This window comes from Devosia sp. LjRoot3 (genome assembly GCF_964252865.1).
In the GTDB taxonomy this organism is placed as follows: domain Bacteria; phylum Pseudomonadota; class Alphaproteobacteria; order Rhizobiales; family Devosiaceae; genus Devosia.
On the sequence record NZ_CAXUPK020000003.1, the window covers coordinates 113858 to 337218 of the forward strand.

At 62.1% G+C, this 223361-nt stretch carries 224 protein-coding genes and 1 tRNA gene (2 of these 225 running past the window's edge); 126 read left to right on the forward strand and 99 right to left on the reverse strand.

Annotation, left to right across the window (positions count from 1 at the left end; translation table 11 throughout):
- The 3 genes from ACSQ2A_RS11540 to ACSQ2A_RS11550 all read right to left on the reverse strand — a co-directional run.
- On the reverse strand, positions 1–111 hold the start of the coding sequence (locus ACSQ2A_RS11540) for a hypothetical protein (RefSeq protein ID WP_436072360.1). The gene continues 291 nt to the left of window position 1, outside the view; only the first 111 of its 402 coding nucleotides appear in the window; the start codon lies at positions 109–111; its stop codon lies off the left edge, out of view.
- Entirely contained in the window at positions 108–1322 is a 1215-nt protein-coding gene (locus tag ACSQ2A_RS11545; protein ID WP_436072361.1) for a YeeE/YedE family protein, read from the reverse strand. Before ACSQ2A_RS11545 ends, ACSQ2A_RS11540 begins: the two co-directional genes overlap by 4 nt.
- Before the next feature lie 91 nt (positions 1323–1413).
- On the reverse strand, positions 1414–2319 hold the full coding sequence (locus ACSQ2A_RS11550; protein ID WP_436072362.1) for a sulfurtransferase: 906 nt from the start codon (positions 2317–2319) through the stop codon (positions 1414–1416).
- Between the two features lie 250 nt (positions 2320–2569).
- Between ACSQ2A_RS11550 and ACSQ2A_RS11555 the strand changes: the two genes are divergently transcribed.
- A complete protein-coding gene (locus ACSQ2A_RS11555) occupies positions 2570–3925 on the forward strand; it encodes a hypothetical protein (protein WP_436072363.1) in 1356 nt (451 codons plus the stop codon).
- A 12-nt stretch (positions 3926–3937) separates the two neighbouring features.
- Here ACSQ2A_RS11555 and ettA read toward each other — a convergent pair whose 3' ends face one another.
- The 8 genes from ettA to ACSQ2A_RS11595 all read right to left on the reverse strand — a co-directional run bounded on the left by ettA (position 3938) and on the right by ACSQ2A_RS11595 (position 14188).
- Positions 3938–5593 (reverse strand): energy-dependent translational throttle protein EttA, encoded by a 1656-nt coding sequence (ettA, locus tag ACSQ2A_RS11560; protein ID WP_295411458.1) that lies wholly within the window; start codon positions 5591–5593, stop codon positions 3938–3940.
- A gap of 96 nt (positions 5594–5689) precedes the next feature.
- The gene (locus ACSQ2A_RS11565) at positions 5690–7861 is read right to left on the reverse strand and encodes an FdhF/YdeP family oxidoreductase (RefSeq protein ID WP_436072364.1); all 2172 of its coding nucleotides are present in this window, start codon (positions 7859–7861) and stop codon (positions 5690–5692) included.
- Between the two features lie 69 nt (positions 7862–7930).
- On the reverse strand, positions 7931–8866 hold the full coding sequence (gene ppk2, locus ACSQ2A_RS11570; protein WP_295411456.1) for a polyphosphate kinase 2: 936 nt from the start codon (positions 8864–8866) through the stop codon (positions 7931–7933).
- 60 nt (positions 8867–8926) lie between these two features.
- The gene (locus ACSQ2A_RS11575; RefSeq protein ID WP_436072365.1) at positions 8927–9742 is read right to left on the reverse strand and encodes an ABC transporter permease; all 816 of its coding nucleotides are present in this window, start codon (positions 9740–9742) and stop codon (positions 8927–8929) included.
- The gene (locus tag ACSQ2A_RS11580; RefSeq protein ID WP_436072366.1) at positions 9739–10530 is read right to left on the reverse strand and encodes an ABC transporter ATP-binding protein; all 792 of its coding nucleotides are present in this window, start codon (positions 10528–10530) and stop codon (positions 9739–9741) included. Before ACSQ2A_RS11580 ends, ACSQ2A_RS11575 begins: the two co-directional genes overlap by 4 nt.
- 137 nt (positions 10531–10667) lie before the next feature.
- The gene (locus ACSQ2A_RS11585; protein WP_436072367.1) at positions 10668–11687 is read right to left on the reverse strand and encodes an ABC transporter substrate-binding protein; all 1020 of its coding nucleotides are present in this window, start codon (positions 11685–11687) and stop codon (positions 10668–10670) included.
- Between the two features lie 175 nt (positions 11688–11862).
- Entirely contained in the window at positions 11863–12678 is an 816-nt protein-coding gene (locus ACSQ2A_RS11590; protein WP_436072368.1) for a hypothetical protein, read from the reverse strand.
- Between the two features lie 349 nt (positions 12679–13027).
- A complete protein-coding gene (locus ACSQ2A_RS11595; protein WP_436072369.1) occupies positions 13028–14188 on the reverse strand; it encodes a hypothetical protein in 1161 nt (386 codons plus the stop codon).
- Between the two features lie 198 nt (positions 14189–14386).
- Between ACSQ2A_RS11595 and ACSQ2A_RS11600 the strand changes: the two genes are divergently transcribed.
- Positions 14387–15025, forward strand: coding sequence for a helix-turn-helix domain-containing protein (locus tag ACSQ2A_RS11600; RefSeq protein ID WP_436072370.1), 639 nt, complete (start codon positions 14387–14389; stop codon positions 15023–15025).
- Positions 15026–15124: 99 nt separating this feature from the next.
- Here the strand turns inward: ACSQ2A_RS11600 and ACSQ2A_RS11605 are convergent, their stop codons facing one another.
- From ACSQ2A_RS11605 to ACSQ2A_RS11615, 3 genes are all read right to left on the reverse strand, one after another.
- A complete protein-coding gene (locus ACSQ2A_RS11605) occupies positions 15125–15451 on the reverse strand; it encodes a hypothetical protein (protein WP_436072371.1) in 327 nt (108 codons plus the stop codon).
- 140 nt (positions 15452–15591) lie between these two features.
- Entirely contained in the window at positions 15592–16518 is a 927-nt protein-coding gene (locus ACSQ2A_RS11610) for a response regulator (RefSeq protein ID WP_436072372.1), read from the reverse strand.
- Positions 16505–19879: a hybrid sensor histidine kinase/response regulator gene (locus ACSQ2A_RS11615; protein ID WP_436072824.1), complete on the reverse strand. Its 3375-nt coding sequence runs from the start codon at positions 19877–19879 to the stop codon at positions 16505–16507. Before ACSQ2A_RS11615 ends, ACSQ2A_RS11610 begins: the two co-directional genes overlap by 14 nt.
- A 238-nt stretch (positions 19880–20117) precedes the next feature.
- On the opposite strand from ACSQ2A_RS11615, the gene urtA reads away from it, so the two are divergent.
- The 5 genes from urtA to urtE all read left to right on the forward strand — a co-directional run bounded on the left by urtA (position 20118) and on the right by urtE (position 25929).
- On the forward strand, positions 20118–21425 hold the full coding sequence (gene urtA / locus ACSQ2A_RS11620) for an urea ABC transporter substrate-binding protein (protein WP_436072373.1): 1308 nt from the start codon (positions 20118–20120) through the stop codon (positions 21423–21425).
- Positions 21426–21502: 77 nt separating this feature from the next.
- Positions 21503–23116: an urea ABC transporter permease subunit UrtB gene (urtB, locus tag ACSQ2A_RS11625; protein ID WP_436072374.1), complete on the forward strand. Its 1614-nt coding sequence runs from the start codon at positions 21503–21505 to the stop codon at positions 23114–23116.
- A gap of 157 nt (positions 23117–23273) precedes the next feature.
- Complete coding sequence (gene urtC, locus ACSQ2A_RS11630) at positions 23274–24473, forward strand: urea ABC transporter permease subunit UrtC (RefSeq protein WP_436072375.1); 1200 nt, start codon at positions 23274–23276, stop codon at positions 24471–24473.
- Positions 24474–24478: 5 nt separating this feature from the next.
- Positions 24479–25228 carry an urea ABC transporter ATP-binding protein UrtD gene (gene urtD / locus ACSQ2A_RS11635; protein WP_436072376.1) on the forward strand — a complete coding sequence of 250 codons (750 nt, stop codon included), beginning with the start codon at positions 24479–24481 and terminating at the stop codon, positions 25226–25228.
- Positions 25225–25929, forward strand: coding sequence for an urea ABC transporter ATP-binding subunit UrtE (gene urtE, locus ACSQ2A_RS11640; RefSeq protein ID WP_436072377.1), 705 nt, complete (start codon positions 25225–25227; stop codon positions 25927–25929). Before urtD ends, urtE begins: the two co-directional genes overlap by 4 nt.
- 54 nt (positions 25930–25983) lie before the next feature.
- On the opposite strand, the gene ACSQ2A_RS11645 is transcribed toward urtE, so the two are convergent.
- A complete protein-coding gene (locus ACSQ2A_RS11645) occupies positions 25984–26313 on the reverse strand; it encodes a hypothetical protein (RefSeq protein WP_295411442.1) in 330 nt (109 codons plus the stop codon).
- Between the two features lie 77 nt (positions 26314–26390).
- Between ACSQ2A_RS11645 and ACSQ2A_RS11650 the strand changes: the two genes are divergently transcribed.
- The 16 genes from ACSQ2A_RS11650 (at position 26391) to ACSQ2A_RS11725 (ending at position 37669) form a co-directional block, all read left to right on the forward strand.
- Complete coding sequence (locus tag ACSQ2A_RS11650; RefSeq protein WP_436072378.1) at positions 26391–27245, forward strand: urease accessory protein UreD; 855 nt, start codon at positions 26391–26393, stop codon at positions 27243–27245.
- A 10-nt stretch (positions 27246–27255) separates the two neighbouring features.
- Positions 27256–27558, forward strand: a complete 303-nt coding sequence (locus tag ACSQ2A_RS11655) for an urease subunit gamma (RefSeq protein ID WP_436072379.1) — start codon at positions 27256–27258, stop codon at positions 27556–27558.
- Between the two features lie 11 nt (positions 27559–27569).
- Positions 27570–28148: a HupE/UreJ family protein gene (locus ACSQ2A_RS11660; RefSeq protein WP_436072380.1), complete on the forward strand. Its 579-nt coding sequence runs from the start codon at positions 27570–27572 to the stop codon at positions 28146–28148.
- 7 nt (positions 28149–28155) lie between these two features.
- A complete protein-coding gene (locus tag ACSQ2A_RS11665; RefSeq protein ID WP_436072381.1) occupies positions 28156–28461 on the forward strand; it encodes an urease subunit beta in 306 nt (101 codons plus the stop codon).
- 102 nt (positions 28462–28563) lie between these two features.
- Positions 28564–28983: a hypothetical protein gene (locus ACSQ2A_RS11670; RefSeq protein ID WP_436072382.1), complete on the forward strand. Its 420-nt coding sequence runs from the start codon at positions 28564–28566 to the stop codon at positions 28981–28983.
- A 114-nt stretch (positions 28984–29097) separates the two neighbouring features.
- Positions 29098–30807, forward strand: a complete 1710-nt coding sequence (gene ureC, locus ACSQ2A_RS11675) for an urease subunit alpha (RefSeq protein WP_436072383.1) — start codon at positions 29098–29100, stop codon at positions 30805–30807.
- Positions 30807–31940 (forward strand): methyltransferase, encoded by a 1134-nt coding sequence (locus tag ACSQ2A_RS11680; RefSeq protein ID WP_436072384.1) that lies wholly within the window; start codon positions 30807–30809, stop codon positions 31938–31940. The genes ureC and ACSQ2A_RS11680 overlap by 1 nt, the downstream gene beginning before the upstream one ends.
- A 61-nt stretch (positions 31941–32001) precedes the next feature.
- A complete protein-coding gene (locus tag ACSQ2A_RS11685; protein ID WP_436072385.1) occupies positions 32002–32841 on the forward strand; it encodes an SDR family NAD(P)-dependent oxidoreductase in 840 nt (279 codons plus the stop codon).
- A 102-nt stretch (positions 32842–32943) separates the two neighbouring features.
- Positions 32944–33375 carry an MliC family protein gene (locus ACSQ2A_RS11690; protein WP_436072386.1) on the forward strand — a complete coding sequence of 144 codons (432 nt, stop codon included), beginning with the start codon at positions 32944–32946 and terminating at the stop codon, positions 33373–33375.
- A gap of 6 nt (positions 33376–33381) precedes the next feature.
- On the forward strand, positions 33382–33969 hold the full coding sequence (locus tag ACSQ2A_RS11695) for a hypothetical protein (RefSeq protein ID WP_295411433.1): 588 nt from the start codon (positions 33382–33384) through the stop codon (positions 33967–33969).
- Between the two features lie 20 nt (positions 33970–33989).
- Positions 33990–34463 carry an urease accessory protein UreE gene (locus tag ACSQ2A_RS11700; protein ID WP_436072387.1) on the forward strand — a complete coding sequence of 158 codons (474 nt, stop codon included), beginning with the start codon at positions 33990–33992 and terminating at the stop codon, positions 34461–34463.
- Positions 34460–35116: an urease accessory protein UreF gene (locus ACSQ2A_RS11705; RefSeq protein WP_436072388.1), complete on the forward strand. Its 657-nt coding sequence runs from the start codon at positions 34460–34462 to the stop codon at positions 35114–35116. Before ACSQ2A_RS11700 ends, ACSQ2A_RS11705 begins: the two co-directional genes overlap by 4 nt.
- Entirely contained in the window at positions 35113–35544 is a 432-nt protein-coding gene (locus ACSQ2A_RS11710; protein WP_295411430.1) for a DUF3995 domain-containing protein, read from the forward strand. The genes ACSQ2A_RS11705 and ACSQ2A_RS11710 overlap by 4 nt, the downstream gene beginning before the upstream one ends.
- Before the next feature lie 15 nt (positions 35545–35559).
- On the forward strand, positions 35560–36192 hold the full coding sequence (gene ureG, locus ACSQ2A_RS11715) for an urease accessory protein UreG (RefSeq protein WP_436072389.1): 633 nt from the start codon (positions 35560–35562) through the stop codon (positions 36190–36192).
- A gap of 5 nt (positions 36193–36197) precedes the next feature.
- The gene (locus ACSQ2A_RS11720) at positions 36198–36662 is read left to right on the forward strand and encodes a GNAT family N-acetyltransferase (protein WP_436072390.1); all 465 of its coding nucleotides are present in this window, start codon (positions 36198–36200) and stop codon (positions 36660–36662) included.
- A 152-nt stretch (positions 36663–36814) separates the two neighbouring features.
- Entirely contained in the window at positions 36815–37669 is an 855-nt protein-coding gene (locus tag ACSQ2A_RS11725; protein WP_436072391.1) for an alpha/beta fold hydrolase, read from the forward strand.
- 38 nt (positions 37670–37707) lie between these two features.
- Here the strand turns inward: ACSQ2A_RS11725 and ACSQ2A_RS11730 are convergent, their stop codons facing one another.
- From ACSQ2A_RS11730 to ACSQ2A_RS11770, 9 genes are all read right to left on the reverse strand, one after another.
- Positions 37708–38436 (reverse strand): metallophosphoesterase, encoded by a 729-nt coding sequence (locus tag ACSQ2A_RS11730; RefSeq protein WP_436072392.1) that lies wholly within the window; start codon positions 38434–38436, stop codon positions 37708–37710.
- The gene (gene glgX, locus ACSQ2A_RS11735) at positions 38433–40442 is read right to left on the reverse strand and encodes a glycogen debranching protein GlgX (protein ID WP_436072393.1); all 2010 of its coding nucleotides are present in this window, start codon (positions 40440–40442) and stop codon (positions 38433–38435) included. Before glgX ends, ACSQ2A_RS11730 begins: the two co-directional genes overlap by 4 nt.
- A 10-nt stretch (positions 40443–40452) precedes the next feature.
- The gene (locus ACSQ2A_RS11740; protein WP_436072394.1) at positions 40453–42084 is read right to left on the reverse strand and encodes an alpha-D-glucose phosphate-specific phosphoglucomutase; all 1632 of its coding nucleotides are present in this window, start codon (positions 42082–42084) and stop codon (positions 40453–40455) included.
- Entirely contained in the window at positions 42065–43525 is a 1461-nt protein-coding gene (gene glgA, locus ACSQ2A_RS11745) for a glycogen synthase GlgA (RefSeq protein WP_436072825.1), read from the reverse strand. Before glgA ends, ACSQ2A_RS11740 begins: the two co-directional genes overlap by 20 nt.
- Entirely contained in the window at positions 43525–44796 is a 1272-nt protein-coding gene (gene glgC / locus ACSQ2A_RS11750) for a glucose-1-phosphate adenylyltransferase (protein WP_436072395.1), read from the reverse strand. Before glgC ends, glgA begins: the two co-directional genes overlap by 1 nt.
- 55 nt (positions 44797–44851) lie before the next feature.
- Entirely contained in the window at positions 44852–47041 is a 2190-nt protein-coding gene (gene glgB, locus ACSQ2A_RS11755) for a 1,4-alpha-glucan branching protein GlgB (RefSeq protein ID WP_436072396.1), read from the reverse strand.
- Between the two features lie 99 nt (positions 47042–47140).
- Positions 47141–49612, reverse strand: coding sequence for a glycogen/starch/alpha-glucan phosphorylase (locus ACSQ2A_RS11760; RefSeq protein WP_436072397.1), 2472 nt, complete (start codon positions 49610–49612; stop codon positions 47141–47143).
- Between the two features lie 94 nt (positions 49613–49706).
- Positions 49707–51560, reverse strand: coding sequence for a monovalent cation:proton antiporter-2 (CPA2) family protein (locus ACSQ2A_RS11765; RefSeq protein WP_436072398.1), 1854 nt, complete (start codon positions 51558–51560; stop codon positions 49707–49709).
- A 100-nt stretch (positions 51561–51660) separates the two neighbouring features.
- The gene (locus ACSQ2A_RS11770; RefSeq protein ID WP_436072399.1) at positions 51661–52911 is read right to left on the reverse strand and encodes an AI-2E family transporter; all 1251 of its coding nucleotides are present in this window, start codon (positions 52909–52911) and stop codon (positions 51661–51663) included.
- Positions 52912–53051: 140 nt separating this feature from the next.
- On the opposite strand from ACSQ2A_RS11770, the gene ACSQ2A_RS11775 reads away from it, so the two are divergent.
- Complete coding sequence (locus ACSQ2A_RS11775) at positions 53052–53993, forward strand: nucleoside hydrolase (RefSeq protein WP_436072400.1); 942 nt, start codon at positions 53052–53054, stop codon at positions 53991–53993.
- Between the two features lie 196 nt (positions 53994–54189).
- Here ACSQ2A_RS11775 and ACSQ2A_RS11780 read toward each other — a convergent pair whose 3' ends face one another.
- Positions 54190–55773 carry an ABC-F family ATP-binding cassette domain-containing protein gene (locus tag ACSQ2A_RS11780; protein ID WP_436072401.1) on the reverse strand — a complete coding sequence of 528 codons (1584 nt, stop codon included), beginning with the start codon at positions 55771–55773 and terminating at the stop codon, positions 54190–54192.
- Positions 55774–55957: 184 nt separating this feature from the next.
- Here ACSQ2A_RS11780 and ACSQ2A_RS11785 point away from each other — a divergent pair, with 184 nt between their 5' ends.
- The gene (locus ACSQ2A_RS11785) at positions 55958–56569 is read left to right on the forward strand and encodes a LysE family translocator (RefSeq protein WP_436072402.1); all 612 of its coding nucleotides are present in this window, start codon (positions 55958–55960) and stop codon (positions 56567–56569) included.
- 34 nt (positions 56570–56603) lie between these two features.
- Positions 56604–56810: a hypothetical protein gene (locus ACSQ2A_RS11790; protein WP_436072403.1), complete on the forward strand. Its 207-nt coding sequence runs from the start codon at positions 56604–56606 to the stop codon at positions 56808–56810.
- On the opposite strand, the gene ACSQ2A_RS11795 is transcribed toward ACSQ2A_RS11790, so the two are convergent.
- Entirely contained in the window at positions 56807–57343 is a 537-nt protein-coding gene (locus tag ACSQ2A_RS11795) for a DUF2087 domain-containing protein (RefSeq protein WP_436072404.1), read from the reverse strand. The two genes, ACSQ2A_RS11790 and ACSQ2A_RS11795, sit on opposite strands and share 4 nt — an antisense overlap.
- Before the next feature lie 313 nt (positions 57344–57656).
- Between ACSQ2A_RS11795 and ACSQ2A_RS11800 the strand changes: the two genes are divergently transcribed.
- The 7 genes from ACSQ2A_RS11800 to ACSQ2A_RS11830 all read left to right on the forward strand — a co-directional run bounded on the left by ACSQ2A_RS11800 (position 57657) and on the right by ACSQ2A_RS11830 (position 65249).
- Positions 57657–58691 carry a LacI family DNA-binding transcriptional regulator gene (locus tag ACSQ2A_RS11800; protein WP_436072405.1) on the forward strand — a complete coding sequence of 345 codons (1035 nt, stop codon included), beginning with the start codon at positions 57657–57659 and terminating at the stop codon, positions 58689–58691.
- Positions 58688–60301 carry an FAD-dependent oxidoreductase gene (locus ACSQ2A_RS11805; RefSeq protein WP_436072406.1) on the forward strand — a complete coding sequence of 538 codons (1614 nt, stop codon included), beginning with the start codon at positions 58688–58690 and terminating at the stop codon, positions 60299–60301. Before ACSQ2A_RS11800 ends, ACSQ2A_RS11805 begins: the two co-directional genes overlap by 4 nt.
- 28 nt (positions 60302–60329) lie before the next feature.
- Positions 60330–61598, forward strand: coding sequence for an ABC transporter substrate-binding protein (locus ACSQ2A_RS11810; RefSeq protein ID WP_436072407.1), 1269 nt, complete (start codon positions 60330–60332; stop codon positions 61596–61598).
- A gap of 176 nt (positions 61599–61774) precedes the next feature.
- Entirely contained in the window at positions 61775–62692 is a 918-nt protein-coding gene (locus ACSQ2A_RS11815; protein WP_436072408.1) for a carbohydrate ABC transporter permease, read from the forward strand.
- Positions 62682–63524, forward strand: coding sequence for a carbohydrate ABC transporter permease (locus ACSQ2A_RS11820; RefSeq protein WP_436072409.1), 843 nt, complete (start codon positions 62682–62684; stop codon positions 63522–63524). The genes ACSQ2A_RS11815 and ACSQ2A_RS11820 overlap by 11 nt, the downstream gene beginning before the upstream one ends.
- Before the next feature lie 4 nt (positions 63525–63528).
- Entirely contained in the window at positions 63529–64572 is a 1044-nt protein-coding gene (locus ACSQ2A_RS11825; protein WP_436072410.1) for an ABC transporter ATP-binding protein, read from the forward strand.
- Positions 64572–65249, forward strand: a complete 678-nt coding sequence (locus ACSQ2A_RS11830) for a hypothetical protein (protein WP_436072411.1) — start codon at positions 64572–64574, stop codon at positions 65247–65249. The genes ACSQ2A_RS11825 and ACSQ2A_RS11830 overlap by 1 nt, the downstream gene beginning before the upstream one ends.
- A 20-nt stretch (positions 65250–65269) precedes the next feature.
- Here ACSQ2A_RS11830 and ACSQ2A_RS11835 read toward each other — a convergent pair whose 3' ends face one another.
- On the reverse strand, positions 65270–65497 hold the full coding sequence (locus ACSQ2A_RS11835; RefSeq protein ID WP_436072412.1) for a hypothetical protein: 228 nt from the start codon (positions 65495–65497) through the stop codon (positions 65270–65272).
- 291 nt (positions 65498–65788) lie between these two features.
- Between ACSQ2A_RS11835 and ACSQ2A_RS11840 the strand changes: the two genes are divergently transcribed.
- Together ACSQ2A_RS11840 and ACSQ2A_RS11845 are read left to right on the forward strand one after the other, a co-directional pair.
- Positions 65789–70084 (forward strand): fibronectin type III domain-containing protein, encoded by a 4296-nt coding sequence (locus ACSQ2A_RS11840; protein ID WP_436072413.1) that lies wholly within the window; start codon positions 65789–65791, stop codon positions 70082–70084.
- Positions 70085–70311: 227 nt separating this feature from the next.
- Positions 70312–71241: a helix-turn-helix domain-containing protein gene (locus ACSQ2A_RS11845; RefSeq protein ID WP_436072414.1), complete on the forward strand. Its 930-nt coding sequence runs from the start codon at positions 70312–70314 to the stop codon at positions 71239–71241.
- A gap of 110 nt (positions 71242–71351) precedes the next feature.
- Here the strand turns inward: ACSQ2A_RS11845 and ACSQ2A_RS11850 are convergent, their stop codons facing one another.
- From ACSQ2A_RS11850 to ACSQ2A_RS11860, 3 genes are all read right to left on the reverse strand, one after another.
- Entirely contained in the window at positions 71352–71861 is a 510-nt protein-coding gene (locus tag ACSQ2A_RS11850) for a hypothetical protein (protein WP_436072415.1), read from the reverse strand.
- 233 nt (positions 71862–72094) lie between these two features.
- Positions 72095–72170, reverse strand: a tRNA-Ile gene (locus tag ACSQ2A_RS11855).
- Between the two features lie 209 nt (positions 72171–72379).
- On the reverse strand, positions 72380–73210 hold the full coding sequence (locus ACSQ2A_RS11860) for a DeoR/GlpR family DNA-binding transcription regulator (RefSeq protein WP_436072416.1): 831 nt from the start codon (positions 73208–73210) through the stop codon (positions 72380–72382).
- A gap of 338 nt (positions 73211–73548) precedes the next feature.
- Here ACSQ2A_RS11860 and ACSQ2A_RS11865 point away from each other — a divergent pair, with 338 nt between their 5' ends.
- The 14 genes from ACSQ2A_RS11865 (at position 73549) to rpsU (ending at position 87831) form a co-directional block, all read left to right on the forward strand.
- Complete coding sequence (locus tag ACSQ2A_RS11865) at positions 73549–74301, forward strand: transketolase (RefSeq protein ID WP_295412602.1); 753 nt, start codon at positions 73549–73551, stop codon at positions 74299–74301.
- On the forward strand, positions 74301–75260 hold the full coding sequence (locus ACSQ2A_RS11870) for a transketolase family protein (RefSeq protein ID WP_436072417.1): 960 nt from the start codon (positions 74301–74303) through the stop codon (positions 75258–75260). The genes ACSQ2A_RS11865 and ACSQ2A_RS11870 overlap by 1 nt, the downstream gene beginning before the upstream one ends.
- Positions 75257–76750: an FGGY family carbohydrate kinase gene (locus tag ACSQ2A_RS11875; protein WP_436072418.1), complete on the forward strand. Its 1494-nt coding sequence runs from the start codon at positions 75257–75259 to the stop codon at positions 76748–76750. Before ACSQ2A_RS11870 ends, ACSQ2A_RS11875 begins: the two co-directional genes overlap by 4 nt.
- Positions 76747–77739, forward strand: coding sequence for a sugar phosphate isomerase/epimerase family protein (locus tag ACSQ2A_RS11880; protein WP_436072419.1), 993 nt, complete (start codon positions 76747–76749; stop codon positions 77737–77739). Before ACSQ2A_RS11875 ends, ACSQ2A_RS11880 begins: the two co-directional genes overlap by 4 nt.
- Positions 77736–78641, forward strand: coding sequence for a nucleoside hydrolase (locus tag ACSQ2A_RS11885; RefSeq protein ID WP_436072420.1), 906 nt, complete (start codon positions 77736–77738; stop codon positions 78639–78641). The genes ACSQ2A_RS11880 and ACSQ2A_RS11885 overlap by 4 nt, the downstream gene beginning before the upstream one ends.
- A gap of 211 nt (positions 78642–78852) precedes the next feature.
- Positions 78853–79608 carry an IclR family transcriptional regulator gene (locus ACSQ2A_RS11890; protein ID WP_436072421.1) on the forward strand — a complete coding sequence of 252 codons (756 nt, stop codon included), beginning with the start codon at positions 78853–78855 and terminating at the stop codon, positions 79606–79608.
- A 274-nt stretch (positions 79609–79882) separates the two neighbouring features.
- Positions 79883–80905 (forward strand): PstS family phosphate ABC transporter substrate-binding protein, encoded by a 1023-nt coding sequence (locus tag ACSQ2A_RS11895; protein WP_295412369.1) that lies wholly within the window; start codon positions 79883–79885, stop codon positions 80903–80905.
- Positions 80906–80974: 69 nt separating this feature from the next.
- Complete coding sequence (gene pstC, locus ACSQ2A_RS11900; RefSeq protein WP_295412371.1) at positions 80975–82348, forward strand: phosphate ABC transporter permease subunit PstC; 1374 nt, start codon at positions 80975–80977, stop codon at positions 82346–82348.
- A 1-nt stretch (position 82349) separates the two neighbouring features.
- Positions 82350–83717, forward strand: coding sequence for a phosphate ABC transporter permease PstA (gene pstA, locus ACSQ2A_RS11905; protein ID WP_295412373.1), 1368 nt, complete (start codon positions 82350–82352; stop codon positions 83715–83717).
- Between the two features lie 65 nt (positions 83718–83782).
- Positions 83783–84565 carry a phosphate ABC transporter ATP-binding protein PstB gene (pstB, locus tag ACSQ2A_RS11910; RefSeq protein WP_295412375.1) on the forward strand — a complete coding sequence of 261 codons (783 nt, stop codon included), beginning with the start codon at positions 83783–83785 and terminating at the stop codon, positions 84563–84565.
- Between the two features lie 23 nt (positions 84566–84588).
- Positions 84589–85299, forward strand: a complete 711-nt coding sequence (gene phoU / locus ACSQ2A_RS11915; protein ID WP_295412377.1) for a phosphate signaling complex protein PhoU — start codon at positions 84589–84591, stop codon at positions 85297–85299.
- A gap of 123 nt (positions 85300–85422) precedes the next feature.
- Positions 85423–86124 carry a phosphate regulon transcriptional regulator PhoB gene (gene phoB / locus ACSQ2A_RS11920; protein ID WP_035087338.1) on the forward strand — a complete coding sequence of 234 codons (702 nt, stop codon included), beginning with the start codon at positions 85423–85425 and terminating at the stop codon, positions 86122–86124.
- Positions 86125–86424: 300 nt separating this feature from the next.
- On the forward strand, positions 86425–87351 hold the full coding sequence (locus ACSQ2A_RS11925) for an MYG1 family protein (RefSeq protein ID WP_436072422.1): 927 nt from the start codon (positions 86425–86427) through the stop codon (positions 87349–87351).
- Between the two features lie 207 nt (positions 87352–87558).
- Positions 87559–87831 carry a 30S ribosomal protein S21 gene (gene rpsU / locus ACSQ2A_RS11930; RefSeq protein ID WP_295412382.1) on the forward strand — a complete coding sequence of 91 codons (273 nt, stop codon included), beginning with the start codon at positions 87559–87561 and terminating at the stop codon, positions 87829–87831.
- A 64-nt stretch (positions 87832–87895) separates the two neighbouring features.
- Here the strand turns inward: rpsU and ACSQ2A_RS11935 are convergent, their stop codons facing one another.
- From ACSQ2A_RS11935 to ACSQ2A_RS11955, 5 genes are all read right to left on the reverse strand, one after another.
- Positions 87896–88147, reverse strand: coding sequence for a hypothetical protein (locus tag ACSQ2A_RS11935; protein ID WP_295412383.1), 252 nt, complete (start codon positions 88145–88147; stop codon positions 87896–87898).
- A gap of 161 nt (positions 88148–88308) precedes the next feature.
- Positions 88309–88563 carry a hypothetical protein gene (locus tag ACSQ2A_RS11940; RefSeq protein ID WP_156385665.1) on the reverse strand — a complete coding sequence of 85 codons (255 nt, stop codon included), beginning with the start codon at positions 88561–88563 and terminating at the stop codon, positions 88309–88311.
- A 151-nt stretch (positions 88564–88714) separates the two neighbouring features.
- Positions 88715–88921, reverse strand: coding sequence for a cold-shock protein (locus tag ACSQ2A_RS11945; protein WP_291416791.1), 207 nt, complete (start codon positions 88919–88921; stop codon positions 88715–88717).
- A gap of 223 nt (positions 88922–89144) precedes the next feature.
- Complete coding sequence (locus tag ACSQ2A_RS11950; protein ID WP_436072423.1) at positions 89145–89594, reverse strand: YaiI/YqxD family protein; 450 nt, start codon at positions 89592–89594, stop codon at positions 89145–89147.
- A gap of 2 nt (positions 89595–89596) precedes the next feature.
- Complete coding sequence (locus ACSQ2A_RS11955; protein WP_295412389.1) at positions 89597–91222, reverse strand: MFS transporter; 1626 nt, start codon at positions 91220–91222, stop codon at positions 89597–89599.
- Positions 91223–91685: 463 nt separating this feature from the next.
- On the opposite strand from ACSQ2A_RS11955, the gene ACSQ2A_RS11960 reads away from it, so the two are divergent.
- On the forward strand, positions 91686–92183 hold the full coding sequence (locus tag ACSQ2A_RS11960) for a DMT family transporter (RefSeq protein ID WP_295412391.1): 498 nt from the start codon (positions 91686–91688) through the stop codon (positions 92181–92183).
- A complete protein-coding gene (locus ACSQ2A_RS11965; RefSeq protein WP_295412392.1) occupies positions 92180–92602 on the forward strand; it encodes a DMT family transporter in 423 nt (140 codons plus the stop codon). The genes ACSQ2A_RS11960 and ACSQ2A_RS11965 overlap by 4 nt, the downstream gene beginning before the upstream one ends.
- 61 nt (positions 92603–92663) lie before the next feature.
- On the opposite strand, the gene ACSQ2A_RS11970 is transcribed toward ACSQ2A_RS11965, so the two are convergent.
- Positions 92664–94103, reverse strand: a complete 1440-nt coding sequence (locus tag ACSQ2A_RS11970; protein ID WP_436072424.1) for an aldehyde dehydrogenase family protein — start codon at positions 94101–94103, stop codon at positions 92664–92666.
- 54 nt (positions 94104–94157) lie between these two features.
- Positions 94158–95309, reverse strand: coding sequence for a fumarylacetoacetate hydrolase family protein (locus tag ACSQ2A_RS11975; RefSeq protein WP_436072425.1), 1152 nt, complete (start codon positions 95307–95309; stop codon positions 94158–94160).
- A gap of 259 nt (positions 95310–95568) precedes the next feature.
- Here ACSQ2A_RS11975 and ACSQ2A_RS11980 point away from each other — a divergent pair, with 259 nt between their 5' ends.
- A complete protein-coding gene (locus tag ACSQ2A_RS11980) occupies positions 95569–96285 on the forward strand; it encodes an SIMPL domain-containing protein (protein ID WP_436072426.1) in 717 nt (238 codons plus the stop codon).
- A 182-nt stretch (positions 96286–96467) separates the two neighbouring features.
- Here ACSQ2A_RS11980 and ACSQ2A_RS11985 read toward each other — a convergent pair whose 3' ends face one another.
- Both ACSQ2A_RS11985 and ACSQ2A_RS11990 read right to left on the reverse strand, forming a co-directional pair.
- On the reverse strand, positions 96468–97298 hold the full coding sequence (locus tag ACSQ2A_RS11985; protein WP_436072427.1) for a sulfite exporter TauE/SafE family protein: 831 nt from the start codon (positions 97296–97298) through the stop codon (positions 96468–96470).
- Between the two features lie 2 nt (positions 97299–97300).
- Positions 97301–97720, reverse strand: coding sequence for a secondary thiamine-phosphate synthase enzyme YjbQ (locus ACSQ2A_RS11990; protein WP_295412399.1), 420 nt, complete (start codon positions 97718–97720; stop codon positions 97301–97303).
- A 256-nt stretch (positions 97721–97976) separates the two neighbouring features.
- On the opposite strand from ACSQ2A_RS11990, the gene ACSQ2A_RS11995 reads away from it, so the two are divergent.
- The 5 genes from ACSQ2A_RS11995 (at position 97977) to ACSQ2A_RS12015 (ending at position 103415) form a co-directional block, all read left to right on the forward strand.
- Positions 97977–100232: an OmpA family protein gene (locus ACSQ2A_RS11995; protein ID WP_436072428.1), complete on the forward strand. Its 2256-nt coding sequence runs from the start codon at positions 97977–97979 to the stop codon at positions 100230–100232.
- Positions 100233–100360: 128 nt separating this feature from the next.
- The gene (locus ACSQ2A_RS12000; RefSeq protein WP_436072429.1) at positions 100361–100876 is read left to right on the forward strand and encodes a TIGR00645 family protein; all 516 of its coding nucleotides are present in this window, start codon (positions 100361–100363) and stop codon (positions 100874–100876) included.
- A 136-nt stretch (positions 100877–101012) separates the two neighbouring features.
- Entirely contained in the window at positions 101013–101414 is a 402-nt protein-coding gene (locus ACSQ2A_RS12005; protein WP_295412404.1) for a hypothetical protein, read from the forward strand.
- A gap of 168 nt (positions 101415–101582) precedes the next feature.
- A complete protein-coding gene (locus ACSQ2A_RS12010; RefSeq protein WP_436072430.1) occupies positions 101583–102275 on the forward strand; it encodes a tellurite resistance TerB family protein in 693 nt (230 codons plus the stop codon).
- 99 nt (positions 102276–102374) lie between these two features.
- Complete coding sequence (locus ACSQ2A_RS12015) at positions 102375–103415, forward strand: Atu2307/SP_0267 family LLM class monooxygenase (protein WP_436072431.1); 1041 nt, start codon at positions 102375–102377, stop codon at positions 103413–103415.
- A gap of 41 nt (positions 103416–103456) precedes the next feature.
- Here ACSQ2A_RS12015 and queF read toward each other — a convergent pair whose 3' ends face one another.
- The 7 genes from queF to ACSQ2A_RS12050 form a co-directional block, all read right to left on the reverse strand.
- Positions 103457–103909, reverse strand: coding sequence for a preQ(1) synthase (gene queF, locus ACSQ2A_RS12020; RefSeq protein ID WP_436072432.1), 453 nt, complete (start codon positions 103907–103909; stop codon positions 103457–103459).
- A 3-nt stretch (positions 103910–103912) separates the two neighbouring features.
- Positions 103913–104134, reverse strand: a complete 222-nt coding sequence (locus ACSQ2A_RS12025) for a hypothetical protein (RefSeq protein ID WP_291416758.1) — start codon at positions 104132–104134, stop codon at positions 103913–103915.
- A 70-nt stretch (positions 104135–104204) separates the two neighbouring features.
- Positions 104205–104498, reverse strand: a complete 294-nt coding sequence (locus ACSQ2A_RS12030) for an HlyU family transcriptional regulator (RefSeq protein ID WP_295412411.1) — start codon at positions 104496–104498, stop codon at positions 104205–104207.
- 11 nt (positions 104499–104509) lie between these two features.
- Complete coding sequence (locus tag ACSQ2A_RS12035; protein WP_436072433.1) at positions 104510–104797, reverse strand: DUF2442 domain-containing protein; 288 nt, start codon at positions 104795–104797, stop codon at positions 104510–104512.
- A 10-nt stretch (positions 104798–104807) separates the two neighbouring features.
- The gene (gene rpoD, locus ACSQ2A_RS12040) at positions 104808–106865 is read right to left on the reverse strand and encodes an RNA polymerase sigma factor RpoD (RefSeq protein ID WP_436072434.1); all 2058 of its coding nucleotides are present in this window, start codon (positions 106863–106865) and stop codon (positions 104808–104810) included.
- Positions 106866–107053: 188 nt separating this feature from the next.
- Positions 107054–108991 carry a DNA primase gene (dnaG, locus tag ACSQ2A_RS12045; RefSeq protein ID WP_436072435.1) on the reverse strand — a complete coding sequence of 646 codons (1938 nt, stop codon included), beginning with the start codon at positions 108989–108991 and terminating at the stop codon, positions 107054–107056.
- A 77-nt stretch (positions 108992–109068) separates the two neighbouring features.
- Positions 109069–109602, reverse strand: a complete 534-nt coding sequence (locus ACSQ2A_RS12050) for a carboxypeptidase regulatory-like domain-containing protein (RefSeq protein ID WP_436072436.1) — start codon at positions 109600–109602, stop codon at positions 109069–109071.
- Positions 109603–109766: 164 nt separating this feature from the next.
- On the opposite strand from ACSQ2A_RS12050, the gene ACSQ2A_RS12055 reads away from it, so the two are divergent.
- The gene (locus ACSQ2A_RS12055) at positions 109767–110159 is read left to right on the forward strand and encodes a hypothetical protein (RefSeq protein WP_436072437.1); all 393 of its coding nucleotides are present in this window, start codon (positions 109767–109769) and stop codon (positions 110157–110159) included.
- A 3-nt stretch (positions 110160–110162) separates the two neighbouring features.
- On the opposite strand, the gene ACSQ2A_RS12060 is transcribed toward ACSQ2A_RS12055, so the two are convergent.
- Positions 110163–110723: an HdeD family acid-resistance protein gene (locus ACSQ2A_RS12060; protein ID WP_436072438.1), complete on the reverse strand. Its 561-nt coding sequence runs from the start codon at positions 110721–110723 to the stop codon at positions 110163–110165.
- 186 nt (positions 110724–110909) lie between these two features.
- Here ACSQ2A_RS12060 and ACSQ2A_RS12065 point away from each other — a divergent pair, with 186 nt between their 5' ends.
- Entirely contained in the window at positions 110910–112100 is a 1191-nt protein-coding gene (locus tag ACSQ2A_RS12065; RefSeq protein WP_436072439.1) for an MFS transporter, read from the forward strand.
- 104 nt (positions 112101–112204) lie between these two features.
- Positions 112205–113353: a diguanylate cyclase domain-containing protein gene (locus tag ACSQ2A_RS12070; RefSeq protein ID WP_436072440.1), complete on the forward strand. Its 1149-nt coding sequence runs from the start codon at positions 112205–112207 to the stop codon at positions 113351–113353.
- 3 nt (positions 113354–113356) lie between these two features.
- Here the strand turns inward: ACSQ2A_RS12070 and ACSQ2A_RS12075 are convergent, their stop codons facing one another.
- On the reverse strand, positions 113357–113815 hold the full coding sequence (locus ACSQ2A_RS12075) for a GatB/YqeY domain-containing protein (protein WP_436072441.1): 459 nt from the start codon (positions 113813–113815) through the stop codon (positions 113357–113359).
- Between the two features lie 186 nt (positions 113816–114001).
- On the opposite strand from ACSQ2A_RS12075, the gene carA reads away from it, so the two are divergent.
- From carA to ACSQ2A_RS12090, 3 genes are read left to right on the forward strand one after another with little or no spacing between them, the layout of a single operon-like run.
- Positions 114002–115207 (forward strand): glutamine-hydrolyzing carbamoyl-phosphate synthase small subunit, encoded by a 1206-nt coding sequence (gene carA / locus ACSQ2A_RS12080; protein ID WP_436072442.1) that lies wholly within the window; start codon positions 114002–114004, stop codon positions 115205–115207.
- On the forward strand, positions 115208–115924 hold the full coding sequence (locus ACSQ2A_RS12085) for an AzlC family ABC transporter permease (protein ID WP_436072443.1): 717 nt from the start codon (positions 115208–115210) through the stop codon (positions 115922–115924). It begins immediately after the preceding gene.
- Positions 115921–116235, forward strand: a complete 315-nt coding sequence (locus ACSQ2A_RS12090; protein WP_295412431.1) for an AzlD family protein — start codon at positions 115921–115923, stop codon at positions 116233–116235. Before ACSQ2A_RS12085 ends, ACSQ2A_RS12090 begins: the two co-directional genes overlap by 4 nt.
- On the opposite strand, the gene ACSQ2A_RS12095 is transcribed toward ACSQ2A_RS12090, so the two are convergent.
- Positions 116232–117767 (reverse strand): glycosyltransferase family 32 protein, encoded by a 1536-nt coding sequence (locus ACSQ2A_RS12095; protein ID WP_436072444.1) that lies wholly within the window; start codon positions 117765–117767, stop codon positions 116232–116234. The genes ACSQ2A_RS12090 and ACSQ2A_RS12095 overlap by 4 nt on opposite strands.
- A gap of 56 nt (positions 117768–117823) precedes the next feature.
- On the reverse strand, positions 117824–118741 hold the full coding sequence (ypfJ, locus tag ACSQ2A_RS12100; protein ID WP_436072445.1) for a KPN_02809 family neutral zinc metallopeptidase: 918 nt from the start codon (positions 118739–118741) through the stop codon (positions 117824–117826).
- Between the two features lie 340 nt (positions 118742–119081).
- Between ypfJ and ACSQ2A_RS12105 the strand changes: the two genes are divergently transcribed.
- From ACSQ2A_RS12105 to ACSQ2A_RS12115, 3 genes are all read left to right on the forward strand, one after another.
- On the forward strand, positions 119082–120998 hold the full coding sequence (locus tag ACSQ2A_RS12105) for a bifunctional 2',3'-cyclic-nucleotide 2'-phosphodiesterase/3'-nucleotidase (RefSeq protein ID WP_436072446.1): 1917 nt from the start codon (positions 119082–119084) through the stop codon (positions 120996–120998).
- A 65-nt stretch (positions 120999–121063) separates the two neighbouring features.
- The gene (locus ACSQ2A_RS12110; RefSeq protein ID WP_436072447.1) at positions 121064–122050 is read left to right on the forward strand and encodes a ribonuclease T2 family protein; all 987 of its coding nucleotides are present in this window, start codon (positions 121064–121066) and stop codon (positions 122048–122050) included.
- Between the two features lie 7 nt (positions 122051–122057).
- Positions 122058–122564 (forward strand): N-acetyltransferase family protein, encoded by a 507-nt coding sequence (locus ACSQ2A_RS12115; RefSeq protein ID WP_436072448.1) that lies wholly within the window; start codon positions 122058–122060, stop codon positions 122562–122564.
- Here ACSQ2A_RS12115 and ACSQ2A_RS12120 read toward each other — a convergent pair whose 3' ends face one another.
- Positions 122565–123008: a MarR family winged helix-turn-helix transcriptional regulator gene (locus tag ACSQ2A_RS12120; protein WP_436072449.1), complete on the reverse strand. Its 444-nt coding sequence runs from the start codon at positions 123006–123008 to the stop codon at positions 122565–122567.
- Between the two features lie 115 nt (positions 123009–123123).
- On the opposite strand from ACSQ2A_RS12120, the gene ACSQ2A_RS12125 reads away from it, so the two are divergent.
- The gene (locus ACSQ2A_RS12125; RefSeq protein ID WP_436072450.1) at positions 123124–123573 is read left to right on the forward strand and encodes an organic hydroperoxide resistance protein; all 450 of its coding nucleotides are present in this window, start codon (positions 123124–123126) and stop codon (positions 123571–123573) included.
- 33 nt (positions 123574–123606) lie between these two features.
- Here the strand turns inward: ACSQ2A_RS12125 and ACSQ2A_RS12130 are convergent, their stop codons facing one another.
- Positions 123607–124827 carry an MFS transporter gene (locus tag ACSQ2A_RS12130; RefSeq protein ID WP_436072451.1) on the reverse strand — a complete coding sequence of 407 codons (1221 nt, stop codon included), beginning with the start codon at positions 124825–124827 and terminating at the stop codon, positions 123607–123609.
- A 232-nt stretch (positions 124828–125059) separates the two neighbouring features.
- Between ACSQ2A_RS12130 and ACSQ2A_RS12135 the strand changes: the two genes are divergently transcribed.
- Genes ACSQ2A_RS12135 through ACSQ2A_RS12145 form a run of 3 tightly spaced genes read left to right on the forward strand, consistent with a single transcriptional unit; the run spans position 125060 to position 127801 of the window.
- Entirely contained in the window at positions 125060–125803 is a 744-nt protein-coding gene (locus tag ACSQ2A_RS12135) for an ABC transporter ATP-binding protein (RefSeq protein ID WP_436072452.1), read from the forward strand.
- On the forward strand, positions 125800–127332 hold the full coding sequence (locus ACSQ2A_RS12140; RefSeq protein WP_436072453.1) for a permease: 1533 nt from the start codon (positions 125800–125802) through the stop codon (positions 127330–127332). Before ACSQ2A_RS12135 ends, ACSQ2A_RS12140 begins: the two co-directional genes overlap by 4 nt.
- Before the next feature lies 1 nt (position 127333).
- Positions 127334–127801: an N-acetyltransferase family protein gene (locus ACSQ2A_RS12145; RefSeq protein WP_436072454.1), complete on the forward strand. Its 468-nt coding sequence runs from the start codon at positions 127334–127336 to the stop codon at positions 127799–127801.
- On the opposite strand, the gene ACSQ2A_RS12150 is transcribed toward ACSQ2A_RS12145, so the two are convergent.
- The 3 genes from ACSQ2A_RS12150 to motA form a co-directional block, all read right to left on the reverse strand.
- Entirely contained in the window at positions 127798–127971 is a 174-nt protein-coding gene (locus ACSQ2A_RS12150) for a DUF1328 family protein (RefSeq protein WP_295412447.1), read from the reverse strand. The two genes, ACSQ2A_RS12145 and ACSQ2A_RS12150, sit on opposite strands and share 4 nt — an antisense overlap.
- 65 nt (positions 127972–128036) lie before the next feature.
- Entirely contained in the window at positions 128037–128957 is a 921-nt protein-coding gene (locus ACSQ2A_RS12155; protein ID WP_295412449.1) for a flagellar motor protein MotB, read from the reverse strand.
- 72 nt (positions 128958–129029) lie between these two features.
- Positions 129030–129893: a flagellar motor stator protein MotA gene (motA, locus tag ACSQ2A_RS12160; protein ID WP_295412451.1), complete on the reverse strand. Its 864-nt coding sequence runs from the start codon at positions 129891–129893 to the stop codon at positions 129030–129032.
- 188 nt (positions 129894–130081) lie between these two features.
- Between motA and ACSQ2A_RS12165 the strand changes: the two genes are divergently transcribed.
- Positions 130082–130513, forward strand: a complete 432-nt coding sequence (locus tag ACSQ2A_RS12165) for a hypothetical protein (protein WP_436072455.1) — start codon at positions 130082–130084, stop codon at positions 130511–130513.
- A 108-nt stretch (positions 130514–130621) separates the two neighbouring features.
- Positions 130622–131725: a THUMP domain-containing class I SAM-dependent RNA methyltransferase gene (locus ACSQ2A_RS12170; protein ID WP_436072456.1), complete on the forward strand. Its 1104-nt coding sequence runs from the start codon at positions 130622–130624 to the stop codon at positions 131723–131725.
- Between the two features lie 55 nt (positions 131726–131780).
- On the opposite strand, the gene ACSQ2A_RS12175 is transcribed toward ACSQ2A_RS12170, so the two are convergent.
- Together ACSQ2A_RS12175 and ACSQ2A_RS12180 are read right to left on the reverse strand one after the other, a co-directional pair.
- Positions 131781–131927 (reverse strand): hypothetical protein, encoded by a 147-nt coding sequence (locus ACSQ2A_RS12175; RefSeq protein ID WP_295412455.1) that lies wholly within the window; start codon positions 131925–131927, stop codon positions 131781–131783.
- A 115-nt stretch (positions 131928–132042) separates the two neighbouring features.
- Positions 132043–133020, reverse strand: a complete 978-nt coding sequence (locus ACSQ2A_RS12180) for a magnesium transporter CorA family protein (RefSeq protein WP_436072457.1) — start codon at positions 133018–133020, stop codon at positions 132043–132045.
- Between the two features lie 499 nt (positions 133021–133519).
- Between ACSQ2A_RS12180 and ACSQ2A_RS12185 the strand changes: the two genes are divergently transcribed.
- The 3 genes from ACSQ2A_RS12185 to catB all read left to right on the forward strand — a co-directional run bounded on the left by ACSQ2A_RS12185 (position 133520) and on the right by catB (position 138264).
- Positions 133520–133852: a hypothetical protein gene (locus tag ACSQ2A_RS12185; RefSeq protein ID WP_436072458.1), complete on the forward strand. Its 333-nt coding sequence runs from the start codon at positions 133520–133522 to the stop codon at positions 133850–133852.
- 201 nt (positions 133853–134053) lie between these two features.
- Positions 134054–137365 carry a carbamoyl-phosphate synthase large subunit gene (gene carB, locus ACSQ2A_RS12190; RefSeq protein WP_436072459.1) on the forward strand — a complete coding sequence of 1104 codons (3312 nt, stop codon included), beginning with the start codon at positions 134054–134056 and terminating at the stop codon, positions 137363–137365.
- A gap of 275 nt (positions 137366–137640) precedes the next feature.
- Positions 137641–138264, forward strand: coding sequence for a type B chloramphenicol O-acetyltransferase (gene catB / locus ACSQ2A_RS12195; protein ID WP_436072460.1), 624 nt, complete (start codon positions 137641–137643; stop codon positions 138262–138264).
- A gap of 36 nt (positions 138265–138300) precedes the next feature.
- On the opposite strand, the gene ltaE is transcribed toward catB, so the two are convergent.
- Both ltaE and ACSQ2A_RS12205 read right to left on the reverse strand, forming a co-directional pair.
- Complete coding sequence (gene ltaE, locus ACSQ2A_RS12200; RefSeq protein ID WP_295412465.1) at positions 138301–139320, reverse strand: low-specificity L-threonine aldolase; 1020 nt, start codon at positions 139318–139320, stop codon at positions 138301–138303.
- Between the two features lie 51 nt (positions 139321–139371).
- Complete coding sequence (locus ACSQ2A_RS12205; RefSeq protein ID WP_295412467.1) at positions 139372–140349, reverse strand: class I SAM-dependent DNA methyltransferase; 978 nt, start codon at positions 140347–140349, stop codon at positions 139372–139374.
- Between the two features lie 509 nt (positions 140350–140858).
- On the opposite strand from ACSQ2A_RS12205, the gene ACSQ2A_RS12210 reads away from it, so the two are divergent.
- The gene (locus ACSQ2A_RS12210; RefSeq protein WP_035080396.1) at positions 140859–141068 is read left to right on the forward strand and encodes a cold-shock protein; all 210 of its coding nucleotides are present in this window, start codon (positions 140859–140861) and stop codon (positions 141066–141068) included.
- A 65-nt stretch (positions 141069–141133) separates the two neighbouring features.
- On the opposite strand, the gene ACSQ2A_RS12215 is transcribed toward ACSQ2A_RS12210, so the two are convergent.
- Complete coding sequence (locus tag ACSQ2A_RS12215; protein ID WP_436072461.1) at positions 141134–142285, reverse strand: PQQ-dependent sugar dehydrogenase; 1152 nt, start codon at positions 142283–142285, stop codon at positions 141134–141136.
- Between the two features lie 301 nt (positions 142286–142586).
- On the opposite strand from ACSQ2A_RS12215, the gene greA reads away from it, so the two are divergent.
- The 6 genes from greA to ACSQ2A_RS12245 all read left to right on the forward strand — a co-directional run bounded on the left by greA (position 142587) and on the right by ACSQ2A_RS12245 (position 149375).
- The gene (gene greA / locus ACSQ2A_RS12220) at positions 142587–143060 is read left to right on the forward strand and encodes a transcription elongation factor GreA (protein WP_295412470.1); all 474 of its coding nucleotides are present in this window, start codon (positions 142587–142589) and stop codon (positions 143058–143060) included.
- A gap of 157 nt (positions 143061–143217) precedes the next feature.
- Positions 143218–144168 carry a thioredoxin-disulfide reductase gene (gene trxB, locus ACSQ2A_RS12225; RefSeq protein ID WP_436072462.1) on the forward strand — a complete coding sequence of 317 codons (951 nt, stop codon included), beginning with the start codon at positions 143218–143220 and terminating at the stop codon, positions 144166–144168.
- A gap of 117 nt (positions 144169–144285) precedes the next feature.
- The gene (locus ACSQ2A_RS12230) at positions 144286–145179 is read left to right on the forward strand and encodes a LysR family transcriptional regulator (protein ID WP_295412474.1); all 894 of its coding nucleotides are present in this window, start codon (positions 144286–144288) and stop codon (positions 145177–145179) included.
- Between the two features lie 315 nt (positions 145180–145494).
- Positions 145495–146202, forward strand: a complete 708-nt coding sequence (locus ACSQ2A_RS12235; RefSeq protein ID WP_436072463.1) for an HAD family hydrolase — start codon at positions 145495–145497, stop codon at positions 146200–146202.
- A gap of 32 nt (positions 146203–146234) precedes the next feature.
- Positions 146235–146717 (forward strand): hypothetical protein, encoded by a 483-nt coding sequence (locus tag ACSQ2A_RS12240; RefSeq protein WP_436072464.1) that lies wholly within the window; start codon positions 146235–146237, stop codon positions 146715–146717.
- Positions 146718–148250: 1533 nt separating this feature from the next.
- A complete protein-coding gene (locus ACSQ2A_RS12245) occupies positions 148251–149375 on the forward strand; it encodes a hypothetical protein (RefSeq protein ID WP_436072465.1) in 1125 nt (374 codons plus the stop codon).
- Positions 149376–149509: 134 nt separating this feature from the next.
- Here ACSQ2A_RS12245 and ACSQ2A_RS12250 read toward each other — a convergent pair whose 3' ends face one another.
- Together ACSQ2A_RS12250 and ACSQ2A_RS12255 are read right to left on the reverse strand one after the other, a co-directional pair.
- Positions 149510–150712, reverse strand: a complete 1203-nt coding sequence (locus ACSQ2A_RS12250) for a pyridoxal phosphate-dependent aminotransferase (protein ID WP_436072466.1) — start codon at positions 150710–150712, stop codon at positions 149510–149512.
- Between the two features lie 55 nt (positions 150713–150767).
- Entirely contained in the window at positions 150768–151835 is a 1068-nt protein-coding gene (locus ACSQ2A_RS12255) for a LacI family DNA-binding transcriptional regulator (protein ID WP_436072467.1), read from the reverse strand.
- A 154-nt stretch (positions 151836–151989) separates the two neighbouring features.
- On the opposite strand from ACSQ2A_RS12255, the gene ACSQ2A_RS12260 reads away from it, so the two are divergent.
- Positions 151990–152184: a hypothetical protein gene (locus ACSQ2A_RS12260; protein WP_295412486.1), complete on the forward strand. Its 195-nt coding sequence runs from the start codon at positions 151990–151992 to the stop codon at positions 152182–152184.
- A 143-nt stretch (positions 152185–152327) separates the two neighbouring features.
- On the forward strand, positions 152328–152579 hold the full coding sequence (locus tag ACSQ2A_RS12265; RefSeq protein WP_436072468.1) for a hypothetical protein: 252 nt from the start codon (positions 152328–152330) through the stop codon (positions 152577–152579).
- Between the two features lie 106 nt (positions 152580–152685).
- Here ACSQ2A_RS12265 and ACSQ2A_RS12270 read toward each other — a convergent pair whose 3' ends face one another.
- Positions 152686–153105: a DUF4864 domain-containing protein gene (locus ACSQ2A_RS12270; protein WP_436072469.1), complete on the reverse strand. Its 420-nt coding sequence runs from the start codon at positions 153103–153105 to the stop codon at positions 152686–152688.
- Between the two features lie 258 nt (positions 153106–153363).
- Here ACSQ2A_RS12270 and ACSQ2A_RS12275 point away from each other — a divergent pair, with 258 nt between their 5' ends.
- A complete protein-coding gene (locus ACSQ2A_RS12275; protein ID WP_295412490.1) occupies positions 153364–153792 on the forward strand; it encodes a CBS domain-containing protein in 429 nt (142 codons plus the stop codon).
- 78 nt (positions 153793–153870) lie between these two features.
- On the opposite strand, the gene ACSQ2A_RS12280 is transcribed toward ACSQ2A_RS12275, so the two are convergent.
- The 4 genes from ACSQ2A_RS12280 to ACSQ2A_RS12295 form a co-directional block, all read right to left on the reverse strand.
- Positions 153871–154443: an SH3 domain-containing protein gene (locus tag ACSQ2A_RS12280; protein ID WP_436072470.1), complete on the reverse strand. Its 573-nt coding sequence runs from the start codon at positions 154441–154443 to the stop codon at positions 153871–153873.
- A 110-nt stretch (positions 154444–154553) separates the two neighbouring features.
- Positions 154554–155225, reverse strand: coding sequence for an SH3 domain-containing protein (locus tag ACSQ2A_RS12285; RefSeq protein WP_295412493.1), 672 nt, complete (start codon positions 155223–155225; stop codon positions 154554–154556).
- A 230-nt stretch (positions 155226–155455) separates the two neighbouring features.
- Entirely contained in the window at positions 155456–155848 is a 393-nt protein-coding gene (locus ACSQ2A_RS12290) for an acyl-CoA thioesterase (protein WP_295412495.1), read from the reverse strand.
- Complete coding sequence (locus ACSQ2A_RS12295; protein WP_291416647.1) at positions 155845–156441, reverse strand: thymidine kinase; 597 nt, start codon at positions 156439–156441, stop codon at positions 155845–155847. The genes ACSQ2A_RS12290 and ACSQ2A_RS12295 overlap by 4 nt, the downstream gene beginning before the upstream one ends.
- Before the next feature lie 304 nt (positions 156442–156745).
- On the opposite strand from ACSQ2A_RS12295, the gene ACSQ2A_RS12300 reads away from it, so the two are divergent.
- The gene (locus ACSQ2A_RS12300; RefSeq protein WP_295412499.1) at positions 156746–157129 is read left to right on the forward strand and encodes a hypothetical protein; all 384 of its coding nucleotides are present in this window, start codon (positions 156746–156748) and stop codon (positions 157127–157129) included.
- Positions 157130–157276: 147 nt separating this feature from the next.
- On the opposite strand, the gene ACSQ2A_RS12305 is transcribed toward ACSQ2A_RS12300, so the two are convergent.
- The 3 genes from ACSQ2A_RS12305 to ACSQ2A_RS12315 form a co-directional block, all read right to left on the reverse strand.
- A complete protein-coding gene (locus tag ACSQ2A_RS12305; protein ID WP_436072471.1) occupies positions 157277–158182 on the reverse strand; it encodes a DMT family transporter in 906 nt (301 codons plus the stop codon).
- A gap of 111 nt (positions 158183–158293) precedes the next feature.
- Positions 158294–159514 carry an aminotransferase class V-fold PLP-dependent enzyme gene (locus tag ACSQ2A_RS12310; RefSeq protein ID WP_436072472.1) on the reverse strand — a complete coding sequence of 407 codons (1221 nt, stop codon included), beginning with the start codon at positions 159512–159514 and terminating at the stop codon, positions 158294–158296.
- A 161-nt stretch (positions 159515–159675) separates the two neighbouring features.
- Positions 159676–160281 (reverse strand): Spy/CpxP family protein refolding chaperone, encoded by a 606-nt coding sequence (locus ACSQ2A_RS12315; RefSeq protein WP_436072473.1) that lies wholly within the window; start codon positions 160279–160281, stop codon positions 159676–159678.
- A 226-nt stretch (positions 160282–160507) separates the two neighbouring features.
- On the opposite strand from ACSQ2A_RS12315, the gene ACSQ2A_RS12320 reads away from it, so the two are divergent.
- Positions 160508–160909, forward strand: coding sequence for a hypothetical protein (locus tag ACSQ2A_RS12320; protein WP_295412506.1), 402 nt, complete (start codon positions 160508–160510; stop codon positions 160907–160909).
- Between the two features lie 54 nt (positions 160910–160963).
- Here the strand turns inward: ACSQ2A_RS12320 and ACSQ2A_RS12325 are convergent, their stop codons facing one another.
- The 4 genes from ACSQ2A_RS12325 to ACSQ2A_RS12340 all read right to left on the reverse strand — a co-directional run bounded on the left by ACSQ2A_RS12325 (position 160964) and on the right by ACSQ2A_RS12340 (position 165162).
- Positions 160964–161443 carry a hypothetical protein gene (locus tag ACSQ2A_RS12325; RefSeq protein WP_436072474.1) on the reverse strand — a complete coding sequence of 160 codons (480 nt, stop codon included), beginning with the start codon at positions 161441–161443 and terminating at the stop codon, positions 160964–160966.
- Positions 161443–163569, reverse strand: a complete 2127-nt coding sequence (locus ACSQ2A_RS12330) for an autotransporter domain-containing protein (protein WP_436072475.1) — start codon at positions 163567–163569, stop codon at positions 161443–161445. The genes ACSQ2A_RS12325 and ACSQ2A_RS12330 overlap by 1 nt, the downstream gene beginning before the upstream one ends.
- A gap of 130 nt (positions 163570–163699) precedes the next feature.
- Positions 163700–164674, reverse strand: a complete 975-nt coding sequence (locus ACSQ2A_RS12335) for an AraC family transcriptional regulator (protein WP_295412511.1) — start codon at positions 164672–164674, stop codon at positions 163700–163702.
- Between the two features lie 188 nt (positions 164675–164862).
- Positions 164863–165162 (reverse strand): PRC-barrel domain-containing protein, encoded by a 300-nt coding sequence (locus ACSQ2A_RS12340; protein ID WP_295412513.1) that lies wholly within the window; start codon positions 165160–165162, stop codon positions 164863–164865.
- Between the two features lie 244 nt (positions 165163–165406).
- Here ACSQ2A_RS12340 and ACSQ2A_RS12345 point away from each other — a divergent pair, with 244 nt between their 5' ends.
- The 5 genes from ACSQ2A_RS12345 (at position 165407) to uvrB (ending at position 171475) form a co-directional block, all read left to right on the forward strand.
- Positions 165407–165745 (forward strand): PadR family transcriptional regulator, encoded by a 339-nt coding sequence (locus ACSQ2A_RS12345; protein WP_295412515.1) that lies wholly within the window; start codon positions 165407–165409, stop codon positions 165743–165745.
- Positions 165738–166385 carry a hypothetical protein gene (locus ACSQ2A_RS12350; RefSeq protein WP_436072476.1) on the forward strand — a complete coding sequence of 216 codons (648 nt, stop codon included), beginning with the start codon at positions 165738–165740 and terminating at the stop codon, positions 166383–166385. Before ACSQ2A_RS12345 ends, ACSQ2A_RS12350 begins: the two co-directional genes overlap by 8 nt.
- Positions 166382–167254 carry a hypothetical protein gene (locus ACSQ2A_RS12355; RefSeq protein WP_436072477.1) on the forward strand — a complete coding sequence of 291 codons (873 nt, stop codon included), beginning with the start codon at positions 166382–166384 and terminating at the stop codon, positions 167252–167254. The genes ACSQ2A_RS12350 and ACSQ2A_RS12355 overlap by 4 nt, the downstream gene beginning before the upstream one ends.
- Positions 167255–167355: 101 nt before the next feature.
- On the forward strand, positions 167356–168741 hold the full coding sequence (locus ACSQ2A_RS12360; RefSeq protein ID WP_436072478.1) for an HD-GYP domain-containing protein: 1386 nt from the start codon (positions 167356–167358) through the stop codon (positions 168739–168741).
- Positions 168742–169099: 358 nt separating this feature from the next.
- On the forward strand, positions 169100–171475 hold the full coding sequence (gene uvrB, locus ACSQ2A_RS12365; RefSeq protein WP_436072826.1) for an excinuclease ABC subunit UvrB: 2376 nt from the start codon (positions 169100–169102) through the stop codon (positions 171473–171475).
- 382 nt (positions 171476–171857) lie between these two features.
- Here the strand turns inward: uvrB and ACSQ2A_RS12370 are convergent, their stop codons facing one another.
- The 3 genes from ACSQ2A_RS12370 to ACSQ2A_RS12380 all read right to left on the reverse strand — a co-directional run bounded on the left by ACSQ2A_RS12370 (position 171858) and on the right by ACSQ2A_RS12380 (position 175008).
- Positions 171858–173957 carry a DUF4238 domain-containing protein gene (locus ACSQ2A_RS12370; protein WP_436072479.1) on the reverse strand — a complete coding sequence of 700 codons (2100 nt, stop codon included), beginning with the start codon at positions 173955–173957 and terminating at the stop codon, positions 171858–171860.
- A gap of 95 nt (positions 173958–174052) precedes the next feature.
- On the reverse strand, positions 174053–174529 hold the full coding sequence (locus ACSQ2A_RS12375; RefSeq protein WP_436072480.1) for a hypothetical protein: 477 nt from the start codon (positions 174527–174529) through the stop codon (positions 174053–174055).
- A 2-nt stretch (positions 174530–174531) separates the two neighbouring features.
- Complete coding sequence (locus tag ACSQ2A_RS12380) at positions 174532–175008, reverse strand: hypothetical protein (RefSeq protein ID WP_436072481.1); 477 nt, start codon at positions 175006–175008, stop codon at positions 174532–174534.
- 472 nt (positions 175009–175480) lie between these two features.
- Between ACSQ2A_RS12380 and ACSQ2A_RS12385 the strand changes: the two genes are divergently transcribed.
- From ACSQ2A_RS12385 to ACSQ2A_RS12400, 4 genes are all read left to right on the forward strand, one after another.
- Positions 175481–175933: a DUF1236 domain-containing protein gene (locus ACSQ2A_RS12385; protein ID WP_436072482.1), complete on the forward strand. Its 453-nt coding sequence runs from the start codon at positions 175481–175483 to the stop codon at positions 175931–175933.
- Positions 175934–176043: 110 nt separating this feature from the next.
- Complete coding sequence (locus ACSQ2A_RS12390; RefSeq protein ID WP_436072483.1) at positions 176044–176322, forward strand: hypothetical protein; 279 nt, start codon at positions 176044–176046, stop codon at positions 176320–176322.
- A gap of 85 nt (positions 176323–176407) precedes the next feature.
- Positions 176408–176698, forward strand: coding sequence for an SH3 domain-containing protein (locus tag ACSQ2A_RS12395; RefSeq protein ID WP_436072484.1), 291 nt, complete (start codon positions 176408–176410; stop codon positions 176696–176698).
- Between the two features lie 8 nt (positions 176699–176706).
- Positions 176707–177879: an aminotransferase class V-fold PLP-dependent enzyme gene (locus tag ACSQ2A_RS12400; protein WP_436072485.1), complete on the forward strand. Its 1173-nt coding sequence runs from the start codon at positions 176707–176709 to the stop codon at positions 177877–177879.
- A 141-nt stretch (positions 177880–178020) separates the two neighbouring features.
- On the opposite strand, the gene hemH is transcribed toward ACSQ2A_RS12400, so the two are convergent.
- The 3 genes from hemH to ACSQ2A_RS12415 form a co-directional block, all read right to left on the reverse strand.
- A complete protein-coding gene (hemH, locus tag ACSQ2A_RS12405; RefSeq protein ID WP_436072486.1) occupies positions 178021–179043 on the reverse strand; it encodes a ferrochelatase in 1023 nt (340 codons plus the stop codon).
- A 116-nt stretch (positions 179044–179159) separates the two neighbouring features.
- Positions 179160–180833, reverse strand: coding sequence for a DUF1007 family protein (locus ACSQ2A_RS12410; protein WP_436072487.1), 1674 nt, complete (start codon positions 180831–180833; stop codon positions 179160–179162).
- A gap of 12 nt (positions 180834–180845) precedes the next feature.
- Positions 180846–181742, reverse strand: a complete 897-nt coding sequence (locus tag ACSQ2A_RS12415; protein ID WP_295412537.1) for a LysR family transcriptional regulator — start codon at positions 181740–181742, stop codon at positions 180846–180848.
- Between the two features lie 319 nt (positions 181743–182061).
- On the opposite strand from ACSQ2A_RS12415, the gene ACSQ2A_RS12420 reads away from it, so the two are divergent.
- The 4 genes from ACSQ2A_RS12420 (at position 182062) to ACSQ2A_RS12435 (ending at position 183733) form a co-directional block, all read left to right on the forward strand.
- Positions 182062–182484, forward strand: a complete 423-nt coding sequence (locus ACSQ2A_RS12420; RefSeq protein WP_436072488.1) for a MarR family winged helix-turn-helix transcriptional regulator — start codon at positions 182062–182064, stop codon at positions 182482–182484.
- Positions 182485–182630: 146 nt separating this feature from the next.
- Positions 182631–183095 carry an SH3 domain-containing protein gene (locus ACSQ2A_RS12425; protein WP_436072489.1) on the forward strand — a complete coding sequence of 155 codons (465 nt, stop codon included), beginning with the start codon at positions 182631–182633 and terminating at the stop codon, positions 183093–183095.
- Between the two features lie 108 nt (positions 183096–183203).
- On the forward strand, positions 183204–183452 hold the full coding sequence (locus ACSQ2A_RS12430) for a BrnT family toxin (RefSeq protein WP_436072490.1): 249 nt from the start codon (positions 183204–183206) through the stop codon (positions 183450–183452).
- On the forward strand, positions 183449–183733 hold the full coding sequence (locus ACSQ2A_RS12435) for a BrnA antitoxin family protein (RefSeq protein WP_436072491.1): 285 nt from the start codon (positions 183449–183451) through the stop codon (positions 183731–183733). The genes ACSQ2A_RS12430 and ACSQ2A_RS12435 overlap by 4 nt, the downstream gene beginning before the upstream one ends.
- 3 nt (positions 183734–183736) lie before the next feature.
- Here the strand turns inward: ACSQ2A_RS12435 and ACSQ2A_RS12440 are convergent, their stop codons facing one another.
- From ACSQ2A_RS12440 to ACSQ2A_RS12450, 3 genes are all read right to left on the reverse strand, one after another.
- Positions 183737–184171: a hypothetical protein gene (locus ACSQ2A_RS12440; protein ID WP_436072492.1), complete on the reverse strand. Its 435-nt coding sequence runs from the start codon at positions 184169–184171 to the stop codon at positions 183737–183739.
- A gap of 63 nt (positions 184172–184234) precedes the next feature.
- On the reverse strand, positions 184235–185152 hold the full coding sequence (locus tag ACSQ2A_RS12445) for a DMT family transporter (protein WP_436072493.1): 918 nt from the start codon (positions 185150–185152) through the stop codon (positions 184235–184237).
- Positions 185153–185274: 122 nt separating this feature from the next.
- Positions 185275–185583: a hypothetical protein gene (locus tag ACSQ2A_RS12450; protein ID WP_436072494.1), complete on the reverse strand. Its 309-nt coding sequence runs from the start codon at positions 185581–185583 to the stop codon at positions 185275–185277.
- Between the two features lie 204 nt (positions 185584–185787).
- On the opposite strand from ACSQ2A_RS12450, the gene ACSQ2A_RS12455 reads away from it, so the two are divergent.
- From ACSQ2A_RS12455 to ACSQ2A_RS12505, 11 genes are all read left to right on the forward strand, one after another.
- Positions 185788–186573, forward strand: a complete 786-nt coding sequence (locus tag ACSQ2A_RS12455) for an SDR family oxidoreductase (protein WP_436072495.1) — start codon at positions 185788–185790, stop codon at positions 186571–186573.
- A complete protein-coding gene (gene uvrC, locus ACSQ2A_RS12460) occupies positions 186570–188462 on the forward strand; it encodes an excinuclease ABC subunit UvrC (RefSeq protein ID WP_436072496.1) in 1893 nt (630 codons plus the stop codon). Before ACSQ2A_RS12455 ends, uvrC begins: the two co-directional genes overlap by 4 nt.
- 144 nt (positions 188463–188606) lie before the next feature.
- On the forward strand, positions 188607–188972 hold the full coding sequence (locus ACSQ2A_RS12465) for a YciI family protein (RefSeq protein ID WP_436072497.1): 366 nt from the start codon (positions 188607–188609) through the stop codon (positions 188970–188972).
- An 82-nt stretch (positions 188973–189054) separates the two neighbouring features.
- Positions 189055–189558, forward strand: coding sequence for a pyridoxamine 5'-phosphate oxidase family protein (locus ACSQ2A_RS12470; RefSeq protein ID WP_295412552.1), 504 nt, complete (start codon positions 189055–189057; stop codon positions 189556–189558).
- Positions 189559–189659: 101 nt separating this feature from the next.
- The gene (locus ACSQ2A_RS12475) at positions 189660–190661 is read left to right on the forward strand and encodes an ABC transporter ATP-binding protein (RefSeq protein WP_436072498.1); all 1002 of its coding nucleotides are present in this window, start codon (positions 189660–189662) and stop codon (positions 190659–190661) included.
- Complete coding sequence (locus tag ACSQ2A_RS12480) at positions 190658–191455, forward strand: ABC transporter permease (protein WP_436072499.1); 798 nt, start codon at positions 190658–190660, stop codon at positions 191453–191455. The genes ACSQ2A_RS12475 and ACSQ2A_RS12480 overlap by 4 nt, the downstream gene beginning before the upstream one ends.
- Before the next feature lies 1 nt (position 191456).
- Positions 191457–192257 (forward strand): ABC transporter permease, encoded by an 801-nt coding sequence (locus tag ACSQ2A_RS12485; protein ID WP_436072500.1) that lies wholly within the window; start codon positions 191457–191459, stop codon positions 192255–192257.
- Positions 192258–192542: 285 nt separating this feature from the next.
- Positions 192543–193616: a 3-deoxy-7-phosphoheptulonate synthase gene (locus ACSQ2A_RS12490; RefSeq protein ID WP_436072501.1), complete on the forward strand. Its 1074-nt coding sequence runs from the start codon at positions 192543–192545 to the stop codon at positions 193614–193616.
- Positions 193617–193732: 116 nt separating this feature from the next.
- Positions 193733–194302, forward strand: a complete 570-nt coding sequence (gene pgsA, locus ACSQ2A_RS12495; RefSeq protein ID WP_436072502.1) for a CDP-diacylglycerol--glycerol-3-phosphate 3-phosphatidyltransferase — start codon at positions 193733–193735, stop codon at positions 194300–194302.
- Positions 194299–194550 carry a MoaD/ThiS family protein gene (locus ACSQ2A_RS12500; protein WP_436072503.1) on the forward strand — a complete coding sequence of 84 codons (252 nt, stop codon included), beginning with the start codon at positions 194299–194301 and terminating at the stop codon, positions 194548–194550. Before pgsA ends, ACSQ2A_RS12500 begins: the two co-directional genes overlap by 4 nt.
- Positions 194551–194666: 116 nt before the next feature.
- A complete protein-coding gene (locus tag ACSQ2A_RS12505) occupies positions 194667–195113 on the forward strand; it encodes a molybdenum cofactor biosynthesis protein MoaE (RefSeq protein ID WP_436072504.1) in 447 nt (148 codons plus the stop codon).
- A 180-nt stretch (positions 195114–195293) separates the two neighbouring features.
- Here ACSQ2A_RS12505 and ACSQ2A_RS12510 read toward each other — a convergent pair whose 3' ends face one another.
- A complete protein-coding gene (locus ACSQ2A_RS12510; RefSeq protein WP_436072505.1) occupies positions 195294–196184 on the reverse strand; it encodes a branched-chain amino acid aminotransferase in 891 nt (296 codons plus the stop codon).
- Positions 196185–196319: 135 nt separating this feature from the next.
- On the opposite strand from ACSQ2A_RS12510, the gene ACSQ2A_RS12515 reads away from it, so the two are divergent.
- Positions 196320–196838 (forward strand): MarR family winged helix-turn-helix transcriptional regulator, encoded by a 519-nt coding sequence (locus ACSQ2A_RS12515; protein WP_436072506.1) that lies wholly within the window; start codon positions 196320–196322, stop codon positions 196836–196838.
- Positions 196839–197069: 231 nt separating this feature from the next.
- On the opposite strand, the gene ACSQ2A_RS12520 is transcribed toward ACSQ2A_RS12515, so the two are convergent.
- The 6 genes from ACSQ2A_RS12520 to ACSQ2A_RS12545 form a co-directional block, all read right to left on the reverse strand.
- The gene (locus tag ACSQ2A_RS12520; RefSeq protein ID WP_436072507.1) at positions 197070–197279 is read right to left on the reverse strand and encodes a hypothetical protein; all 210 of its coding nucleotides are present in this window, start codon (positions 197277–197279) and stop codon (positions 197070–197072) included.
- Between the two features lie 358 nt (positions 197280–197637).
- A complete protein-coding gene (gene proC, locus ACSQ2A_RS12525; RefSeq protein WP_436072508.1) occupies positions 197638–198459 on the reverse strand; it encodes a pyrroline-5-carboxylate reductase in 822 nt (273 codons plus the stop codon).
- Entirely contained in the window at positions 198459–198959 is a 501-nt protein-coding gene (locus ACSQ2A_RS12530) for a YbjN domain-containing protein (protein WP_295412566.1), read from the reverse strand. The genes proC and ACSQ2A_RS12530 overlap by 1 nt, the downstream gene beginning before the upstream one ends.
- Before the next feature lie 218 nt (positions 198960–199177).
- A complete protein-coding gene (locus tag ACSQ2A_RS12535; RefSeq protein ID WP_436072509.1) occupies positions 199178–199900 on the reverse strand; it encodes a metallophosphoesterase family protein in 723 nt (240 codons plus the stop codon).
- Between the two features lie 3 nt (positions 199901–199903).
- Complete coding sequence (locus tag ACSQ2A_RS12540) at positions 199904–200155, reverse strand: accessory factor UbiK family protein (RefSeq protein WP_295412569.1); 252 nt, start codon at positions 200153–200155, stop codon at positions 199904–199906.
- 93 nt (positions 200156–200248) lie between these two features.
- The gene (locus ACSQ2A_RS12545; protein ID WP_436072510.1) at positions 200249–201217 is read right to left on the reverse strand and encodes an iron-siderophore ABC transporter substrate-binding protein; all 969 of its coding nucleotides are present in this window, start codon (positions 201215–201217) and stop codon (positions 200249–200251) included.
- Between ACSQ2A_RS12545 and ACSQ2A_RS12550 the strand changes: the two genes are divergently transcribed.
- The gene (locus ACSQ2A_RS12550) at positions 201216–201449 is read left to right on the forward strand and encodes a hypothetical protein (RefSeq protein WP_436072511.1); all 234 of its coding nucleotides are present in this window, start codon (positions 201216–201218) and stop codon (positions 201447–201449) included. The genes ACSQ2A_RS12545 and ACSQ2A_RS12550 overlap by 2 nt on opposite strands.
- Positions 201450–201462: 13 nt before the next feature.
- Positions 201463–202134 (forward strand): outer membrane protein, encoded by a 672-nt coding sequence (locus ACSQ2A_RS12555; RefSeq protein ID WP_436072512.1) that lies wholly within the window; start codon positions 201463–201465, stop codon positions 202132–202134.
- Positions 202135–202255: 121 nt separating this feature from the next.
- Here the strand turns inward: ACSQ2A_RS12555 and ACSQ2A_RS12560 are convergent, their stop codons facing one another.
- The 3 genes from ACSQ2A_RS12560 to ACSQ2A_RS12570 all read right to left on the reverse strand — a co-directional run bounded on the left by ACSQ2A_RS12560 (position 202256) and on the right by ACSQ2A_RS12570 (position 204945).
- Entirely contained in the window at positions 202256–203266 is a 1011-nt protein-coding gene (locus ACSQ2A_RS12560) for an ABC transporter substrate-binding protein (protein WP_436072513.1), read from the reverse strand.
- A 17-nt stretch (positions 203267–203283) separates the two neighbouring features.
- Positions 203284–204147 (reverse strand): ABC transporter permease, encoded by an 864-nt coding sequence (locus ACSQ2A_RS12565; protein WP_436072514.1) that lies wholly within the window; start codon positions 204145–204147, stop codon positions 203284–203286.
- 234 nt (positions 204148–204381) lie between these two features.
- On the reverse strand, positions 204382–204945 hold the full coding sequence (locus tag ACSQ2A_RS12570; RefSeq protein ID WP_436072515.1) for a dihydrofolate reductase family protein: 564 nt from the start codon (positions 204943–204945) through the stop codon (positions 204382–204384).
- Between the two features lie 136 nt (positions 204946–205081).
- Here ACSQ2A_RS12570 and ACSQ2A_RS12575 point away from each other — a divergent pair, with 136 nt between their 5' ends.
- The 10 genes from ACSQ2A_RS12575 (at position 205082) to pth (ending at position 213339) form a co-directional block, all read left to right on the forward strand.
- Entirely contained in the window at positions 205082–205411 is a 330-nt protein-coding gene (locus ACSQ2A_RS12575; RefSeq protein ID WP_436072516.1) for a hypothetical protein, read from the forward strand.
- A gap of 281 nt (positions 205412–205692) precedes the next feature.
- On the forward strand, positions 205693–206517 hold the full coding sequence (gene lgt, locus ACSQ2A_RS12580) for a prolipoprotein diacylglyceryl transferase (RefSeq protein WP_436072517.1): 825 nt from the start codon (positions 205693–205695) through the stop codon (positions 206515–206517).
- A gap of 12 nt (positions 206518–206529) precedes the next feature.
- Positions 206530–207609, forward strand: coding sequence for a class I SAM-dependent methyltransferase (locus tag ACSQ2A_RS12585; RefSeq protein WP_436072518.1), 1080 nt, complete (start codon positions 206530–206532; stop codon positions 207607–207609).
- Entirely contained in the window at positions 207606–208367 is a 762-nt protein-coding gene (gene pgeF, locus ACSQ2A_RS12590) for a peptidoglycan editing factor PgeF (protein ID WP_436072519.1), read from the forward strand. Before ACSQ2A_RS12585 ends, pgeF begins: the two co-directional genes overlap by 4 nt.
- Before the next feature lie 119 nt (positions 208368–208486).
- Entirely contained in the window at positions 208487–209419 is a 933-nt protein-coding gene (locus ACSQ2A_RS12595) for a ribose-phosphate pyrophosphokinase (protein ID WP_295412587.1), read from the forward strand.
- Positions 209420–209552: 133 nt separating this feature from the next.
- A complete protein-coding gene (locus tag ACSQ2A_RS12600; RefSeq protein ID WP_436072520.1) occupies positions 209553–209996 on the forward strand; it encodes a YciI family protein in 444 nt (147 codons plus the stop codon).
- A gap of 5 nt (positions 209997–210001) precedes the next feature.
- Positions 210002–210355, forward strand: a complete 354-nt coding sequence (locus tag ACSQ2A_RS12605; RefSeq protein ID WP_436072521.1) for a YciI family protein — start codon at positions 210002–210004, stop codon at positions 210353–210355.
- Entirely contained in the window at positions 210352–211587 is a 1236-nt protein-coding gene (locus ACSQ2A_RS12610; RefSeq protein WP_436072522.1) for an RNA polymerase sigma factor, read from the forward strand. The genes ACSQ2A_RS12605 and ACSQ2A_RS12610 overlap by 4 nt, the downstream gene beginning before the upstream one ends.
- A gap of 259 nt (positions 211588–211846) precedes the next feature.
- Positions 211847–212467 carry a 50S ribosomal protein L25/general stress protein Ctc gene (locus tag ACSQ2A_RS12615; protein WP_295412594.1) on the forward strand — a complete coding sequence of 207 codons (621 nt, stop codon included), beginning with the start codon at positions 211847–211849 and terminating at the stop codon, positions 212465–212467.
- Positions 212468–212640: 173 nt separating this feature from the next.
- A complete protein-coding gene (gene pth / locus ACSQ2A_RS12620) occupies positions 212641–213339 on the forward strand; it encodes an aminoacyl-tRNA hydrolase (protein ID WP_436072523.1) in 699 nt (232 codons plus the stop codon).
- Positions 213340–213524: 185 nt separating this feature from the next.
- Here pth and ACSQ2A_RS12625 read toward each other — a convergent pair whose 3' ends face one another.
- The 5 genes from ACSQ2A_RS12625 to ACSQ2A_RS12645 form a co-directional block, all read right to left on the reverse strand.
- A complete protein-coding gene (locus ACSQ2A_RS12625) occupies positions 213525–214892 on the reverse strand; it encodes an alpha-glucosidase/alpha-galactosidase (RefSeq protein WP_436072524.1) in 1368 nt (455 codons plus the stop codon).
- Positions 214893–214912: 20 nt separating this feature from the next.
- Positions 214913–216577, reverse strand: a complete 1665-nt coding sequence (locus ACSQ2A_RS12630; protein ID WP_436072525.1) for an ABC transporter ATP-binding protein — start codon at positions 216575–216577, stop codon at positions 214913–214915.
- A gap of 10 nt (positions 216578–216587) precedes the next feature.
- Positions 216588–217775 (reverse strand): ABC transporter permease, encoded by a 1188-nt coding sequence (locus tag ACSQ2A_RS12635; protein ID WP_295412599.1) that lies wholly within the window; start codon positions 217773–217775, stop codon positions 216588–216590.
- Positions 217772–218782: an ABC transporter permease gene (locus ACSQ2A_RS12640; protein WP_436072526.1), complete on the reverse strand. Its 1011-nt coding sequence runs from the start codon at positions 218780–218782 to the stop codon at positions 217772–217774. The genes ACSQ2A_RS12635 and ACSQ2A_RS12640 overlap by 4 nt, the downstream gene beginning before the upstream one ends.
- A gap of 178 nt (positions 218783–218960) precedes the next feature.
- Positions 218961–220988, reverse strand: a complete 2028-nt coding sequence (locus tag ACSQ2A_RS12645) for an ABC transporter substrate-binding protein (RefSeq protein ID WP_295409613.1) — start codon at positions 220986–220988, stop codon at positions 218961–218963.
- 215 nt (positions 220989–221203) lie between these two features.
- Here ACSQ2A_RS12645 and ACSQ2A_RS12650 point away from each other — a divergent pair, with 215 nt between their 5' ends.
- A complete protein-coding gene (locus tag ACSQ2A_RS12650) occupies positions 221204–222124 on the forward strand; it encodes a helix-turn-helix domain-containing protein (protein WP_436072527.1) in 921 nt (306 codons plus the stop codon).
- Between the two features lie 81 nt (positions 222125–222205).
- On the opposite strand, the gene ACSQ2A_RS12655 is transcribed toward ACSQ2A_RS12650, so the two are convergent.
- Positions 222206–223012 carry a helix-turn-helix domain-containing protein gene (locus ACSQ2A_RS12655; protein ID WP_436072528.1) on the reverse strand — a complete coding sequence of 269 codons (807 nt, stop codon included), beginning with the start codon at positions 223010–223012 and terminating at the stop codon, positions 222206–222208.
- A gap of 85 nt (positions 223013–223097) precedes the next feature.
- Between ACSQ2A_RS12655 and ACSQ2A_RS12660 the strand changes: the two genes are divergently transcribed.
- Positions 223098–223361, forward strand: the 5' portion of a protein-coding gene (locus ACSQ2A_RS12660) for a phytanoyl-CoA dioxygenase family protein (RefSeq protein WP_436072529.1). Its footprint extends 555 nt past the window's final position; the window shows 264 of its 819 coding nt (coding positions 1–264); the start codon lies at positions 223098–223100; its stop codon lies off the right edge, out of view.

The following is a 223361-nucleotide window of genomic DNA, read 5'->3' on the forward strand; positions in this document are numbered from 1 at the left end:
AGTCTGAGCCGTCGGGCGCGGCGGCACAGGATTGGTCACATGGTCATAGGCGATAGCGGCAGTGGTGACCGCGAGTGCGGCGCCGAAAAGAAGAGTGTTGCGAGCGCTCATTTCTTGGCGAACCCATCAAGACCGAAGAAGGGACGCAGCCAGACGCCCACGAAAGAGCCGACAAAGGCGGCGGCGAACCAGAGCCAGCCATGGAGGCTCCCGGTGGCAATGCCAGAGAACAGCGCCCCGATATTGCAGCCGAAAGACAGGCGCGCGCCATAACCCATGAGCAGGCCGCCGACGACGGCCGCCAGCAGCGAGCCGAGCGGCAGCGCGGCCTTGGGCGCGAACTTGCCCGCAATTGCTGCGGCCAAAGCCGCGCCGAGCACGAGACCGAAATCCATCACCGAGACCGTATCGGCCAGCACGCTGGAATTCAGCGCCTGAGCCTGGGCCGGCCAGGTCCAGAACTCCCAGCTCGCCACCGGAATGCCGACCGCCGAAGCGATCTTGGCGCCCCAGAGACCAAAGCCATAGGTGATCGACCAGGGATGGCCCGCGAGCAGCAGCGTCGCGATGTTGAGAAGGGCAAGCACCAGCCCTGCCCCAACCAGCGGCCAGGGACCATAGAGAATCCAGGTCCAGCCCTGCCGCGCCGGAGCCGGTTCAGGTTCGATAGTGCCGTGCACGCGCTTTTCGATCACCGCCGTGATCAGCGCCACGATAGCGAGACCAGCAATGGTTGCCGCGATAGCAAAGCCGACGCCAAGTTCAGCGCCGAGGCTGATGGCCGGCAAAGCGGGCTGCAACAGCCAGAACGGCAGATGCGCCGTGCCGATAACAGCGCCGATGATGAAAAACACCAGCGTGACGAGCATGCGCGCGGAACCACCGCCGACGGTAAACAGCGTACCCGAACCACAGCCACCGCCCAATTGCATGCCGAGACCAAAGATGGCCGCACCCAGCAGAACCGAAACCCCGACTGGCGCCATGGCGCCGACCATGGCCTGACCGCCAATGTTGCCGGCGGCCACCAGCGGGATCATGGCGAGCGCCGCAACGCCGATCGTCAGCATCTGCGCCCGCATGCCGCGGCCGCGCTTTTCGACCACCATGCGCTTCCAGCCGCCCGTAAAGCCGAACGAGCCGTGGTAAAGCGCCACGCCCAGACCACCGCCGATTAGAAACAGCGTGCCCTGGCGCAAGTCGACCTGCCAGGTGATGAAAGCAAAGCCGGCCAGCAGCATGACGGCAGCAACGAAAAGCGGCGCCCTATCCGCCACGGCGGGCGGCAGGAATTTTGGCGCGGGTGCGGAAATATCGCTCATGATTCTCAAAATGCAGATGTTCTAAAAGGTTTGGATGCTGCAGCCTCGCGGCGCAACATCCAATCCAGATCAGTGATGAAGAGGCGCGATCTTACTGGATCGGGCGGGCCGGATCGGCAGCCCATTCAGCCATCGAGCCGTCATACATGGCTGTGTTCTTGTTGCCGCCGACTTCGTGCAGGGCGAACCAGGCGATCGAAGCCCAGTGGCCGGTATTGCAGAAGACGATGTTCTTTTCGCCTTCGGCCAGACCCGCCCCCTGCGCCAGCGCGGCAACGGTTTCGGGCAGCGCGAAGCTGGCATATTCGGCGCTGTAGAACTTCGAGTGCGGAATGTTCACGGCGCCAGGGATGGTGCCTTCAATGCGAACGACGGGGCTCTTGGACTGGCCGAGGAACTGCTCTTCCGGACGGCCGTCGACGAGCTTGGTGCCGGCGGCGAGTGCCGCTTCGACGTCGGGCGTCGTGGCGCGCAGTTCGGGGCGGACATTGACCGGGAACTCGGCCGCAGCCGGAACGGCCGCTTCGGCAACGCGCTCACCGCCAACGGCGTCATACTGGCGCCAGCCGCCATCGAGGATCGAAACGGCATCGTGGCCGAGATACTTGAAGGTCCAGTAGACGCGGGTCGCGCCACCGAATTCAGAGGAATCCGTGCCCCACGGCACGATGACGACATGGTCGTCAGCATCGACGCCAAGGCTGCTGATCAGTGCTGCGATCTGCTCGGTCGGCGGGATCTGGCCCGGCACGCCATCGACCTCGGTACGCCAGCCGGCGCTGGCATAGGGAGCCACGGCGGCATTGGCGATAAAGGGCAGATCGCCGAGTTCGGTCTCGTCGACCTTGTCGCGGATATCGATGACGGCGATGTTCTCGTCACCGGCATGCGCCTTGAGCCATTCGGCCGTCACGAGCGGCGTAACATCTGCCGCAAAGGCAAAAACGGGAGCCGCAACGACAAAAGCAGCGGCGGCGGCAAACGATGCGAGACGCATGGCAATCCTCCAATGAAATATGGAGAGAAATCTATACGGGATAGGTAGAGAAATCGAAGCGCAGCGGCCCAAATTGACAAAGGGTGGGGAAAAAGAACGATCACAGGCCGGCTAGCAAGAGAACAATATTCCCACGCATCCGATCGCCCATACCCTCGCTGCCGCAGCAAATGGGAACAGAAGGCGCTAGCCTGCCAGTCAGCAAGCCTTAAGGGTGAGGGCAAACGTGGACTGGTTCTCAGAGAAATTTATGGAAGATTGCGTTGCTGAAGCACCGGAGCGTTTTCTGGGGCGCCCTCTCACTCTTCGAAAGCAGCAACCGAGAATAGCAGGGTTCATTCCTGACTTGATATTCGAAGATCATCTCGGCCGCACCGTTATCGTTGAAGTTCAACAGCATGCGATGGATCGAAACCATCTATACAAATGCTTGGAGTATCGGGACTCTCTGACCACCAACGGCCAAACAGCATCTGTCGTTCTCGTGTGCGAAAAAATGCCCGAGAGATATGAACAGATAGCAAAAACGCACGGCGTAGAAGTTATCGCAGTGTCTCGGGAAAACATTGTTCAGACAGCAGTTTTGGGCTGCCCGCGTTCATTATCAAAACACCTTCTGAAGAAGGAGGACTACGCTACGTTCGTAGCCGAAAAAGAAGCGGTTCGGCCCTATGCATGGGGACAATACGACAATCTCACAGACGTCTATCTCTACACCATCAGTGAGTTATCGCGTTGCGGGCTGCTGCAGAAATACCGAAGTAACCACCAAATGCATGAGATACTGTCGACCGTTGAAGGCCTCTTTTCGCAAGCTCCGCTCGAACTAGCCAATCCAATCGGCTGGAACATCGACAATTTACTCAAGAAGCCAGACGGTTGGATTCCGCCTCACCAAGAGGGTATTCAGCGAATACGGCGTCCACAGGCAGTTTTTGACGTATTCGTCACGGGCAAGGACAACCTCAGCGTTCGCTGGCAGCCCGTTTCTCCCCGTCCATTTGACCAAGTGGCTTTTGACTGGGTTAGGTGGCCATCAGACCAGGGGTATGCGTACGAGCGACCCGAAAACGAGCTGGTATTCATACACGACATCTATCGGATAGAGGTCGACCCAGATCGCCTGCTGCATAGAGATGACGGAGACGAGACAGCAGCGGTCGGTTCGATGATGCTAGGCCTAATTTTCTCGATGCTACAACAGCTCCGAGTAACCCTATCACCAATGGTAGACTGTGAATTCAGAACAGAGTTCCGCCTAAAGCTCGGGGAGAGGCTGTCGGCTGACCTATGGGATACCCGCCGCCAGATAACGGGATGGCGCATCGTAAGCGCGGAAACGTTGCGCATGGAGGAAGCACAGGAACGCCTTGCCGACTTTGAGTCAAACAATAAGGGCTTCGCGATTAGCGCAATGCTTTCCGCACTAGAAAGCATTCTAGGCAAGAGAGACAGGAGGCTCTCGTTGGCTTCCGCGATTGCCAAGGAAATGCGATCGAGGGGTATCAAAGTGAAGGCGCCAACTATTGGCGCCTTACTGAGTGATTTGACCAAAGCCCGAGATGTCAGACTGACTCCCTACTTGAAGCGGATGGAAGCGCCATAGGCGCTCCCAATCTTATCGCGTCAGCGGCTTGTAGGTCGCGCGCTTCGGATTGACGGCATCGGCGCCGAGACGACGGACCTTGTCGGCCTCGTAATCCTGGAAGTTGCCTTCGAACCATTCGACATGGCTGTCGCCTTCGAAGGCGAGCATGTGGGTCGCCAGACGATCGAGGAACATACGATCGTGGCTGATGATCACGGCGCAGCCGGCGAATTCCTCCAGCGCTTCTTCGAGCGCCGCGAGGGTTTCGGTGTCGAGGTCGTTGGTCGGTTCGTCGAGGAGCAGCACGTTGGCGCCGCTCTTCAGCATCTTGGCGAGGTGCACGCGATTGCGCTGGCCGCCCGAGAGATTGCCGACCTTCTGCTGCTGATCGCCACCCTTGAAGTTGAAGGTGGAGGTATAGGCGCGCGAGTTCATTTCGCGCTTGCCCAGAAGCAGGACTTCGTCGCCGCCGGAAATTTCTTCCCACACGGTCTTGTTCGGGTTGAGGGCATCGCGGCTCTGGTCGACATAACCGAGGTGCACGCTTTCAGCGACGGTGATCGAGCCACCATCGGGCTGTTCCTGACCTGTCAGCATCTTGAAGAGCGTGGTCTTGCCCGCGCCGTTCGGGCCGATAATGCCCACAATGCCGCCCGGGGGCAGCTTGAACGAAAGGTTGTCGATCAGGAGGCGATCGCCGAACGATTTTGAGAGGCCTTCAACGTCAATGACGTTGTGGCCGAGGCGTTCGCCGGGCGGAATGATGATCTGCGCGGTGTGCGACTGGGTACGGGCGTCGTTGATCTTGACCAGTTCGTCATAGGCCTTGAGACGAGCTTTGGACTTGGACTGGCGCGCCTGCGGGCTCTGGCCCATCCATTCGCGTTCGCGTTCCAGCACCTTGGCGCGCGCTGCGTCTTCGCTCTTTTCCTGCGCAAAGCGCTTGGCCTTGGCATCGAGGTAAGCGGAATAATTGCCTTCATAGGGCACGCCGCGGCCACGATCGAGCTCGAGAATCCAGCCCGTGACATTGTCGAGGAAGTAGCGGTCGTGGGTGATGATCAGCACCGCGCCTTCGAATTCGCGCAGGTGCCGTTCGAGCCAAGCCGTGGTTTCGGCGTCGAGATGGTTGGTCGGTTCGTCGAGAAGCAGCAGGTCGGGTTTGGAGAGCAGCAGCGCGCAAAGCGCGACGCGACGCTTTTCACCGCCCGAAAGATTGTTGACGTCGGCATCGCCCGGAGGGCAGCCGAGCGCTTCCATTGCGACTTCCACCTGCGATTCCAGATCCCACAGGTTCTGGCTGTCGATGATGTCCTGGAGCTTGGACGCCTCGTCGGCGGTCTCGTCGGAATATTCCATCATCAACTCGTTGTAACGGTCGACGATGTCCTTCTTTTCCTTGACGCCGGTCATGACGTTGCCGAGCACGTTCAGCGCCGGATCGAGCTGTGGCTCCTGGGCAAGGTAGCCGACCTTGGCGCCATCGGCAGCCCAGGCTTCGCCGGTGAATTCGGTATCGATGCCGGCCATGATTTTCAGCAGCGTCGACTTGCCCGAGCCGTTCGGGCCTAGAATGCCGATCTTGGCATCGGGGTAGAAGGAGAGATGGATATTATCCAGCACCTTCTTGCCGCCAGCATAGGCCTTCGACATTCCGTGCATGTGATAAATAAACTGGCGCGCCATGGGCGAAGACCTCTTCAAGGGGTTTTCGGGAGTTGGCGCCTATGTAGGCCATGCAAGAGGTTCGGGCAACGGGGGCAAAGCCGTCGCCCAGAGGAACTATGCCGCAGCTACTTCCACAGGGACCGATTTGAACGCGGGCGTCTTGCTTCGCGGATCGACTTCGGTGCCGATCAGCACATTGGCCTCCGGGTAATAGGCGAGCACGGAGCCGGGCGGGAGATCGAAGCTGGTCGCGATCCCCTCCATTTCACCCACGGAAGAACGCACGCGTACTTTTTGCCCTTCGGCCAGCCCGCGCTCAGCCATATCTGCCATGCTCAGAAAGACCGAATAGCGCCCCGCCTTGCCGCGGTAGCTGTCCGTCTCTTCGTAGATGATGGAGTTGAATTGCCCCTCGCTGCGCACCGAGGCGAGCATCAGCTTGCCTTTTTCGAGCTTGGGAATTGGCGTGACGACGAAATGCGCCTTGCCGTCCAGCGTGCCGAATTCGGGCACATGCAGCACGCGATTGCGGATATGGAATTCGCGCTTGGCGACGTCGATATCTGCCAGTTCCTCCATCCCCGGCACAATGGCGGCAATGGCGTCGCGCAGTTTTGCGTGGCCGGAAAAGGCGTCGAAATCGATCGGAGAATCCGGCAGGACACGCTTGCCGATCTGGCCGAGGATCCAGCTTTCGGGTCGCACGGTGCTGATGCGGTCGATGCCGCCATCGGAAAGCCGCACGAAGTTGAACATCGACTCCTGGGTCGTCGGCTCCCATTCTTCGTCACGCGCCGTGACGGGGAGAATGAGCACTTCGCCATCGCCGAGGCCATGCACATGGCCCTGGTTGAGCGTCGTGGTCAGGAAGAGCTTGAAGCCGATGGCGCCCATGGCGCGGCTGGAAAAGGCTGTGTCCGGCGTCGCGGCCCACAGATTGCCGCCCATGATGACGGCGGCGTCGACTTCTCCGGCCTCGGCCCGCTTGAGGCAGGCCATGGTGTCGAGGCCTTTTTCTTCGGGGAAGCTGACGCCAAATACGTCTTCCATGCGCTTGAGCACATCGCGCGCTAGCACGGGCTTGACCCCGATGGTGCCGATGCCCTGCACGTTGGAATGGCCACGCAGCGGTAGGAGGCCGGAGAACCGCTTGCCAATCATGCCACGCAGCAGCGCCAGGTTGGCTATAGCCTCCACATTGGTCGTGCCATGGACATGGTGCGTCATGCCCATGCCCCAGGCAAAGACCGCATGCTGCGAGCGACCATAGGCGGCAGCAACGCGCGAAATCTCCTCGCGCGACAGGCCGCAGGCCTCGGTGACTTCATCCCAGCCAAGCGTATCAATGTCGTTACGGAAGGCATCGAAGTCGGCGCCATAGGCAGCGATGAAGGCGCGGTCTTCGGTCCCCTGCTCCAGTACGGCCTTGGCGAGGCCCTTGAACAGCGCAATATCCGAGCCGATCCGCGGCTGCAGGTAGTCCGAGGCGATATCGCTGCCGCCCTTGAGCATTGAGAGCGGCGATTTCGGCACGGCGAATTTGACCAGCCCCGGCTCCTTCGCCGGATTGATGACGATCACCTGCCCGCCCCGCTCGCGACAGTTCTTCAGCATATGGATGAAGCGCGGGTGGTTGGATGATGGGTTGGCGCCGATGACGAAGATCAGGTCGGCTCCGGTCAGGTCTTCGAGTTCAACAGTAGCCGTGCCCTTGCCGATCGTGGTGGCCAAGCCCTCGCTCGTCGCCTGGTGGCAATAGTAGGAGCAGTTGTTGACGTTGTTGGTGCCATAGGCCCGCGCCAGGAGCTGGAACAGAAACCCTGCCTCATTGGACGAGCGCCCAGAGGAATAAAAGAACGTCCGCTTGGGATCGGTTTCGGCCAAACGGTGCGCTGCATGATCGAGTGCAGCATCCCAATCAAGCGGCTCGAAGCGATCCGAACCGGCGCGACGGAAAAGCGGCGTGCCAAGGCGGCCAAGCCGCTCCATTTCTCGCCCCGAGAGTTCGGAAAGTTCGGCAATGGTGTGCTCGAAAATCGGCTCGGGAATCGGCGGCTGGATATCGGTCGATTGCGCCTGCACCGACTTGTTGCAGACCGAGGGGAACTCATCGAGTTCATTGGTCATGCCGCCATGCTGCCCACCCATGCCATAGGCACAGGCCTTGCAGGTATTTTTCGCCGTCAGCGCCTTGGCGGCCTTGCCCACGCCCATCTTGCCGATGGTGGACAGGGTATAGAGAACTTTCTTGGGGCCGCCGCCCACGACGTTACTGGTATCGGCCAAGGCCAAACTCCGACTTGCTGCGCCGCCATTGTCGGCTCATGACGCGGCGCAGGCAAGCCTAGAAGGCGGTCAGTAGATCGCCTTCACATACATCTCCTGCGGCACCGGCCCGCGGTGGTAATCGGGGTGACGGATGCGCTCGGGCAGAACAATGTCCGGCTTGGGCACTTCGTCATAGGGAATGGCTTCCAGGAGATGCGCGATGCAATTGAGGCGCGCGCGCTTCTTGTCATCGGCCTGCACCACCCACCAGGGCGAATCCGTGGTGTGGGTCCGCGCCAGCATGTCTTCCTTGGCCTTGGTGTAGTCTTCCCAATGGCGACGGGATTCCATGTCCATGGGAGAGAGCTTCCACTGCTTCAGCGGGTCCTGAATGCGCATGCGGAAGCGGAATTCCTGCTCTTCATTGGTGATGGAAAACCAGAATTTGATGAGGATGATGCCCGAGCGGATCAGCATCTTTTCGAACTCGGGAACGGTACGGAAGAACTCTTCCAGCTCGTCCGGCGAGCAGAACCCCATGACGCGCTCGACGCCAGCGCGGTTGTACCAGGAGCGGTCGAACAGCACCATCTCGCCGGCTGCCGGCAGGTGCGGGACATAACGCTGGAAGTACCACTGGGTCTTTTCGCGGTCAGACGGCGCGGGCAGCGCAACGACGCGGCAGACGCGCGGATTAAGCCGCTGGGTAATGCGCTTGATCGCCCCGCCCTTGCCGGCGGAATCACGGCCTTCAAAAATGACCGCAACCTTCAGTTTGTTATGAACAATCCAGTCCTGTAGCCGCACCAGCTCGTGCTGTAGACGGAACAGCTCGCGGAAGTAGACATTGCGGTCGATCGACTTGCGCCCTGCCCGCTCGCCCTCTTCAGCCAGCGCCTCGAGCTGATCGTCCTCGAACTGCAGCTCGAGCTCTTCGTCAAAACTGTCGGTAATCTCTTCGCGAATGCGGTTCAGTTCCGCCTCGAATTGTTCGAAGCGCGCGTTTTGGTCGAAGTCGTTCACTTGAGAGCCCTCCGGATGCGGCACCATTGGCCACACCAGGATTGCACTTTTGTGACAGTCCTAGTTGGCCATTGTTGAACGATGCGCCCAGCCGGTCATGCGCTTTTCGACCCAGGCCATCAGGGCATACATGGCGATGCCTTCAACGGCGAGCATCAGCAGCCCGGCAAAGACCAGCGGCACGTTAAAATTGGATTGGGCCGAGGCCATCATGTTGCCGAGGCCGGAATTGGAAGCCACCGTTTCGCTGACCACGGAGCCGACAAAGGCCAGCGTGATCGCCACTTTCAGCGAGCCGAAGAAATAGGGCATCGAGCGCGGAATGCCGACCTTGAGCATGATGTCCATCTTCTTGGCCCCAAGGGCGCGGAGCACGTCCTCGGTTTCGGGTTCGATGGTTGCAAGGCCTGTCGCGACGTTCACGACGATGGGGAAGAAGGAAATCAGGAATGCCGTCAGCACGGCGGGCACGGTGCCGATGCCGAACCAGATGACGAGGATCGGCACCAGCGCCACCTTCGGGATGGCATTGAAGCCGACCATGATCGGATAGAGACCGGCATAGATGGTCCTGGACCAGCCGATGAAGAGACCGATACCAAGACCTGCCACCACGGCAATCATGAAGCCGAGCACGGTGGTGTAGAGCGTCTGGAGCGAGTTCTTCCAGATGGGCGACCAGTATTGAATGATCGCCTCAAACACCCGCGTCGGCGTCGGCAAAATCGTATGTGGTAGACCGGAAATACGGACGCCCACTTCCCAGATGGCAAAGAGGCCGATGGTGTAAAGAAACGGCGCCAGCCGCACCCAATCGACCTTGAAAGCCGGCTTTGGCGGCACGGCAACCGGCGTTGGCGTATCGAGCGTCGTCATGCTGCAGCCCTCGCGGTGGCGATTTCCCCGTGCAGCTTCTGCACCATTTCGTTGAAGGCCGGCTCGTAGAGCAGTTCGAGTTGCCGCGGCCGTTCGAACGGCACCACGCGCTCGGAAATCACCCTGCCCGGCCGCGCCGACATCACCACGACCTTATCGGCGAGAAATACGCTTTCGCGCAGATCGTGGGTGACGAGAACGATAGTGACATCCTGGCTCGCATGCAGGTCGCGGATGACGCACCAGAGTTCTTCGCGGGTAAAGGCGTCGAGCGCACCAAAAGGCTCGTCGAGCATCAGCAATTCGGGTTCATGGATCAGCGCGCGACAAAGATTGGCGCGCTGCTGCATGCCGCCGGAAAGCTGCCACGGAAACTTTTCGCCAAAGCCTTTCAGTCCAACTGTCTCCAGCAGCTTCTCGGCCTTGGCCACATATTCAACCTTGTGGCTGCGCAGGCGATGCCGGTGCCGTTCTACGATTTCGAGAGGCAGGAGAATGTTTTCGAGCGTTGTCCGCCAGGGCAGCATGGTCGGGTTTTGAAAGGCCATGCCAACGATGGAAACGGGCTTGGTGACCTGTTGATTGGCGACGATGACAGCGCCTGTCTGCGGAATATGCAGTCCCGTCGTCAGCTTCATCAGCGTGGACTTGCCGCAACCCGAAGGACCAACCACGGCGACGAATTCACCGCGATTGATTTTCAGATTGAGCCCGCTCACGGCCAGTGTGCCGCTCGGCCCGCCATAGCGCATGTCGACATTTTCAATGGAGACCAGCGGCAAAGCCATGTCGCACCCCTGAAAGTGGGAGGGTCCGCCCCGAGCCATCCCCGTTCCCTCGAAAGAACGGCCCGGAGCGGAAGTACCCGGGCGTCCCTTCCGCCCGGGAATTCAGCCAATCTCCCAAGGAGATTGGCGATTGTGCACTAGGGCAGCATGCGCTCTGCCGCCGGGGCCAGGTACTGCGCGTCGAAGACATCGGAAGCCGTAACGTTACCCTTGAGGCCCATCGAGATCTTCAGCGTTTCGATGGAGGCAGCCAGACGCGCCTCATCGATGCCGCCAAAGCCGTTCTCGATCACGTATGGGGTCTTGATGTTCATCTCATTTGCCATGGTCAGGCGCTCGGTCTCGGTGTCGATATTGAGCGTCTCATTGCGAGCGAGAACGGCGGCAGCGCCTGCGGCCGGATCGCTGACGGCATCAGCAAAGCCCTTGGCCAGGGCGCGCAGGAAACCCTTCACCGCCTCGGGGTTTTCATCGGCAAAAGCCTCGTTGACCATGATGGCATTGCCATAAAGGTTCAGACCGTGATCAGCGAAGAGAATGGTGGCGATGTCGTCGTCCGGCACGCCATTGGCCTTGAGATTGAGGATCACCGAAAAGGCAAAGCCGAAGACACCATCGACATCGCCGGAAGCCAGCATGGGCTCGCGCACCGGGAAACCGATGGATTCAAGCGTGATTGCCGAGGTGTCGATCCCGGAGACTTCCACGAAAGCCGGCCACTGGGCGAAGGCGCCATCCGGTGGCGGCGCGCCGAGCTTCTTGCCTTCAAGCGATTTCGGATCGTCGGTGATCCCCAGAGACTTGCGGCCGATGACCGAGAACACCGGCTTGTCATAGACCATCATGATGGCCTTGACCGGCTGGGTATTGTCTTCGTCGAGGAATTTGATCAGCGAATTGATGTCGCCAAAACCAAACTGGTAGGTGCCGGTCGCAACGCGCGGGATCGCCTCCACCGAGCCATTGCCGGTGTCGATCGTGACGTTGAGCCCCTCTTCGGCGAAATAGCCCTTGTCCTGAGCGAGCAGGAAACCGGCCGCAGGACCTTCGAAGCGCCAGTCGAGGGTGAGCTTGATATCTGTCTGCGCCATGGCCGGTGCGGCAAGGGCCAACGAACCCAGCAGGATGGCGGCAGTGAAATGCCTGCGATTGAGCATGAATGACGTCCCCAAATGAAATTGCGACATCAAGACAAGCTCAGCATTTTCGGGGGCGCAAGCAAAAACTGATTACAAAGAGGTCATTTTTGCATGCCGCCTAAATTATAGGCGACATGCTGAGATATTGGGTTCAAGACTTGCTCAATCCGGAAGCAAGCCGGGCTTTCGGCCCTCAGTAGACAAAGACCGTCAGCTGATTGCCGCGCTGCTGTACGGCGAATACGCGGTTCGAATTGTAGGAAGACCGTTCGACCGAAGCGCTCAGCAGGCGGTCATTGTTGATCGCCGAACGCAGCGAATTGCCGAGGCCGGAATTGGTCAGCGCAGCGGCGAGCCAAGTTTGCATCTCCGGGCACATATCGACACGACGGATTTCGACATTGCTGGCGCGCTGCCACGAACCGCCAATCTGCGTGCCCTGGATCAGTCGCTCCACCTCACGCGGGCTGGTGCCGGCACAGACTGGCACACTGCCGCCATTGGACGCCGACAAGCTCGGAGCAATACCGCCGTTTCCGACGCCTCCTCCGCCATTTCCGGGATTGCCGCCATTGCCGGGCGCTCCGCCGCCACCGATGTTCACACCGATATTAGCGAGGCTACCGCCGCCGACGGTCGCGCCAACGCCGACGGTGCCGTTAAGCAGGCCGACATTTGCACCAAGCAGGTTTCCACCGCCCACAGTTGCGCCAGCTGTGGCGCCGCCGCCCAGCAGATTCGCATTGGCGTTCAAGGCGCTGCCACCGCCACTGCCGACGGTTGCATTGGCAATGCTCGAACTGCCGCCGACTTGCGCATCGAGCAACTGCCCCTCGCCACCGAGACCGACATTGACCAGACCCGAGTTCGAGGCATCTCCCGAACCCAACGTGACCAGAGCCTCTTCGCCACTTCCGCCAATGATACCAAGCAAGTTCTGCGCCTGAGCGGGCGCCGAAACACTCGCGATAAAGACCAGAGGCAGAAACGAAAGAACTGTTCTTTTCATAACTCATCTCCATCTTCGCGACCAATTGCCGCACAGAAGTGACGAGCGAAGACCAATTTGAGTTGCAGCTCCCAATGATATCCAGCTCAACTGGTAAACAATGGATCAATACATAAATATAGACAAAAATTAACCGCCATATACGACAACAAAAAAGGCGCGGAACCGAAGTTCCGCGCCCCATCGGGGCTACAGCAAAGGAGCGTCAGCCTTCCTGCCACCGCCGACTTATCGGGCTGATCCCCGCTTGGGACCGCCGCGTGGCTCGCCACAGCAGAACTGTGGTTCGCTGGCACAACGACCCATTTCCACATCAGTTCCCCGCGAGCTGTTCACATCGGCAGCCGCACTAAAATTGCGTAGAGATCGCCAGGGTGAAGCGGTCGACGTCATAATTGTCGCCACCCTCTTCCACCCATTTTCGCAAAGCCGCCAGCGACAGGCTCGCCTGATCTGCAATGGCATAGTCGAGGCGCAGGCTGGCCGTCTGAACGCGCCGGGTCTGGCTCGCATCGAAAATCCCCAGCTCCTCGCTGCGACTGACCGCCGCCGACAGCGAAAGGGCATCCGTCATGCGATACCGCGCCGAAAGCTCCACCTCGCTGACGCTGCTGGCAACCGGATCGAGCGGATCGTCCAGATCCACGCTCTTTTCGGCCCGAAGGGCGAGAGTCCACCGATCACCCAAGGCGAGTTCCGACTGCATCGCCAGATAAGGCAAAACCTCGCGCAGGCCCGGATCGATCAGCGGCCATACCATTGTCGCCCCAGCCAGAAACTCGACGAAAAGATTGCCCGCCCTGGCGCGCACGCCGCTCGCGACAGTTCCGGCAGTGCCCGGCAGGCGACCATAGTCGAGTTGGTCGTGTTCCGGAACGTCGGAGAAATCGCCCTTGAGCCGACCGAGCACAGCCATGGTGCCGGTCACAGCCTTCTCCCAGTTCACCCCTACGGCGACAACACCCACTTCGGGATCGAGCCGAACAGGCGGCAGCGTGATGGGCAGACCGGAAATGATGGCATCCTCTGGATAGCGCCAGCTTCCGTTCACCGTCACGTTGACTTGCTGGTCGGTTCCGATGACTGCCAGTTCCAGCATGGTTTCGTGCGTTACTTTCCCGTTCGCCACGCCGATCATCGCATCATCGAGCGGCAAACCTTCCCCGATCCAGTCGCGCGTCAGGGCGTAACCGGCGCGCAGCACCATGCCCTTGTCCAGCTCCAATGCGGCCTCAACGCCGGCCGCCGCCGACATGTCGTCTTCCACGGAGATGGTGGCAAAGCGCGTCTGCTCGAACAGCAGAGTGCCGCGCAGCGTCAGAGCACCCATGGCATGCGACAGCGAGAGCTCATGCTTGTGTTCGACAAACAGGTCGGACGGCCCATCGACAGTCTCAGTGGCATTGCTGGTCCGGCCCGTCTCGACAGTGCTCTTGAGTGCAAAAGCATCCTCCCCGAAGACCGCGGAAACACTGACCACCCATATCGCAATGCAAGAAAAGCGTCGCATCTCAACCTCCGGTGGAGCTACCAGACGAGAATGCTCATGGTTCAGTAACCAATATTTCACGTAGAGGGTCAGTACATTTACCTGTCCCACAGCGTTGAGATTAAGCGTTAATTCCGGAACTTGATCGTGTAAGTATTCTATTAACTATGATCTTCAGCACCACTCCGGGATTTTGGCTCCACTCAAAAGGAGCTGGCCATGCCAAAACCGAGCGAACTTTGCACCGCCCTGCGCAATTGGCGCATCCGCGCCCGCCTGCAACAGGACGCCGTCGCCAAAAGCCTCGGCGTCACGCAGAGCCAGGTCAGCCGCTGGGAAAGTGGGCGAGACGCCCCCCGCCCGCACAATATCGAAGCCATACGACGCCTGATCTGTGGCCCCGAGGCCGATCCGCTGGTGGCCCTGCGCTATTTCGTGGAAGAGTCGCACCAGAACCTGCTGCTGATGGATGCCAGCCACACGATCATCGCCTGCAGCCGGCCGCTGAAACTTTCATCCGGCCCGCTCGATCGCTTCGGCTGGGTCATCGACCCGCAGAAAAATCCAGCCTTTGCTCCAGTCCATGCCCGCTTCTGCGAACTGCTGGCTCGACCGGCTGGCGTCGTGAGCCTCAAGATCACCATCCCCTTCGTCGAGAACGGCCGCGACTGGTGCGCAATCATCACCAAGACCATTCACACGGTGGTCGGCACGCGCCTCTGTCTGGTGGAACCGAGTTTTCGCGAAGCAACCGGCCTCGAAGGCAAGGAAATCCGGCTTGAAGAGGTTCGTCTGACACCTGACGAAGGGGAGCGGCATTCCCTTACTCTTTGGCGGCAGATGGCCCCCGCCTCCTGATACATTCCCGCTTCTCAGATGGCAAAAAACCCGCGCCGGGGGGCTCCGGCGCGGGTCTGGCGTCCGTGGCGGGTTGGAGGTAACACCCCGCCGCAGGAGCTACCAGCCGTGCTTCTTGGTCTGGTTCTGGCCGCCGATGCCCAGGATGCCGTTCCCGTTCAGCACGCCATTGAGAATGGAATTGCCATTGGCAGTGTTGTTGCCGCTCAGAATGCCCGAGAGAATGCTGCTGTTATTGCCCACAGCGACGGTATTGCCGTTGAGAACATTGACATTGCCCACATCGACGACATCAGCCACCGTGGAAACGAGGCCGGTGATATTGCTGAGGACGTTGTTGGTGCGCTTGGCGAAGAAGCCGCCGGCATGAGCGCCCGAAGTCATCGCCATGGCAGCCAGGACGGAAAGTGCGATCACAGTCTTCATACTCGTTACTCCCTTGAAAACATGTCGGTTTCGACACGAGCGAGAGAACCCGAGGGCGCCGCTTTGGGCAATTGTGGGGACTGATAATATGCGTTTCATGCGCACTAGACGCGTTTGCAGACCCAAACTAGGGGAAAGTCCTAAAGCTCGAAGCTTGCCTGCATCGCCTGGATGGCCTTGATGGCGGCCGAGGCGCGGTTTTCCACGCCGAGCTTGGCATAGACCTGCTCCAGGTGCTTGTTCACCGTCCGCGGGCTGAGGCCGAGAATGTCGCCGATATCCCGGTTGGATTTTCCCCGCGCGATCCAGAGCAGCACTTCGCTCTCGCGCTGCGTCAGCCCAAAATGCTGGCGGAGATTGTCCTCCTGCCCCTCTTCCTGTGCACCGGTGAGACGGAAGAGATATTCATCGCCGCCGACGACGCCGAGAAACGCAAACTGCAACCCCGGCGCGCCTGGCAGGTTGAGATCGAACCCACTGCCTGGCGCCGCATCGCCATAATCGAGGCGCCAGCGCGAGAAACCGCCGGACATGTCGGCCTGATGATCGGCATCCATGCCGGAGCGTTCGAGCAGTTTGTTCGCTTGCGGCGTCGACCAAAGCACCGCCGCATCGGCACCAAAGGCCACCAGATGACGACCGGCGGCATCGAGTGCAATCCGCGCGCTTTGGGCACGGCGGGCATTGGCGAGGTGCACACGGATACGGGCGCGCAATTCGTCGACATTGATGGGCTTTGAGAGATAATCCACGCCGCCGCTTTCGAGCGCATGGACGATATGCTCGGTTTCGGTTAGCCCGGTCATGAAGATAACAGGCACATGGGTCAGCGGCGCCATGGCCTTGAGCCGGCGGCAGGTTTCAAAGCCGTCGAGCCCCGGCATCACGGCGTCCATCAGCACAACGTCAGGCACCACGCGCTGCACGATATTGAGCGCCGCCTCGCCGCTGCGCGCCACCAGCACGGTGACGCCAGCTTCCTCGAGCGCCGTCGTCAGAAAGCCCAGAGATTCCGGCGAGTCATCGACAAGCAGGACTATGTCCTGATCTTTCTCAATCCGGCTCATGGCTGACCCGTTCGAGCAATTCCGCATAGCCGTCGAAATCGAAGCTCTCCATGTGCCCGCGCAAGGCGGTCACCAAGGGCTCGTTGTTGGGATCGACGGCCAGTTCGGTCAATTTCGCTTCTATCCCCCTGATATGGCCGATTTGCCCCAGATTGGCCAAGTCACGCAAGTGCTCCACCCCAGGGGAACGCAGCTTTTTCGTCCTCTTTAGCTTGGGCGTCTGCGCCTCGAAATAGGTCCAGTCCAGCGCCAGCTGCGCTCCAATCTTGTCGAGCAATTGCGCAAGATCGAAAGGCTTCGCCAGCGCATCATTATGCCCGGCATCGGCACTGGCCGGCCCAGCCCCATCGCCGATATTGGCCGAGAGCATGACGATCGGTTCGGCGACACCCCGCTCGCGCAGGGCGGAAACGAGGTCCCAACCGCTCATGCCCGGCATGCGGATATCGACGAAGAAGAGGTCGGGCCGCGTGGTCGCAATGAGATCGAGGCAAGAAAGACCATCCGCGGCCGTCAGCACGACAAAGCCTAGAGGTGAGAGCATTTCGCGCATCAGCTCGCGATGGTCCTGATTGTCGTCGACCACCATGACCACCCGCGCCGGCCCTGCATAACCGACGATGCGGCGCAGATCGACCCGACCTTGGCTCAGGCGCTCGACCTTCGCCAGCATCAGCCGCGCCTGGAACCGTGTGCCGACGCCAACGGTGCTGGACACGGTGATCTCGCCGCCCAGCGTTTCCGTCAGCAGCTTTGTGATCGTCAGCCCAAGCCCCAGCCCGGGCGTGAATCGATTGTGCTCAGCCTCGCCGCGCACAAACGGCTCGAAGATATGGTCGAGATCGGTTGGCGAAATGCCGTTGCCGCTGTCGGACACGGTGAAAGTTGCCACCTGCATACGGTAGGCCACCTCGAAGCTGACATGGCCCGAGCTGGTGAACTTGATGGCGTTCGAGAGCAGATTGACCAGGATTTGCCGCAGCCGCTTTTCGTCGGTCCGCACATAGATCGGCAGGGCCTTGGCGCGCGTATGGCGAAATTCCAGCCCCTTGGCTCCCGCCTGCAGCCGGAACATGTCGACGATCTGATCCAGAAAATCCTGGATATTGATCTCGTTCGAATAGACGTGCAGCCGCCCCGCCTCGATCTTGGAAATATCGAGCAGGCCATCGATCAGCCCCGACAGATGCTCGGCACTGCGGCGGATGACTTGCACTGAGCCACGCCTGTTCTCCGGCACTTCGGGATCGCGCTCCAATATCTGCGCATAGCCCATCACCGCGTTGAGCGGCGTGCGCAATTCGTGGCTGAGGCCGACGACGTAGCGCGACTTGGCCTGATTGGCCGCCTCGGCCTTTTCCTTGGCGCGCTGCAACTCGGCATCGGTCTTGCCGTGGGCGTCGATTTCCTTGAGCAGCAGCGTGTTTTGTCGCGTGCTCTCCTCTTCGGCAACCAGCCGGCTGTCATGCGCCAGCACGAGGAACCACGTCATGATCCCCGCGGCCACCGCGAAGACGAAGAACACCACGAGTAGTGTGCCGCCCACCACATCGGCCGTATGCGGCGCCGATTGGCTGGCGAAATAATAGATCAGCCCAAGGATGCCGCCGAGGATCGCCGTCGCAATGCCCATGGACATGCCGTAGCGCCCAAGCCGGGTTTGCAATTTCTCGATCGCCCATTGCGGCAGCACGCTCGAAGCCACCGCATGCGTCTGCGCCCGGAAATGCGCGTGCGGCTTGCACATGTCATGGCAACGCGCATCGAGCGAACAGCAGAGCGAACAGATCGGCGCCGCATAGGCGGGGCACCAAGCCATGTCCTCGGGCTCGAAGGGGTGTTCGCAGATCGAACAAGTCAGCGAGGTCTTGTTCGCCCATGCTTTCCGCGGTTTGCGGGCGAGGTAATATTTCCCCTTGGTGGCCCAGGCGATGGCCGGCGATGCGATGAAACAAACCACCAGTGCGATATAAGGCGCCAGCGCCGCAGCCATCTCGCCAAAAGCACCAAAATGCGCCGCCAGCGCGATCACCGCCGACAGCAGCATCGACCCGACACCGACGGGATTGATGTCATAGAGATGCGCGCGCTTGAACTCGATACCGGGCGGCGACAGGCCCAGCGGCTTGTTGACGAAAAGATCGGCCGAAATCGAGCAGAGCCAAGCCATGGCAATGATGGAAAAGATGCCGAGCGTCTCTTCCAGCAGCCGATAGATGCCCAGCTCCATAAGAAGCAGCGCAATGGCGACATTGAAGAGCAACCAGACAACCCGACCCGGATGGCTATGGGTCAGCCGCGAGAAGAAGTTCGACCAGGCCAGAGACCCGGCATAGGCGTTCATGACATTGATCTTGAGCTGGCTGACCACCACGAAGACGGCCATCAGCATCAAGGCAATGAACTCATTGGGGATCATGTAGCCAAAGGCCACGGCATACATGTAACCGGGCTCTGACGCATGCTCGGGCGAAACGCCGGCCGACAGCGCCAGAAAAGCCAGGAACGACCCCGCGATCAGCTTAGGCGCACCAACGATAACCCACCCTGCCCCAGCCAGAAAAATCCCGACCTTGTGCCGCCACTTCGGCGCACCCTCCGCCGGCAAAAATCGCAAAAAATCGACCTGCTCGCCAATCTGCGTCATCAGCGCCAGGATGACCGCCGAGGCGGCACCGAACTTAGCGATATCGAATGGTGAGATCGTCCCCGCTGCCCCTTCCGGCTGCCCCAACCCGGCAAAGGCCCGCCACAGGTCGAACTTTTCCCAGTCCATGAAGGCGATAAAGATGAATGGCAGGATGTTGAGAACGATCCAGATCGGCTGCGTTAGCACCTGAAAGCTCGAAATCATCCGGATACCATGCGTCACCAGCGGAATGACGATCAGCGCCGAGATGATGTGACCTATCCAGAGCGGAATGCCGAAGGCCAATTGCAGCGCGCTCGACATGATCGAGGCTTCGATGGCGAAGAGGATGAAGGTGAAACTCGCATAGATCAGCGAGGTGATCGTCGAGCCGATATAGCCAAAGCTCGCGCCGCGCGTGAGCAGATCGACGTCCACCCCATGCCGGGTCGCATAGCGCGAGATCGGCACGCCAACGAGCAGAATGGCGATGGAGGCAATGAGAATGGCGATCAGCGCATTGGTGGTGCCGTAGCTGAGGGTAATCGCCCCGCCAATGGCCTCCAGCGCCAGAAACGAGATGGCGCCAATGGCCGTCTGCGAGATTCGATCATTGGAAAAGCGGCGCGCCGACTTGGCGGTAAAGCGCAGCGCATAGTCTTCCAGCGTCTGATTGGCGACCCAGCGATTGTATTCGCGCCTGATGGGAATGATCCGTTGCCGCGCCATTATTCGCTCAAGCCTTAACCAATTCGTCGCGCTGCCCAAAAATTCGCCACGCCTGTCTTAGCACGGTTTTTAGCGAAATCACGCGGTTTTTCAGGCTCTTCCGGCGTTGGGCGGAATCTCTCCGTCAGGCAGTTACGTCAATCGACGTATAGGGCAGCGTCAAAAAATCGTCTCAGGTGCCCCCATCGAGGCGCCTCCCTTGGCTGTCTCCTGGGGTCAACAAAGTTAGAGGGACGAACTTATGAACTTCACCCGCGCAAAAAGCGCCCTGCTCGCCGCGGCACTCGCCGGCAGCATTTCCCTGCCCATGGTTGTTCCGACCATGGCACAGGAAGACACCATCAAGGTTGGTATCCTCCACTCGCTTTCGGGCACAATGGCGATTTCGGAAACCACCCTCAAGGACACCATGCTGTTCCTGATCGAACAGCAAAACGCCAAGGGCGGCGTTCTGGGCAAGAAGCTCGAACCCGTCGTGGTCGATATTGCTTCGGACTGGCCGCTGGCCGCCGAACTCGCTCGGCAGCTGATCGAAGTCGACGGCGTCGACGCAGTCTTCGGCTGCTGGACCTCGGTCTGCCGCAAGTCCGTGCTGCCAGTCTTTGAAGAACTGAACTCGCTGCTCTTCTACCCCGTCCAGTACGAAGGCGAAGAATCCCAGCGCAACGTGTTCTACACCGGCGCTTCACCGAACCAGCAGGCCATTCCGGCCGTCGACTACCTCGCCGATGAAGAAGGCGTGGAGCGCTGGGTGCTCGCCGGCACCGACTATGTCTATCCGCAGACGACCAACAAGATTCTTGAGCAGTACCTGCTCGACAAGGGCGTCGCCAAAGAAGACATCATGATCAACTACACGCCCTTCGGTCATTCCGATTGGCAGACCATCGTCTCCGACATCAAGGCCTTCGGCTCTGAAGGCAAGAAGACCGCCGTCGTCTCGACCATCAACGGCGACGCCAACGTGCCGTTCTACCGTGAGCTGGGCAACCAGGGCATCAAGGCCGAAGACATCCCGGTCGTCGCCTTCTCCGTCGGCGAAGAAGAACTCTCCGGCTTCGACACCACCCCGCTGGTGGGCCACCTCGCCGCATGGAACTACTTCATGTCGGTCGATACCCCCGAAAACGAAGCCTTCATTGCTGATTGGCAGAAATTCATCGGCTCCGACACCCGCGTCACCAATGACCCGATGGAAGCCCACGTGATCGGCTTCAACCTCTGGGTAAAGGCTGTGGAAGCTGCCGGTTCGACCGAAGCCGATGCTGTCATCGACTCGATCGTTGGCCTCGAAACGCCGAACCTGACCGGCGGCGTCGCCAAGATGCTCCCCAACCACCACATCACCAAGCCCGTGCTGATCGGCGAAATCCAGGATGACGGCCAGTTCTTCGTGGTCTGGGAAACCGAAGACCTCGTCCCCGGCGACGCATGGTCCGACTTCCTGCCCGAATCCAAGGCTCTGGAAGCCGATTGGACCGCCCCGGTCAACTGCGGCAACTACAACACCGAAACCAAGTCCTGCGGCGGCGCTGTCGCAGCACAGTAAGCCCAGCGCTTAGCTCCCGGCAGGGGCGGCCTCCGCCCCTGCCTCTTTCTCTCGCAGCGACAAGGACTTTCCAAGCGATGCTGACTCAACTTCTCCGCCTGGCCCTGCTCACCCTGTCGCTTCTGCTGCCCACGCAAATCGCCCGCGCTCAGGACGCCCCGGTCGATATCCCGGCCCAGATCGCCGCCATGGGCGAGGCGAGCCTCAAGGAACTCACGCAGATCGTTGTCGAGCTCGCCTCCACCGGTGACAACAGCGTCGTCCCGGTCCTCACCGCTCTCGCTGACGGCAATCTCTACCTCGATGAAACCTCCAGCCGTGTTGTCATCCAGACCGACTCGGCCGTCACCGATCCCTTGACGGGCGAGGCCGTCGATCTCGGTGCCGAAGCCGACCTATCCCGCATCCGCGTCAACAACGGCCTGAGGCGCGATATTTCCGCTGCCCTTTCCGGCATGACGCTGATGAGTGACAACCCGGCTACCCGCCTCTCCGCCGCCCAGGGTTTCTTGGCCAAGCCCGATGCCGCCAACCTGCCGCTGCTCGACGAAGCTATCGCTGCTGAAACCGACGCCAATGTCCGCTCGGCCATGCAGGCTGCCCGCGCCGTCACGATCCTGACGAGCGAAGACGCCAGCATCGAAGACAAGAACGCCGCCGTGCCACAGGTCGTGGCTGGCGCCGGCCGCAATGCCATCACCATTCTCACCGGCGCCCTCGCCAATGCGCCCGACGAGGTAAAGCCGACGATCGAGGCCGCCATTGCTGGCCTCGAACAGGGCCGCGCCGTCTGGGGTGCCCTGCAAAACGTCTGGTTCGGCGTCTCGCTCGGCTCGGTCCTCCTCCTCGCCGCCATCGGCCTTGCCATCACCTTCGGCGTCATGGGCGTCATCAACATGGCGCACGGCGAAATGGTCATGCTCGGCGCCTACACGACCTTCCTCGTCCAGCTCGTCATCCGCCAGAATTTCCCGGCCCTGCTCGATTATTCCCTGCTCATCGCCCTGCCCGTCGCCTTCCTCGTCACCGGCGCCATCGGCGTTGGCATCGAGCGCGGCATCATCCGCTGGCTCTATGGCCGTCCGCTCGAAACCCTGCTCGCTACCTGGGGTCTGTCGCTCATACTGCAGCAGACTGTGCGCTCAATCTTCGGGCCCACAAACCAGATGGTCATCGCCCCGACCTGGATGTCCGGCTCCACCGAATTCTTCGGCCTCGCCATCACCTACAACCGCTTCTGGATCGTGATCTTCGCGCTGATCGTCTTCTTCGCGCTCCTGTTGGTCCTCAACCGTACGCCGCTGGGCCTGCAAATGCGCGCCGTCACCCAGAACCGCCGCATGGCCTCTGCCATGGGCATCCGGACCCCCTTCGTGGATGCCATGACTTTTGGGCTCGGCTCCGGCATTGCCGGTCTCGCTGGCGTCGCGCTCACCCAGATCGACAATATTTCTCCCAATCTCGGCCAGAACTACATCATCGACTCTTTCATGGTCGTGGTCTTCGGCGGCGTGGGCAATCTCTGGGGTACCTTTGTCGGCGCGCTGACGCTCGGCGTCGCCAACAAGTTCCTCGAGCCCTATGCCGGCGCGGTGCTCGGAAAGATCCTGATCCTGGTGCTGATCATCCTCTTCATCCAGCGGCGTCCGCGGGGCCTCTTCGCCCTCAAGGGAAGGGCGATCGAACAATGAGTTTGAAAGCCCCCTCACCCGTCTCGGGCTTCGCCCGATCCACCCTCTCCCCAAGTGGGAGAGGAATGGTGCTCCCCTCTTATTCTTCTCCCTCTCGGGGAGAAGGTGGCGCGCAGCGCCGGATGAGGGGGTTTCTCAATCTGACTGGATATTGCCCATGCTGACCCAAGCCCTGTTCCGCGCGCTCGACAAAAAGGCCGTCTGGGTCATCGGTATCTTCCTCGCCGTTGCCGTAGTCGTGCCCATGGCCAACCTGCTCATCCCGCCCGGTCAGTTCGGCCACGTCCCAACCTACCTTGTCTCGCTGCTCGGCAAATATCTCAGCTACGCCATCCTGGCGCTCGCATTGGACCTCGTCTGGGGCTATTGCGGCATTCTCTCGCTTGGCCACAGCGCCTTCTTCGCACTCGGCGGTTATGCCATGGGCATGTATCTCATGCGCCAGATCGGCACCCGCGGCGTCTATGGCAATCCGACGCTTCCCGACTTCATGGTCTTCCTCAATTGGAAGGAGCTGCCCTGGTATTGGTATGGCTTCGACAATTTCTGGTTCGCCATGGCCATGGTCGTGCTGGTGCCGGGCCTCCTCGCCTTCATCTTCGGCTTCTTTGCCTTCCGAAGCCGCGTGACCGGGGTCTATCTCTCCATCATCACCCAGGCGATGACCTTCGCCCTGCTGCTCGCCTTCTTCCGCAACGACATGGGTTTTGGCGGCAATAATGGCCTTACCGACTTCAAGGACATCCTTGGCGCCCCGGTTCAGGCACAGACGACCCGCGTCATCCTCTTCGCCGCAACGGCCATTGCCCTGGCCCTGTCGGTCCTCGTCTGCTCGATGATCGTCAATTCGAAGTTGGGAAAAGTCATGGTCGCCGTACGCGACGCCGAAAGCCGCACGCGCTTCATCGGCTACCGCGTTGAATATGTGAAACTCTTCGCCTTCACCGTCTCGGCCATCATGGCCGGCATTGCCGGCGCTCTCTACGTGCCGCAGGTCGGCATCATCAATCCCGGCGAATTCGAACCCGGCAATTCCATTGAGGTCGTGATCTGGACCGCCGTCGGCGGCCGCGGCACCCTGGTCGGCCCCATCATCGGCGCCATCGTCGTCAATCTCGGAAAGTCATGGTTCACCAGCGCCCTGCCCGAGTTCTGGCTCTTCGCCCTCGGCGCCCTCTTCATCTTCGTCACCCTGTTCCTGCCCAAAGGCATTGTAGGCCTCTGGAAGCAGATCTTCGGCACCAACCGCAAGAAGGCCGAGGAACCGGCGGCGCCGACCCCGGCTCAGTCTGCCGATATCGAGCGCGGCGAAGACCCTTCAACCTTCGACAATGTCCAACCCCGGCCGGCGGAGTAAAGCCAATGAGCAAAGCTCAGGACACGATGCTCTACCTCAACGGCGTTTCGGTCGCCTTTGACGGATTCAAGGCGATCAACAATCTGTCCATTATCGTCCGCCCCACCGAAATGCTGGCTATCATCGGCCCCAATGGCGCGGGAAAGACCACGATGATGGATATCATCACTGGTAAGACCCGGCCTGATGCCGGCGACGTCATGTTCGATGGCCGCACCGACCTCACCAAGCTCGACGAAGCCGCCATCGCCAATCTCGGCATCGGCCGCAAATTCCAGAAACCCACCGTCTTCGAGAGCCACACCATCTGGGACAATCTCGAAATGGCGCTGAAGAAGCCGCGCGGCATTTTCGCCGCCCTCTTCTACACCGCCAGCGACGAAGACGTGGCCCGCATCACCGAAATTCTCGAAACCGTGAGGCTCCTCCACCGCAAGGACGAATACGCCGCCAATCTCAGCCACGGCCAGAAGCAGTGGCTCGAAATTGGCATGCTGCTTGCACAAGATCCCAAGCTCCTGCTCGTCGACGAACCCGTCGCCGGCATGACCGACAGCGAAACCGAGGAGACCGCGAAACTGCTGCGCGAAATCGCCCAAACCCGATCCGTCGTAGTGGTCGAGCACGACATGAGCTTCGTGCGGGAGCTGGGTTCGCGCGTCGTGTGCCTGGCCGAAGGCGCCGTTCTGGCGGAGGGTTCTCTCGATCAGGTCAGCGCCAATCCCGTCGTGATCGAAAGGTATCTTGGACGATGACCTCAGCCCTCTCGATCTCAACCATCGATCTCCACTATGGTGCCGCCCAAGCACTCAAGGGCGTCTCCATCGACTGCCAGCCGGGAAAGATCACCGCCGTGCTCGGCCGCAATGGCGTCGGAAAGTCCTCGACCCTCCGCGCCATCACCGGCATCAACCACATCTCGTCGGGTGCCATAACTTTCGGCAGCGAAGTGATCAAAAAAGCGCCACCCTACAAGCGCGCACGCATGGGCATCGGCTACGTGCCGCAGGGCCGCGAAATCTTCCCGCTGCTCACGGTCAAGGAAAACCTCGAAACCGGCTATGCCGGCCTCCCCCGCAGCGAACGTAACATTCCCGAATACATCTTCGAGCTGTTCCCGGTCCTGAAATCCATGCTTGGGCGGCGGGGCGGCGATCTCTCGGGTGGCCAACAGCAGCAGCTCGCAATCGGCCGCGCTCTGGTCACCCGACCCAAGGTGCTGGTGCTCGACGAGCCTACCGAAGGCATCCAGCCCTCGATCATCAAGGATATCGGCCGCGCGCTGCAATTCCTGCGCGACGAAAAGGGCATGACCATCCTCTTGGTCGAGCAATTCCTCGATTTCTGCCGCGAGATTGCCGACGACATCTATGTCATGGACCGCGGCGAAATCATGCACCAGGGCCCGGCGAGCGATCTCGACCGGCCGGACGTGCGCAAACACCTGATGGTATGAAAAAGGGCATCTGACCGAAGCCAGATGCCCTTGCTAGCCGCTGAAAGCGACCGATTATTGTTTGACGAAGCCGCCATCAATGCAGGCCTGCAGGTCGATCGTGTCGAGATCGATCGTCGCAGTCGCGGCCTGGGCTTCGTTGACAGCGGGGGCGTCCACAACTGCCGCATCAGTGCCACCGGCAGTGCTGTCTTCGCTGGAATCGCTCGATTCCGTCAGCGACTCCGTGGCTTCGGCATTGGCCAAGCCATCGCAGCGCTCCTGCACGGCTGGCTGGTCGGCTTCGGAAACGGCAACGCCGTTGATGGTCATACCCTGCGCAAAAGCAGCACCAGTGAGAGCGATAGTAAGCGCAGCAACAGACAAAGCAGATTTGATGGTCATTTGAATAACCTCTTGAAAATTCTTTATGAAAGAGCGTTTGCTCGCTTCAATAACGAGATGATCGCAGGATCGTTGCAATGAATTTCGCCACGATGCCCAACCCGGAGGCGTTTTCGCTCCCGCCCGTTCTGCAGCGGGCGCGGGGCATTGCGCGCATCGGTACCAAGCAGCGCGACGGAAAGACTTGTCTCAACACGCTTTTTCAGGAGGGGTGCGGCAAGATCCGTCTGCCGCGTACGCACTCTTCTGCGCTTGAGGCCGTATTTATCAATACTGCCGGCGGCATTACCGGCGGCGACCATTTGCGCTGGGGCGCCGACATTGCCCCGGGCGGTCGGCTTGTTATCACCACCCAGGCCTGCGAGCGCAGCTATCGTTCAACGGGCGACACGGCGCATGTCGAAGCCGACATCACCGTCGGCGCTGGTGCCCACCTCGATTGGTTGCCGCAGGAAACTATCCTCTTCGAAGCGAGCAGGCTCGACCGGCGTCTGACCATTCATCTCGAAGAAGGCGCAACGCTGACCGCCATCGAAGCCGTTCTCCTCGGTCGCGACGCCATGGGCGAGGAGGCGCGCGACGCGCAATTCTCCGACAATTGGCGCATCTATCGAGAAAGCCGCCTGATCCACGCCGAGGCGACCCGTCTCACGGGTGATGGCAGCGAGCGTGATGGCCTGTCGCTGCTACGCCGCTGCCGCGCCTTCGCCTCCGTGCTCCATGTGGCGGCCAATCCAGACATGGCCGCCTTGTTGCTGGACCGTGTCCGCGCCCTGCACCCCGCCGATGGCCTCATCGCTGCCAGCGCCAACGGCGAGCGGCTGGTCATCCGGGCCATGGCGCGAACCGGCCTTGCCTTGCGAAAACTTCTGGTTCCAACTCTCATCGAACTGACCGGCGCCGGCTCTGTGCCGCGCCTGTGGCATCTCTAGGAAACGGCCGATGAACCTTACCCCCCGCGAAAAAGACAAGCTTCTCATCGCCATGGCGGCCATTGTGGCGCGCAAGCGCCTCGAGCGCGGCGTCAAGCTCAACCATCCCGAAGCCGTCGCCCTCATCACCGACTTCGTCGTTGAAGGCGCCCGCGACGGCCGGCCGGTTTCCGAACTCATGGAGGCCGGCGCCCATGTCATCACCCGTGCTCAGGTCATGGAAGGCATCGCCGAGATGATCCACGACGTGCAGGTCGAAGCCACATTCCCCGACGGCACCAAGCTCGTCACCGTTCACCAACCCATCCGCTAAGAGGCAACACCATGCTCAAGCGCATTTCCCTGGCTCTCGCCATCACCGCCGTCGCCACCCTGCCCGCCTTCGCCCATCTCGATCCCGCCGAGCATGGCTCCTTCGCCGCCGGCTTCAGCCATCCGCTCTTTGGCCTCGACCACATCCTCGCCATGGTCGCCGTTGGCCTCTGGGCCGCCATGCAGGGCGGCCGCGCCACTTGGATTGTCCCGGCAGCCTTCGTCGGCACCATGGCCGTGGGCTTCGCCGCTGCTATTGCCGGCATCCCCCTGCCCTTCGTGGAACCGGTCATTCTCGCGTCCGTGATCTTCATCGGCATCGCCATCGCACTCGCCCTGCCCATCCCGACCTCGGCTGTCGCCGCCATGGTCGGCTTCTTCGCCTTCTTCCATGGCCACGCCCATGGCGGTGAACTCGGCGAAGCCGGCGCCTGGCAGTTTGCCATCGGCTTCATTCTCGCGACCGCCGTTCTCCACGCCGTCGGCATCGGCCTTGGCCTTGCCCTCGGCCGTTTCGGCGGCAAGGCACTGTCCCGCATCGCCGGCGCCGCGACCGCCTTCGGCGGCCTCTGGCTCGCCTTCGGCGCGTGAGGCAACCATGATCCCGGGCCAAGTCATCCCAGCCACCGGCACGATCGAACTCAATGCCGGGCTCGAACAGGTGGTCATCGAAGTCGCCAATACGGGAGACCGGCCGATCCAGGTCGGCTCCCACTACCACTTCTACGAGACCAATGCCGGCCTGAGCTTTGACCGCGAGAAAGCCCGCGGCATGCGCCTCGACATTGCGGCCGGCACAGCCGTGCGCTTTGAACCGGGCCAGAGCCGCGAAGTGCGCCTCATCCCCATCGGCGGCGACCGCAAGATTTACGGCTTCCGCCAGAAGGTCATGGGATCGCTGTGACCATGCGGGCACGCTTCGGCAAATCTTGGCTCACGCCATGGCAATCGCAGCAAAATGGTGGTTTAACCCCCGCCACAGAGAACTGCCTTTGCCTGGATGATCATGACTGCCGAAGCCCCGACCACAGAAGTCCGCAACGCCGAATTCAAGCAGCGCTTCGCCGCAGTCCTGGCCGACGTGCAGAAGACTGGCGCGGAGGACGGCGAGGCTCTGGCGTTGATCGGCCATCTCGCCAACGATCTGGCCACCAGCCTGCAGCAGCCGAACTGGTCCAAGGCCAAGTCGGTCATCACCACGCAGACCTACAACGATCTGCTGAAGGTCTTCGAGCAGCGCGGCAACGAGTATCATCAGGCCGGCAAGAGCAAGCACGCCTACGCCATTCAGGCTTTGGCCATGTCGCTGATCGCCGGCACCATGCGCGCCGACCAGCAGATGGCCCAGGGCGAGAAGTTCCTCGATGCGGTCATCGATCGCTCGGTGGCGGTCTATCAGTCGCTCAATCCGGTCAAGCTCAACTAACCGCTCCTAAAACTCCTCATCGCAACGCGACCGCACGCGCGGCCCTTCCGGGCCGGGCGCTTTTCGCGTTTGCCGCATCCATTCAACGCCTCTCCTGATTTCCGGAGTTTCGCCATGCCCGCCCGCATTTCCCGCGCCACCTATGCCGACATGTACGGCCCCACCACCGGCGACAAGGTGCGTCTGGCCGATACCGAGCTCTTCATCGAGGTGGAGAAGGACTTCACCACCTATGGCGAGGAGGTAAAATTCGGCGGCGGAAAGGTGATCCGCGACGGCATGGGACAATCCCAGCGCACTCGCGCCGAGGGCGCGGTCGACACTGTGATTACCAATGCTCTGGTGGTCGACTACACCGGCATCTTCAAAGCCGATATCGGCCTCAAGAATGGTCGCATCGTCGGCATCGGCAAGGCAGGCAACCCCGACACCCAATCAGACGTCGACATCATCATCGGCCCTTCCACCGAAGCCATTGCCGGTGAGGGCAAAATCCTCACCGCCGGCGGCATGGATGCCCATATCCACTTCATCTGCCCCCAGCAGATCGAAGAAGCGCTGATGTCTGGCATGACCACCATGCTCGGCGGCGGCTCCGGCCCCGCCCACGGCACTCTCGCCACCACCTGCACCGGCGCCTGGCACATCGAGCGCATGATCGAAAGTTTTGACGCTTTTCCGATGAACCTCGCCCTCGCCGGCAAGGGCAACGCCGCCGTTCCGGCCCCACTCGAGGAAATGATCCTCGCGGGCGCCTCGGCGCTAAAACTGCACGAAGATTGGGGCACCACCCCCGCCGCAATCGACAACTGCCTCTCGGTCGCCGACGCCTATGACGTGCAGGTTATGATCCACACCGACACGCTCAATGAGTCCGGCTTCGTCGAAGACACGGTCGGCGCCTTCAAGGGCCGCACCATTCACGCCTTCCACACCGAAGGCGCAGGTGGCGGCCACGCACCTGACATTCTGAAAGTCGCGGGCCTGCCCAATGTCATTCCCTCCTCGACCAATCCGACCCGCCCCTACACTGTCAATACGATTGCCGAGCATCTCGACATGCTCATGGTCTGCCACCACCTCGACCAGTCGATCCCCGAAGACGTCGCCTTCGCCGAAAGCCGCATCCGCAAGGAAACCATCGCGGCCGAAGACATCCTTCACGACATGGGCGCTCTCTCAGTCATTTCCTCCGACAGCCAGGCCATGGGCCGCGTCGGCGAAGTTCTCATCCGCACCTGGCAGACCGCCGACAAGATGAAGCGTCAGCGCGGCAAACTCGCTGAAGAAACCGGCGACAACGACAATTTCCGCGTCCGCCGTTACATCGCCAAATACACGATCAACCCCGCCATCGCCCACGGCATGAGCCAACACATCGGCTCGGTGGAAGTGGGTAAGCGTGCCGACCTCGTCCTCTGGAACCCCGCCTTTTTCGGCGTAAAACCCGAAATGGTCCTCATCGGCGGCTCCATCGCCGCCGCCCCCATGGGCGACCCGAATGCCTCGATCCCGACGCCCCAGCCCATGCACTACCGCCCCATGTTCGGCGCCTATGGCAAGCTGGTCAGCCGCTCCTCGGTCACCTTCATCTCCCAGGCCGCGCACGACGCGGGCCTGCACAACCGCCTCGGCGTCGACAAGCAGCTCCTGCCGGTCACGAACACCCGCGGCGGCATCGGCAAGGCGGCGATGAAGCTCAACTCGGCCACCCCCAATATCGAAGTGCACCCCGAAACCTACGAAGTGCGCGCCGACGGTGTACTTCTCACCTGCGAACCGGCTACGGTGCTGCCTATGGCGCAACGATATTTCCTGTTCTGATGAAAAAGCCGACCGGCACAATCTCTCGAGGTCTACCCACCGATCCCATCCTGGCCCTGCGTGCCAACGAGCTTCTGGCCGAGGGCCGCCAGCTCGAGCAGCAGGGCAAGATCGCCGATGCGGCCCGGATCAGTGCCGAACTGGTCAATGTCGCGCCCAACCTTCCCGAGGCCCATCAGTTCATGGGCGTCATCGCCATGCGCACCGGCGCCTCAGACATCGCCGCCGTGAGCTTTGAGCGCGCACTCCGTTTGAAACCGCGCTCCGCCGATCTGCACATTGCGCTCTCCCAGGCGCTGCTTGCCCTCCAACGCCCGGCAGATGCCGCAACGATCCTCGACAAGGGCCGCGCCCTGCACCCCAACGACGCTGGGATTTTTCGCGAACTCGGTCAGGCGCAGCTCGATCTCGGCCAGCCCGCCGCGGCGCTGAAGAGCTTTTCCCGCGCCGTAAAACTGCAGCCCGATGATCGCTATTCAGGGCATATGGCCTCGGCGCTAGCAACAACGGGCGTCCCCGAATCCGGCTATGTCGCTGAACTCTTCGATTCCTACGCCGATACTTTCGATGCTCACCTGACGGGCAAACTCGAATACCGCGTACCGCAGGCTATTGCCGCGCTTCTCGCCGAGCACGGCCTGACCAAAGGCACAACGCTCGACGTCGGCTGCGGCACCGGTCTCATGGCCGCGGCGCTGCCTGAAAGCATGCGCCCGATCGACGGGATCGACATCTCGCCCAAAATGATCGCCAAGGCGCAGGAGCGCGACATCTATCGCCATCTGCAGACGGGCGATGCCGCCACGCTCTTGGCCGAAACCCCCAACTTCTCAGGGCCATACGACCTCGCCGTCGCCGCCGATGTCTTCATCTATATCGGCGAAATCCGCGTTCTCTTCGCCGCTCTCGCGCAACGCCTCTCCGCCGGAGGAATGCTCGCTTTCTCGATCGAACTGAGCGAGGGGCAAGGCATAGCAATCCGTTCCAGTGGTCGCTTCGGCCATAGCTCAGGCTATGTCCGCGACCTGGCGGCCGCCAATGGTTTAGCGGTCCTTGCCGAAGTACCAAACCAAATCCGGCTCGAACGGGAAAAACCCATTCCCGGTGCGATCTTTCTCCTTCAGCGAGGCTGACCAACACATTTCGCGATATCAGTGTTCATGATATGTTCAATCCGACTCGGAGGAGCACATCATGGACACCAAGACGGTCGCGCTGGTTACCGGCGCCAGCCGCGGCATTGGCCGCGGCATCGCTCTGGCCTTTCTCGCGAAGGGCATGACGGTCCACGTCACCGGCCGCACGGTGACCGATGCCCAGGCGTCCGTACATCCTCAGCTTGAAGGCTCGCTCGATGGCCTCCGGGCGGAAGCAAAGGACCTGCCGGGCGAACTGATCATCCAGGTCTGTGACCATGCCGACGACCGGCAGACGGAAGCCGCAGTCGCCTCGGCGCTCAGCCAGTCTGGCAAGATCGACATCCTCGTCAACAACGCATGGCCTGGCTACGAGAGCATGGTCGAGGGCGATGACTACACCTGGGAAAGGCCATTCTGGGAGCAACCAATCTGGCGCTGGGATGCGATGGTCGGCGTCGCCCTGCGCACCAGCTTTGTCGCGAGCCGTGCCGCCGCACCCAACATGATCGCCCGAAAAACGGGCCTGATCGTCAACATCTCGTTCTGGGCCGCCCAGAAACACCACGGCAACGCCATCTATGGCATCGCCAAGGCTGGTACCGACAAGATGTCATCCGACTTTGCGCATGAACTGCGGCCCCATGGCGTGACTGCTGTCTCGCTCTATCCCGGCCTCGTCCGCACCGAGGCAGTCATGCGCAATGCCGAATACTTCGACATGTCCAATTCGGAATCGCCGCAATTCGTTGGTCTCGCCATTTCAGCGCTCTGGGCTGATCCGAACCGTCTAGAAAAGTCCGGCAAGGTCCATGTCACCGCCGACCTCGCCCGCGAATACGGCTTTGTCGATATCGACGGCAAGAAAATCATCCCCGCAACCCTCGGGGACTTCTAGATTTCATCACGCTGACACCTTGCCAGAACAATCAATCACCATGATTGTGGAGACAGACTCCTGGGTGCTTCGCACTGTTTCCAACGAAATCGAGGAAAAGCCATGATCGATTTGAGGAGCCTCATCGCGGGCGGTATTCTTTTGCTCGCCGCCGGCGCGGCCTCGGCGCAGGACGCAGCCGCGCCCGCTGAAGCGGTGCCAACGCCGCCGGCACTGCCAACCGTCACTGCCACGCTGTCGCTGACCCTCGACGCAACCAGCGACATCGAGCGCCGCACCGTCATCTACCAGTGCGACAATGGCGAGGGATTCCGCGTGCAATATGTCAATGCGGCCCCGAACTTCCTCGCTATCGTGCCCGTGGAAGGCGAAACGCACATCTTCGTCACCACCATTTCCGGCTCGGGCGCCCGCTATGTGTCGGGCCCGTACGAATGGTGGGACAGCGGCGACGAAGCCACATTGCGCGACCTGCGCTCCGGAGAAGACGAGGCCCCACTCGCCACCTGCCTCGCGGCCGGCAACGCGCCCTAGGCTGCCATGGAACCATACACGACTGCCGAAATATTCCCGCATATCCGCATCGTCATGGGAACGGTGGTCGGGTTGGGCATTACTCGCCTGCTCATGACCTTTGCCAACATGGTGCAGCACCCGGACCGGCGTGATCGCTCGGTGCTGCATCTTCTCTGGATGGGTTCGATCCTGCTCGAACTCGTCCTCTTCTGGTGGTGGGAACTGGCCCTGTTCCGGCTCGCCACCTGGAATTTCGGCATCGTCATCTTCATCATCTTCTACGCCGTCACCCTGTTCATGATGGCGGCGCTGCTCTGCCCGGATAACATTTCCGAATACAAGGGCTACGGGGATTTCTTCCTCAAGCGCCGGCATTGGTTCTTCGGCCTGCTCGGCACAACCTTCGTGCTGGATACGCTCGATACGTTCATCAAGGGCGGCGCGCATTTTTCGCGCTTCGACGCTTCCTATTTCATGCAGGTGCCGATCGGCATCGTCCTATGCATCATCGCCTGGCGGTCGACGGATAGGCGCGTGCATTTGTTTGTGGTCGGGGTGCATATCGTCTACCAGTTCTTCCTTATCGGACGCTTCTTCTACGTCACCCAGTGATTCAAGGACTGACCTCGACCATGCTTCGTGCCGTCGCCCATTTGCCTGCCCATCACGGCCGTGGCGCCGCCATAGACAGTATCACCCTTGCCCATGACGAGCGGCGCCTGCGCCGCAAGCTGCTCACTGGCAAGAATGGCACTGAAGTGCTGGTCGATTTCCCCAATACGGTGACGCTCGACCACGAAGGCGCGCTGGAACTGGAAGACGGGCGCTTGTTCGAAATTCTGGCGGCCAAGGAAATCCTCTACGCCGTCACCGCCAATGATGCAGCGCACCTCCTGCGGCTCGCCTGGCACATCGGCAACCGCCACACCCCGGCCCAGCTCGATGCCGACCGCATCCTCATCAAGCGCGACCATGTGCTCAAAACCATGCTCGAAGGCCTCGGCGCCAAAGTCAGCGACGTGACCGAGCCCTTCTTTGCCGAGCACGGCGCCTATCACAGCCACAATCACGCCGAACCGGCCCACGCCCTCCTCGCCCGCAAGTGACCTCTGACCTGCAAAAGCTGCTGACCTGGCTCTCCCCCGCCTTTCCAGTGGGCGCCTTCGCTTGGTCCGCAGGCCTCGAAACTGCCATCGTCAGCCGCCTGGTGCACGATCGGCAAACGGCAGAGGACTGGATATCAGGCGCCCTGCTCCACGGCAGCATGCGCACCGACGCCATCCTCCTCGCCCACGCGCACCAGTCGCCCCGCGCGCCCGAACAACTGCAGGAATTGGCCGACCTCTGCCTTGCGCTAACGCCGGCAAAAGAACGTCACGCCGAAACCACGATGACCGGTAACGCCTTTGCAACGGCCGGCGCCGCTTGGCCGGTGGATCCGCCGCTCGACCTGCCTCGCCCCTGCCCCTATCCGATTGCCGTCGGCGCACTGGCTGGGGCTCACGGCATCGGCCTTCTCGACACGCTCGTCGCTTTCCTCACCGCCACGGTCCACAGCCAGGTATCCGTCGCCGTGCGTCTAGTGCCCATTGGCCAGACCGACGGTCTCGCCATCATGGCTTCTCTCGAACCCGAAATCGGCAAGCTGGCCGCTCTGTGCCAGCATGCCACACTGGACGAAATCGGCAGCGTCGCCTATGGCGCCGATATCGCCCAGATGCAGCACGAAACGCTGCCCACAAGGATCTTTCGTTCATGAACATGTTCATCGCGTCCATGATGTTCATCGCCCTCTTCGCCGTCTCGCTGGCGCACTTCCTCTGGTCGATTGGGCGCACCTGGCCGATCCGCAATGAAAAGCTGCTCGCCCAGACCGTAGTGGGTTTCAAGGACATCGAGCGTATGCCCCCGCGCCTCGCCTCCTTCGCCGTTTCCGTGGCGACCATTGCCGCCGGCATCTATGCCCTGGCGCTGGCCGATCACGACAGCGGCGGCATTCTGCTTGATCTTGGCGGCGTCGCGCTGGCCGCCGTGTTCCTCGCTCGCGGCATTGCCGGCTACACCACCTGGTGGAAGGGCCTGACGCCCGAGCCGAATTTCCGTCTCAATGACGCTCGGGTCTATTCTCCCCTCTGCCTCGCCCTGGGCCTGGGTTTCCTCACCCTCGTCGTCTTCCGCTTTCTCTGATCAAGGAAACTTGCCATGACCAAAAGCCTCAATGGACCGCTCCGCATCGGCATTGGCGGCCCTGTCGGGTCGGGCAAGACGACCCTTTGCGAAATCCTGCTCAAGGCCATGCGCGACCGCTATTCCATGGCCGTGGTCACCAATGACATCTACACGCGCGAGGACGCCCTGATCCTCGCCCGCGTCCAGGCCATCTCCGAGGACCGCATCGTCGGCGTCGAAACCGGCGGCTGCCCGCACACCGCCATCCGCGAAGATGCCTCGCTGAACCTCGCCGCCATCGACGATCTCAACCGCAAATTCCCCGATCTCGACATCGTTCTTATTGAAAGCGGCGGCGACAATCTCGCGGCCACCTTCTCCCCCGACCTCGCCGATCTCACCATCTACGTGATCTCGGTGGCCCAGGGCGAAAAGATCCCCCGCAAGGGCGGCCCCGCCATTTCGCGCTCGGATCTGCTGGTCATTACCCACACCGACCTCGCTCCCTACGTCGGCGCCAGCCTCGAAGTCATGGAAAGCGACACCCAAAAGGTTCGCGAAGGCCGGCCCTATGTCTTCACCGACCTTTTGCGTCGCGAAAGCCTCGATGAGATCATTGGCTTCATCGAAAAGCACGGCGGCTTCCAGGCCGTGGCCGCGGAATAGGTCGCTTGAGCGACCACGCCCGCCTGCGGAAAATGCTGGATGCACCGGTGACACTGCCGGCGCTCCCCGATGGCATTTCCATCACGCCGCTCCACCAGACGCGCCCTGTCGAACTCCACGCCTTGCTCCGCGCCGCCTATGCGACCGGCGGCGGCGCAGTTGGCGACTTCGATAGCTGGTGGTGGCCGCTGGTCGAGGACGAAGAGTTCGATCCCGCCTTGCTCATCGTCGCCACCTCTGGCGAGCAGCCCATCGGCCTCGTCCAGTGCTGGACCAGCAGTTTCGTCAAAGACCTGGTCGTCGCCCCAAATTGGCGAAATCGGGCACTCGGAACGTACTTGCTCAGCGCCGCCTTCGCAGAATTCCGCCGCCGCGGCGCACCGCATGTTGACCTCAAGGTCGAAACATCAAACCTCGCCGCCCAGCGCTTCTACCACCGCCACGGCATGGCGCCCGTCGACCCCACGTGATCGACCATTTCAATAAATCTACTAACCCAATAGACATTCTTGTCATAAAAGTTTCCGGCGCCGAATTCGCCGGCAATGGCGTTCCTTGCCGAGAAAAGCGACCGCCACCTATCCTTGGCCATCCTGAAAGACAGGCCTTGGGGACTGACCACATGAAGATCTTTGCCACTGCCATCACCGGCCTCGTTGCCGCCACGCTGGCCTTCTCGCCCGCCCTCGCCGCCGAGCGCTACGAGACCCTGCCCTATGCGCTCTCACCCTCCTCCGCCCCCGCAGAATCCGGCACGGTCGTCTCCAATGGCGCCGAGATCTACTACGAGATCTATGGCAAATCGGGCGATCCGATCCTGCTGATCCATGGCGGCGCCGGCAATACCGAGACCTGGGGCAATCAGGTCAATGCCTGGCTGCGCTCCAATCGCGTCATCGTCGCCGACACTCGCGGCCACGGCAAATCATCGGCCGACGACCAGCCCTTCAGCTATCAGCTCTTTGCCGATGACTTCATCGCTTTGCTCGACAAGCTCGAAATCGAAAAGACCGCCGTGGTCGGCTGGAGCGATGGCGGCATCATCGGCATCGACCTCGCCCTGCGCCATCCCGAGCGCCTGACCAAGGTCGTCGCCTATGCCGCCAACGTCACCACCGACGGCGTTCAGTCGACCGTGCTCGAAAACCCGACGTTCCTAAAGTATCTCGACCGTGCCCGCGGCGAATACGAGCGTCTCTCGCCCACGCCCGATGGCTATGATGCTTATCTCGAAAAGATCGGCCAGCTCTGGGCCACCCAGCCCAATTGGACCGCTGAGGAACTGAGCAAGATCACGACGCCGATCCTCGTCCTCGCCGGCGACCACGAGGAAGCCATCAGCGAAGACCACACCCGCAAGATCGCCGAGCAGATCCCCGGCTCCGAACTGGTGCTTCTCGAAAACACCAGCCATTTTGCCCATCTGCAGGACGCGACCGGCTTCAACAAGGCCGTGTCCGATTTCCTCAAGGAATAGAACCAAGAGTGCCCGGCCCAAAGCCGGGCATTCGTCCGTCAGTCGACCATCACCACGTGGCTCACCAGATTGCCATCGGCAAAATGGTGCAGCAGCAGGCCCGGCGGGTCGACGATCTCGCTCTCGCGCCCATCGAGCCGCAAGCGATTGGCCTTGGTCACCGATGGCGCCATGGTCGCATGGCGGCCGGCAAAGCGCGTGAACAGGGGCCGATGCACATGGCCACAGGTCAGCGCCACCACCCTGTCGTCCGCAGCCTCGATCACTGCCGCAAGCCCGTCACCATTGCGACAGATATTGCGATCCTTGCCGTCAACGCCGCTCGGGAACGGATGCTGGTGCTGAAAAATCAGCGTCGGCAATTCGGAAACAGCCAGTTCCGCCGCGAGCCAATCGAGCAGTGGCCCGGCGTCGCCGTGATGCGCACCTTCTACGGTCACATCGAGCCCGATCAGCCGTAGCCCTCCAACCGTCTCGACCACATTGAGCGGCCGATTGCTCGTCCAGCCAAACCGGTCGCCAAAGGCCTGCCGCATGTCACTGTGGTCGTCGACATTGCCGGGCACGACGAAATAGGGGCAGTCGAGGCTTTCGAGCCGATCCTTGACCGCCCGATAACTCCGATCGTGTGCATCCTCCGCCAAATCGCCGCTGACGATGACGGCGTCAGGCCGCATTGGACGAAGCCAGCCCAGCACCTTGTCGAGCCGGTCGAGCCTTTCGCCCGACCCATTCGCATGGATATCGCTGAGCTGAGCAACGATCATTGCGCCGCCGGCCTCACAAGGGCGAGCACGGTGCGGGCACCAACCTGAACCCGACCATCTGCAATGGTGACTGATGTATCCGGATCAGAATCGATACCCACCACCCAGTCCCCTTCCGGGAGCTTGGCGGAAACAGGATCGATCCGGCGATTAAACCAGATCAGTACTTCGTCGGCCTTGTGTTTGAGATACATCCCCAGCACCGACGCCCCGCCATCGTTCCAGTCGCCCTCGGTCATCTCGCGTCCATCCGGATGCAGCCAGACGACATCGCGCACCCCGTGGCGATCTTGCCCGGTAAGGAAATGATCGTGGCTCACGGCCGGATGCGCCTTGCGGAAGGTGTTTATGGCGGCCACGAAATCAACCAGCGCACCATCGGCGCCTTCCCAGTCGAGCCAGGTGATCTCGTTGTCCTGCGCATAGGCATTATTGTTGCCCTGCTGCGTCCGATACATCTCGTCACCCTGCTGGATCAGCGGCGTACCGCGCGACAGGAATAGCGTCGCCAACATGGCCCGCACATCGCGCTTGCGCGCCTTGTTGATGGCCGGATCGTCCGTTTCGCCCTCGACGCCGCAATTCCAGGACTGGTTATTATTGTGCCCGTCCCGGTTGTTCTCGCCATTCGCCTCGTTGTGCTTGTCGTGATAGCTGACGAGATCGCGCAGGGTAAAACCGTCATGCACGGCCAGCATGTTGACGCCGTTGCTCGGCTTGCGCCCATCCATGTTGAAGATTTCCGATGACCCGGAAACCTTCCCTGCCAGCGCTCCGATCTTGGCCGGCTCGCCCTTCCAGAAGGCCCGAACTTCATCGCGGAAGGTGTCGTTATGCTCCTGGAATTCCTTGCCGAATTTGCCGAGCGCATAGCCGCCCGGACCCGGATCCCAAGGCTCAGCCACGAGGATAGCTTTGCTCAAGACCGGATCAGCCTTGATCTTCTTGAGCATCTCGGCTTCCGGGTTAAACCCCGGCTCGCGACCCAGGACGGTCGCCAGATCGAAACGGAAACCGGACACACCCATTTCCTCGACCCAATAGCGCAGGCTTTCGATCACCAGCCTTTGCACGGCCGGATGGTCACAGCGCAGCGTGTTGCCAGTGCCGGTGTCGTTGACGAGGTGCTGCTTTCCGTCGACTTCCACGAAGCGATAATAGGTGTGCGCATCGAGGCCCATCATGCTCAACATGGGGCCATTGGCATCGCTTTCGCCGGTGTGGTTGTAGACCACATCAAGGATCACCGAGATGCCATTCTTGCGGTAGAGATCGGTCATCACCCGCAGTTCCTGCGGCCCGCGCGGCGCCAGCCGCGGGTCCACGGCGAAATAGGCCACCGGATTGTAGCCCCAGGCATTGGTCAGCCCGAGCGCCGGGAGGTGCCCCTCATCGATCCACGCCGCCGTCGGCATAAGCTGAATGGTATCGACCCCCATATGCTTGAAATGGTCGATAACCCACTTGGTGGTCAGCCCGGCAATCGTCCCGCGCAGCGGCCCCTGCACACTCGGATGGCGCATGGAAAAGCCGCGCACATTGAGTTCATAGAAAAGGCTCGGCGCCTTCTTGCGTGGCAGAATGTTTTCATTGCCCTCACCGACGACGATTGCCTTGGGGATCAGCGGCGCCGTATCCACCGCCTCTTCACGCGGCAGGCGCAGGCGCGGCGAGCGCACGAAGACCCGATCAAGCCGCCGCGCATAGGGGTCGACCAGCAGCTTGTTTGGATCGAAGAAATAGCCTTGGTCCGGATCATAGCGCCCATCAGCACGAAGCCCATAGCGCGCACCCGCCCCGATGCCGGCGATCAACCCGGCACGGATATTCTCGGCATGCACATCGAGCTCAAAGCGCTCGATTTCCTGGTCCTGCTCATCATAGAGCGAGACCCAGATTGCCGTCGCGGCCTCGGAATAGACCGCGAAATTGACGCCCTCGGGCGTGATCGTGGCGCCGAGCTTTTCAATGCTCCCGGCGCCGGGAACGAGATGTGGACCCGTCACTTTTGTGCGCTCAAGTGATGACGCTGGGTTCGGTGCGCCCTGTCCGCGCCTTGATGCCGGCAAGGTCTTCGGTGATCCCGATAAGAGGCTCGAGGGCACGCTGGGTATCGAGATCGTGGTTTCCATTGGGGGGCTCATACTGTTCGAGGTAGACCCGCAACGTCGCGCCTACCGTGCCAGTTCCTGAGAGCCGCAGGACTATTCGCGAACCGTCCTTGAACCCGATGCGAATACCCTGCTTGGCGCTCGTCGAGCCATCCACCGGGTCGTGATAGGTGAAGTCATCCGCATAGGCGACTTCGAGCCCATTGAGCACCTGCCCCGGCAGCGTCGAGAGCCGCCCGCGCAGGTCATCGACCAGTGCGTTGGCGATGGCGCTGTCGACTTCCTCATAGTCATGGCGCGTATAGTAATTGCGCCCATAGGTCGCCCAGTGCTCGCGCACGATGGCGTCGACGCTTTCCTTGCGCACGGCGAGGATGTTCAGCCAGAGCAGCACGGCCCAGAGCCCATCCTTCTCACGCACATGGTTCGAGCCAGTACCAGCGCTTTCCTCGCCGCAAATGGTCACCCGGCCAGCGTCGAGCAGATTGCCGAAGAACTTCCAGCCCGTCGGCGTCTCGTGCATTTCAATGCCGAGCTTTTCCGCCACGCGATCAGCGGCGGCGCTGGTCGGCATGGAACGGGCAATCCCGGCGATCCCCGCCTTATAGCCCGGCGCTAGGTGCGCATTGGCTGCCAGCAACGCCAGCGAGTCCGACGGCGTCACGAAGCGGTTCTTGCCGATGATGAGGTTACGGTCCCCGTCGCCATCCGAAGCCGCGCCGAAATCCGGCCCCGCCTCGGTCATCAGCAGGTCGTACATGTCCTTGCAATAGACGAGGTTCGGATCGGGATGGCCGTGGTTAAAGGTCGGCGACGGCACGCCGTTCTTCACCGTCCCCGCCGGAGCGCCAAGCAGGCCCTCAAGAATCGCCTTGGCATAGGGACCGGTGATCGCATGCATCGAGTCGAAGGTCATGGTGAAGCCCGACTGGAACAGCCCACGAATGGCTTCAAAGTCGAACAGCGTCTGCATCAGCGCCGCATAGTCCTTCACGGGGTCGATCACCTCGACCACCATGTCGCCCACCTGCTGCGTGCCGATCTTGCTCAGATCGATATCGGGCGTATTGAGCGTCTTGTAGCTGTCGATCACCTTGGTACGGGCATAGACTGCGTCGGTGATCTTCTCGGGCGCCGGCCCGCCATTCCCAACATTGTACTTGATGCCGAAATCGCCTTCCGGCCCGCCCGGATTGTGACTCGCCGACAGAACAAGTCCGCCGAAGGCCTTGTAATGGCGAATGATATTGCTCGCCGCGGGCGTCGAGAGCAGGCCACCCTGCCCGACCAACACCTTGCCGAAACCGTTGGCCGCGGCAATGCGGATCGCCTTCTGAATGGCGACATCGTTGTAGAAGCGCCCGTCCCCCCCGATCACCAGCGTCTGGCCGGCAAGCCCTTCGAGACTGTCGAAGATCGACTGTATAAAGTTCTCGACATAGTTGGGCTGGCTGAAAACCGGCACTCGCTTCCGAAGGCCCGAAGTGCCCGGCTTCTGGTCGGCATAGGGCGTGGTCTTAATGATCTGTATCGTCATCGGCTTTCAGTCCAATCAGCGATGCATAGAGCTGGGCATAACGGGCGGCGCTGGATTCCCAGCTCACATCCGATTTCATTCCCCGCCTCTGCATCTTCTTCCAGCTTTTCTCGTCGGCGTAGAGTTCGAGCGTGCGCCTGATGGCGTTGGCCAGAGCGGCCTCATCAGGCGGCGCAAATTGCACGCCGGTCGCTACCTCGGCCTGCAATGCGGCAACATTGGCGTCGATCACCGTATCATTGAGCCCGCCCACGCGACTGACCAGCGGAATGCAGCCATAGCGCAGCGCATAGAGCTGCGTCAGGCCGCAGGGCTCGAAGCGCGAGGGCACCATCATCACGTCGGCTCCGCCCTGCACCAGATGGCTCAGGCGTTCATTGTAGCCGGTCACGAGGCCAACCCGGCCCGGATGCCGAATGGCCGCGCCACGCACAGCATTTTCCAGCTCCGCTTCGCCCGAACCGAGCACGGCAAGCTGCGCACCCGCCTCGACCATCATGTCGATGCAGTTGACGAGAAGGTCGATACCCTTCTGCCAGGTCAGCCGGCTCACCACCGCAAACAGCGGCCCGCTGGAGGGCTCCAGCGCAAATGCTTCCTGCACCGCCGCCTTGTTGGTGGCGCGGCTACCGAGCGAATTGGCCGTATAGGTCGAAGTCAGGCTCGGATCCGTCGCTGGATTCCAGGCATCCATATCGATGCCGTTGAGCACACCGAACACCGTGCCGGAGCGATTGTTGAGCAGTCCTTCGAGCCCCATGCCGAAAGCCGGGGTCCGGATTTCGGCCGAATAGGTCGGCGACACCGTCGTCACCACATCGGCACATTCGACGCCGGCCTTGAGATAGCCGACGCCGCCAAAATACTCGACGCCTTCCATCGAAAAGGCATGCGCCGGCAAGCGCATCTGCGCAAAGATGTCGGCGCCAAACGTGCCCTGGAACGCCATGTTGTGGACGGTCATCACCGTCTTCAGCGTCGCCGAAGGCCCATATTTCACATAGGCGGCAACGAGCCCGGCCTGCCAGTCATGCGCGTGAATGACCTGCGGCCGGTAGCCTTCCACCAGCCCCACACCCAGTTCTGCCGCCACCCAGGAAAGCGCCGCAAAGCGCTTCCAGTTGTCCGGCCAGTCCCAGCCATCGGGGCCCATATAGGGATTGCCCGGCCGATCATAGAGCGCCGGCGCATCGAGCACGATCAGGTCCAGCCCTTCGGCCCGTCCGGCAATCAGCCGGCCGGTCACGCCAAAGAGGTCACTGAAGTAATAGACCTCCCTCGATTGTCCGAGCTTGGCCATGACCGCGGGATAGCCCGGCACCAGCGTGCGCATGGAAACGCCGTTCTTGGCGAGCGCGGCCGGCAGGGCGCCGGCCACGTCGGCCAGCCCCCCGGTTTTGATCAGCGGATAGACTTCCGAGGCAACGGAAAGAACTTCGATCATCGATCAGCCAGATACCTGTTGACCATGGCCTGGGTAATGAGGGTCACCCCGTCCTCCGTCCGCCGGAACCACTTGTCGTCAAATTCCGGATCCTCGCCGACAACCAGCCCTTCAGGGATGGAAACGCCGCGGTCGATGACGACCTTCTTGAGCCGCGCATTGCGTCCGATATCGCAATAGGGCAGCACCACCGCTTCATCGAGCACCGAATAGGAGTGCACCCGCGAGCCGGTCGAAAGCAGCGTGCGCTGCAGATGACCACCCGAAATGATGCAGTCGCCCGACACCAGCGAATTGACCGCCGACCCACGGCGCCCGTCGAAGTCGTGCACGAACTTGGCCGGCGGAGTGATCTCCGCATAGGTCCAGATCGGCCAGTCACGATCATAGAGATCAAGCTGCGGGTTGATATCGGTCAGATCGATATTGGCCTTCCAATAGGCGTCGACCGTACCCACGTCGCGCCAATAGGAAACCGTCTCGTTACTGGAGCGCACGCAGGAGCGCGGGAAGCGATGCGCCCAGGCCGTGCCGTTCTTGACGATATAGGGAATGATATCCTTGCCGAAGTCGCGGCTAGAGCCTTCCGTCGCTGCGTCGCGGCGCAGCTGTTCCATCAGGAAGCGCGTTTCGAAGACATAGATGCCCATGGAGGCCAGCGCCATGTCCGGCTTGTCCGGAATACCCGGCGGATCCTTTGGCTTCTCGACGAAATCGACCACCCGATCACGCCCATCAACATGCATCACGCCAAAGCCCGTAGCTTCCATGCGCGGCACTTCGAGGCAACCGATCGTCACGTCCGCGCCCGTATCAACGTGCTGCCGGAGCATGATTTCGTAGTCCATCTTGTAGATGTGGTCGCCGGCCAGCAGCACGATGTAGCGCGCGCCATAATCCTCGATGATGTCCATGTTCTGGTACACTGCATCGGCAGTGCCGGCATACCACATGTCTTCCTTCACGCGCTGGCTCGCGGGCAGCACGTCAAAGCTTTCGTTTCGCTCGGTGCGCAAGAAGTTCCAGCCGCGCTGCAGGTGGCGGATCAGGCTGTGCGCCTGATATTGCGTCGCCACCGAAATGCGGCGAATGCCCGAATTGATGGCATTGGACAGCGCGAAGTCGATAATACGCGACTTGCCCCCAAAGTAGACGGCAGGCTTGGCGCGCCGGTCGGTCAATTCCATCAAACGTGTGCCGCGCCCCCCGGCAAGCACATAGGCCATGGCTTCACGCGCCAATGGAGACGGTACTCGATAGTCAGCCATTCATTTCCCTCCACACCTGCCCGCATTTCCGCGGGACGTATTCACCCAATACGGATCATTCCGGCTCATATTTCAGGAACAGCGTTGCCAGCGGCGGCAGATAAAGTTCCATCTCCGCCGGCAAATGCCGCCCCTCGACGGCATGCGCGATCACTGCCCCCTGGTTCCCGGTATTGCCCCCGGAATACCAGCCGGCATCCGTATTGATCCTCTCCACCCAGCGCCCCGCCAGGGGCACCGGCACCTTGTACCCGCTGCGTGGCACTGGCGTGAAATTGGAGATGACGATCACCGGATCGGCATCCCCTGCCTTCCTCACCCACGCATAGACGGTATTGGTCTGGTCATTGCCGATCAGCCACTCAAAGCCCTCGGGCTCGCAATCATGCTCATGCAGAGCCGGCAGGCTGCGATAGGCCGCATTAAGATCGGCCACCAGCCGCCGCATCCCCTCATGCGGCGCAGCCTCGAGCAGCCACCAGTCGAGCCCGCGGCTTTCCGACCACTCTTCGCGCTGGGCAAATTCCTGGCCCATGAACAGCAGCTTCTTGCCCGGATGGCCCCACATGAAGGCGAGATAGGCCCGGAGATTGGCGAATTGCTGCCAGTCATCCCCCGGCATTTTCGAGAGCAGCGCGCCCTTGCCATGCACCACTTCGTCATGGCTCAGCGGCAGCACGAAGTTTTCGCTGAAGGCGTACATGAGCCCAAAAGTCATGTCGTTGTGGTGATAGCGCCGATGGATGGGATTGCGGCTCATGAAACGCAGCGTGTCGTTCATGAAGCCCATGTTCCACTTGAAGCCGAAACCGAGCCCACCATTGTAGGTCGGATGGCTGACACCCGGCCACGAGGTCGACTCCTCGGCGATCATGAAGGCGCCAGGAAACTGCCGATAGACCTCGGCATTCACCCGCTGCAGAAAGGCCACCGCCTCAAGGTTTTCGTTGCCGCCATGCTTGTTGGGCACCCACTGTCCCGGCTGGCGCGAATAATCGAGATAGAGCATCGAGGCCACGGCATCGACACGCAACCCGTCGATATGGAACACTTCAAACCAGTAGAGCGCGCTATTGGTCAGGAAGGCCGAAACCTCCTTGCGCCCAAAATTGTAGATCGCCGTGTTCCAGTCCGGATGATACCCCTGCCGCGGATCGGCATGCTCATAGAGCGCCGTGCCGTCGAACCGCGCGAGCCCGAATTCGTCGGTCGGGAAATGCGCCGGCACCCAGTCGAGGATGACGCCCAGCCCCGCCTCATGCGCCGCATTCACCAGCCGCGCAAAGCCGGCAGGATCGCCATGGCGCGATGTCGGCGCGAAAAGCCCCGTCGGCTGATAACCCCAGCTCGGATCGAACGGATGCTCGGAAACCGGCAGGAATTCGAGATGGGTGTACCCCATATCGGCGGCATAGGGCACGAGCTGCTCGGCCAACTGATCGTAGCTGAGGAACGAGCCATCCGGCCGCCGCCGCCAAGAGCCCAGATGCACCTCATAGATCGACATCGGCGTGCGCCGCCAATCGTGAGTGGCGCGCTCTTCCATGTATTTCTGGTCCGACCAGGTGAATGGGGTCGGATCGGGCACCACCGAGGCCGTGCGCGGACGCAATTCTGCCTGCCGGGCGAAAGGGTCGGCCTTGAGCGGCAAGACCTTGCCGTCCGGCGCGACGATTTCATACTTGTAGATCGTCCCGGTGCCAAGCACCGGAATAAACACTTCCCAAATGCCATTGCGATTGCGCATCGGGTTGCGGCGTCCGTCCCACTGGTTGAACGCACCAACCACCGAGACGCGCAGCGCATTGGGGGCCCAGACCGCGAAATGCGTGCCGTGGATACCCTCGAATTCCATTTCATGGGCGCCGAGCTTGTCGAAGAGCCTGAGATGGCTGCCTTCGCCGATGAAATAATCATCCATCGGCCCCAGCACCGGCCCGAAGGAATAGGGATCGAAAACATCCCATTCCCCGCCCGCATTCTTGGCACGGAAGCGGATCGGCTGCCGCCGGTCGATCTCCACCTTCCCCTCGAACACGCCACCGGCATGACGGGGATAGAGAACCCCGAGTTCCTTCCCATCGAGCGTAGAAGCCGTCACCGATTCCGCATGCGGAATGAAGGCGCGCAGCACCCATTGTCCGTCGACTTCGTGCAAACCAAGCACGCCGAAAGCATCTCTGTGGCGACCTGCCACGATATCTTCGACGTCATGGCTATCGGCCTGCCAAGTTTCCCTGCTCACGCCTCATATCCCCCCGTGACCGGCCGATTCAATGTCGGCGATCGTAATCTGGAAAGGTCGCAGTTTCGCTGACGTGAAGCCGCGACCCGTCTTCTTCTGTTATGCGGTCTGCACGTTCCAGATGTCGGCAGCATATTGCCTGATCGTCCGGTCAGACGAAAAGAAACCGACATTCGCAGTGTTGCGAATGGCCATCGCGTCCCAGCGCGGCCGGTCCGCCCAGATCTTTTCGACCTTGGCCTGCGCCGCCCAATAGGCATCGAAATCGCGCGCCACCATGAACCAGTCATGGTCGTAGAGCCCGCCGATCAGGTCGCGATAACGGTTCGGATCGTCCGGCGAGAACACGCCCGAAGAAATCGCCTCCAGCGCCTCACGCAGGCGCGGCGACTTGTCGATCGTGCCGCGCGGCACTTCGCTACGGCTGCGCTTGTCCTCGACCTGCTCGGTGGTCAGGCCGAAGATGACGATATTGTCGTCGCCGACTTCCTTGTGCATCTCGACATTGGCGCCATCCATGGTGCCGATGGTGATTGCACCGTTGGCCATGAACTTCATATTGCCGGTGCCCGAGGCTTCCATGCCCGCCGTCGAAATCTGCTCACTGAGATCGGCCGCCGGCACGATCATTTCGGCAAGACTGACATTGTAGTTCGGCAGGAACACAACCTTCAGGAGACCCCGCACTGCCGGGTCATGGTTGATCACCTTGGCCACGTCATTGATCAGCTTGATGATCAGCTTGGCATTCCAATAGCTCGGCGCCGCCTTGCCCGCGAAAATCTTCACGCGCGGCACCCAGTCCTTCTCGGGATGGGCACGGATCTCGTCATAGAGCGCGACGGCGTGGATGATGTTGAGCAGCTGCCGCTTGTACTCGTGGATGCGCTTGATCTGCACGTCAAAGAGCGCATCCGGCGACACCGTCACGTTGATCCGCTCCTTTATCAGCTTGACCAGCCGCTCCTTGTTGGCGCGCTTCACCGCCGCAAACTGCTTCTGGAAACCGGGGTCTTCGGCATGCGCGCCAAGACCATGGAGCTTCTCGATATCGTCGAGGAAATCCGGCCCGATCCGGTCGCTGACGAGCTTGGTCAGTCCCGGATTGCACTGCATCAGCCAGCGTCGCGGCGTAATGCCATTGGTCTTGTTGTTGATGCGCTCGGGATAGAGCCGGTGGAGATCAGCAAACACCGTCTGTTTCATCAATTCGGTATGAAGCGCGGAAACGCCATTGACCGAATGCGACCCGGCAAAGGCCAATTGCCCCATGCGCACGCGGCGCCCGCCATGCTCATCGATCAGCGACACCGCCGCGATCTGCTGGTCGGTGAACTTTGCCCGGCCGCGTGCCTCGGCCAGCACATCGGCATTGATCTGGTAGACGATCTGCATGTGCCGCGGCAGCAACCGCTCCAGCAGCGCCACCGGCCAGCTTTCCAGCGCCTCGGGCAGCAGGGTGTGATTGGTATAGCCGAAGGTGCCCTTGGTGAGCTTCCAGGCATCCGCCCACTTGATCCCATTGTCATCGACGAGGATGCGCATCAGCTCGGCCACCGAAATGGCCGGATGGGTATCGTTGAGCTGGATCGCCACCTTATCCGGCAGCGAACCGAGATCGCCATACTGCTGAAGGTGCCGGCGCACGATGTCCTGCAGCGAGGCCGAGGAGAAGAAGAACTCCTGCCGCAACCGCAGCTCCTGCCCCGCCGGCGTTGAATCCGCCGGATAAAGAATCCGCGTAATCGCCCCGGCCTTGGCGCTCTCTTCCAGCGCGCCGATATGGTCGCCGGAATTGAACTTGTCGAGCAGGATCGGGTCGATCGGCTGTGCGCTCCAGAGTCGAAGCGTGTTCACGCGGCTCCCGCGCCATCCAACGATAGGCGTGTCATAGGCCACCGCGAGCAGATGCTCATTCGGCCGCCATTCATGCCGCATCACCCCGTCGGGGTCGGTGATCGGCTCGACGTGACCGCCAAAGCCAACCTCGTAGGCGCTTTCGCGACGTTCGAATTCCCACGGATTGCCATGGGCGAGCCAGTCCTCCGGCAGTTCGACCTGCCAGCCCTCGCTCATTTCCTGGCGGAAAAGGCCATGCACATAGCGAATGCCATAGCCATAGGCCGGGATTTTCACCGACGACATGGATTCGAGGAAACACGCCGCAAGACGACCAAGGCCGCCATTACCCAGTGCCGCGTCGGGCTCGAGATTGATCAGGTCGCCCAGGTCGACATTGAGGTTCTTCAGCGCCTGCTGCACTGGCTCCATCAGCCCGACATTGCTGATCGCATCGCGCATCAGGCGGCCGATCAGGAACTCGAGGCTGAGATAGTAGACGCGCTTGTTGGACGTGCGCCAGGTCTCGCGCGAACTCTCCATCCAGCGATCCATGATGCGGTCGCGCACTGCCAGAATAGTGGCGCGCAGCCAGTCATGCGGTCGCGCGACAATCGGGTCCTTGCCGACCGAATAGATCAGCCTTTCAAGGATTTCTGCCTGAATGGCTTCAACGGTTGAGGCACGGGGCTCGGGCGTCGGAGCATCGTAGACGATCGGCTTTTGCGGCATATCGCAATCCAGTGTTCATGACGATGTTCCCCTCTAATGTGCTCACTCTTGCACTTAATTTGTGCATCGGAAAGCCCCCTTGGAGAGGAGAAAATTAGGTCTCTTGAGCGGGCACGGAATGGGCTACGGCATCCTCGGCGCTCTCTTCGGAAACCAGCACGCCGCCCTCGCGCGCCTGGTCCTGGGCGTTGCTGATCAGCAGCCGGTTGAGGTTCCGCCAGTCCTCCCCGCCCAGTTGCAGCTCGAACCGCTGCCGGTCGCGCGCACGCACGCCCTCGATGATTTCGCTGGCTTCTTCCTCGCTCGCGCCGAGCATGGTGATGGCGGCGCCACCGAAGGACACGGCCGATTCGAAGGTTTCGCGTAGCTGATATTCCACGCCGGCTCGGATCAGCTCGATGCTGTGCGACCGGTCGAAGGCCCGCGCCATGACTCGCGCCAGCGGGAACTCGTCGCGCAGCAATTCGACGATCCGGGTCGTCTGCTCTTTTTGCTCGGTGCAGACCAGGATCAGGTCCGCCGTGTTGGCGCCTGCAGCGCGCAGAATGTCGAGCCGCGTGCCATCGCCATAGTAGACCTTGAACCCGATCTGCGCGGCGGCGCGGATCATGTCGGTGTCATTGTCGATGATCGAAACCGAATGGCGCATGGCCAGCAGCGGCTGGCTGGCGATCTGCCCGAAGCGCCCAAAGCCGATGATCAGCACCCTGTTGCTCAAACCCTCGACCGTCTCGACTCCATCCATCGACTCGACGCGCTTGGGCATGAAATAGCGCAGGCCGATCATGGCGAACGGCGTCAGCACCATGGAAATGATCACCGTCGCCGTGAAGATCGCATTGCTCGGTCCGTCGATGATCCCGGCCGAAACGGCGGTCGTGTAGAGCACGAAGGCAAATTCGCCGCCCTGCCCCATCAGCACGGCCCGCTCCAGCGCCTCTCCATGCCCCGAGCGCAGCACCCGCGCGATCACATAGATCGCCACCGCCTTGACCACCATGAAGGCCAGTACGCTGATCGCGATGAGCTGCCAGTTCTCCCCGACGATCGCCAGATCAAGCGACATGCCCACGGCAAGGAAGAAAAGCCCCAGCAAGAGCCCGCGGAACGGCTCGATATCGGCTTCGAGCTGATGCCTGAAAGTCGAGGTGGACAGCAGCACACCAGCGAGGAATGCACCCATGGCCATGGAAAGACCGCTCACCTGGAACAGCAAAGCCGCGCCCAACACCACCAGCAGTGCGGCCGCCGTCATTACCTCACGCGCCTTGGAAGACGCGAGAAGGGCAAAGAACGGATTCATCACCCGCCGCCCCAGTACGATCAGCAACAGGATGGCGCCGATGGCGCTGGCAAACCCGATGGCGCGCGCGAGCATGGATTGATCCGCTGCCGTGGGTGCCAGGATCGCGACGACAGCCAGCAGGGGCACGATGGCGAGGTCTTCGAGCAGCAGGATGGACACCATCTTCTGCCCGCTTTCCGACGCCAGCTCCCCGCGTTCCGCCAAAATCTGCATCACGATTGCCGTCGAGGTCAGCACAAAGCCCATGCCGAAAATGAACGCCACCACCGGGGCAAAACCGAGCAGCAGACCAACGCCGGTCAACAACAGGCCGCAGCACGCGACCTGAATGACGCCCAGCCCAAAGATCTGCTTGCGCAGGGCCCAGAGCTTGCTCGGCTCCATCTCGAGCCCGATGATGAAGAGGAACAGCACGACGCCAAGCTCGGCCAGATGCAGCACCGAGCTCGGATCGGCGATAAGCCCGATTCCCGACGGCCCCAGCAGCAACCCCGCCGCCAGATAGCCCAGCACAGAGCCGAGCCCGATACGTCGAAACAACGGCACGGCCACGACACCGGCGGCGAGCAGGGCCACGATGGGGACCAGATCGACGCCGCTATGCGCGGCCTCGGCAGCATGGATGACAGCTTCTCCGGCCATGATTCGTATTCCCCGTCTCGTCTAGTCAGGACGACACTGGTCGGCGCAGGCACTTTCCGTCAAGGCTTCGGACTGCAAGGGTGCCCCGCGCTGGCTAGCCCTAGCTGGACGTCTCTACACCCGTGGGCGCAGTTCCTTCAGGTGGCTCCAGTCGCTCCTGCTTGCGCTTCTCCTCGCCGTTCTGGGCATCCTGCCGCTGTTCCTTGATCGCCTGGGCGGCATTGGCCAGCAATTCGTCGCGCTCCGTCATCCTGCGCGTGCGCCGCACCGGCCGCTTTGGCGCGACTGGCTTGCTCGGCAGCGCATGGGTCAGGATCGAGGTCGCCATCAACAGCGTCGGCACGGCCACGAGGCCACCCACCGGCCCCCAGGCCCAAAGCCAGAACGTGATCGAGAGAAAGATCATGAAGGGGTTGAGAGTCATCGTCCGGCCGATGAAGTGCGGCGTCACGATCTGACCTTCGATGAAGTTGACGCCCAAATAGCACAGCGCCGGCAACAGGATCTGTTCGATCCGCGTCTGCGTCCCCAGCCCCACGGCGAGGAGGATCAGGATCATCGTACCCTGCCCCACATAGGGAATGTAGTTGAGCACCGCCGCCAGCGCCCCCCAAAGGATCGGCGAAGGCATGCCGATCGCCCACATGACCAGCGTCACGGCAATGCCAACACAGACATTGATGAAGGTGATGGAGAGCAGAAACTTGCTGACCTTGGTCTCGACATCACGAAACACATGCGCCGTGCGCCAGCGCATCCGCCGCGTCACGCACAGCGACAGGACCGAAATGCGGATATGATCGCGCGTCGCGACAAAGAAATAGAGGCTGGCCAGAAAGATCAGGATTTGCGCCAGCAATGCGGGCGCCAGCAGCGCCACACTTGTGACAGCGCTGCCGTCCTCGACATTGACGTTCATCGCCGCCGAGCCACCGCCAAAAACCTCGCTGAGTTGCGACTGGAACTGCGAGAAGCTTTCGAGCGGCTCTTTGAGATTAGCCAATTGCGCCTGCAATTTCTCCCAGATCAACGGCGCCCGCGCCACCCATTCGCTGAGCGGCAAGGCGAAGGCCACGATACCCGCCGCAATGACGCCGAGCAGCAGGAGCACCACTACGGCAGCGGACAGCGCCGGCGGTATGCCCACCGCCTCCAGCCGATCGGCCACCGGCCCGAACATCAGCCCGATGACGATGGCCAGGGTAATCGGCGCCAGAAACAGCTGCCCTGCCTGCAGGACGAAGAGCAGGACCACGGCCCCGATCGCCACTACGGACAGGCGCGCAGCATTGTCGAGCACGCGCTCGAACTGACTTTCATTCATCTCTTCGGGCGGAGAAGGGGCTTTCATGGTGGCTTTCGAGCTCGATGACGCTGCCCCTACAACGTTGCCTGTCGATGAGCGTTCCTTTGCCCCATTGCCCAGTCGACCGCCGCCTCGGGCGCCGCTAAAGTCGCGCCGTTTTCACTAGGTTTGTCCAGGGACTATCCATGCCGCGCAAGATCATCATCGACACCGACCCCGGTCAGGACGACGCCGTCGCCATTCTGCTGGCGCTGGCCTCGCCCGAGGATTTTGACGTCCTCGGCGTCGTCGCCGTGGCCGGCAATGTCGGCCTCCACCACAACGCCACCAATGCGCGGAAAATCATCGAGCTCGCCGGCCGCCCGGAAGTCCCCGTCTATGCCGGCTGCGCCCGCCCAATGCGCCGTACCCTGGTCACCGCCGAACACGTCCACGGCGATACCGGCCTCAATGGCCCCGACCTGCCCGCGCCAAGGGTCGAGCTCCAGGCCCAGCACGGCGTCGACTACATCATCGAAACCCTGATGAATGCCGAGCCGAAAACCATCACGCTCTGCACCCTCGGGCCGCTGACCAATATCGGCATGGCCCTCGTCAAGGAGCCAAAAATCGCCGAACGCGTCGCCGAGATCGTCATGATGGGCGGCGCCTATTTCGAGGTCGGCAACATCACCCCGGCGGCTGAATTCAACATCTATGTCGACCCGGAAGCCGCCGACATCGTCTTCCGCAGCGGCATCAAGATCACCGTGCTACCGCTTGATGTGACTCATCAAATCCAGTCGACCCCCGCCCGCCTCAACGCCATCAAGGCCCTCGGCAATCGTTCCGGCCAGGCCGTCTACGACATGCTGACCTTCTCCGAAGGTTTTGATTTGAAGAAATACGGCTGGGATGGCGCGCCCCTCCACGACCCCACAGTCATCGCCTACCTCCTCGACCCCACCCTCTTCGAAGGCCGCGAATGCAACGTGACCATCGAAACCGCGAGCGAGCTGACGGTCGGCATGACCGTCACCGACTACTGGCACGTCACCGACAAACCGCGTAACGCCACCTACCTCCGCAACGGCAACGCCGAGGGCTTCTACAAGCTCCTCACCGAGCGTCTCGCGCGGTTGCCGTAGAATTGCCCCACGCACCGCGTCATCCCCGCGAAAGCGGGGATCTCCTTTCCAAGCAGAGATTCCCGCCTTCGCGGGAATGACACCGCGTTTGTCGCCCCTCTATCGTCATTGCCGGGCTTGTCCCGGCAATCCATCTCGCCACAAGCATGGACCACCGGGACAAGCCCGGTGGTGACGCCAGCAGATGAGGTTGGGTCTAGCCGCCCAGCCCCACCTCCCGCGTCACCCCGATATTCTCCAAAAACGCCCGATCATGGCTGATCACCAGGATCGCCCCATCGAACGCGCGCAATCCCGCCTCGATCTTCTCCACCGCCTCGACATCGAGATGATTGGTCGGCTCATCGAGCACCAGCAGCATCGGCGGCGTCTTCCCGCCCACCGCGCAAGCCAGCCCCGCCCGCAGCATCTCCCCGCCGCTCAGCGTCCCCACCTTCTGCAGCGCCGCATCCGCCCGAAAACTGAACGCCGCCAGCAATGACCGGCAATCATTCTCCGAACTCTCGGGATTGAGCCGCCTGAAATTCTCGACAATGCTCTCGCCCCGATCCAGCAGCCCCACCTGCTGATCGAGCAGCGCCATCGGCCCACCGATCTGCACCGACCCCGCGAATGGCGCCAACTGCCCGGTAAGCAGTTTTATCAGCGTCGTCTTCCCGGCCCCATTGGGACCAGTCACCGCCACCCGCTCCGGCCCGATGATCTCCATCTCGAAATTTCGAATAGTCGGCGCCGCCTCATCATAGCCACCGGTCAATCCGCTCGCCCGCAAAACCACCTTGCCGGCTGGCAAATTGCTCGGCGCCAGCTTCACCGCGAAAGGGGTAAGAACCTCGATCCGCTCCCGCGCCGCCCGCGCCTGCTCCCCCGCCGCACTCGCCATCTTCTCCGCCAGCGTGTCGAGCCCGCCCGCCGTTTCCTCGGCCCGTCGCTTCAGCCCACCAGCCAGGATTTTCGGCATATCCCCCTTGGCGCCCTTCTTCCGCCCACCAGCATCGCGCTGCGCCTGCTTCTCCCGCGCCTCCTGCGCCTTGCGCGCCACGTCACGCACCTGCCGCTCGGCCACATCGCGATCATGCTCGGCCGCCTGCAGCTCCAGCGCCTTGCGCTCGCGATAAAGGCTCCACCCACCGCCATAGGTCTTGGCACCCAGCGTCGTTAGCTCAACAATCGCATCAACTTGCTCGAGCAAGCCGCGATCGTGACTCACGACAATGGCCGCACCACGCCACCCCGCCAGCAGCTCCGCTACCGCGGCCCTGCCCTCGGCATCGAGATTATTTGTCGGCTCATCGAGCAGGATCAGGTCCGGCTCGGCAAACACCAAAGCCGCGAGCGCGGCCCGCGTCCGTTGCCCGCCCGACAATGTGGAGAGCAGCGTCTCCGGCGTCACCGGCAGACCCAACTGCGCCAGCGCCGCCTCAAGCCGCGCCTCCAGCGTCCAGTCGGCCTCGGCCAGTTCATCGACCGTTGCCTCCCCGCTCATCGCCTTGGCGAGCAGAACCAGCCCATCGCGAACCCCAAAGAGATCGGCAATGGTCTCGCCCTCGCCGGGCTGCACCTGCTGTCGCAGCACGCCCATGCGACCCATGCCGCTGATCGCGCCGCCGCTCGGCGTCAGCTCGCCGGCGATCAGCCGCAGCAGCGTGGTCTTGCCCACGCCATTGCGCCCCACAAGGCCTGTGCGGCCCGGGCCAAAGGTCAGATCAAGGTCGGAAAAGAGTTTGTGGCCGTCAGGACCGGTATAGGAAAGATGCGAAATCGTTACGGAAACGGGCATGGATCGAGAATTCTCCAAGGGCAAGGCAGGTCGGCATTGCGTTGGAGAAACGATCCATTGGGCACCATCCGGTCGAGTTGCGATGCGCCATAAATAGCGCAGCGAGACGCAGCGTCAACCGCCCTCTGGCAAATCACCGCCCCCGGGAGTAGTGTCCCGCCTCTATTTTAAGCGGATCGCCACCATGGATCTTTTCACCCTCGCCGCCTTCACCGTCGCCTATGCCATTGCCGTGCTCGTGCCCGGCCCCGGCGTTGCGGCAGTGGTCGCCCGCGCTCTTGGCGGCGGCTTCAAAGGTGCGTTCCCCATGGTTCTCGGCATCCTGGCCGGCGATCTCGTCTATTTCGTTTTCGCCGTCTTCGGCCTCGCCGCCATCGCCACATGGTTCGGCCCGATCTTCGTTATCGTCCGCTGGGCCGGCGCAGCGTACCTGCTCTACATCGCCTGGAAGTTCTGGACCGCAAAACCGGGCGCCGAGCAGATGAAGCCCAAGAACGAAGACCCCTGGAAGACTTTCCTCGCCGGCTTCTCCCTCACCATGGGCAATCCGAAGACCATCGTCTTCTACCTCGCCATTCTGCCGACGGTGATTCCACTCGATCAGATGAACCCCATCGCCTTCATCGAGCTGACCGCCATCGTGGTCGTCGTCCTGCTGCTGATCGGCTGTGGTTATGCGTGGCTCGCCTCAGCGGCCCGCGAAATGTTCAAGAGCGAAAAGGCCTTGGGTCGCCTCAACAAGACTGCCGGCGCCATGATGGCGACGGCCGCAGGACTTGTCGTTCTTCAGCATTAATCTGACAGTAACCAATTCTTGCCAGCCTCAATACATGGCAAGTCTCAGCACCATCTCACAGATGTCCCGCTATGAGCAGATGCAGTACTACCGCGAAAAGCGGAAAGCTGCTTACGAGGCTGTGCAGTCCCAGAGCAGCCGGGCAACTGGCCTGGTCTCGGTGCAGCTTTCCCAATCCCAGGGCATGGGCAATCTTGTCGCCAAGATTGCCAGCCAGCGCAGTATGAACAAGACGGCCTAAGCCACCTCCGCCGCTCGCCTGACCCGCCTTAGTAGCGGCGAAAGCTCCACTGGCGGCTTCTGCTCGATCCGCTGATAGATCCGCCCATCCTTGCTGCGCGTGGCATAGCCCAGCGACACCAGCGCCCGCCTAAGCAGTGCATGGTCACCAAAACTCGCCCACGCCGTCAGCAGCGCCGTCATCTCGGCATCCGAATAGACTCGGCCCGCCTCCATCCGGCTCCACAGCGCCCAGAGGCAAAGCGGCTGCAAACTGTTCTTCGCCGGCCAGCGCATGAGCACGCCGCGCTCATCAAAATGCCGCGCCACCCGCTCGATCAGCTCGGAATCGGCCTTCGGCGCCACCGGCACCTGCTCGGTGGCATCGCTCTCGGCCCGGAAATGCTGGTAATTCTTGTAACCCGCAGACTTGCTCAAGAGATTGAGCATCTCCACGTGCCCCGGCAGCGCCTCGCGCTGCGCCAGAGCCTCCCGCAGGGCGCGGGCAAAAGCCGAAAGATCGGCGATAGTCAGTGCGTGAATTTCTCGCGACATGTCACATCCTTGTACATGCCTCAACTGCCTGTTCGGCAGTGTCGATGGTCACCGGCTTTCGACGAGGCACGAGGACGTTCCTGTCGGTATTCCTTGGAGCAGGTTTAGCTTCCCTTGCGGGACGGCGACGCCTCGGTGAACTGCAGACCGTGCCTCCGAAATACCCCGGCCACTCAATAACTTCAAGCCACCCTGCCCTCCCGGCTTCCACAGCCCCGCATTTGCCACCCATTCACCCCGCTTGACTCCCATCTCCGCAAGTTGCTAATACGCATTAGCTGCTAATACGTATCAGCACTTCTGGGAGGAAGACTTGGCCGCGGTAAAGCGACTGACACAAAGGGACATTGCCCAGCTGGCCGGCGTCAGCCAGGCCACGGTGTCACTAGTGCTCAACGGCACGCCCCTCAGCCGCTCGCGTATCCCCACGGAAACCCGCGAACGCGTCGAAAAGGTCATCCGCGACACCGGCTACGTCGCCGATCCCGTCGCCCGCAAAATGGTGAAAGGCCTCAACCGCATCCTCGGCGTCTTCACCTACGAACCCGCCTTCCCCTCCGGTCAGGCCGACTTCTTCACGCCCTTCCTCTTCGGCATCGAAGAAGCCGCGCAAACCCTCGGCTACGACCTGCTGCTGCTCACCGGCGCCGGCCAGCAGCGCAAGATCTTTGGCGACAATGTCCGCCTACGCCTCGCCGATGGCTGCGTCATCCTCGGCCGCAAATTCGACAATACCGAGCTGGCTCGCCTCGTCGCCGGCGATTTCCCCTTCGTCGCCGTCGGTCGCCGCGACGATGCCGGCGGCCCCGTCCCCTATGTCGGCGGCGACTACGCCCCCGCCACGTCCGCCCTGGTCGAGCGCGCCAAATCCTACGGCCATCGCCGCATCGCCTATGTCGGCCTCAATGAAGGCGCCGAATCCACCGTCGACCGCTGGTATGGCTTTTCCCGCTCCGTGGGCGAAGCCGAACTCGTCACCTCGATCTTCGAGGTCGGCCGCCCGCCCAACGAGGTCCTCGATATCCTGCTCTCGGCCGGCGCCACCTGCGTCTTCGTCACCGAACTCGCCGACGCCATCGCCATCGAACACGCCGCCCGTGAGCGCGGCCTCTCCATCCCCGACGATCTCTCTATCGTCGTCCTCGGCAACCACATCCGCGCCGAAGAACCCGGCCGCCGCTTCACCTCATTCGCTATCCCGCGCGAGGCCATGGCCCGCGCCGCCACCGAAATGCTGGTCCGCCGCGTCGAGCACGATGCCCCCGTGGAACAGCTCCTCCTCCATTGCGAGCCACTCGAGGGTGACACCCTCGGCGCTCCCTCCTCCAAAACCAAGAAGACCAAATGACCAAAGAACTTTCCGCTGATCTTCTCGTCGTCGGTGGTGGCCTCGGTGGTGTTGCCGCCGCTCTCGGCGCGCTACGTTCGGGCCGCACCGTCATTCTCACCGAGGAATTTGACTGGCTCGGCGGCCAGCTCACGAGCCAGGCCGTGCCGCCAGATGAGCACTCCTGGGTGGAACAGTTCGGCATCACCCGCTCTTATCGCCAGCTCCGCAACGGCATCCGTCAATATTATCGCGACCACTATCCGCTGACCGCCGAGAGCCGCGCCTGGGGCGATCTCAATCCCGGCGCCGGCTGGGTCAGCCGCCTCTGCGCCGAACCGCGCACCGGCCTCGCCGTCATCGAAGCCATGCTCGCCCCCTGGCGCGGCGGTGGCCAGCTCCGCGTCCTAAAACCCTACTTGCCCATCGCCGCCGACGTGCAGGGTGACACGGTCCGCGCCATCACCCTGCGTCACCGCGACACGGGCGCAGAAATCACCGTATCCGCCTCGTACGTCGTCGACGCCACCGAACTCGGCGACCTCCTGCCCCTCACCGGCACTGAATACGCCAAGGGCTTCGAATCCCGGTCCGACACCGGCGAGCCCAGCGCACCCGATACCGCCCAGCCCGATAACGTCCAGGCCGTCTCCGTCTGCTTCGCCATCGACCATGTCGACGGCAACCAGGTGATCGACAAGCCAGCCAATTACGATTTCTGGCGCCAGTACCAGCCCGATTTCTGGGGCGGACCGCTGCTCGGCTTCAAGGCGCCCCATCCTCGCACCCTCGAAATCACCGAGCGCAGCTTCACGCCGAACCCCGATGATGATCCGCTGCTGGTCGACGCCGATCAGCGCCGCAATCCCGGCGACGGCAATCTCTGGACCTTCCGCCGCATCGCCGCCCGCCGCAATTTCGTGCCCGGCGCCTATGGCTCCGACATCTGCCTCGTGAACTGGCCGATGATCGACTACATGCTCGGCTCCATCATCGACGTCTCCGAAGAGGAGAAGGCCGCGCACCTAAAATCCGCCGCCGACCTTTCCTATTCCGTCTTCTATTGGCTCCAGACCGAAGCCCCCCGCCTCGATGGCGGCCAGGGTTTCCCGGGCCTCCGCCTCCGTGGCGACATCACCGGCACCGACCATGGCCTCGCCATGGCCCCCTATATCCGCGAAAGCCGCCGCATCCTGCCCGTCACCCGCATCGTTGAGCAGGACGTCTCGATGACCATCCATGGCAACACGCTGTCCAAACAGTATCGCGACAGCGTCGGCATCGGCATGTACCGCATCGACCTCCACCCCTCGACGGGTGGCGACAACTATGTCGACGTCGAATCCGCGCCCTTCGAAATCCCGCTCGGCTCGCTCCTGCCGCGCCGCGTCAAGAATCTGCTGGCCGGCGGCAAGAACATGGGCACCACCCACATCACCAATGGCTGCTACCGGCTGCATCCGGTCGAGTGGAACGTCGGCGAAGTCGCTGGCCTCCTCGCCGCCCACTGCCTCAACCACGGGCTCACGCCGCACCAGGTGCAGGCTGACGACGCCCTGCTCACCGATTTCCAGTCACGTCTCTATGCGGAAGGCATCGAAATCCGCTGGCCCGACGTGCGTGGCTACTAACGAACTCATGTCATCCAGGGAGGAAACAATGACAAAGCATCTATTGAAAACCACGGCCGCAACGGCCGGCATCATCCTGGGCCTTGCCGCCGCCGGCACGGCCTGGGCCCAGGACGCAGTCAATCTGCGCATGACCATCTGGAGCGCCAACGAGGCGCATCTGGCCATGTTCAACGAGATCGCCGAAGGTTTTAAGGCCACCCACCCCAATGTCTCGGTGACCTTCGAACCGCTGCCCTTCGACAGCTATACGACGACCCTGACCACCCAGATCGCCGGCGGCAACCCGCCTGACCTCGCCTGGATTCTCGAAACCACCGCCGCCGACTTCGTCAATTCCGGTGCCCTCGCCCCGCTGACCGACGCCTTCGCCGCCACCGAAGGCTACGACCTTGCCGACGTTTCGGAAAAGGCGACCGCCCTCTGGACCAAGGACGGCCAGCTCTACGCCTATCCCTTCTCCACCTCGCCCTTCGCCATTTTCGCGAACAACGATGTGCTGAAGGCCGCGGGCGCCAAAACCCCGGCCGAACTGATCGCCGCCGGCGAATGGACCTGGGATAACGCCTTCGCCTCGGCCGCCACTGTCGGCCAGTCCGGCAAGACCGGCCTCGTCGTCCGCGATTTCAAGTTCCAGACCTGGCAGAACCTGGCCTCCATCTGGAACGGCTGGGGCGCCGCGCCCTGGAGCGCCGATGGCAAGACCTGCACATTCACCGATCCGGCCATGGTCGACGCGCTGACCGCCATCCACAAGGCTGTCTTTACCGACAAGGCCATGCCTGGCCCGGGCGAAGACATCGACTTCTTCGCTGGCGAAACCGGCATGACCATCACCCAGATCAGCCGTGCCTCGCTGCTGCCCAAGGAAAACCCCTTCGATTGGGACCTCGTGCCGCTCCCGGCTGGCCCTGCCGGTGAATATTCCGTCGTCGGCCAGGCCGGTGTCGGTGCCTTCGCCAAGGGCGCCAACAAGGACGTCGCCGTCGAATTCCTCGGCTACATGACCAATGCCGAAAATTCCAAGCAGCTGGCCCAGTTCTTCCCGCCGGCCCGCGCCAGCCTCCTCAATGCCGAAACCCTCGCCTCGACCAATCCCCTGCTCTCCGCCGAGCAGATCGAAAACGTCGTGATCGCAGGCATCTCCAACGGCACCGTTCTGCCGGGCCACACCAACTTCGCCCAGATCCAGCAGACCATCCGCGCCGGCCTCGACGCTCTCTGGGTGCCGGAAGCCGACGTCGCCGCCGTGCTCGCAAACGTGTGTTCCAGCGTCAGCCCTCTGCTGGCACGCTAGTTCTGCCAACCACCGCACCCCACCCTCCCCCTTGTGGGGAGGGACGCGAGATAGGACTTAGCTCGCTAAGTCCGTGATCGAGCAGGGTGGGGGTATCTCTCCACACGCTCCGCGCGTGGTTCCCCCCACCCTTGATCCCTCCCCACAAGGGGGAGGGAGACGAAGGAACCAAACCTATGAGTGCCTCGGCCTCGCCAAACCAAAAACGCCCCTTCTGGACCATCGCCCGGCGCGACGCGGCGGCAGGCTATATCTTCATCGCGCCCCAGCTCATCGGCATCATCACCTTCGTGCTCGTGCCTCTAGGCCTCGTCTTCTGGTACTCGCTCCACGAATGGAACGTCCTGGCCGCCAGCTTCAATTTCGTCGGCGCGGCCAATTACCAGATGCTGCTGGCCGACCCGAACCTGCCTTCGGTGCTCCTCGCCTCCGCCATCTTCTCGGCCGGCCTCGTCATCCTCAACATGTCGCTGGCTTTGCTCCTCGCCGTCCTCCTCGACCAGAAGCTCAAGGGCATGGTCGTCTTCCGCACCCTGTTCTTCTCACCTGTTGTCGTTTCCCTCGTCGCATGGACCATCGTCTGGAGTTTCCTCCTCCAGAACAATGGCGGCATCAACGGCATGCTGGCCATGCTCGGCATCGAAGGCCCTAACTGGCTCCGCACCCCAACCACCGCGATGATCTCCGTCGTCGTCGTGCAGGTCTTCAAGAATGTCGGCCTCAACATGATCCTGTTCCTCGCCGCCCTTCAGGGCGTGCCCAAGGAACTCTACGAGGCCGCGCGGGTCGATGGTGCCAGCGGTTTCAAGCAGTTCCGCCGCATCACCCTGCCAATGATTTCGCCGACGATCCTACTCACCTCGATCATCACCATCGTCGGCTCCCTCCAGGTCTTCGCCCAGATCGCCGTCCTCACCCAGGGCGGCCCCGGCATGACCACCACGGTTCTGGTCTATTATCTCTACCAGCAGGCCTTCCAGTTCCACTTCTTCGGCTATGGCTCGACCCTGTCGATCCTGCTCTTCGTCATCGTCGCGGTCCTGACCTTCGTTCAGTGGCAGCTCCGCAAGCGGATCGTCTTCTATGAAAACTGATCTCAGCCCCCGCATGAAGACTGCCCTCTATGGGCTGATGTGCGTCCTGCTCATCCCCTTCGTCTTCCCTACCTGGTGGATGATCACCTCGTCGGTCAAACCGATCAGCGACATCTTCGCCTTCCCGCCCGACCTCTGGCCGCGTCGCTTCGATTTCTCGACCTATGCCCAGGTCTTCGAGCTGCAGCCCTTCGCCCGGCAATACTGGAACTCGGCCTATATCGCCGCCCTCGTCACCGGCGGCACCATGGTCATCTCCTCCATGGCCGGCTACGCCTTCGCACGCATCAAATTCCCTTTCAGCAATGCCATCTTCATGGTCGTGCTCCTTGGTCTGCTGATCCCCTCCGAAGTCACCATCGTCCCGCTGTTTCAGATTTTCCTCGGCTGGGGCATGATCAACACCCATTGGCCGCTGATCCTCGTTCCCATCTTCGGGGCACCCTCGGTCTTTGCCACCTTCGTTATGCGCCAGTTCTTCATCGCGCTCCCGAACGAGCTTGAGGAAGCCGCCCGCGTCGACGGCCTCGGCCGGTTCAAGATCTTCTGGACCATCGCCCTGCCGCTCGCGAAACCCGCCCTCGGCGCCGTGGCCATCTTCACCTTCCTCCATTCGTGGAACCTCTATCTCGAACCCATCGTATTCCTCTCTTCGACCCAGATGTTCACCCTGCCCCAGGCCCTGACCCAGTTCACCGACGCCTATGGCGGGGCCATGTGGAACATCCAGCTCGCCGCCGCCACCATGACCGCCATCCCCGTTTTGCTGGTCTTCATCGTGGCGCAGAAGCAGTTCGTCGAAGGGCTCGCCCATACCGGGCTGAAAGGCTGATCCCATGGCTCCCGTTACCCTCAAATCCGTCACCAAGAGCTATGGCGCCACGGCCGTGCTGCATGGCATCGACATCGACATTGCCGACGGCGAATTCGTAGTCCTCGTCGGCCCCTCCGGCTGCGGCAAGTCCACCCTGCTGCGCATGATCGCCGGCCTCGAAACCATCACCGGCGGCGCCATCGAAATCGGCGGTCGCGTGGTCAATGACCTCGAGCCCAAAGACCGCGACATCGCCATGGTCTTCCAGAACTACGCGCTCTACCCGCATATGACCGTCGCCACGAACATGGGCTTCTCGCTCGAACACCGCGGCGGCTCGAAAGCCGAGATCGCCGAACGCGTCCAATGGGCCGCCGGCATTCTCGGCCTCACCCCTCTCCTCCACCGCTATCCCCGCCAGCTCTCCGGCGGCCAGCGTCAGCGCGTCGCCATGGGCCGCGCAATCGTGCGCAATCCGCAGGTCTTCCTCTTCGACGAACCGCTCTCCAACCTCGACGCCAAGCTCCGCGTCGTCATGCGCGGCGAGATCAAGGGCCTCCACCAGCGCCTCGGCGTCACCACCGTTTACGTCACCCACGACCAGGTTGAAGCCATGACCATGGCCGACCGCATCGTGGTGATGAATGGCGGCAAAGTCGAACAGGTCGGCGCCCCGCTCGACCTCTACGATCGCCCCGCCAATCTATTCGTCGCCGGCTTCATTGGCTCGCCCGCGATGAACTTCGTCGAAGGCGAATTGACCCCCGAAGGTTTCAAGGCCGGCAACATCACCCTGCCGCTTCCAGCCAACACGCCGACCTCCGGGAAGGCAACCTACGGTGTCCGCCCGGAACACCTGATGCTTGCCGAGGACGGCGTTGAGGCAACCGTCCGCCTCGTCGAACCCATGGGTTCGGAAACCCAGGTATCCCTGTCCCTTGGAGAGCAATCCATCAGCGCCGTCTTCCGCGAACGCATCAAGGCCCAGCCCGGAACGACCATCCGCATCCGCCCCGACGCCAACGCCATCCACCTCTTCGACGCCACCGGCACCCGGATCGACTGATGTACCACCCGACCAAACTCTACACCGCCCTGACCACCGGCCAGTTCCCGGTCATCGTCTCCCTCGCCCGGCACAATCTCGACCTCGCCAGGGCAGCCCTCGACGGCGGCGCCTTCGCCCTCAAGACCCACCTCAACGCCTACCACCGCGCCACCGGCACCACCTTTGGCACCTTCGCAGAAGAGCGCCCCTTCTTCGAAGAGCTCGCCAAACTCGGCTGCCCCCTCCTCGTCATGGCAGGCCAGGAAACCGTTCCCACCGCAGCTGAGATGGACGCCCTCGCCGATCTCGGCTTCGAAGGCTTCAACGTCTATATCGACCACATGCAGCCCCACCTGCTGCAATCGCGCCTCCGCCCCATGCCGGCCCTCTCCTCGACCAGCACACCGGAAGACGTCGCAAAAATCGCCGCCCTCCCCGGCTGCATCATCGAAGCCTCGATCATGCCCTTCGAGCGCTACCGCACCCCCATGGCTCCAGCCGACCTCTCCCGCTACCGCGCCATCGCGGCAGCCGTCGACGTTCCCGTCATCGTCCCAAGCCAATTGAGCTTCACGCCCGACGATCTCAGGCAACTGCGCCAAGCCGGCATCGCCGCCCCACTGCTGGGAGCGATCGTCACCGGCGACACGCCAGCGTCAATGCGCGCTGCTGTCTCGGCCGCCGCGGCGCCCTGACTGGCGCTGTGACGGCGCTCTTATTGGGCCCAGGTGACCCGCTGCTTATGCCGGCGCCTCATCTGCAGCAACTGGCCCATAATGAGCGCCTTCACCGTCCTTGATGCCGGTACTGCGCCCAGCGGGCTGACGATCATTTTCCCTTCGACCTGGGCATGAATGATGTCGTTCTCGACGAAATACGCCGCTTTGTGCGTTTGCCCGTCGAACTCGACCTCTACGTCGAAGACCTGAGATTGCATTTCCATCTGCGATCCTCCTGCACGCATCTTAGGCGCATGGCAGGGCGCCGCGCATTTAACTTTGACGCACGCCGTGATCGGTACCGACTGCCGATTTGCAGGATCTGCTACCTCATTTGCACGATCGGCTACATTTCTTTGCGCGGTCCCAGTGTCGCGTGATTTCAATGACTTGCACTGCTAACGGCAGGTCCGGTTTGGCCTTCCCGTCGCGCCCTCATCGCGTTCATTGGTGACCCAAAAGTCATCCCCGATGCGCCGGCGCCTGCAAAGGTCCCAGACGCGTTAGGGCCTGACATGGTATCGAAAAATCACCGAACTCGCCGCGCCGCAACGAGCGTGTTGCTGGGCACGCTCGCCGTCCTCCTTGGCACACTGGGCGCTTCCGCGATGTCTTCGCAGTGTCAGCAAATCAACACCGACTGGCCAGGAAAAATAGTCCGCGACTACGCCGAGAACATCTACGACCAGCTCCTGGAAGGAGAGACGATCACCTATTTCGCCCGGACGGCGATCAGCCAGATCGCCGGCGGCACCGGCATGAGCCTCGATGTCGGCTATATGCCTTACGCCATGGTGGAAGGCAGCCAGACCGAGGAAAAGGAGATCAGCGGTTCCTTCAGGGTGGCCCATGACCGCCAGGAAGTCTCCGTCATGGCCTTTGCCAATCCAGACACCAGCGTTTTCGTCAGGATGACCTGCGAGGGGCCAGAACCAAAGATCGAGTCCATCACACCCTCGATCGTGAAAGCCTCGGGTACAAACCAGATCACCATCAATGGCCTTCGCCTTGGCGGCGCCAATAGCATCATGATCGGGTCTTATGCGGCGAATGGTATCTGGTCAGTCAGCGACGAGAGCATTGTCCTCGATGTTCCGCCACAGCCCGTTGGAACCGTCGACATCATCGTCAGGTCGCCCAGGGGCGCGAGCCGGGTTTCCGCTGCATCAAAGCTGACTTTTGCCAATGAGCCCGGCATGCCCGGCATCGGCACGGCGTCAGGCAATGGTGCGACGGCGTCTGTCTCGTTCAGCGCTCCCTCCAGCGATGGCGGTGCTGCCATAGTGGACTACACCGTGGTCGCCACACCGGGAAACCTCTCTGCAACCGGCACGGCAAGCCCGATCGAAGTGAACGGCCTCGCCGCGGGCACCAGTTACACTTTTGCCGTCACCGCTCGCAATGCCATCGGGAACAGCCAGGCGTCGGTCGCGAGCGCCCCCCTGCTCATCAAGACTGCGCAATCGATCAGCTTTCCACCCCCTTCCCCAATGACGTTCGGCAGCCCCACGGGACTGACGGCAACGGCAAGCTCGGGCCTCGCCGTCACCTTCACGACTTCAACGCCAGCAATATGCTCGGTCGACGCCAGCGGGAATGTCACCTCGCTGACCACAGGAAATTGCGAGATCATCGCCGACCAGGCCGGCGATGCCACCTATGACGCCGCGCCAAGCACGGCGCGGACATTGACCATCATACCCGCCCTGCCGGACCCGCCGGTCATAACCACCGTCAGCGCCGGCAACAGGTCTGCCACGGCATCCTTCAACGCACCCGGTTTCACCGGCGGCGCCAATATCAGCGGATACCGCATCACGGCGGACCCGGGCGGCGCCTTCGCGGAAGGAACGGCCAGCCCCTTGACGATCACGGGCCTGACCAATGGCTTGCGCTACACCTTCACGGCAACAGCCACGACAATGGCCGGCACCAGCGCCCCGTCTGCGGCCACCGGCCAAGTCATGCCCCAGTCACCCCAATCCATCACGCTGTCCGACCCCGGCACGGTCCAGATCGGCGCCAGCGTCACCATTATCGGAACCGCAAGCTCTGGCCTGCCGGTAGTGTTCAATTCCATCAACGATGCCATATGCACGATCGATGCGAGCGGCGCCGTCACCTTGATCAGCCCCGGAACATGCAGCATTGCGGCAAACCAGCCCGGCAATGCCGAGTTCGTGAGCGCCCCGCGCGTAACACGGAGCTTCATGGTCAATGGCTCAGTGCCGAGCGCGCCCTCGAGCGTCAGCGCACTGGCCGCGCCGGGTCAGGCGAGCGTCAGCTTCACCCCGCCATCCTTCACTGGCGGCACGCCCATCTCGTTTTACACCGTACACGTCACCCCGGGAGGCCAGACCGTTACCGGCAATGCGAGCCCAATTCTGGTCACCGGCCTGAGCAACGGCACGAGCTACGGTTTCGCTGTAACCGCGACCAATGACACCGGCCCCAGCGCCCTCTCGCTCGCCAGCCCCGGTGTCACGCCAAAAGCATTGCAGACCATAGCCTTGTCCGATCCCGGCCCGGTTCAATTCGGCGACAATGTCACGATAACTGCCAGCGCCAGCTCTGGCCTTCCCGTCGCGCTGTCCACGACGACCCCAGCCATGTGTTCGGTTGACGCGTCGGGCGTGGTCAGCCTTCTGGCGCCGGGGACCTGCGTCATTGCTGGGGACCAGGCGGGCAACACATTCTTCGAAGCCGCCCCACAAGTTTCCGCCAGCTTCCTCATAGGAAGTGTGGCACCGGGCGCCCCAACCCATGTCACCGCCGTTGCCGGACAGGGGCAGGCGGAGATCAGCTTCACGCCCCCCAGCTTTACGGGCGGCAGCCCCATAACAAGCTACACGGTCGTTGCGTCTCCCGACGGCAATATGGCTTCAGGTAGCAGCAGCCCGATCATCGTCACCGGGCTCCGCAATGGCACGAGCTATAGCTTCGTGGTCACCGCGACCAATGCGGTTGGGCCGGGCGCAAATTCCATGCCCAGCAACAACGCAACGCCACAGGGCGCGCAGACCATCAATCTCCTCAACCCCGGCCCACAGGTCGTCGGCGCGACATTCGCAATGTCCGGAAGCGCCAGTTCCGGCCTGCCGCTCAGTTTTGCGTCCAATTCCCCCGGCATCTGCACGGCGACGCCGGAGGGTCAGGTGACAACCCGTGCCGCAGGGCAATGCGTCATCAGCGCAAGCCAATCCGGAGACGCCACCTATTTGCCGGCCTTCCCCGTCGCGGAAACATTCAGCGTTTCCCTGACCCAGATCTCGATCACCCCACCGGCGGGCCAACTGACGCCCGCCATGGTTGGAGAGGCCTACACGCACCAGCTGTCCGCCAGCGGGCAATCAGGGGCGCTGCAATGGTCCCTGACATCGGGCCCACTACCTGCCGGCCTCGTCCTCGACACCACAATGGGCACCATCAGCGGCACACCGAGCGCAGTCGGCAGCAGCGCATTTACAATATCAGTCACCGACCTATCCGGCGGCGGCAGCGCGATGGCCAACTATTCCATCAATGTCTCGCCCCGCGAGATCACCGCGCCGTCCCACACGGTCGTCGTACCAGTTGGAACCGTGCCCGCCCCGCTAGACCTTGCGACAGGCGCCATGGGTGGCCCGTTCTCGGGCGCGGCCATCCTGGCGGTAGAACCGGCCATAGCCGGCAGTGCCTCCATTGCTGCAGGCACTTCGGTCACGCTCGACTTTAAGCCCAACCCGAAATTCTCCGGTCAGGCCGTGGTCTGGTACACGCTGACAAGCGCCCTGGGCACCTCTGCCCCCTTCAGCGTCACATATCTCATCACCGCCGATCTCGCGCGGGTTCAGGCCGAGCTTACGCAGCAGCGCGATCAATTCGTGCAGTCCCGCTCCGCCGTCTGGGCTGCCAGCGTATCAGTGCCAACATTTCATGACCGGCAGAGCGCCATGACGGCCTCCACGCCCGGCTCGATATCGGTATCGCCCAGCAACGGCAATTCCGTCACCCTGGCCTATGCCGCCAGCAGCCAACCCGCAGCGCTCAACGCCGCCGAAAGCCTCGCCATGGCCGAGCCCGATGCGAGCGGGCTGCGGTTCTGGATCGACGGAACCAATACGGTTCATGTCCGGTCTGGCAATGCCGGCGAACAATGGGGCCATGGCGCCACGCTTTCGCTGGGCGCCGACATGCTTGCCACCGAAAAAATGCTGCTCGGCGTTTCCGTACACGTCGACTGGATGAACGCCCAACGCGGCGACGAAAAGAACACCGGTACCGGCCTCGCAGCCGGGCCTTATGTCTCCATCGAGCTCACCGAAAACCTCTATCTCGACGCCAGCATGCTCTATGGCCAAAGCTGGAACGACACGACCGACGGCATCTTCGCAGCGACCTTTGGCACGACACGGTTTTTGACCAGAGCCGGGCTGCAGGGCCGCGTGTCGATTGCCGACGATCTCATGTTGATCCCAAGCGTCAGCCTTTTCTACCTGCGGGAAGAAGCCGGAGGCTATGTCGCGGCCGACAAGAACGGCACGCTCGCCACCATCGCGCCTCTCCTGCTCGAACAGTTGCAGGCCAGCGTCGGAAGCACCCTGCGCTACCGGCTCGTCGCCGACAACGGCTGGACCATCCAACCCTATCTCGGCTTCGATCTAGGCTCTGCCCTGTCCGCGGGCGGCCTTGCATATTCGGCGTCATTATCGACCGGCGTCGATCTGCAGAGCGAAGCGGGTTGGACCTTGGGATTGTCGGGCAGACTTCTTGTCCAAACTGGCGGCACGACTGCAATTTCCGCCCAGACGAAATTAGGCATGCGCTTCTGAGCGAGATTGCCAATGACACGATGCAGCATTAGCTACATGCGTGAAAACAAACACCTAAAGCACGTTGACCGGTTCCAGAAGATCGCGACGCGCTTCAGCGCTCGCCTACCCCGGAAACGTTCGTTCTAAGAGAGTCTTTCATCTTGGGCTTGCCGCATTCAACACTCGATACTCAGGGAATGCCGGTTGGCGACGCTCTATCTGCCTGGCAGGAGAGCATTGGCGTCATGTTCGACACCCGGCTCAATGGCGGGGCCGAAGCCCCCTTCCGGGCGGAGGTCGACGGTTTTCTGATCGGCGATGTGGCACTGGGCCAATGCAGCGCTCCCGCCCAATGGTTCGACCGCTCGCGCCGCAAGATCGAACGCGACAATCTCGATCACATCATGCTCCAGTTCTATACGGAGGGAAGCTGCGGCCGCCGCGACGGCAGCTCCGACGAAGTGACACGGCCCGGCGATCTCTGGGTGACCGACCTGGCACAACCGCTGGCATCGGGCACCACCGCCTTCGCCAATCTCAACATCATTCTTCCCCGGCGGATCATCGCGCCACTGCTGACCCAGCCTCAGTCGCATCATATGAGCATCCTCTCGGGGCGCGATCCGCTCGTGATCCTGCTCCGCAGCCACCTGCAGGCTCTGCTGACCACCGCGCCAGACCTGCGCGAGGAAGATGCCATGGCGATTCTGGGCCCCACCGTTGCGCTGGCTGCCGCGGCCCTCAACGGCAAGGTCGAGGAAGCCAGTGCGACGCCGTTCACCTCGGCAATCATGAGCACGATCCGCCGCCATATCGAGCTGCATCTCGCCAATCCCGCGCTTTCAGCGGCATCCGTGGCGCAGCGTTTCGGCATGTCGGAGCGCAAGCTCTACTATCTTTTCGAGCCATTCGGCGGCTTTGCCACCTATGTCCAGGACCGTCGCCTGCATCGGTGCTACCTGGCCCTGATCGACCCCGAACTGCGCCAGCGGACCATTGCCGACATCGCCGAATCCCTCGGCTTCCTGCACCCAAAAAGCTTCAGCCGCGCATTCAGCCGAAAAATGGGAATGACCGCCCGCGAAGTTCGCGCCCTGGCAGACCAGCGCGACAAGCTACCCATCGCCCGCCAAACGAACGACCAGTGGTGGAACTGGATCACCCAGATGCGCTGAGTCCCGGCTCAAGCTGTCGAGACCCGAATCCGTCGAAGAAAAGCCGACGCGGCAGCGCACTACCCGCAAAACCAAAGACAGCATCAGCCCAAGGACCGTGCCGCCTAATGTTAGGCGTGCAGAGAAGCGTTAGGGCGACGCAGCGCCGCTGCCGCTTGGGTCACGGACCAAAGGCCATATGCTCGCGAGAAGCACCAGTAAGCGATGCCGAGCCCAGGGATCACCAATACCAGCCCGAAAAGACCCATGCCCGCGATCATCCCGCCGCCGATTGCTGCGATGATCAGCCCGATGATGCCAAAGAGCGCAGCGCCGAAAATGCCAACACCGTAGTTGGCAAGTGCGCCAACACGAAGCGCGTCGCCGATTTGGACAGCATAGATCAGCCAAGCGTTGCCGATCCTCTTCATCGCAAAGGATGTGTCGTGATCACCGCCCTCACGGAAGTACGGATCGATTGCAGCGTCCACATTTACGTTCTTCAGCATCTGGCCGTCGTTGAACGTCGCCGCTCCGTAGAGCGAGAACCCGGTATTTGCCGTGCTGGTGCCGAACGACTCGATACCGCCAGTCTTGATGTCGATGATCTGTCCGCCAACCGTCTTCTGAATAATCGTCATTGATGCCCCCAGAGCTTTGCAGGCACCGTAGCAAGCTGACCTTGCTAGATATTCTTCTAGCGAAGGCAAAGGCCACCGGCTTCGATCACGATTCGTTAATCATGTGTGAGCGGGCGAAGGGACTCGAACCCCAACCCAGTTCTTGAACCAGCTCCGAGGGATTTCATGGGGCCATTCCGCGCGCCCAATTTTTGGAGAGGCACTTCCAAAATTCGGCAAAGCCGCAAGATGCTTGGTGCGCCCAGAGGGACTTGAACCCCCAACCAGACCGTTATGAGCGGTCGGCTCTAACCATTGAGCTATAGGCGCATCCCGGTTTTCCTAGGGTCTGGGACCGCGAGAGGCAAGCTGATTTTCTCGGCCACCCGTAATTGTTCCCTTCTATCCCCGACGAGGGACCGGCCTTCCCGTTGGCCCGTCCTTGCAACCCCGGATGCCCGAGCGCACAGTAGAGAAATCACCAGGCACAGGCTTTTGATTTTCTGCGAGTGCTTTCGTTTGCTCGAATTTGCCGCCTCCTAGCGGGCGACGATGACTTCGACGCCACGCTTCTCGAATTGCATCCGATCCTCGTCGGTAATTCCGTCATCGGTAATCAGCGTATGCACCAATTCCACGCCTCCCAGGGCGGAAAACGACACGCGCCCGATCTTGGTGGAATCGGCCAGCAGATACACATGCGAGGCCGCCTTCACCATGGCCCGCTTGACGTAAATGTCCCCAATGGCCGGGTAAGTCAGGCCCACGTCGAACGAAACCCCGGCCGTCGCCAAAAACAGCTTTTGCGCATAGATGCCGACGAAGAATTCGACCGATTTTTCGCCACTCAGGCTCAACGTCGGCGCCTTGAATTGCCCCGCCGGCATATGCACCGTATTGGTCGGAATCGCCCCCAGGATCAACGCGATGTTCAGCGCATTGGTGATGATGTTAAGATCCTGCCGCGACTTCAGATTTTCGGCAAACTGCGTCGTCGTCGTGCCCGAGTCGATGATCAGCGTATCATTGTCCGAAACCAGCGCCGCTGCCGCCATGCCGATGGCGTGCTTCTTGTCCATATTCTGCACATGCTGCAGCGTCATGGACTGCACCTGCTGCGGAATGGACTTCAAATAGGCCCCGCCATGCTCGCGGGTAATATTGCCGTCAGCTTCCAGCCGCTCCAGATCCTGCCGGATCGTCGCTTCCGAAACGCCGAACGCTGAGGAAAGATCGCGAACCCTCGCGCTTCCTTCTTCCTGCAGCCATTCGAGAATGCGCATGCGCCGCGGTTCTGCCAGTAATTGCGGCGCGCCACCTGCTTGCGCCTCGCCGCCACTCCGCCGTCCGCCCCTTGGTTTCTGCGCCATTTATCCCCGCCCTCTTTATCGTGCTACCATATCGCCTTGTCGCCGCGTGTCCGCAATCTCTGATGCTTCTCAAGGCTAGAAAAAGGTGGAGAAACGACCTCTCCCGCGCGACCTTCTGCACCATTCGAAACACGAAACGCAAAAAATCACAAATTTTCCGTATTGCACGAAAGCAAAGCAAGCGGTACCAACCATACAAGAGCATCCCGCCTCGGCATTTTTCGTCGAGGCAATTGCCGACGGAGGTTCCCTTGCCATCACCCGCCGCACCCCTCAAGAATGACCTCGTGGGCGATATCGCCGCGCAGGCTTTGTGGATACGCCGCCGCAGCTTTCAGATGGTCTATGAGGCCCAGCAAGGCCACCCCGGCGGCGACTTCAGCGCCACCGATATTCTCGCGACGCTCTATTTCGGCGTCATGCGCTACGATCCGAAGAACCCAACCGATCCCAAGCGCGACCGCTTCGTCATGAGCAAGGGCCATTGCACCGGCGCATTCTATTCGGTTCTCGCCCGCGCCGGCTATTTTCCGGAAGCAGACCTGACGACCTATATGGAGCCGCTCTCCAAGCTCAACGGCCACCCCAACCGCAATTATCTCCCCGGCGTTGAAACCAATACCGGCCCCCTCGGCCACGGTCTCCCCGTTGCCCTCGGCATCGCCATTGCCGGCCAGATCGACAATGCTGATTTCCGCACCTTCGTGCTCACCGGCGACGGTGAATTGCAGGAAGGCAGCAATTGGGAAGCAGCCCTCACCGGCGGCCACCGCAAGCTCGAAAACCTGACCCTGATCATTGACCGCAATCGTCTCCAGCAGGGCGCCCGCACCGAGGAAACCGCCTCGCTCGACCCGCTGGATGACAAGTGGCGCGCCTTCGGCTGGCATGTCGAAGTGGTCGATGGCCACGACCATGCCCAGCTTCTCAAAGTGCTCTCCGCCTCCCCCAAGGGCCGCGGCAAGCCGCTCTGCGTCATTGCCAATACCTTTAAGGGCAAGGGCGTCAGCTTCATGCACGACAACGTCGCCTGGCACCATGGCGTGCCGACCAAGGAACAATACGAACAAGCCATGCGGGAACTCGTCTGATGAGCGCTGCTGCCCCCTCCAAAGCCGGCCTGTTCGATTGCCGCGACAGCTTTGCTTCAACGATCGAAGCGCTCGCCGAAGCCGATCCGCGCATCGTCACCGTCGTCAGCGATAGCGTCGGCTCGTCCAAGCTCGGCGGCTTCAAGAAGAAATTCCCCGAGCGCATGGTCAATGTCGGCATTGCCGAGCAGACTCTGGTCGCGGTCGGCGCGGGCCTTGCCAATGGCGGCAAGGTACCTTTCGTCTCCGCCGCCTCGTGCTTCATCACCGGCCGCGCGCTCGAACAGGTGAAGGCCGACATTGCCTATTCCAACGTCAACGTAAAGCTGATCGGCCAGTCCTCCGGCGTCGCCTATGGCGAACTTGGGCCCACGCATCACTCGATCGAAGACCTCGCCTGGCTTCGTCTCTTCAACAATCTCAAACTCATCGTCCCCGCCGACCCCTGGCAGACCGCCGAAGCCATCAAGGCCGCCGCTGCCTATGACGGCCCGGTGTTTGTCCGCGTCAGCCGCATGGCCGTCCCTGCCCTCGACCGTCCGGCTGGCGCCACCTTCGAAATCGGCAAGGCCGAAACCCTCGTCGAAGGCTCCGACGCCACCATCATCGCCAACGGCACCATGGTCCACCGCGCCGTCGCCGCCGCGAAAACCCTCGCCGCCGAAGGCATCTCTGCCCGCGTCGTCAACATGGCCACCGTCAATCCACTCGACGAAGCCGTCATTGCCGCCGCCGCCGACACCGGCGCCATCGTCACCGTTGAAGAGCATTCCGTCCGCGGCGGCCTCGGCGGCGCCGTTGCAGAAGTGGTCATCTCGACCAATCCCGTGCCCATGCGCATCCTGGGTTTCCCCGGCTTCGTGCCAACCGGCTCGGCCGCTTGGCTGTTCGACAATTTCGGGCTCAACGAAACCGGCATTGCCGACGCCGTACGCCAGACCATCGCGCGCAAAAGATGACCAGCGAGCTGATCCTCGCCATCGACCAGGGCACCACTAACACCAAAGCGTTGTTAGTGGACGCCTCCGGCCGTGTGCTGCACCAAGCTTCCGTACCCAACGTTGTCGCCTACCCCCAGCCCGGCTGGGCCGAGCAGTCCGCCACCGCTCTGGTTGATGGCGTCAAAACCGTTATTGCCGAAGTCGTCGCCAAGGCGGGTGATGCCAATATCGCCGGCATCGGCATTTCCAACCAACGCGAGTCCATCCTCGTGTGGGATGCCGCGTCAGGCGAGCCCATCGGCCCCGTCGTCATCTGGCAGTGCCGCCGCTCCGCGCCAAAGTGCGACGCTCTCCGCGCCGCTGGCCACGCCGAAACCATCGAAGCCAAAACCGGCCTCGCCCTCGACCCCCTCTTCCCCGCCGCCAAGATCGCCTGGCTGCTCGACAACACCCCCGGCGCCCGCGCTCGTGCCGAAAGGGGCGAACTCCGTGTCGGCACAGTCGACTCCTGGCTCCTCTGGAACCTCACGGGCGGCCAAACCCACGCCACCGACCATTCCAACGCCTCCCGCACCCAGCTTTTCAATACCGAGACGCTGACCTGGGACGCCGACCTCTGCGCTCTGTTCGGCGTGCCGCAGAACATGCTGGCCGAAGCGCGCTCTTCCGATTCCGAGTTTGGCCGTGTCGCCGAAGGTGTCTGCGCCCTCAGCTCCGGCGTGCCCATCCGCGCCATGATTGGGGATTCCCACGCTGCCCTCTTCGGCCACGGCGTCCGCGCGCCGGGCACGGTCAAAGCCACCTACGGCACCGGCACCTCGCTGATGGCCCTGACGCCAAACCGCGTCCGCTCCACCCACGGCATCTCCAGTACCATCGCCTGGAGCCAGGGCGGAAAAGTCCAGCACGCCCTTGAAGGCAACATCTCCGTCTCGGGCCAGACCGCCGCCTTCACCGCCGAACTCCTCGGCCTCCCCGATGCCGCCGCCCTCTCGGCCCTCGCCGAAACCGTCCCGGACAGCAACGGCGTGTCCTTCGTCCCCGCCCTTGTCGGCCTCGGCGCCCCCTATTGGCGCGCCGACGCCCGCGGCACCATCACCGGCATGTCCCTCGGCACCAAGCCGGCCCACCTCGCCCGCGCCGCCTTGGAAGCCATCGCCTTCCAGGTCGCCGACGTCTATTCCGCCATGGAAGCCGACATGGGCTCACCCTTGGGCGAACTCCGCGCCGATGGCGGCGCCTCGCGTAATCCGGTCGTGATGCAGTTCCAGTCCGACATTCTCGGCCGTCCCGTTGCCGCCGCCGCCGCTCCCGAAGTCAGCGCCCTCGGCGCCGCCGCCCTCGCCTTCTCGTCCCTTGGCATTTCCATGCCGGGCGTCCCCGCCGCCGGCCACTTCACGCCGCAGATGGACGCCGAAAGTAGCAAAAGACATCGCCAGCGCTGGCAGTCCGCCGTGACCCAGACCCTGGCCACCCAAAACCAACAAAATTCCGGAGGAACCCCATGACCACCCCACGTTTCGGTGCCGGCATCTGGCACTTCGCCACCTATCTCGACCGCTACGCCACCGACGGCTATGGCCAGCCGCGCAACATCATCGAAGCCATCGACATCGCCGGCCAGGTGAAAGACCTGTCCGTCGTCGATCTCAACTGGCCCTATTTCGGCGGTGAATTCTCCGACACCGAGATCAAGACGGCGCTCGACCGTAACAATCTCAAGGTCATCGGCATCACGCCTGAAATCTACACGCGCGAATTCGTCAAAGGCGCCTTCACCAATCCCGACGCCGGCGTTCGCCGCCGCGCCCACGAACTGATCACCGACGCCTGCAACGTCGTCCGCTTCCACAAGGCCGACTACGTAAAGCTCTGGCCCGGTCAGGACGGCTGGGACTACCCCTTCCAGGTCGACTATTCGACCCAGTGGCAACGCTCGCTCGACGGCGTCGGCCAACTCGCTAGCGAAAACCCGGACCTCAAATTCGTCATCGAATACAAGCCGCGCGAACCCCGCGTTCGCATGAGCTTCGGTTCGGTCGCCCGCACCATTCTCGGCATCGAAAAGATCGGCTTGCCCAATATCGGCATCCTGCTCGATTTCGGCCACGCCATCATGGGCGGCGAATCCGCCGCCGACTCCGCCCAGCTCGCCATCGACCACGGCCGCCTCTTCGGCATGGACGTCAACGACAACTACCGCTCCTGGGACGACGACCTCGTCGCCGGCAGCCTCCATCCGCTCGAACTCTTCGAGTTCTTCTACGTCCTCAAGAAGAACAACTGGAATGGCGTCTGGCAGCTCGACCAGTTCCCCTTCCGCGAAGATTCCGTCGCCACCGCCACCCACGCCATCGATTTCCTCAAGGCCGCAGCCAAGGGCCTCGACCGCCTCGATTTCGAAGCCCTGCAGGAAGCTCAGAGCCGTCACGACGCCATCGGCGCCATGAAAATCGCCCAAAAGGCCCTCTTCAGCGCCCTGGGAGAGCAGGAATGACCAGCCTCCCCCGCGAAAAGCGCGCCCGCCTGATCCTGAACACCGACGCCAAGAACGAAGCGGACGATCAGTTCACGATCGTCCACGCCCTTCTTACCCCGACCTTCGACTTCCACGGCATCATCGCGGCCCACTTTGGCGCGCACCGCTCCAAAACCTCGATGCTCGATAGCCGCGCCGAGATCGACCTGCTCCTGAAGCTCATGGACCTCGAAGGCCGTATCCCCGTCGCCAATGGCGGCGCCACGGCCCTCCCCGATGAAAACACACCGGTCCCCTCGCCCGGCGCCCAGATGATCATCGACGAAGCCTTGAAGGACGACGATCGTCCGCTCTACGTCGCCTTCCTCGGCCCCCTGACCGACATGGCCTCCGCCATCCTGATGGAACCGCGCCTCAACGAGCGCAACGTCATCTGCGTCTGGATCGGCGGCGGCGTCTGGCCCTCGGGCGGCCGTGAATTCAACCTCATGAACGACATTGCGGCGGCCAACGTCGTCATGCGCTCAAAAGTCCAGGTCTGGCAGATTCCGTCCACCGTCTATCGCATGATGTCGGTGAGCTATGCCGAGCTGCAGGAGCGCTGCGAAGACAAGGGCGCCATCGGCAAATACCTCGTCGACCAGCTCATCGACTGGAATCTTCGCGTGCACCAGGGCCCGATCGAACACCGCTCCCTCGGCGACACCCCGGCCCTCTCGGTGATCCTCAACCCGATGGGCGGCACCTATGACTGGCGCCCCGCCCCCGAGTTCTCGCCGCAGATGCACTACATCCACAATGGCCAGCACCGTCCGATCAAGGTCTACGACACGATCGACATCCGCTACATTCTGGAAGATTTCTACGCCAAACTCGCCCGCTTCCACCGCGGCGTTCAGGGTCTGGCCAACTTCGGCTGAGATGCCTACCCAACCACCGACCAGACACCTCCCCCTTGACGGGGGAGGATGGGAGGGGGTGCGGGAGCCACGATTCCCGAGCGGGTTAACACCTCCCCAACCCTCCCCGTCAAGGGGAGGGTGCCCCATCGAGTTAGCCAAAGCTTCGTTGGCCCTTCCCTTCCCTCCCCATCCATGGCACCTCAGGCCACCACTCCACCCCGAGGCCACCATGCGCGACGGAGACATCATTCACGGCCTGGCCCGCGGCCTCGCCGTCATCGAATGCTTCGACGAAAACCACGCCCGCATGTCGATCACCGAGGTCGCCAACCGCACGGGCCTCGAACGCGCCACGGCCCGGCGGTGCCTCCTCACCCTCGTCCACCTCGGCTACGCCACTTATGACGGAAAGTTCTTCCAGCTCACCCCGCGCGTGCTGAACCTCGGCCACTTCTATCTGGCGGCGAACACCCTGCCCCAGATGATCCAGCCCTTCCTCGACGAACTTTCTGACGCCACCGGCGAAAGTGGTTCCGCCGCCGTCCTCGACGGCACCGACATTCTCTACGTCGCCCGCGCCTCCACCCGTCGCGTCATGTCGATCAATCTCGGCCCCGGCGCCCGGCTCCCCGCCTATTGCACCTCCATGGGCCGCATCCTCCTCGCCGCCCTGCCGCCCGAGGAAGCCCGCGCCATCCTCGATCGCTCGGACCTGATCGCCTATACCAGCCGCACCAAGGCCGATCTCCCCAGCATCACCACCGAGCTGGCCGTCGTCGCCGCCCAGGGCTTTGCCGTCATCGATCAGGAGCTTGAACTCGGCCTCTGCTCCATCGCCGTGCCGCTCTACAATTCCGCCGGCAAGACCATCGCCGCCCTCAATATCGGCGCCCAGACCGCCCGCGCCTCCACCTCGCGCATGATCGCGAGCTTCCTGCCCCTGATGCGAAAGATCCAGTCCGACCTCCGCCCGCTTCTGCGCTGAGCGAGGAACGAACTGTCACAATTGCCGACTAAGCTCATGCCCGACAGACCGGTAAACTTGGCTTCCGCAGAGTCACAAAACACCCCGTCACATTGTGTCACACAACTGTTATTCACAAAATTATCCTGTGAAATCAGTAACTTCATCTGTCACAAACCAGTCACCTATCTGCAATAAAACCGTCGCTGGGCCCCAATATGGTCTGCCGCGTCACAGGGCGGCCTCAAGCAACGGCTGGCCATGTTCCAGAACCGAATTCCGAAAGGGAACTTTCATGAAGACCGCACTTTTCGCCAGCGTCGCCGTTGTTGCGCTCGCCGCCTTCGGCACGCCTGCCGCTTTCGCCCAGTCGCGCGACACCATCCAGATCGCCGGCTCCTCGACGGTCCTGCCCTTCGCCTCCATCGTCGCTGAAGAATTCAGCGCCGTGTTCCCCGAATTCAAGACCCCGGTTGTCGGTTCCGGCGGCACCGGTGGCGGCCTGAAGCAGTTCTGCGAAGGCACCGGCGACAACACCATCGACATCGCCAATGCTTCGCGTCAGATCAAGGACGCCGAACTCGAGGCCTGCACCGCCGCTGGCGTGACCGACGTTCGTGAAATCCAGTTCGGCTTTGACGGCATCGTCTTCGCCTCGGCCGCTGCCGGCGCTGATTTCGCCCTGACCCCGGTTCAGGTCTACAAGGCCATCGCTGCCAAGGTCTATGTTGATGGCGCTCTCGTCGACAACCCCTACAAGACCTGGAACGAAGTCGACGCCGCGCTCCCGGCCCAGCCGATCTCGCTCGCCATCCCGGCCTCGAACCACGGCACCCGTGAAGTCTTCCAGGAAAAGGTTGTGACCGCTGGTTTCAAGGAAGCTGGTCACCCCGAAGGTCTGTCTGAAGACGAAGTGAAGGCCCTCGAAACCACCTTCCGCCAGGACGTGGTCATCGAAATCTCGGGCGACTACACCGAGACCCTCGCTCGCCTGAACTCCGATCCGAACACTGTCGGCGTCTTCGGCCTGTCCTTCTACGAACAGAACACCGACACCCTCAAGGTTGCGACCGTCAACGGCGTCGTCCCGACCAAGGAATCGGTTGCCGCTGGTGAATACCCGGTCTCCCGTCCGCTGTTCTTCTACGTCAAGGGTCAGCACATCGGCGTGATCCCGGGCATCGAAGAATACGTCCAGTTCTTCCTCTCGGAAGGCATTTCGGGCAATGGCGGCACTCTCGAAGCCGCTGGCCTGATCCCGCAGCCGGCCGACAAGACCGCTGAAGTTCTGGCCGCCTTCGAAGCTGGCGCTCAGTAATAGACCTGTCGCGGGTCGCACCATTCCGGTGCGGCCCGCTCTTTCGTTTTCCCGCGGGGGCGCATCGCGATGAATGCTCTGGTCGTAGCCGGCGTACTAATTGTCCTTCTAGGCATTTCCTATCAGACCGGCTGGTCGAAGAGCCGGAACCTCGTGACTGCCGATGGCGTCAAGGTCCACTCTCGTCCGCAATATCACGGCTCCTTCACCGCGATCTGGGCCATGATCCCGGCGCTGGTGATCCTGCTGCTCTGGGCCTGGCTCGGCGGCGGCGTCACCCACAATTACATTGTCTCCCTGATCCCGCAGGATACGCTCGTCTCGCTCGATCAGGTCGGCCTCAATGCCACCGTTGGCCGTATCCAGGCGATCGCCTCGGGTTATGGCGTGGCTGGCGAAATCGCACCCTATGAACAGTCCGCCGGCGACGCCCTGCGCTCGTTCAATTTCATCACCTTTGCTGGCACGCTCGTGCTCGCCGTCGTCGCTGGCGGCGCCGGTCTCATCTACGCCCGCTCCCGCATTACGGCGCGCCTCCGGGCCCGCAATTCGGTCGAGCGCGTCGTCAATGTCCTGCTGCTCGCCTGTTCTGCCGTCGCCATCCTGACCACGGTGGGCATCGTCGCCTCGCTCGTCACCGAGGCGCTGCGCTTCTTCACCTTCATCAATCCGCTCGATTTCTTCTTCGGCACCGTCTGGGCACCCAACAATGCCGGCGGCGACAATCACGGCTCCTATGGTCTCCTGCCGCTGCTCGCCGGCACGCTGATGATCACCGCCATCGCCATGCTGGTTGCTGTGCCTGTCGGTCTCCTCTCGGCAATCTATCTCAGCCAGTACGCGCCAAAGTCCTTCCGTGCTGTCGCCAAGCCGCTGATCGAAATTCTCGCCGGCATCCCGACCATCGTCTTCGGTTTCTTCGCCCTCGTCACGGTCGGCCCCTTCCTTCGCGATTTCGGCAATGCCATTGGGCTCCAGATCAGCGCCACCTCGGCCCTGACGGCGGGTGTCGTCATGGGCATCATGATCATCCCCTTCGTGTCATCCCTCTCCGATGACATCATGAACCAGGTGCCCCGCACCCTGCGCGATGGTGCCTATGGCCTGGGCGCCACCCAGTCCGAGACGATCCGCAACGTCCTCCTGCCCGCCGCCCTCCCCGGCATTGTCGGCGCCTTCCTCCTCGCCGTCAGCCGCGCCATTGGCGAAACCATGATCGTGGTGCTCGCCGCCGGTAACGCCCCGATCCTGCGCGGCAGCCCGTTCGAGCCGGTCTCGACCATCACCGTTTCCATCGTCAACCAGCTCACCGGCGATACCGATTTCACCGGCCCGCAGTCCCTGGTTGGCTTTGCCCTTGGTCTCACGCTCTTCGTCGTGACCCTCTGCCTCAACATCTTCGCCCTCTACATCGTCCGCCGCTTCCGGGAGCAGTACGAATAAAATGGCTACCGATATTCAGACTTTCCCCGAAAAAGCCTCGTCGGACCGCACCCGTATCATTCGCGCCGGCCTGCGTCGCCGCCACCTGAATGAGCAGATTTTCCGCGGTCTCGGCATCGCCGCCATTGCCGTCGCGCTCGGCTTCGTTGCCCTCCTCTTCGTGGACGTGTTCCGCAAGGGCATCCCGGCCTTCGTCCAGTCCAACCTGCACCTGTCGGTGACCTTCGACGCTGAAGTCATCGATGTCGGCCCGGCTCCGGCACGCGGCGATTTCGCCTCCGACGCCGAGTACACCGCCGCCAGCCTCAAGTGGCAGCGCGAGCTGGCCATGCTGAACTGGAACACCATCGTCGAAGCCTCCCTGCGCAAGGCTGCGCCGGAAGGTTTTGAGATCGACAGCAAGCAGATCCAGACGATCCCGGAAACCAACGCTCGTCACCAGATCCGCGAAATGTTCGTGGCCAATCCGTCCCTCCTCGGCCAGACCGTGGACGTCGACGTGCTGGCCTCCGCCAATGCCGCCAACTGGATCCGGGGCAATATCAACCGCGATCTCGGCGACGCTCAGCAGCAGCTTTCGGCGCCGGCCCGCCAGCTCATCGATACCTTCGTTGACAATGGCACGATCTCGAACGGCTTTGCCTGGACGATCTTCACCAATGTGGATAGCCGCTCGGCTCCCGCCTCCGCTGGTCTCCTTGGCGCCTTTGTCGGCACGCTCTGGATGATGCTGATCGTCATCGTGCTCGCCGTGCCGATCGGGGTTGCTGCCGCCATCTATCTCGAAGAGTTCGCGCCCAAGTCCCGCCTCACCGACCTCATCGAAGTCAACATCAACAACCTCGCCGCCGTCCCTTCGATCGTTTTCGGTCTCCTCGGCGCGGCGGTGTTCATCAACTGGTTCCACCTGCCGATCTCGGCTCCGCTGGTCGGTGGTCTGGTGCTGACCCTGATGACCCTGCCCACCATCATCATCGCCACCCGCGGCGCACTGATGGGCGTCTCCCCGGCCCTGCGCCAGGCGGCCCTGGGCATGGGCGCATCCAAGACGCAGATGGTCTTCCACCACGTCCTGCCAACGACCTTCCCGTCGATCCTCACGGCCACCATTCTCGGCGTCGCCCACGCTCTGGGCGAAACCGCGCCGCTCCTGCTCATCGGCATGAAGGCCTTCGTGGCCTCGGTCCCCGCGACGCCGCTCGATCAGGCCACGGCCCTCCCCGTCCAGATCTATCTCTGGCAGGGCAACGAAAACCGCAATTTCTTCGAACCCCGCACGGCCGCTGCCATCATGGTGCTGCTGGCGGTCATGATCCTGCTGAACGGCGTAGCGATCTATCTCCGCTCGCGCCTTGAAAAGCGTGCTTAAGGATGAGCCAAATGGATATGCTTGCCGGCAAGGTTAAGAAGACTTCCCTGAATCTGGACTCCGCCATGAACCCGACTGATGTGCTCGAACGCCCCATCCGCCTCACCGCTCGCGACGTGACCGTCCACTACGGCACCAAGCAGGCCCTGCACGGCATTTCGATCGACATCCCCGATCGCGCCGTCACTGCGTTCATCGGACCCTCGGGCTGCGGCAAGTCGACGTTCCTGCGCTGCATCAACCGCATGAACGACACCATCGAAGGCGCCAAGGTCGGCGGCACCATCAAGCTCGACGGCGAAGACATCTACGCCCCCGCGCTTGACGTCGTCGAACTGCGCGCCCGCATCGGCATGGTCTTCCAGAAGCCGAACCCCTTCCCCAAGTCGATCTACGACAACGTCGCCTATGGCCCCCGCATCCATGGTCTCGCCCGCAACAAGGCCGACCTCGACGAAATCGTCGTCTCGTCCCTGCGCAAGGCGGGCCTCTTCGAAGAAGTGAAGGATCGCCTGCAGGAGCCCGGCACCGGTCTCTCCGGCGGCCAGCAGCAGCGCCTCTGCATTGCCCGCGCCATCGCGGTCGGTCCGGAAGTGATCCTCATGGACGAGCCCTGCTCGGCCCTCGACCCGATCGCCACCGCCGTCATCGAAGAGCTGATCGACGAACTGCGCGAAAACTACACCATCGTCATCGTGACCCACTCGATGCAGCAGGCAGCCCGCGTTTCCCAGCGCACCGCCTTCTTCCACCTCGGCAACCTGATCGAACAGGGCCCGACCGAGGACATCTTCACCAATCCGGTGAACAAGCAGACCCAGGACTACATCATGGGCCGCATCGGCTGATCGCGGAACGAGGAACCAACATCATGCCCAATACCGCATCCGATCACATCGTCTCGTCCTTCACCGACGAACTCAACGCCCTGGCCCAGACCATTGCCGAAATGGGTGGCCAGGTCGAAGTCGCCATCGAGAACGGCACCAAGGCCCTTCTCAAGCTCGACCGCGAGCTGGCTGACCTCACCATCATCGCCGACCAACGCATCGACGACATGCAGCGCAAGATCGACGACATGTGCGTCTCGATCATCGCCCGCCGCCAGCCCATGGCCTCGGACCTGCGTTCGATCGTCACCGCCATCCACGTCGCCAACGACCTGGAACGCGTCGGCGATATGGCCAAGCAGCTTGCCCGTCGCTCGCTGAAACTCGAAGGCATCAACCTGCAGCCGACCTTCTACAACGGCGTCAAGAACATGACTGCCCTTGTCCTGCGTCAGCTCAAGGACGCCCTCGACGCCTATGCCAACCGCGACGCAGCCGCGTCGGTCGAAGTGTGCAACCGCGACGACGAAGTCGACGCCATGCACACCTCGCTGTTCCGCGAACTTCTGACCTACATGCTGGAAGATCCGCGCAACATCACCACCTGCACGCATCTGCTGTTCTGCGCCAAGAACCTCGAACGCATCGGCGACCACGCGACCAACATCGCCGAACGCGCCTACTACCTGCAGACCGGCAAGCAGCTGACCGCTGACGTGCAGGAACTGCACCGGACCCAGATCAAGGCATAGCCACTCTCGCCTTGTAACTACCCCAAACCAGCCACCATTTTCCTCAGGGGGCAGCAGAGGAAGATGGTGGCAAAAACAATGAAATGACGGCAGCATGCGGCTGCCGATCGATGGAGCACGCCTATGCCCGCGACCATTCTCGTTGTCGAAGACGAGGGCGATATCGCCATTCTGCTGCGTTACAACCTCGAAGCCGAGGGTTTCCGCGTCGTCACCGCTGAAACCGGCGACGAGGCCCAGCACGCTATCGCCGAAAAGCTGCCCGACCTGATCCTGCTCGACTGGATGCTGCCCGAAATCTCCGGCATCGAACTCTGCCGCCGGCTCCGCGCCCGCGAAGAAACCTCGCGCATCCCGGTGATCATGCTCACCGCCCGCGGTGAAGAAGAAGAACGCGTCCGGGGCCTCTCGACCGGCGCCGACGACTACGTCGTAAAACCCTTCTCGGTCCCTGAGCTGGTTGCCCGCATCCACGCCCTCCTCCGCCGCGCCAACCCCAATCTGGTGACCGCAGCGCTGAAGGTCGGCGATCTCGAACTCGACCGCACCACCCACCGCGTCCGCCGCTCCACCCGCGACGTGCACCTGGGCCCCACCGAATATCGCCTGCTCGAATATCTCATGCGCCATCCCGGCCGCGTCTATTCGCGCGAGCAGCTTCTCGATGGCGTCTGGGGCAATGACGTCTATGTCGACGAGCGCACCGTCGACGTCCATATCGGCCGCCTCCGCCGCGCCATCAATCGCGGCCGCGAAAACGACCCGATCCGCACCGTCCGCGGCGCCGGCTACGCCTTCGACGAACGCTTCGGCCAACCAGCCTGAAGCCGCAAACTCGTTTATCTCAGCCTATCCCCGTAGCCCTCATGGTGAGGTGCGAAGCGCAAGCGTAGCCTCGAACCACGAGGGCGTGCCCCGATGCCTGGGTGCCACGCCCTCGTGGTTCGAGGCTTTACCCTGCAAGGCACCTCATCATGAGAGCCACTGCGAGATCGCGCCCTCACGCACCCGTTAACGTTTCGCTAACGATAACATTGCCTCCTCCCTCCAAAGCAGGGTAGCAAGGTCCGTCGGGGCCGAAAGGGTCGTGACGCCTCGATTGCCCAGTTCAGGACCGCCTCGCACATGACACCAGCTTTCCTCGTCACCCACTCCGGTGGTTTCCATGCCGATGAATTGCTGTCGAGCGTCATCCTGACCCGGCTGTTCCCCGCTGCCGAGATCGTGCGCAGCCGCGCGCCGGAGTGGATCACCCCTGCCCCCGATCGCATCATCTACGATGTCGGCGGCGCTTATGACGCCGAGGCCCGCATTTTCGATCACCACCAGCGCGGCGCACCGCTGCGCGACGATGGCCAGCCCTACAGTTCCTTTGGCCTTGTCTGGAAGCATTTCGGCCGCGACTACATCGCCTCCTTCGATGTTCCCGCTGAGCATGTCGAAAGCGTGCATGCCTCGGTGGATGGCAATCTCGTCCTGCCTATCGATCTCGTCGACAACGGCGCCGCCAGCCCCTCGGGTCCGCTGGCCGGCCTGTCGCTCTCTTCGCTCCTCGAAACCCTGAAACCTGACTTCGACGACCGCGACGCCGAGGCCGATCAGCAGGCGTTCCACAAGGCACTCATCATCGCCCGCAGCTTCGTCGAGGCGGCCGTCGCCCGCAGCGCGGCAAAGCTCCGCGCCGAGGCCCTCGTGACGAAGGCGATCGAGGCCACCGGCCCCGGTCGCGTGCTTGAACTGCCCATGGGCATGCCCTTCCGCGCCGCCATCGTGAAGGCCGGCGCCGATCACCTGCTCTTCGTCGTCCATCCGCGCGACAAGGACTGGTGCCTCACCGGCATCCGCCGCAGCGACGAGGGTTTTGAGCTGCGCGCCGATCTGCCCGCCGCCTGGGCGGGTCTCACCAACCATGATCTGGAAGTCGCCAGCGGCGTCGAAGGCGCCACCTTCTGCCACAACGGCCGTTTCATCGCCGCCGCCAAGACCCGGGCCGCCGCCCTCGCCATGGCCGACATCGCCGTGGCCGAAGCAATCGGCAGCCGCGCGGCCTGAGCGGCCCGGTTTCGGGACAAAGCCATACCTAGGAACAGGTATCTAAGGCGCCCCGGGCAAATCCCGCAGATTGCGACGTGGTTTAGACATCACAACCCCACTTCTCGGGTTGGCAGCGCCGACCGGGCCTGATAACGAAGTGCACCGATCACAGATCGACTCCGCCTGCCATTCATGGAGAAGGCGCACACCAAGTTAGGAAATTTTTTGCAGGTCCAGGTACGCGACAACAATGTCGACCAAGCCCTCCGCGTTCTCAAGAAGCGTCTTCAGCGCGAAGGCGTCTTCCGCGAGATGAAGCTCCGCAAGTATTTCGAGAAGCCCTCGGAAGCTCGCGTGCGCAAGAAGGCCGAAGCCATCCGCCGCAACCGTAAGGCTGCGCGTAAGCAGGCTATTCGCGAAGGTCTGATTGCTGCGCCCAAGCGTCCCGCAGGAAGCTTCGGCGGCCGTCCCGGTTCGGCTCCGCGTTCGCAGGCCTAAAACCTATATCCAGAACTGGTATCCAGTTCGGAACAAGCAAACGCCGGCCATATGGCCGGCGTTTTTATTGGCGCGTCCTGCGCGCCTGGCCGATGGTTTCCATCTGCCGATGCAGGGAGCGGATCTGGTCCGGCCCAAGCGTTTGTCCGCCGATCTTGAGCAAGGCGCCGTGAAGGCTCACGGGCGCTGCCTGTTCCATGGCGAACCGGATGGCCTTGGCGGCCGAGGAAAAGCGCCGCGCACCCTGTGCGAGTGCCGTTGCGGCGTCGCTGCCGAGGAACAGTTCCCCCGGAGCGCTTAGTATATGCGTATTCATTTCAGTCTTTCTTCCGGCCAGAGGCCGGCATTAGCCCGGCGCGAGTCGCGCCAGGGGCGGCATATTCGTGCACGTTATTGCATCGTGATTGTCTCACCCTCGTGACAACAACTGCCACGACCGGGAGATCAACCGACGCAAACCTTGAAGGGTGAGTGCGCTTACCGCTTGTTTACGGCGATGCTGAAGACGCTTGCGCCTTCGACATAGGCCGATTTGGACGCGTCGCTGGGCGAAAGATCGCCCTCTTCGACAACGCGTTCATTGGTCTCGCCGCGCGATTTTACCCGATACAGTACCGGGCCAGTCTCATGTGGGAGACACGAGATCACTTCGCAAGGGCCTGCAGGCCGATTGCTGTGACGCGGGGCGGAGCGCAGGTCGAGCATCTGGCCGACTTTATAGAGGTGAGACATCGAGCGCTCCTTTGGAAACCGGGGCGCAACCGCCCCGGCCAAACTCAAACACTAGCGTTTTCAGAAAGAGGCGAACCGCCTTCCGGTTTGAAAACGCTGCACAGCAAAGCCTGGTACACGTCGCGACCTCGAGGAGATCGCGATACGCGTCTTAGGCGAGCTGCACGTTGATTGCGGATTCACGACCGTCACGACCCTTTTCGAGGTCGAAGGTCACCTTCTGGCCGTCGGCAAGGCTGGAAATACCAGCACGTTCCAGCGCAGAAATGTGGACGAAGGCATCCTTACCGCCGCCATCGGGCGAGATAAAGCCGAAGCCCTTGGTCGAATTGAAGAATTTCACGGTGCCGTTGATCATTGGCGTCCTCATGAATTGGCTCGAAGCGGTGCAAGCGAGCGGTTCCCCTGCAGCAACATGCTACAGAAGCCTATTAACGTTTGCAGTTCGGAAGGAAAGCCAAGCAACCGGATCGGCCGGCAGGGTCAGTTCGCCAACGGGGGCAGAAAACGTATTCTCCAATAGTCTACGTCAAATGCGCCAAAGTCAAGGCGCGTGCGCCAAGCGCCCCGGCTGGCCCCGCTCAAGCCCGCTTGGCCCGCTGCACCAATGCATCGAACTGCTGCAGGAAGTTAGAGCGGTCCTTTGCCGAAAAAGCCGCATTGAACCCCCGGCTTTCCCCGGTTTCGCGCAGGTGCTGGTTCAGGTCCCGCATTGCCAGCGCCATGCCGATTGTATCGGTCGTAAAGAGTTTTCCCGTCGGCCCGATCGCCGCCCCGCCCTTGGCAAGGATCCGGCTCGCCAGCGGAATATCCGCGGTCACCACCAGGTCGCCCGGCACCGAATTCTCGACGATCCAGTCATCTGCCGCGTCCGCACCCTGCGGCACCATCACATTCCGCACCATCGGATCACGCGATGGTCGAAGCCCGAAATTGGCTACATAAGTGATCACCAGCCCATGCCGCTCGGCCACTCGCGCCGCCTCGTCCTTCACCGGACAGGCATCGGCATCGACGAAAACTGCAACCATGGCTACACCTCCGGGCTGTCGCGCAGCGGCGTCGTATCATCGAGTGGCACGGTCTGCCGCTCGATCATCCGGTGCACCACCGGCATGCCCGGTCCGCGATGCAGCGCCCGCAATTGCTCGGTATTATCCGCATCCGCCTTGGTGCGCCGAAGATTGTGCCGGACATAGTCGACCCAGGTCGGCACATGATAGCTCTCCACCCAGATGTAGGGCTTTTCGAGGTCGCGCAGCAGTCCCCACTGCCTTGCGCCATCGCGAATGCGGATACGCCGCCGCTCGCTCATCAGTGCCAGGAAGCGCGGAATATCCTCCTGCGCGATCTGGTAGTCGATCATGATCATGATCGGTCCGCTGCGCGGCATCAGGTCGAGTTTCAGCAGCGGCTCGTTGAACGTATCGAGCGGATTTAGATCACGCTCATTGAACTGCGGCAGCGGCAGCCTCAACCCCACCAGCAGACAAAGCACCAGCACGCCCGCCGCCAGCACCAGCGCCCATTGCGGATCGGCCGCGTCAGCCGTCATGCCCCAGACCCAGCTCCCCCCGGCCATGCCACCAAAGGTCGCCGTCTGATAGAGCGACAGCGCCCGCCCCACCACCCAGCGCGGTGCAGAAAGCTGGATCGACACATTGAACAGCGAGAGCGACAGCACCCAGCAGGCCCCCGCTGGCAACAGCACAAAGTGGCTCAACAACGGATCACGGCTGAACGCCAGCCCCAGACAGCTCAGCGCAAAGCCAAGACAGGCAATGCGTACAATGGCCTCATTGGAAAACCGCTGCCGCACTCGCCCATTGAGAACCGCACCGGCAATGGCCCCGAGCCCGAAACAACCCAGCAGCGTGCCATAGACCAGCGCGCCACCGCCCACATATTCCTCAGCCACCGAAGGCAGCAGCGCCATGATGACGATGGCAGCAAAGCCGAACAGAAAGCCGCGGAACAGCACCGACAGCAGGTTCGGGGACAGCGACACATAGCGCACGCCGGCCCACATGGCGCTGCCCAGGTGCTCGCGCGGCAGCCGCGCCTTGACCCTCTGCGGCTTCCACCGCCAAAGCGCCCCAATCAACGCCAGATAGGACACCGCGTTCACGGCAAAGGCCGCACTCGCCCCGGCAAAAGCCACGATCATGCCACCGACGGCCGGGCCGACGCTGCGCATCATGTTAAAACCCATGGCATTGAGCGTCACCGCACCCGGCAGGTCCTCGCGCGGCACGATATCGCCCATCGATGCCTGCCAGGACGGATTGAACAGCGCCGTGCCGCAGCCAATGAGAAATGTAAATGTCAGCAACAGCCAGGGATTGAGCAGCCCGAACCAGGCCGTCACCGCCAGCAACAACGACACCACGGCCATGCAGCTCTGCGCCACCAGCATCACGCTGCGCCGGTCAAAATTATCCGCCAGCGCCCCGGCCGCGATGGAGAACACCATGATCGGCAGCGTGTTCGACGCCTGCACCAGCGCGACCATATTGTGCGACGTGGTCAGCGTCGTCATCATCCAGCCCGCGCCGACCGCCTGTACCAATCCCCCGAGATTGGAGAACAGGGTCGCCAGCCACAGAGTACGAAAAGTCTCGTGACGGAATGGCGCCAGAATGGATGCGCGCTCAGACATGTGATTCAACTCCTGCCCCTGTCATGGGCGAGTCAGAGACAGGTGGCAAGCTTCGAACCGTGCCGCAGGCAAAATCGCTCCAGTGGAGCGATTTTTGGTGAGAAGGCCACGAGGGCTGCGCCCGAATGGCGGTAAAGCGTCCCACAGCTCAAATGATGCCAGCGGCGCGATTTGAGCTGTGAAGGCCATGAGAGCTAAGCTCGAATGGCGGTGAACGTGCAACAGGGCAAACCATGCCTGGCGGTCAGCGACCACCCACACCACCACCACCATACCTCCTCCCCCGCCTCCTCCTTCTCTCCTCCTCCTTCTCTCCTCCTTCTATCCTCCTTCTCTCCTCCCCCTCTCCTCCTCCCCCAAAAAAGCTCACCCCAAACGACCGATGCCACTCGCGCCGAATCCCTTTGTTTCCGGCCCGCTCCTCCCTAAACTCTCCCCACCCTCCTCCTATTCGAATCGCACCATGACCTCTCCCCCAACCCAGCGGACCAACCCGCTGCATCTGCTCGCGGCCTTTGCCAGCGGCGGCCTCCTCACCCTGGCGATTTTCGTCAACGGCGAAGCCGGCCGCTTCGGCGGCGCCATGTTCTCCTCCTGGCTGGCGCACGGCGTCGGCACTGTGGTGGCTATTGTCTTCCTCGCCGTCGCCTGGCGCGGCCAGCGCGCCGCGGCCGCTGAAGCCACGACGAAAATCGGCAAGGCCCCGCTCTGGGCCTATCTCGGTGGCATCTGCGGCGCCGCCACGGTCATGTTGACCTCCACATCGGTCAATTCGCCCCTCGCGCTCGCCGGTACCCTCGCCCTTGGCCTCGCCGGTCAGGTCGTCCTCAGCCTTGCCGCCGATTTCTGGGGCCTCCTCGGCCTGCCCAAGCGCCGCCTCGACCTGCGCGATGCGGGCGCGGTCATCCTCATCGCTGCCGGCAGTCTCCTCATCATCCTCTTCGGGCTTGGCGCAGCATGATCATCCCCATTCTCGCCGCCTTCGCCGCCGGTCTCCTCGTCATCCTCAGCCGCCAGGTCAACGGCCGGCTCTCGATGTCGACGACGCCGCTGATCTCCTCCTTCTGGAACCACTTCGTCGGCTTCGTCTTCCTCACGGTCGTCGGCCTCGTCCTCGGCGGCCTCATCCCCGCCAACATCGCCGAAATGCCCTGGTGGATTTACACCGGCGGCGCCATCGGCGTCGTCTTCGTCGCCTCCGGCTCCTGGCTCATCACCCGCATCGGCGCCGTCAATTCGACCCTGCTCGTGATCGCCGGCCAGATGGTGTTCGGAGTGATCTTCGATCTCCTGCGCGGCGCACCCGTGACAATCTGGGCCGCCGCCCTTGGCGTTGTCCTGATCCTCGCCGGCATGTGGCTCACACAGCGCAAACGGTAACAGTCTGCTAACGAAAACGGGGCCCATTGGGCCCCGTTGCTAACTCGATTTTCGCGCCGTCTTAGCCGGCAGCGGTGTAAGCCGTCTTCACAATGGTGAAGAACTCCGAAGCATAGCGACCCTGCTCGCGCGGGCCATAGCTCGAGCCCTTGCGGCCACCAAACGGCACATGGAAATCAACGCCGGCAGTCGGCACATTGACCATGACCATGCCCGCTTCCGAATTGCGCTTGAAGTGCGTCGCATACTTCAGCGAGGTCGTCACGATACCAGCCGACAGGCCGAATTCCGTGTTGTTCGAAGTCGCTAGCGCCTCTTCGTAATCCTTCACCTTAATGACCGCAGCCACCGGCCCGAAGATTTCTTCGCGGGCGATACGCATGGAATTGGTCGCTTCGGTAAACAGCGTCGGCTGCAGGAAGTAGCCTTCCGTCGCCGCCTTCACGCGCTCGCCACCAGCCACCAGCTTGGCGCCTTCTTGCCTGCCGATTTCGATGTAATCGGTGTCCTGCTTGAGCTGGCTCGGATCGACCACCGGGCCAATTTCAGTATTCTTATCAAGGGCATCGCCGACGCGCAGATTGCGGGTGCGCTCAGCCAGAGCCTCGACGAACGCATCATGGATGCCTTCCGTCACGATCACGCGCGAAGCCGCGGTGCAGCGCTGACCAGTCGAGAAGAACGCCGACTGCGCAACGGTTTCCACGGCAACCTTGAGATCGGCGTCATCGAGCACGATGGTCGGATTCTTGCCGCCCATTTCGAGCTGGAACTTGCGGTTATGCTCGATCGAAGCCGCCGCCACGCGCTTGCCAGTACCCACGGAACCCGTGAACGAAATGGCATTGACGTCCTTGCTGTCGAGCATGGTCTGGCCAACGACCGAACCCTTGCCCATGACCAGGTTCAGCACGCCCTTGGGGAGGCCCGCGCGTACCAGAATATCAACGATCGCCCAAGTCGAACCCGGCACGAGATCGGCGGGCTTGATCACCACGGTATTGCCATAGGCCAGCGCCGGGGCAATCTTCCAGGACGGAATGGCAATCGGGAAATTCCACGGCGTGATGATGCCGATGACACCCAGCGGCTCGCGGGTGATTTCAACGCCAACGCCCGGACGCACCGACGGCAGCACTTCGCCCGAAAGGCGCAGCACTTCACCGGCAAAGAAATCAAAAATCTGGCCGGCGCGGGTCACTTCGCCGATGCCTTCCGGCAGCGTCTTGCCCTCTTCGCGGCTCAGCAGCTCGCCCAGTTCCTGCTTGCGCGCGAGGATTTCGTCGGCGGTCTTGCGCAGGATCGCATGGCGCTCAAGGATGCCCGAACGCGACCAGGCCGGGAACGCGGCCTTAGCTGCGGCAATCGCCTGCTTGGTTTCTTCAACGGTGGCGCGGGCATAGACGCCGACCACTTCGTTGAGATTGGACGGGTTGATGTTCTCAACGCCGTCGGAACCGATCCATTCGCCGTTGATCAGGTTCTTGTGCAATTCGCTCATGTCGAAGCCTTTCAAAAATGTCGTGCGTCGCCCGTGGGGGAGGAGATCCGCAGGCTAGAGAAGATCAGCGCGGGCAAGATCCCGCAGCAGGTGGCTGGAACCATAGGTCCAGGGCGGACACTTGGTCGAGAGATTGACGGTGTTGGTCAGCGTACCGAGCGACGGCGTCGAAATGGAGACAGTGTCGCCGAGCTTGTGGGTGAAGCCCTTGCCTGCGCCGTCGCGATCCTTCACCGGCGCGAACATGGTGCCGAGGTAAAGCACCAGCCCGTCCGGATATTGATGATGGCCACCAATGGTCGCGGCAACCAGGGATTCCGGCGTACGCGAAATCTGCGCCATGTTCGAAGCGCCTTCGAGCACGAAGCCGTCGGTACCCTCGACTCGCAACGCAATCTCGGAATTCTTCACGGTATCGAGCGTGAAATCGCCGTCGAACAGCCGGATGAACGGCCCCAGCGAAGCCGAAGCATTGTTGTCCTTGGCCTTGCCAAGCAGCAGCGCCGAACGCCCTTCGACGTCGCGCAGGTTGACGTCATTGCCCAGCGTCGCGCCGATGATTTCGCCCTTGCTGGTCACCAGCAGCGCCACTTCCGGCTCGGGATTATTCCAGCTCGAAATCGGGTGCAGCCCGACTTCGGCACCATAACCCACCGAGCTCATCACCTGGCTCTTGGTGAAAATTTCAGCGTCCGGCCCGATCCCGACTTCGAGATACTGGCTCCACACGCCCTTTTCGATCAGCGCCGCCTTGACCTTCATTGCCGGCTCGGAGCCAGGCACGAGCTGGGAAAGATCTGTACCGATCAGCTCCAGAATTTCGCTGCGCAACGCGTCCGCACGAGACTTATCCCCGCGTGCCTGTTCTTCGATTACTCTCTCGAGCAGCGAAACGACGAAGGTTACGCCGGAGGCCTTGATGGCCTGCAGATCGATGGGAGAGAGGAGAACGGGCAAATTTTCGCTGGTCTGACCAGCAACGGAATTGGCAACCGCCGCCGCCGCATCGCCAAGTACCACGCCTTCGGTCGCCTTCACATGCGCCGCCGCCTTGCCGCTTTCGGCAATGTCGCGCACCGTAGCAAAACCCTTGGTGGTGATATCGACAAGCCGCCCATCGCGCACGGTGACGATGCGCGGTTCGGCATGGCCAGGCACGCGGGCGCGACCAAGCAAAATACCCTCGGGAATGACGTTCGCGACCATGCTGGCTCCCCCAACTAAAATGTTAGCTGTGACTACCCCAGCGCAACCGCACGGCGCAAGCCTGTCATTCAAATAGTCATACTTATTGCCAATGCCAAGAGCCGTTAAATGCCAATCTTCTTTCCCCGCAAATCCCGGCGAATTCCAAGCATCGACAGAAACATAAACAGCTCGTTCAACTGGCGTTCATGTGCGCCGCAATACTGACGCATTGGCTGGGGTATGAAATGCCTCACCAAACACACATACGGAGTTTGCCATGCGTCTCGCGATTGCCCTCGCCCCCCTCGCCCTTCTTGCTGCCGCTGTTCCTGCGCTCGCCGGCACGATCACCATCGAAGGCCGCGGCGAAGTCCGGGCTGCACCGGATATGGCGCTGATCAATTCCGGCGTCACCACCCAGGGCGCCACCGCCCGCGAGGCCCTCGACGCCAACACCGCTGCCATGGCCGAGCTCATCGCCGCCCTCAAGGAAACCGGCATTGAAGCGCGCGACATCCAGACCTCGGGCTTCTCGGTCAATCCGAACTATGTCTATTCCGACGCCCGCGACGAAAACGGCTATACCCTGCCGCCCAAGATCAACGGCTACCAGGTGTCCAACACGGTGACCATCGCCGTCCGCGATCTCGAAGAGCTCGGCTCCATTCTCGACAAGTCGGTGAACGTCGGCGCCAACACCATCAACGGCGTCAGCTTCTCCGTGTCCGATCCGACCGAACTCTATAACGAAGCCCGCAAGGCCGCCTTTGCTGACGCTCGCAGCAAGGCCGAACTCTATGCGACCGCCGCCGATGCGACGCTGGGCGAACTCGAAGCCATCTCGGAAAGCCAGAACATCAACAGCCCGATCCCGATGCCGATGTATGCCCGCGCTGATGTAGCTTCGGCGGCACCTGTTCCGGTCGAAGCTGGCGAAATGACCTTCTCGATCGGCGTCAATGTTCAGTGGGAACTGGACAACAAGGCGAACTAATTCGCTTCGGTGGCCTTGAACCGGCCACCTTCATGACACACGTCCAGCCTGAACCGGAGCCATCGGTTCAGGCCTTCCTAGGCGGGTGGCATCCAGATTTCCGGGTTCCCCCTGTTGAGGGGGGCTTGGACGGTGGGGGCGGACCACCGTAGTCACCCGCCCCCACCAGCCCTTTCTGCTGCTTAGCCGGCGACAACCTTCCAGAGCATGTTGAGGCCCACGGCCACGAGGAAGGCAGCGAAGACGTATTTGAGCGTCTTCTGGTCCAGGCGATGCGCCAAAGCCGCGCCAAATGGCGCGCAAACCGCCGCCATCGCGCCCACCAGCACCAGCGCCACGATATTAATGTAGCCAACGCTCAGCGGCGGCAGATCGCTCACGCCCCAGCCCGAGATAAGAAAGCCCAGCGTGCCCGAAAGCGCGATCGCGACGCCGATCGCCGCGGAGGTACCTACCGCCTTGTGCATGGTCTGGCCAAATGCCACCAGCGTCGGCACCGTCAGCGAGCCGCCACCAATCCCCATCAGCGAAGAGAGATAGCCGACCACGAACGCCGCAGCGCGATGCGTCGGCTTCGAGCCATGGAGATGCCCCATGAGCTTGGTCTGGAACGAGAAGACGATATTGGCGGCAATCACGAAGGCCATGACGGCAAAGACAATGCGCAGCACGTCGCCTGAATACCAGCCGGCCATCAGCCCGCCGATAAACGTCCCCGCCACGATGAACGGCGCCCAGAGCTTGAACACGTCCATATCGAGCGCCCCACGCTTGTGATGCGCACGTGCACTCATGATCCCGGTTGGAATGATAATCGCCAGCGATGTACCCACGGCCACATGCTGCACCACCTCGGAGTCGAACCCCATCCACAGCAGCGCCGTGCTGAGCGCCGGCACGATCACCGCGCCGCCGCCAATGCCCAGCAGCCCCGCCGCCACGCCCGAAACCACGCCCGTGGCCAGCATGCCGAGCACAAACGGCCAGTAGCCGATGATGTCAGCCCAATCCATGTTCATTCCCCGATGATATGCAGCACCACGTTCCGCTGATGCGGGCGGCGACGGTGCTCGAAAAGATAGATGCCCTGCCAGGTCCCAAGCACTGTTTGCCCACCGACAACAGGAACGGAAATGGAGGTTTGGGTCAGGGCCGACTTGATATGCGCCGGCATGTCATCCGGCCCTTCGGTTGTGTGCACCAGCCAGTCCATACCCTCCGGCGCCAGGCGCCTGAAAAAGCCCAGTAGGTCGGTTTGCACATCCGGATCGGCATTTTCCTGTATGAGCAGCGAACAGGATGTGTGGCGCACGAAAACGGTCAGAAGCCCGGTAGCGATCCCCGATTCCGCTATAAAGCGGTCCAGCACGTCGGTGAACTCGTAAAGTCCCTGGCCCTTGGTGGGAATGCTGATGCTGTGGACGGCCTGCTGCATGGCTCGGGCCTAGCACGCCCTTGCCTGTGGAACCAGCGCAACGCCGGCCCAAACCGTCCACTTTGCCCCACTGGCGCCATGTTCCCTTGGTCACCCTCCAGCCATCAGTCCGGGGGAACCAACGCCAAACCCAGGCGTTGCGGGCTTTGCGGGGGAACAGCATCACGTCGAAGGCTAGTCCGACCATTCAGACTGTGTTCAGGATGGCGCCGCGATGCTTGTCTCAAATGTCACTCGACATAAAGGAAGAAGAACAATGCGCCTTAGAAACTGGCTTTTGACCGGCACGAGTGTCGGGCTCATGGCACTGCTGCCACTGACCGTGCGCGCCCAGGATGGCGACTTGGTTGCAGCCTACCAGGCCTATGCCGCCGCCGAAGCCTCGGGCGATGCCGCAGCTATCGAAGCTGCGCGCGGCGTTCTTACGGAACTCTGCATCGTCTCTGGCTATGCAAGCATCGACGAATGTATCGCTGCCGCCACCGGCAATGCGCCTGCGCCGGCGCCTGCCCCCGAACCGCAGCCCGAACCCGCCCCGGTAGAAGAGCCGGCCCCGGTGGAAGAACCTGCCCCCGTGGAAGCGGCTCCCGTTGAAGAGCCCGCCCCTGTCGAAGTTGCACCCGAGCCGGCCCCCGTCGAGGCGCCAGCCCCGGTTGAAGCTGCCCCCGAACCGCAGCCAGAGCCCCAGCCGGAGCCTGCCGTCGAAGTTCAGGTCGAACCCCAGCCCGAACCTGCTCCCGCCGTCGAAGCCACTCCGGAACCTGCTCCTGAGCCGGCACCAGCACCCGCTGCCGAACAACAGCCTGCGCCCGCTCCCGAACCAGCTCCTGCCGTTGAAGCAACGCCCGAGCCGGCCCCTGAACCTGCACCTGCCGTCGAGCAGCAGCCGGCCCCGACCGATCTCGCTTCGGCGCTCGTTGCCCAGGTTGATGCCTACAATGCTGCAGTTGCAGAACTGGCCGCAGGCGACGCCTCTGCCCAGGCCCGCATCGATGCGGCTCTCGCCGAAATCAACGCCATCTGCTCCAATGCCGGCATGCCCGACGTCGAGAGCTGCCTTGCCCCGCTTGGCTTGACCCTCGCGCCGATCCCGGCCGTTGAGCCAGCCCCGGTTGAGCAGCCCGCAGCCCCTGTCGAGCAGCCCGCGGTCGAAACGCCGCCGGCTGAACAGCCTGCCACCGTCGATCCCAACGCGCCGCCGGCCGAGGCCCCGGTCACCGTTGACGGTCAGCCTGCTGAAATCGTCGAGGACTTGCCCGCTGGCGTCACGCAGGAGCAGATCGCTCCGGTGCTCGACAGCGCCAAGGACATTCAGCTCGAAACGCCAGTGGTCGATGGTCAGGCACCGGTAGCACCGCCCGTTGCCGAAGCCCCGCTCGCGCCGCCGCCGGAATCCGACGCTGACGCCCAGTCCGAGGAAATGCGCGCCTTCGCAGCCGCGCCGATCACCCCCGTCGCCGCCGAAGCCGGTACGGCCGTCACGGCGACCGAAAACACGACCGTCAACCAGACTGTCGTCAACAACTACATCAACAACATCACGAATATCACCAACGTCACCAATAACGTGACGAACAACACGACCAACAACACGCAGAACAATATCGGCCAGCAGAACAACGTCACCGTTGTCGAGCAGGTGCCGGTACGTGAAGCGACGGCCGGCGACATCATCACCCAGGTGATCCTGCAGGTCGGCACCCAGCTCGTGGTCAATTCCATCGGCCAGGACACGGACCGCTTCTACAATCCGCAGCAGGACGAGGTTTATTACGAAAACCTGCCGGGCGGTCGCGTGCGTGAAGTGGTTGAACGTCCCGACGGCAGCCAGGTCATCACCGTGCGTAACCGCAATGGCGATATCCTCCGCCGTTCGCGCATCACGCCCGATGGCCGTGAAATCGTCCTCGCCTACTTCGACGATCGTTATGACGAAGACCTGCTCGTCTGGCGCGACCCGGGCCAGGACCTGCCGCCGCTCCGCCTCAACATCCCGGTGCGCGACTACGTCCTCGACGCCTCGTTTGCTGATGAAAACGAAGTCGGGAACTTCTTCGCACAGCCGCCGGTCGAACAGGTCGCCCGCGTCTACTCGATCGACGAGGTCAAGCGTTCGGCTCGCGTTCGTGACTCGGTCCGTCGTCTCGAGGTTGGCAATCTGACCTTCGACACCGGCGCCGCGACCATCAATCGCGACCAGGTGGGCGCCCTCTCGGGCGTTGCCAATGCCATGTTGCAGCTGCTCCAGGCCAACCCGGCGGAAACCTTCCTCATCGAAGGCCATACCGACGCCGTCGGCTCGGACATCTCCAACCTGCGTCTGTCGGACCTGCGTGCCGCCACCGTCGCCCGTATTCTCACGGACTTCTATGGCGTGCCGCCGGAAAACCTCGCCACCCAGGGTTATGGCGAGCGCTACCTCAAGATCCGCACGGAATTGGGCGAACGCGAAAACCGTCGCGTCACCATCCGTCGCATCACGCCGCTGATCACCGTGGCCAACAACGGCTAAACTTGGCGATCCACCGAAAAGAAGGGGCCGGACACACGTCCGGCCCCTTTTTCTTGCCCCTGCGTCAGCGCGTCCCTTGCCAGCAAATATAGAATTGCTATCCGTGCGCGGTCCCGCTGGAGCCCGCCATGAAACGTCTCGAAGTCTTCGTCGAAAGCATCATCCTCGCCTCGCGGTGGCTGCTGGTGGTGTTTTACATCGGCCTCGGACTGGCGCTCGCGCTCTATGCCGTCTCGTTCGGCTACAAGCTCTGGAACTTCGCCAGCCACCTTTTCGGCATGGACGAAACCGAGACCATCCTGAAAATCCTCGGCCTGATCGACGCCGCGCTGATCGCCAGCCTCGTCGTCATGGTCATCATCTCGGGCTACGAAAACTTCGTCTCGCGCTTCGACAATGAAGGCGACGTTCACTGGCTCGGCCAGATCGATGCCGGCTCGCTCAAGATCAAGGTGGCCTCGACCATCGTCGCCATCTCCTCGATCCACCTGCTGCAGATTTTCCTGAACGTGCCGCAGTACACCAACGAGCACATTTTCTGGTACACGGTCCTGCATGTGACCTTCATTTTGTCCGCACTTTTCCTCGCTCTGATCGACAAGATTTCGAAGAAGGGCGATAAAGGCAAAGGTCCCGACCTCTGAGCGGACAGTATATCCGTCTGATAGCAATGGATCTTTTTAGCGCCACAATTGATTTGGCGTTGTGATCACGAAATAGGGAACCGACTTCGGAGGGGTAGCGTTCTTTAGCCAGAATTCACTTGCTAAGGAGCATCCAATGGCTACCCCAGAACGTGATACTATCTATACCAACGACGGCAACCGCACGGTCTATACCCGTGAAAGCAATGGAACCGGCTGGTTCGTGGGCATCATCGTCGCCCTCGCTCTGCTGGCAATCGGCTACCTGGTGTTTTCGGCCAATTCGGGCCCGTCCACCTCGGTTGACGTGAACAGCGCTCCGGCCGTGGAATCCCCGGCTACGGCTCCGGCCCCGATGACTGAAGCTCCGGCTGCTACGCCTGAAGTGGCTCCGATGACCGAAGCCCCGGCCCCCGCAACTGACGCAGCTCCTGCTGCTACCCCGGAAGCGGCTCCCGCTCCGGCTGAAGCCCCGGCAGCAACTCCGGAAGCCACTCCGGCTCCGGCCGCTGAACCGGCCGCCACTCCCGGCGCCTAACATTTCCAATCCCTAGAGCCTCGACCCCTCCCATCGAGGCTTACCGGGCCCCGGTTCCTGTAGCCGGGGCTTCTTTTTGTCTTTTTGCCGCACATCTGCGTTCGTCTGACCGCTTGCGACTTGCGTGTCGAATCCCCATCTCAACGAGAATCCAGAAAGGGAGCGCCCATGTTCAATATCGACCAGATCATCAAGGCCATTCAAACCGATCCGAATACGCAGCGGACGGCAATGACCGGTGCTGCTGGCCTCGCCGCCGGCCTGCTGCTTTCGGGCGGCAAGCCGACCAAGCTATTGGGCAATGCCGCCAAGCTCGGCGCCGTGGCCGCCGTGGGCGGTCTCGCCTACAAGGCCTGGCAGTCCTATCAGGAAAAGCAGGCCGGCGCGGCGCAGTCCCCCGCCCCGCGCGAAGACGCCTTCATTCCGGCCCCCGGTAACGAGGCGGCCGCGGAAGACCTTGGCAAATCCCTCGTGCGCGCCATGATATCGGCAGCCAAGGCGGACGGTCGCATCGACGCCGAGGAAAAGGATGCGATTTTCGAGCGCCTGAAAACCATGCCGCTGTCCGCCGAGGAAAAGGCCTGGGTTTTTGACGAGCTCTCGACCCCGCTCGACATCAATGCCGTCGTCTCGCGCGCCGATACGCCTGAGCATGCGGCTGAAATCTACGCCGCTTCCCTCGTCGCCATCACCGCCGACACCCCGGCCGAGCAGGCCTATCTCGAAGCGCTCGCTGCCAAGCTGCGCCTAGATCCGGCCCTCGTCACCGAAATCCACAAGGCCGCCGGCGAAAAGGCTCCCCAGCCCGCTCCCACGCCGCCGCAGCCCTGGGCCTACACGCCCTCCGGCAGCAATGTCTGATTGTTGATACGATACCGCGCGCACCCCGCGCGGTATCACCCATGTGCGTTCTTGCGACCTGCCGCTTCGGCCGCCATCTCTTCGCGCAAGGAGAACGCCATGGAACTCGGACTTTATTCCTTCGCTGAAAACACCCCGGACCCGCTCAACGGCGGCCACCTGCAATCGCCGGCCGCACGCCTGCGCGACCTGATCGAAGAGATTGAGCTGGCCGACCAGCTTGGCCTCGCCTTCTACGGCCTCGGCGAACATCACCGCCCCGACTACGTCGCCTCGGCGCCGGTGACCATTCTCGCCGCCGCAGCCGCCCGCACCAAGTCGATCCGCCTTTCGACCGCCGTGACCGTCCTCTCCTCCGAAGACCCGGTCCGCGTCTACCAGCAGTTCTCGACCCTCGACCTCATCAGCAATGGCCGCGCCGAGATCATGGCCGGCCGCGGCTCCTTCATCGAAAGCTTCCCGCTCTTCGGGCTCGACCTCGACGACTACGACGATCTCTTCGAAGAAAAGCTCGAAATGCTGCTCGAGCTGCGCAAGGGCGGCAAGGTCACCTGGGCCGGCAGCAAGCACACCAATGCCATCCCCGGCATCGCGGTCTATCCCGAACCGGTCCAAAAGCCTCTGCCGCTCTGGATTGCTGTCGGCGGCACACCCAACTCGGTCGCCCGCGCCGCCTACTATGGCCTGCCCCTGATGATCGCCATCATCGGCGGCCGCCCGCGCCAGTTCATGCCGCTGGTCGACCTCTATCGCCAGACCGGCGAAAAAGTCGGCCACGATGCATCGCTGCTGAAAGTCGGCATCTCCGGCCACGGCTTCATCGCCGAAGACAGCCAGGACGCCCGCGACGTCGCCTTCCCGGCCCATAACGCCACTATGAGCCGTATCGGCGCCGAGCGCGGCTGGCCACCGGGCACCCGCGCGCAGTTCGATGCCAGCACCACCTCGGAAGGCGCCTACTACATGGGCTCGCCGCAGGAAGTGATCGACAAGATCCTGCTGCAGCACGAATGGTTCAAGCACGACCGCTTCGGCCTGCAGCTCAGTGTCGGCACCCTGCCCCACGCTAAGGTCATGAAAGCCATCGAACTCTACGGCACGGTGGTGAAGCCGGCCATCGACAAGGCGCTCGGCAAGTAACCAAACAAAAAGGCCCATCCGAGGATGGGCCTTTTTTCTGATTAACCGCGACCGCGATAAGGCGGCACGCCCTGGTCCGGCACCCAAGTGCCCTCGGGCAAGACACCAGTCTGCCAGAACACGTCGATCGGAATACCGCCGCGCGGATACCAATAGCCGCCGATCCGCAGCCAGCGCGGCTTGATCGTCTCGACGATGCGCTTGGCGATATCGATCGTGCAGCCCTCGTGGAACGCACCATGATTGCGGAACGAGGTCAGGAACAGTTTGAGCGACTTGGACTCGACCAGAAACTGATCCGGCACATAGTCGATCACCAGATGCGCAAAATCGGGCTGGCCGGTCACCGGGCAGAGCGAGGTGAATTCGGGCGCAATATAGCGTGCCACATAGTTCACGTCCGGATGCGGATTGGGCACCGGATCGAGCACAGCATCCTCGGGACGCTGCGGTACCCCGACATCCTTGCCCAGTTGCAGCGTTTCCGAGTTCATCGCTTACTTGCCCGAGCGCTTGATCGACTTGATCGCCAGCGGCGGCACGCCGGACTTTTCCGAAATCGCGCGGTCCTGCTCTTCGATCGCCGCGCGGGCCGGCTCGTCGCCATCGAGACCGCCCAGCAGGTTGGCATCCACCTTGCGGTTAGAGCGCTGCGAGCCGTCTTCATAGACGATATCGAACATCACGAATTCACTGCGGGCTGTCGGCTTCTTGGCCATGATGGCAATCCTTCAAAAACAGGACCGCGAGCCGTGGGGCCCGCGGTCGACACAAAATTCCAGTCTGGCGCTAGCGGTAGATGCCTTCGCCCTGCTCGTCGATGATCTGGCGACCCTTGCTGAGCGCCAGCGCGACGAGATCATCCTTCGAGCCCATCCGGTCTGCGCGGATGAACTTGTAGCTTTTGAGTTCCCCGCCCACGTCCTTCTCGATGGTACCGGCCAGCTGGTATTCGCTGCCCGCGCGCATCTCGATGGCCTTGATCAGAAAGCCCTTGTAGCTCTCTTCGCCGAGAGCCTTGTCGCCAGCCGGCGCGCTATCCTCGGCACCGCCACCACCAAAGAGCTTCTTCCAGAACGACATAGGCAACTCCCTCACATGCGTCTTTGTGGCCTGGGGCGCACGAGTTCCCCCCGCCGGTCCATCTCCTCCTGCAGCCATTGCGGGGAGATGTCAAAATGGTTCGGCCAGGTCGGCGTGCCGTTGGCAAGGCCCACCTTGGCGAAAAAGGCCCGATCGCGCAGCGGCTCGGTGCCTTCGCCGCGTTCGGCCAGCATGGGCGCCGCATTGAAGGCGCCATGCGTGCCATCGGAAAACGTCACCGCCAGCTTGAACGGAATGCTGGCGCGGATGGCGGTGACTTTCAGGCGGGGAGCAGCCACGGGGCTGCTCCTAGTTATCGAGGAAGCTCCGGAGCTTCCGGCTACGGCTCGGATGCTTGAGCTTGCGGAGCGCCTTGGCTTCGATCTGGCGAATACGTTCGCGGGTCACCGAGAACTGCTGGCCGACTTCTTCGAGGGTATGGTCGGTGTTCATGCCGATACCAAAACGCATACGAAGCACACGCTCTTCACGCGGCGTCAGCGAAGCGAGAACGCGGGTCGTCGTCTCACGCAGGTTCGACTGGATCGCCGCATCGATCGGCTGGATCGCATTCACGTCCTGGATGAAATCGCCGAGGTTCGAATCCTCTTCGTCGCCGATCGGCGTTTCCAGAGAAATCGGCTCCTTGGCGATCTTGAGGACCTTGCGGACCTTGTCGAGCGGCATCTGGAGCTTTTCGCTGAGCTCTTCCGGCGTCGGTTCGCGACCGATTTCGTGCAGCATCTGGCGCGAGGTACGGACGATCTTGTTGATCGTCTCGATCATGTGCACCGGAATACGGATCGTGCGCGCCTGATCAGCGATCGAGCGGGTGATCGCCTGACGGATCCACCAGGTCGCGTAGGTCGAGAACTTGTAACCGCGACGATACTCGAACTTATCGACGGCCTTCATCAGGCCGATATTGCCTTCCTGAATGAGATCAAGGAATTGCAGGCCGCGGTTCGTGTACTTCTTCGCGATCGAGATCACGAGGCGAAGGTTGGCCTCAACCATTTCCTTCTTAGCAATCGCAGCCTCGCGCTCGCCCTTCTGCACCTTGTGAACGATGCGGCGGTATTCGGCGATATCGAGGCCGGTTTCGGTGGCAAGCGTAGCAATCTCGTGACGGATATCGTGCACGGTGTCGGCTTCGCGACGAGCGAATTCAGCCCAGCCCTTGCCGTCAAAACCTTCAAGCCCGGTTTCCCAGGTCGGGTCCAGCTCGCGCCCATAGTAGTTCTGCAGGAAGACTTCGCGCTTCACGCCATAGCTTTCGGCCAGGCGCAGCAGGCGACCTTCAAGACGCACGAGGCGCTTGTTGATGTCGTAGAGCTGTTCGACGAGGCTTTCGATACGGCTGGTATTGAGCGACAGCGACTTCACGTCGGTGATGACGTCAGCACGAAGCGAACCAAGCTTCTTGGATTCAGCGTCGGAAACGGCAGCAGTACGATCGACGGCATGACGATCCTGCATAACGCGCATCTGGCCATAAGCTTCGGCGATACGGTTGAACGTCTCGACGACCTGCGGCTTCAGCTCGGCTTCCATGGCCGAGAGCGACAGGGCGTTGTCGAATTCGTCGTCGTCGTCCTCGACCGGGTCCTGCGGAGCTTCCGGCTCCTCGGGCACATAGTCGTCTTCGCTGTCGGACGATGCCGCGCGACGCGGGGCAGGCTTTGCAGCCGCCTTGACGACCTCCGGCTCATGACGCGCCGGCGCCACCGGAATTTCCGGAGCAGCCTGCTTGGCGTCGGGGCCAGCATAGGTCGCTTCAAGGTCGATGATGTCTCGGAGCAAAATTTCGCCTTCGGCGAGCTGGTCGCGCCAGATGATGATGGCCTGGAAGGTCAGCGGCGATTCGCAGAGACCTTCGATCATGGTCTCGCGACCGGCCTCAATGCGCTTGGCGATGGCGATTTCGCCTTCGCGGCTCAGCAGCTCAACCGAGCCCATTTCGCGCAGATACATGCGCACGGGGTCGTCGGTGCGATCCGAGCCGGATTTGGTATTCGAAGTATTGGCAAGAGCCGTGCCGCCCGAAGGCGCGACTTCCGAACCAGTATCGTCTTCGTCCTTCTCGACTTCGGTCTCCTCGACCTCGTCTTCGTCGACGACATTGATGCCCATTTCCGAGAACATGGACATGAAATCTTCGATCTGCTCGGAACTTGTTTCGTCCGCGGGCAGAACAGCGTTCAATTCTTCATAGGTAACATAGCCGCGCTTCTTGGCGACCTTGATCAGCTTCTTGACCGCAGCATCGTTCTGGTCGATCAGGGGGCTGTCATTGGAGGCCTCCGGAGCCCCGGATTCGGGCTTCTCGGTTTCCTTGCTGGCTTTGTTCGCTGCCTTGGTGGCCATATGCTACTCCTCGGGACCCGTGGGCATCGGGCGCCGGACTTGTCATAGGTGGTGTCGGCTCAAGACAAGGTAAAGGTTTGGTAACCAAGGCGTTAACACGCCGCGTTCACAATGGCCCGCTCCGGGACGCAATGACGAACTCGCCATATGCAAAATCGCGCGTCTTCGCCGGTCTTTAGAGAAGTCCTCTAAAAACTGCGAGTCGCGCGTCCCGATAGCGAACCAAATCCTTCGATCAATGCCTCAGTGCCATCGACAGTGGTAATCTGGTTCTTGATGTCTCGCAGCCTTTCAAAGGTTTCATCGCTCGGGTCTTCGCCCAGCGCCGCTTCGGCTGCCTTCAATTCCCTATTTAGCTGAACTTTCTTGTTATGCAAGGCCAGCGCATGACTTAATCCGGTTTCGGCGTCAGCCAGTGCGGTATCGGACCCTACTTGCCAAACGCCCTGGCGCACCAAAGTTTCCGCCATTCGGTCAAGAACTGGCCCATGACCACGTGCACCCAGGGCCGCCTGCATGTCGGGCGCCGAAATATCATGGTGCCGCACAGCCAGCGCCAGAATATCGCTCAACACCTTCTGCGCCGTCGGCGTTTCGCAATCGAGTGCCGCCAGAACTTCGAACTTGTCCTCGACGAGCGCCGGATGGTTCACGAGCGTCTGGATGATCGTCGCCTCGCGTGGCGTCGTCTCGATGCCAGGCCCACCCCGCACCAGACGGGAATTGCGCAATGTGTCGGAAACAACAGAACGCGGCGTCCCGCGCGCAGGAAAACCATAGGCGCCGCTTTTGCCATAGCCCGGCCGCCCGCCACCGCGCTGGCTATCCCTGCCCTGCCGGATCGGCGCGAAGAAGGCTTTCAGCTTTTCATCGAACGCCTGCTGATAGTGGAAGCGAACAGTCTGGTCCTGAATGGAATTGGCCCGCTCGCGCAGCCTCGCCTGCAAGGCCGCCCGTTCTTCCGGTGCCTCCGGCACCAGCCCGCCCGTCTCGAGGCTCCAGAGCATATCCGACAGGCTCCGCGCCTTGTCGATCACATCGGCAAAAGCCTGCCGCCCCTGCGCCTTGATCAGGTCGTCGGGATCCTGCCCTTCCGGCAGCGTCGCAATCTTCACGGTCTGGCCGGGTTTCAAGTGCGGCAGCACCAGGTCCATGGCGCGCTCCGCCGCCTTGAGACCGGCCTTGTCGCCATCAAAGCACAGCACCGGCACCTCGGCCATGCGCCAGAGGAGTTGCAGATGCTCTTCCGTCAGCGCAGTACCGAGCGGCGCCACCGTGCCTTCAAAGCCCGCAGCCACCGCCGCGATCACATCGAGATAGCCTTCCACCACGATAACCGTGGCCCCTTCCCGCGCCGCTGCCCGGGCCGATTGCCCATTGTACAGCGTCTGGCGCTTCGAAAAGAGACTGGTTTCCGGCGAATTGAGATACTTCGCCGGCACATCGGCGCTCAGCGCTCGCCCACCGAATGCAATGATCCGGCCCCTGAAATCGGTGATCGGAAACATGACGCGATTGCGGAACCGGTCGTACGTCAGCGGATCGTCGTCTCGGCTCGTCACCAGCCCGGCATCGAGCATCGCCTGCGCCGAAACGCCATTGGCGGCCAAATGCTCTTTCAGGCCATTGCGGCTATCTGGTGAAAACCCGATCCGGAACCGCGTCTGGCTGGCCGCCGACACGCCGCGATCGAAGAGATAGCCCCGAGCCCGTGCGCCGATATTGTGCGACAGCGCCGCCTCGTAATATTTCGCGGCAAGTTCCATGACCTCGACGAGGCCCTTTTGCGCCGCCTCGCGCTGCTCGGTCCGCTCATCCCGCGCCGGCATCGCCACGCCGGCCATACCAGCCAGCTTCTCCACCGCCTCGGGAAAACTCATCCCGGCCTTCTCGGTCAAAAACCGAAAATGGTCGCCGCTCGCCCCGCAGCCAAAGCAATGATAGATGCCGCGCCGGTCATCGGCGTGAAAGCTCGGGCTTTTCTCGGCGTGGAAGGGGCAGCAAGCCCACATATCGCCCTTGCCCGGTTGCGATTTCCGCTTGTCCCAAAGCACATGTTCGCCCACGACCTGCGTGATAGGCAGGCGCTGACGGATTTCTTCCAGGAACTGATCGGAAAAGCGCATGAGGCTTAGATAGGCGCTTGCTCACGCCAAGTCATCAGCGCCGAGCTTTTCCACAGCCACCGCCGGTCGAGCCGCGGTCAATACCCGCGCATGACCAGTCGGACACTCCTCCCGTTCTGAACATGAACCTTTTCGACAATGGGAAACTGCAAAAACACAACCTCGCTTGGGAGGTGGATCATCGCGATGACGTAATATTCGCCGTCCGCAACACGGTCGAAGCTGAAGGATCCGCCCGAACTGGCGATCGTCGTCCGCATATATTCCCCATACCGCGGATCGGCATCCGGCATCTGGGCACCGCCCCATAGGGCGTATTTCCGCCCGCGATAGATCGCCGCAATCCGCTCATCGGCATAGGCCGTCCGGGGCACGAGAAACACATCCGTACCAACCGCACGCAACAGCTTGCCACTGTTTTGGCGCACGAAGGCCTGCCCGCTGACCTTGGCCCGTCCCGTCGTCTTTATGAAAGCGGCCGCCTCAGGGTCGAACGAGTTCGTCAGCACAACCGGTTCGCGCGTCGTCACGCACCCTGCGACCAAAGCCGCCAGAACCAGAACCACAACTATTCGGGCAATGGTGAGATGGTGGAGACGTGGCGTAATCATGAAAGCCCCCGCACTTCATGTTCACGTTATGTACTCATGACAAACTTGTTGAGTCAAGCAGGTCGGCTCTCTCACCGAGGGCCGCTATCTGTTCGAGCGCAGGCGCCTCCGCTATGGTCGGAGGCGCGCCTCTTTGCTCTTTGCTCTCACGGTAAAGTCGACCCTTGCCCCCTACCCAGAAATTCCCGCTCCGCATCTTCATCCTGCTGACCGCGCTACCCGCAATCGCCATCGGTGCCACGCTCTGGATCGTCTCGGACCTCGTGCCAGCCTGCACCATCGAGGAGCACGAACGCCTGACTTCGCCCGACCAGAAATTCGATCTCGTGGTCTTTTCGCGCGATTGCGGCAATGCCGAACCCAATACCCAGGCCGCTCTCGTGCCGCCGGGCGAGGAAGTTCCATTCGATGCTGCGAGTTTCTTCTCGGTCGGCGCCGATGCCGATCTTGCCGCTCAATGGCTGGCGGCCGATTCCATAGGAATCGCCCGCCCCACCGGAGCCACCGTGTTCCGCGATGACGCCAGCGTTGCCGGCGTCACGGTCACCTACAAATAGGCGTCAGGCCTTGCTGGCCTGATAGAGCCGCCAGGCCCAACCGAAGAGGCCGATGGCGAAGAACACCAGCAGAATGCCGCCGAGGACCATGCCGACGGCTGCTGTCAGCACCGGGAAGAACAGGAAGACCAGCCCGAGCAGCACATAGGACACGCCGGACAAGACCACCGGCCAGATCCGCGCATAGCTGTCCCGCTCCCTCACCACCACCACGATCTGCATCACGCCCACGAACAAGGCGGCCAGACCTACAATGGTGCCAAAGAAGGTCGCGGTGAAAATCGTCGCGATGAACGGCTGGATAAAGAACAAGATACCCAGGATCAGCGACGCAGCATTGGCGATGATGTCGAACCAATAATTGCCGCTCTTGCCGCCACCAAAGGTCAGGCTCCAGAGCCCCAGCGCACCATCGACGATGAGCAGGATACCGCCGAACAGCACCAGCACCGTCAGCGCATCGCCCGGGAAAATGATCGCATAGAGTCCCGCCAGCAGCATCAACAGTCCGCGCAAGGCTGTCGCCGCCGCAAAGCGCCGCTTCGTCTGGGATGAAACCGTCATTCTTGTGCCCTCCATCGGGCCGGAGAGGCCCGTCCAGCAGAAGAACTCTAGCGCCACCAATCCATTGGCGCCAGTCATGTGCCACTATAGTTTTTCTATACTGCCCCGACCAAAATATGGATTGTGCCAATAGGCCCGCTGTGAAATGAGCGAGCTCCAATTGAGGCCGCCGCGGCGGTTGCTGACATGTCCCTGCCCCTCCTCGCCCTGTTCCTTGCCGCCTTCGCTTTCGGCACGGCCGAATTCGTCATTGCCGGCATTCTGCCTGATGTTGCGGCGGGGCTGGATGTCTCCATTCCCGTGGCCGGCTACCTGATTTCGGGCTATGCGATCGGCATCGCCATCGGCGGCCCGCTTCTTGCCGTGGCGACCAAGAAAATAACCCGCAAGGCGTTGATTCTGCTTCTGGGCGGCATCTTCATTCTCGGACAGGCCTTCTGCGCCCTCGCACCCAATTTCGAAATGCTGATGCTGGCCCGCGTGCTGGTCTCGGTGGTCCACGGTACTTATTTCGGCATCGCCGCCATCGTGGCCGTCAGCATCGTCTCGCCAGATAAGCGCGGCTTTGCCGTGGCGCTGATTCTCTCGGGGCTCACCGTCTCCAATATTCTCGGCGTCCCCGGCGGCACTGCCATCGGCAATGCGCTGGGCTGGCGCGCCACCTTCTGGGCCGTGGGCATCATCGGCCTGCTAGCGACACTGGCGGTTGCCATCTTCCTGCCGCGCAACGCCGCCTCGGAAACCACGTCCGGCAGCTTCATTCGTGAATTCAAGGTGCTCGGCCGCCAGCAGATCGTGGCCTCGCTCTTCATCGTCATCCTGGTGATGATCGGCCAATACAGCCTTTTCACCTACATCACCCCGCTCCTGACCAATGTCACCGGCATCGAAACCGGCGTCGTGCCATGGGTCCTGCTGCTCTATGGCGTCGGCTCTACCATCGGCGTTTTCATCGGCGGCCGCCTTGCCGACTGGAAGCTCATGCCATCCCTGGTCGCCATCCTGGCGCTGCAGGCCGTAATGTTCGTCACCATCCATTTCGTCAGCCCCTACCCGGTGGTCATGGCTATCGCGACAATCCTATGGGGCGGCGTCAATTTCGCCTTTGGCTCACCCGTGCAGTCGCGTGTCCTCGCCTGGGCCGCCGACGCACCAAACCTGGCATCCGCCCTGATCCCCACCGGCTTCAATATCGGCATCGCCATCGGCGCCGTGCTTGGCGCCTACGTGATCGATTCGGGACTCGGCTATGGTTTCCTGCCGCTCATCGGCGGTATTTCCTCGGCCCTCGCCGCGGCCATCGCCATCGGCTCAGGCCTCTGGGATCGCAGCACCGGCGCCCTACCGCCCGTTCCGGTCGCCGCCGCGGCCAAATAGGCCGCCCAAAAAACGTGATCGCCGATCGCTACAATTGCAGCTTCTCTGTAAGAGAGCTTTGTATCTTTGGCCGCTAAGAGGGGCCGTAGCGGTCGGGTGCTCGAATGGTCATCGACAATGCCACATTGCTGATCGGCATAGCGTTTTCGAGCGCATCGCTGCTGCTTGCCCTGCTTATCGGCTGGCTCAATGCCCGCACGGAAACCTATCTCGTCCTCGGCGCCGTAGGCATGGCGCTCATCGTTCTGGCCGTCATGCTCATGGGCTTCCGCAATGGCGCCTACGGCTTTGGCCAGCACCTCGTCCCCTACACGCTGATCCTGATCGGCTTCAGTTTCGTCTATGCAGGTGCCCGCCGTTTCCGGGATATCAAAGCCAGCATACGTCCCCCAATCGTCGTCGGGGTGCTGGCGGTCGTGGCCATCGGCATTCCTTTCCTGATGGGCCTGACCGGCGTCGGCACGATCCTGCTCAATTCCCTTGCGGCGGCCATCCTGGTGCTCTGCGCCATCGAACATTGGCGCAGCAAGGACCACCCCCACATCGCGCTGAACGCCAACGCGATTCTTTATTGCATCACGGCCCTCTCATTCCTCTGCTGCGCACTGGTCCTCCTGAGCGAAGCGAGATGGGTCACGACCGAGCCGCCGAAGAACTGGGCCGAAGACTTCAATTCCATCATGTCGCTGGTGGGCTTGACCGGCATTGGCGCGCTGACCCTGACGCTCCATTATGCCCGCGCCGCCCACCGCCATCACACCGAAGCCAATACCGATTCTCTGACCGGCGTTCTCAATCGCCGCGCTCTCTTCGACCGTTTTGGAGGATCAAAGCAATCCAGCGCCACTGCCGTGCTGATGTTCGATCTCGATCATTTCAAGCAGGTGAATGACCGCTTCGGACACGCCCAGGGCGACCGCGTTCTCCAGCGCTTTGCCGATGTCCTGCGCCAGGAATTGCGCCGCGGCGACGTCGCCTCGCGTATCGGCGGCGAAGAATTCTGCGTCGTCCTCAACGACATCGATCAGGAAATGGCAAAAACCATCGCCGAGCGCATCCGCAAGGCCTTCGCCGATCTTGCCCTCGCCATCGACGACCAGGGCCTCATCGCCACCGTCAGCATTGGTCTCGCCATCCCGACGATCGAGGAGGACTTTTCCGCCCTCCTCAACCGCGCAGACGCGGCCCTCTACCAGGCCAAGAATGGCGGCCGAAACCAGGTCCGACTCGCCCCCTTGCGCCTCGTCGCTTAAGCCTTAGCCCTTGGCGGCCAGCGCGTTCCGCACCTGCCCGCTCACTTTGCCGAAGTCGATCCGACCCGGATAGTTGACCTTCAGCGCCGCGATGACCTTGCCCATGTCCTTGGAACCTTCGGCTCCGCTCGACACGATGGCGGCCTCGATAGCGGCAGAAACCTCTTCCTCGCTCAGCGGCTTGGGCAGGAATTCGTTGAGAATATCGATCTCTTCCTTTTCCACCGTAGCGAGATCAGCACGCCCGGCCTGCGCATAGATCGCAAAGCTCTCTTCGCGCTGCTTCACCATCTTCTGGATGATCGCCAAAACTTCATCATTCGTGGCCGGCCCCTTACCGTCGCCACGATTTGCAATATCGCGGTCCGTGATGGCCGCATTGATGGCGCGCAAGGTCGCGGTTCTCCGCTGGTCGCGGGCCTTGAGGGCAGTTTTCAGGCCTTCGCTGATCGTTTCGCGCATCTTTGTGTGCTCCTTGCCATGCAATTTGTTGTCCCCATATAGGCATGAAACGCTGGACGCGCCACTTGCGCTCTGCCGCTTGGCCTTCTAAGAGGAGGCCTCAACCGACATACCTCGCACCCCTTGTAGCGGCTTCTCGCCGCTTCCTTGGCGCGCGACCCGACGAACCAAGCATGGAGACCGACCGTGACCGGCTGGCAGCAATCCCCCGCGACCGCAGTTCTTATTCTGGCTGACGGCACGCGCCTTGAGGGCCATGGCATTGGTGCAGTCGGCCACGCCGCCGGCGAAGTCTGCTTCAACACCGCCATGACCGGCTATCAGGAAGTCCTCACCGACCCCTCCTATGCCGGGCAGATCATCACCTTTACCTTCCCGCACATCGGCAATGTCGGCACCAACGACGAAGATATCGAGACGGTGAACATGGCCGCCCTTTCGGGTGTGCGCGGCGTCGTGCTCAAGGCCGACATCACCAATCCGTCGAACTATCGCGCCGCCGAAAAGCTCGATGCCTGGCTCAAGAAGCGCAACATCATCGGCATCGCCGGTATCGACACCCGCGCCCTGACCGCGCTCATCCGTGAAAACGGCATGCCCAACGGCGTCATCGCCCACGAGCCGACCGGCCATTTCGACGAAGGTTCGATCAAGGCCGAACTGACTGCCTTCCCGGGCCTTGAAGGCCTCGACCTCGCCAAAGAAGTCACCACGGCCCAGACCTATCACTGGGACCAGACCAGCTGGCAGTGGAACAAGGGCTATGGCAAGGTCGAAAACCCGGACTTCCACGTCGTCGCCATCGACTACGGCGCCAAGCGCAATATCCTGCGCTGCCTTGCCGATCAGGGCGCCAAGGTCACGGTCGTGCCCGCCACTGCCTCGGCTTCTGACGTCCTCGCGCACAACCCCGACGCCATCTTCCTCTCCAATGGCCCTGGCGATCCGGCCGCGACCGGCAAATATGCCGTCCCGACGATCCAGAAGCTGATGGAAACCGGCAAGCCCATGTTCGGCATCTGCCTTGGCCACCAGCTCCTCGGCCTCGCCCTAGGCGGCACCACCAGCAAGATGCATCAGGGCCACCATGGCGCTAATCATCCGGTGAAGGACTTGACCACGGGCAAGGTGGAAATCACCTCGATGAACCATGGCTTCGCCGTGGACGCCGAGAACCTGCCCGCCGGCGTCACCCAGACCCATATCTCGCTCTTTGACGGCTCCAATGCCGGCCTCGCTGTGGACGGCAAGCCGATCTTCTCGGTGCAGTACCACCCCGAAGCCAGCCCCGGCCCGCAGGACAGCCACTACCTCTTCACGCGCTTCCTCAATCTGGTGCGCAAGGAAAAGGGTCTTGCCGAATGGCCCGAGCACAAGGCGCCTGCGGCATAAATGAACCGCAACGAGATCGTTGAAGGCCTGAAGGGCGGCGCCGTCGTGGCGCTGTCCTCTGCCCCTTTCGCAGTACTCTTCGGCGCCGTCGCCGTCGACAACGGCCTCAACCTTCCCGAAGTGGCTCTGATGTCCGCCACCGTCTATGCCGGCGCCAGCCAACTCGTCGGCATCGAGCTCTTTGGCCAGCACGTCGCCGCCTGGCTAGTCGTGCTCTCCATCTTCGCGGTTAATTTCCGCCACGTCCTCTATTCGGCAGCGCTCACCCGCTACCTCACGCATTTCTCGCTGGGCCAGAAGCTCCTCGCCTTCTTCGTGCTCATCGATCCGCAATTTGCCGAAACGGTACGCCGCGCCGAAAGCGGCAAGACCATCACGCTCGAATGGTATCTCGCCTTCGCCGCGACCATCTACGTGCCCTGGTTGACCTTCAGCATCGTCGGCGCCGCCTTTGGCGCGATGATCGGCGATCCGCGCGTCTGGGCCATCGACGTGCTGCTGCCGCTCTATTTCCTCGGCATCGTTGTCGGCTTCCGCCGCAAGCCCAACTTCTACCCGGTGGTACTCGCCAGCTTCATCGGCTCGATCCTGGGCTACCAGCTTGTCGGCTCGCCCTGGCATGTGAGCATCGGTGCCGCCTTTGGCGTTCTCGTCGCCGCACTGCTGCCCCTGTCGCCGCCGCCTGGCACAAAGACCGCGAAAGCCGGTCACTCATGAACTTTGCGCTCGATCCAGCAACCGCCTGGCTGATCATCGCCGCAGCAGCCGCCACCTATCTGACGCGCATCGGCGGCTACGTGCTCATCACCCGCATGAGCAGCATTCCGCCGCGCCTCGAAGCCGCGCTCAATGCCGTCCCAGCCGCCGTGCTGACCACACTCTGCGCCCCCGCCTTCTTCAATGGCGGCCTCGACATAAAGATCGCCATGCTCGTGGCGCTGGTCGTGAGCCTGAAATATCCCGGCCTGATCATGCTGGCCGCCGGTTGGGCCACCGCCATGCTCTGCCGCCACGCCTTCGGGCTTTAGGCCCTTCGCTCGGACCGGCAGGTGGTGACGACCACATTGGGCAAGGCGCAAACCTCAAATCCCCTATCCCGCGCCAGTATGCAGAAGGCCTCGGCATCGAGGTGATACTTATAGGGCTCGGCCGCGAAGCGCGCGCCAGCATCAATGACCGGCTTAGTCACGAGCAGCAAATCCGCCCCCGTAGAGGTCAGCGGCGCGATATTGAGATAGCGGAAAAACCGCAGCGAAAACGGATCGCGCGAGGCTATCGGCGGCACGAAACCATGCCGTTTGACCGCCCGATAGAGCCGCTTGAACACGTCCACATGGTAGAGGAAGCTGCTCTCATTGCGCTCGCTGCCGTCGTCGCCATGCACATTGACGCCAACAACGGGCCGCTGCGCCGCAACCATCAACCGGAACGCGTCCGCCGGGATCGCCGTCAGCCGACCATCGGCAACGATCACCGCGTCGTGCCCCTGCCCCGCAGCCAGCATCTGATTATGCCGTTCGGCCTCGCCAGCCTCGGCTCGATGCACTTCGACGCTAAAACCGAACGCGGCAAGTTTCCCTGAAATCTCCTGCGCGCCGCCCGTGGCAAAGAGGCCAACAGCCAGCCTGTCCTTGGGATAGTCGCCCCCCGCCAGCGCCGCAGCAAAGCGCGCGCCGTCGTCCTCGGTCAAATCCACCGCGAGATAGAGCCGCGGCAATTCATCCGGTGGCACAAAATCCTGCACATCATAGTCGAGCGTCGGCCGCGCAAACGTCGTCCGGGCAATCTCACCCGCCATCTGCTTGCGCCAGGCCCACTGCACCTGGTTGGGGATCTTCCAGAATGCTGGTCCCTTGTAGGGAATGGGCATGAACCACGAATTGCGCCACAGATGCGAGACCAGCGTCGGCTGGTTCTGCCCGACCACCCGGAACTGCTTGGCCAGCAGGTCGCAGTAAGAGTCGGGCGTCGCATATTTCCGCCCATCCCCAGCCAGCGGCGACCAATAGCTCGGCGGCAGCGCATCCGGCCGCTCTTCCCTCGGAATTGTCAGCGCCACGCCATTGACGAAACGCGGCCCCGTCGCGTCGACCACGTCATTGCACATGCAGCGCGCCATGGCCTCCATGCACCGCTGCCAGAACACATGCCCAGGCACAGAGCCCATAAAGGCATTGCACAGCGACATCGGCAGGCCGCGATAGCTCTCGTTGTCCGCAACATGCTTCACCGGCTCGGCACCGACAAAACACTCTGTCCGCCCGATCAGTTCATCGATCTTGCGCTTGGGCAGCACGTCGAGATCAGCGTAGACGCCGCCGATCTTATGGAGCACGAAAAACCGAAATGCATCGGCGCGGTAGATCCCCGACGGATAGAGATCAAACGTCGCCAGATGCTCCGGATAGTGCTCTTCCACCAGCGCTCGGATATCCGCATCGTCCCAAAGCCGCAGCTCCCAATCAGGATGGCTCTTTTCCCATTCGCTCCACACCCGCTGGGCGAACTTCGTCAGCGTCTTCGTCTTCCAGGTGAAGTGAAGAATTTTCGGAATGGTCATGAAAGGCTCGGGCACATTGCAGTGCCCTCGCTTCTAGTGGCCTTCCCGGCAAAAACCTAGATGCTGCCTGAGAAGGTATCGCAGTCGTTCGGGTTACCCGACTCATATCCCCGCTCGAACCAGGTCTGGCGCTGCGCCGAAGTGCCATGATTGAACGTCTTGGGTACCGCATAGCCCTGCATGCGCTTTTGCAGCGTATCGTCGCCGATCTGCTCTGCCGCGTTCAACGCCTCTTCGATATCGCCGGAATCGAGCAGGTTCTGCTGCCCCGCATAATTGGCCCAAACGCCCGCATAGCAATCCGCCTGCAATTCCACCCGCACGGAATAGGCATTGGCCTGTTCCTGACTCATGCTCTGGCGGCGGCGGTTGAACTCCGGCAGCACGCCGGTGAGGTTCTGCACATGGTGCCCCACCTCATGCGCCAGCACATAGGCCTGAGCAAAATCACCCGGTGCACCGAACTTGCGATGCAGTTCGTCATAAAAACTCAGGTCGATATAGACCTTTGAATCGACCGGGCAATAGAACGGCCCAGTGCGCGCATCAGCGACGCCGCAGCCCGAATTCGTCTGGCCGCTGAACAGCACGACTGGCGGTTCAGGATAGTCCTCGCCCGCAGTCGCAAAAACCTCCGTCCAGAGATCTTCGGTTTCTTTCACCACCACGCCGACGAAATCGACGAGTTCATCCTGTCCTTCGGTCGGCAGTTGCCGCGAGGTCGCGCTCGAAGTCGTAGTGCCTGCGTCCTCAGTGAGCGAGTCGATGGGATTCTGACCCGTCACCATCCAGATGATGCCCAGCACCACGATGATGCCGATGACACCGCCGATGCCGCCCCGCGACCCGCCACCCATTGGAATGCGAATGCCGCCGCTCCGTCCGAGCGAAGGCCCGCCCATGCCTCCGAGACCTCCCGTCTCTCCGCGGCGATCCTCGATATTGCTGCTGCGTTCCCGACCACGCCACTTCATGACGGCACTCCTGCTTCACGTCTTTGGTAGCAACAAGCCGCAACAATTGGAACGGGTTGCACGAAGCCCGAAAAAGGCGACTGTCATCGAACTGTCATAAATTGACCACTCGGTAAAAACTTCATAGCGTCTCCCCGCCGCCGTCATGCCATCGTCACCGAACGCGGGCATGTCGAGGCCGCTTCCCGGGAGAGGAAGCGCCTGAGAAGCCGGACCAGCCGGCCAAGCGGGAATTTCGGCCCCAGGCTCACATGGCATTTCACTTGGAGATCATCAGATGAATTTTCTTCCAAAGATTTCGCGCCGTAGCTTTCTCGCCGGCTCTGCTAGTTTAGGAGCAATGGCAGCGATGCACCCCTTCGCCGTCCAGGCGCAAGCGAACCAGGCGCATCTGCGCATTCTCGAAACGACAGACCTGCATGTCGCGGTCCTGGCCTATGACTACTATGGCGACGCTCCCAACAACACGATGGGTCTCGCCCGCACCGCCACCCTCATCGAAGGCATTCGCGCCGAAGCTGGCAATTCCCTTCTGGTGGACAATGGTGACCTCATCCAGGGCAACCCCATGGGCGACTACTATGCCTATGAGAAGGGCCTGAACCAGGGCGACGTCCATCCCATCGTCGCGGCTATGAACACGCTCGGCTATGAGGCAGCGACCCTCGGCAATCACGAATTCAACTACGGCCTCGAATACCTCGACCGTGCGCTCGAAGGCGCAAAGTTCCCCTTCGTGTCGGCGAACCTCGTGCGTGGCGAGCTCGGCGCCGACGCCCTCTCCGACGAGACCTATATCGCCCCCTATATCATCGTCGAAAAGGAGCTGACCGACGGCGCCGGCGCGTCCCGGACCGTAAAGGTCGGCCTGATCGGCTTCCTCCCGCCCCAGATCCTGACCTGGGACGCCACCCACCTGACCGGCAAGGTCACGGTTCGCGACATCGTCGAAACCGCTGAAGCCTATGTGCCGAAGATGCGTGAAGAAGGCGCCGACATCATCGTCGCTCTCTCCCATTCAGGCATCGCCGCCGACCAGGGCGCAGGCGCTGAAAACGCCTCCCTCCAGCTCGCGGCCGTCGAAGGAATCGACGTCGTCCTGACCGGCCACCACCATCTGGTTTTCCCCGGCCCGGACTATGAAGGCATCGAAGGCGTCGACATCGCTGCCGGCACGCTCAACGGCAAGCCAGCCGTCATGCCCGGCTTCTGGGGCAGCCATATGGGCCTCATCGACCTGCTGCTGGAGCAGGACGCCGAAGGCAAGTGGACCATCGTCTCCCACACCTCGGAAGCCCGCCCGATCTTCGAACGCGTCGAAGGCAAGGTGCAGCCTCTGGTTGAAGACAATGCCGGTGTCGTTGCAGCGGCCCAGGCCGACCACGAGGAAACGCTCGACTATATCCGTCGTCCGGTCGGCGAAACCTCGGCCCCGCTCCACTCCTACTTCGCTCTCGTCGCCGACGATCCCTCGGTCCAGATCGTGAGCCAGGCCCAGACCTGGTACATCCAGCAGATGATGAAGGGCACCGAAAACGAGAGCCTGCCGATCCTCTCGGCTGCCGCGCCCTTCAAGTCCGGCGGCCGCGGCGGCCCGGACTACTATACCGACGTTCCGGTTGGCCCCGTCGCCATCAAGAACGTCGCTGACCTCTACCTCTATCCCAACACCATCCAGGCCGTGGTCATCACCGGCGCGGATGTGAAGAACTGGCTCGAACGCTCGGCCGGCATTTTCAATCAGGTCGAGGCAGGCGCCAAGGATGCCGATCTCATCAACCCCGACTTCCCGTCCTACAATTTCGACGTGATCGATGGCGTCACCTACAAGATCGACCTGACCCAGCCTTCCAAATACTCTTCGGATGGCAAGGAAGAGCCGAACCCCGAAGCCAACCGCATCGTCGACCTCGCCTATGACGGCAAGCCGATCGATCCGGCCCAGAAATTCGTGGTCGCCACCAACAACTATCGCGCTGGCGGCGGCGGCACCTTCCCGAACATCAATTCGGACGTGATCGTCTTCAAGGGTCCCGATACCAACCGCGACATCATCGTGCGCTTCATCATCGAAAACGGCACCATCAACCCCAAGGCCGACAGCAACTGGTCGCTGGCACCCATCGCCGACACCACCGTGCTCTTCGCCACCGGCCCCAAGGCCGCCGAACACCTGGCAGACGTCACTGCCGTAAAGATCGAAGCCACGGGCGAAACCAACGCCGACGGCTTCGGCCTCTATCGCATCACGCTCTGATCGACAGGGTAGCAATCAACGAGGGGAGCCGCTAACGCTCCCCTTATTCGTTCGGGGAGTCAGAAATGCTACGGATCATCACCATCCTCGCCCTTCTGTTGCTCACCCTCCCCGCCCGCGCCGAAGTCCCCCTCACTGGCTACTTCACCGCCACCAAAACCTGCCCGGCGCTCCAATCCATCAGCCGCGAAACCAATCCCGGCGATATCACGACCCGCCCCGGCACCGCCTACGACCTCGTCGCCGGCAACAAGGATCGCCCGACCCACCTCTGGATCGTCATCCCCGGCGCCGAACCCGACCGCCGCTGGGTTTCCGTCGATTGCGGCACCCGCTCCACCGATGCCGAAGGCCGCGTCGACGAACCGACACCTCCCGCGCCACCCCCGACTTATCGCGGCACCCAATACATCCTCGCCGTAAACTGGCAGCCCGCCTTCTGCGAACTCAGCCCCCGCAAGACCGAGTGCCGCAACCAGCGCGGCACGAGCTTTGAAGCCACCAATTTCACCCTGCACGGCCTCTGGCCCCAACCGCGCAGCAACGAATACTGCAATGTCTCGCCCGGCGACCGCTATGCCAGCGAAGACGGTCGCTGGCGCGATCTCCCCATCCTCGACCTGTCCCTGGCCATCCGCCGCGACCTCGACGAAGTCATGCCCGGCAGCCAATCCGGTCTCGACCGCCACGAATGGACCAAGCACGGTACCTGCTACGGAACAAGCGCGCGCGAATACTACGCCGACGCCCTCGACCTCATGCTGGCCCTCAACACGTCCGAAGTCGCCCAACTCTTCGCCAGCAACATAGGCAAGCGCATCACCCTCACCCAGATCCGCTCCGCCTTCGACAGCGCCTTCGGCCCCGGCGCCGGCGAACGCGTCCGCATGACCTGCGAGGCGGACGGCAATCGCACCATCATCACGGAACTCACAATCGGCCTCACCGGCAAGATCGATGGTCCTGACTCCCTGCCAAGCCTCATCGCCGCCGCCAGCCCAACGGACGGCGGCTGCCGTTCCGGCCAGGTCGATGCCGTGGGGCTGCGCTGAGGCCGGCATGCTGAGATTCGAGCCTTTGGACCAAACCAACGTTAGTGCCATCCTGAACTGCGATGGCGGCAACGGCTGGAAGAACGATCCCGCCGCATGGGCAGAAATACTCCGCCAACACACAGCCGGAGAGCGCCTCGTCCTGGTTGCCATCGAGAAGAACCAAGCGGCCGCCTATGGCAGCCTCCTGTGGCAGTCGGGCTACCCGGCCTTTGCTTCGCAACGCATCCTGGAGCTGCACGACCTGGTGACGGCCAAAGCCCATCGCCATCGCGGTATTGCTACCGCGCTCATCGCGCAACTCGAGGCACATGCCCGTGCCGCGGGCCACAGGCAAATCGGTCTCGGCGTCGGCCTCTACGCCGACTATGGGCCAGCCCAGCGTCTCTACACCGCCAATGGTTACGTGCTGGACGGCCGCGGCGCGACCTATCGGAACGAATACGTTACGCCCGGCACGCCCATCCGCATGGATGATGACTTGATTCTATGGATGACCAAGACGCTGACTTGACTAGCCGGCCGCCTCATCCAGCCGCTCCCGCAGCGCCACCAGTTCGCGCCGCATGGCTTCCGTCGCCTCAAGGGACTGCCCCGCGCCTTCAATGACGGCCAGCGGAATGGACAGCGCTTTATCTTTTAGCGCCCGCCCTTCCGTCGTCAGGCGAATGCGCACCTGGCGCTCGTCCTCTTCGTCTCGATGCCGGCCCACCAGACCTCGCGCCTCTAAACGCTTGATGAGAGGCGTAATTGTTCCCGAGTCGAGGAACAATCTCTCCCCCAGCGCCTTTACCGTGATGTCGTCCTTTTCCCAGAGCACGAGGAAAGCGAGATATTGCGGATAGGTCAGATCCAGCGCGTCCAGCCGCGGCTTATAAAAGCGCGTGAAAGCGTGCCCCGCCGAGTAAACGGCAAAGCACAGCATCTGGTCGATCGTCGGCATCCGCTTGTCGCTCATCGCCACTCCTTTCAGCACACAAAACCTATCACACAAATTTCTATTGCACACAATTGAATTGTGAACTATTGAATAGCCGTCACGAAATTTCATCCCTCCAAAGGAAATCGTCGCAATGTCCATCAAAGCTGCAGTCTACACCGCCCATGCCCACACCACTGGCGGCCGCACCGGCACCAGCAAGACCAGTGACGGCCGTCTAGCCGTAACGCTGGATACGCCCAAGGCCATGGGTGGCAATGACGGCCCAGGCACCAATCCCGAGCAGCTCTTCGCCGTCGGCTATTCCGCTTGCTTCCTCGGCGCGCTGAAGGCCGTCGCCCGTGGTGAAAAGGTGAATATCCCGGACGAAACCAGCGTCGATGCTGCAGTCTCCTTCGGCGAAAACGCCAAAGGCCCCGGCTTCGCCATCGCCGTCGAACTGCAGGTTGCGATCCCCGGCCTCGACCACGCCCAGGCCGAAGACCTGGTCCACAAGGCCCATCAGATCTGCCCCTATTCCAACGCGACCCGCGGCAATGTCGACGTCACCCTGACCGTCGCCAAGGACCTGGCCGACGCCTGAAACAAGAAGGGCGCCCCCTGAGGCGCCCTTCTCTCATTCCGCCGGCACCGCGTCCGGGGTCCAGCGATTGTCTCGCCGCTCGAGCCAGACCGACACCAGGAACAGTGCCAGCCCGACAACGGCCATCACGGCGCCAACCGGCCCCGTCGAGGCCCAACCCAGACCCGCCGCAATCGCCATGCCGCCAAACAGCGCACCCAGCGCATTGGCGATGTTGAACGCCGCATGGTTGAGCGTCGCCGCCAGCGTCTGCCCATCGGCCGCCACGTCCATCAACCGCGTCTGCAACGCCGTTCCGATGGCGACCGTAAAGCCAACACCCAGGACGCTCAGCGCCGCCGTCGGCCAGGCCAGCGCCAGCCACGGCACCGCAGCGAGGCTGACAATGTTGAACGCCAGCATGCCGCCAATAGTCTTCATCAGTGCCCGATCGGCCATATAGGCGCCGAGCACATTGCCCAGCGTCATGCCCACGCCGAACAGCGCCAGCACCACCGGCACCCAGATCGTCGGAATCCCGGTCACTTCGGTAAGAAGCGGCACAATATAGGTGAAAACCGAGAACATGCCGCCGCAACCGGTCGCCGCAATGCCCAGCGTCAGCCAAACCTGCGGCCGCTTCAGCGCCCCCAGCTCACGCAACGGGCTCGCGCCCTCCGCCACCTGAATGGCCGGCACAAAGCGCATGACCATCAACACGGCGAGCGCACCAATACCGCCCACGGCAAAGAATGTCGGCCGCCAGCCGAGCCCCTGCCCCAGCCACGTCGCCAGCGGCATGCCGATCAGCGTCGCCAGCGTCAGCCCCAGCATCACCCTGCCCACGGCCCGGGCGCGATAGCCAACATCCACCATCGAGGCGGCAATCAACGCCGCGATCCCAAAGTAGGCGCCATGCGGCAGCCCGGAGACAAAGCGCAGCAGCACCAGCGACCAATAGTCAGGCGCCAAGGCACTCCCAACATTGCCCAGCGCAAACAGCGCCATCAACGCCAGCAGCAGTGGTTTGCGTGGCGCGCGCGCGAACAGCACAGCAATCAGCGGCGCACCCACAACCACACCGAAGGCATAGGCGGAAATAACATGCCCGGCCTCAGGCTCGGTTACGCCAAGATCACCCGCCAGATTGGGCAAGAGGCCCATAATGGCGAACTCACCCGTTCCGATGCCGAAGGAGCCGATAGCCATGGCGAAGATCGCCAGTTTCGTTGCAAGGCCGGTGAGGCCCTGAGTGGGTGCAACGCCGTTCGTCATGGCAAAGCTCCAAGAGTATATGGGCCTGATGCAAAAGCAGCAGGCCGACCAAAATCACTTATTTTTCAAAGGCCGGGAGGGAGGGCCCGGCCATCGACAAGCTAGCCGTACCCTCGGGTTCGCGACAACCTGCAATTCTTGCAACCCTGCCCCACGCGAAATCTTGAGGATTTCGATTCACTCGCCAGCAAGGCGCGCAACCTAGAGTGCGCCTGACCCGCCCGGAGCCTCCATGCCCGTCCCCGCCCTTGCCATCACCAATCTCGCCAAGAGCTTCGATCGCCCCGTGGTCCGCGGGCTCGATCTCACCGTCGCCGCCGGCGAGTTCTACGCCCTCCTCGGCCCCAATGGCGCGGGCAAGACCACGATCCTCCGCATGGTCGCAGGCCTCCTCGCTCCCGATGCCGGCACTATCGAAATTTTTGGTACCGATGTCCGCAAAGACCCGGTCGCCGCCAAACGCCTCCTCGCCTGGGTTTCGGACGAGCCCATGGTCTATGACCGCCTGACCCCGCTAGAATATCTCGATTTCGTCGCCGGCCTCTGGCAGGTCGATCCCATCCAAGCCCGCGACGCCGCCAACGATCTCCTCGACATTCTGGGCCTGAAACCCCACGCCAACGAACTCTGCGGCGGTTTCTCCAAAGGCATGCTGCAAAAGGTCGCCCTTGCCGGCGCCCTGATCCACGATCCGCGCCTCATCATCCTCGATGAACCCCTCACCGGCCTCGACGCCGGCTCCGCGCGCCAGGTGAAAGACGTGCTCCTCGACAAGGTGCGCCAGGGCGTCACCATCATCATGACCACCCACATTCTTGAGGTGGCCGAACGCATGGCCCAGCGCATCGGCGTCATCGCCGGCGGACGCCTGGTCGCCGAAGGCACCCTCACCGAACTGCGCGCCCGCACCGGCCGCGAATCGACCCTTGAGGAAATCTTCCTCGAACTGGTCGAACCCGGCCCCGCCGCCACATGATGGCCGCTCTCGGCTCACTCCTCTGGTTCGCACGCCACGAATTGCGCCTCGCCTGGCGCGATTGGCTTGCCATGATGACGGGCGGCCAGCGTGTCCGGCTCTTCGGCTTTCTTTTCGGCGGCCTCGCCGTCTATGCGCTTCTCCACCTCATCGCTGCCGTCATCATCGCCCCTGCGGCCGCCAACGGCATAGCGCCCGACAAACCTACCCTCGCCATGGTGACGGGCATTGGCCTCCTGTTCTTTTCCGTCATGCTCTCGCAGGCTTTGGAAGCGATCACCCGCGTCTACTACACGCGCTCCGATCTCGATCTGATCCTCTCTTCCCCCGCCTCCACTCGCACCCTTTTCGCCGTCCGCACCGGCGCCGTTGCCCTCTCGACGGCGCTCCTCAGCGCCCTCCTCGCCAGCCCCATCATCAACGTGCTCGCGCTCCTTGCCGGTCCCCACTGGCTCTGGGCCTATCTCGTGCTCCCCGCCTCTTCCGCACTGGCCGTCGCCATCGCCATGGCCCTCACCATGGGGCTTTTCCGCCTCGTCGGCCCCAAGCGCACACGCCTCATCGCCCAGATCCTCGCCGCCATTGTCGGCGCCGGTTTCGTCATCGGCATCCAGGCGGTGGCGATCTTGTCCTTCGACACTTATTCGCGCTTCGCCCTCTTCAGCTCACCCGATCTGATCGCCGCCCTCCCGGCAGCCGATCACTGGCTCTGGCTGCCCGCCCGCGCCGTCATGGGAGACGCCATCTCGGCCATTCCCGTCATCGCAACCTTCCTCGGCGCCCTCGCTCTCGCCATGCTGTTCTTTTCCCCCAGCTATGGCCGCCTCGCGGTCGCCGCCGCAAGCGTCGGCCAATCGAACCGCCATCGCGCCAAAACCAGAACCCACTTCACCGGGCGCAGCCAGGCCCAGGCACTGCGGCACAAGGAATGGCGCCTGCTGCAACGCGACCCGTGGCTTCTGTCGCAAACGCTGATGCAGATGCTCTATCTGCTGCCGCCGGCCCTGCTGCTCTGGGTCAATTACGGCGAAGGCGCTGGAGCCTTCATCGTCATCGTACCGGTGCTCGTCATGGCGGCAGGCCAGCTGGCCGGCGGCCTCGCCTGGCTGGCTCTTTCAGGCGAAGATGCCTACGACCTCGTCGCTACAGCCCCCATTCCCGCTGCAAGCATCCTCCGAGCCAAGGTCGAAGCCGTTCTTGTCGTTGTCGCAGTGGTTCTCGCCCCGCTCCTCGCGCTTCTGGCGCTCAATAGCTGGACCATGGCTGTTGCCACCGGCATTTGTGCCATTCTATCCGCCGCCTCGGCCACGGCCATTCAAGTCTGGTTCCGCATTCCCATGCGCCGCGCCATGTTCCGCCGCCGCCAGGTCGCCTCCCGCGCCGCCACCATTTCCGAAGCCTTCGCCTCCATCACCTGGGCCGGCACCGGCGCTCTTCTTTCTGTTGGCTCCTGGGTAGCCGGCCTGACTGCCATCATCGCCTTGGTCGTGCTAGGGATCGCCCGTTCCCTTTCGCCGCACCGAAGCTGACATGTCCGATCTCATCTACCGCGACGCCTGCCCCGAAGACATTCCCACCATCCTGACCCTCTGCCACGCCGGCGATACCCGCGGCGCCGACACGCCGCCGTTGGATATCGCCAGCCTCACCGATCCGCGCTATCGCGCCGCCTTTGACGAAATTTCGGCCGATCCCAATCACCGGCTCATCGTCGTCGAACGGCACAACGAGATCGTCGGAACCCTCCAGATCAGCTTCCTGCCCGGCCTACCCCGCTTCGGCATGCGCCGTAGCATCCTCGAAAACGTCCACATCCGCGCCGATCAGCGCGGCAATGGCCTTGGGTCGCAAATGGTGGAGTGGGCGGTCGAGCGCTGCCGCGAAGCCGGCTGCGGCATCGTCCAGTTGACCTCAAACAAGGTCCGCCTCGACGCCCACCGCTTCTACCGCAAGCTCGGCTTCGAACAGACCCATGAAGGCTTCAAGCTGCTGCTCTAGAACAGGACCACCAGCCCCATAAACGCCAGCAGCAGCATGATGCCGATCCCGATCAGCATCACAACAAAGACGATCTTGGCGAGCCCCGCCGCACCCGCGGCGACACCGGTAAAGCCCATGGCGCCGGCCACGAGGGCAATGACGATGAGAATGAGCAATAGCTGGAACATGACGCTTCTCGCAAAATTACGATGCGAGAAGAACGCCACGCCCCATGCAGAGTTCCGGGCAGAACTTAGGGCTTGAGCCCCGCTGGCACTGGCGGCGCGGTCCGCAGCACGGTGATCTTCACGCGCTCATTGGCCGCCATATAGGGGTCGTTCGGAAAGAACGGCTCATCCGAAGCTCGCCCGGCCACCGACTTGATGCGATCGTCGGTCACCCCGAATTCGCCCAGCGTCGAGCGCACCACATTGGCGCGATCCGCGGAAAGCTCCCAGGCGCCATAGCGCGGGTTTTCATAGCGCCCGCCAGCTGCCGTGTGGCCCGAAATAGTCATCTGCGAGTTGAGCTGCTGCAGGAACGGCGCCATGGCAGCGATGGCGGCACGGGTCGGCTCGAGCGGATACTTCGAGCCCTCGGGGAACATGCGCTTGCCCTGTTGGTCGACGATCTGGATATCGAGACCCTCTTCAGTTTCCTCGACGATCAGATTGTCCATGAAGGGCGTCAGTTCCGGCATCGACTGCCAGGCCTGGCGAATACTCGCCGCAGCCGAGTGGAATTCCTGCGCATCGACCGCCTTGAGGTTGAACTCGGAATCACTCGAGGCTTCCTGCTCGCTGCCATTGTCGCGGGCATCGCCGCCAACGGAAAGATCGGCTTCGCCGGTCACCGCTTCTGCCGCGGCCGCCGGCTCCTGTGCCGTAATGTCGGCGGCAGAGCCCGACATGCTCGAACCGGCATTGTCCATGGCCTGTCCGCCCATGACGCCGCCCGCGCCACTATCCGACAAGCTCACCGAAGGCGGCGAGAAATAGTCGGCGAGCCCCTGCTTCTGCTCGGCCGTCGTCATGTTGATCAGCCACATCAGGAGGAAGAAGGCCATCATGGCCGTCACGAAGTCGGCGTAAGCGATCTTCCACGCGCCGCCGTGATGGGCGTGCCCACCCTTCTTGACCTTCTTGATGATGATCGGCTGTTCGAAATTCGCCATGACGTGCCCCCTGGCAGCGTTTGGGCCGCGCAATCCGTGGGGAGATCGCGCGGCCCGCTAGAAGTAGAAAACTTAGGTGGCAGACGGCAGAGCTGCGGTGGCTTCTTCGACTTCGTTGAAGGTCGGGCGCACGTCGCTCATCAGCGCCTTGCGGGCGAACTCGACAGCCATCACCGGCGGCTGGCCGCTGATGTGAGCCAGAAGGCCAACCTTCATCGAGAGGAAATACTTGGATTCGGCTTCAAAAATGCCGCGCAGCGACTGGGCCATCGGGCCGAAGAAGCCGTAAGCGACGAACACGCCGAAGAAGGTACCAACGAGAGCACCACCGATGAGGTGGCCCAGAACTTCCGGCGGCTCGGTGATGGCGCCCATGGTCTTGATAACGCCGAGCACGGCGGCCACGATGCCCAGAGCCGGCGTACCGTCGGCCAGCGCCTGCATGGCGCCGACGAGCTGTTCCTGCTCCTGGTGGTGAGTTTCGAGTTCCTCGTCCATCAGCGCTTCCATCTCATGGGCATTGTTGGTGCCCATGGTGACCATGCGGAGATAGTCGCAGAGGAATTCCACCGCGTGGTGGTTCTTGGCGAAGGTCGGGAAGCGATTGAAGAGTTCGGATTCGTGCGGGTTTTCGATATGGGCTTCGATGGCCAGCACGCCCTTGGCCTGGATCAGCTTGTAAAGACTGAACTGCAGGCCGAGCAGTTCCACGTAGGCGGCCTTGTTGTAGCGCGGGCCTTTGAACAGCGTGGCGAAGATGCCCACCGTCGACTTCAGCACGCGGCCACTATTGCCGATGATGTAGGCGCCGATGGCGGCACCCAGAATGATGACGAATTCGAATGGCTGCCAGAGAACTTCGACGTGCCCGCCCATGGCGGCATAACCGCCGAGCACACAGGCGAAAACGAAGATAATACCAATAATGAGACGCATCGAACCCGACCTGACGCAATACTAAAACAAAAGCAGGGGGAGCAGACCCAACCTGTCTTCTCCAGCGCCCTCATAATGCCGGGTTCAGACTTAACGGCGGGTATATTTTGCCGCCTGACTTGTACTTGCGGCGATTTGGCTCAAAATCGCGACCGGCCGCCCTGAAGGCGCCCCCGGAGGACTGTCCTATGCTGCGCTACGCCGCGCCCGCCCTGCTCGCACTGGCCCTTTTCACCCCCGCAATGGCCAGCGAAGAAGAGGTTTACGCCAATATTGAAGCCATTCACGGCGACGCCGACGGTTTCTTCGAAATCTTCGCCGGCGTTCAGGACGCCACGATGTTCAATCCGGTCGATATCACCGGCTACGCCATCTATCCGCTGACCATCAACGCCAATGGCGAGACCTACGACGTCCTCGAAGAGCAGGATTTCATCGACAATTTCGACAGCCTGATCCTGCCCGAAACCCTTGAAGCCATCGGCTCGCAGGACGTCGACGACCTGATCGTCACCAGCGAAGGCGTCGGCCTCGCCAACGGCGCCATGTGGATCACTAACGTGTGCCTCGACGACGCCTGCAACGAAACCCAATGGGGTATTCTGTCGATCAACAACTGATCGAGTATCTCGGGGGCTCTCCCTTCCATCGTCATTGCCGGGCTTGTCCCGGCAATCCACCTCTCGACAACCATTGCCCCAGCCCCACGACCCAGCTAGTGCTGGCGCATGAGTGCCAGCTTCCCCATCTTTCTCGTCTCCACCCCCGGCCTTGAAGCCCCGCTTTGCGCCGAAGCCCTCGAACAGGGTTTTGCAGGCGCCATCGTCGTCGATGGCGGGGTCGCCTTCACCGGCACCTGGGCCGACATCTGGCGCGCCAACCTGGTCCTGCGCGGCGCCACGCGCATCCTCGCCCGCATCGGCGAATTCCGCGCCATGCATCTGGCACAGCTCGATAAACGCTCGCGCAAAATCCCCTGGGGCGATTTCCTCGACAAGTCTATCCCCGTCCGCGTCGAAGCCAGTTGCAAGCGCTCCCGCATCTATCACGCGGGTGCCGCCGCCCAACGCGTCGCCACTGCCATCTCGGAAGAATTCGGCGCTCCCATCACGGAAGATGCCGCCCTCCGCATCATGGTCCGCATCGAGGACGACCTCGTCACCCTCAGCATCGACACCACAGGCGAGTCGCTCCACAAGCGCGGCTTCAAGGAAGCGGTCAGCAAGGCGCCGATGCGCGAAACCATGGCCGCCATGTTCCTGCGCCAATGCGGCTATACAGGCACTGAACCCGTTCTCGACCCCATGTGCGGCTCCGGCACCTTCGTCATCGAAGCCGCCGAAATCGCCCTCGGCCTGCCTCCCGGCCGCGAACGCAGCTTCAGCTTCGAAAGCCTCCCCTCCTTCGACGCCAAAGCCTGGCAATCCCTGCGCAGCGCCATCACGCCCAAGACCACGGACCTAAGATTCTATGGCTCGGACAAAGACCCCGGCGCCATCCGCATGGCCACCGAAAACGCCACCCGCGCCCGCGTCTCCGCCCTCACCCAGTTCGACCAAAAATCCATCGAAGACCTTGAGCCCCCTCCGGGCCCACCCGGCCTCGTGATCCTCAACCCACCCTACGGCACCCGCATCGGCGACAAGGCTCCCCTCGTCACCCTGCACCGCACCCTCGGCACTGTTCTGAAAACCCGTTTCAAAGGCTGGCGCGTCGGCATCGTCACGGCCGACAAGAACCTTGCCGGCGCCACGGGCCTCAAGTTTGAACCCGCCCTTCCCCCCGTCCTCCACGGTGGCATCCGCGTCGGACTCTATCGCGCCCATCTCTGACCCCCTGAAAACAAAAAGCCCCGGCCGAAGCCGGGGCAAATTTGTGCCGATCCGCTTAGGATGCGGGCGGCGTTGGCGCCGGAGCTGCCGGCGTGGTGGTCGTGTCTGCCGGTGCATCAGCCGGCGGCGGAGCATCACCACCGCAGGCTGCAAGGGCCAGGGCCGTAAAGGCCGCGAGAGCGGCAAGGCGCAAATTCTTCATCTCAACCTCTTTGCTTTAAGCCGATCGCTCGAGCGATCACGCCGATGTGAGGCGAGCAAGAAGGCGCCCTTTAGGCCGCACTGAGGCCATTTCTGGGCTGAGTTCGTAACCCGAACTACAACCAACCCTTCCGCTTGAAATAGAGGAAAGGCACAGCCGCCGAGAGCACCATCAGCCCAAGCGCAAAGGGATAGCCAAAATTCCAGTGCAGCTCGGGCATGAAGTCGTAGTTCATCCCGTAGATCGAGGCGACGAGCGTCGGCGGCAGGAACACCACAGCGGCCACCGAGAAGATCTTGATGATCTGGTTCTGCTCGAGATTGATCGCGCCCAGCGTCGCATCGAGCAGGAATCCGAGACGTGCCGACAGCGCCCGCGCATGCTCGCCCAGCGAGGTCGCATCGCGCTGGATCAACCGCACTAGATGCTTGCTTTCCTTGTTGTCGCTCGTGTCTTCCGTCGCCGCATAATAGGCAACCAGCCGCGAGACGCTGACCAGGCTTTCTTGAATCATCGTCAGCAGTTCTGCCTTTAGCCCGATCAACGAAATGACGTTTTCGAGGTCATGCGTCTTGGTGCTTGCCTTGGTTTTTGCCTGCGCCGTCTTGAACACACTGCGCGACAGGGCATCCGTTTCATTTCCGAGCCGCTCCAGCGCATCAGCCGTCCGGTCGATCATCGCTTCGATCAGCCCAAGCATGACCTCCTCGCCCGAGCAGTGCGGCGAGCCATTCGGCTTCTGCGCCCGGTTCGTATACGCAAGGAAGGGTTTGGGCTCGGCATAACGCACCGTAACGAGCGTATTGCCCTTGAGGATAAAGGTGATCGGCGTCTTGATCGGCGCTTCGGTGTCGAGATTGGCAAGTCCGGTCAGCGTCATGAAAGTGGCGCCCGCCTCGGTGTAAAGCCGGGCAGATAGCTCGATCTCTTCCATTTCCGCACGGCTCGGCACATCGACGCCAAGCAGGCCTTCGACCCGCGAAACGTCCTCGTCGTTGGGGGAAATGAGATCAAGCCAGATCGGCAGTCCGGTGCTCTTTTCAGCATCGAAGGGCACAAGCTTGTCTTCAGTACGCGTGTAAATGCGCAGCATGGCAGCTCCATTGGGTAGGCTATCGCGGCCCACCGGAGCTGACCTCAGTCAGATCGTCAGGCCGTCAAACAGGGTCGAATTCGACTTCGACTGTCGGGGTTCATGATCTTTCTCTTTGAACGGTGAAAACACACGTCACGCCTTGCTCCATGCGCCTGTCGGCCAATCCTGTCAACGGCTTCGGCGCGTCGTGCGACATGCCATTCGAATATCGCATTCCTTGCATAAGAAACGACGCATCTCTTCAGGGAATTCCCATGCGTATAGCGTTCGTCGTCCTTTCCGCCTTGCTTGTCGCCTCCACGACTGTCGAGGCGCAGCCAGTTCCTGCCCCCTCCGTTGAGGCAAAACTCTGCCGATCCCAACTGGAGCTCCTGGTCTCAGGGGGCAAGTTGACCAAGGAAGAAACGGCGCGTTTCGAAAGCCAATGCGCTTGCCTCGAGCGATCGGACTCGGTCAGCTCGACCGAAGAATGCGCCGCACCCGCCGGAGAAAACTGATGCGTGGTCTCGCCCTCACCGCCGCACTACTCTTGGCCTCTCCGGCCAGTGCGGAAGAACTTTCCGCATGGCAGCAGCAGAAATGCGCGCTCTACACCGACGCCTGGGCCCGCGCGCTTGATGGCATTGGCTCGGAGGACATCAAGTACAACTTCCTCGCGACCAACGAGAATTTCATCGCATCAGGTTGCACGGAGCAGATCGCTATCTGTCCGCGATCCAATCAGGAGCGGGACATAGCTGACCTCGTCACCCTGGTGATGATGAACGAAGGCGCTGCCAGCACCTTCCTGCCGTTTCGCTGTCCGGCTGAGCAGACCGCCCAAGAGTAGGGAGGGGATGACCACTGTTATGCGCCGCGCCCCCTTCCCTTTGCGCGACTCTTCGGTTAGACAGCCCACCTAACCACCATGTTCGGTCTTTTCCCCCGTGCCGCAGCGCTCAGTTGCAGCGCGGGTTCGCGCGGACAGGTGTGTCCGGGCGATTCCTCCCCTCGCCCGCTGTCCAGATTGTTAGAACAGAGCGAGCCCCGAATGCCAAAACGTACCGACATCAAATCGATCCTGATCATCGGCGCGGGCCCCATCATCATCGGGCAGGCTTGCGAATTCGACTATTCCGGCACCCAGGCCTGTAAGGCACTGAAGGAAGAGGGCTACCGGATCATTCTGGTGAACTCCAATCCGGCGACGATCATGACCGACCCGGATCTCGCCGACGCCACCTACATGGAGCCCATCACCCCTGAAGTGGTGGCAAAGATCATCGAGAAGGAACGCCCCGACGCGCTCCTCCCCACCATGGGCGGCCAGACCGCGCTCAACTGCGCGCTTTCCCTCCGCAAGATGGGTATCCTCGACAAGTTCAACGTCGAGATGATCGGCGCCACCGCCGAAGCCATCGACAAGGCTGAAGACCGCGAGCTCTTCCGCGATGCCATGAAGAAGATCGGGCTCGATACCCCGCGCTCCATGCTCGCTCACAACACCATCGAAGCTCTGCAGGCGCTTGAGGTCATTGGCCTCCCCTGCATCATCCGCCCCAGCTTCACCCTCGGCGGCACCGGCGGCGGCATCGCCTACAATCGCGAAGAATACCTCGCCATCGTCGAAAGCGGTGTCGACGCCTCCCCGACCAACGAAGTCCTCGTCGAAGAATCCGTCCTCGGCTGGAAGGAATACGAGATGGAGGTTGTCCGCGATAAGAAGGACAACTGCATCATCATCTGTTCGATCGAGAACATCGATCCCATGGGCGTGCACACCGGCGACTCCATCACCGTCGCCCCTGCACTGACCCTGACCGACAAGGAATACCAGATAATGCGCGACGCCTCGCTGGCGGTCCTGCGCGAGATCGGCGTCGAAACCGGCGGCTCCAACGTCCAGTTCGGCATCAACCCCAAGGACGGCCGCATGGTCGTCATCGAAATGAACCCGCGCGTGTCGCGCTCTTCGGCCCTGGCCTCGAAGGCCACCGGCTTCCCGATCGCCAAGGTCGCCGCTCGCCTCGCCGTCGGCTACACGCTCGATGAACTCGAAAACGACATCACCGGCGGCGCCACCCCGGCTTCGTTCGAGCCGACCATCGACTATGTCGTCACCAAGATCCCGCGCTTTGCCTTCGAAAAGTTCCCCGGCGCCGACAACCGCCTGACCACCTCCATGAAGTCGGTCGGCGAAGCGATGGCTATCGGCCGCACCTTCCAGGAATCGCTGCAAAAGGCCCTTCGCTCGCTCGAAACCGGCCTGACCGGCCTCAACGAGATCGGCATTCCGGGCCTCGGCGAAGGCGAAGACAAGAACGCCATCAAGGCCGCCCTCGGCACCCCGACGCCCAACCGTCTTCTCCACGTCGCCGAAGCCATGCGTCTCGGCGTCTCCAACGAAGACATTTTCGAAGCCTGCAAGATCGACCCCTGGTTCCTCGAGCAGATGCGCGGCATCGTCGACATGGAAGCCAAGGTCAAGCAGTTCGGCCTCCCCCAGGAAGCCGCCTCGCTGCGCCAGCTGAAATCCATGGGCTTCTCCGACGCCCGTCTGGCTCAGCTCGCTGGCCTCAAGACTTCCGACGTCCGCAAGCTGCGCCACAGCCTCGAAGTGCGCCCCGCCTACAAGCGCATCGACACCTCGGCCGCCGAATTCGCTTCGCCCACCGCCTATATGTACTCGACCTACGAAGCCCCCTTTGCTGGCAAGGTCGACGATGAAGCACGCCCCTCCGATCGCAAGAAGGTCGTCATCCTCGGCGGCGGCCCCAACCGTATCGGCCAGGGCATCGAGTTCGACTATTGCTGCTGCCATGCAGCCTTCGCGCTGGCCGATGCCGGCTACGAAACCATCATGGTCAACTGCAATCCGGAAACCGTTTCGACCGATTACGACACTTCGGACCGCCTCTATTTTGAGCCGCTGACCGAAGAAGACGTGATCGAAATCCTGCTCACCGAAAAGCAGAACGGCACCCTTCACGGCGTCATCGTTCAGTTCGGCGGCCAGACCCCGCTCAACCTCGCCGAAGCCGTGCAGAAGGCCGGCGTGCCGATCCTCGGCACCCAGCCTGACGCTATCGATCTCGCTGAAGACCGCGACCTGTTCATGAAGCTCCTCAACAAGCTGGAGCTGACTCAACCCAAGAACGGAATCGCCTACAGCCTTGAACAGGCTCGTCTTGTTGCCGAGCGCCTGGGCTATCCATTGGTCATCCGCCCGTCCTACGTGCTCGGCGGCCGCGCCATGGCCATCGTCCACTCGGCGGCCGAATTCGAGCGCTATGTTCAGGACACCCTGACCGGCCTCGTCCCGCCCGACATCCTGCAGCGCTACCCGAACGACAAGACCGGCCAGATCAATTCGGTCCTCTCCGACAACCCGCTGCTGTTCGACGCTTACCTCTCCGGCGCCATCGAAATCGACGTCGACGCCCTTTGCGATGGCAAGGATGTCTTCGTGGCCGGCATCATGGAGCATATCGAAGAAGCCGGCATTCACTCCGGCGACTCCGCCTGTTCTCTGCCCCCGCGCAGCCTGCCGCCCGAGGTCATCGCTGAACTCAAGCGCCAGACCACCGAGCTCGCCTTTGCCCTCAAGGTCGGCGGCCTGATGAACGTACAGTTCGCCTATAAGGACGACACGATCTACCTCATCGAAGTGAACCCGCGCGCCTCGCGCACGGTACCCTTCGTGGCCAAGGTCATCGGCGAACCCATCGCCAAGATCGCCTCGCGCGTCATGGCCGGCGAAAGCCTTGCCAGCTTCAATCTCACCGAGAAGAAGCTCAAGCATATCGCCGTCAAGGAAGCCGTCTTCCCGTTCAACCGCTTCCCCGGCGTCGACACGGTTCTCGGCCCTGAAATGAAGTCGACCGGTGAAGTCATCGGCCTCGACCTCGATTTCGCCATCGCCTTCGCCAAATCCCAGATGGGCGCAGGGCAGAAGGTCCCGACATCAGGCAAGGCTTTCATCTCGGTCCGCGACGATGACAAGCAGTACATCGTCGACATGGCTCGCCATCTCGTCGAAGCCGGCTTCGAAATCCTCGCCACCGGCGGCACCCAGCGCTATCTCGTTGATAACAAAGTCCCCGCGACCAAGATCAACAAGGTGCTCGAAGGCCGCCCGCATATCGTCGACTCGATGAAGAACGGCGGCGTGCAGCTGGTGATCAACACCACGGACGGCCTCAAGTCGATCTCCGACAGCCGCGACATCCGCCGCACCGCGCTTCTGGCGAAGATCCCCTACTACACGACCATCGACGGCGCCCTCGCCGCCGTGGAAGGCATCGTCGCCCTCCGCCAGGGCGGCCTCCAGGTCCGCGCCCTGCAGGAATATTTCGTGGCCTGAGCGGACACGTCACTTCGACTGACCTGAAAAATCCCCGCGAAAGCGGGGATTTTGCTTTCTACTCGACGACTTCCCAGCTTTGCGCTAACCAAAGCGCACCATGAAGTTGGCAGACCGAAGCAGCTCCATAGCGTTCCTGCGCGCCTGACACGCGCTGAGGGAACGCCTTCAAACCGGCCTCACACGCCGGCGCTTGATGCTGTGCGCCCGCCGGTTTCCCCCTGACAGACTGCAACACTCGCGCCCCCCAAGGGCCGCACCTTCATGGAACAATCATGTCCAACTATTTCGAAAGCCCGTTCCTCGGCATTCCGCTCGACCGTCAGGTCACGAACCCAAACATCGTGGTCGGCCGCTACAGCTATTATTCCGGCTATTATCACGGCCATAGCTTTGATGACTGCGCCCGCTACCTGATGACGACACCGGGCGTCGATCGCCTCCTCGTCGGCGCCTTCTGCTCCATCGGATCCGGCGCCGCCTTCATCATGGCCGGCAATCAGGGCCACCGAAACGACTGGATCAGCACTTTTCCCTTCGCCTTCGTCCCCGAAGCGCCGGAATTTGCCGATGCCCATAACGCTTTCCAGCCCGCTGGCGACACGGTTATCGGCAACGATGTCTGGATCGGCTCGGAGGCAATCATCATGCCGGGGGTCACCGTCGGCCACGGCGCCGTCATCGGCACCCGCGCTTTGGTGACCAAGGATGTCGAGCCCTACACCATCGTCGGCGGCAACCCGGCAAAGCCCATCCGCAAGCGTTTCGCGGATGAGGACATCGCCCTGCTGCTTGAAATGGCTTGGTGGGATTGGCCGGTCGAAAAACTCTCGGCCGCCATGCCGCTCCTCACCTCGGCCGACATAAAAGGCCTCCACGCCTTCTGGCAAAAAGGCTGAAACGCGAAACGCCCGGGTTTCCCCGGGCGTTTCACCTCAATTCGCGAAGAACTTGTCGACAAGCGCCAGCGCACCCTCGACATCGTCGTCGCTCACATCGAGATGCGTCACCCAGCGCTGCTGCCCGTAGCGGCCGATAACGCCAATACCCTTCTCGGCGAGATAGGCGTCAAACCGCTCGGCAATGCTACCATCTGCGCCAACCCAAAGAATGTTGGTATCGGGTGCGCTCACGCTTAGCGCACCATGCCGCGAAAGCCCCTCGGCCAGCCGCTTGGCGCGCCGATGATCGTCGGCCAGCCGCGCAACATTGTGCTCCAGCGCATATATGCCCGCCGCCGCCAGAATACCTGACTGGCGCAGCCCGCCGCCCAGCATCTTGCGATGACGGCGCGCGATATCGATCAGGTCGCGCCGGCCAATCAGCACCGATCCAACTGGCGCCCCCAACCCTTTTGAAAGACAAATCGAAACCGTGTCGAACGGGGCGGAAAAATCGGCGATATCCATGCCCAGCTGCACCGCTGCATTGAACGCCCGCGCGCCATCCAGATGCAGGCCCAATCCATGCCGCTGGGCGATCTCCGCCGCGCCCAACATATAGCCAACAGGCAAAACCCGTCCGCCGAACGTGTTTTCGAGCGCAATCACGCGCGTACGCGCATAGTGGCTGTCGTCGGGCTTGATGGCGGCCTCGATCTCTTCAAGCGCCATGGTGCCGTCCGCCTGGTGGGCAATCGGCTGCGGCTGGATCGACCCCAGCACAGCGGCGCCGCCGGCCTCGTTGACGTAGAGATGCGCCTTCTGACCGGCAATGAACTCGTCCCCGCGCCCGCAATGGCTCATCAGCGCCAGCAGATTGGACATTGTCCCCGAAGGAACGAACAGGGCGGCGTCCTTTTTGAGCATACCGGCCATCTTCTGCTCCAGCAGATTGACCGTGGGATCATCGCCAAACACATCGTCGCCCACCTCGGCCGCAGCCATGGCCGCGCGCATGCCGGCGCTCGGCCGCGTCACCGTGTCCGAGCGAAAATCGTGGCGGATCGTATTCATGAAGAGGTCTCCAGTAAGAAGCCTCTGTGTGCCTTGCTGCGAGGACTTTGACTAGGCCGCGACATCGCCGTCAGAGGCCCCATCATTGGCTGCCGTCAGTTCCACCGCCGGCTTGCGCGCCAAAACCAGAATGCCAGTGATCGGCGCCCCACGGTCCTGCCGCAAGGTAGCCGTCTCAAACCGCAGCACTTCGAGCCCTGCTACCACCAACGCATCCCGCGTCGCCGCCACGCCATGGGCATAGCGCAGGCTTGGCCTCAGGAAGAGCGCCTCTTCCCCGTCATGCGCCTCGAGCGAAAAGGCCACGAGTCCCCCCGGCTTCAATGCCGGCACCAAGGCCGCCAGCACCGGTTGCAGATCGCCGCAATAAATGAAGACATCCGCCGCCGTCATCAGGTCGGCCTCGGCCCGGCGCGCATTGAGCGCTGCCACCAGTTCGGCCTTCTGCAGATTGTCGTAAATCCCCTTGCGCGCCGTCTCGGCGATCATCGCGGCCGAAATATCGACGCCTTCAAGAAAGACCACCTTCTCGCGCAGCTTCTCGCCCATTAGGCCCGTGCCGCAGCCGAGGTCGATCGCCTTTGAAAACCGTTCGATCCCCAGCGCAGCCATCTCTTCGACCACCAGCGCATCGAGCATTTCCGGCACGCGATAGCCGAGCTTGCCCACTAGGGCGTCCTCGAACTGTGGCGCATATTGGTCGAAGAGGGCTTCGACATAGCTCACCGCCGTGCCCTCGCCCGCCGCTCCGGCATTGTGCGCCGCGAGCTTCAGTCGCGCGCCGAAAACGCCGTCGTCATCCAGTGCCTCAAGCCGCCGCCAGGCCGATATCGCCCCAGCGACATTGTCAGCCTTTTCGTGAAAGCTGCCGAGCAGATCCCAGCCTGCGGCCCATTCCGGCGCAATTTCTAGCGCCTGATCCATTAGTTCAGCGGCGGCAGCATGGTCACCACCTTCGGCCAGCATACGGGCATAATCCGCGCGCCGGTCGGCAATGACATCGCCGGAAGAGTAAAACGTCTTGGTCAAGACGACATGACTTTCGAGGAACCGCGCCCAATGCGCAGCGGGCGGGATTTGCCGGAAAAGCGGCGAATTGGCAAGAAAAAACGCTGAACATCGGCGTCACATCACCATGAAGGGTTTTTCTCCCTGTCATGCTGCGTTACACTCTTGGACATAAATGCGGAGCAATATGCTCCACGGCGCAGGAGACGCCCCGGTGGAATCGCCGGCCCGCCTCGCGCCTCTGTTTCGGCCTTACTCGGGCACCGAAACGTTGCGGTCGTGACCTTGTTCGACACCTGGCAGAAATGGAATTCTGCCGGGCGCTTTGTGTTGGAAAAAGCACATATTGATGTGGATTGCGTTTCACGCTACGGTGAACGGATCGAATATTGCGGCCGACTGATCATTTAACGCGAATTGCCATTCGCCTATGCAGACGTCACTTTCCGACAATTCGATAATAGTTGAGATCTGGATCGGGTGCATCGATCGGGATCTTATTGCAGCGACTGCACGAGGGAACGCGCATCATGGCAACGGGCACCGTTAAGTGGTTCAATGGCCAAAAGGGTTATGGTTTTATTCAGCCGGATGAAGGTGGGGCCGACGTGTTCGTCCACATTTCTGCCGTCCAGCGTTCGGGCCTGAATGGTCTCGATGAAGGCCAGAAGGTCTCCTACGAGATCGTCAAGGACAAGCGGACTGGCAAGTCGGCAGCCGATAACCTGACGGCCAGCTGAGCCACAGGCCAGGACTAAATTGTCGGGCGCGTCCGCATGCCGGGCGCGCCTTTTGCTTTGGACGACTACTTGCCTTCAGGCGCGACGCGGATCAGTCGTCCATTGTCTTCGTCGGTGAGCAGATACACTGCCCCATCGGAACCAACCCGCACGTCGCGAATACGGCCCAGCTGCCCTGCGAACAGCCGCTCCTCGCCGGCCACCGTGTCTCCCTCCATATCGAGCCGCACCAGCACATTGCCGCTGAGCCCGCCAACCAGCAGGTCACCCTGCCAGTCCGGAAGCAGGCTGCCCTGGTAAAAATCGAGCCCAGAAGGCGAAATGGACGGATCCCAATAGTGGATCGGCTGCTCCAGCCCCCCCTTCTCGGTCCCTTCGCCAATCTTCACGCCTGAATAGTCGACCCCATAGGTAATGATCGGCCAGCCGAAATTATCGCCGGCCGTGGGCATGTTCACTTCGTCGCCCCCGCGCGCGCCATGCTCCACCGTAAACAGCACACCATCATCCGGCCGAATGGTCGCCCCCTGCGGGTTGCGATGGCCAATGCTCCAGAACTCAGGCGCCCAGCCTTCCGGCTTGGGATTGTCCTCCGGCACGCTGCCATCGGGTGCAATCCGCACAATGCCCCCGGCGAGATCCATCGGGTCCTGCGCCCGCTCCATGCTGCCGCGCTCACCCAGCGTCACAAACAGGTTTCCGTCTGGCGCAATGGCAATGCGCGAACCGAAGTGACGTGTGGAATTGTCGAAATTATTCATGCGGAAGATCACCTTCTGGTCCTCCAGCTGCCCGCCTCCGCCATTGGTCAGCACCAGCTTGGCCGCCATCACGGCCGTGCCCGTGCCCCGCTGCAATCCAGCATCCTCCGCGGGCTCGGCATAGGTGAGGTAGATCTTTCCGCTGGTTTCAAAATCCGGCGCTAGCGCCAGATCGAGCAGCCCACCCTGCCCCCGAGCCACGACATTGGGCACCCCTTCGACAGACCCGCTCACCACACCACTCTCGATCAGCACCAGTCGCCCGCTGCGCTCGGTCACGAGAAACCGCCCGTCCGGCAGAAAGGCCAGCGCCCAGGGGTGATCAAGGCCTTCCGCCAGCACCGTAGCGCGCAGCGGACCCGCGCTGCTTTCCACCGTCTGGGCAAGACCGGGAATCGCCGTCGCCAACACGAAACCCGAAACGAAAAGCGGTAGAATGGGGAGAGATTTCTGCACGACGACCGGCCTTTCCAAGCTTTTGCGGACCACACCCTTGAATGGGCGAGCGAAGCGAATATCTCATTCTCACACACCCGCTTGACCGGAACGCGCCGTGCGGGCAAGTTGGCTCCTGTCTCCCCCAAAACTTATCGTGAAGCGTTGGCCGAACGGCGTTTGGCGGGGAACATCATGCAGAGTGGCATCCAAAAGGGTGCGCTCCAACCACAACCTATCATGGCGCGCGGCGGTCTTTCCGGGGGGAAAGACCAAGGCGCGCCGGATTCATTTGCCTGAAGCCCATTGGAGGCAAGACGACATGGACAAGATCCCGATGACCGTACAGGGCCACAAGACCCTGACTGCCGAATTCGAGCACCGCACTGCCAATGAACGCCGTCGCATCATCGACGCCATTGCCGAAGCGCGTGCTCACGGAGATCTGTCTGAAAACGCTGAATATTCGGCCGCCAAGGAACAGCAGAGCCTCAACGAAGGCCGCATCAAGGAGCTCGAGACCATTCTCGCCCTCGCCGACATCATCGATGTCTCCAAGCTCTCCGGCTCGTCGGTCAAGTTCGGCGCCACGGTGACTTATCTCGATGAGGACACCGAAGAGGAAAAGACCTACCAAGTCGTGGGCGATCCGGAAGCCGATGCTTCGGCCGGCCGCATCTCCATTTCCTCGCCCATCGCTCGCGCCATGATCGGCAAGGCCGAAGGCGATTCGTTCGAAGTCGCCGCACCGGGCGGCGCGCGCAGCTACGAGATCGTCAAGATCAAGTATGTTTGACGCCTAAGATTTAGGCACAGACACAATATCCTGTGTCTTTCCGGCAATTTCGCGGGCCCCGACTGGGGCCCGTTGTCATGAGTGCCTTGAAACCGATCGCCTTCGGCCCTTAATTAGGGTCCGAGGGAATTTTCCTTATTGTCGAAGAGGCGTCGCGATGCACGCGAAAGTCATCATCATTGGTTCCGGTCCGGCTGGCTACACTGCCGCCATCTATGCCGCACGCGCCATGCTCGAACCTGTGATGATTCAAGGCCTTCAGCCTGGTGGCCAGCTCACCATCACCACCGATGTCGAGAACTATCCCGGCTTTGCCGATGTGATTCAGGGCCCCTGGCTCATGGACCAGATGAAGGCGCAGGCCGAACATGTCGGCACCAAGATGGTCAACGACATCATCACCCATGTCGATTTCGATCGCCGCCCGTTCGTGCTCACCGGTGACAGCGGCGACACCTACACTGCGGATTCCCTGATCATCGCGACCGGCGCCCAGGCCAAGTGGCTTGGCCTGCCCTCCGAGCAGAAGTTCCAGGGCTTTGGCGTGTCCGCCTGCGCCACCTGCGATGGCTTCTTCTATCGCGGCAAGGAAGTGCTCGTGGTCGGCGGCGGCAATACGGCCGTCGAAGAAGCCCTCTTCCTCACCAATTTCGCCGAGAAGGTAATCGTGGCGCACCGCCGCGGCGAGTTCCGCGCCGAGCGCATCCTGCAGCAGCGCCTCTTCAAGCACCCCAAGGTCGAAGTGCGCTGGCACACCGAAGTCGTCGAAGTCGGCGGCTCTGCCATGCCGCCCTCGGTCAATGCGGTGACCCTGAAAGACAACTCGACCGGACGCACTTACGAGCAGAAGATCGACGGCGTCTTTGTCGCCATCGGCCATGCTCCGGCCACCTCGATCTTTGCCGGCAAGCTCGACATGAAGGCCGGTGGCTACCTGCAGGTGAAGCCCGGCACGACCGAAACCAATATTCCCGGCGTCTTCGCCGCCGGCGACGTTACCGACGATGTCTATCGCCAGGCGGTTACCGCGGCTGGCATGGGCTGCATGGCCGCGCTCGATGCCGAGCGCTACCTTGCCGAAAACGAACTTGCCGAAGCGGCAGAATAGGCTGCGACTTTATGTTCTGTGAAAAGTGGAACATCGTCATAATGCGTGCCCGACTTTTCGCTAAGTCGGGCCGACTGCAGCTGACAGGCTGACCATCAACGAGAAAGCGTCACGAAAATGCTCGATTGGGACAAGCTCCGGATTTTCCACACGGCCGCCGAGTCGGGCAGTTTCACGCATGCAGCTGAAAAGCTGGGCATGAGCCAATCGGCCGTCAGCCGCCAGATTTCGGCGCTTGAAGACGATCTTGGTCTCAAACTCTTCATCCGCCACGCCCGCGGCCTCGTTCTCACCGAAGTCGGCGAACAGCTCTTCCGCACTGCGCATCGCATGCATTGGGAGTTGCAGCAGGTCGAAACGCAGATGTCCGAGAGCCAGGACGAACCGACTGGCCCGCTCATCGTCACGACCACCGTCGGCATCGGCTCCACCTGGCTATCCTCGCGGCTCGACGAGTTCCTGAAACTCTATCCGCTGATCCAGCTCGAAATCCGCCTCAACGACTCCGAGCTCGACCTTGCAATGCGCGAGGCCGACGTCGCCATTCGCCTGCATCGTCCGAACCAGTCGGAAATGATCCAGCGCAAGCTCTTCACAGTCCACAATCACTTCTATGCCAGCAACAGCTATATCGACGAGCATGGCATGCCGCGGACGCTCGAAGATCTCGACAATCACCGCATCATCAGCTTCGGCGAACCCGTCCCCTCCTATCTCGGCGACATCAACTTCCTCGAACGCATGGGCCGCTCGGAATCGAGCCCCCGCCGCGCCGTCCTCAAGGTCAACGCCATCTACGGCATGATGCAGGCCTGCCGCGCGGGCATCGGCATCGCCATGCTCCCGGCCTATGTGACGGAAAAGGAAGACGGCCTCACCCAGGTCCTCGCCGAAGTCGAACTCCCGGCCTACGAAGCCTATTTCGTCTATCCGCCGGCCCTCAAAAACTCCAAGCGCGTCGGCGTCTTCCGCGATTTCTTGGTCTCCAAGGCGAGGGAGTGGAGCTTCTAGGCTGGCCGCGCTCTTGGCGTCTCGATACCTGAAGGATGTTCAACAAGCTCGAACAGACCCGTAAAGGGGAAGTCCGGCCCGACTAGCCGCCATACTTCCCCGGTTTCGAGATGCCGGTACATGTTTTCGCTAAAAGCGGAAGCACCAAGGTATGGAGAACTTACCGCTAGTTTCGCAGCCCGCCCGTCCGCGACTTGCGCCTCAATCCATGTTTCAAAGCGAAAGAATTCTCCCGGGCTTCGAAAACCACGTATTTCTTCCCATTGGGCTGACATTTAGATGTCCCCGGACGACCTACAGTATGTAGAGCACACCATGCCCCGCATCACCACCATCGCCCTCGATGCCGATGACACGCTCTGGCAAAACGAGCAGTTCTTCCGCCTGACCGAACAGCGCTTCACCGAACTCCTCAAGGACTACACCGAGGCGCCCGATCTCACCGATCGCCTCATCGCCTCGGTGACAAAAAACCTGCAATTCTACGGCTTCGGCATGAAGGGCTTCGCCCTCTCCATGGTCGAAACCGCCCTCGACGTCACCGATCACCGCGTCCCCGGCACTGTCATCGCCGAAATCCTCGCCGCCGGCCGCGAACTCCTCACCTACCCCATCGAAACCCTGCCCTATGTTGACCAGGCCCTCGAATCCCTCGGGGATCGTTACCGCCTGATCCTCGTCACCAAGGGCGACATCTTCGATCAGGAGCGAAAGCTCGCCGCCTCCGGCCTTGCCGAATACTTCGCCGCCATCGAGATCGTCGCTGACAAGAACGCCGAAACCTATCGCCGCATCTTCGCCCGCCACACCGAAGGCCCCGAGCACACGCTCATGGCCGGCAATTCCCTGCGTTCCGACGTCATCCCCCCGCTCGAAGCCGGCGCCTACGCCGTCTACGTCCCCCACGACCTCACCTGGTCCTATGAGCGCGCCGACGAGCCCGAAAACAACCCGCGCTACGCCCGCATAGCCAATCTCGGCGAACTCGAATCGGCCATCGCCGGATTTGAAGCCGCGGTGTAATCTCCCCTCACCTTGGTGATTGGGGACACATCATGAAGACATCCACGCTGGCGCTCGCCGCCCTCTTTCTGCTGCCCACCACGACTATTGCCGCCGAACCCACGCCCGCCGATTTCGGCGCCGCCTTCTGCAAGGGCGGCATCGACAACGACATGTCGGCCATCGAGGCGGCCCTGACGCCGGACCTCGCAAAAGTCATCGCCGAAGCCGAGGCGAAAAATGCCGAGATCCAGGCCGCCACTCCCGACGAAAAACCGCCCTTGGGCGATGGCCTGCCCTGGCGGAGCTGGCCCGACTACGCCGACGGCTGCGAGGTCGGCACGATCGCCGAGGACGCGGGAAAGACTCTCGTCGAGATTCGCTACAGCTTCACCAGTTCGCCCGACGCCAATTACGCCGATCACCTCGTGCTGATTCCTGCCGCCACCGGCAGCGATTCCTGGCAGCTCGACGACATCAAACTGATCGACGGAATGACCCTGCGCAGTGTTTTGGCAGGTGCATTCGAGCAATAGATCAAAAAACGGGCTGCGGCAGCCCGCCGCACCCTCTCGCCTTATCATTGAAATCATTGAGGATTTTCACATGACATGCGCGAACTGCATATCTGACATGTCAGACACCTGGTTGGCGAATGAGCATCGCGCTCATATATCGAGCACATCACAGCGCGAATGTTTCTCCTCCTCCCTTGCATCGCGCTGCGTTCCCTCCTACGGGCTTCGGCCCGACCCTCCTAAGGCTTCGCTCTCCCCTCGGGCGAAGCCTTTTTCTTTTCCAAAACGCCCGCACCCTTCCCCGAGAAGCCCGGCCCACCGGACTTTCCCGGCCATGACCGTTTGTGGTTTTTTCAGCACCCTTGCAAAAATGCATGGCTGACATGTCAGTTCCGGGATTGCCGACTAACTTGGTAGAGTTCATATAGGTCGTGTCGCTGAGACGCGCTCCGAACTCCTCCTCCCTCGGACCCCGTATCGCGACACCGAGTTGCGGGTCTATCCTCCTCCCAGACCCAAGGCTCACGGCAGATGGCATATCCTCCTCCCTTGCCTCTGCCCCACTTTCGATTTGGCTTCGGCCCAGTCATCAGGCTCCAACTTCGGTTGGAGCCTCTTTTTTTGGCCGGTCGCCAGTGCACCCGCGCACAACATGCCCCTTGGCCGATCGCCGCCCCTTCCCCCGATCGTCATACTCGGGCTTGACCCGAGGACACTTCACTTAACGGCACCGCGGTAAGTAGAGAGCCTTGGGGCAAGCCCGAGGGTGACGGCAGGACGCATCCCTCACCCACAGTGTCATTCCCACCCCGTGGCCGACTTCGCACCTGCCTGACATCTCAGTTCCTGCGTCTCCCTCCCCCTTATGGGGAGGGATCAAGGGTGGGGGTAACAATGCCTCGCCGAGCCCCGCCCTGCCTTTCGTCGCCACCCCTTCCATACAAGCTGCTCAATTTTTGGACAGATTGTCGCTGTGCCTAATGCATAGCTGACATGTCGCGAAACGCATTGCTGACCAAAAGGTCAAAATCTATATTCGGTCTTGTCGATGCGACGCCGCTCCTTTTCCTCCTCCCTAGGACCCGCGACGCTCGGCACCGGGTTTTGACCGTATCCTCCTCCCTCGGTCAGGGCCCACCCGGACTGGCGCAAATCCTCCTCCCTTGCGTCGGGCCATACTTAGATTTGGCTTCGGCCCTATCAATCAGGCTCCAACTTCGGTTGGAGCCTCTTTTTTTGCCTTCAGCAAATCTGCATGGCAGACCTTCCGATTGCGCGTTTGTGCCCGCGCAGCCATCGCGCGATAGTGTTTGTGACGGCGGGGGTACGTGGTGCCCCGCCCCTCCAAGGTCAGCGGCTTTGCCGTAGGCCCCTGGCCCCACCCATCCCCTCGGGTGGGGCCTCTTTGTTTCCAGACACCCCAGCAATTTCGGCCAATTCTGCCCGGCAAGTTTTGCCGATCGACACATCTGGCGCCGAAACACCCTTGAAAAGTCTAACGAATTTTCAGGCACAACACTTGCTTAACCATTGGTAGCAAGGAGATGCTGCATGGTCGCCGTAACCGCCACCTACTATTCGGCCTATTCAACTACCACGTCGGGCCAGGCCACCACGACGACAGCTGCTACGACCTCGACCACGTCTGCGACGACGTCGAGCACGACGAGCGCTGCCACATCCATTACCCTTTCGGATGCCGCCAAGGCCGCGCTGGCCGAGCGGTCCTATGCCAGCGTCGTCACAGACGCGCGCAGCAAGCTGACCAAGCTCCTCGAAGATGCCGGCCGCAAGTCGCCCCTGCAGAACGGTGAACTGGCCCTCGACCTGTCGAGCCTCGACTCGCGCGAAATCTACGCTATCGCCAGCGACAAGACCTTCTCCGCCGATGAGAGTGAAGCCGCCATGCTCGAAATGCAGCGCCGCTTCGAAGCCGCTCTCGCCGGCCCCCATTCGATTGCCCAGGTCACCGGCAACTATACCGGCCTCTACAATGCCGCCGCCGCCTTCCTCGATGCCCTGGGCCCCGAGGAAAAGGCCAGCGAGGACTGGAAGGCCTCTCGCGACGCCGTCACCGAAGGCCTCAAGCAGCTGCAGACCGATCCCAAGAAGCTGCCCTCGGCCGGCGAGGACGATCCCGTCGCCATCTATATCAAGCTGGTGGAAACCCGCGGCTCACTCGATCAGTCCATGGCGACGCTGGCGACCAATGCCCGCGCCGCGCTCGACAAGCGCTACGAGGAAATTCACGCCACCGGCCGCATCCCGAGCTTCAAACCGACCAGCCCCAACGGCACCCATGTCGACCTGTCGGGCCTTTCGAGCCGTTCGCTCTCTGCCATCGTTCTCGATGAGGAAGGCCAGTTCACCTCGCAGGAAGTGGCCGCAGCAAAGTCCCAGCTCCGCACCAAGTCGAGCTCCGTGCTGATGGCCGGCCTCAAGTCGGCCTCCCAGTCGAGCGACCCCACCGCCTTCAGCCAGAACGTGATCTCGGCCTTCTCCTCGCTCAGCGCCGAAGAGCGCCAGGCCGCCGGCTGGTCCGACCAGCTCTACGAGGCCGCCGTCGCCAATTACTCGACGTCGAACAAGCTGTTGGAAATGTTCAACCAGCTCAGCGCCGGCAGCAGCTCCAGCAATTCCGGCTCCAGCTTCAGTTTTGCGAGCTTGCTGGGCTAATCAGCCCCGACCGGCAACGCCGCCAACGGCGTTGCCCTCACACCCACCGTGTCATCCCCGCGAAAGCGGGGATCTCTGTTTCCGGCACACGGATTCCCGTTTTCGCGGGAATGACCCGGCGCGAGGCGAAGGGCTCAGCTAATCCCCGCACAAAACTGCTGGATCCGCCGCACCGCCTCTTCCAGCTCCGCATTGCTCGCCGCATAGCTCAGCCGGAAGTGCCCCGGCAGGCCAAACGCGGTGCCATGTACCAGCGCTACGCCCGTCTCTTCCAGCAGCGCCATGACGAAATCCTCGTCCGTGGTCAGCACCTTGCCGCCCGCGCTGGCCTTGCCCAAGAGCCGCTTGCACGAGGGGAACACATAAAACGCCCCCTCCGGCGTCAGGCAATCGAGCCCGGTATTGGCATTGAGCCCCTTCACCACCAGGTCACGGCGCTCCTGGAACACCCGGCGCCAGTCCGCCAGAAACTCCTGTGGCCCGTCCAGCGCGGCCACAGCCGCCCACTGCGAGATCGAGGTCGGGTTCGACGTCGACTGCCCCTGCAGCTTCGTCATCGCCGCCAGCAGCGGCCGTGGGCCCGTGCAATAGCCGATGCGCCAGCCGGTCATGGCATGCGACTTCGACACGCCATTCATCGTCAGCGTGCGCGGCTGCAGCTTTGGCTCCACCTGTGCGATCGTCGAGAAAGTGCCGCCGTCATAGACCAGCACTTCATAGATGTCGTCGGTCAGAATGTGCACATGCTCATGGCGCAGCAGCACATCGGCCAGACCGCGCAATTCGTCCGCCGTATAGGCAGCGCCCGTCGGGTTCGACGGCGTATTAAGCAGCAGCCACTTGGTCTTGGGCGTAATCGCCGCTTCCAATGCTTCCGGCGAAAGCTTGAACCCCGTCGAGGCATCAGCCACGGCAAAAACCGGATCCGCGCCACAGAGCCGCACGATTTCCGGATAGCTCACCCAGTAAGGCACCGGAATGACGACCTCATCGCCCGGATTGAGCGTCGCCATCAGCGCATTGAAAATGATCTGCTTGCCGCCCGAGGAGACAAAGCAATCCGCTGCCGTCACATCGAGCCCATTGTCGCGCTTGAACTTGCGCGCAACCGCTTCCTTCAGTTCGGGAATGCCGTCGACATTGGTGTAGCGCGTCTTGCCCTCGTCCATCGCCTTCTTGGCAGCGTCGCGGACATGGAGCGGGGTGTCAAAATCCGGCTCGCCGGCGGAAAGGGCGATGATGTCCTTGCCTTCCTGCGCCATCACCCGCGCCTTCTGGCTGATCGCCACAGTCGCAGATGGTGCTACGCGTCCCAGCGCATCGGAAAGAAAAGCCATGCCCGCCTCCATTTAAGCCGTGGCTGGTGTAGTCGAAACCACCGTTATCGAAAAGTCATAACTCGCTCTTCGGCGCCGGTCCCGTACTGCCGCGCACCACGAGCGGCAAAGGCAGCACAGTTCGTGCTGCAATCTCCTCGCCACCCAGAATTGCGCCCACTGCCCGGGCCGCCAGTTCCTGAAAAGGCTGCTGCACCGTCGTCAACGCCGGCAGCGTGTCGGCTCCTTCCGGAATACCGTCGAAACCGACCACTGACACATCCTCCGGCACACGCCGGCCATTGCCCTTGAGCCATTCGATGGCAAAGAGCGCCACGCGATCCGACATGGCCAGAACTCCCGTGGGCGACTGCTCCGCCGCAAACAGCCTGCTCATGGCCGCCCACACTGTTTCGCGCTGGGCATCGGTATCGGCATAGGGCACATCCGCAGCCGCAATCCCTACTGTCGCCAGCCCTGCCCAATAGCCCTCCGCGCGGTCCCGCACAGTCAGATATGGCGTCGCCAACACTTCTTCGGGCGTCGGCCAGAGCGCGTTCCAGCTTTCCCCGATACCGAGAATGGCAATCCTGCGGTGCCCCAGCGCCACCAGATGCTCCGCTGCCTGCCGCGCCCCGTCCCGATTGTCGATGCCGACGCCCGGCGCATCGACCGTGCTCTCTTCCAGCCCCAGCGCTACAAAAGGCAGCTCACGCTTCTCCGTCTGCCCGATCAGCGCCGGTCCCTCCTCCGCACAGAGCAGGATCAGCCCATCGACCAGCGCGCTTTGGATGTTCCAGGCCGGCCGCTCGCGATTCATCGCCGAAACGATGGAGAGCCCCGCGCCCTGTTTGTCACACTCGGCGGCGATCGCCGCCATCATGGTTCGCGCCCACTGGTCCTCGAAAAAGTAGGTCAGCGGTTCCGCCGTCGCCACGCCAATGGCGTTGATCTTGCCCGCCCGCAGCAATCGCCCCGTCAGGCTTGGTCCAGCATAGCCGAGCTCCTTGGCTGCCGCCTCCACCCGCTCGCGCACTTCCTGCCGGACGATATCGGGCCGGTTGAACACATTCGACGCCGTGCCCTGCGACACGCCCGCCACCCGCGCCACGTCCCGAAGGCGTACCGGATTGTCTTGAGTCATTGATATCCTCCACCCCCTCGCTATCACAGTTTTTGTATCGGTTCAATTTTCGCTTGACCCAAGGCCGCAAGAAGTGCACATTTGAACCGGTTCAAGGAATATCACACCCTCAAATTGAACCGATTCAACACTTTCATGCGAAAGGGACTAAGCAATGATTCCCGCCAGCTATCTCTACAAGGACATCTATCGCCAGACCTGGCTTGACCCAGATCTTGAATGCGCTTGGGCCCGCCAGGAAGCAGCTCGCCTCGACGCCATTCCGTCCCTGCGCCAGAGCCTCGCCACCCTGCTGCGCCGAGTAGCCGACATACTCTATCCCGCCGGCCTGGCCTCTGGCCATTCGTAACCGCGGCGTGACAATTCACGCCTGCCACCCTTGCGTCACAGCAAAACCCCATTTGCATGGTTTCCTCCCCTCATCCACAACGATGAGACGCCTATCCCATGCAACTATTCTCGTCTCGCGGGCGGAAGGGCCTGAAAGTGAAGATGGCTGTGGCCGCTGGCTTCGCCGCTGCACTTGGTCTTGCCGGCGCATTTCTCGCGGGTGTTACGCCTTCCCTGGCCGCCGATCTCGCGGCGCAGCCCGATACGCAAGTGGCCATCTTCATGGTCCCGCTCACTATTCTCATCCTGACTATGCTGTTTGAAGTCGGACGCTTCGTCTGGCGCAACCGTATTCCAGCTTCGACGCCCACGCGTCAGCGTCGCACCAATTGGTCAGTGGCGAAGACCCGCTGATCAATACCCGCGGCATGAAGCCCTCCATGCCGTGTATTTTCTCCAAAGTCCTCAGGCCGGCCTCGCGCCGGCCTTTTTTCTGCGTTGCCGTCGATCATGGCCGACGCTATGCCCCGCGTCCCGGCACCCTGCGCAGTATGACGCCGAGCACCCGCCATCCCTGGCCCGGCTCGTCCATCAATTGATACACGGCTTCATAGAGGTCCAGGTCCGGCCCCACCAGCTTGACCACCTGCAGCACTACGCCGCTCTCGGTCTTTTCGTAGGCACCAAAACTATGCGAGCGCGCTTCAACGATAGGCCCGTAGCCAGATCGCTTCACATCCGCGAGAAACCGTTCGGGATCGGCATAAATCTCCCGAAATGCGGCACTGGCCAGACCGAGCGCGATCTCGGCATTGCCACTTTGCAGCGCCTCGATTTGCCCGGTTACGGTCGCCTGCCAGGGCGTGGCCTCCTGCGGCTGTGCTATACCGATGCTGCTCAGGAAAAACACCAGCGCCACAAAAAACCGAACCATGATCATGGCCTCCGCCGGGGTGGCGCACCGGCCATTGTGCCGCGACGCTGATCCCATGCAATATCTACGCCTTCTGAGCGGAAAAGTTTCAAGGGCGGCATGAAGCCCTCCATGCCGTCCATCTGCCCAAACTCCTCGGGCAGGCCTCGCGCCAGCGTTTTCTGCCTTGCCGCTGAACGGCTTCGGGTTCACACTCCTCTCACCGATCGACTCCCAGCTCGTTCGGCTGAGTGTCGATTGGTCCAACGCAAGGAGGACCTGACTATGATCGTCGATACCATCCTGCAACTCAAAGGCACGGCCGTTCACACCCTGCGCGACAGCGATACGCTGGGCGATGCCGTTGCCATGCTCAACAGCCACAATATCGGCGCCATCGTCATCGTCGGCACCGGCGAGAGCGTGGTCGGCATCCTCTCCGAGCGCGATATCGTCCGGCAATTGGGCAAGAACCCCTCAGCCGCCCTCGCCCAGTCCATCGGCTCCGTCATGACGCGGGCAGTCGTCACCTGCGACCGCACCACGGCCATTTCCGATGTCATGGAGCGCATGACCCACCGCCGCATCCGCCACATGCCCGTGGTCGATGGCGACCGCCTCACCGGCATCATTTCCATCGGCGACGTGGTCAAGCTCAAGATCGAGGAAGTCGAGCACGAGGCCGAAGTGCTGCGCGAATACATCGCCAGCTAGCCCCTGCCCCCTCTTCTGCGTTCGCAAACAAAAGTCCCCGCTTCCGCGGGGATTTTGCAATCAGATTTTTGAGCGCCGTCAGTAGACGCGGATCGAAGACAGGTTGCGCGCCAGATACCGGTTCAGCACCGGCTGGCTTTCGATGATCCGCTCGCAATAGGACTGGAAGCCCCGATCGCGGCAGGCCGCAGCCGACACATTCCCGGTGATCTCGACCGACGAGAAGCGGTTATCCTGCCCATAGAGCTTGAGGTCATTGAACACCTGCCCGGACTCCGCGCAGAGCGATGCCCCGGTGAAATTGCGGCCTTCATAGAAGCACACCGTCCCCGGGCCACCTTCCGGATAATCCGGACGAACGAGAAACAACGGCCCCTCGGGACCAGCACCAAAGCTCAGCGCTTCAAGGCTCGTCCAGCCCCGGCCACCATCGCCATCGACGAGGCACCAGGTCACCTGGCAGCGCAGAATGCGGATGGCACTGTCTTCAGAGATCGTCCCGACCACGTCATGCGCGGCCCCCGGCCCCTTGCGCAGCGTCAGGTCGACCTGCGCCCAGCCATGCGAACCGACATCGGACGCGGCTACGACCGGAGAAAGCAGGGAAAGCCCGAAACCGATAGCGAGAGCCAAGCTCTTCAAGCGCTTCATGGAAAGAGAATCCCCAGGTGAAAATCAGCGGGACTTTATCTCGGCGCCTTGTTGCGGCCAAGGGCAAGAAAAAACGGCGCCGTACTTTTGTACAGCGCCGCTTTTACTAATTAGCGAATGCGAACCGAGGCAACATAGTCGTCGAAATCATTCAGCGAGCTGGCGCTGGTCGTATAGGTCCGGCAGCTACGATAGTTCGGCTCCGAACAGACCTGCACCGAATAGCCACCCTGGTTGTCGATCGAGGAAATCCGATCGGTCCAGTCGCGAAGGTCACGCACGCTGTCGCCGGCGGCAAGGCAGAAGCTCTGGCCGCGGAAATTGGTGCGGTCATAGAAGCAGACCTCGTCATAGACCGGTTCAGGCAGCGGCTGGATCACCGGCGGGCGCGGCGGACGCGGCGGCTGCTGCGGATTGCCGATGCCGATATTCACGTTCGGGCCATTGGGGCCGAGGTTGAAGCCGAAGGAAATCCCCGGCTGGCTCGGATTGACCGGCTGGCCACCGCCAGCGGCAAGATAGGTGGCCGAAACCCAGCCATCGGGACCGGGCTTGGACACATAGCACCAGGAGCCCTGGCACTGCTGCACATCGACCTGCTGCCCACGGCGCACGGTGTCGACCACGGCATAATTGGTGCCCGGACCCGAGCGCACATTGACATTGCTGGTCACGGTCCCCGGCGCGGCCTGCGCTGCCGGCAGGAACACGACGACTGCAGTCGTGGCAACAGCAATGGCCGTTGCGACGTTAAGCAGGGTTTTGCGGGTATGGCGGTTCATGACTATTCCCTCTTCCACCACGTCCGGGATTGACGCTCAAAACCCGGAGCGGAATTCGTTACGATGCAGAAACGGGTACGGTCTTCAAAGAGTTCCGGCCCCGAACGGATTCAAAAGCTTAGGAGACGGCGACCGGTCATGACGTCAGATTTCATAGCCCTGCCCCAGCACCAAAGCGCTTCATACGCCTTGTCGCTCGTCCAGCCTGAACGCAGTCTGAATGTAATTGGTCAGCCTTGCGGGATCACCCGCTTTTGGCCGTTATCGTCAAGAGAAACATAAACGAAGCGCCCCTCGGTGACCTTCTTGCGGTCGTCGAGTTCATGCCGCCGCACCCAGGCCTCAAGCCCCACGGTAATCGAGGTCCGCCCGATCCGCTCGATGGTGGTATAGACGCAGAGCACATCGCCCACTTTCACCGGCGCAATGAAGGTCATGGCCTCCACGGCCACCGTCACCACCCTGCCCTTGACCCGCTCGACCGCGGCAATGGCTCCGGCAATGTCCATCTGGCTCATCACCCAGCCGCCAAAAATGTCGCCCGCCGCATTGGTGTCGGCCGGCATGGCCAAGGTGCGGATGGTCAATTGCCCCAGCGGTTCGCTCATCACTGTCTCGCTCATTCTGGTCCTTTCACCGGCCACCGGCCGACCGCCTCTTCCCAATGCTTGCGGCACAGCGAGAGATAGACGGATTTTTCGATCGAAACCTGATCGCCATCGGTCAGCACGCGTCCATCCACGCTCTGCCGCACCACCATGGTCGCCTTGGCGCCACAGGTGCAGATGGTACGAATTTCGCGCATCACATCGGCAATGGCCAGCAGTTCCATCGAGCCGGGAAAGAGCTTGCCCTGGAAGTCGGTGCGCAGCCCAAAGCACATCACCGGAATGCGCAGCCGATCGGAAACACGCGCCAGCTGCCACACCTGCTCGCGCTCGAGAAACTGCGCCTCGTCGACAAAGACGCAATCGACCTTGGACTCTTCATGCTGGTCGCGGATCGACTGATAGAGATCGTCGCCCGCCGAATAGAGCTCGGCCGGCTCACTGATGCCAATGCGCGACGAAATCAGCCCGATCCCATCCTCGACATAAAGCGCCGAGGTATAGAGCAGCGGCCGCATGCCGCGCTCGCGATAGTTGTAGGCAGCCTGCAGCAGCAAGGTGGACTTGCCGGCATTCATAGCGGCATAGGAAAAATAGAGTTTGGCCATAGTCCGCCTCAGAAGCTTCGGCCCTTTCTCGCGCAGTGCGCGCATTGGGGCGAGGACTATTCTGGACGGTCCACAAAAAAGGGCCGCCCGGGGGGCGGCCAAGGCCTACGCGTTGAGGCAAAATGGCCTCGGGGGAATGCGTCCGCGGGCCTGGGGGCTGGTGCGAACGGCGCATCCGGCATGCATGGGCTGCCCCGGAGCATTTGCAGCCTAGGCACATTACATGACGGACGCATGAAGCCGTTCAGCCAGCATTCAGGCTCGCCCGGCCATGTTCGGTTCACCGAGTAGAGAGTTTCAGCCAATGCGTTTTGTCCGCACCCTCGCCTTTGCCCTCGCCGCCTTGATCGCCACTCCCGCCCTCGCCTCGCCGGTCGGCACCTGGGAGCTGGAAGGCAAGGATACGCGCTTCCAGCTCGAAATGTGCGGAGATGGCACCCAGCTCTGCGGGCTCCTCACCTGGCTGAGCGATGTGGACTACAACGAGCAGTACAAGCCCTATCTCAACCGGCCCATGGCCGACCACATGCGCCAGTCAGGCCCAAATCGCTGGAAGGGCGACATCCGCCTTTTTGGCTACAACCTGTCCGGCACGCTGACCCAGAACAGCGAAAACCACATGACGCTGCACGGCTGCGCCCTGCTTGTGGTCTGCAAGACCTACCAGATGTATCGCTACACCGAGTAGCGCTAGAGTCTGCTTGGAAACACGCTGCGGCGCGACAAATGCCGGTGGCTTTCGAGAACCGGAACGGAGCGTACATTAGTACGTGAGTACCGGAAGCGCAGAAAACGCCGGCAGTTGGCCGCCGCAGTAGTGTTTACGAGCAGACTCTCAGTTCGTAGCTCTGACTTCCGGCAACCTCCGGCGCTCCAGCAGCGCCGGCACCGCCTCGACCATGACGATAGCCACGAACAGCAGCGCCGCCCCGGCATAGCCCACGACCGGCAACCGATCCCCCAACACTACCGCCCCGCCGAGCGCCGCAAACAGGCTCTCGGCCGACAAAATGATCGCCGCATTGGCCGGCGGCACATATTGCTGCCCCACCGCCTGCAACGTGAACCCCACGGCCGTCGACAGCACCGCGGCATAAGCCAGCTGCACCCAGACGTCCGAAATCTGCCCCAGCGTCGGCGCCTCGACCGGCACGGCAATCACCAGCGCCACGGTCCCCGCCACGAGGAAGCTGACCGCCGAAACAAAAATCGGCAGCCCGGTCTCCTTCGCCAGATGCCCCAGCGTCAGCACATGCATGGCCCAGAACACTGCGCTGCCCACGATCAGCCAATCGCCGCCATTGAAGCTCGAAAGCCCCCCGCCATTGAGGAAATAGATGCCCACCAGCGCCAGCGGCACGCCGACATAGACAATCGGATGCGGCCGCACGCGGAAGGCAAAATAGCCGATCAGCGGCACGAAGAAGACATAGAGCCCGGTCAGAAATCCGCCATTCGTCGCCGTCGTCGTCGCCAGCCCCGCCTGCTGCAGCCACGACCCCATGAAGAAGGCAAAGCACAAGACGCCCACCAGCATCCATTGCGACCGCGACAGCTCCACCTCGCGCCGCCGCCATTCACCCAGCGCCAGCGGCAGCACCAGCAGCCCACCGAGAATGTAACGCACCCCGGCAAAGCTCAGCGGCCCAATCGACCCCATGGCCGATTTTTGGGCCACAAAGGCAAAACCCCAAAACATGGTGCAAAGCAGCAAAAGCAGGGCTGCGAGTGGACGTGACATTTTTCTTGTTTCTCTTTGGAAGTCCCGGGCCGGTTACCCACCCACGGCGTCATCCCCGCGAAAGCGGGGATCTCTCTTTAAGCGTCAAACGCCGAGGAACTGAATCCCCTTCTAAAGCTCTGCATCTAGTGCCTTGATCAGACTCTGGATTTCCTCTGGGCTCGTGTAGTGCACGAACGACAGCCGCAACACCCCATGCTGCGGATCGATCCCCAGCGCCTCCATCAATCGCCAGGCGTAAAAATTCCCGCCTGACGCCATAATGCCGTGCTTGGCCAAGCGCTTTGCCACCTCCACCCCCGGCTCGCGATGCCGCAGCGCAATCGTCGGCGCGCGCAATTCCGCATCGGCCGGACCAACCAGGTTCACGTCATTGCGCCCATTGAGATAATCGAGCAGCGGCCGCGCCAACGCGATCTCTTGCGCCCGCATCGCCTTGTGCGCCCGCCGAAACGGGTTGCCCTCGCCCCCGGCAATCTCCGCCACCTGCTCCAGATAATCCGCAATCCCCGCCGAAGCGGCAATCTGCGCATGATCCGGCCCGGCCGGCGTCAGCCGATAGCGCGGCTTGGCATCGTTGAAAAAATGCCCCTGGTTCGGCAGCTGCATGGCCAGCTCCGGCCGCACCGCCATCACGCCCTGATGCGGCCCATAGGTCTTGTAAGCCGAGAACAGATAAATATCAGCCCCAAGCTCGCTGAGGTCCGGCAGCCCATGCGGCGCATAGCTCACCCCATCCACCGCCAGCACCGCACCAACAGCATGCGCGCGCTTCGCGATCTCGGCCACCGGATTGATCTCACCCACCACATTGGAACAATGCGGCGCCGCAACCAGCTTCACCTTGTCATCGAGCACCGCGTCCAGCGCCGCCAGCGCCAGCCGTCCGGTCTGGCCGTCGACGCTCCACTCGCGCACCTCAATGCCCTTTTGCGCCAGCCGCCGCCACGAGCCGGAATTCGCCTCATGGTCCTGATTGGTGACGACAATCGCATCGCCCGGCTTGAGCCAACCGCCAAAGGCATTGCCCAGCACATAGCTGTTCGCCGAAGACGACGGCCCGAAGTGGATCCAGTCCGCCGTAACACCAAGCGCCGCCGCAATGCGCTCATGGGCAAGGTTCATCGCCTCCCCCGCTTCGATCGAAGCCGGGTAAACTCCATAAGGCTGCACCTTGGTCGCGCGATAATAATGCTCCAGCCGGTCGAGCACCGTCTTGGCGGTATAGGAGCCGCCGGCATTCTCGAAAAACGCCTGGCCCTGCAGGCTCGGCTCGGCAAAGGCGGGAAAGAGAGCGCGGATACGCGCCGGGTCCAGAGGCAGATTGGTCATAATCGATCCGTCAAAGAATGATCGATTGGTAGAGAAGCTGGGAATTAAAGCAACCCCGGCTGTTGAGAGCCGGGGTTGTCGCGACGCAGGTCGTTCGGGGGGGCGGACCACGCCGCTCGTCAGCTCCCATGCCCGAAGGAGACACGGGAGCCGGAATGGGGTTAGCGGTTATTGCCGCCAAAGCCACGCGGCCCCTGACCACCGTGCTGGCCACGAGGACCATGCTCGCCCTGCGCCGGCATCAACTCGGCCTTCTGCTCATCGGTCAGGCTGTCAAAGAAAGCCGCAACGGACGGCTGCACCGCCTCAAGCGCCGCAACGTGTGCCTTTTCGACGGCAATCCGGGTTTCAAGCCGCTCCGCAACGGTCGGAACCGTGCGCTCTTCACCCTCGGCCGGCGGCGTCGGGCGCAGGCCTTCGGTCGCGGTCGCAAAATCCTCCGCCGCAGCCAGTGCCGAAGTTTTCAGCGTGTCGAACAGCGCCTGCTGTTCCGTGGTCAGGTCAAGGCGATGGCTGAGGCGCACCAGTGCAATCTCGACGCCCTCGCCACCACGCGAGAAATCGAAGAAGCCGGCGCCACCGCCGCCCTGCTGGCGCGGTCCACCGCCCTGCGGACGGAATGCCTGGTTGCCCGGCCCGGCATCTTCCTGGGTCACCGCAGCGTCGGGTGCCTGAGGAGCCGGCTGGGCCATGGCGGGCGCTACGGCGCTCAAACCGATTGCAGTGGCAACGACTGCCATGAGGGCTTTGATCGAGGTGGAGGTCATAGTGTTTTTCCTTGCATGGGAAACCGGCAGAACCGGAACAACACGACCCTAGCGAGAGGAAACTCTTCACGAGATTGCGACGGCATGAACTCTTGGCAAGGTCGGTAAGGTTGGCGCGCCGCCCACCGCTCCCGTCTGGCGAAACCCTTAGAAAAACAGTATTATTCGCCCCTCCTGCGGGTGTTGAGGAGTTTACGACCCGCGGGCAATAAGAGGGGAGAAAATCGTGCCTAAGATCTCACACATGTTCTTTCGTGCCGGAATTCTGTTTCTGATCGTCGGGATCAGTCTCGGCCTGATCATGTCGATCAGCCAAAACCACGACGTTATTGGCGCCCACGCCCACATAAACCTGCTTGGCTGGGTCACATCAGCCATCTTCGGTGGCTACTACGCCCTCAACCCCGCAAAGGCCGAGGGCATGTTGGCGCGCGTGCATTTCTGGGTCTACACGCTTGGCGTGCTGCTCATGACCGTGTCGCTCTATCTGCTGCTCAAGGGCAATACCGGCTTCGTACCTCTGGTCGCCGTCGGCTCCCTGATCACCGCCGCAGGCGTCCTCATCGGCGCCTACATCTTCTTCATGCCGGCCAGTTCCAGCACTGCCCGCATGCAGCCGGCAGAATGACGAAGGGGCCGCCCGCAGTTTTCTGCGTGGCGGCCCACCATTCGAAGAACGCCGCTATTCTCCGAATTCTCCGAAAAACAGCGTGTGGAGCCGATCCTCGAGCGGCCGCACCACATCGGCATGGGCCATGCCCTGTTCCCGCGCCGCCTGCGCCTCGGCAATCAGCCCTTCCATATGCTCACGCATCATCGCCTTCTGGTCGTCCGGCAGTGCCGAGCCTGCCAGCCGTGCCAGGGGCTCCTCAAAGATCGCGTTGAACTCATCCTGCGGGATCGTCGCCATATAGCCGCTCGCCACCGCGTCATAAGCGATCGTCCAACTCGCCCGATCAAACCCCGCCGCCGGGACCAGATTGGTGCCGAGCGCGTCATAGTCGAAAAAGATCTCGGCAGCGTCGGCGACCATGCCCTCGCCCGTTTCCGCCGCCAATTGCTCGACCACCCTCACCACGGCCTCTGCCTCAGCAGGCGTCAGTGCCAGAGCCGGGGTCGCCATCAGCAGGCTCGTTGCGGCCAGCAAAATCCCAAACTTCATCAGAAAGCTCCCTTGATACCGGCCGAAATGGCCACGGTCGGATCGCGCCCATTAGTCGCCAGATGCACCGAACCGGACAGCGCCACCGCGTCGTTGATCTTGTGATCGAGTTCGAGCCCCAGCCGACCCCAGGTCTGCCCATAGGTCCCGCCCCCAAGCGAGAAGCTGAACAGCCCATCCACCTGCCCCACGGCCGAAGCCGCCGTACCGGTCCGATGCGCCACTTCCAGCGTCGTGCTCAATTTGGTCTGGCTAGAAAACTCGGTAATCGCGGTCACGCCCACGCGAATATCGGTATGGCCAAGATTCTGCGCCGCAAAGCGCGCCGGAAACGGCCCGCCGCTTTCGCTATACCCATCCACATGCAGCGCGCCGAACGACACAGACGCCCACGGATTAAGGCTGGTATTGCCTAGGACAGCCGCGTCCAGCCAATCCGCCCGCACCCGCACCACGCCGCCCATGGCATTGGTCTGCCCGCTCGACACCGCCGTCGCCGCGCCATTGGAATAGGCCCGATCCACCTTGGCCTGCCATCCGCCCAACATGCCTGTCACAGACAACAGCAGCGGCGTGCCATCCGGCTGCCAATCCACCTCGCCCAACACATATTGCCCAACCATATTGGCCGCCCCGCCCAGCGACAGCGCCTGCCACGAAGCAGTCGTGCCGATCGAGCCCCCAAGGCGCACTGATCCACCAGCCAGATCGACACAGGCCCCGGTCTCCGCCAGCGCCAGGTTCGCGCCGCTCGCGCCATAGTGGGCAAAGTCCCCCGTCGCCCAGGCACACATGTCGCCCGAAAGATTTGGCGTCAGCATCAAGGGCCGGTGGTGCGCCCCATTCATCGGCAGCCATGTCAGGAATTCGCCGGCGCTGGCTATGCCCGCCGCGCCATGCAGCGTGGCATTGTACTGCGCCACATCCATCAGGCCCCCAGACCCCGGCGTCTGCTCCACCCGGGCGATATAAGCCCGCTCCTCATTGTCCGGCATCACCATGACGCCGGCCACAACCAGACCGTTGTCGGAAATGGCCGTCGCATCCGCCAGCGACAGGTCATCGACCGCCACGCCATTGCGCGCGAGCCAATCCGCCACCGATTCCATGCCCGTCGCATCGGACCAACGGAACGCCAGCTTGCTCCCCAAACTGTCCGCGCTCCAACCCACGACATATTGCCCGTCGCGCGACACGGCATTGGCCTGGCTCTCGCTCAGCGGATCACTGCCCAGCACGCCCAGGTCATGCATCTGCACATTGTCGACGACGCCCGTCGTCGCGCCCTCGACCCAGCGGAACGCCCTGGTGACGCCATCGCCGTCGCCGGAGCTCCCCACGACGACACGGCCATCGGCCGAAATATCGGTAGCCCGAGACCCACCATTCTCGCCGGTAAAGGCGCCCAGGTTGAGAATGCTGCTGGTTCCGTCGATGGCGATGCGCGTCAAATCCCACCGCGTAGCAAGGCCCAGCGTCGCATTGCCATCGCTGTAGCCGGCCGCATAATTGCCGTCGTCCGAAATGGCGAAGGCGGCCCAGCGGCCTGCGTCGTCGAGTCCGGGCAGGCGATACATTTGCGGATTGCTCGCTTCGCCGCCGGTCGCGCCCTCAAGCCACACGAAGCCCCGCGTCATACCCAATTGTTCGTGGCGCCCGACAACACGCGTGCCGTCGCCCGACACGTCATGCGCATAGCTGCGGGCGTTACCGGATGAGAAGAGCAATCCCAGGCTCTGTATTCCGCCCGCCTCGGTCCAGCGGAAGGCGCGGTAGTCGTTATTTTCGCCGCGCGAAGCGCCAACAACCACAGTGCCCGCGCCATTGATCGCATAAACGTGGGAAGCACCTCCCCCCAACCCGCCCATGTCGATATAGCCGTCGGGACGATAGACGATAATCTTGCCATCGGTGTCGACGTCGCCGGCCCAGATCGTGCCATCAGCGCTGAGAGCCGGAATGCTCCAGACTTTCCCATAGCTGGGATGTTCCGGTCTCGTGACTTCCCCGGCTGCCTCGACGCGCGGCGCCATCACCAGTGCCGTGGTTGCCAACAGCAGGCCAAAGCCGAGCCATTTCCTATTCTGCCGGCGCCGCACCCGCGTCCCAAAAGCTACTCGCGCCATACGTCCCTCCGGCACAATTGAAAAAACCGGCCCTTGCGGACCGGTTTTGCCAATTAGGGGACTAGATTGGCGTACTCAACGCGAGCGCCTTACGGGCATAAGCATTGCCGCCGGGCATAATGGCCTGGCGCTAAACCTCTTCCTCTTCGTCGCCCCGCTTCCACGCCCCCGGCGTCACGCCAAAGCGCCGGCGGAAGGCCGTCACGAAATTGCTCACCTGCGCATAGCCCAGTTCCCAGGCCAATTGCTTGAGCGGCAAGGGTGTCCCTTCTTCCAGCGCCACGCGCGCCGCATCGAGCCGGGCATCGCGCAGAAAGGCGAACACCGTCGTGCCATAGAGCTGGCGAAAGCCTCGATTGAGCCGCTTGGGTGAAAGTCCAACATCCTTCGCCAGCGCGTCGAGGTCGGGCGGCTCGCGCAGGTCGAACAGCAGCCGGTCGCGCGCCATGCGCACTTTCGCCAGGTCTCGCGCCGGCAATGTATCGTCGGCCAGGTGGGACCGGTCGAGCACGCTGAACTGATAGGCCAGAAATTCCAGCGCCTTGGCCTGGCGGAAAATGCGGTTCATCGGCCCGCGAAAGGCCGGTCGCAGCAGCTCCTGCGCCACGAGACGGAGCTTGGCCGGCAAGGTCGCCATGCCCAGAACATCGTCCTTGCCCCTGTCGAGCGTATCCGTGAAGAGATCAGGCAGGTTTGAATCGCCGCCCACCAGCTCCAGCGCTTCCGGCTCAAGCCGCAGCGACACGGCCCGCCATCCCCGATGCGCATCGATCTCGTAGCGCGCCCGCCGCTCCACCGGCGTCATCACATAGGCCCGCCCGTCCTCACGCCACATCTGGTCGTCGCAGCCCTCGAGGCTCGCAATCCCCTGGCTGGTCAGGATGGCGCCAAGAATGAGCCGGCCGGTGCTCGGCTCCCCGCTTTCCACTTCAATATTGAAGCGGCAGCCGGGCGTAGCCTCGCTGCGATAAAGCCAAAGGCCTGGCAGGACGAGCGTCTCCTCCAGATAGGCCTTGGCAGCCCCATATCGAAAGCTCAAGCGCTCCCGATCGTTGAAATCCGCGACATGGCTATGTCGTCCGCTCGAAAATAACCAGTCCGTCATCCGCGTCCCTCGGAAGCAAGCCCGGAAAGCTAGAAGAAAATCGCCGCTTGTCAAATCACGGGCATTATGAGTGCCGGACCCCAATACATGGCAGAACAGTAAGCGCGCCCCTTCGATTTTCAGCGCCGCGCTATCCCAAGAAAAAGGCCCGGTCAAACCGGGCCCTTTCTTCTCGGTCGGAGATGTCGCTAGTGGCGCGGATGCTCCGGCAACTCCTTGAGCTCGTCCTTCGTCCACGACGTCATGGCATGAACCTCGCCATCTTCGTCGCGCATGAAGTCAAGTTCGCGCAGCGGCAGGGCAACGGGTTTGGCGCCGATGCCCAGGAAGCCGCCAACATCGACAATGGCGGTGCTGTCCATCCCGGCGCCGTCGATGTGATCGACAGTGCCGACCTTTTCGTCATCGACACCATAGATGGTCGCGCCCTCAAGCATGGCCGGGGTAAGTTCGGTGCTGGAAAGGCGTACGTGATGGCTGTGGTCCATGGTCAATCTCCTTTCATGTGAGGGACCAACTTCTATCTGCGGCGCTCCGTTCCCCCACGGCCCATCACAATGCTGAGTGTGCCTCGGGAGGCGTCCTCATAGGCCCAGTGGCCACCGCGCCGCGTGCAAGAAACTCCGGTGCCCGATGATCTCTCCGCCTTCGGTCGCCCAATGGCCTCCCACCCGCCCTCGGTTGACATACCTATCACCGCAAGGCATATACATATCAACGATAGGTATGAACATGCCCCCCACTCCATCCACCTTCCTCAATGGCGTTCCTGAACTCTTGGTCCTGCGCCTGCTGCGCGATCGGGAAATGTATGGTTACGAATTGGTGCAAGCCATTCGCGAGGCCAGTGCCGACCAACTCACCTTCGCCGAAGGCGTCATCTATCCGCTGCTCCATACGCTCGAGCGCGACGGCGCCCTCTCCACCCGCCGCCAGACCATCAATGGCCGCAGCCGCGTCTACTATTCCGTCACCCCCACCGGCCGCGAGCGCTTCGACGCCCTCTCGGCCCATTGGCGTACGCTCACCGGCGCCATCGCCAACGTTCTGGAGGCGCCCCGTCATGCATGACCATTTCGCTGACCTCCGCGAAGAGCTCCTCCGCGCCGGCATCTCGCCGCGCCGTGTGAACCGCTATGTCAGGGAACTCTCGGACCACCACGCCGACCTCACCGAACATCTGGAAGCCCACGGCCATTCCCGCCCCGACGCAGAACGAGATGCTCTCCAGCGCCTCGGCTCTCACGATACGCTACTGTTACCCATGCTCGCCGATATCCGCTTTCGCAGCATGGCATCGCGCTGGCCCGCCCTCGTCTATTTGGGCCTGCCGCTCGTCTCGCAGATCATTCTGGCACTCCTCGCCGCGCTATCCCTCATCGCCGCAGCCTCGACGCCGCTCCGCCCCGCCCTGATCGACCTCGCCTCAGGCGCCGCTATCCTCTGGCTCGCCGGTTCCGTCATCCTGAGCTGGGCCGCAATTCTCGCCGCCCATCGCCGCCGCGCCTCCATGCGCTGGCCGGTTATCGCGGCCCTCGCCGTTTCCACCCTCGCCGCCGCCACGAGTATCGGCGTCACCATGCCCATGGCTGACATCCACGGCGAAATCACCCTCGCCCTCACGCACCCCGCGCCCCTGCCGCTGGTCACCCTCGCGGCCCTCTCCCTGCTGCCCCTCCTGCTCCATTTCGGCGCCAGGTCCGCAACATGAAAAGCCTCGTCGCCCTTGTCATGCTCACCGGCGCGGCAAGCGCAGCCCCGGAAGCCCATCACCTCACCCGCCCCGATGCCAGCCTCATCCATTACACAATCAACCGCGCCGCCGAACCCGCCGCCGGTCTCCTCGTCCTCAGCCAGGGTTCCGGCTGCCGCCCCGGCGCCCAAAATGCCGCGCTCGCCACCGTCCGCGCCGCCTTCTCCGCCTATGACACCCTGATCGTCGAAAAAGCCGGCATCGCGCCGGAGATGGACATCGACGAAGGCAACTGTCCCACGGAATTCTACGATCGTTACACCGTCTCCCAGCGCATCGACGACTATGAAGCCGTCCTTTCCGCGCTCGGCCCCCGGCCCGGCCGCATCATCCTCTTCGGCGGCTCCGAAGGTGGTCTCGCCATGGCCATCCTCGCCACCAAACTCGATCCCGATGCCGCCATCATCTTCTCCTCTGCCACCGGCACCAGTTTTGGGGACATGGTGAAAAGCACCGTCCCGCCCGAAGGCCATGCCCATATCGATGCCGGCTTTGCCGCCGCCCGCGCCAATCCCGACAGCAGCGACCTCTTCGCCGGCCACGCCTATCGCTTCTGGGCCGACATTCTCGATCACCGCTCCATCGACTACATGCGCGAGACCGACACGCCCTTCCTCCTCATCCAGGGTGGCCTCGACACGTCCTCTCCCCTCGCCGCCGCCCGCGCCACGGCCGATGCCTTCACCGCCGACATCAGATGCAACCTGACCTATTGGGAATTCCCCGCCCTCGACCACGGCATGCTCGACCCCAAAGGTGGCCCCCACCTACCCACAGTCGCCGCCATGGCCGCCGCCTGGGCAGAAAACCCCATCCCCGCCTGCTGACCCGCCACTAGCCGCACAACCCGTCCAATACGATGGACGGTCAATGCTTCCCATTAAGAGTTTTCTCGTAGAACTGACGGGGAAAGCATGGGGGCACAGGCATGAAGGACGTCGTTCATCTCTCGGAAGTCGTGGGCGCCCTGAGCTATGCGCTTGACCTCACCGAGGGCCAGCCGATCGGCCATAGCCTGCGCTGCTGCTGGATCGGCATGCATATCGGCAAGCGTCTGGGACTGTCGGAATCTTCCCTGTCCGACCTCTATTACACGCTTCTGCTCAAGGACATCGGCTGCAGCTCCAACGCCGCACGCATCTGCAAGCTCTACCTGGCCGACGACCTGAACTTCAAACACGCCTACAAGCTGATCGACAACAAGCTCCCTGAAGTCCTGCGCTTCCTGCTCGCCAATACCGCGCGCAAATCCGGCTTCGTCGAACGCCTGCAGACCATGATCAACGTCGCCCGCAGCAGCGGCGAAATCGCCCGCGAACTGATCGAGACCCGCTGCCAGCGCGGCGCCGATATCGTGCGCAACATGCATTTCTCTGAAGCCGTCGCCCACGGCATCCTTGACCTCGACGAGCACTGGGATGGCACCGGCCAGCCGCTGCAGCGTCGCGGCCGCGACATTTCCCTCTTCGCCCGCATTGCCCTGATCTCACAGGTGGTCGACGTCTTCTTCATGCGCGGCGGCGCACCCGCCGCAGTCGCCGAAGTGAAAAGTCGCTCCGGTCGCTGGTTCGATCCGGAACTGGTCTCCATCGTCTCCACCCTGGAAAGCGACGCCTTCTTCTGGCTTCCCCTCCTCGCCAACGATTTGCCCGATCGCGTCGCCGATCTCGAACCGCAGACCCTCGTGCGCTCGGTCGATGAAGACTATCTCGACGACATCGCCGCCGGCTTCGCCCAAGTGGTCGACGCCAAAAGCCCCTTTACCGCCGGCCACAGCGATCGCGTGTCCCTCTTCGCCGATCTGATCGCCGAAGAGCTCGGTTGCGACCCCGAACACCGCCGCTGGCTAAAGCGCGCCGCCCTCCTCCACGACATCGGTAAGCTCGGCGTTTCCAATTCCGTGCTCGACAAGAATGGCCCGCTCGACGAGGAAGAATGGGAGCAGGTCCGTAGCCACTCACAACTCGGCCGCATCATTCTCTCCAAGATCAGCGCCTTCCGCTCCATGGCCCGCATTGCCGGCGACCACCATGAGCGGCTCGACCGCAAGGGTTACCCCTTCGGCATAGGGGCCGCCGAGATCGACCGCGACACCCGCATCGTCACGACCGCCGATATTTTCGACGCCCTCACCGCCGACCGCCCCTATCGCAAGGCCATGTCGGTCCCCGTCGCCTTCGAAACCATGGAACGCGGCGTCGGCACGGCCATTGACCCGGAAATTTTCGCCGCCCTGAAACGCGGCTTTGCGCGCATCAATGGCATCGTGGAGGAACCAGCCCCCGCAGACGATGCCAAGGCCAACGCTGCCTGAGGCCCGTTCCCTTTCCGTTCACAACATGTTAATGGCTGGTCTTCGTTCCCCTGCTGACATTGCGTGACAGGACACCCATCTTAGGGTTCTCCTGCCTCACCTGTTCTGCTGAAGAAGAGCCCGCGCCATGGCCCCCAAGACGACTCGCCCCGGCAAAGCCGAATTTTCCATCGACGAGTTCTTCGCCGAGATCGAAAAGGCCGAGGACATCCAGGCGTCCAAGCCGCTTTATGCCGAGCGCATGAAGAACAAGCGCGCCCTCGATCGCGCCGAAGCGGCCGAGAAGGAAGCGGCTGCTCCGAAGACGCCGCTCGAAAAGCGCCGCACCACCAAGTCGAACTACGACACCGCCACCGGCATGGCCGCCAAGGCCGGCAAGACCAAGATCAATTCCGTCGACCGCGTCGACTTCGACGGCTTTGGCGAAGCCCCGCAAGCCGGCTTCGGCCACATGCCCAGTAAAGCCGTCACCGCGCGCGACATCTCCCGCGCCGCCGCTGCCGATCCCGAAGCCCAGGCCAAACTGCGCGAAGCCCTCGACGCCTCGGTCAAAAAGAACAAGGCGCGAAAAGGCGAGTCCCTCGAAAACGCGACCACCGTTGGCGTCACCGCCACGGTGAAGGCGCTCGAACAGATCATTCTCCACGGCCGCAAGGAAGTGGAAGGCTCCTCCCCCTGGGTGCCGCATCGTCCCGAGCGCCCCGAAAAGCTCGAAGGCGGCCGCGCCTTCAAGCTCGCAACCGATTACGTCCCCGCCGGCGACCAGCCGACCGCCATTGCCGACATCGTCGAAGGCATTTCCAACGGCGAAACCGACCAGGTCCTCCTCGGCGTCACCGGCTCGGGCAAGACTTTTACCGTCGCCCAGACCATCATGCGCACCCAGCGTCCGGCGCTAATCCTTGCGCCCAACAAGACCCTCGCCGCCCAGCTCTATGGCGAGTTCAAGCACTTCTTCCCGGAAAACGCCGTCGAATATTTCGTGTCCTATTACGACTACTACCAGCCGGAAGCCTACGTTCCGCGCACGGACACCTATATCGAGAAGGAATCCACCATCAACGAGCAGATCGACCGCATGCGCCACTCGGCGACGCGGGCGCTGATGGAGCGCGACGACGTCATCATCGTCGCCTCGGTGTCGTGCATTTACGGCATCGGCTCGGTGGAAGGCTATTCCGCCATGATCATCGACGTGCACCAGGGCGAGAGCATCGACCAGCGCGAAATGCTGCAAAAGCTCGTCGCCCTGCAATACAAGCGCAACGAGCAGGCCTTCACCCGCGGCACCTTCCGCGTCCGCGGCGACACGGTCGAAATCTTCCCGTCCCACTATGAAGACGCCGCCTGGCGCGTTTCGCTCTTCGGCAACCAGATCGAAAAGATTGTCGAGTTCGATCCGCTGACCGGCAAGACCATCGGCGAACGCAAGTTCATCCGCATCTATGCGAACTCGCACCACGTCACCCCCCGCGCCACCACCACCGGCGCCATAAAAATGATCCGCGACGAACTCGCCGGCCGCCTGCAGGAACTCAACGGCGCCGGCCGCTTCCTCGAAGCCCAGCGCCTGGAACAGCGCACCCTCTTCGATCTCGAAATGATGGAAGCCACCGGCTCCTGCGCCGGCATCGAGAACTATTCCCGCTACTTCTCCGGCCGCCGCCCCGGCGAGCCCCCTCCGACGCTCTTCGAATATCTTCCTGACAATGCGCTGGTCTTCGTCGACGAAAGCCACGTCACCATCGGCCAGCTCGGCGCCATGTATCGCGGCGACCTTCGCCGCAAGGCAACCCTGGCCGAATACGGCTTCCGCCTGCCCTCCTGCATGGACAACCGCCCCCTCCGCTTCGAGGAATGGAACGCCATGCGACCGCAATCGGTCTATGTCTCGGCGACCCCGGGCTCATGGGAAATGGAACAGGCCGGCGGCGTCTTTGCCGAACAGGTCATCCGCCCCACCGGCCTCATCGATCCCCCGGTCGAAATCCGCCCCGCCACCCATCAGGTGGACGACGTCATCGACGAGATCCGCCAGACCATCAACAAGGGCTACCGCACTCTCTGCACGGTGCTCACCAAGAAGATGGCCGAAGACCTCACCGAATACATGCACGAGCAGGGTATTCGCGTGCGCTACATGCACTCCGACGTCGACACCATCGAGCGCATCGAGATCATCAGGGATCTCCGCCTCGGCGCCTTCGACGTGCTGGTGGGCATCAACCTCCTGCGCGAAGGCCTCGACATCCCCGAATGCGGCCTCGTCGCCATTCTCGACGCCGACAAGGAAGGCTTCCTCCGCTCCGAAACCAGCCTTATTCAGACCATCGGCCGCGCCGCGCGCAACGTCGATGGCCGCGTGATCCTCTATGCCGACAAGGAAACCGGCTCCATGGAGCGGGCCCTCGCCGAAACCACCCGCCGCCGCGAAAAGCAGATCGCCTACAACGTGGCAAATGGCATCACGCCGCAAAGTGTGAAGGCCCGCATCAACGACATCGTCGACTCCGTCTATGAAAAGGACCACGTCACGGTCAGCATCGGCAAAGGCAAGGACGGCAAGGAAAAAGTCGTCACCGGCGATAATCTGGCGACGGTCATCAAGGACCTCGAACGCGAGATGCGCGAGGCCGCGACGAACTTGGAGTTTGAGAAGGCCGCGCGACTACGCGACGAGGTCAAGCGGCTTCGGGAGATGGAACTGGATACATTGTCGGGGGAAGTGGACTAGACCTGTTACCGCGCTGCTAACACACGCAGATTGTCACCCCGGCGAAGGCCGGGGCCCATCCTGAAATCTGAAGATCGATCCCGGCTAGAGCAGGGATAACGGCTGATGGTTGCAGACGCCATCCGGTCACTGATCTGCACAGCGGCGAAATCTCCCGTGAAGCTACGATCAAATGGCCGGCAAGACGACGCGACGAAGTCAAGCGACTGCGGGGGATGGAGCTGGATACGTTTTCGCGGGCGTGGAGTGAGGGCCCTCCGCCCGCCAGCTCGCCGAGGGCCGAACCTGAAAGCTCGCGCTGCATCGTTGCCGTCGCTGAGATAACACCTAGCGAAGACTGACGCCCCACTAATCCCGTCCCGGCCCTAAACCTGACGCTTCTCTACGCCGTACTTTCAACGTTTGGCTGATTTGGTACAAAAACCTGCCAGCCGTGCTCATCGTCCTTCCAGAACGGCATGGAGAATGCCCAAGTAATTCTGTCCAGATGAAGAGACAAAAGCCAGGAATCGTCTGGAAATTTCCATTGACCCTGTAGGTTCCACCAATTGTCCAGATCTCTGGCGAAGGTAACAAACCAGTTTTCGAGCCGGGCCTCTCGGAGAATTGCAACAAGTTCAGGCACTACCTCGTGCGACTGAGACTGCCCTGCCAACGTCCCAGCGATTTCGGCAAATCGGCCGAGAATGAGGTCCGAATAGCGCAAAACATTTGAACCAACTTTTTCGAAATCGGGCGATTGCCAATGACCTTCAACGGTTGCCCGCAATTCAGAGACCGACAGGTCTACTGCCTGCTTTAGTAGTTCCAGTTGACCGGACAAAGCATCTGAGTAGGCCGGCGCACCAAGTCGACTAGAAAAATAGCGCATGAGTGCACTGCTCGTGGAATCCACACGGGCTCCGTCAGTCGCATCTTCGAAACGCCCCAGCAGATATCCTGGAGATGAACTTTCGACTAGATCCGAATATCCAATATTCGCTAAGGCCCTTATTAGAAGATATAGGTAGTATTTTTGATCCTCAGAACCATCGGGCGCCGCCAAACCATATGCCAAGTCGGCTCTCGCAATAATTTGGAATTTGATGTGGCCGTCCCGCATAACTAAAGGCGTTTGGAACATACCTACCCCAATCTCGCTGGGAGTCGTTCTAAAAATCACTGCGGTAGGCAAACCCCGATCTAGTTCAATGACCGCCTTTTCATAATCATGCGCGAACGTAACACCTGACAATCGCCCCATGGAAAATAAATCCGAAATCTCTCGGACCACATCACCAATCGTGTTGGCAACTTGTTTTGCTGGAAAATCCTCAAAAAACCCATAGTAAGAGATTTGGTACTCACCCAATATTGGAGCATCAAAATTCCCAACCTCGCGCTTATGAAAATTCGACACAGAAAACTCTTCATCAGATACGTCTGGATCGAGCGCCGATGCCGTCTGCTCGAATAATGAAGAAAATAAAACGGAAGACGACGCACCTATCCTCAGTCGAAGCTCGTCAGTTTCTGACGTATTTATAGATGACACAAAAAACAGATCACTGGCTTCGGCTAAACATTTGTTTAGTGATTTCAGTTCTGGCCAATCGTCTTTTTTCTGCCTCCCCACAAGGACACGAAAGGGGGATATCGGCAAAATCACGTGGCGCAGCTCTAAGCCACCGGTAAAAAGAAGTGGCCCCGCCTGACCACCTGCCTTGATACCCACGGCGCCGCAATCCGACAGTATAGTTGGCTCTAAGGCTTCAACTGTTTTCCACTCTTCGATAGGCGACTTCGCAATAAAGCCGTGTGGGATTTCTAGGTCTGTGTCTCGAAGCAGCTCGTTATGCAAATCGCGGACCTGCCCACCCATCTGTTCAGAAAAGCCCGACAACGCCTGTAAAAACAAATCCGCTTTTTCGTTTACGAGTTGCCCCGCGTTCTCACGCAACATCCCAAATGCCATCAGACGAACTAAGCCGCTAGGCAATGCAGCAAGCTCGCTCGGAACATCCTCCAAGTTGTCTTGAAGGTGCTTGTCGAAAATCTTGTTTGGCCGGAGCCGTTCCAAACCCAAGTATCTAGAAAATTTTTCGTTATCGCCGAAGGTCTCAATGGCAATTTGAGCAACAGTATCCATGAGCGTATTTACGCCATGGCGAAGATGAGCGTTTCGTATCACTAGATGCGATACAATCTCTGCTGCTTGATTCTGGTCGACGGTGCTATTGTCGGGTGAGCTCGCGACCGATCTGACAAGCGAAGCAAATCGACTTTCATACCTTGTAATGATATCATCTAGGGTAGCGACACCGTCGGCGCGGACATCTGAGTAGAAGTCTCGTTGGGCCGCGACGCCTTCGGTAGCACTCAGGTAAGAGTCGCGACCCTTAGGATGTACCCAAACTCGGACCGACTTAGTTTTCCGCACTTCAGACGCGCCGAACTGCCTTAGTAAGAATTGCGGTATGAAATGCTGCTTACGTCCTGACATTGTCGCGAGTAATCCTCGAAAACCCAGCCGCGTCAACGGAACATAAAGCGAACAAGGTCGATGTTGCAAGTCATTGTCGATTGCCGACCAATCCCTCACCCCAACCAAAGCCGAAACCGCTGATCCACCTCGGCCTGCGGTGCATATTCCTGCACCAGCCGCGCCAACTCCTTCGGCGTCACCGCCAAATGGCTCGCCGGCACCAGCACGTGCCCGCCATCGGTGGCAAAAATCTCCAGCGTCCAGCCCGAGGACCCGCCGCCGCGATAGCCGAGCGACCCGAATTTTTCCCAGGGAATGACCACCGGCCGAGCCACGCGATGATCGACAAACCCCTCCGGCGAAAACGTCAATTGCGGCGAGCGGTCGAGCAATTTTATCAGATCATAGCCGCCAAACACCGCGCCGCCCAAAACCAGCACCAGCCCGATCCACAGCACCTGCCCCACTTCGCCGCGGAAAAACGCCTGGACCAGGATGACAATCCCGAACACCACCATGGCGCCCTTGATCGCCACCAGCAGAATGCTGATCGCGCCACGATCGGTGTAGATATGAACAGTCCGGCCCATGCCTAGCCCGCCGGGCAGGCCTCCAGAATCCGGTCGATTTCCTCCTTGCCGCTCTTGGCGCCGAAATCACCATGGGCAACGCCGTCGAGGCTGACCGCAAAGCCGCCTTGCAGCAGCGCTGTCAGCTCCGGCCCAAAGCTGGTAATAGTGCCGACCGAATAGCCATTATAGTCGCTGACCGGGCTTTCGAAGGCAAAGCGCGTTCCGTCCTTTTCGAGCGCCACCGCCACCGGCGTGTCCGACGCCGGCCCATCCACATAGATGGTGACCACCACGTCGGCATAACCCTTCTGGCAACTGATCGCCGCCTTCACATCGCCGCTGCCCGGCTCGTACCAGGCGAGGTTCAAGTCGATATACCCGCCCATATCCTCCTCCTGCAGATGCCACCCCTCCGGCACCTCCTGCCCCATGGCCGCGCCCCCCGGCAGCGCCATCACCGCCACAACAAAACTCAGACGCGAAAAAGACCCCTTCATCGGCATTCTCCCTCCAAGAATGCCCCACTCTAGCGCCTTCGCCGCAAAAGTAGAGTCTGCGCACCGCCCAGCTAACCTATTGGTCTTATCCCCACCGCCGAAAACACGCGGCACCGACGAAGTGCCGGGCTTCCGACGGCGATCTGGACCGCACCCCCCCAAAAAAAGGGGCCGCTCGAGGCGGGCACAAAAAATCCCGTTCGTGGGAAGCGGCTTTTGCCTCTTCTTTCTACAATTTTCGGGGCGAAAGCCGCTCTCCACCGTGCGCCCGCAGGGCGTCGCGACCGTGCAATCGCGACGCCCAAGGGGCCGGGCGACACTTGCGCACGTCCGTTGGATTTTTCAGCGATGCCAGCGATTTCGACGAGGAATCAAGCCCTTGCGCGTCGCCCGTCGATCAACAGATCGGAACCAAATCCGCCCCCTTCGGTTGTCTTGCCATTGCCAAAGGCGAAAGCCGAAGGAGATAAAAATGAAGAAATTTCTGATTCCAATCATTGCCTCGGCCGCGCTGGTCGTCCCCACTATTGCCCATGCCCAGATCATCAAGAGCCAGCCTGAAGCCGAGGCTACAGGCGGCGCCGTTGTCGGCGGCACGGCAGGCGGTGTCACAGGCGCCGTCGTCGGCGGCCTGATCTTTGGCCCCATCGGCGCTGCGATCGGCGGCTTCGCTGGCGCCACCATCGGCGCCGGAGCCGGCATCGAAGCCTCATCGGTCGATTATGTCCGCCTCAACCCCACAGACCCCGTGGTGCTCGAAGGCGAGATCGATGTCGGCTACGCCGTCCCCGAAGCCATCGTCATCCACCCCATCGAGGGTGACCCGGCCTACGGCTATTTCTACACCAATGACCGCGTCTACTTCGTAGACCTCTCCAATCGTGCGGTCGTCTATTCCCCCGGCATCGTCGTAGCCGCAGAATAACTCTTCCCCAACGGCCGCCTCCGGGCGGCCGTTTCGCATAATCGGGTCCAATCGCCACGATAAAAAACCTTCGTTGGACGCCCGGCCCCCTCCCCCGCAACATTGCGGGCATGACCGAACTCCTCACCAACGGCGGCCCACCTCTCGACGACGACGCCCCACCCTGGGGTCGCAATGGCATAGGCCGCTATTTCGAATGGGCCGCGGCCAAGAAAAAGGCCTTCGACGCCCCTTACGACGTCGCCGTCCTCCGCGCCCGCCGCGCCGCCCTGATCGGCCTCACCTATGAGGAATACACGCTCGAAATCCTCGAACGCGGCCGCTATCTCGGCGCCGGCGACGTGGACCGCATCGCCGAAATCAAGCGCCGCCGCCCAATCCGCTACTAGGCGCTTTCAGGAAAAATGCTCCCGGAAAGCGCGACTTAAAGACACCGCCTTGCATCGGCCACTGAGCCAGCGCAAAACTGCCTCCATGCGCATCCCTATCGTAGCGGCCCTCGCCGCCCTGACCATCACTCCGGCCCTGGCCGAACCCACTGCCCGCGTGTCCGGCGGCAACATCGCCGTCCGCACCGGCCCGGGCCTGTTCTACCCCGCGGTCGGCCGCATCCCAGATGGCACTGAGGTCACCCTCGACTATTGCACCCGCGACGATCGCTGGTGCTTCGTCACCGATACCGGCTGGGTCGACGCCTCCTGGCTCGTCGGCTGGTCAGCCAAAATGCGCGTCACTCCGCCCGATTTCCAAGGCCCCGGCTGGTAAACCACTCCATGTCAGACAATCTCGCCCGCCACTTCCTCCTTCGCGAGGACGTGACCTTTCTCAACCACGGCTCCTTCGGCGCCTGTCCCCGCCCCGTCTTCGAAGCCTACCAGGCCTGGCAGCTTGAACTCGAGCGCGAGCCGGTGGAATTTCTGGGCCGCAATCTCACCGAGCACATGCGCCTCCCCCGCGAAATCCTCGCGGCAGAGCTGGGCACCACGGCCGAAAATATCGTCGGCGTCACCAATGCGACAACCGGCCTCAATATCGTCGCCCAATCGCTGGCCCTGAAACCCGGTGACCAGATCCTCACCACCGATCACGAATATTCCGCGCTCGAAAAGACCTGGGCCTATGTCGCCCGCAAGACCGGCGCCGAGATCGTGGTGGTCAGCATTCCCATGCCGCTCGAAACCGAGGCGCAGTTCACCGATGCGGTGATCGCAGGCATGACCGACCGCACCCGCGTGCTGTTCCTCAGCCACATCACCTCGGCCACCGCCCTCGTCTTCCCCATCGAGCGCGCCATAGAAGAGGCCCGCCGCCGCGGCATTCTTTCGGTCATCGACGGCGCCCACGCCCCCGGCCACATTCGGCTGGCGCTGGACGCCCTCGGCGCCGATTTCTACGCCGGCAATTGCCACAAGTGGATGATGGCCCCTAAAGGCTCCGCCTTCCTCCACGCCCGCCCTGAAGTGCAAGGGCTACTCGATCCGCTGGTCATAAGCCACGGCTGGACCGCGCAGTCGAAAGAGCCGGGCGCCAAGGGCGCCTTCGGCAATTCCCCCTTCGTCGACGAGATCGAAATGCAGGGCACGCGCGATCCCTCTCCCTGGCTCGCCGTTCCGGCCGCACTAAAATTCCGCGCCGAAAACGACTGGTGGGCCATCGCCGACCATTGCAGCGCCCTCGCCCGCGAGACCGCGGCTCGTGTCGCCGAAATGACCGGCCTGCCCCCGCTCAGCGCCGAAACCTTCCGCGCCCCACAAATGGCCGCCATGCCCATCCCGGAATGCGACCCGCCGGAAGTCCACAAGACCCTTTTCGAGCGCTACGGCATCGAAATCCCGGTCTACCGCTGGCAAAACCGCTGCATCGCCCGCGTCTCGGTGCAGGGCTACAATTCCCGTCCGCAAATGGACAAGCTGGTCAGCGCTCTGGGAGAAATCCTGGGCCTCTAGGTTGCGCTCTGCACCCCGTCGCCCACCCCGATTGTCACCCCGGCGAAGGCCGGGGCCCATCCTGAGATCTCAAGTTGGGCCCCGGCCTTCGCCGGGGTGACAGCCGAGTTCTTGTAGGCGTCCGGTCGAAACGCACAGCCCCTACAGCCAGCCCCCAAGCTCGCGCCGCACCATGGCCTCGATCATATCCATGCCGGCCGGACTGTCATTGAGGCAGGGAATATAGGCGAACTGTTCGCCCCCGGCCTCCATGAAAGCCTCCTTGCCGCCAATGGAAATCTCTTCCAGCGTCTCGATGCAATCGGCCGAAAAGGCCGGTGCGAGAATGGCCACCTTCTTCACGCCCCTCTTGGGCAGTTCTTCCAGCGTATCCGCCGTGGCCGGCTCCAGCCACTTGGTCGGGCCGAACCGCGACTGGAAGGTAACCATCAGCTTGCCTTCCGGCCAGCCGAGATAGTCGCTCACCATCCGCGTCGTTTCGTGGCAGTGATATTCGTAGGGGTCGCCCGCATCCACATAGGTCTGCGGCAGACCGTGATAGCTTGTAAGAACCAGGTCCGGCTCAAAATCCAGCGCCGCCACCCCGTCGCGGATCGAATTACCCAGCGTCTCGATATATTTCGCGTCCGAATAATAGGCCGGCAGCGTCCGCACGGCCGGCTGCCAGCGCATCTCTTTCAGCGCATCAAACGCCTTGTCATTCGCAGTTGCCGTCGTCGTAGCCGAATATTGCGGGTAGAGCGGCACAAGGAGAACTTTTTTGCATCCGGCCGCCTGCATCTTTTCGAGCACGCTCTTGGTCGAAGGATTGCCATAACGCATGGCGAAATCGACCACGATTCCGTCGCCTTCCAGCCGCTGCGCCAGCGCCTGCGTCTGCTTGCGGGTAATCACCCGCAGCGGGCTTTCGTTGAATTCCTTGTCCCACACCTGCTCATAGGCGTGCCCGGCCTTTTGCGGCCTAAAACTCAAAATACCAAAGTTCAGAATCGGCCACCAAAGCCACTTCGGCGACTCGATAACGCGCGGGTCGGAGAGGAATTCGCCAAGATACCGGCGCACATTCCAGTAGTCGGTCCCGTCCGGCGTCCCCAGGTTGAGCAGCAGCACCCCGATTTTCTGCGGAGCGGCAAATTGCGGATTCTTGGAGAGCGAAGAGGACATGGGGCGCCAGTTTGGAAAACTTCCAGAGTTCCCGGCAACATAGCCCTTTCTCGCCCCGCCGCAAGGCGGCGATGGGTCGCGCTCCCGCTTGCGCGAGATCAAGGCAAAGCGCGGTTCTAGAGGCTTGCCATCAGCAGCAGAACACCAAACAGCAGCACGAAGACTGCCCCAGCCAGTTCGGCCCACCAGACGATTCCCTGCGCAAGCGCGCTGTCGCCGCCGCCAAGCCGGCTCACCAGCCCCTTGGCGCCAACGGCCAGCGAGGCCAGCACCGCCACGGTAATCGCCGTTCCCAGCCCCATCAGCAGCACTGAAACCACGCCCGCCGCCAACACGCCTTGCGACAGCGCAAAGACCATCACCACCAGCGCACCCGAACAAGGCCGCAGCCCCACCGCCAGCACCACGCCGAGCTTTTCCCGCCAGCTCCCCTTGAGGTCGGCCGGCCCCACGGCGTGATGCATATGCTCGGCATGATGCTCATGCGCATGATCGTGATCATGCTCGTGATCATGGTCATGATGATGGTGGTCATGGCTATGCCCACGATCATGCCCATCATGCTCATGCCAGATATCGCGCTTCACCGGCTCTTCATGATGGTGGTGGTGATGCCCCCACCCAAAGATCTTGCGGGCAATCAGCCAAAGCCCCAGCAGCGCCACCAGCGCATAGCTCAACACGCCCACCCAATGCGCCGCATCGCCCATGGCCGTACTGGTCATCTGCAACACGCCGGCCAGCACCAGCACGAACCCGATCGCCACCAGCGATTGCAGCAGCGCCGAGAGCGCGCTCAGCGCAATGCCCTGTCGCAGCTGCCGTTCATTGGCGAGCACATAGGAGGAGATGACCACCTTGCCATGCCCCGGCCCCGCCGCGTGGAAAACGCCATAAAGAAAACTCAAACCGCCCAGCACCCAGAACGCCGTCCAGTCGCTGCGCATGCGGTCGAGCGCATCGGTCATGGCGCCATAAAACACCCGCTGCTGCTCCTGCACCCAACCGAAAAACCCGGTGCGCGGCAGATTGAGCCCCGGTTCCGGCGGCGGGCCACCAAAAGGTGCGGCCGGCCGCGCCTGCGCCACATGCTCCGTTGCTTCCAATGCCGTAACCGGCGCCGGTGCCGCGCCGCAGGAAATAACGATCATCCCCTGCGTACCGCGCATCGCGGCAGCCAGGTCCGGCGGCAGTTCCAGCACGTCCGGCCCCAGCGCATAAAGCCGATCCTCGGTCGCCCGATCCATCGGCCGCGGCGGCACCAGCTCCGTGCCACAGCTTGCCGGCGCATTCTCCAGCGTCACATGCCCCACATCGGCAAAGCTGATCGCCACATAATACTCAGCGTCGAAAATACCCAGCTCAAAGCGCGATCCCGGCACAACCGGTTCCGCGGCATCGATGGAAAAATCCAGCGTGACCTTGTTGCCCTCGTAGCGCATGCGCTGGTCGCCCACGGGCGTAAAATGCACCCCATCGCCGGCCACGGTGTAAAAGCCATAGTCGGCGAGCCCGACCATGTTCTCGTCCGCCAGCTCCTGCATTTCCTCGGACGACACGACACCATCGCCATTGGTATCGAGCCCCTGCACCATCCACACGGAAAAGGCCGTATCAAACGTCCAGCTATTGCGCAGCGTCGCAATCCGCTCGGCGTCGTCGAAGACCACACCCACCTTGGCGTCGATGAAAATATGCGGATGCGCCATCGCCGGCTGAGCCAGCCCGAACAGCACCAGAACCAGCCCCGCAACCCGCAGAGCCCACGCCCCAAAACGCGAAAAACCCACGCCCCAAACCCGTCAGTTGATCGGGTGCACTGCGAACCAGTCCACCAGATGGTCGATCAGTGCCCTTACCTTGCCGGCCAGATGCCGCCGATGCGGATAGACCGCCTGCAGCGTCTGCCCCGTCGGCAGGAAGCCGGGCAGCACCGGCACGAGTTCGCCACTCGCCACCAGCGGGTCAGCGAGATAGGACGGCAATACGACAAAACCGAGACCCATGGCCGCCGCCGTGCGCGCCGCCAGCGGCGAATTCACCCGCAACGGCCCATTCACCGGCACCGAAATCGTCTTGTCGTTCTCGATAAACCGCCAGTTCGATTGGCCCTGCAGGTTGACGTCGATAATGCAGGGCAAATGCCTGAGATCATCGGGATGCTGCGGCGCCCCAATGGTCTTGATCAGCCCCGGTGAAGCCCCCACCACCACATGCATATCGGCAATTTTGCGCGCGATCAGCGAAGAGTCCGCCAGCGTCGAAATCCGCAGCGCCACGTCGATCCCCTCATCGACGAGATCGACATAACGATCCTCGAGCCTGAGATCGAGCGTCACCTTGGGGTACTTCTTGAGATATTCGAATATGGCCGGCGCCAGCGTCGACTCGCCAAAGTTGCGCGGTGCCGAAACCCGCAACATGCCGCGCGGCTCTGCCGTCTGGTCGGTTATCGTCGCATCGAGATCGTCGAGCTGCTGTAAGAGCGAGGAAGCCTCACGATAATAAGCCTCCCCCGCCTCGGTCAGGCTCAGCTTTCGCGTCGTGCGATTCATCAGCCTGACGCCCAGATAGTCCTCAAGGTCTGTCACATACTTGCTGAGCAGCGCCTTGGAGCGGCCATGCAGCCGCGCCGCCGAAGAAAACCCACCGGCATCAAAGACCTGCACGAATGCGCGAATGCGGGCAAGATCCTGCAAATTGGCCTCCATTGCCGGGAATCGTCCAAGCGGAATTACACCGTTGAACACCACCAATCGACGCATAACTCATCTGCATAGGGTGAACAATAACGGGCCTTGGAACCAATCGACATTCAGGTCAGGCTGACGCGAAAATGATGGCTATCAAGACCCGGAGCGCAGCGTACGTTTGAGTACGTGAGCACCGGGAGCGCAGAAAGCCGTCATTTGCAGACCAGCATCACCTGAATGTCGATTGGTTCTGGTCGTTGCCTGATTAACGATAGGATAGATGCGTCATCGACGCGCAACCGGAGTTCGGACTATTTTCCCGCTCATGGCCAAACCTTCACCCAGTTCCTCGCTCTATCAGCTCATTGCGGCTGGGCAATTGGCGCATAAGGCTTTGCTTGTGCCGCTCAAGGAGCGCGGGCTCGAACCGGGCGACGATGCCATCCTTTTCGAACTCGGCCGCTCCGGCACCACCGAAGAGGACCTGGCCGCCGAACTCGGCCTCCCCTCCGACATGCTGGCGCCCCGCCTCACCCGCCTCATCGAGCGGGATTTGGTCGATCGGCGCGCCGTAGGCCCCGAACTCATTCCCGGCATCGCCCTTACCGAGCGCGGCATTCGCATCCGCAATAGCCTTGCCGATCATTGGGCCCAACTCGAAGAAGCCCTTTTGGGTGAACTCAAGCCCAAGCACCGCAAGCGGTTCGGCAAGATCCTGCGCCGGTTCACCGATCTCCTGCAATTTTGAGTGTTTTGCTGCGCTTGCAGCAACGCGCCGCAGCTTCGCGCATTTCCTGAATCGACGTCTGAAGGCTTCGTTCAGTCTGGGTTCATCCACAATGCGCTTTAGTGGACCCAGGCAAAAAAGCTAACGACAGGGAAAGGAGAACTCCCATGGCTCTTAATCGCAAGCTGATCACTTCCGCGCTTGCCACCCTGGCAGTCCTGGCGACAACCGCTGCGGCCTCTGCCGCGCCTGCAATCGCCACCGGCAATGTCAACGTGCGCTCCGGCCCGGGCGCTGGCTACGCTGTGGTCGATGCGCTGCGTCGCGGCGAACGTGTGGATATCCAATACTGCCGCGGCAGCTGGTGCTTCGTGCAGAAGCGCGGTCCCGATGGTTGGGTTTCGGCCAATTATCTGTCGAGCGGCGGCGGATGGAATGGTGGCTGGGACGACGACTATTACGAACCCGCTCCGCCCCCGCGCCCGCCCCACTGGAACCCGCGCCCGCCGCGTCCGCCTCACTGGAATCCGGAACCCTGGCCGCCGCGTCCTTACCCGACGCCCTATCCGACCCGCCCAGGCGCCAGCTTCTGCTTCAACGGCCCCAACGGCTACTTCTGCGCCGGCAGCTAATTCCGGCCAACAACCGACTACCGAGCGGCCCCTTAACGGGGCCGCTTTTGTATTTTCGGTACACGAATATTCTTGTCGTCAAGAAATTTATCGTGTACGAATATTCTCGTGAACATCACCTTCGATGAACCGAAGCGCCTGAGCAATATCGCCAAGCACGATGGCCTCGACTTCGCTTCACTCACGGTCCAGTTCTTCGAAGCCGCTGCAATCTTCCCCGCGAAGGAAGATCGCCTCCTCGCAATCGGCGAGTTCAGAGGCATCATTATTGCAGTGGTGTTTCAACCTTTGGGCATCGAGGCGCTTGCCGTTATCTCAATGCGCCCGGCCAGCCGAAAGGAAAGGAGCCTTCTATGACAAAGTTCAGTGCCGATCGCCCGCTTACCCCGGCAGAAGAGGCCGAGGTCCAGCGCATGATCGCGTCCGACCCGGACAATCCCGAAATTACTGACGAACAGGCCAGGGGCCGGACGAGCTTTGCCGAAGCCATGAAGCGCGGCAGGGGCCGGCCCAAACTCGACAATGCTCGCCAGGCGGTCACTTTGCGGCTTGATCCAGAGACCATCGCCAGATTTCAGGCCACTGGGGAAGATTGGCGCAGCCGGATGGTGGAAGTACTCGACAAAGCGCGGGTTTGAAGTTCATTCCACCGTCAGCCGCTCGACATCGACGCCATAGCGCTCGAGCGGCGCCCGCGCCTTGCGAACGAGAAATTCGTTGAGCCCATAGGCAACAATGGCACCCACGACCACGGCAATGCCGAAGCCGCGCCAGCCGTCCTGGCTGGCAATGGCAATGGCCGAAAACAGCGTCACCCCGCCCACACCGAGCAGGAACCAGCCGCGCTTCTGGCTCGCCACGCGAAAATTCCGCGCGCCCGCATGCAGCAGATCGCGCAATTCGCTGTCGCTCATGGCGACCAGCTCGGCATTGCGCCTCTCGCGCCGGATCGTCTCGATATAGGCGTCCACGCGCCGCAGGGTCAGCGCCTCGCGCTCCTTGGTCACCTTTCCGCGGGTAAGAAGCGTCCAGCCACCACCGATCAGCAGCAGCACCAAGGCGATTTGTAGCCACATCGGCAAGTCTCCCGAACCATTCTGCATCACATGCCCATTCAAGGGCACGCCTGCAAGTGCAGCCTATTCCTCGCCCACAGGCGTCGCTGCCACGGCTGGAATTCGCTTCTGCCGCTCCCGCGCCATCACCACCAGCCCCGCTGCCACGATGACAGCCGCGCCGATCAGCGAGATCGGATCGATCCACTGCCCGAAAACCACGATGCTGAGCACAATGGCCCAGGGCAGCGAGAAATAGTTGAACGGCTGCAGCACGCTGGCCGGCGCCATGGTCAGCGCATAAACCATCAGGCCATGCCCCGCGCAGGTCGTGAGCATGGTCACGACAACAAGCGCAAAATCCGTCCAGGGCATGGGCTGCCAGAAGAAGATGCCGACCCCGCTCGACATCACCAGCCCCACCAGCGCGCCATAAGCCAGACTGGTCGCCGCGCTGTCGCTGGCCGAAACCTGCCGCGTCAGGACAATGTAAAGCGCATAGGAGGCAGCCGAGGCAATCGCGAAGGCCACGCCCCATTCCAGCGGCACGCCACCCGGCCGAAGAATAATCAACGCCCCCAAAAGCCCCGCCCCCACCGCCGCAAAACGGAAAATGCCGACCTTCTCGCCCAGGATAGGAATCGCAAAAACCGTCACCATCAGCGGATAGACGATGACGATTGCCTGCAATTCACCCAGCGCCACCGTCTGCAGCGCAATGGCGAAGCACCAGATGTCGATCATCAGCAACACGCCGCGCAGGATCTGCCGCCTCGGCATTTTCGAGCGCAGCGCCTCGCGCAGCGGCCCCTGCCGCATCACGATAACAAGCGCGAAGACCGCAAAGCCCCAATAGCGCATCATCGTGATCTGGAACGGCGAATGCTCCTGCACCAGGAGCTTGGCGACCGCGTCCTGAACGCCGAATACCGCAATGGTGGTGAGGGTGAGCGCGATCGCGCGGCCCAGATTATCCGCGCGTGGTTCAAGGGGGGAGGACATGGTCACCGGAGGGAAGAGTGTGGCGCCTCGCAAATATCGGCCTCGCGGGGCGCCGGAACGCTAGCGCAGGAGAGAAGCCAAGTCGACCTTCGGCTCCAGATGAGCCAAAAGTGCCTTCGGCCTCAGCTCTTGGCCGTTGCGGACTTGACGATGCCGGCGATTGCCGTCAGCACGCCACCGCCGACCAGACCGGTCGCGCCCTGTCCTGCCAGTGCACCAAAATCCAGGCCTCCCGTGCCGGCGGCTGCACCCACCAGCGAGTCGAGACCCGGAATCATGCCGGCCAGCCATGTGCCGGCAAGGCCCCCGATAGCACCAACAATAGAATTGCCGGTGGTCCCGAGGTTGAGGTTCTTCGCCAATTGTCCGATGACATTGCCGCCAGCACCGCCAGCGATCAATTGCACCAATAAAGGCACTATGACTTCCATGGTAGTCCCCCTCTTTTTCACGGAAGCTCCAACCTCCGTGTATGAGGACGTTAACTCTCCTCGCGGTGCAGGGAAAGCACAAAGCTACTGCCGGGTTCTGTCATTCAGTTTGAGATAATTGAGCCCGAAGAAGCCTTTGCGCCTCGCTCACCATCGCCACGCCCCGATTGAAGGAAGCGGCCAATCCGGCCTATTGTCCGCCCGATGTCCGAAACGCCCCGAATCTTTCCGAACCGCCCCGGCACAGCCCTCGTCACCGGCGCCAGCACCCGCATCGGCGCCGCCATCGCACGCGCTCTCTCTGGGGCAGGCCATGCCGTCGTCATCCACTACCGCTCGGACGAAACCGGCGCACGTGATCTCGCCACCGAAATCACTGCCCAAGGCGGCCGCGCCGCCACTGTCAAAGCCGATCTTGCCAGCCGCACCGACCGTGCCGACCTCGTCGCCAAGGCCCAAAAGCCCTTCGGCCCGCTGACCATCCTCGTCAACAATGCCTCGGTCTTTCACCCCGACAGTATCAGTGATGTGAACGAGGCTCTCTGGGACGAGCACTTTGCCATCCACGCCGAAGCCCCCATATTTCTCTCGCGCGACTTTGCCGCGCAGCTTCCCGACGGCGTGGAGGGAAACATCATCAACATGATCGACGAGCGGGTTCTCAAACCCAGCCCGGCCTATTTCAGCTACACCCTCTCAAAATCCGTGCTCTGGACCGCCACCCAGACCATGGCCCAGTCTCTCGCGCCCGCCATTCGCGTCAACGCCATCGGCCCCGGCCCCGTCCTGCCGCACAATGGCCAGAGCGAAGAGGATTTTGAGAACAGCGTCAAAACCCTGCCCCTGAAACGCCACGCCGATCCCGAAGCCATCGCGCAGGGCGTTCTCGCCATTCTCTCCATGCCCGCCTTCACCGGCCAGATGCTCGCCCTCGATGGCGGCAAGCACCTCGATTACCCGAGCCGCCGCGGCCCCACGCCCCGAAAATGACTGACACCGACACGACACCCGCCCCCATTCCCGCCGGCCCCGAAGTCATCAAGAACTTCGTCCGCACCCTGCCCTCGGCGCCGGGCGTCTATCGCATGCTCGATGAAAACGGTGAGGTCATCTATGTCGGCAAGGCGCGCTCGCTAAAGTCGCGCGTTACCAATTACACCCGCCCCGAAGGCCTCTCCGTGCGCATCCAGCGCATGATCATGGCCACCGTCTCGATGGAGTTCGTGCGCACCGAGACGGAGGCCGAGGCCCTCCTCCTCGAAGCCAATCTCATCAAGCGCCTGAAACCGCGCTTCAATGTCCTCCTCCGCGACGACAAGAGCTTTCCCTACATCCTGATCGCCACCGATCACGAAGCCCCCGAACTCACCAAGCACCGCGGCTCCCGCCGCCGTCCCGGCCACTACTTTGGGCCCTTCGCCTCCGCCGTCGCCGTCAGCCGCACCATTGCAAGTCTGCAAAAGGCCTTCCTGCTGCGCAATTGCTCCGACAGCTTTTACGCCGCCAGAACAAGGCCTTGCCTGCAATTTCAAATCAAGCGCTGCGCCGCACCCTGCACGCGCGAGATCAGCCTCGAAGCCTATGGCGAACTGGTCGAAGACGCGCGCCTCTTCCTCACCGGTAAATCCCAGACCGTCAGGGACCACCTGCAAACGGACATGGCCAGCGCCGCCGAAAACCTCGATTTCGAGCGCGCCGCCCTGCTCCGCGACCGCCTCTCCGCCCTCGCCCACATCCAGTCCCAGGGCGACGCCACCGCCAAATCCGTTGAAGAAGCCGACGTCTTCGCCATTCACCACGAAGGCGGCCAGTTCTGCGTGCAGGTCTTCTTCTTCCGCGCCTTCCAGAATTGGGGCAACCACGCCTTCCGTCCCAAGGCCGACGACTCGCTCTCTGACGCCGAAGTGCTCGAAGCCTTCATCGGCCAGTTCTACGAAGACCGCACCCCGCCGCGCCTCGTGCTCCTCAGCCACGAAATGTCAGAGCCGGACGTCCTCGAAGAAGCCCTGCGCACCCGCGCCGGCTACAAGGTTCGCATCGAAACACCCCAGCGCGGCGAAAAGCGCGACCTCGTCAACCATGCGCTCCAAAACGCCCGCGAAGCCCTCGGCCGCCAGCTCGCCGAAGGCGCCTCCCACCGCGCGCTCCTCGAAGGCGTCGGCGAAATCTTCGGCTTGGAGGAAACCCCGCGCCGTATCGAAGTCTACGACAACTCCCACATCTCCGGCACCAATGCCGTGGGCGGCATGATCGTCGCTGGCGAGGAAGGCTTTTCCAAAAAGCACTACCGGACCTTCAATATCAAATCGACCGACATCACCCCCGGCGACGACTTTGGCATGATGCGCGAAGTCCTCACCCGCCGCTTCACCCGTCTTGCCGCCGAAAGCGAAACGGACGCCGAAGACGAGCAGACCGGCATGCCCGATTGGCCCGATGTCGTCTTCATCGACGGCGGCGCCGGCCAGCTCAATGCGGTCAAGGAAGTCATCGCCGAACTGAACCTGCCCAAAGAGGTCACCTTCATCGGCATCGCCAAGGGCGAAGAGCGCGACGCGGGCCGCGAAAAGTTCTTCATGGAAGGCAAGGACGCCTTCATGCTCCCCCACCGCGACCCGGTCCTTTACTACGTCCAGCGCCTCCGCGACGAAGCCCACCGCTTCGCCATCGGCACCCACCGCGCAAGACGCAAGAAAGACGTGGTGAAAAACCCGCTCGACGAAATCGAAGGCATCGGCCCCACCAGAAAGCGCGCCCTCCTCAACCATTTTGGCTCCGCCAAGGCCGTCGCAAGGGCGAGTCTCATGGACCTCGAATCCGTCCCGAGCATTTCCAAAGCCATGGCCCAGCTGGTCTACGACCACTTTAATCGGACCTGACCTACGCATAACCTCGGTGACAAAACCCCATTAGACCTCACCCTGAGACGCGAAGCGTAGCGTAGCCTCGAAGGGCGAGGGCGTACCCCTGTCGAAATCCCCCACCCCCACTCGTCGCACCAGCAACCCACTCCGGAGCGTCCGATGAAATTCCTCACCATGGTCACCACCCTCAACCCGGCCGAAGCCGGTTCCCCTCCACCCTCCCTGATGCAGGCTATCGCCCAGCTCGGCATGGAAGCCGGCGCCCGCATGACCGAAAATGGCGGCATGTCCCACACCGCCACCGTGACTATCCGCAAGGGCGCCCTCACCACCGACGGCCCCTTCGCCGAGGCCAAGGAAGTCGTCGGCGGCTTCGCTGTTTATGAACTTCCCTCCGAAGCCGAAGCCCTCGCCTGGACCGAGCGTTTCATGGACCTCCACCGCCAGCATTGGCCCGCCTGGGACGGCGAAGTCGTCATCCGCCAGCTCCACTATTTCGATCCCTCGCCCTGCGCCGCCGAATGATGTGATCGGCGGGAGGCCCGTTCACCGGCAACCTCCCCCGCATCCGCCCGTTCGTCTCCCAGCCCCTTCAAGGAGACGAACCATGACCGAAGAGAACAACAACATCCTCCCGCCCGGCGAAGCCCTCGACCGCATCTGGGAGCTGGCCGAAAAGATCGACATCTGCATGCTGACCACCTGGGACGGCAAACAGCAGCGCAGCCGTCCCATGTCTGCCCGCGTCCATCGCGAGGAAAACGCCATCTACTTCCTCACCGATCTCGAAGGCCACAAGCTCACCGAGATCGAGCACTTTCCGCACGTCTCCCTCGCCTGGGCCGACAATGGCGGCCACAAATACGTTGTCATCGCCGGTGAAGCCGAAGCGCTGAACGACCGCGCCAAAATCGCCGATCTCTGGGAGAGCTTTGACAAGGCCTGGTGGGACGATGCGAGCGATCCGCAGATCCGCCTCCTCCGCGTCACCCCGGAAGATGGCGAGGTCTGGGACAGCCCCAACATGCTGGTCGCCACCGCAAAAATGCTGGTCGCTGCCGCCACTGGCGCCAAGCCCAATATGGGCGACACCGCCAAGGTGCGCATGTAGCGCCCTTTCGGCCCGCGGCTCTCTCCGCGGGCCCAATTCTTCTATCCCCTTCCCACGCCCCGAGAATCGGTTAGCTTGCCCTGCCTCTGGGGAGGGGAAACATGGCTATCATCGCGGCATCAGGCGTCGAAAAAATCTTCCGCCAGCCCAAGCGCCAGGCCGGTTTCGGCGGCGCCATTCGCGGCCTCTTCTCGCAAGAATTCACCGAAGTGCGCGCTGTCGACGGTATCTCCTTCGAGATTCAGCCCGGCGAGGCCGTCGGCTATCTCGGCCCCAATGGCGCCGGCAAATCCACCATGATCAAGATGATGACCGGCATCCTGGTCCCCACGACCGGCACGGTGGAAGTCCTCGGTCGCGAGCCCCATAGCCACCGCATTACCAATGCCGCCGAAATCGGCGTCGTCTTCGGCCAGCGCAGCCAGCTCTGGTGGGACCTGCCCGTGCGCGACAGTTTCGATCTCAACCGCCACATCTATGACATCCCGGCGCCGCGTTTCGCCGACAACCTCGCGCGCCTCACCACCATGCTCGACATGGCCTTCTATATCGACCGCCCGGTCCGCCAGCTCAGCCTCGGCCAGCGCATGCGCGCCGAAATCGCCATGGCGCTGCTGCACGATCCCAAAATCCTCTTCCTCGACGAACCCACCATCGGCCTCGATGTCGTCGCCAAGGACGTGGTCCGAAAGTTCCTCGCCGAGGTCAATCGCAACAGCGGCACCACCATCATCCTCACCACCCACGACCTCGTGGACATCGAGGAAATCTGCCCGCGCCTCATCATGGTCGACGATGGCAAACTGCTCTTCGACGGCGAACTGAAACGCCTGCGTACCGCCCTAGGCTCCCGCCGCCGCCTGAAGCTCGAATTCGGCACCGACCCCGGCCCCATCACGCTCAAGACGGCTCAACTCGTCACCGACGAAGGCCTCGCCAAACATTTCCTCCTCGAAAACGAGCAGACCTCCATCCTCGATGTCCTCACCGAACTCGGCTCAGGCCACGACCTCACCGACATAAAGCTCGAAGAGCCCGACATCGAGGAAGTGATCCGCACCTTCTACCAGAACAAGCCGACCCTGGCCGGAGCCCGGCCATGAGGGCCGCCGCGTACCCCGCCTTCGCGCTCACGGCCTTCCAGTCGCGCCTTGTCTATCGCAATCAGGTCTGGGCCAGCGCCTTCGGCGATCTCGTCAGCATTTTTGCCCGCGTCGCCATCTGGACCGCCCTTTTTGCCGGCGCGAGCCAGGTTGAGGGCATCACCCTGCCCGAGATGGTCACCTATTCCCTCCTCGCCGGCCCCCTGCTCTATTGGGAATATTCGCGCGTCCTCTACGACGTCGGCGACGCCGTGCGCACCGGCGACGTGGCGGTCTTCCTCCTGAAGCCGCTGCACTATCCGTCCTATCTGCTCAGCACCCATTTCGGCCATTTCGCCTTCGAATGCGTCGCCATCGTCCTGCCGGTGGCCCTCATCGTCGGCTTCACCGTCGGCCTCCTCCCTCCAGCCAGCCCTTTCCACGGCCTGATGTTCTTCGCCTATTGGGCCGTGTCCTGGCTGATCCTCTTCACCCTCGCCTGCCTCTGCGGCCTCCTTGCCTTCTGGCTGCTCACCGCCTTCTCGCTCGAATGGTTCCTCATGGCGATCATGTCGCTCTTCTCCGGCGCCATCATCCCCCTCTGGTTCCTGCCCGCACCGCTCGCCACCGCCTTCGGCTACATGCCCTTCGCCTGGATCAGCTACTACCCATCCGCTGTCTATCTCGGAAAACTCGACGTCGCCGCCACCTGGACCCATCTCGGCATCGGCATCGTCTGGCTCGCCGTCCTGACTGCCGCCGTGCTCGCGCTCTGGGCCAAGGCACGTCACCGCCTCATCGTGCAGGGAGGTTGAAATGTCCCGCTCCCTCGCCGTCATCCCCCATCTCGTTCGGATGTATGTGCGCACCCGCATGGAATATCGCGGCGCCATGCTGCTCGCCTGGTTCGCCCAGGCCCTGAGCTACGCCGCCACCTATACGGCCATCGCCCTCCTGCTTCTCCGCTTCGGCAATCTCGGCGGCTGGGACTGGAGCGAAATGGCCCTCCTGCTCTCTTTCCACCTCCTCGCCTATTCTATCGGCGCGTCCCTCAGCTTCACCCAGTTCCGCAACATCGAGGAACAAGTTCGGCTGGGCACCTTCGATGCAGTGCTCATCAAGCCCGTTAGTCCCTGGGTCTACCTCGTCTTTTCCGGCCTCAATATCGGCTATGCCGGCCACATCATCCTCGCCGTCGGCCTCATGGCCTGGGCCGTCACTCAGGTCGCCGTCGATTGGTCCGTGCTCACGGCGCTCTATTTCCTCGCCAGCCTCATCAGCGCCGCCATGGTCACCGCCGCCATCATGACCATGATCGGCGCCACGGCCCTCGTCTGGGTACGCTCAAAACACCTGTTCTCCATCTTCTTCGGCTTCTGGGAATTGGCGCGCTATCCGCTCAATATCTTCCCGGTGCCCCTGCAAATCCTGATGCTGACCGTGGCCCCGCTCGGCTTCCTCGCCTTCGTCCCGGTCGCCGTCACCCTTGGCAAACCAGTCCCTCTCCTCGGCGATTGGGCCCTCCTCGGCTCCCTCGCCGCCGGCCCTTTGGCAGTCACCCTCGGCGCCCTCCACTGGCGCCACTGCATCCGCAACTACCAGGGCGCGGGCGGGTAGGTCGGTCCACGCTCGGTGCCACTCCTCCCCCTGCCAGGGGGAGGTTGGGTGGGGGTTACCCCCTCCTAAAGTCGGGACTCGACAAGCTCCGACTCCTCCGCTAGCTTCCACGCCATGATCAACGCAGCGACCTTTTTTTGGTATTTTAGCTATCCGCTCCCGGCGGAGGCTATTGCGCGCGCGTTCTGATCCCGACACGACCAGACCCAAATCGCAAGCCAGCCGCCCGACTTTCGAGGCGGCTTTTTTATTGGCCCCTCGACCAAAATCTCCGAGGACCACCAAATGCTCAAATCCACCGACGACCTTCGCATCACCGAAATCAAACCGCTGACCACGCCCATCGAGGTCATGCGCCAGCATCCGCGCACCGACGCCGCCACCCGCACCGTCATCGCCGCCCGCCACGATTTCCATAATATTCTTACGGGCCAGGACGATCGCCTGGCCGTCATCGTCGGCCCCTGCTCCATCCACGATCCCAAGGCGGCCATGGACTATGCCAACCGCCTCGTCGCCCTGCGCGAAACCCTCGGCGACCGTCTCGAAATCATCATGCGCGTCTACTTCGAAAAGCCCCGCACCACCGTGGGCTGGAAGGGGCTGATCAACGACCCCGATCTCGACGGCAGCTTCAACATCACCCAAGGGCTGCACACCGCCCGCACCCTGCTGCTCGACGTCGCCAATCTCGGTCTCCCCGCCGCCTGCGAATTCCTCGACATGACGACCCCGCAATACATTGCCGACCTCGTCTCCTGGGCAGCCATCGGCGCCCGCACGACCGAGTCGCAGATCCACCGCGAACTGGCCTCCGGCCTCTCCTGCCCCGTCGGCTTCAAGAACGGCACCGATGGCAACGTGAAGATCGCGCTCGACGCCGTCCTCTCCGCCTCGCACCCGCACCATTTCCTCGCCGTCACCAAGGACGGCCGCTCCGCCATCGCCGCGACGACGGGCAATGAAGATTGCCACATCATCCTCCGCGGCGGCAAAACCACCAATTACGACGCAGCCAGCGTCGAGGCCGCCGCCCAGGCCGCAATCAAGTCCGGCCTCAACCCGGCTATCATGATCGACGCCAGCCACGCCAATTCCTCGAAAAACCCAGAAAACCAGCCCCTGGTCCTCGCCGATATCGGCACCCAGCTCGCCGCCGGCGACAAGCGCATCATCGGCGTCATGATCGAATCCAACCTCGTCGCCGGCCGCCAGGACCTCGTCCCCGGCCAGGAACTGACCTACGGCCAGTCCATCACCGACGGCTGCATCGATTGGGACACCACCGTCACCACCCTCAACGCCCTGGCCGAATCCGTCGAAAAGCGCCGCGCCGCCACCAATCAGGCTGTCGCCTGATCTCTCGCCGCGCGCCGAACAGCACCTCCCCCTTGATGGGGGAGGTTGGGTGGGGGTGATCGGCAAGAGCGAAGCCCACTCTTGACCCCCCGCCCCCATTCCTGTTCTGTCCCCCCATGGCCAGAAACCCGCTCACGCTCGTCCCGAATATCATCACCATCGCCCGCATCGCGGCGATCATCCCGATCGTCTATCTGGTGATGGACGGCGACCTGACCCTGCGCATCATCGCCCTGGTTCTCTACGTCGTGGCCGCCGCCAGCGATTGGGTCGATGGCTTCCTCGCCCGCGCCTGGAATCAATATTCCGACCTCGGCCGCATGCTGGACCCCATCGCCGACAAGCTCCTCGTCGGCATCCTCATCGCCGCCCTCGCGTGGGACGGCAGCTTTTCCGGCTGGGACATGATCCCCGTCAGCGCCATCCTCTTCCGCGAATTCTTCGTCTCGGGCCTGCGCGAATTCCTCGGCAACACCGCCGTGGTCCTCCCCGTCAGCCAGCTCGCCAAGTGGAAGACCACCATCCAGCTCGTCGCTTTGGCCGTGGTCCTCGTCGAACCTCTCGTTCCCGGCCTGCGCCTCATCTCCGATCTGATCCTCTGGGCCGCTGGCGCCATCACCCTCTGGACCGGCTGGAACTACCTCCGCGCCTCCTGGCCGCACCTCGTCGGCACCACCGCGAAATGAAAATCCTCTACTTCGCCTGGCTCCGCGAGCGCCTCAACCGCGCCAGCGACGACGTCTCCCCGCCCGCCGAAGTCAAAACCCTGGCCGACCTCATCACCTGGCTCCGCGCCAATGACGAAGCTCTCGACCTCGCCATGGCGAACCCAAAACAATTCAAGCTCTCGAAAAACGCCCGCATCGTCCCCTGGGAAACCCCCATCGCCGATGCCGACACCATAGCCATCCTCCCGCCCATGACCGGTGGCTAACCCACGGTGTCATTCCCGCGAAAGCGGGAATCCATGTTTGATCCCGAGATCGCCGCTTTCGCGGGGATGACGTGGTGATAGTTTGAAAGCTAGAAGGGCCGGACGAGCGGAACGAAATGATCATCATCTCAAATTCCCCCTTCGACCCCGGCACCCTCCTCACCGAGTTCCAGGCCAACCACCCCGAAGCCGGCGCCGCCGTCACCTTCACCGGCATGGTCCGCTCCACCCCGGACCACCCGATCACCGCCCTCATCCTCGAATGCTACCCCGAGCTCGCCCAAAACGAGATCGCCACCATTCGCGACGCCGCCATCGCCCGCTTCAACCTCATCGACGCCGCGGTCCTCCACCGCTACGGCCGCCTGATCCCCGGCGAACCGATCATGCAGGTCGTCACCCTCGCCTCCCACCGCCAAGCCGCCTTCGACGGCGCCCAATACCTGATGGACTACCTGAAAACCGACGCCCCCTTCTGGAAGCAGGAAGAGACGGCAGCGGGTACTGAATGGGTAGAGGCCAAGGCGGCAGACGACTCAGCCAGAGATCGCTGGACCAAGTAAGGCCCCCTCACCCGTCACGCCATTCCCTTCGCCATCCACCGTGTCATCCCCGCGAAAGCGGGGATCTCTGTTTTGCCCAAGAACAAATGAGATTCCCGCTTTCGCGGGAATGACGCGGCGGTCGAGAAACAAAAAAGCCGGGCATCACTGCCCGGCCTCTCAAACTCAAATCAGCGAAAATTACTCCGCCGCCGCCCGCTTCGGCTGCACCGCTGCCGAATACGCGTCAATCAGCGTCCGGCAACCTTCGCCAGGGGTAAACTTGTAGTCCCCAATCAGCGAAACCGGCGTCACTTCCGCGGCGGTCCCCGTCAGGAAGCACTCGTCAAACTGGCTCAGCTCTTCCGGCATGATATGCCGTTCGGTCACCGTAAAGCCATTCTCCTTGGCCAGCGCGATCAGCGTCTGCCGGGTCAACCCGTTGAGGAAGCAATCCGGCGTCGGCGTCGTGATGTCCTTGCCCTTGATGAAGAACACGTTGGCGCCCGTGGCTTCAGCCACATAGCCGCGATAGTCCAGCATCAGCGCATCGGCAAAGCCGTTCGCCATGGCGTGATCCTTGGAGAGCGTGCAGATCATATAAAGACCCGCAGCCTTGGCCGAAGACGGAATGGTCTCCGGGCTCGGGCGCTTCCACTTGCTCCACTCAAGACGAATGCCCTTGAGCTTTTCCTCGACCGAGAAATAGCTCGGCCAGACCCATGCGGCGATCGCCACGTGCACCTTGTTGTTGCGCGCCGGCACAGACAGCTCTTCCGAACCGCGCCAGGCCACAGGCCGCACATAGGCATCGACCAGCCCGTTCTTGTCGAGCACGAGGCGCTTGGCAGCCTCGATCTCGTCGACCGAATAGGGGAAGGGCATATCGAGAGTCGCGGCCGAACGGATCAGGCGTTCAGTGTGCTCGCGCGACTTGAAGATTTCGCCGCCATAGGCGCGTTCGCCTTCAAATACCGAGCTGGCATAGTGAAGCCCGTGCGTCAGTACGTGAATCTTCGCGTCCTTCCACGGTTTGAGTTCGCCGTCGAACCAAATCCAGCCATCGCGCTGGTCCATGGGCACGCCTGCCATGATCCTCTCCAGAGTCTTCGTTTTTGCCGTTTGCTCGCGAAACGGACGTTCCCTTGATCATGCCCCAAGGGCCATGCCCTTGGCAAACCTGAATGTCTTTGTGATAAGACGGAGCGCCTGTGCGATGGAGTGACAATGGCAGAGAGCCAAAAAAATGTCAACAAGGCTGACATAAATTCTGCAAAACCCGCAGAAGCCGGGCTGCCGCTCGACATCATGGGCCTTTTCTTCTTTGCCTATCGAGACTTCACCGGCGATGCCGATGCCCTGCTCGAACGCCAGGGTTTTGGCCGTGCCCACCATCGCGTGCTTTATTTCGTCAACCTGCGCCCCGGCATGCCGGTCGCCGACCTTCTCGACATTTTGAAGATCACCAAGCAGAGCCTCGCCCGGGTGCTCCGCCAGCTGATCGACAACGGTTACATCGAGCAGAAGACCGGCCATTCCGACCGCCGCCAGCGCCTGCTCTTTGCCACCGACAAAGGCCGCAGCCTCTTCGCCACCCTTTCGGCCACGCAAGCCAGCCGCATCGAAGACGCCATCGCCGCCCTGCCCCCCGAGGGCGCACGCATGGTTCGACAATTCCTCGTCGGCATGGTCGAGCCGTCCGACCATTCGGTGCTCGACCGACTCAACCTCACCGTCAATCTCTGAGGCTCTTAGCCCCGCCAAAGTCTCACCACGCCTCGAATGTCACCCCCGGCGCCAGGCCGGGCCCATCCCGAGATATCAAAATAGAACCGGCCTGCGCCTGGCCGCCACCAAGCCCACACCACAAAATAGGCTTGTGCCACAATAACTTGTCCGGCACTCTGGAATCAGTTCGGCAACCTTCGGGAGCGGCAGATTCTTAGTCTCGTTCAGTATCTGTCCGAAGCCCAGCGCCTAGAACAACAGGGTGAACTGGTCGAAGCCATATGGTGCTACGAAACCATCCTGCGCGATCCTCTGGTCAAGGACGACACCCCGACCCTGCAGGCCGCTGGTCTTGGCCTTGGCCTCCTGCTGATCACCGAAGCCCGCCACAGCGACGATCCGCGTCGCGTCGACCGCCTTGTCAATCGCGCCATCACCGCGCTTGCGACAGCCAGCCAATCAGACCCGACCGAACCCACGCTCGGCCTCGCCCTGGCCGAAGCCCACATCCTGCGCTTCCAGCTTTCCGGCCAGACGCAAGACCTCCTCGCGGCCAATATTCAATTGGATAGGCTCTCCGAGTTGGAAACCCCGCCGCTCGAACAGATCGGTTCGCTTCGCGCGCTTCTCAGCCCGCCGCGCTAGAGCAGGTCACGTTTCGACCGAAGCAAGGCCCAGCGCGGAATCTACACGCTCACCGGTTGTCACCCCGGCGAAAGCCGGGGCCCATCTCGGGCTCAGGATGGCCCCCGGCTTTCGCCGGGGTGACAACCGAGTGCGTGGATGGTCCAGACAACGCGTGAAAACGTTGGGGCCTTTACCCCTGCCCCAGTTCCTCGCTGCGCTTCCGCGCCGCCGCAACCGCGCGGTCCATCAGCGGCGTCAGGCCATCTTCGCCCATCAGCACATTCAGCGCTGCCGCCGTGGTCCCATTTGGCGACGTCACATTCTGGCGCAACACGCTTGCCGGCGCCGCATCGGCCTCAAGCAGCGCTGCCGAGCCAATGACGGTCTGCCGCGCCAGCACCATGGCCACATGCTCATCCAGCCCCTGCGCCACGCCCGCCGCCGCCAATGCCTCGACCAGATTGAACACATAGGCCGGGCCCGAACCCGACACGGCCGTCACCGCATCGAGATCGCCTTCTTGATCGAACCAGACGACCAGCCCCGCGGCCGACAGCAGCGCCTCCGCCGCAGAACGACCATCCCGATCGACACCGCTTCCAGCGACGACACCCGTCACACCCTTGCCGATTTGCGCCGGCGTATTGGGCATGCTGCGCACGACCCGGTCAGTGCCCGTGCCCTTGGCCAGCCGCGCCAGTGAAATCCCGGCGGCAATAGACACCACCAGCGTCTGCGGCCCGATCACCGGCACGAGGCTCGCCATCACCTCGTCGATCACCTGCGGCTTGACCGCCAGCACCAGCACATTGGGCAGAAGCCCCACGGCATGGTCATAAATCTTCAAATCATATTCAGCCGCAAAGGCCTTGGTCTCTTCGCTTGGCCGCGGTTCCACCAGCACCAGATTGGTCGGCGGCAAGCCCGCCTCCAACCAGCCCGTCGCCAAAGCCATGCCCATCTTGCCGGCACCCACCAGCATCACGGGCCCGATCGAGCGCAAATTCGCCATCACGCTTCTCCCACGGTTTCGAACATCACATGGCTCAGCGCATCCGCCGCCGATTTGCCTGCCCAGACGACGAACTGGAAAGCCTGATAGTAGAGATCACAGCTATCGCTGGCCGAACGCAAGAGCGCTTCGCATTGCTGCGGCGACACATCGGCGCCACCAGTAAGCAGGTGCGAATTGCGGAAGAGCACGACGCCTTCCTTGTTCCAGATGTCGAAGTGCCCGATCCAGAGCTGCTCGTTGATCATGCTGATCAACTGCCTGATTTCCGCGCGCCGCCCATCGGGCACCTTGAGGTCAAAGGCACACGCCACATGGAGGCTTTCGAGATCCTCCATCCAGTTGAACGACACATGATAGTCGCTCCAGCCGCCGCGCACCGAAATCGAGATTTCGTCCGCGTCCTGGCGCTCAAAATTCCAGTCATTGATCGATGCGATATGCTCGACCAGGTCCACCGGATGGGACACGCGATCGGGCTCGTGGGCAATCAAGGACATTGGCCGTTTCCATGCTGGCTTGGCGCGACTGTCGAGTGCATCGATAGGCGGTGCACCGTGAATGCGGACCGTCTCTCGCGCCTCCTCCAGCGCTCGAATCGTCCACAATGGAAAGGGTACACTGCGTTACTGATTCAGGGAGTGCGGCTGATCCCGGAGAGGGCAATCTCTTGTGGATGACAGTAACGACTTGTTAACCAGCAGGCGCCAGCGAGCACCTAGCCCAGACTCTCGGGGCCCGCCCATCCATGCCGGATGGACTCGCCCCAGCCGGGAAATCCATTGGCCTCGGCCAGCCTTGCGGCCGCCTCCGTATCATAGGGCACGGCGATCAGCGCCGTTTGCCAGCCACGACGCCCCTTCTCGACGATTCCATAATGCGCATCGGGCGAACCACGCACCAATTGCATCCCCACCGAACCGGGATTGGCGATCAACCGTCCATCAGTCAGCCGCAGCGTCCGCGCAATATGGGTGTGGCCACAAAGAATAACCCCGCTGCCGATCCCCTCGGCATGCCCCGCCACCTCCTCCTCGGAAGGCAGCGTCGTCGTGCGCCCGTCGTAGAAATTGTCGAGCCAGGGCATCTCGTCGTCATCGGGCGTTCCGTGACAAACGAAGACCTCCTCGCCCACCTTTGCCGTCGCCGGCAGCGCCGCGAGCCAATCCAGCTGCCCCGCCGACAGCTGCGCCCTGGCAAAGCGGTCCACCGCCCCTGCCCCACGCAGCCCGGTATCCACCGTCCAGCGGTCATGATTGCCGCGAATGGCCACGGCATTGAGCCCCATCAGCCGCTCTGCCGCCCCGGCTGGGTCGATCGGCCCGCTGACATGGTCACCGAGCAGCACGATGGTATTGACATGCTCGCCAGCAATGTGCTCAAGCACGGCGTCCAGCGCCGGCGCATTGCCATGCACGTCTGAAATGACCGCGAGGCGCAAAGCTTACGCGGACTTTTCGGCCTTAAGAGCAGCCAATTCCTTGCGCAGCGCGTCGATCTCTTCGCCCTGCACCTGCACCAGCTCGCGCAGCGCGTCAAAATCCTCGCGCTTCACCAGTTCCATATCGGCCACGATGCGCTGGGCCTGCGATTTGGCAACGGTTTCCACTTCCCGGCGCACGCCATCGGCAACGCCCGCAGCCTCGTTCATGATCCGGCCAAGGCCATCGAAAATCCGGTTGCTGCTCTGGGTCATGGCTTTTCCAACTCTCGGGTTGCGCGTGTTGCCCCTATGTAAGCCAGCCCCGTCCGCTTGACCAGTGCGGTGAGAGGCCGCGGAACGCTGCCCCTACTTCCCGGCCGCCGTGGCAGCGTCGGCAATCAGCTTGATATATTGCGGATATCCCCACTTCAGCGACAGGGCACTCGGCGGCGAAACCGAATTGATGAGCTCCGCCCCCACCACCCGCGCCACGGCCCCCTTGGCCACCTGCGGCGCCAGCGCAATCACCGAATTGCCGAAAAAGGCCGCATCGGTTTCCGGGGTCTCGAAATAGGTCACCAGCACATCGCTCGTCAGCCGGTCGAGATTCTCAAAGCTCAGCATGAAATAGAGGTCCTGCCCCTGCGCCAGCTCGGCCACGCTTGGCGCCGAAGTCAGCCCCGCATTGACCAAAAACTGCACGCGGGAATCGAGGTCCCCATAGACATTGATCTCGCCATTCCACTCGGCGATGGCGGCAAAACTGGTGCCTGCCAGCTGCGGATACTTCGCCGTCTCGTCAGCAATGAATTGCTCAAGCTCAGCCACCAGCGCCTCAGCCTCGGCCTTCTTGCCGATAGCCTCGCCGGTGATGGTGATCGTGTCCTGCCAGGACGTATCCCAGACCGTCTCCGGGAATGCCACCACCGGCGCAATCCCGCTCAGCACGTCATACTGTTCCTGCGTCAGCCCCGAATAGACCGCCAGGATCAGGTCCGGCTGCAGTGCCGCAATCGCCTCGACCGGCGGCTCGCCACCAGCCGGCAAAATGGTCGGAAACTCCGCGCCAAGCGCCGCCACCGCCTCCTTGGTCCAGCGCAGCGCGCCGTTCTCGTCCCCGCCATAGCTGAAATGCGGAATACCCACCGGCACTTCCCCCAACGCAATGACCGCGTCCTGCGTCGACCAGCCCCAGGTCACGATGCGCTGCGGCTTTTCGGGAATGACGCTCTCGCCATAGGCGTGCTGGACGGTAACGGGGAAAGATTGTGCCTGCACGGCAACGACCATGCCCAGGCTGATGACGGCTGACACGATGAGGGAGCGGAGCGACATGGATCACCTTCTCGACAGATGCCCTTTCATACAAAAGGTGATTATTAATGTCATGTATAAAATGATGCGCCCGCCTCGCGCCTATCGGTCGGCCCAAAACACCGACAACCTCACAAAACCGCCAAACATCAGTAAGACCGCCACCACATTGCCGGGCAACAATTGTTGTAATACTGTTTTGTTGCTTGTTTTGTTTTCACAAGGAAATTCAAGGGGGCGTAATGAAAAGTAGATTCGTAGCGGCCTTGGCCGCTTCTTTTATATCGATAGGTGCCGCACAGGGTGCCGACCTGATCCTCGTAGACCCACCACCGCTGGTCATCCCCGATGCCGGTTTCGATTGGTCGGGCTTCTATGCCGGCCTCAACGCCGGCTATATCGGCGGCGAGGCCAAGTCCGTCGGCGCGACAACTGGCGTCACCACCAATGTTCCGGTCTCCGGTGGCCTGATCGGCGGCACCCTGGGCTTCAACGCGCAGTTTGATCGGATCGTGCTTGGCCTCGAAGGCGACCTCGCCTGGAGCGGCGCAACCGGCACGGCAGTCTGCGTCGCGGACCCGGCCTACAATTGCCAGGGCCAACTCGATTGGCTGGGCACGATCAAGGGTCGAGCCGGCTTCGCCGTAGACAGGGTGTTGTTCTTCGGCACCGCCGGTTTCGCTGCCGGCAATACAAAGGCGAATGTCACCCCTGCTGCGCCAGCCATAACAAATACCTTTACGGGCACAATGGCCGGCTGGACGGCCGGCGCCGGCATCGAAGCCTTCGTCACCGACGCCTTCACCGTCAAGGCGGAATATAGCTATATCAGCCTGAGCGGCCTGCAGGCACCCGTCGGCACGCTATCCGGCGCGCAGGCATCCAACTTGAGCGCGTCAACCCACGTCATCCGCCTCGGCGTGAACTACCACTTCTAGCGATCATCACCCGGCTCCACCGGAACCGAGAATAGAGGCGTGAAAACACGCTTTCGGCGAAAAACGCCGGCACCTATTCCGAAGGCCGCCCCTGCTTTCGGAATATAAACGACAAGGCGCCCTAGCGCGTCACCGCATCCCCGCCCTCGGAAACGCCGATCTTTTCCAGCACGCGATCCATCGGTTCGAACCGGGTCCAGAACTGCACTGGAATCTTTACGTCGGCCCCGAGCGACCCGCTCTCCTCGAACCAGGTCTGGGTATAGTTGGCGTCGCTCAGCTGCAGCCCGCCATTGACGGTCCAGCTCCCGGCATAAAGCCCGGACAGCTCCGCCAGCGTCTCCGTCGCCACATCGGGACGCGCCCGCGTCATGGCATCCACCCACAGCTGCGGATCGGCCGCAAAGTCTCGCGCCGCCAGCGTCAGCCCCTCCAGCACCGCATCGACCTCGTCACCGCGATCCTGCAACACCCCGGCCGAAACGACATTCACCTTGGTCAGCACCGGCGCCGAGCGATAAAACTCCTCAGCATCAACGAGGATTTCGAGGCCCGCGCGCTCCGGCATGGCCAGGAACACGCCGATCGACATGGTCGTGGCGTCCACCCGTCCCTGCTGCAATGCCTGCGCCCGCACCGCCGGATCGCCCAGCGGCACATAGGTCATCTCCTCGATCTTGGTGCCCCGGCTCTGCAACACCAGCCGCGACAGCGTATAGTCGAGGCTGTTTTCCCGTCCGACCCCAAAAGTCCCGCTGCTCAAACTCTCGAAGCCAACGCCCTCCCGGGCCGCGATAATGTAGGGGATGGCCTTGTCGGTCGAACCAACCGCCACAAGGCTCTTGTCGCCCCGCGCATAAAGCCCCAGCAGCGCCTCCACCGAAATATTGGCCATCTCCCCGCCACCGGTCAGCAGCGCTGTGATCGCCATCGGCGTCTGCGCCGCCGGCACCAGCTCCACCTCAACCCCGGCCCGCTCGAAATAGCCCTCGCTCAGCGCCAGATGCAGCACCGAATTGGGCACCAGCGGCACCTCGGTCGACGTCACGATGATCCGGAACGGCGCCGCCGCCACCTGTCCCACAGACAGAACCGCGACGATCAGAGCAACAGCAACCTGGGTAAGTCTCATAAGAAAGCTCCAACAAATCAGGGTATCGCAAAGCGCCGCTCCAACCGCCGCAACACGGCCGCCGTAACACCGCCGATAACCATCGCCGTCAGCACGGTGACGAAATAGCGAGGCATATTGAACGAAGCGCCATAGCCGACGAGCAACCCGCCGAGCCCCGTCATCGCCGTATAGATTTCGGCGATAATACAAGCCGTCAGCGCCTGCGCCGCCCCAAGCCGTAACCCGGCAATCATCTGCGGCAGAACCTGCGGCCATACGAGCCGCACCTGCGCTTGCAGCCGCGATGCCCCCAGCCCCATGGCCGCCTCTTCATCGCCCTTGCCGACCCCCTCGAACGCCGCCTGCGCCGTCGTCGTGATCACGATGAAGGCGGCGAGGAGCACCACGACGATCTTGGCCGAAGGCCCCAACCCTAGCAGCGCCACGAAAAGCGGCATGAAGGCGATGATCGGAATATTGGCGAAGAAGTCGAGAATGACCTTCATCACCCGACCGAGCAGCGGCAGCCGCCCCATCAAACCGGCCATGCTCCAGCCCAGCACCAGAGCCAGTCCGAGCCCGGAATAATAGACCTGCACCGTGCTGCCGACGGCGTCGAAATAGTCCCGGCGCGGGTCCTGCATCATCTTGAACAGGGCATTGGCCGTTTCCCCGATGGAGGGAACAATGGCCTCAGGATACTGCCCCGCCAGCCATTCCCAGAACACCAGCACCGCCACAATCAGGCCAAGGACGACCCAGATCTCCGCGCGCACGCCCTTCAGCCAGTCGCCCGTCTCCTGCCAGGCTTCCACCAGTTCCCGCGCGCTCCCGCGCAGTCCGCCACGCTCCCGCGCATTGTCTCGGTCGGTCTGGGAGCGGGTGTCTTCGTTTGCCAAGGCGAGCCATTTCTTGCCGCGAAGCGCGGACAGTGTCTGTCGCCCCTCCCAGGCAACAAAAACATTCGCTCTGGGTGATAGGAGCGCTGAGCGGGCCTGTCAAATACGGGCGGCCGGCACAGCCATCCACCAGTCCAAACAGTCAGGCCTGGTAGCAAGCACAGCATCTTGAGTTGTCGTCATTGCCGGGCTTGTCCCGGCAATCCATCTCGCCTGGACAAGGCCGTTTCAGCCTCAGCCCTGCGGCACATAGCGCATCGCCACAGCGCCCGAACCATATTCCAGCTGATCCACCAGCCTCAAATCCAACGGCTTCGACAGACCCGAAAACAGCGTTCGCCCATGCCCCGCCACGCGCGGATGCACCACAAACTCGTACTCGTCGATCAGCCCCAGCTCCACCAGCGCCTGCGGCAGCATCACACCACCCGTCGCCAGTGCCCCGCCCGACATCTCCTTCAACGCCCGAACCGTCTTTTCGATATCCGCCACACGCACGATTTCCGCGTTCCAGTCCACCGTTTCCAGCGTGTCCGACACCACATACTTCTTGGCCGCGTGAATGGTTTCGGCAAACGGCACCATCCAGTCGACAACCCAATCCGGCCGCGATCCGCTCTCCACCACCGGCCGCCATGCCGATTCCATCAACTGGTAAGTCACGCGCCCAAAGATCAGCGCATCCGCCCGCGCAATACCCTCTGCGGCCCGACGATGAAGCTCTTCATCCGGGATGATCGCCTGATGGTCGCAGCACCCATCAAGGGTGACATTGATCGAATATCGCAGCGGTCGCATGTCCTGAGCCTCCCATAGCCGGTCTCATTTTGAAAGGCCCGACCCACTCTGGACGAAACGGCCTCTCCCCGCACTCGACAGAGCCCCACGTACAACGCAAGCTCCCGACAAACCTCCCGCGAGTGGACGTGGACATATGAAGCAGCAAATACCGCTGGTTGCGCTGGCCATCGCCACGATCGGGTCCATCGGCGGAACACGTCTATCCGCGATCGCGATCCCCTGGTTGGTCCTCTCGACCGCCAACAGTCCCCTGCTCACCGGGCTCGCGGGCCTTGTCGGCTCGCTGACATGGGTGCTCATCCCGTTTGGCGGCATTTATGCCGGCTTGCTGACCGATACGGCCGGCATCCTGACCGCCTTGGGCGTCACAGCCGCGCTCTATTGCGTCGCCGCCTTGTCCCCGGCCGTCATCCCCCGCTTCAGAGCGATAGGCAAAAGACCCGTGGCGCAGCCCGCCAACTAGGCGGGGCGCACAACGCCCGCGCGGGCTCTTGAAAGGCCGTCACACACACCCAATTGTAAAACTCTCCCCTTGCGACCCACCCCGCCATGACGCTACGGCTGGCAAAACCCTGAGAGCCTGTTTTGAAATTCGCTGCGGCGATTCAGATGGCAGTGTTTTCGACAACCGGAGCACAGCGGACAGGTCCGTGAGCACCGGAAGCGCAGAAAACGCAGCCAGGTGACCGCCGCAGTAGAGTTTCGGAACGGGCTGAACTGGCCGCGCCGGCAAAAGGACAGAACTTGCCCTTCCCCAATATCGACCCAATCGCCTTCGCCATCGGCCCCGTCGCCATTCGCTGGTATGCGCTCGCCTATCTCTTCGGCGTGCTGCTCGGCGCCGGCTATGGCTACCTGCTGCTGCGAAACGAGCGCCTCTGGCACAAGGGCGCCCCGCCCTTCCCCGCCAAGGATATTTGGGATTTTGCCTTCTGGGCCATGCTCGCCATCGTCATCGGCGGCCGCACCGGCTACGTGCTCTTCTACAACCTGCCCTATTATCTTCAGAACCCGCTCGAGATCATCAACACCCTCGATGGCGGCATGTCCTATCACGGCGGCATGCTTGGCCTGATGCTGGCAGCCATCCTCTTCACCCTCTCGAAAAAGGGCAATTGGCTCTCCTCGCTCGACCTCCTGGGCGCCGTCGCCACCATCGGCATTTTCCTTGGCCGCATCGCCAATTTCATCAATGCCGAACTCTTTGGCGCCCCCACCGACCTTCCCTGGGGCGTGATCTTCCCAACCGATCCCCTGCAGGTCGCCCGCCATCCGAGCCAGCTCTATGAAGCTGCCCTCGAAGGCCTCCTGCTCTTCCTCATCATCCGCCTCGCCACCCACGTCTTCTACGCCCTGCGTAAACCCGGTCTCGTCGCCGGCATCTTCGCCATCGGCTACGCCCTCTCGCGCATCCTCGTCGAATTCGTCCGCCTGCCCGATCAGCAGCTCGGCTATCTCTATGGCGGCTGGCTCACCATGGGTCAGGTCCTCAGCCTTCCCATTCTTCTCGGCGGCCTCATCCTCGTCATTTACGCGACGACCCGCCCCGTTAACGCATTGCGCCCCTAGGAGCATCTCAACGTGAACAGTCCGCTAACACTGGCACAGCAGATCGACCTCCAGATCACCGCAGGCGGTCCCATCTCCGTCGCCACCTATATGGGTCTCTGCCTCACCCACCCGACCAAGGGCTACTACAAGGGCTCCGACCCACTCGGAGCCAAGGGCGACTTCATCACCGCGCCCGAAATTTCCCAGATGTTTGGGGAGCTTATCGGTTTTCACCTCGTCAATGTCTGGCAACAGATGGACGAGCCGAAAAGCTTCAATCTCGTCGAACTCGGACCCGGCCGCGGAACCCTCATGGCCGACATCCTCCGCGTCGCCTGCCGCGCCCCCGGCTTCCGCGATGGCCTCAAGCTAAAACTCTTCGAAACCAACCCGGCATTGACGGTCGAACAACGGAATCGCCTCGAAAGCTACGAGCCACAATGGCTTGAAAACTTTGAGCAATTCGACGACGGCCCGATCCTCGTGGTCGCCAACGAGTTCTTCGACGCCCTCCCCATCCGCCAGTTCATCCGCAAACCAGACGGCTGGCACGAACGTCTCGTCGGCCTCATCGACGGCAAGCGCGCCTTCGGCCTTTCCCCCACGCCGATCCCCAACGAAACCATGCCCACCGCCGTCGCCAATGCCGAACCCGACAGCATGTTCGAAGTCTGCTTTGCTGGCGGCGAAGTCATGTCGCGCCTCGCAAAAATGGTTGCCAAACAAGGCGGTAGCATCCTCGCCGTGGACTACGGCTATGCCCGCACCCAGACCGGCGACACCCTGCAAGGGGTCCGCAATCACGCCTATGCCGACGTCCTCGAAGAACCCGGTGAAACCGACCTCTCCGCCCATGTGGATTTCGGCGCCCTCGCCGCGGTGACTCAGGAAGTTGGCCTCGCCGTCCAACCCCTTGCCACCCAAGGCGAATTCCTCACCCGCCTCGGCATAGCCGAACGCGCCAAAGCCCTTTCCGGCGCCAATCCCGGCTCCGCCAGCGACATCCAGATCGCCCATCAGCGCCTGGTTGCGAAAGACCAGATGGGCGACCTCTTCAAGGTCTTCTGCGCCCACTCCCCCGGCCTTAATCCCCCAGGGTTCGCCGCATGATAGACTTCGCCTCCGTCCAATCGCTGACCGATAGCGACGTCGTCCGCCACGGCTTCTTCGGCCGCCACGGTGGCGTTTCCACGGGCGACTTCGCCGGCCTCAACGTCTCCCACTCGGTCGGCGACGACGCCGAAGCCGTCGAAGAAAACCGCGCCCTCGTCGTCAAAACCCTGGGCGGCGCGCCGCTTGTGACCCTGAAACAGGTCCACTCCAACCGCGTCGTCACCGTCGAAGCCGGCGCCATCCCCGATCGCACCGTCGAAGCTGACGCGATCGTGACCCGCCGCGCCGACGTGCTCATCGGCGTCCTCACCGCCGACTGTTCTCCCCTCCTCTTCCTCGATCGCCACGCCGGCATCGTCGGCGCCGCCCATGCTGGCTGGCGCGGAGCTGTAGACGGCATCTTGGAAAACACCGTCGCCGCCATGGAAGCCCTAGGCGCCCAGCGCCGCCGCATCCAGCTCGCCATCGGCCCGACGATCAGCCAGCAGAATTACGAAGTCGGTGAACAGTTTAGGGCCGACGCCTTGAATCAGAATGCGAACACCGAAGCCGCCTTCATGACCCCGCCCGGCGGCAAGCCCCACTTCGATCTTCCCGGTTATCTCGCCATCCAGGCCCGCGCCCTGGGTCTCGCTGAGATCACCGACACGGCCCTTTGCACCTATGCCGAACCCACCCGCTTTTTCTCCCATCGCTATGCCACGCATCAGCAAACCCGGACCGGCCGACAGATCGCCGTTATCGGCCTCGCTTAGGCTTAAATTTACGCATGAGACCAATGGGGCGTTGCAGTCATAAAAATGACTCGATAAAGCTGCCCGCGAAACTGGAAGGTCCCTCCTCCCCGGGGACTGGTTGAGACAGGATCGCCCTCATGAAACTGGTGACTGGCAACTCCAATCGTGCCCTCGCCCAAGCCGTCGCCAGCTATCTTGAGCTTCCCCTGACAGATTGCACGGTCAAACGCTTCGCCGACAAAGAGGTCTTTGTCGAAATCCACGAAAACGTCCGCGGCGAAGACGTCTTCATGCTGCAGTCGACCAGCTACCCGGCCAATGACAACCTGATGGAACTGCTGATCCTCACCGACGCCCTGCGCCGGTCTTCGGCACGCCGCATCACGGCTGTCCTGCCCTATTTCGGCTATGCCCGTCAGGATCGCCGCGCCGCCGGCCGTACCCCGATTTCGGCCAAGCTGGTGTCCAACCTGATCGCCGAAGCCGGCGTCAACCGCGTCATCACGCTCGATCTGCACGCCGCCCAGATCCAGGGCTTCTTCGATATCCCGACCGACAATCTCTATGCCGCGCCGATCATCACCCGCGACATTCTCGACAATTATAAGCTCGACAACACCATGATCGTGTCGCCCGACGTCGGCGGCGTGGCCCGCGCCCGCGCCGTGGCCCAGCGCCTCGGCACCGATCTCGCCATCGTCGACAAGCGCCGCCCCAAGGCCGGCGTGTCCGAAGTGATGAACATCATCGGCGACGTCTCCGGCAAGTCGTGCATTCTTATCGACGACATCGTCGACTCCGGCGGCACGCTCGTGAACGCCGCCGATGCCCTCCTCAAGGCCGGCGCCAATGAGGTTTCCGCCTACATCACTCACGGCGTCCTCTCCGAAGGCGCCGCCGAGCGCATCGCCGGCAGCAAGCTCAAGGAGCTGGTGGTAACGGACTCCATCGAAGAGACCCCCGCCACCAAGGCCGCCGCCAATATCCGCCGCATCAGCATTGCCGCCCTCATCGGCGAAGCCATCGCCCGCACCGCCAGCGAACAGAGCGTGTCGAGCCTCTTCGACTGAAGAAGCGCCTAGCCGGATTCAACGGCTCAGGCGCTTCATCTTTTTTCGCATCCCTGTCGAAAACCGCTTCCCCTCCCCGACATTGTTGTGCCGCACTACAAAAACAGCGGCCAACCATGAAAGGACGAGTGCGATGCGTTTCCTCCTGATGCTCTACGCCGAAGAAAAGGCCGGCGCCGCCATCCCGCCCGAGCAGATGGCCAAGGCCATGGAAGGCATGTACGCCTATCAGCAGGCCCTGGAGAAAGCCGGCGCCTTCATCTCCACTTCGGCTCTGGGCATGACTCAAGACGCCCGCACGCTCCGTATGGACGGCGGCGAGGTGAAGAACATCGACGGCGCCTTCATCAATCAGGGCGGCACGCTGAAGGTGGAAGAAGGCCCCTATGCCGAAGCCCGCGAGCAATTCGGCGGGCTCTTCGTCATCGAATGCGAAGACATGGATGCGGCCGTCAAATGGGCCGCCCGCTGTCCCGCCGCCCAATGGGGCCCCATCGAAATTCGTCCGATCATGAACACCATTTCCGCCAATGAAGCGCCCTGGTGCGCCGAAGGCGGTTCCGTAACCGAGGAGTGACCAAAATGCGCTATATGATGCTGATCCACCACGACGAAACCAATATGGGCGATCCCGCCGGCCAGCAGGCGCTCTATGCCGCCTGGGGCGCCTTCAACGAAGCTCTCGCCAAGGCCGAGGGCGCTGCTCCGGGCGAACGCATGCAGTCCCCCACCCGGGGAAAAACCGTCCGCACCCGCGATGGCGAAACCCGCGTCGTCGATGGCCCCTATTCCGACGCCAAGGAACAGCTCGGCGGCTATTTCTTCATCGAAGCCAAGGATTTTGATGAAGCCGTCAAATGGGCCGAGCTTTGCCCAGCCAGCAAATACGGCACCATCGAAATCCGCCCCATCGTCCAGCCGGACAAGAACTGGTGACCGACACCGCGAGGCGAGCCGCCGAACGAGCCGCCCGCGAAAGCTACGGGCGCCTCCTCGCTTTCCTCGCCGCCCGCACCCGCGATGTCGCGGGTGCCGAAGACGCGCTGGCAGAAGCCTTTGCCAGCGCCCTTACCTCATGGCCGGAACAGGGCGTTCCGGCCAACCCCGACGCTTGGCTGCTCACCGTCGCCCGCCGCCGCCAGACCGATGCCTACCGTCGCGCCGGCACCAGCAAATCGGGCGAAATGCATCTCACCCTGATGCGCGAAGAACTGGATGACCTCGCCATGACCCCGGAAGCCATCCCCGATCGCCGCCTTGCTTTGATGTTCGCCTGCGCCCATCCCGACATCGACGCAGCCCTGCGCAGTCCGCTGATCCTCCAGACCATTTTGGGCCTCACCGCTGCCGATATCGGCGCCGCCTTCCTCATCCCCGCCGCCACCATGGGCCAGCGCCTCGTCCGCGCCAAATCGCGCATCGCCGAACTCGGCATCGCCTTCGAAATCCCCGACACCGCCGACCTGCCCGAACGTCTCGACGCCGTTCTAGAAGCCATCTACGCCGCTTATGCAAAAGGCTGGAACGACCTCGTCGGCGATGCCGGCGGCCAACTGGCCCAAGAAGCCATCTGGCTCGGCCGCCTCGTCGTCGCGCTCCTGCCAACCTCCCCCGAAGCCAAGGGCATGCTTGCCCTCATGCTCTATTCCCACTCCCGCCGCGCTGCCCGGCGCAGCCCCAGCGGCGCCTATGTGCCTCTCGACGAGCAGGACACGGTCCTTTGGGACATGGAAGCCATCGACACCGCCGAAGCTCTCCTCCGCGCCGCCAGCAGCGCCGGCCCCACCGGCCGCTGCCAGCTCGAAGCCGCAATTCAGTCCGCCCACATCGTCCGCCGCCTCACCGGCGCCGACAACTGGCCGATCGTGGTAAAACTCTACGACATCCTCCACGCCATGACCGGCTCGCCCGTCGTCCTCCTCAACCGCGCCGCGGCCCTCGCCGAAACCGAAGGCCCCGCTGCCGCCCTCGCCAGCATCGCGCCGCTTGCCGAGGACAAGCGCATGGCCGACTACCAACCCTACTGGGCCGTCCGCGGCCGGCTGCTGGCTGAAACCGGTAACCGGGAAGCTGCACATGAAGCGCTGACGCTGGCCATGGGCCTTTCCACCGATCCAGCCATTCGCGATTGGCTGGAGGCGAGAAGGGCGGAGCTTTTGGCAGGCTAGCCAATCCTCACCGCACTCGTCTTTTTCCACCGTGTCATTCCCGCGAAAGCGGGAACCTCCGTTTTCTGAACAGGGGTTCCCGCTTTCGCGGGAATGACATCGTGCGGAGGAGAGAGAAGTATCGCCCCAAACCCGCAGAATCCCTTGCTCCCATCCCCCCTTTCCTCTATAGCCCGGCGCATGAAGCGCTCGTCACCCCTGGAGGACGGGCGCGTATGCTGTTGTGATGACGCATACACCAACCAAATGGATACTTTCCATGGCTGAGACCAAAGTGCTCAAGGCACAGGCGCGCAACGGAGTGGGCAAGGGGGCCGCTCGCGAAGCTCGTCGTCAGGGACTCGTTCCCGCAGTTATCTATGGTGACAAGAAGCCCCCCGTCACCGTTTCCGTGGCCTACAAGGACGCGCTGAAGTTCATCTACGCCGGTGGCTTCAAGTCCCACATCCTCGACCTCGACGTCGATGGCACGATCCACAAGGTCATCCCGCGCGATTACCAGCTTGACGTCGTCATGGATCAGCCGATCCACATCGACTTCCTGCGCGTCGCCAAGGGCGCCAAGATCAACGTTCAGGTTCCGGTTCACTTCGAAAACGAAGAAGCCAGCCCCGGCCTGAAGCGTGGCGGTACGCTGAACATCGTGCACCACACCCTCGATCTGACCGTTTCTGCGGACAGCATCCCGGAATTCGTGACCGTCGACCTGACCGGCCTAGATATCGGTGACACCGTCCACATCTCGAACATCAAGCTCCCCAAGGGCTCTGCTGACCACAGCCACGAAGCGGACGTGACCATCGCGACCATCGTTGCTCCGTCGGCCCTGAAGTCCAGCGGCGGCGATGCTGCCGAAGAAGGCGAAGCTTCGGCCGAGTAATCGGATCAAGCTCAAAACTTTTGGGGGCGGCCTTCGGGTCGCCCCTTTTATTTTCAATCCTCGGTGTCATCCCCGCGAAAGCGGGAACCTCTGTTTTGAAGCACCGGGGCTTCTCACGACAGGCTGCTACAGCTATTCCCTGTCCCAACGTCTTTTCTTGAATAGAGCGCGCCATGAAACTGCTTGTCGGCCTGGGCAACCCGGGCGGCCAATATGAAGGCAATCGCCACAATATCGGCTTCATGGCCGTCGACGCGATCGCACGCGCCAATGGCATTTCCGGCTGGAAGTCCAAGAACTCCGGGCTCCTCGCCGAAGGCACTATCGGCAGCGAGCGCGTGCTGCTCCTCAAGCCGCAGACGTTCATGAACAAGTCCGGCGATAGCGTGCAGAAAGTCGCCAGCTTCTACAAAATCCCACCCGCCGACATCGTGGTCTTCTACGACGAACTCGACCTCGCCCCCGGCAAGGTCCGCGTGAAGGTCGGCGGCGGCAATGGCGGCCACAATGGCCTGCGCTCCATCGACCCGCAGATCGGCCTCGACTACAAGCGCGTCCGCCTCGGCATTGGCCATCCCGGCAAGGAATTCGTCACCCACCACGTCCTCGGCGACTTCGCCAAGGCCGACAAGACCTGGCTCGATCCCCTCCTCGACGACATCGGCCGCCACGCCGGCATGCTTCTGGCCGGCGACGACGCCGGCTTCATGAACAAGCTGGCACTGGCAGCCAAGGGCAGCGAAGAGCCCAAGGCAGCCCCCAAAGCCCAAAGCCACATCCGCCAGGCGCGCACCAGCAAGCCCCAGGCCGAAGTGCCAAAATCCGGCCCCATGGCCGACATGCTCAACAAGCTGTTTGGCAAGGGCGAGTAGCTGCCCAACGCCCTACCCCGCACCCCCACCCACGGTGTCATCCCCGCGAAAGCGGGGATCTCTGTTTCCGGCACCAAGTAGGGATTCCCGCTTCCGCGGGAATGACGCCGTGACAGGTGGCGAGCTCCCAAAACAAAAAGGCCCCGGTGCTTCCACACCGAGGCCCCTGTTGGGAAAACCCAACTTTACGCCACGCGCTGCTTGCGCGGCCCGCGCGCCCATTCCGGCAACATCGTGCCATGGGCATCCAGCAGGTCGTCCACCAGGTTCCAGATCTGATCCAGATCCAGTTCCGCGGCCGTATGCGGGTCCATCATCGCCGCGTGATAGATATGCTCGCGATTTTCCTCGATCAGCGCGCGAACCGTCAGTTCCTGAACGTTGATATTGGTGCGGATCAGCGCCGTAAGCTGCGGCGGCAGCTCGCCGATATAGGTCGGCTGCAGCCCATTGTCGTCAACGAGGCAGGGCACTTCCACCGCCGCGTTATACGGCAGCGAGGTGATGACGCCATTGTTGCGCAGGTTGCCGTAGATCACCGAAGGCTCGCCGGTCCAGACGGAGTTGACGATCGACGAAGCATATTCCTTGGACTGCTTGACCTCGATCCGATCAGCCTTGCGATAGTCCTCCGAGGTCTGCTTCCACTTGGCGATCTGCTCGACGCAGCGCTTGGGATATTCATCGAGCGGAATGCCGAATTTCTCGATGATGTCCTCGCGCCCTTCCTTGATGAAATAGGGCGTGTACTCGGCAAAGTGCTCGGAGCTTTCGGTCACGAAGTAACCGAGGCGCGTCATCATCTCGTAGCGCACCTTGTTCGGGCAGCGCGGATTCCAACCGGGCTTGGGTGCACGGCCCTCGCGATAGGCGCGATGAAGTTCGGGATATAGGTCCTTGTAGGTCCCGTCGGCCTGGCGGTGCTCGAACTTGAGATAGAAGGCCATGTGGTTGATGCCGGCCGAGCGATAGCGGATTTCCTCGTAGGGAATGTCGAGGTCGTGCGCCAATTCCATGGCAGTGCCCTGCACCGAGTGGCAAAGACCGACCTGCTTGATCGTCGGGTATTTTTCCGAGATCGCCCAGGTGTTTATCGCCATCGGGTTGACGTATTGCAGCATGATCGCGTCGGGCGCCACCTGCAGCATATCCTCGCAGATGCTCCAGAGGTGCGGCACCGTACGCAGGCCACGCATGATGCCGCCGACGCCAAGCGTATCGGCAATCGTCTGGCGCAGGTTGTACTTCTTGGGCACGTCGAAATCGACGACCGTGGAGGGCTCATAGCCGCCGATCTGGAAGCAGACGACGACGAAATTGGTGCCGTCCAGCGCCTGGCGCTGGTTCGAGAACGTCTCAACAGTCGCTGGCACGCCCAGCGTCGCCACCAGCTTCTTGGCAATGATGGCGCTTTCTTCAAGCCGCGTCGGATTGATGTCCATCAGGCGGATCTGCGCACCAGCCAGCGCCGGGCGCTGCAGAATATCGCCAACGATATTCTTCATGAACACCGATGAGCCGGCGCCGATAAACGTAATTTTGGGGTTCGCCATTTTGAGAAAGACTCCAGTCGTCAGGCAGCGATTTCGAATGCGGCGCGGACAAGCCGAGCCGTATATTCGGTTTGGGGATTGGTGAGAACTTCGTTGACGGGCCCCTGCTCCACGATCTTGCCGTGTTGCATCACCATCACCCGATGGCAAAGGGCCCGCACGACTTTGAGGTCGTGCGAAATGAAGAGATAGGAGAGGCCCTTTTCGTTCTGCAGTTTTCGCAGCAGATCGATGATCTGGGCCTGCACCGAAAGATCGAGCGCCGAAGTCGGCTCGTCGAGCAGGATGAATTCAGGCTCGAGCGCAATGGCCCGGGCAATGGCGATACGCTGGCGCTGCCCGCCCGAGAATTCATGCGGGAAACGGTTGAGGATCGTGTCCGGCATGCCCGCATCGCGCAGCGCCTGCCGCACCCGCTCCAGCCGCTCATTGCGATTGGCGCCGAGCCCATTGACGATCAGGCCTTCCTCGATGATCTGGCCGATCGACATGCGCGGATTAAGGCTCGCAAACGGGTCTTGGAACACGATCTGCATTCGAGAGCGCAGCGGCCGCATCGCCTTGCGATCCTTGTCGTGGATCGGCTCGCCATCAAAGAAAATCTGCCCGCCCTGATTGCCGATAAGCCGGATCAGCGCCTGCCCGAACGTGGTCTTGCCCGACCCGCTCTCGCCCACGATGCCCAGCGTCTCGTGCCGCATCAGCTTGATGTCGAGATTGTCCACGGCCTTGAGTTCAAAGAAGTCCGGATTGAACATGCCACCGCGCTTGAGCGTATAGGTGACCTTCACCTCCTTGCCCTCAAGCACCGTCTCATGCACGCCCTCTTCGAGCGGCAGCGCCGTGCCCTTGGGTTCGGATGCCAGCAGATGCCGGGTATAGGCGTGCTGCGGATTGGCAAACAGCGCCTCGGTCTCGTTGTGCTCCTGCACAGCCCCGTTCTGCATCACATAGACATAGTCGGAGAATTGCCGGACCACGGTCAGGTCATGGGTGATCAGGATCACCGCCATGCCGTACTTGTCCTTCAACTCCTTGATGAGATTGAGGATCTGCGCCTGCACGGTCACGTCGAGCGCCGTCGTCGGTTCATCGGCAATGAGAACGTCGGGCCGATTGGCCAGCGCCATGGCGATCATCACGCGCTGCCGCTGCCCGCCCGAAAGCTGATGCGGATATTGCTTCAGCCGCGCCGCCGGCTCGGGAATTTTCACTTCCTCGAGCAGCTTTTCCGCCCGCACCATGGCTTCCTTGGCCGAAACCCTGTTGTGCAGGTGAATGATCTCGCAGATCTGCTGACCGATCGTATAGACCGGGTTCAGCGAGCTCATCGGCTCCTGAAAGATCATCGCAATGTCATTGCCGCGCAGTTTTCGCATGTCACGATCGTTCATCGTCACGACATTCTTGCCCGAAAGCGTAATGCGCGTGTTCTTGCCGATGGTGGCGCGCTTCGTAAGCAGCTTCATCAGCGTACGCGCCGTCACCGACTTGCCCGAACCGCTCTCCCCCACGAGGGCAATGGTCTCGCCCTTGTGCAGCTGAAACGACACGTCCTTCACCGCCTGCACCACCCCGCCTTCGACCTTGAAGTCGACCGCGACATTGCGGGCATCTAGGATCAGTTCTCGCCCATGCGATCCCAGGTCGTGCCGTTCGGCGGGCGCAAAATTGCTTGTTGTCATTTTCGCGTCCTCAATAGGGATCGATGGCATCGCGCAGGCCGTCACCCAGCGCGTTGAAGGCAAAAACAGTGATCAGCACGAAGATCACCGGCGAGAGGATCCACGGATAAGACCCGATCACCGAGAACGTCCCCGTATCCTGCAGCATGAGCCCCCAGGAAATCAGCGGCGGCTTCACGGCAAAGCCGAGGAACCCGAGGAAGCTTTCGAGCAGCACCACGCTCGGAATAGCCAGCGTGATCGACACGATGATGTGGCTCAAAACATTAGGCAGGATATGCCGCGTAATGATGCGTCCATCCGACGAGCCCACCGCAATCGCCGCCCGCACATAGTCAATCCGCGCCAGCGACAGCGTCTTCGAACGTACCTCTCGACTAAGCTGCGCCCACCCCAACACCGCCATGACGAAGATCACGAAGGTCAGGAACACATTGGATGGCGCGGTGACGGGTATCAGCGAAGTCAGCGCCAGGTAGAGCGGCAATTGCGGAAACGCCAATACGAACTCGACAAACCGCTGCACCCAGGCATCAAGCCGCCCGCCAATATAGCCCGAACTGATACCAACCAGCGTCCCGACCACCGTCGTCAGCGCCACCACCACGAGAGCAATGGTCAGCGAAATCCGCGAGCCGACAATGCCACGCGAGAGAATATCCCGCCCGAACTTATCCGTGCCCAGCAGTTGGATCGGTCGCCCATCGGTCGAGCCGAAGAAGTGGATATTGGACGGAATGAGCCACAGGATATTGTACGAATGCCCCTGAACGAAGAACCCCGTCGGCGTCGGATTATCCAGCACCGGCCCGGTCAGCGGCTGGAACGTCACTGGATCGAATTCCCCCGTATCTCCAATGGGATAAACCCACGGGATAAGGCTGAAATTGCCGTCTGGATCGGTGAAGGAAATGACATCCGGCGGCGCAAACGGCAGGTTGGTGGCCTTGGGGTCCATCGGCGCAAAGAAGTCGGCAAAGATGGACACAAAGATCAGCAGCGCAACCAGAACCAGTCCGATAACGCCCATGATCGAGCGCTTGAACCGGCGCCAGACCAGCGCGGCATAGGTTTCGTTGCCCGAGCCATAGCGCGAGACGACAGGCGCAACATCAGCCTCTTCAGCCGGGGTTGGCGCGGGGCCGCCCGCGACATCGGTCGGCAACGGAATGGATGAATGTGTATCGACCTTGGTCATTCGGCCTTACCTCCCAGGCGAATGCGTGGATCGAGTGCGACCAGCAACAGGTCAGCGATGATATTGCCGATGATCAGCGTCGTCGCGAGCACCAGCATAAAGGTGGCGGTCACGTAGACGTCGCCGACACCCATGGAGCCGACAATGGCCGGCCCGACCGTGGCGAGACCAAAGACGATGGCGACTTCGATTTCGCCCGTGAGCATGTAGGGGAGCACCACGCCCTGATAGGCAACCAGAGGATGCAGCGCATTGGGCACGGCATGCTTCATGATCACGGCGCTTTCCGGCAGGCCCTTGGCCCGCGCCGTCTCGACATAGTGGCTGTTGAGCACGTCGAGCAGGTTGGCCCGCATCACACGCATATTGTAGGCGAGCCCGCCAAACGTGGCGATGAACACCACCGGCCACACATGCTGCACGAGGTTGACGAACTTGTCCCAGCTCCATGGCGCCCCGCCATACTTGGCCGAGAAGAACATGCCCACCTCGCTGACATTGAGTCGGAAGACCAGCAGGTAGAGAATGATGATCGCCAGCAGGAAGCGCGGCACTGTCATGCCGAGGAAGGAGACGATGCCAAGCAGCGTATCGGCCCAGGAATACTGGCGGGTCGCTGCGACGATGCCGAGGCCAATGCCCAGCACCGAAGCCAGGACGTGGCACACCAGCGCCAGCGCGATGGTCGCCGGCAGGCGCTCCATAACCACCTGCCCCACGGGCTTGTTGTAGAAGAACGAGTGGCCGAAATCGAACCGGGTCACGATGCCGGTGATCCAGCGGAAATACTGCATGATCATGGGATCGTTGAGGCCATTGGCCTCGCGATAGATCTCGGCCTGCGCCTCGGCTTGTGCCGCGGGCACGCCGCCCTGGTTCATCAACATGGAACGGATCGTGTCACCATAGTCGCCCGGAGGCGCCTGGATGATGGCAAAGGTCACGACGCTGAGCAAAAAGAGCAGCGGTATCGCGCCCAGAATGCGCATGGCGAGAAATCGAAGCATAGACGGCCTCACTGGCTAGGGACAAAGCCCCTTCCCCCAACCCCCGCCCCAGCGGGGTCCGAGGGGGCAGATCGCGGACGTAGCGCGATCATGCCAAGGTCACTGAATGGGTCCCCTCGCCTCTTGCGGAAAGAGGTGGGGTGAGGGGTGGCGATCTCGCCGCCACCCCGAGTTTGGATCAGACCGGGCCAGCACCGCCCGGAGCGCCAGGCAGCGTTTCCGGATGCAGCTCGAAATCACCCTGCTTGTCTTCGGGTACGAAGACGCGTTCGCGGATGATGTTGTCTTCAGCCCAGTTGAACATGAAGATCGGAGCACCGGCCGGGATATTGGCGAAGCGCTTGTTGACGATCAGCGCACCCGGATACTGGGTGAGACCCACCGAGTAGACGTTCTCGGTGAAGATGTGCTGGTACTGCTTCATCAGTTCGGCGCGTTCGGCATTGTCGCTGGTGGCGATAAAGGCGTTCACCGTATCGACCAGTTCCTGCTCGAAGGGCAGCAGGTCAACCGTGCCATCGGTACCGGCGCGGTGGAACGGATGGGTGCGCGGACCGGTCGGCGCGAGGCCGGCAGTACCCTGCACCACCGACACCATTTCGGCGCCTTGGCGTTCAACGTGCCAATCGAACTGGCCAGCCTGGGCCATGTCGTCACGAGCCGTACCCGACTGGAAGTTGGCGATCACGCGGATGCCAAGCGGTTCGAGCTGGGCAATGACGCCTTCGGCAAGGTTGGTATCGGTGCCGTAGTCGGTATTGGCGAGCAGCGTGATTTCCACATCGGCGCCGCCAGCGGTGCCCTCGGGGAAGTTACGGATGCCGTTGCCGTCGGTGTCGACCAGGTTCAGGCCATCGAGCAGCGCATTGGCAGCTTCGAGGTTAAACGGATAGTAGACGGTCGACGCCTTGTCGTAATAGGTCGTGCCAGCATAGAGGCCGCCCGGATAGATGGCGGTAAACGGACCACGAACCAGCGATTCACCGAGGCGCTGACGATCGACGGCGATCGAGATGGCCTTGCGGAAATCAAGATTGCGGTTGAGCTCGCGGATAGCCTGGGCGCGTTCGTCGGGTTCACCCCAGCCATTGGCCGAGAGGTTCATGCGCAGAGCATAGCCGATGGTACGGGCGCCGAACTGCAGACGGGCCGGGGCACTGTCTTCAGCCGAGCGACGCAGGGCTTCGACATAGCTTTCGGCCTGTTCGAGGTTCGAGAAGTCGCCCGAACCGGCAACGGCCTGAACGTCGCGGTCAGCCCAGGTCGAGAGGCGATAGTGCATCTCGTTGAGGTAGGGCAGCTGGTTGCCGTTCTCGTCGACCTTCCAGTAGTAGGGATTGCGGCGCATGACGATGATATCGTCAGGACGATACTCGACCGGCACCCAGGCACCCATCACCGGAATATTCATATATTCGGGCGGGAAGGCGTTCTTGTATTCCTCATAGGTGTTGTCAGCATTGTACTTGGGATGCTGCGGCTTGAGGATATGGCTCGGGCCGGGGCAGAAGGTGCCGTAGGCCATGGCATAGAGATATTGCGTGGGGAAGGCTTCCTGGAAGGTCCATTTGATCGTGTAGGGATCAAGCGCTTCCAGCGTCGTGCCGACGCCAAACGTCTCCGGCGTACCACCATTGAGCGGGGAGACATTGGTGTCGAGGATATTGTCTTCCCAATAGAACATCACGTCTTCAGCGTCGAACGCGTCGCCGTCAGACCACTTCGCGCCTTCGATGAGCTTCATCGTCAGCGTCTTGCCGTCCTCGGACCATTCCCAGCTCTTGGCCAGGTTCGGCATGGGCTCGAGTTCGTCAGCCTTGATGGTGAAGAGCGGACCGGTGCGCGTCAGACATTCGGACAGGCCGATGTCGATGCCACCCCAACCCTGGCTCTGGCCGCCGATATAGTTCCAGCCTTCCGGCCGGCCGCCGATCACGTGGCGCATCGTATCGCCATAGACGCCGACGCCGTCGGGCATATTGCCGATCTTGTAGACCAGCGGCTCCTTGGGCAGACGCTCGGCAACCGGCGGCAGCGTGCCGGCGTCGACATATTTCGAGGTAACCCAGGCCGGCTCGTGATATTCGGGCAACGCCTTGTATTCGAGGATATCACCAACGGAAACGAAGACCGGCTCGCTCTGGGCGGCGAACGCAGGCGGATCCGGCAGCTCGCCGGTCAGTTCCTGCGCCGGAATGGCAAGCATTGAAACGGACAGCAAAAGTCCTGCCCCGCCAAGGGCATAGATAGGCTTTCTCAATAGAACCTCCCTTCGCAACGGGACGCGTTTCATGCGTCGAGCCAGTCACTCCCACTGACTCTGGGCCCCGTGCATGATTGAGAGCCTACGACTTGCATCGGGCGAAACAATCCGGAATGATAGAGACTAATTCCGGGTTTCTAAGAACTGCGCTGATAAGTATGACTGTTGTCGAAACCACCCCCGTGCCCCGCCTGCGCGAAAAGGCGCCACGCCCGACCCCGCGGCCCGACCGCAGTTTCTATGCGTCGGGAAAAGCCTTCGGCCGCTTCGGCATCCGCGCCTTTCCGCCCCAGATCATGCCCGCTCCCCATAGCCATGGCCACATCGAGTTCAATTGGCTGACCGAGGGTCACATGGACTACGTCTTCGACGGTGGCCCCGTCACCGTCGAAGCCAACCGCCTCGTCGCCTTCTGGGCCGGCATCCCGCACCAGACCGTCGATCTGCGCGAAATCGGCGAAGGCCGGCAGCTCAACATCTACCTGCCGATGGACGCCTTCCTCGAAATGCCCCAACTCGGCCGCCTCACCGAAACCCTGATGGGCGGCGGCGTCATCCAGCTCACCCCCGACTGCATCGGCCTTGAAACCCTCGAACGCTGGCACGGCGACTACCGCAGCGGCAATTCCCTGCGCTCCGACCTCGTGCGCGCCGAAATCGCCACCATGTTCCGCCGCGCCGCCATCACCGGCTGGGACACCCTCCTCCCCGCCTGGCTCGAAAAATCCGGCACCCGCACCCGCACCGCCACCCCTGTCCGCTACGTCGTGCGCATGGTCCGTCACATCGTCGAAAACATCACCGACCCGCTCAGCGCCGAAGACATCGCCAAAGTCGTCGGCCTTCACCCCAACTACGCGACGAACCTCTTCACCAAGGTGATGCACATCTCGGTGCAAAAATTCGTCACCCGCATGCGCCTCATCCGCGCCCGCAGCCTCCTCTTCGACGGCAGCCTCTCCATCGCCAACGTCGCCTTCCAATCCGGCTTCGTCAGCCAGACTCAATTCTACGAACATTTCCGCAAAGCCTACGGCATGACCCCAAGCCAGATGCGCAAAGACACCATCGAGGGCTAACCAGCCCGCCCATCGCCTTCCCAGTAGCCCTCATGGTGAGGTGCGCAGCGAAGCGCAGCCTCGAACCACGAGGGCGTGCCCCTACTCCCCCTCTCTCCGAAACTGCAGCGGCGAGACACCCATCCAGCGCTTGAACCGCTGCGAAAAATAGAACTGGCTCTCGAACCCCGCCGAGGCCGCCACCTGTTTGACCGGAAAGCTTGTCCGCCGCAGCAGATCCGCCGCCATCTGCATCCGCCGCGCCTCGATATGCCCCTGCACCGTCTCGCCCGTTTCCTCCCGAAACAGATGCGCCAGCCGCGACGGCGACAGCCCCACCGCCTCCGCGACATCATCGATAAGCAGCTTCTCCGCGAGCCGGTCCTTGATGAACTCAACCGCCCGCCGAATACGCTCATCCCCCGGCCGATCCCCCCGCTGGTTGAACGCATCACACCCCAGCAGCAGCGCCTCAAGCGCATTGAACGCCAGCGCCTCCCGCCGCTCATGCGAACTATTGAGCAGTCCATGCACCGCCACGAACTGCGCGGCCAAACCCTCATCCTTGATCCGCAACCGCATCAGCCCATCCGCCACCGCCGGCCAATCCAGCCACTCCGCCCAATCCGCCCGCGGCTGAAAGTGCGCCCAGACCAGCTCCCACCGCTCCAGCTCTGCCTCGACCCCATAATCATGCGGCGTCCCCGGCCGCAGCAGCACCCAATCCCCCGCCTCGACGATCAGCTCCCCACCCGCATGCCCGAACCGCCCGCGCCCACCCGTCGTGTGCACCAGCAGCCAATCGCCCACACCGCGCCGCCGCACGGCGCGATAGCCCGATGTCTCATGAAAATGCCCGGTAAGAAGCCGCCGTGTCGCCTGATACGGGCTTTCTGCAATCTCACTCATAGCAGGATATTACATATCATTGGCAGCATGTTCCATGGCCAACCACAGCATGCCCTCATACCCTCAGTCAAAAGGGGAGGACGAAATGACATATGCTTTTCTCAACGAAGCCCAGGCGGCCCAATTCGAGCGCGACGGTTTCCTCGCCATTCGCGGCCTGATCGCGCCCGAAGAAATCGCCGATATCCGCCAAACCTTCATGGACCAAGCCGCCAATGGCCCCGTCCCCGGCCTCTCCGACACCCCGCGCGGCAACACGCCGAACGACCCGCTCAGCCGCTACCCGCGCATGATGCACCCGCACAAACACCCCGACAAAGACGTCGGCCAGTTGGCCATGCGCTACATG

Coding starts and splice junctions, on each gene's coding strand:
- ACSQ2A_RS12395 (WP_436072484.1), top strand. CDS start 176,408: ATGCGCATCCCTATCGTAGCGGCCCTCGCCGCCCTGACCATCACTCCG.
- ACSQ2A_RS12480 (WP_436072499.1), top strand. CDS start 190,658: ATGAGGGCCGCCGCGTACCCCGCCTTCGCGCTCACGGCCTTCCAGTCG.
- ACSQ2A_RS11965 (WP_295412392.1), top strand. CDS start 92,180: ATGATCATCCCCATTCTCGCCGCCTTCGCCGCCGGTCTCCTCGTCATC.
- ACSQ2A_RS12130 (WP_436072451.1), bottom strand. CDS start 124,827: ATGACGAACGGCGTTGCACCCACTCAGGGCCTCACCGGCCTTGCAACG.
- ACSQ2A_RS11815 (WP_436072408.1), top strand. CDS start 61,775: ATGAGTGCCTCGGCCTCGCCAAACCAAAAACGCCCCTTCTGGACCATC.
- ACSQ2A_RS11690 (WP_436072386.1), top strand. CDS start 32,944: ATGATCGATTTGAGGAGCCTCATCGCGGGCGGTATTCTTTTGCTCGCC.
- ACSQ2A_RS12545 (WP_436072510.1), bottom strand. CDS start 201,217: ATGTCGCTCCGCTCCCTCATCGTGTCAGCCGTCATCAGCCTGGGCATG.
- ACSQ2A_RS11865 (WP_295412602.1), top strand. CDS start 73,549: ATGGTCTATGAGGCCCAGCAAGGCCACCCCGGCGGCGACTTCAGCGCC.
- ACSQ2A_RS11875 (WP_436072418.1), top strand. CDS start 75,257: ATGACCAGCGAGCTGATCCTCGCCATCGACCAGGGCACCACTAACACC.
- ACSQ2A_RS11890 (WP_436072421.1), top strand. CDS start 78,853: ATGCGCGACGGAGACATCATTCACGGCCTGGCCCGCGGCCTCGCCGTC.
- ACSQ2A_RS11970 (WP_436072424.1), bottom strand. CDS start 94,103: ATGAGCGAATTGCACAAGAACCTGATCAACGGCGAATGGATCGGTTCC.
- ACSQ2A_RS11665 (WP_436072381.1), top strand. CDS start 28,156: ATGATCCCGGGCCAAGTCATCCCAGCCACCGGCACGATCGAACTCAAT.
- ureG (WP_436072389.1), top strand. CDS start 35,560: ATGACCAAAAGCCTCAATGGACCGCTCCGCATCGGCATTGGCGGCCCT.
- proC (WP_436072508.1), bottom strand. CDS start 198,459: ATGGCGAATTTGCGCTCGATCGGGCCCGTGATGCTGGTGGGTGCCGGC.
- ACSQ2A_RS12305 (WP_436072471.1), bottom strand. CDS start 158,182: ATGTCACGTCCACTCGCAGCCCTGCTTTTGCTGCTTTGCACCATGTTT.
- ACSQ2A_RS12210 (WP_035080396.1), top strand. CDS start 140,859: ATGGCAACGGGCACCGTTAAGTGGTTCAATGGCCAAAAGGGTTATGGT.
- urtA (WP_436072373.1), top strand. CDS start 20,118: ATGAACTTCACCCGCGCAAAAAGCGCCCTGCTCGCCGCGGCACTCGCC.
- ACSQ2A_RS12465 (WP_436072497.1), top strand. CDS start 188,607: ATGAAATTCCTCACCATGGTCACCACCCTCAACCCGGCCGAAGCCGGT.
- ACSQ2A_RS12240 (WP_436072464.1), top strand. CDS start 146,235: ATGAAGACATCCACGCTGGCGCTCGCCGCCCTCTTTCTGCTGCCCACC.
- ACSQ2A_RS12070 (WP_436072440.1), top strand. CDS start 112,205: ATGGTCATCGACAATGCCACATTGCTGATCGGCATAGCGTTTTCGAGC.
- pth (WP_436072523.1), top strand. CDS start 212,641: ATGAAACTGCTTGTCGGCCTGGGCAACCCGGGCGGCCAATATGAAGGC.
- urtE (WP_436072377.1), top strand. CDS start 25,225: ATGACCTCAGCCCTCTCGATCTCAACCATCGATCTCCACTATGGTGCC.
- ACSQ2A_RS12540 (WP_295412569.1), bottom strand. CDS start 200,155: ATGACCCAGAGCAGCAACCGGATTTTCGATGGCCTTGGCCGGATCATG.
- ACSQ2A_RS11680 (WP_436072384.1), top strand. CDS start 30,807: ATGAAAAAGCCGACCGGCACAATCTCTCGAGGTCTACCCACCGATCCC.
- ACSQ2A_RS11940 (WP_156385665.1), bottom strand. CDS start 88,563: ATGTCTCACCTCTATAAAGTCGGCCAGATGCTCGACCTGCGCTCCGCC.
- ACSQ2A_RS12260 (WP_295412486.1), top strand. CDS start 151,990: ATGATTCCCGCCAGCTATCTCTACAAGGACATCTATCGCCAGACCTGG.
- ACSQ2A_RS12250 (WP_436072466.1), bottom strand. CDS start 150,712: ATGGCTTTTCTTTCCGATGCGCTGGGACGCGTAGCACCATCTGCGACT.
- ACSQ2A_RS12645 (WP_295409613.1), bottom strand. CDS start 220,988: ATGCTTGCCATTCCGGCGCAGGAACTGACCGGCGAGCTGCCGGATCCG.
- ACSQ2A_RS12445 (WP_436072493.1), bottom strand. CDS start 185,152: ATGTCCTCCCCCCTTGAACCACGCGCGGATAATCTGGGCCGCGCGATC.
- ACSQ2A_RS12385 (WP_436072482.1), top strand. CDS start 175,481: ATGAAGAAATTTCTGATTCCAATCATTGCCTCGGCCGCGCTGGTCGTC.
- ACSQ2A_RS12285 (WP_295412493.1), bottom strand. CDS start 155,225: ATGAACCGCCATACCCGCAAAACCCTGCTTAACGTCGCAACGGCCATT.
- ACSQ2A_RS12095 (WP_436072444.1), bottom strand. CDS start 117,767: ATGACCATTCCGAAAATTCTTCACTTCACCTGGAAGACGAAGACGCTG.
- ACSQ2A_RS11645 (WP_295411442.1), bottom strand. CDS start 26,313: ATGACCATCAAATCTGCTTTGTCTGTTGCTGCGCTTACTATCGCTCTC.
- ACSQ2A_RS12235 (WP_436072463.1), top strand. CDS start 145,495: ATGCCCCGCATCACCACCATCGCCCTCGATGCCGATGACACGCTCTGG.
- ACSQ2A_RS11985 (WP_436072427.1), bottom strand. CDS start 97,298: ATGGATTGGGCTGACATCATCGGCTACTGGCCGTTTGTGCTCGGCATG.
- ACSQ2A_RS12030 (WP_295412411.1), bottom strand. CDS start 104,498: ATGTCGTTCTGGAAGAAGCTCTTTGGTGGTGGCGGTGCCGAGGATAGC.
- ACSQ2A_RS12475 (WP_436072498.1), top strand. CDS start 189,660: ATGGCTATCATCGCGGCATCAGGCGTCGAAAAAATCTTCCGCCAGCCC.
- ACSQ2A_RS12420 (WP_436072488.1), top strand. CDS start 182,062: ATGGCCAAACCTTCACCCAGTTCCTCGCTCTATCAGCTCATTGCGGCT.
- ACSQ2A_RS12015 (WP_436072431.1), top strand. CDS start 102,375: ATGGAACTCGGACTTTATTCCTTCGCTGAAAACACCCCGGACCCGCTC.
- ACSQ2A_RS12090 (WP_295412431.1), top strand. CDS start 115,921: ATGAACTTTGCGCTCGATCCAGCAACCGCCTGGCTGATCATCGCCGCA.
- urtD (WP_436072376.1), top strand. CDS start 24,479: ATGAGCAAAGCTCAGGACACGATGCTCTACCTCAACGGCGTTTCGGTC.
- ACSQ2A_RS12165 (WP_436072455.1), top strand. CDS start 130,082: ATGCTGCGCTACGCCGCGCCCGCCCTGCTCGCACTGGCCCTTTTCACC.
- ACSQ2A_RS12560 (WP_436072513.1), bottom strand. CDS start 203,266: ATGAGACTTACCCAGGTTGCTGTTGCTCTGATCGTCGCGGTTCTGTCT.
- ACSQ2A_RS12280 (WP_436072470.1), bottom strand. CDS start 154,443: ATGAAGCGCTTGAAGAGCTTGGCTCTCGCTATCGGTTTCGGGCTTTCC.
- ACSQ2A_RS11850 (WP_436072415.1), bottom strand. CDS start 71,861: ATGACGATTATTCAGAAGACGGTTGGCGGACAGATCATCGACATCAAG.
- uvrC (WP_436072496.1), top strand. CDS start 186,570: ATGACTGACACCGACACGACACCCGCCCCCATTCCCGCCGGCCCCGAA.
- ACSQ2A_RS11880 (WP_436072419.1), top strand. CDS start 76,747: ATGACCACCCCACGTTTCGGTGCCGGCATCTGGCACTTCGCCACCTAT.
- ACSQ2A_RS11740 (WP_436072394.1), bottom strand. CDS start 42,084: ATGACGATACAGATCATTAAGACCACGCCCTATGCCGACCAGAAGCCG.
- ACSQ2A_RS11545 (WP_436072361.1), bottom strand. CDS start 1,322: ATGAGCGATATTTCCGCACCCGCGCCAAAATTCCTGCCGCCCGCCGTG.
- ACSQ2A_RS12025 (WP_291416758.1), bottom strand. CDS start 104,134: ATGGCCAAGAAGCCGACAGCCCGCAGTGAATTCGTGATGTTCGATATC.
- ACSQ2A_RS12370 (WP_436072479.1), bottom strand. CDS start 173,957: ATGTCAGGACGTAAGCAGCATTTCATACCGCAATTCTTACTAAGGCAG.
- ACSQ2A_RS11825 (WP_436072410.1), top strand. CDS start 63,529: ATGGCTCCCGTTACCCTCAAATCCGTCACCAAGAGCTATGGCGCCACG.
- ettA (WP_295411458.1), bottom strand. CDS start 5,593: ATGGCGCGCCAGTTTATTTATCACATGCACGGAATGTCGAAGGCCTAT.
- ACSQ2A_RS11760 (WP_436072397.1), bottom strand. CDS start 49,612: ATGCCGCAAAAGCCGATCGTCTACGATGCTCCGACGCCCGAGCCCCGT.
- ACSQ2A_RS12110 (WP_436072447.1), top strand. CDS start 121,064: ATGCTACGGATCATCACCATCCTCGCCCTTCTGTTGCTCACCCTCCCC.
- pgsA (WP_436072502.1), top strand. CDS start 193,733: ATGGCCAGAAACCCGCTCACGCTCGTCCCGAATATCATCACCATCGCC.
- ACSQ2A_RS12125 (WP_436072450.1), top strand. CDS start 123,124: ATGTCCATCAAAGCTGCAGTCTACACCGCCCATGCCCACACCACTGGC.
- ACSQ2A_RS12145 (WP_436072454.1), top strand. CDS start 127,334: ATGTCCGATCTCATCTACCGCGACGCCTGCCCCGAAGACATTCCCACC.
- ACSQ2A_RS12085 (WP_436072443.1), top strand. CDS start 115,208: ATGAACCGCAACGAGATCGTTGAAGGCCTGAAGGGCGGCGCCGTCGTG.
- ACSQ2A_RS11835 (WP_436072412.1), bottom strand. CDS start 65,497: ATGGAAATGCAATCTCAGGTCTTCGACGTAGAGGTCGAGTTCGACGGG.
- ACSQ2A_RS12510 (WP_436072505.1), bottom strand. CDS start 196,184: ATGGCAGGCGTGCCCATGGACCAGCGCGATGGCTGGATTTGGTTCGAC.
- ACSQ2A_RS11700 (WP_436072387.1), top strand. CDS start 33,990: ATGCTTCGTGCCGTCGCCCATTTGCCTGCCCATCACGGCCGTGGCGCC.
- ACSQ2A_RS12635 (WP_295412599.1), bottom strand. CDS start 217,775: ATGACCAAGGTCGATACACATTCATCCATTCCGTTGCCGACCGATGTC.
- ACSQ2A_RS11670 (WP_436072382.1), top strand. CDS start 28,564: ATGACTGCCGAAGCCCCGACCACAGAAGTCCGCAACGCCGAATTCAAG.
- ACSQ2A_RS11595 (WP_436072369.1), bottom strand. CDS start 14,188: ATGCGACGCTTTTCTTGCATTGCGATATGGGTGGTCAGTGTTTCCGCG.
- ACSQ2A_RS12290 (WP_295412495.1), bottom strand. CDS start 155,848: ATGAGCGAGACAGTGATGAGCGAACCGCTGGGGCAATTGACCATCCGC.
- ACSQ2A_RS11550 (WP_436072362.1), bottom strand. CDS start 2,319: ATGCGTCTCGCATCGTTTGCCGCCGCCGCTGCTTTTGTCGTTGCGGCT.
- ACSQ2A_RS12570 (WP_436072515.1), bottom strand. CDS start 204,945: ATGCGACCGCTGCGATATTCGATCAATGTCACCCTTGATGGGTGCTGC.
- ACSQ2A_RS12155 (WP_295412449.1), bottom strand. CDS start 128,957: ATGGCGAATTTCGAACAGCCGATCATCATCAAGAAGGTCAAGAAGGGT.
- trxB (WP_436072462.1), top strand. CDS start 143,218: ATGCACGCGAAAGTCATCATCATTGGTTCCGGTCCGGCTGGCTACACT.
- ACSQ2A_RS12550 (WP_436072511.1), top strand. CDS start 201,216: ATGGATCACCTTCTCGACAGATGCCCTTTCATACAAAAGGTGATTATT.
- ACSQ2A_RS12640 (WP_436072526.1), bottom strand. CDS start 218,782: ATGCTTCGATTTCTCGCCATGCGCATTCTGGGCGCGATACCGCTGCTC.
- dnaG (WP_436072435.1), bottom strand. CDS start 108,991: ATGCGCTTTTCCGATCAGTTCCTGGAAGAAATCCGTCAGCGCCTGCCT.
- ACSQ2A_RS11925 (WP_436072422.1), top strand. CDS start 86,425: ATGACACCAGCTTTCCTCGTCACCCACTCCGGTGGTTTCCATGCCGAT.
- ureC (WP_436072383.1), top strand. CDS start 29,098: ATGCCCGCCCGCATTTCCCGCGCCACCTATGCCGACATGTACGGCCCC.
- ACSQ2A_RS12655 (WP_436072528.1), bottom strand. CDS start 223,012: ATGAGTGAGATTGCAGAAAGCCCGTATCAGGCGACACGGCGGCTTCTT.
- ACSQ2A_RS11730 (WP_436072392.1), bottom strand. CDS start 38,436: ATGATCGTTGCTCAGCTCAGCGATATCCATGCGAATGGGTCGGGCGAA.
- ACSQ2A_RS11990 (WP_295412399.1), bottom strand. CDS start 97,720: ATGCAGCAGGCCGTCCACAGCATCAGCATTCCCACCAAGGGCCAGGGA.
- ACSQ2A_RS12265 (WP_436072468.1), top strand. CDS start 152,328: ATGGCTGTGGCCGCTGGCTTCGCCGCTGCACTTGGTCTTGCCGGCGCA.
- phoU (WP_295412377.1), top strand. CDS start 84,589: ATGCCCAATACCGCATCCGATCACATCGTCTCGTCCTTCACCGACGAA.
- ACSQ2A_RS12500 (WP_436072503.1), top strand. CDS start 194,299: ATGAAAATCCTCTACTTCGCCTGGCTCCGCGAGCGCCTCAACCGCGCC.
- ACSQ2A_RS12075 (WP_436072441.1), bottom strand. CDS start 113,815: ATGCGCGAAACGATCAGCGAAGGCCTGAAAACTGCCCTCAAGGCCCGC.
- ACSQ2A_RS12505 (WP_436072504.1), top strand. CDS start 194,667: ATGATCATCATCTCAAATTCCCCCTTCGACCCCGGCACCCTCCTCACC.
- ACSQ2A_RS11885 (WP_436072420.1), top strand. CDS start 77,736: ATGACCAGCCTCCCCCGCGAAAAGCGCGCCCGCCTGATCCTGAACACC.
- ACSQ2A_RS12325 (WP_436072474.1), bottom strand. CDS start 161,443: ATGAAGTTTGGGATTTTGCTGGCCGCAACGAGCCTGCTGATGGCGACC.
- phoB (WP_035087338.1), top strand. CDS start 85,423: ATGCCCGCGACCATTCTCGTTGTCGAAGACGAGGGCGATATCGCCATT.
- ACSQ2A_RS12010 (WP_436072430.1), top strand. CDS start 101,583: ATGTTCAATATCGACCAGATCATCAAGGCCATTCAAACCGATCCGAAT.
- ACSQ2A_RS11775 (WP_436072400.1), top strand. CDS start 53,052: ATGCCGCGCAAGATCATCATCGACACCGACCCCGGTCAGGACGACGCC.
- ACSQ2A_RS11955 (WP_295412389.1), bottom strand. CDS start 91,222: ATGTCTGAGCGCGCATCCATTCTGGCGCCATTCCGTCACGAGACTTTT.
- pstB (WP_295412375.1), top strand. CDS start 83,783: ATGAACCCGACTGATGTGCTCGAACGCCCCATCCGCCTCACCGCTCGC.
- ACSQ2A_RS11610 (WP_436072372.1), bottom strand. CDS start 16,518: ATGAGCCGGATTGAGAAAGATCAGGACATAGTCCTGCTTGTCGATGAC.
- rpoD (WP_436072434.1), bottom strand. CDS start 106,865: ATGGCCACCAAGGCAGCGAACAAAGCCAGCAAGGAAACCGAGAAGCCC.
- ACSQ2A_RS12440 (WP_436072492.1), bottom strand. CDS start 184,171: ATGTGGCTACAAATCGCCTTGGTGCTGCTGCTGATCGGTGGTGGCTGG.
- ACSQ2A_RS11710 (WP_295411430.1), top strand. CDS start 35,113: ATGAACATGTTCATCGCGTCCATGATGTTCATCGCCCTCTTCGCCGTC.
- uvrB (WP_436072826.1), top strand. CDS start 169,100: ATGGCCGCCAAGGCCGGCAAGACCAAGATCAATTCCGTCGACCGCGTC.
- ACSQ2A_RS12400 (WP_436072485.1), top strand. CDS start 176,707: ATGTCAGACAATCTCGCCCGCCACTTCCTCCTTCGCGAGGACGTGACC.
- ACSQ2A_RS12470 (WP_295412552.1), top strand. CDS start 189,055: ATGACCGAAGAGAACAACAACATCCTCCCGCCCGGCGAAGCCCTCGAC.
- ACSQ2A_RS11980 (WP_436072426.1), top strand. CDS start 95,569: ATGCGTCTCGCGATTGCCCTCGCCCCCCTCGCCCTTCTTGCTGCCGCT.
- ACSQ2A_RS11770 (WP_436072399.1), bottom strand. CDS start 52,911: ATGAAAGCCCCTTCTCCGCCCGAAGAGATGAATGAAAGTCAGTTCGAG.
- ACSQ2A_RS11650 (WP_436072378.1), top strand. CDS start 26,391: ATGAATTTCGCCACGATGCCCAACCCGGAGGCGTTTTCGCTCCCGCCC.
- ACSQ2A_RS12135 (WP_436072452.1), top strand. CDS start 125,060: ATGCCCGTCCCCGCCCTTGCCATCACCAATCTCGCCAAGAGCTTCGAT.
- pstC (WP_295412371.1), top strand. CDS start 80,975: ATGAATGCTCTGGTCGTAGCCGGCGTACTAATTGTCCTTCTAGGCATT.
- ACSQ2A_RS11590 (WP_436072368.1), bottom strand. CDS start 12,678: ATGAAAAGAACAGTTCTTTCGTTTCTGCCTCTGGTCTTTATCGCGAGT.
- ACSQ2A_RS12380 (WP_436072481.1), bottom strand. CDS start 175,008: ATGAAGGGGTCTTTTTCGCGTCTGAGTTTTGTTGTGGCGGTGATGGCG.
- ACSQ2A_RS12300 (WP_295412499.1), top strand. CDS start 156,746: ATGCGTTTTGTCCGCACCCTCGCCTTTGCCCTCGCCGCCTTGATCGCC.
- ACSQ2A_RS12615 (WP_295412594.1), top strand. CDS start 211,847: ATGGCTGAGACCAAAGTGCTCAAGGCACAGGCGCGCAACGGAGTGGGC.
- ACSQ2A_RS11810 (WP_436072407.1), top strand. CDS start 60,330: ATGACAAAGCATCTATTGAAAACCACGGCCGCAACGGCCGGCATCATC.
- ACSQ2A_RS12450 (WP_436072494.1), bottom strand. CDS start 185,583: ATGGAAGTCATAGTGCCTTTATTGGTGCAATTGATCGCTGGCGGTGCT.
- ACSQ2A_RS12425 (WP_436072489.1), top strand. CDS start 182,631: ATGGCTCTTAATCGCAAGCTGATCACTTCCGCGCTTGCCACCCTGGCA.
- carB (WP_436072459.1), top strand. CDS start 134,054: ATGCCAAAACGTACCGACATCAAATCGATCCTGATCATCGGCGCGGGC.
- greA (WP_295412470.1), top strand. CDS start 142,587: ATGGACAAGATCCCGATGACCGTACAGGGCCACAAGACCCTGACTGCC.
- ACSQ2A_RS12595 (WP_295412587.1), top strand. CDS start 208,487: ATGAAACTGGTGACTGGCAACTCCAATCGTGCCCTCGCCCAAGCCGTC.
- ACSQ2A_RS11585 (WP_436072367.1), bottom strand. CDS start 11,687: ATGCTCAATCGCAGGCATTTCACTGCCGCCATCCTGCTGGGTTCGTTG.
- ACSQ2A_RS11820 (WP_436072409.1), top strand. CDS start 62,682: ATGAAAACTGATCTCAGCCCCCGCATGAAGACTGCCCTCTATGGGCTG.
- ACSQ2A_RS12175 (WP_295412455.1), bottom strand. CDS start 131,927: ATGAAGAATTTGCGCCTTGCCGCTCTCGCGGCCTTTACGGCCCTGGCC.
- ACSQ2A_RS12630 (WP_436072525.1), bottom strand. CDS start 216,577: ATGACAACAAGCAATTTTGCGCCCGCCGAACGGCACGACCTGGGATCG.
- ACSQ2A_RS11685 (WP_436072385.1), top strand. CDS start 32,002: ATGGACACCAAGACGGTCGCGCTGGTTACCGGCGCCAGCCGCGGCATT.
- ACSQ2A_RS12310 (WP_436072472.1), bottom strand. CDS start 159,514: ATGACCAATCTGCCTCTGGACCCGGCGCGTATCCGCGCTCTCTTTCCC.
- ACSQ2A_RS11790 (WP_436072403.1), top strand. CDS start 56,604: ATGGCAAGTCTCAGCACCATCTCACAGATGTCCCGCTATGAGCAGATG.
- urtC (WP_436072375.1), top strand. CDS start 23,274: ATGCTGACCCAAGCCCTGTTCCGCGCGCTCGACAAAAAGGCCGTCTGG.
- ACSQ2A_RS12650 (WP_436072527.1), top strand. CDS start 221,204: ATGACTGTTGTCGAAACCACCCCCGTGCCCCGCCTGCGCGAAAAGGCG.
- ACSQ2A_RS12185 (WP_436072458.1), top strand. CDS start 133,520: ATGCGTGGTCTCGCCCTCACCGCCGCACTACTCTTGGCCTCTCCGGCC.
- ACSQ2A_RS12245 (WP_436072465.1), top strand. CDS start 148,251: ATGGTCGCCGTAACCGCCACCTACTATTCGGCCTATTCAACTACCACG.
- ACSQ2A_RS12060 (WP_436072438.1), bottom strand. CDS start 110,723: ATGACGGTTTCATCCCAGACGAAGCGGCGCTTTGCGGCGGCGACAGCC.
- ACSQ2A_RS12435 (WP_436072491.1), top strand. CDS start 183,449: ATGACAAAGTTCAGTGCCGATCGCCCGCTTACCCCGGCAGAAGAGGCC.
- ACSQ2A_RS12230 (WP_295412474.1), top strand. CDS start 144,286: ATGCTCGATTGGGACAAGCTCCGGATTTTCCACACGGCCGCCGAGTCG.
- ACSQ2A_RS11725 (WP_436072391.1), top strand. CDS start 36,815: ATGAAGATCTTTGCCACTGCCATCACCGGCCTCGTTGCCGCCACGCTG.
- ACSQ2A_RS11860 (WP_436072416.1), bottom strand. CDS start 73,210: ATGGCGCAGAAACCAAGGGGCGGACGGCGGAGTGGCGGCGAGGCGCAA.
- ACSQ2A_RS11845 (WP_436072414.1), top strand. CDS start 70,312: ATGTTCGACACCCGGCTCAATGGCGGGGCCGAAGCCCCCTTCCGGGCG.
- ACSQ2A_RS12005 (WP_295412404.1), top strand. CDS start 101,013: ATGGCTACCCCAGAACGTGATACTATCTATACCAACGACGGCAACCGC.
- ltaE (WP_295412465.1), bottom strand. CDS start 139,320: ATGAATACGATCCGCCACGATTTTCGCTCGGACACGGTGACGCGGCCG.
- ACSQ2A_RS12600 (WP_436072520.1), top strand. CDS start 209,553: ATGCGTTTCCTCCTGATGCTCTACGCCGAAGAAAAGGCCGGCGCCGCC.
- ACSQ2A_RS12050 (WP_436072436.1), bottom strand. CDS start 109,602: ATGATTACGCCACGTCTCCACCATCTCACCATTGCCCGAATAGTTGTG.
- ACSQ2A_RS12330 (WP_436072475.1), bottom strand. CDS start 163,569: ATGGCGCGAGTAGCTTTTGGGACGCGGGTGCGGCGCCGGCAGAATAGG.
- ACSQ2A_RS12255 (WP_436072467.1), bottom strand. CDS start 151,835: ATGACTCAAGACAATCCGGTACGCCTTCGGGACGTGGCGCGGGTGGCG.
- ACSQ2A_RS11870 (WP_436072417.1), top strand. CDS start 74,301: ATGAGCGCTGCTGCCCCCTCCAAAGCCGGCCTGTTCGATTGCCGCGAC.
- ACSQ2A_RS11945 (WP_291416791.1), bottom strand. CDS start 88,921: ATGATCAACGGCACCGTGAAATTCTTCAATTCGACCAAGGGCTTCGGC.
- ACSQ2A_RS11780 (WP_436072401.1), bottom strand. CDS start 55,773: ATGCCCGTTTCCGTAACGATTTCGCATCTTTCCTATACCGGTCCTGAC.
- ACSQ2A_RS11660 (WP_436072380.1), top strand. CDS start 27,570: ATGCTCAAGCGCATTTCCCTGGCTCTCGCCATCACCGCCGTCGCCACC.
- ACSQ2A_RS12000 (WP_436072429.1), top strand. CDS start 100,361: ATGAAACGTCTCGAAGTCTTCGTCGAAAGCATCATCCTCGCCTCGCGG.
- ACSQ2A_RS11975 (WP_436072425.1), bottom strand. CDS start 95,309: ATGGTCGCGAACGTCATTCCCGAGGGTATTTTGCTTGGTCGCGCCCGC.
- pstA (WP_295412373.1), top strand. CDS start 82,350: ATGGCTACCGATATTCAGACTTTCCCCGAAAAAGCCTCGTCGGACCGC.
- ACSQ2A_RS12115 (WP_436072448.1), top strand. CDS start 122,058: ATGCTGAGATTCGAGCCTTTGGACCAAACCAACGTTAGTGCCATCCTG.
- ACSQ2A_RS12065 (WP_436072439.1), top strand. CDS start 110,910: ATGTCCCTGCCCCTCCTCGCCCTGTTCCTTGCCGCCTTCGCTTTCGGC.
- queF (WP_436072432.1), bottom strand. CDS start 103,909: ATGAACTCGGAAACGCTGCAACTGGGCAAGGATGTCGGGGTACCGCAG.
- ACSQ2A_RS12575 (WP_436072516.1), top strand. CDS start 205,082: ATGAAGCAGCAAATACCGCTGGTTGCGCTGGCCATCGCCACGATCGGG.
- ACSQ2A_RS12390 (WP_436072483.1), top strand. CDS start 176,044: ATGACCGAACTCCTCACCAACGGCGGCCCACCTCTCGACGACGACGCC.
- ACSQ2A_RS12150 (WP_295412447.1), bottom strand. CDS start 127,971: ATGTTCCAGCTATTGCTCATTCTCATCGTCATTGCCCTCGTGGCCGGC.
- ACSQ2A_RS12340 (WP_295412513.1), bottom strand. CDS start 165,162: ATGGACCACAGCCATCACGTACGCCTTTCCAGCACCGAACTTACCCCG.
- ACSQ2A_RS11580 (WP_436072366.1), bottom strand. CDS start 10,530: ATGGCTTTGCCGCTGGTCTCCATTGAAAATGTCGACATGCGCTATGGC.
- ACSQ2A_RS12360 (WP_436072478.1), top strand. CDS start 167,356: ATGAAGGACGTCGTTCATCTCTCGGAAGTCGTGGGCGCCCTGAGCTAT.
- motA (WP_295412451.1), bottom strand. CDS start 129,893: ATGCGTCTCATTATTGGTATTATCTTCGTTTTCGCCTGTGTGCTCGGC.
- ACSQ2A_RS11830 (WP_436072411.1), top strand. CDS start 64,572: ATGTACCACCCGACCAAACTCTACACCGCCCTGACCACCGGCCAGTTC.
- ACSQ2A_RS11895 (WP_295412369.1), top strand. CDS start 79,883: ATGAAGACCGCACTTTTCGCCAGCGTCGCCGTTGTTGCGCTCGCCGCC.
- ACSQ2A_RS11785 (WP_436072402.1), top strand. CDS start 55,958: ATGGATCTTTTCACCCTCGCCGCCTTCACCGTCGCCTATGCCATTGCC.
- ACSQ2A_RS12120 (WP_436072449.1), bottom strand. CDS start 123,008: ATGAGCGACAAGCGGATGCCGACGATCGACCAGATGCTGTGCTTTGCC.
- ACSQ2A_RS12625 (WP_436072524.1), bottom strand. CDS start 214,892: ATGGCGAACCCCAAAATTACGTTTATCGGCGCCGGCTCATCGGTGTTC.
- ACSQ2A_RS11995 (WP_436072428.1), top strand. CDS start 97,977: ATGCGCCTTAGAAACTGGCTTTTGACCGGCACGAGTGTCGGGCTCATG.
- ACSQ2A_RS11605 (WP_436072371.1), bottom strand. CDS start 15,451: ATGAAGACTGTGATCGCACTTTCCGTCCTGGCTGCCATGGCGATGACT.
- ACSQ2A_RS12270 (WP_436072469.1), bottom strand. CDS start 153,105: ATGATCATGGTTCGGTTTTTTGTGGCGCTGGTGTTTTTCCTGAGCAGC.
- ACSQ2A_RS12180 (WP_436072457.1), bottom strand. CDS start 133,020: ATGCTGCGCATTTACACGCGTACTGAAGACAAGCTTGTGCCCTTCGAT.
- ACSQ2A_RS11600 (WP_436072370.1), top strand. CDS start 14,387: ATGCCAAAACCGAGCGAACTTTGCACCGCCCTGCGCAATTGGCGCATC.
- ACSQ2A_RS12140 (WP_436072453.1), top strand. CDS start 125,800: ATGATGGCCGCTCTCGGCTCACTCCTCTGGTTCGCACGCCACGAATTG.
- ACSQ2A_RS12490 (WP_436072501.1), top strand. CDS start 192,543: ATGCTCAAATCCACCGACGACCTTCGCATCACCGAAATCAAACCGCTG.
- ACSQ2A_RS12485 (WP_436072500.1), top strand. CDS start 191,457: ATGTCCCGCTCCCTCGCCGTCATCCCCCATCTCGTTCGGATGTATGTG.
- ACSQ2A_RS11655 (WP_436072379.1), top strand. CDS start 27,256: ATGAACCTTACCCCCCGCGAAAAAGACAAGCTTCTCATCGCCATGGCG.
- ACSQ2A_RS12530 (WP_295412566.1), bottom strand. CDS start 198,959: ATGTCCTTGATTGCCCACGAGCCCGATCGCGTGTCCCATCCGGTGGAC.
- ACSQ2A_RS11935 (WP_295412383.1), bottom strand. CDS start 88,147: ATGAATACGCATATACTAAGCGCTCCGGGGGAACTGTTCCTCGGCAGC.
- ACSQ2A_RS11960 (WP_295412391.1), top strand. CDS start 91,686: ATGACCTCTCCCCCAACCCAGCGGACCAACCCGCTGCATCTGCTCGCG.
- ACSQ2A_RS12355 (WP_436072477.1), top strand. CDS start 166,382: ATGAAAAGCCTCGTCGCCCTTGTCATGCTCACCGGCGCGGCAAGCGCA.
- pgeF (WP_436072519.1), top strand. CDS start 207,606: ATGATAGACTTCGCCTCCGTCCAATCGCTGACCGATAGCGACGTCGTC.
- glgC (WP_436072395.1), bottom strand. CDS start 44,796: ATGGCTGACTATCGAGTACCGTCTCCATTGGCGCGTGAAGCCATGGCC.
- ACSQ2A_RS12375 (WP_436072480.1), bottom strand. CDS start 174,529: ATGGGCCGGACTGTTCATATCTACACCGATCGTGGCGCGATCAGCATT.
- ACSQ2A_RS12170 (WP_436072456.1), top strand. CDS start 130,622: ATGAGTGCCAGCTTCCCCATCTTTCTCGTCTCCACCCCCGGCCTTGAA.
- ACSQ2A_RS12105 (WP_436072446.1), top strand. CDS start 119,082: ATGGCAGCGATGCACCCCTTCGCCGTCCAGGCGCAAGCGAACCAGGCG.
- ACSQ2A_RS12515 (WP_436072506.1), top strand. CDS start 196,320: ATGGCAGAGAGCCAAAAAAATGTCAACAAGGCTGACATAAATTCTGCA.
- ypfJ (WP_436072445.1), bottom strand. CDS start 118,741: ATGAAGTGGCGTGGTCGGGAACGCAGCAGCAATATCGAGGATCGCCGC.
- urtB (WP_436072374.1), top strand. CDS start 21,503: ATGCTGACTCAACTTCTCCGCCTGGCCCTGCTCACCCTGTCGCTTCTG.
- ACSQ2A_RS11765 (WP_436072398.1), bottom strand. CDS start 51,560: ATGGCCGGAGAAGCTGTCATCCATGCTGCCGAGGCCGCGCATAGCGGC.
- ACSQ2A_RS11795 (WP_436072404.1), bottom strand. CDS start 57,343: ATGTCGCGAGAAATTCACGCACTGACTATCGCCGATCTTTCGGCTTTT.
- catB (WP_436072460.1), top strand. CDS start 137,641: ATGTCCAACTATTTCGAAAGCCCGTTCCTCGGCATTCCGCTCGACCGT.
- ACSQ2A_RS12605 (WP_436072521.1), top strand. CDS start 210,002: ATGCGCTATATGATGCTGATCCACCACGACGAAACCAATATGGGCGAT.
- ACSQ2A_RS12345 (WP_295412515.1), top strand. CDS start 165,407: ATGCCCCCCACTCCATCCACCTTCCTCAATGGCGTTCCTGAACTCTTG.
- ACSQ2A_RS12455 (WP_436072495.1), top strand. CDS start 185,788: ATGTCCGAAACGCCCCGAATCTTTCCGAACCGCCCCGGCACAGCCCTC.
- ACSQ2A_RS12350 (WP_436072476.1), top strand. CDS start 165,738: ATGCATGACCATTTCGCTGACCTCCGCGAAGAGCTCCTCCGCGCCGGC.
- ACSQ2A_RS11840 (WP_436072413.1), top strand. CDS start 65,789: ATGGTATCGAAAAATCACCGAACTCGCCGCGCCGCAACGAGCGTGTTG.
- ACSQ2A_RS11555 (WP_436072363.1), top strand. CDS start 2,570: ATGGAAGATTGCGTTGCTGAAGCACCGGAGCGTTTTCTGGGGCGCCCT.
- ACSQ2A_RS12335 (WP_295412511.1), bottom strand. CDS start 164,674: ATGACGGACTGGTTATTTTCGAGCGGACGACATAGCCATGTCGCGGAT.
- ACSQ2A_RS12315 (WP_436072473.1), bottom strand. CDS start 160,281: ATGACCTCCACCTCGATCAAAGCCCTCATGGCAGTCGTTGCCACTGCA.
- ACSQ2A_RS11575 (WP_436072365.1), bottom strand. CDS start 9,742: ATGACGACGCTCGATACGCCAACGCCGGTTGCCGTGCCGCCAAAGCCG.
- ACSQ2A_RS11695 (WP_295411433.1), top strand. CDS start 33,382: ATGGAACCATACACGACTGCCGAAATATTCCCGCATATCCGCATCGTC.
- hemH (WP_436072486.1), bottom strand. CDS start 179,043: ATGTCCTCTTCGCTCTCCAAGAATCCGCAATTTGCCGCTCCGCAGAAA.
- ACSQ2A_RS11950 (WP_436072423.1), bottom strand. CDS start 89,594: ATGGTTGCAGTTTTCGTCGATGCCGATGCCTGTCCGGTGAAGGACGAG.
- ACSQ2A_RS11805 (WP_436072406.1), top strand. CDS start 58,688: ATGACCAAAGAACTTTCCGCTGATCTTCTCGTCGTCGGTGGTGGCCTC.
- ACSQ2A_RS12275 (WP_295412490.1), top strand. CDS start 153,364: ATGATCGTCGATACCATCCTGCAACTCAAAGGCACGGCCGTTCACACC.
- ACSQ2A_RS12295 (WP_291416647.1), bottom strand. CDS start 156,441: ATGGCCAAACTCTATTTTTCCTATGCCGCTATGAATGCCGGCAAGTCC.